This window comes from Curtobacterium sp. UNCCL17 (genome assembly GCF_000686685.1).
Classification (GTDB): Bacteria; Actinomycetota; Actinomycetes; order Actinomycetales; family Microbacteriaceae; genus Curtobacterium; species Curtobacterium flaccumfaciens.
On sequence record NZ_KK366001.1, the window covers coordinates 530,949 to 761,634 of the forward strand.

The 230,686-nt window shown below is 71.4% G+C and carries 207 protein-coding genes, 7 tRNA genes, 1 other RNA gene and 1 pseudogene (2 of these 216 only partly in view); 140 read left to right on the forward strand and 76 right to left on the reverse strand.

The window, feature by feature from the left end; translation table 11 throughout:
- Positions 1-70, forward strand: the 3' end of a protein-coding gene (proC, locus tag BR70_RS0112395) for a pyrroline-5-carboxylate reductase (RefSeq protein ID WP_027466332.1). 761 nt of this gene lie to the left of the window's left edge; only the last 70 of its 831 coding nucleotides appear in the window; its start codon lies off the left edge, out of view; it ends in the stop codon at positions 68-70.
- Positions 71-157: 87 nt separating this feature from the next.
- Here the strand turns inward: proC and BR70_RS0112400 are convergent, their stop codons facing one another.
- Positions 158-853 (reverse strand): potassium channel family protein, encoded by a 696-nt coding sequence (locus BR70_RS0112400; protein WP_216852501.1) that lies wholly within the window; start codon positions 851-853, stop codon positions 158-160.
- A complete protein-coding gene (locus tag BR70_RS0112405) occupies positions 846-2,279 on the reverse strand; it encodes a TrkH family potassium uptake protein (RefSeq protein ID WP_027466334.1) in 1,434 nt (477 codons plus the stop codon). The genes BR70_RS0112400 and BR70_RS0112405 overlap by 8 nt, the downstream gene beginning before the upstream one ends.
- Positions 2,280-2,353: 74 nt before the next feature.
- On the opposite strand from BR70_RS0112405, the gene BR70_RS23625 reads away from it, so the two are divergent.
- From BR70_RS23625 to BR70_RS0112425, 5 genes are all read left to right on the forward strand, one after another.
- The gene (locus BR70_RS23625) at positions 2,354-2,869 is read left to right on the forward strand and encodes an ArsR/SmtB family transcription factor (RefSeq protein WP_051596885.1); all 516 of its coding nucleotides are present in this window, start codon (positions 2,354-2,356) and stop codon (positions 2,867-2,869) included.
- A gap of 138 nt (positions 2,870-3,007) precedes the next feature.
- Positions 3,008-3,202 (forward strand): helix-turn-helix domain-containing protein, encoded by a 195-nt coding sequence (locus BR70_RS0112415; protein WP_017888579.1) that lies wholly within the window; start codon positions 3,008-3,010, stop codon positions 3,200-3,202.
- Positions 3,203-3,311: 109 nt separating this feature from the next.
- Positions 3,312-3,410, forward strand: a complete 99-nt coding sequence (locus BR70_RS22870; RefSeq protein ID WP_003792170.1) for a 30S ribosomal protein bS22 — start codon at positions 3,312-3,314, stop codon at positions 3,408-3,410.
- An 87-nt stretch (positions 3,411-3,497) separates the two neighbouring features.
- Entirely contained in the window at positions 3,498-3,752 is a 255-nt protein-coding gene (locus BR70_RS0112420) for a glutaredoxin family protein (protein ID WP_027466335.1), read from the forward strand.
- Positions 3,749-4,042, forward strand: a complete 294-nt coding sequence (locus BR70_RS0112425) for a Dabb family protein (RefSeq protein WP_027466336.1) — start codon at positions 3,749-3,751, stop codon at positions 4,040-4,042. The genes BR70_RS0112420 and BR70_RS0112425 overlap by 4 nt, the downstream gene beginning before the upstream one ends.
- A gap of 129 nt (positions 4,043-4,171) precedes the next feature.
- Here the strand turns inward: BR70_RS0112425 and aspS are convergent, their stop codons facing one another.
- Positions 4,172-5,512: an aspartate--tRNA(Asn) ligase gene (gene aspS, locus BR70_RS0112430; protein ID WP_027466337.1), complete on the reverse strand. Its 1,341-nt coding sequence runs from the start codon at positions 5,510-5,512 to the stop codon at positions 4,172-4,174.
- 171 nt (positions 5,513-5,683) lie between these two features.
- On the opposite strand from aspS, the gene BR70_RS0112435 reads away from it, so the two are divergent.
- Together BR70_RS0112435 and BR70_RS0112440 are read left to right on the forward strand one after the other, a co-directional pair.
- Positions 5,684-6,037 carry a hypothetical protein gene (locus BR70_RS0112435; RefSeq protein WP_027466338.1) on the forward strand — a complete coding sequence of 118 codons (354 nt, stop codon included), beginning with the start codon at positions 5,684-5,686 and terminating at the stop codon, positions 6,035-6,037.
- Entirely contained in the window at positions 6,027-6,230 is a 204-nt protein-coding gene (locus BR70_RS0112440) for a hypothetical protein (protein ID WP_027466339.1), read from the forward strand. Before BR70_RS0112435 ends, BR70_RS0112440 begins: the two co-directional genes overlap by 11 nt.
- On the opposite strand, the gene BR70_RS0112445 is transcribed toward BR70_RS0112440, so the two are convergent.
- A complete protein-coding gene (locus BR70_RS0112445) occupies positions 6,207-6,608 on the reverse strand; it encodes a MerR family transcriptional regulator (protein ID WP_027466340.1) in 402 nt (133 codons plus the stop codon). The genes BR70_RS0112440 and BR70_RS0112445 overlap by 24 nt on opposite strands.
- Before the next feature lie 42 nt (positions 6,609-6,650).
- Between BR70_RS0112445 and BR70_RS0112450 the strand changes: the two genes are divergently transcribed.
- The 6 genes from BR70_RS0112450 to ccsB all read left to right on the forward strand — a co-directional run bounded on the left by BR70_RS0112450 (position 6,651) and on the right by ccsB (position 12,980).
- A complete protein-coding gene (locus tag BR70_RS0112450; RefSeq protein WP_027466341.1) occupies positions 6,651-8,144 on the forward strand; it encodes a SulP family inorganic anion transporter in 1,494 nt (497 codons plus the stop codon).
- Between the two features lie 67 nt (positions 8,145-8,211).
- On the forward strand, positions 8,212-8,868 hold the full coding sequence (locus BR70_RS0112455) for a histidine phosphatase family protein (protein WP_027466342.1): 657 nt from the start codon (positions 8,212-8,214) through the stop codon (positions 8,866-8,868).
- On the forward strand, positions 8,865-9,503 hold the full coding sequence (locus BR70_RS0112460; RefSeq protein WP_027466343.1) for a TlpA family protein disulfide reductase: 639 nt from the start codon (positions 8,865-8,867) through the stop codon (positions 9,501-9,503). The genes BR70_RS0112455 and BR70_RS0112460 overlap by 4 nt, the downstream gene beginning before the upstream one ends.
- Before the next feature lie 45 nt (positions 9,504-9,548).
- Entirely contained in the window at positions 9,549-10,247 is a 699-nt protein-coding gene (locus tag BR70_RS0112465) for a cytochrome c biogenesis CcdA family protein (RefSeq protein WP_051596949.1), read from the forward strand.
- Positions 10,231-11,955 (forward strand): cytochrome c biogenesis protein ResB, encoded by a 1,725-nt coding sequence (gene resB / locus BR70_RS0112470; protein ID WP_027466345.1) that lies wholly within the window; start codon positions 10,231-10,233, stop codon positions 11,953-11,955. Before BR70_RS0112465 ends, resB begins: the two co-directional genes overlap by 17 nt.
- A 5-nt stretch (positions 11,956-11,960) precedes the next feature.
- The gene (gene ccsB / locus BR70_RS0112475) at positions 11,961-12,980 is read left to right on the forward strand and encodes a c-type cytochrome biogenesis protein CcsB (protein WP_027466346.1); all 1,020 of its coding nucleotides are present in this window, start codon (positions 11,961-11,963) and stop codon (positions 12,978-12,980) included.
- A 290-nt stretch (positions 12,981-13,270) separates the two neighbouring features.
- On the opposite strand, the gene BR70_RS0112480 is transcribed toward ccsB, so the two are convergent.
- Positions 13,271-14,260: an o-succinylbenzoate synthase gene (locus tag BR70_RS0112480; protein ID WP_035808835.1), complete on the reverse strand. Its 990-nt coding sequence runs from the start codon at positions 14,258-14,260 to the stop codon at positions 13,271-13,273.
- A gap of 317 nt (positions 14,261-14,577) precedes the next feature.
- Here BR70_RS0112480 and BR70_RS0112485 point away from each other — a divergent pair, with 317 nt between their 5' ends.
- From BR70_RS0112485 to BR70_RS0112500, 4 genes are read left to right on the forward strand one after another with little or no spacing between them, the layout of a single operon-like run.
- Positions 14,578-14,922, forward strand: coding sequence for a hypothetical protein (locus tag BR70_RS0112485; RefSeq protein ID WP_027466348.1), 345 nt, complete (start codon positions 14,578-14,580; stop codon positions 14,920-14,922).
- 31 nt (positions 14,923-14,953) lie between these two features.
- On the forward strand, positions 14,954-15,883 hold the full coding sequence (locus BR70_RS0112490; RefSeq protein ID WP_027466349.1) for a 1,4-dihydroxy-2-naphthoyl-CoA synthase: 930 nt from the start codon (positions 14,954-14,956) through the stop codon (positions 15,881-15,883).
- Complete coding sequence (locus tag BR70_RS0112495; RefSeq protein ID WP_027466350.1) at positions 15,883-17,058, forward strand: AMP-binding protein; 1,176 nt, start codon at positions 15,883-15,885, stop codon at positions 17,056-17,058. The genes BR70_RS0112490 and BR70_RS0112495 overlap by 1 nt, the downstream gene beginning before the upstream one ends.
- A gap of 5 nt (positions 17,059-17,063) precedes the next feature.
- Positions 17,064-18,065 carry a 1,4-dihydroxy-2-naphthoate polyprenyltransferase gene (locus BR70_RS0112500; protein WP_027466351.1) on the forward strand — a complete coding sequence of 334 codons (1,002 nt, stop codon included), beginning with the start codon at positions 17,064-17,066 and terminating at the stop codon, positions 18,063-18,065.
- 39 nt (positions 18,066-18,104) lie between these two features.
- On the opposite strand, the gene BR70_RS20835 is transcribed toward BR70_RS0112500, so the two are convergent.
- The gene (locus BR70_RS20835; protein WP_051596886.1) at positions 18,105-18,440 is read right to left on the reverse strand and encodes a DUF4229 domain-containing protein; all 336 of its coding nucleotides are present in this window, start codon (positions 18,438-18,440) and stop codon (positions 18,105-18,107) included.
- A 65-nt stretch (positions 18,441-18,505) separates the two neighbouring features.
- On the opposite strand from BR70_RS20835, the gene BR70_RS0112510 reads away from it, so the two are divergent.
- Together BR70_RS0112510 and menD are read left to right on the forward strand one after the other, a co-directional pair.
- Positions 18,506-18,865, forward strand: coding sequence for a PLDc N-terminal domain-containing protein (locus tag BR70_RS0112510; RefSeq protein ID WP_027466352.1), 360 nt, complete (start codon positions 18,506-18,508; stop codon positions 18,863-18,865).
- Positions 18,866-18,914: 49 nt separating this feature from the next.
- Positions 18,915-20,606: a 2-succinyl-5-enolpyruvyl-6-hydroxy-3-cyclohexene-1-carboxylic-acid synthase gene (gene menD / locus BR70_RS0112515; RefSeq protein WP_331279988.1), complete on the forward strand. Its 1,692-nt coding sequence runs from the start codon at positions 18,915-18,917 to the stop codon at positions 20,604-20,606.
- A gap of 72 nt (positions 20,607-20,678) precedes the next feature.
- On the opposite strand, the gene BR70_RS0112520 is transcribed toward menD, so the two are convergent.
- Positions 20,679-21,938: an isochorismate synthase gene (locus tag BR70_RS0112520; protein ID WP_027466354.1), complete on the reverse strand. Its 1,260-nt coding sequence runs from the start codon at positions 21,936-21,938 to the stop codon at positions 20,679-20,681.
- Between the two features lie 86 nt (positions 21,939-22,024).
- On the opposite strand from BR70_RS0112520, the gene BR70_RS0112525 reads away from it, so the two are divergent.
- The 4 genes from BR70_RS0112525 to BR70_RS20840 all read left to right on the forward strand — a co-directional run bounded on the left by BR70_RS0112525 (position 22,025) and on the right by BR70_RS20840 (position 26,503).
- Positions 22,025-22,816 (forward strand): demethylmenaquinone methyltransferase, encoded by a 792-nt coding sequence (locus tag BR70_RS0112525; RefSeq protein ID WP_017888622.1) that lies wholly within the window; start codon positions 22,025-22,027, stop codon positions 22,814-22,816.
- Positions 22,817-22,847: 31 nt separating this feature from the next.
- Positions 22,848-23,924, forward strand: coding sequence for a polyprenyl synthetase family protein (locus BR70_RS0112530; RefSeq protein ID WP_027466355.1), 1,077 nt, complete (start codon positions 22,848-22,850; stop codon positions 23,922-23,924).
- Positions 23,925-24,008: 84 nt separating this feature from the next.
- Positions 24,009-25,382: an FAD-dependent oxidoreductase gene (locus tag BR70_RS0112535; protein WP_027466356.1), complete on the forward strand. Its 1,374-nt coding sequence runs from the start codon at positions 24,009-24,011 to the stop codon at positions 25,380-25,382.
- A 5-nt stretch (positions 25,383-25,387) separates the two neighbouring features.
- Positions 25,388-26,503 (forward strand): heparan-alpha-glucosaminide N-acetyltransferase domain-containing protein, encoded by a 1,116-nt coding sequence (locus BR70_RS20840; protein WP_051596887.1) that lies wholly within the window; start codon positions 25,388-25,390, stop codon positions 26,501-26,503.
- Between the two features lie 36 nt (positions 26,504-26,539).
- On the opposite strand, the gene cls is transcribed toward BR70_RS20840, so the two are convergent.
- Positions 26,540-28,000 carry a cardiolipin synthase gene (gene cls / locus BR70_RS0112545; protein ID WP_027466357.1) on the reverse strand — a complete coding sequence of 487 codons (1,461 nt, stop codon included), beginning with the start codon at positions 27,998-28,000 and terminating at the stop codon, positions 26,540-26,542.
- 33 nt (positions 28,001-28,033) lie between these two features.
- Positions 28,034-28,522 carry a YajQ family cyclic di-GMP-binding protein gene (locus BR70_RS0112550; RefSeq protein WP_017888627.1) on the reverse strand — a complete coding sequence of 163 codons (489 nt, stop codon included), beginning with the start codon at positions 28,520-28,522 and terminating at the stop codon, positions 28,034-28,036.
- A 137-nt stretch (positions 28,523-28,659) separates the two neighbouring features.
- On the opposite strand from BR70_RS0112550, the gene BR70_RS0112555 reads away from it, so the two are divergent.
- The 5 genes from BR70_RS0112555 (at position 28,660) to BR70_RS0112575 (ending at position 31,222) form a co-directional block, all read left to right on the forward strand.
- Positions 28,660-28,744 (forward strand) — tRNA-Tyr (locus BR70_RS0112555).
- 58 nt (positions 28,745-28,802) lie between these two features.
- Positions 28,803-29,633: an inositol monophosphatase family protein gene (locus BR70_RS0112560; RefSeq protein ID WP_027466358.1), complete on the forward strand. Its 831-nt coding sequence runs from the start codon at positions 28,803-28,805 to the stop codon at positions 29,631-29,633.
- A 148-nt stretch (positions 29,634-29,781) separates the two neighbouring features.
- Positions 29,782-30,951, forward strand: a complete 1,170-nt coding sequence (locus BR70_RS22440; RefSeq protein WP_051596888.1) for a M23 family metallopeptidase — start codon at positions 29,782-29,784, stop codon at positions 30,949-30,951.
- Positions 30,952-31,044: 93 nt separating this feature from the next.
- Positions 31,045-31,116 (forward strand) — tRNA-Thr (locus BR70_RS0112570).
- 32 nt (positions 31,117-31,148) lie between these two features.
- Positions 31,149-31,222 (forward strand) — tRNA-Met (locus BR70_RS0112575).
- A 93-nt stretch (positions 31,223-31,315) separates the two neighbouring features.
- Here BR70_RS0112575 and BR70_RS0112580 read toward each other — a convergent pair.
- Together BR70_RS0112580 and BR70_RS0112585 are read right to left on the reverse strand one after the other, a co-directional pair.
- Complete coding sequence (locus BR70_RS0112580) at positions 31,316-33,211, reverse strand: ABC transporter ATP-binding protein (protein WP_027466359.1); 1,896 nt, start codon at positions 33,209-33,211, stop codon at positions 31,316-31,318.
- A gap of 112 nt (positions 33,212-33,323) precedes the next feature.
- Entirely contained in the window at positions 33,324-33,722 is a 399-nt protein-coding gene (locus BR70_RS0112585; protein ID WP_027466360.1) for a hypothetical protein, read from the reverse strand.
- Between the two features lie 131 nt (positions 33,723-33,853).
- Here BR70_RS0112585 and BR70_RS0112590 point away from each other — a divergent pair, with 131 nt between their 5' ends.
- Genes BR70_RS0112590 through BR70_RS0112600 form a run of 3 tightly spaced genes read left to right on the forward strand, consistent with a single transcriptional unit; the run spans position 33,854 to position 35,756 of the window.
- The gene (locus BR70_RS0112590) at positions 33,854-34,303 is read left to right on the forward strand and encodes a MaoC family dehydratase N-terminal domain-containing protein (RefSeq protein ID WP_081827402.1); all 450 of its coding nucleotides are present in this window, start codon (positions 33,854-33,856) and stop codon (positions 34,301-34,303) included.
- Positions 34,300-34,725: a MaoC/PaaZ C-terminal domain-containing protein gene (locus BR70_RS0112595; protein WP_027466539.1), complete on the forward strand. Its 426-nt coding sequence runs from the start codon at positions 34,300-34,302 to the stop codon at positions 34,723-34,725. The genes BR70_RS0112590 and BR70_RS0112595 overlap by 4 nt, the downstream gene beginning before the upstream one ends.
- 14 nt (positions 34,726-34,739) lie before the next feature.
- Entirely contained in the window at positions 34,740-35,756 is a 1,017-nt protein-coding gene (locus BR70_RS0112600) for a UDP-N-acetylmuramate dehydrogenase (protein WP_035809082.1), read from the forward strand.
- A gap of 100 nt (positions 35,757-35,856) precedes the next feature.
- Here the strand turns inward: BR70_RS0112600 and BR70_RS0112605 are convergent, their stop codons facing one another.
- Complete coding sequence (locus tag BR70_RS0112605) at positions 35,857-37,083, reverse strand: pyridoxal phosphate-dependent aminotransferase (RefSeq protein ID WP_051596889.1); 1,227 nt, start codon at positions 37,081-37,083, stop codon at positions 35,857-35,859.
- 152 nt (positions 37,084-37,235) lie between these two features.
- Between BR70_RS0112605 and BR70_RS0112610 the strand changes: the two genes are divergently transcribed.
- From BR70_RS0112610 to BR70_RS0112635, 6 genes are all read left to right on the forward strand, one after another.
- Positions 37,236-37,308 (forward strand) — tRNA-Trp (locus tag BR70_RS0112610).
- 35 nt (positions 37,309-37,343) lie between these two features.
- Positions 37,344-37,607 (forward strand): preprotein translocase subunit SecE, encoded by a 264-nt coding sequence (secE, locus tag BR70_RS0112615; RefSeq protein WP_371830607.1) that lies wholly within the window; start codon positions 37,344-37,346, stop codon positions 37,605-37,607.
- Positions 37,608-37,742: 135 nt separating this feature from the next.
- The gene (nusG, locus tag BR70_RS0112620) at positions 37,743-38,792 is read left to right on the forward strand and encodes a transcription termination/antitermination protein NusG (protein WP_027466365.1); all 1,050 of its coding nucleotides are present in this window, start codon (positions 37,743-37,745) and stop codon (positions 38,790-38,792) included.
- A gap of 158 nt (positions 38,793-38,950) precedes the next feature.
- The gene (gene rplK, locus BR70_RS0112625) at positions 38,951-39,382 is read left to right on the forward strand and encodes a 50S ribosomal protein L11 (RefSeq protein ID WP_017888638.1); all 432 of its coding nucleotides are present in this window, start codon (positions 38,951-38,953) and stop codon (positions 39,380-39,382) included.
- A 90-nt stretch (positions 39,383-39,472) separates the two neighbouring features.
- A complete protein-coding gene (gene rplA / locus BR70_RS0112630) occupies positions 39,473-40,162 on the forward strand; it encodes a 50S ribosomal protein L1 (RefSeq protein ID WP_017888639.1) in 690 nt (229 codons plus the stop codon).
- Between the two features lie 85 nt (positions 40,163-40,247).
- The gene (locus BR70_RS0112635) at positions 40,248-40,856 is read left to right on the forward strand and encodes a Pr6Pr family membrane protein (protein ID WP_027466366.1); all 609 of its coding nucleotides are present in this window, start codon (positions 40,248-40,250) and stop codon (positions 40,854-40,856) included.
- Between the two features lie 4 nt (positions 40,857-40,860).
- Here BR70_RS0112635 and BR70_RS0112640 read toward each other — a convergent pair whose 3' ends face one another.
- Both BR70_RS0112640 and BR70_RS0112645 read right to left on the reverse strand, forming a co-directional pair.
- Complete coding sequence (locus tag BR70_RS0112640) at positions 40,861-41,532, reverse strand: YqaJ viral recombinase family protein (protein ID WP_081827374.1); 672 nt, start codon at positions 41,530-41,532, stop codon at positions 40,861-40,863.
- A gap of 67 nt (positions 41,533-41,599) precedes the next feature.
- Positions 41,600-42,811, reverse strand: coding sequence for an ROK family transcriptional regulator (locus BR70_RS0112645; protein WP_027466368.1), 1,212 nt, complete (start codon positions 42,809-42,811; stop codon positions 41,600-41,602).
- A 144-nt stretch (positions 42,812-42,955) separates the two neighbouring features.
- Here BR70_RS0112645 and BR70_RS0112650 point away from each other — a divergent pair, with 144 nt between their 5' ends.
- From BR70_RS0112650 to BR70_RS0112675, 6 genes are all read left to right on the forward strand, one after another.
- A complete protein-coding gene (locus BR70_RS0112650; RefSeq protein WP_027466369.1) occupies positions 42,956-43,702 on the forward strand; it encodes a sugar phosphate isomerase/epimerase family protein in 747 nt (248 codons plus the stop codon).
- Complete coding sequence (locus BR70_RS0112655; protein WP_027466370.1) at positions 43,699-44,850, forward strand: Gfo/Idh/MocA family protein; 1,152 nt, start codon at positions 43,699-43,701, stop codon at positions 44,848-44,850. Before BR70_RS0112650 ends, BR70_RS0112655 begins: the two co-directional genes overlap by 4 nt.
- A gap of 114 nt (positions 44,851-44,964) precedes the next feature.
- On the forward strand, positions 44,965-46,266 hold the full coding sequence (locus BR70_RS0112660; RefSeq protein ID WP_035808838.1) for an ABC transporter substrate-binding protein: 1,302 nt from the start codon (positions 44,965-44,967) through the stop codon (positions 46,264-46,266).
- A gap of 249 nt (positions 46,267-46,515) precedes the next feature.
- On the forward strand, positions 46,516-47,511 hold the full coding sequence (locus BR70_RS0112665; RefSeq protein WP_027466372.1) for a carbohydrate ABC transporter permease: 996 nt from the start codon (positions 46,516-46,518) through the stop codon (positions 47,509-47,511).
- The gene (locus BR70_RS0112670) at positions 47,504-48,343 is read left to right on the forward strand and encodes a carbohydrate ABC transporter permease (RefSeq protein WP_027466373.1); all 840 of its coding nucleotides are present in this window, start codon (positions 47,504-47,506) and stop codon (positions 48,341-48,343) included. Before BR70_RS0112665 ends, BR70_RS0112670 begins: the two co-directional genes overlap by 8 nt.
- Positions 48,344-48,483: 140 nt before the next feature.
- Positions 48,484-49,431 (forward strand): TolB family protein, encoded by a 948-nt coding sequence (locus tag BR70_RS0112675; protein ID WP_027466374.1) that lies wholly within the window; start codon positions 48,484-48,486, stop codon positions 49,429-49,431.
- A gap of 140 nt (positions 49,432-49,571) precedes the next feature.
- Here the strand turns inward: BR70_RS0112675 and BR70_RS0112680 are convergent, their stop codons facing one another.
- From BR70_RS0112680 to BR70_RS0112700, 5 genes are all read right to left on the reverse strand, one after another.
- A complete protein-coding gene (locus BR70_RS0112680) occupies positions 49,572-50,249 on the reverse strand; it encodes an ABC transporter ATP-binding protein (protein WP_027466375.1) in 678 nt (225 codons plus the stop codon).
- A gap of 101 nt (positions 50,250-50,350) precedes the next feature.
- Positions 50,351-51,898, reverse strand: a complete 1,548-nt coding sequence (locus BR70_RS0112685; protein ID WP_027466376.1) for an ABC transporter permease — start codon at positions 51,896-51,898, stop codon at positions 50,351-50,353.
- 129 nt (positions 51,899-52,027) lie between these two features.
- Positions 52,028-52,738, reverse strand: coding sequence for a glycosyltransferase family 2 protein (locus tag BR70_RS0112690; protein ID WP_035808843.1), 711 nt, complete (start codon positions 52,736-52,738; stop codon positions 52,028-52,030).
- Positions 52,735-54,090 (reverse strand): bifunctional PIG-L family deacetylase/class I SAM-dependent methyltransferase, encoded by a 1,356-nt coding sequence (locus BR70_RS0112695; protein WP_231495702.1) that lies wholly within the window; start codon positions 54,088-54,090, stop codon positions 52,735-52,737. The genes BR70_RS0112690 and BR70_RS0112695 overlap by 4 nt, the downstream gene beginning before the upstream one ends.
- The gene (locus tag BR70_RS0112700) at positions 54,087-55,121 is read right to left on the reverse strand and encodes an acyl-CoA dehydrogenase family protein (protein WP_027466379.1); all 1,035 of its coding nucleotides are present in this window, start codon (positions 55,119-55,121) and stop codon (positions 54,087-54,089) included. The genes BR70_RS0112695 and BR70_RS0112700 overlap by 4 nt, the downstream gene beginning before the upstream one ends.
- A 103-nt stretch (positions 55,122-55,224) precedes the next feature.
- On the opposite strand from BR70_RS0112700, the gene BR70_RS0112705 reads away from it, so the two are divergent.
- The 4 genes from BR70_RS0112705 to rplL all read left to right on the forward strand — a co-directional run bounded on the left by BR70_RS0112705 (position 55,225) and on the right by rplL (position 58,707).
- Positions 55,225-55,965, forward strand: a complete 741-nt coding sequence (locus BR70_RS0112705) for a response regulator transcription factor (RefSeq protein WP_017888661.1) — start codon at positions 55,225-55,227, stop codon at positions 55,963-55,965.
- Complete coding sequence (locus BR70_RS20850; RefSeq protein WP_051596890.1) at positions 55,962-57,476, forward strand: sensor histidine kinase; 1,515 nt, start codon at positions 55,962-55,964, stop codon at positions 57,474-57,476. Before BR70_RS0112705 ends, BR70_RS20850 begins: the two co-directional genes overlap by 4 nt.
- Positions 57,477-57,756: 280 nt before the next feature.
- On the forward strand, positions 57,757-58,272 hold the full coding sequence (rplJ, locus tag BR70_RS0112715; protein WP_017888663.1) for a 50S ribosomal protein L10: 516 nt from the start codon (positions 57,757-57,759) through the stop codon (positions 58,270-58,272).
- Positions 58,273-58,323: 51 nt separating this feature from the next.
- Positions 58,324-58,707, forward strand: a complete 384-nt coding sequence (rplL, locus tag BR70_RS0112720) for a 50S ribosomal protein L7/L12 (RefSeq protein ID WP_027466380.1) — start codon at positions 58,324-58,326, stop codon at positions 58,705-58,707.
- Positions 58,708-58,867: 160 nt separating this feature from the next.
- On the opposite strand, the gene BR70_RS0112725 is transcribed toward rplL, so the two are convergent.
- Positions 58,868-59,794 (reverse strand): hypothetical protein, encoded by a 927-nt coding sequence (locus BR70_RS0112725; protein WP_027466381.1) that lies wholly within the window; start codon positions 59,792-59,794, stop codon positions 58,868-58,870.
- Between the two features lie 190 nt (positions 59,795-59,984).
- Positions 59,985-61,409 carry an amino acid permease gene (locus tag BR70_RS0112730; RefSeq protein WP_027466382.1) on the reverse strand — a complete coding sequence of 475 codons (1,425 nt, stop codon included), beginning with the start codon at positions 61,407-61,409 and terminating at the stop codon, positions 59,985-59,987.
- A 126-nt stretch (positions 61,410-61,535) separates the two neighbouring features.
- On the opposite strand from BR70_RS0112730, the gene BR70_RS0112735 reads away from it, so the two are divergent.
- From BR70_RS0112735 to BR70_RS0112755, 5 genes are all read left to right on the forward strand, one after another.
- Positions 61,536-63,410: an ABC transporter ATP-binding protein gene (locus BR70_RS0112735; RefSeq protein WP_027466383.1), complete on the forward strand. Its 1,875-nt coding sequence runs from the start codon at positions 61,536-61,538 to the stop codon at positions 63,408-63,410.
- A 168-nt stretch (positions 63,411-63,578) separates the two neighbouring features.
- The gene (locus BR70_RS0112740) at positions 63,579-64,943 is read left to right on the forward strand and encodes a cystathionine beta-synthase (protein ID WP_027466384.1); all 1,365 of its coding nucleotides are present in this window, start codon (positions 63,579-63,581) and stop codon (positions 64,941-64,943) included.
- A gap of 13 nt (positions 64,944-64,956) precedes the next feature.
- Entirely contained in the window at positions 64,957-66,102 is a 1,146-nt protein-coding gene (locus BR70_RS0112745; RefSeq protein ID WP_017888669.1) for a cystathionine gamma-synthase, read from the forward strand.
- A 75-nt stretch (positions 66,103-66,177) separates the two neighbouring features.
- Positions 66,178-67,620, forward strand: a complete 1,443-nt coding sequence (locus tag BR70_RS20855; RefSeq protein WP_051596891.1) for an MFS transporter — start codon at positions 66,178-66,180, stop codon at positions 67,618-67,620.
- A 30-nt stretch (positions 67,621-67,650) separates the two neighbouring features.
- The gene (locus BR70_RS0112755) at positions 67,651-68,223 is read left to right on the forward strand and encodes a substrate-binding domain-containing protein (protein WP_027466385.1); all 573 of its coding nucleotides are present in this window, start codon (positions 67,651-67,653) and stop codon (positions 68,221-68,223) included.
- 127 nt (positions 68,224-68,350) lie between these two features.
- On the opposite strand, the gene BR70_RS20860 is transcribed toward BR70_RS0112755, so the two are convergent.
- The gene (locus tag BR70_RS20860) at positions 68,351-68,932 is read right to left on the reverse strand and encodes a TetR/AcrR family transcriptional regulator (protein WP_139179218.1); all 582 of its coding nucleotides are present in this window, start codon (positions 68,930-68,932) and stop codon (positions 68,351-68,353) included.
- 229 nt (positions 68,933-69,161) lie between these two features.
- Between BR70_RS20860 and BR70_RS0112765 the strand changes: the two genes are divergently transcribed.
- Both BR70_RS0112765 and BR70_RS0112770 read left to right on the forward strand, forming a co-directional pair.
- Positions 69,162-70,418 carry a multidrug effflux MFS transporter gene (locus tag BR70_RS0112765; RefSeq protein WP_051596893.1) on the forward strand — a complete coding sequence of 419 codons (1,257 nt, stop codon included), beginning with the start codon at positions 69,162-69,164 and terminating at the stop codon, positions 70,416-70,418.
- A 41-nt stretch (positions 70,419-70,459) separates the two neighbouring features.
- Complete coding sequence (locus BR70_RS0112770; protein WP_027466387.1) at positions 70,460-72,454, forward strand: helicase HerA-like domain-containing protein; 1,995 nt, start codon at positions 70,460-70,462, stop codon at positions 72,452-72,454.
- Positions 72,455-72,524: 70 nt separating this feature from the next.
- Here BR70_RS0112770 and BR70_RS0112775 read toward each other — a convergent pair whose 3' ends face one another.
- Complete coding sequence (locus tag BR70_RS0112775; RefSeq protein ID WP_027466388.1) at positions 72,525-73,166, reverse strand: YdbT family protein; 642 nt, start codon at positions 73,164-73,166, stop codon at positions 72,525-72,527.
- Between the two features lie 301 nt (positions 73,167-73,467).
- Positions 73,468-73,552, reverse strand: a tRNA-Ser gene (locus tag BR70_RS0112780).
- A 121-nt stretch (positions 73,553-73,673) separates the two neighbouring features.
- Here BR70_RS0112780 and pta point away from each other — a divergent pair.
- Complete coding sequence (gene pta / locus BR70_RS0112785; RefSeq protein ID WP_027466389.1) at positions 73,674-75,782, forward strand: phosphate acetyltransferase; 2,109 nt, start codon at positions 73,674-73,676, stop codon at positions 75,780-75,782.
- 49 nt (positions 75,783-75,831) lie between these two features.
- Positions 75,832-77,028, forward strand: a complete 1,197-nt coding sequence (locus tag BR70_RS0112790) for an acetate/propionate family kinase (RefSeq protein WP_027466390.1) — start codon at positions 75,832-75,834, stop codon at positions 77,026-77,028.
- Between the two features lie 406 nt (positions 77,029-77,434).
- On the opposite strand, the gene BR70_RS0112795 is transcribed toward BR70_RS0112790, so the two are convergent.
- Positions 77,435-78,109, reverse strand: coding sequence for an SDR family oxidoreductase (locus BR70_RS0112795; protein ID WP_027466391.1), 675 nt, complete (start codon positions 78,107-78,109; stop codon positions 77,435-77,437).
- 37 nt (positions 78,110-78,146) lie between these two features.
- Between BR70_RS0112795 and ffs the strand changes: the two genes are divergently transcribed.
- From ffs to BR70_RS20870, 13 genes are all read left to right on the forward strand, one after another.
- Positions 78,147-78,243, forward strand: an RNA gene (ffs, locus tag BR70_RS22875) — signal recognition particle sRNA small type.
- Between the two features lie 234 nt (positions 78,244-78,477).
- A complete protein-coding gene (locus BR70_RS0112800) occupies positions 78,478-86,079 on the forward strand; it encodes a choice-of-anchor G family protein (protein ID WP_155896880.1) in 7,602 nt (2,533 codons plus the stop codon).
- Positions 86,080-86,243: 164 nt separating this feature from the next.
- Positions 86,244-89,045, forward strand: coding sequence for a DNA polymerase III subunit gamma and tau (locus BR70_RS0112805; RefSeq protein WP_027466393.1), 2,802 nt, complete (start codon positions 86,244-86,246; stop codon positions 89,043-89,045).
- Complete coding sequence (gene recR, locus BR70_RS0112810) at positions 89,045-89,644, forward strand: recombination mediator RecR (protein WP_017888680.1); 600 nt, start codon at positions 89,045-89,047, stop codon at positions 89,642-89,644. The genes BR70_RS0112805 and recR overlap by 1 nt, the downstream gene beginning before the upstream one ends.
- 116 nt (positions 89,645-89,760) lie before the next feature.
- On the forward strand, positions 89,761-91,026 hold the full coding sequence (locus BR70_RS0112815; RefSeq protein WP_017888681.1) for an aspartate kinase: 1,266 nt from the start codon (positions 89,761-89,763) through the stop codon (positions 91,024-91,026).
- A 43-nt stretch (positions 91,027-91,069) separates the two neighbouring features.
- Positions 91,070-92,122, forward strand: a complete 1,053-nt coding sequence (locus BR70_RS0112820; protein WP_027466394.1) for an aspartate-semialdehyde dehydrogenase — start codon at positions 91,070-91,072, stop codon at positions 92,120-92,122.
- A 96-nt stretch (positions 92,123-92,218) separates the two neighbouring features.
- Positions 92,219-93,706: a malate:quinone oxidoreductase gene (locus tag BR70_RS0112825; protein WP_027466395.1), complete on the forward strand. Its 1,488-nt coding sequence runs from the start codon at positions 92,219-92,221 to the stop codon at positions 93,704-93,706.
- Between the two features lie 58 nt (positions 93,707-93,764).
- Positions 93,765-94,898 carry an Rv2578c family radical SAM protein gene (locus BR70_RS0112830; RefSeq protein WP_027466396.1) on the forward strand — a complete coding sequence of 378 codons (1,134 nt, stop codon included), beginning with the start codon at positions 93,765-93,767 and terminating at the stop codon, positions 94,896-94,898.
- A gap of 170 nt (positions 94,899-95,068) precedes the next feature.
- Complete coding sequence (locus BR70_RS20865) at positions 95,069-96,289, forward strand: sensor histidine kinase (RefSeq protein ID WP_051596894.1); 1,221 nt, start codon at positions 95,069-95,071, stop codon at positions 96,287-96,289.
- Positions 96,286-97,542 carry a hypothetical protein gene (locus BR70_RS0112840; RefSeq protein WP_027466397.1) on the forward strand — a complete coding sequence of 419 codons (1,257 nt, stop codon included), beginning with the start codon at positions 96,286-96,288 and terminating at the stop codon, positions 97,540-97,542. Before BR70_RS20865 ends, BR70_RS0112840 begins: the two co-directional genes overlap by 4 nt.
- A complete protein-coding gene (locus tag BR70_RS0112845) occupies positions 97,529-98,230 on the forward strand; it encodes a response regulator transcription factor (RefSeq protein ID WP_035808846.1) in 702 nt (233 codons plus the stop codon). The genes BR70_RS0112840 and BR70_RS0112845 overlap by 14 nt, the downstream gene beginning before the upstream one ends.
- Positions 98,230-98,856, forward strand: coding sequence for a thymidine kinase (locus BR70_RS0112850; protein ID WP_027466399.1), 627 nt, complete (start codon positions 98,230-98,232; stop codon positions 98,854-98,856). Before BR70_RS0112845 ends, BR70_RS0112850 begins: the two co-directional genes overlap by 1 nt.
- Positions 98,857-99,107: 251 nt before the next feature.
- On the forward strand, positions 99,108-100,154 hold the full coding sequence (locus tag BR70_RS20870) for an LLM class flavin-dependent oxidoreductase (RefSeq protein WP_035808847.1): 1,047 nt from the start codon (positions 99,108-99,110) through the stop codon (positions 100,152-100,154).
- A gap of 80 nt (positions 100,155-100,234) precedes the next feature.
- On the opposite strand, the gene BR70_RS0112860 is transcribed toward BR70_RS20870, so the two are convergent.
- The 5 genes from BR70_RS0112860 to BR70_RS20875 all read right to left on the reverse strand — a co-directional run bounded on the left by BR70_RS0112860 (position 100,235) and on the right by BR70_RS20875 (position 105,724).
- Entirely contained in the window at positions 100,235-100,852 is a 618-nt protein-coding gene (locus tag BR70_RS0112860) for a response regulator transcription factor (protein WP_027466400.1), read from the reverse strand.
- Positions 100,849-101,883 carry a sensor histidine kinase gene (locus BR70_RS0112865; RefSeq protein WP_027466401.1) on the reverse strand — a complete coding sequence of 345 codons (1,035 nt, stop codon included), beginning with the start codon at positions 101,881-101,883 and terminating at the stop codon, positions 100,849-100,851. The genes BR70_RS0112860 and BR70_RS0112865 overlap by 4 nt, the downstream gene beginning before the upstream one ends.
- Before the next feature lie 156 nt (positions 101,884-102,039).
- Positions 102,040-102,113, reverse strand: a tRNA-Pro gene (locus tag BR70_RS0112870).
- Between the two features lie 93 nt (positions 102,114-102,206).
- The gene (locus BR70_RS0112875) at positions 102,207-103,163 is read right to left on the reverse strand and encodes a metallophosphoesterase (RefSeq protein WP_027466402.1); all 957 of its coding nucleotides are present in this window, start codon (positions 103,161-103,163) and stop codon (positions 102,207-102,209) included.
- Complete coding sequence (locus BR70_RS20875) at positions 103,160-105,724, reverse strand: transglycosylase domain-containing protein (protein WP_051596895.1); 2,565 nt, start codon at positions 105,722-105,724, stop codon at positions 103,160-103,162. The genes BR70_RS0112875 and BR70_RS20875 overlap by 4 nt, the downstream gene beginning before the upstream one ends.
- Before the next feature lie 50 nt (positions 105,725-105,774).
- On the opposite strand from BR70_RS20875, the gene BR70_RS23345 reads away from it, so the two are divergent.
- Both BR70_RS23345 and BR70_RS0112890 read left to right on the forward strand, forming a co-directional pair.
- On the forward strand, positions 105,775-105,933 hold the full coding sequence (locus tag BR70_RS23345) for a Sp36 family protein (protein WP_017888699.1): 159 nt from the start codon (positions 105,775-105,777) through the stop codon (positions 105,931-105,933).
- A complete protein-coding gene (locus BR70_RS0112890; protein WP_027466403.1) occupies positions 105,930-106,391 on the forward strand; it encodes a RidA family protein in 462 nt (153 codons plus the stop codon). The genes BR70_RS23345 and BR70_RS0112890 overlap by 4 nt, the downstream gene beginning before the upstream one ends.
- An 80-nt stretch (positions 106,392-106,471) precedes the next feature.
- Here the strand turns inward: BR70_RS0112890 and acs are convergent, their stop codons facing one another.
- Positions 106,472-108,424 carry an acetate--CoA ligase gene (gene acs / locus BR70_RS0112895; RefSeq protein WP_027466404.1) on the reverse strand — a complete coding sequence of 651 codons (1,953 nt, stop codon included), beginning with the start codon at positions 108,422-108,424 and terminating at the stop codon, positions 106,472-106,474.
- Positions 108,425-109,253: 829 nt separating this feature from the next.
- Between acs and BR70_RS0112900 the strand changes: the two genes are divergently transcribed.
- From BR70_RS0112900 to BR70_RS0112975, 16 genes are all read left to right on the forward strand, one after another.
- Complete coding sequence (locus BR70_RS0112900; RefSeq protein ID WP_027466405.1) at positions 109,254-110,183, forward strand: TadA family conjugal transfer-associated ATPase; 930 nt, start codon at positions 109,254-109,256, stop codon at positions 110,181-110,183.
- Entirely contained in the window at positions 110,180-111,013 is an 834-nt protein-coding gene (locus tag BR70_RS0112905) for a type II secretion system F family protein (protein ID WP_027466406.1), read from the forward strand. The genes BR70_RS0112900 and BR70_RS0112905 overlap by 4 nt, the downstream gene beginning before the upstream one ends.
- Positions 111,014-111,097: 84 nt before the next feature.
- Entirely contained in the window at positions 111,098-111,337 is a 240-nt protein-coding gene (locus BR70_RS0112910) for a DUF4244 domain-containing protein (RefSeq protein WP_027466407.1), read from the forward strand.
- A gap of 10 nt (positions 111,338-111,347) precedes the next feature.
- Positions 111,348-111,653, forward strand: coding sequence for a TadE family type IV pilus minor pilin (locus tag BR70_RS0112915; RefSeq protein ID WP_051596897.1), 306 nt, complete (start codon positions 111,348-111,350; stop codon positions 111,651-111,653).
- A gap of 1 nt (position 111,654) precedes the next feature.
- Complete coding sequence (locus tag BR70_RS20880) at positions 111,655-112,134, forward strand: hypothetical protein (RefSeq protein WP_051596898.1); 480 nt, start codon at positions 111,655-111,657, stop codon at positions 112,132-112,134.
- Positions 112,110-114,929, forward strand: coding sequence for a type I DNA topoisomerase (gene topA, locus BR70_RS0112925; RefSeq protein ID WP_027466409.1), 2,820 nt, complete (start codon positions 112,110-112,112; stop codon positions 114,927-114,929). The genes BR70_RS20880 and topA overlap by 25 nt, the downstream gene beginning before the upstream one ends.
- Complete coding sequence (gene tmk, locus BR70_RS0112930) at positions 114,926-115,561, forward strand: dTMP kinase (RefSeq protein ID WP_027466410.1); 636 nt, start codon at positions 114,926-114,928, stop codon at positions 115,559-115,561. The genes topA and tmk overlap by 4 nt, the downstream gene beginning before the upstream one ends.
- A gap of 25 nt (positions 115,562-115,586) precedes the next feature.
- Positions 115,587-116,729 (forward strand): DNA polymerase III subunit delta', encoded by a 1,143-nt coding sequence (locus BR70_RS0112935; protein ID WP_027466411.1) that lies wholly within the window; start codon positions 115,587-115,589, stop codon positions 116,727-116,729.
- Positions 116,730-116,753: 24 nt separating this feature from the next.
- Entirely contained in the window at positions 116,754-117,389 is a 636-nt protein-coding gene (locus tag BR70_RS20885) for a TetR/AcrR family transcriptional regulator (protein WP_035808852.1), read from the forward strand.
- A 44-nt stretch (positions 117,390-117,433) separates the two neighbouring features.
- Positions 117,434-117,506 (forward strand) — tRNA-Thr (locus BR70_RS0112945).
- Between the two features lie 180 nt (positions 117,507-117,686).
- Positions 117,687-118,481: a glycoside hydrolase family 16 protein gene (locus BR70_RS0112950; protein WP_027466412.1), complete on the forward strand. Its 795-nt coding sequence runs from the start codon at positions 117,687-117,689 to the stop codon at positions 118,479-118,481.
- 192 nt (positions 118,482-118,673) lie between these two features.
- Complete coding sequence (locus tag BR70_RS20890) at positions 118,674-119,114, forward strand: BLUF domain-containing protein (protein WP_051596899.1); 441 nt, start codon at positions 118,674-118,676, stop codon at positions 119,112-119,114.
- A 67-nt stretch (positions 119,115-119,181) separates the two neighbouring features.
- Positions 119,182-120,177 (forward strand): Gfo/Idh/MocA family protein, encoded by a 996-nt coding sequence (locus tag BR70_RS0112960; protein WP_027466413.1) that lies wholly within the window; start codon positions 119,182-119,184, stop codon positions 120,175-120,177.
- Positions 120,178-120,250: 73 nt separating this feature from the next.
- Positions 120,251-121,762 carry a D-alanyl-D-alanine carboxypeptidase/D-alanyl-D-alanine endopeptidase gene (dacB, locus tag BR70_RS0112965; protein ID WP_027466414.1) on the forward strand — a complete coding sequence of 504 codons (1,512 nt, stop codon included), beginning with the start codon at positions 120,251-120,253 and terminating at the stop codon, positions 121,760-121,762.
- A 23-nt stretch (positions 121,763-121,785) separates the two neighbouring features.
- Positions 121,786-122,406 carry an isochorismatase family protein gene (locus tag BR70_RS20895; protein WP_035808854.1) on the forward strand — a complete coding sequence of 207 codons (621 nt, stop codon included), beginning with the start codon at positions 121,786-121,788 and terminating at the stop codon, positions 122,404-122,406.
- Complete coding sequence (locus BR70_RS0112975) at positions 122,403-123,908, forward strand: NAD-dependent succinate-semialdehyde dehydrogenase (RefSeq protein WP_027466415.1); 1,506 nt, start codon at positions 122,403-122,405, stop codon at positions 123,906-123,908. The genes BR70_RS20895 and BR70_RS0112975 overlap by 4 nt, the downstream gene beginning before the upstream one ends.
- A gap of 46 nt (positions 123,909-123,954) precedes the next feature.
- Here the strand turns inward: BR70_RS0112975 and BR70_RS0112980 are convergent, their stop codons facing one another.
- From BR70_RS0112980 to BR70_RS0113015, 8 genes and pseudogenes are all read right to left on the reverse strand, one after another.
- Complete coding sequence (locus BR70_RS0112980) at positions 123,955-125,808, reverse strand: ABC transporter ATP-binding protein (RefSeq protein ID WP_027466416.1); 1,854 nt, start codon at positions 125,806-125,808, stop codon at positions 123,955-123,957.
- A gap of 7 nt (positions 125,809-125,815) precedes the next feature.
- Positions 125,816-126,031: a hypothetical protein gene (locus tag BR70_RS0112985; RefSeq protein WP_027466417.1), complete on the reverse strand. Its 216-nt coding sequence runs from the start codon at positions 126,029-126,031 to the stop codon at positions 125,816-125,818.
- 266 nt (positions 126,032-126,297) lie between these two features.
- Complete coding sequence (locus BR70_RS0112990) at positions 126,298-127,677, reverse strand: MFS transporter (protein ID WP_027466418.1); 1,380 nt, start codon at positions 127,675-127,677, stop codon at positions 126,298-126,300.
- A 219-nt stretch (positions 127,678-127,896) separates the two neighbouring features.
- A pseudogene (gene ribA / locus BR70_RS20900) lies at positions 127,897-128,526 on the reverse strand (GTP cyclohydrolase II); the annotation flags it as partial.
- 29 nt (positions 128,527-128,555) lie between these two features.
- Positions 128,556-129,671: a bifunctional diaminohydroxyphosphoribosylaminopyrimidine deaminase/5-amino-6-(5-phosphoribosylamino)uracil reductase RibD gene (ribD, locus tag BR70_RS0113000; RefSeq protein WP_027466419.1), complete on the reverse strand. Its 1,116-nt coding sequence runs from the start codon at positions 129,669-129,671 to the stop codon at positions 128,556-128,558.
- A gap of 55 nt (positions 129,672-129,726) precedes the next feature.
- Positions 129,727-130,281, reverse strand: a complete 555-nt coding sequence (locus tag BR70_RS20905) for a GNAT family N-acetyltransferase (RefSeq protein WP_051596900.1) — start codon at positions 130,279-130,281, stop codon at positions 129,727-129,729.
- Positions 130,282-130,283: 2 nt separating this feature from the next.
- Complete coding sequence (gene trpS / locus BR70_RS0113010) at positions 130,284-131,294, reverse strand: tryptophan--tRNA ligase (protein ID WP_027466420.1); 1,011 nt, start codon at positions 131,292-131,294, stop codon at positions 130,284-130,286.
- A gap of 41 nt (positions 131,295-131,335) precedes the next feature.
- Entirely contained in the window at positions 131,336-132,193 is an 858-nt protein-coding gene (locus BR70_RS0113015) for an exodeoxyribonuclease III (RefSeq protein WP_027466421.1), read from the reverse strand.
- A 52-nt stretch (positions 132,194-132,245) separates the two neighbouring features.
- On the opposite strand from BR70_RS0113015, the gene BR70_RS0113020 reads away from it, so the two are divergent.
- The gene (locus BR70_RS0113020) at positions 132,246-132,578 is read left to right on the forward strand and encodes a hypothetical protein (protein WP_027466422.1); all 333 of its coding nucleotides are present in this window, start codon (positions 132,246-132,248) and stop codon (positions 132,576-132,578) included.
- Between the two features lie 92 nt (positions 132,579-132,670).
- On the opposite strand, the gene BR70_RS0113025 is transcribed toward BR70_RS0113020, so the two are convergent.
- Positions 132,671-132,943 (reverse strand): HPr family phosphocarrier protein, encoded by a 273-nt coding sequence (locus BR70_RS0113025; RefSeq protein WP_022905912.1) that lies wholly within the window; start codon positions 132,941-132,943, stop codon positions 132,671-132,673.
- 69 nt (positions 132,944-133,012) lie between these two features.
- Positions 133,013-133,783 carry a DeoR/GlpR family DNA-binding transcription regulator gene (locus BR70_RS0113030; protein ID WP_027466423.1) on the reverse strand — a complete coding sequence of 257 codons (771 nt, stop codon included), beginning with the start codon at positions 133,781-133,783 and terminating at the stop codon, positions 133,013-133,015.
- A gap of 251 nt (positions 133,784-134,034) precedes the next feature.
- On the opposite strand from BR70_RS0113030, the gene ptsP reads away from it, so the two are divergent.
- The 4 genes from ptsP to BR70_RS0113050 all read left to right on the forward strand — a co-directional run bounded on the left by ptsP (position 134,035) and on the right by BR70_RS0113050 (position 138,989).
- Positions 134,035-135,693 carry a phosphoenolpyruvate--protein phosphotransferase gene (gene ptsP / locus BR70_RS0113035; protein ID WP_027466424.1) on the forward strand — a complete coding sequence of 553 codons (1,659 nt, stop codon included), beginning with the start codon at positions 134,035-134,037 and terminating at the stop codon, positions 135,691-135,693.
- A 68-nt stretch (positions 135,694-135,761) separates the two neighbouring features.
- Positions 135,762-137,309 (forward strand): PTS mannitol transporter subunit IIBC, encoded by a 1,548-nt coding sequence (locus BR70_RS0113040; protein WP_027466425.1) that lies wholly within the window; start codon positions 135,762-135,764, stop codon positions 137,307-137,309.
- Between the two features lie 88 nt (positions 137,310-137,397).
- Positions 137,398-137,835 (forward strand): PTS mannitol transporter subunit IIA, encoded by a 438-nt coding sequence (locus tag BR70_RS0113045; protein WP_027466426.1) that lies wholly within the window; start codon positions 137,398-137,400, stop codon positions 137,833-137,835.
- Positions 137,832-138,989, forward strand: a complete 1,158-nt coding sequence (locus tag BR70_RS0113050) for a mannitol-1-phosphate 5-dehydrogenase (protein WP_027466427.1) — start codon at positions 137,832-137,834, stop codon at positions 138,987-138,989. Before BR70_RS0113045 ends, BR70_RS0113050 begins: the two co-directional genes overlap by 4 nt.
- Positions 138,990-139,062: 73 nt before the next feature.
- Here BR70_RS0113050 and BR70_RS0113055 read toward each other — a convergent pair whose 3' ends face one another.
- The 8 genes from BR70_RS0113055 to BR70_RS22450 are packed head-to-tail and all read right to left on the reverse strand — an operon-like array spanning position 139,063 to position 148,764.
- Positions 139,063-139,671 carry a hypothetical protein gene (locus BR70_RS0113055; protein WP_155896881.1) on the reverse strand — a complete coding sequence of 203 codons (609 nt, stop codon included), beginning with the start codon at positions 139,669-139,671 and terminating at the stop codon, positions 139,063-139,065.
- Entirely contained in the window at positions 139,668-140,012 is a 345-nt protein-coding gene (locus tag BR70_RS0113060; protein WP_027466429.1) for a hypothetical protein, read from the reverse strand. Before BR70_RS0113060 ends, BR70_RS0113055 begins: the two co-directional genes overlap by 4 nt.
- Positions 140,002-144,066 carry a type VII secretion protein EccCa gene (gene eccCa / locus BR70_RS20910; protein WP_081827380.1) on the reverse strand — a complete coding sequence of 1,355 codons (4,065 nt, stop codon included), beginning with the start codon at positions 144,064-144,066 and terminating at the stop codon, positions 140,002-140,004. The genes BR70_RS0113060 and eccCa overlap by 11 nt, the downstream gene beginning before the upstream one ends.
- A complete protein-coding gene (locus tag BR70_RS0113070) occupies positions 144,063-144,917 on the reverse strand; it encodes a hypothetical protein (protein WP_027466430.1) in 855 nt (284 codons plus the stop codon). Before BR70_RS0113070 ends, eccCa begins: the two co-directional genes overlap by 4 nt.
- A gap of 2 nt (positions 144,918-144,919) precedes the next feature.
- A complete protein-coding gene (locus BR70_RS0113075) occupies positions 144,920-146,287 on the reverse strand; it encodes an EsaB/YukD family protein (RefSeq protein ID WP_027466431.1) in 1,368 nt (455 codons plus the stop codon).
- Positions 146,284-146,562, reverse strand: a complete 279-nt coding sequence (locus BR70_RS20915; protein ID WP_051596901.1) for a hypothetical protein — start codon at positions 146,560-146,562, stop codon at positions 146,284-146,286. The genes BR70_RS0113075 and BR70_RS20915 overlap by 4 nt, the downstream gene beginning before the upstream one ends.
- On the reverse strand, positions 146,546-147,655 hold the full coding sequence (locus tag BR70_RS22445) for a DUF6177 family protein (protein ID WP_027466432.1): 1,110 nt from the start codon (positions 147,653-147,655) through the stop codon (positions 146,546-146,548). The genes BR70_RS20915 and BR70_RS22445 overlap by 17 nt, the downstream gene beginning before the upstream one ends.
- Positions 147,652-148,764: an FHA domain-containing protein gene (locus tag BR70_RS22450; protein ID WP_155896882.1), complete on the reverse strand. Its 1,113-nt coding sequence runs from the start codon at positions 148,762-148,764 to the stop codon at positions 147,652-147,654. Before BR70_RS22450 ends, BR70_RS22445 begins: the two co-directional genes overlap by 4 nt.
- A gap of 98 nt (positions 148,765-148,862) precedes the next feature.
- Between BR70_RS22450 and BR70_RS0113095 the strand changes: the two genes are divergently transcribed.
- The 12 genes from BR70_RS0113095 (at position 148,863) to BR70_RS0113150 (ending at position 157,857) form a co-directional block, all read left to right on the forward strand.
- Positions 148,863-149,198, forward strand: coding sequence for a WXG100 family type VII secretion target (locus BR70_RS0113095; RefSeq protein ID WP_027466433.1), 336 nt, complete (start codon positions 148,863-148,865; stop codon positions 149,196-149,198).
- Positions 149,199-149,227: 29 nt separating this feature from the next.
- Entirely contained in the window at positions 149,228-149,545 is a 318-nt protein-coding gene (locus BR70_RS0113100) for a pore-forming ESAT-6 family protein (protein ID WP_027466434.1), read from the forward strand.
- A gap of 1 nt (position 149,546) precedes the next feature.
- Positions 149,547-149,930: a DUF6507 family protein gene (locus tag BR70_RS22455; protein WP_051596903.1), complete on the forward strand. Its 384-nt coding sequence runs from the start codon at positions 149,547-149,549 to the stop codon at positions 149,928-149,930.
- Positions 149,927-152,170, forward strand: a complete 2,244-nt coding sequence (locus BR70_RS23350; RefSeq protein WP_027466435.1) for a TNT domain-containing protein — start codon at positions 149,927-149,929, stop codon at positions 152,168-152,170. The genes BR70_RS22455 and BR70_RS23350 overlap by 4 nt, the downstream gene beginning before the upstream one ends.
- 15 nt (positions 152,171-152,185) lie before the next feature.
- Positions 152,186-152,455: a hypothetical protein gene (locus BR70_RS0113115; protein ID WP_027466436.1), complete on the forward strand. Its 270-nt coding sequence runs from the start codon at positions 152,186-152,188 to the stop codon at positions 152,453-152,455.
- Positions 152,456-152,572: 117 nt separating this feature from the next.
- Complete coding sequence (locus BR70_RS0113120; protein ID WP_027466437.1) at positions 152,573-153,112, forward strand: hypothetical protein; 540 nt, start codon at positions 152,573-152,575, stop codon at positions 153,110-153,112.
- Positions 153,113-154,092: 980 nt separating this feature from the next.
- Positions 154,093-154,365, forward strand: a complete 273-nt coding sequence (locus BR70_RS0113125; RefSeq protein WP_027466438.1) for a hypothetical protein — start codon at positions 154,093-154,095, stop codon at positions 154,363-154,365.
- A gap of 46 nt (positions 154,366-154,411) precedes the next feature.
- Positions 154,412-155,344 carry an NADP-dependent oxidoreductase gene (locus tag BR70_RS0113130; RefSeq protein ID WP_027466439.1) on the forward strand — a complete coding sequence of 311 codons (933 nt, stop codon included), beginning with the start codon at positions 154,412-154,414 and terminating at the stop codon, positions 155,342-155,344.
- 120 nt (positions 155,345-155,464) lie between these two features.
- Complete coding sequence (locus BR70_RS0113135) at positions 155,465-155,950, forward strand: DUF805 domain-containing protein (protein ID WP_027466440.1); 486 nt, start codon at positions 155,465-155,467, stop codon at positions 155,948-155,950.
- A gap of 82 nt (positions 155,951-156,032) precedes the next feature.
- Positions 156,033-156,617 (forward strand): DUF805 domain-containing protein, encoded by a 585-nt coding sequence (locus BR70_RS20935; RefSeq protein WP_081827385.1) that lies wholly within the window; start codon positions 156,033-156,035, stop codon positions 156,615-156,617.
- Positions 156,614-157,138, forward strand: a complete 525-nt coding sequence (locus BR70_RS0113145) for a DUF805 domain-containing protein (protein WP_027466441.1) — start codon at positions 156,614-156,616, stop codon at positions 157,136-157,138. Before BR70_RS20935 ends, BR70_RS0113145 begins: the two co-directional genes overlap by 4 nt.
- On the forward strand, positions 157,135-157,857 hold the full coding sequence (locus BR70_RS0113150; RefSeq protein ID WP_051596904.1) for a DUF805 domain-containing protein: 723 nt from the start codon (positions 157,135-157,137) through the stop codon (positions 157,855-157,857). The genes BR70_RS0113145 and BR70_RS0113150 overlap by 4 nt, the downstream gene beginning before the upstream one ends.
- A 67-nt stretch (positions 157,858-157,924) precedes the next feature.
- Here BR70_RS0113150 and BR70_RS0113155 read toward each other — a convergent pair whose 3' ends face one another.
- The 6 genes from BR70_RS0113155 to BR70_RS0113180 form a co-directional block, all read right to left on the reverse strand.
- Positions 157,925-158,566, reverse strand: a complete 642-nt coding sequence (locus BR70_RS0113155) for a TNT domain-containing protein (RefSeq protein WP_027466443.1) — start codon at positions 158,564-158,566, stop codon at positions 157,925-157,927.
- A gap of 51 nt (positions 158,567-158,617) precedes the next feature.
- Positions 158,618-159,391: a succinate dehydrogenase iron-sulfur subunit gene (locus BR70_RS0113160; RefSeq protein ID WP_027466444.1), complete on the reverse strand. Its 774-nt coding sequence runs from the start codon at positions 159,389-159,391 to the stop codon at positions 158,618-158,620.
- A gap of 1 nt (position 159,392) precedes the next feature.
- Positions 159,393-161,186: a succinate dehydrogenase flavoprotein subunit gene (gene sdhA / locus BR70_RS0113165; protein WP_027466445.1), complete on the reverse strand. Its 1,794-nt coding sequence runs from the start codon at positions 161,184-161,186 to the stop codon at positions 159,393-159,395.
- A 49-nt stretch (positions 161,187-161,235) separates the two neighbouring features.
- Positions 161,236-161,682 carry a succinate dehydrogenase, hydrophobic membrane anchor protein gene (sdhD, locus tag BR70_RS0113170; RefSeq protein ID WP_027466446.1) on the reverse strand — a complete coding sequence of 149 codons (447 nt, stop codon included), beginning with the start codon at positions 161,680-161,682 and terminating at the stop codon, positions 161,236-161,238.
- Positions 161,683-161,693: 11 nt separating this feature from the next.
- On the reverse strand, positions 161,694-162,143 hold the full coding sequence (gene sdhC / locus BR70_RS0113175) for a succinate dehydrogenase, cytochrome b556 subunit (RefSeq protein ID WP_017888739.1): 450 nt from the start codon (positions 162,141-162,143) through the stop codon (positions 161,694-161,696).
- A gap of 78 nt (positions 162,144-162,221) precedes the next feature.
- The gene (locus BR70_RS0113180; protein ID WP_231495703.1) at positions 162,222-163,457 is read right to left on the reverse strand and encodes a glycosyltransferase family 4 protein; all 1,236 of its coding nucleotides are present in this window, start codon (positions 163,455-163,457) and stop codon (positions 162,222-162,224) included.
- Between the two features lie 154 nt (positions 163,458-163,611).
- On the opposite strand from BR70_RS0113180, the gene BR70_RS0113185 reads away from it, so the two are divergent.
- The 15 genes from BR70_RS0113185 (at position 163,612) to BR70_RS22460 (ending at position 179,024) form a co-directional block, all read left to right on the forward strand.
- Entirely contained in the window at positions 163,612-164,727 is a 1,116-nt protein-coding gene (locus BR70_RS0113185) for a mannose-1-phosphate guanylyltransferase (protein ID WP_027466449.1), read from the forward strand.
- A gap of 72 nt (positions 164,728-164,799) precedes the next feature.
- The gene (locus BR70_RS0113190; protein ID WP_027466450.1) at positions 164,800-165,372 is read left to right on the forward strand and encodes a hypothetical protein; all 573 of its coding nucleotides are present in this window, start codon (positions 164,800-164,802) and stop codon (positions 165,370-165,372) included.
- A 38-nt stretch (positions 165,373-165,410) separates the two neighbouring features.
- Positions 165,411-165,878, forward strand: coding sequence for a hypothetical protein (locus BR70_RS0113195; protein ID WP_027466451.1), 468 nt, complete (start codon positions 165,411-165,413; stop codon positions 165,876-165,878).
- A gap of 234 nt (positions 165,879-166,112) precedes the next feature.
- Complete coding sequence (locus BR70_RS0113200) at positions 166,113-167,177, forward strand: BMP family lipoprotein (RefSeq protein WP_027466452.1); 1,065 nt, start codon at positions 166,113-166,115, stop codon at positions 167,175-167,177.
- Positions 167,178-167,318: 141 nt separating this feature from the next.
- A complete protein-coding gene (locus BR70_RS0113205; protein WP_027466453.1) occupies positions 167,319-168,839 on the forward strand; it encodes an ABC transporter ATP-binding protein in 1,521 nt (506 codons plus the stop codon).
- A gap of 55 nt (positions 168,840-168,894) precedes the next feature.
- Positions 168,895-170,262: an ABC transporter permease gene (locus BR70_RS0113210; protein WP_027466454.1), complete on the forward strand. Its 1,368-nt coding sequence runs from the start codon at positions 168,895-168,897 to the stop codon at positions 170,260-170,262.
- Positions 170,259-171,548 carry an ABC transporter permease gene (locus BR70_RS0113215; RefSeq protein ID WP_027466455.1) on the forward strand — a complete coding sequence of 430 codons (1,290 nt, stop codon included), beginning with the start codon at positions 170,259-170,261 and terminating at the stop codon, positions 171,546-171,548. Before BR70_RS0113210 ends, BR70_RS0113215 begins: the two co-directional genes overlap by 4 nt.
- Positions 171,549-171,567: 19 nt before the next feature.
- On the forward strand, positions 171,568-172,050 hold the full coding sequence (locus tag BR70_RS0113220) for a cytidine deaminase (RefSeq protein ID WP_027466456.1): 483 nt from the start codon (positions 171,568-171,570) through the stop codon (positions 172,048-172,050).
- A gap of 1 nt (position 172,051) precedes the next feature.
- Positions 172,052-173,350 carry a thymidine phosphorylase gene (locus BR70_RS0113225; protein WP_027466457.1) on the forward strand — a complete coding sequence of 433 codons (1,299 nt, stop codon included), beginning with the start codon at positions 172,052-172,054 and terminating at the stop codon, positions 173,348-173,350.
- Positions 173,351-173,470: 120 nt separating this feature from the next.
- Positions 173,471-174,583 carry an adenosine deaminase gene (locus tag BR70_RS0113230; protein ID WP_027466458.1) on the forward strand — a complete coding sequence of 371 codons (1,113 nt, stop codon included), beginning with the start codon at positions 173,471-173,473 and terminating at the stop codon, positions 174,581-174,583.
- A 3-nt stretch (positions 174,584-174,586) separates the two neighbouring features.
- Positions 174,587-175,033, forward strand: a complete 447-nt coding sequence (locus BR70_RS0113235; protein WP_027466459.1) for a PTS sugar transporter subunit IIA — start codon at positions 174,587-174,589, stop codon at positions 175,031-175,033.
- Complete coding sequence (locus tag BR70_RS0113240) at positions 175,030-175,308, forward strand: PTS sugar transporter subunit IIB (RefSeq protein WP_027466460.1); 279 nt, start codon at positions 175,030-175,032, stop codon at positions 175,306-175,308. Before BR70_RS0113235 ends, BR70_RS0113240 begins: the two co-directional genes overlap by 4 nt.
- A 53-nt stretch (positions 175,309-175,361) precedes the next feature.
- Positions 175,362-176,204, forward strand: a complete 843-nt coding sequence (locus tag BR70_RS0113245) for a purine-nucleoside phosphorylase (protein ID WP_027466461.1) — start codon at positions 175,362-175,364, stop codon at positions 176,202-176,204.
- Entirely contained in the window at positions 176,201-177,865 is a 1,665-nt protein-coding gene (locus BR70_RS0113250) for a phospho-sugar mutase (protein WP_027466462.1), read from the forward strand. Before BR70_RS0113245 ends, BR70_RS0113250 begins: the two co-directional genes overlap by 4 nt.
- 205 nt (positions 177,866-178,070) lie before the next feature.
- Positions 178,071-179,024 carry a hypothetical protein gene (locus tag BR70_RS22460; RefSeq protein WP_051596905.1) on the forward strand — a complete coding sequence of 318 codons (954 nt, stop codon included), beginning with the start codon at positions 178,071-178,073 and terminating at the stop codon, positions 179,022-179,024.
- A 118-nt stretch (positions 179,025-179,142) separates the two neighbouring features.
- Here the strand turns inward: BR70_RS22460 and BR70_RS0113260 are convergent, their stop codons facing one another.
- Positions 179,143-180,930: an acetyl/propionyl/methylcrotonyl-CoA carboxylase subunit alpha gene (locus BR70_RS0113260; RefSeq protein ID WP_027466463.1), complete on the reverse strand. Its 1,788-nt coding sequence runs from the start codon at positions 180,928-180,930 to the stop codon at positions 179,143-179,145.
- Positions 180,931-181,009: 79 nt separating this feature from the next.
- Positions 181,010-181,804 (reverse strand): Maf family protein, encoded by a 795-nt coding sequence (locus tag BR70_RS0113265; protein WP_027466464.1) that lies wholly within the window; start codon positions 181,802-181,804, stop codon positions 181,010-181,012.
- A gap of 14 nt (positions 181,805-181,818) precedes the next feature.
- Here BR70_RS0113265 and BR70_RS0113270 point away from each other — a divergent pair, with 14 nt between their 5' ends.
- From BR70_RS0113270 to BR70_RS0113285, 4 genes are all read left to right on the forward strand, one after another.
- Positions 181,819-183,078: a class I SAM-dependent RNA methyltransferase gene (locus BR70_RS0113270; protein WP_027466465.1), complete on the forward strand. Its 1,260-nt coding sequence runs from the start codon at positions 181,819-181,821 to the stop codon at positions 183,076-183,078.
- Positions 183,079-183,254: 176 nt separating this feature from the next.
- A complete protein-coding gene (locus BR70_RS0113275) occupies positions 183,255-183,974 on the forward strand; it encodes a response regulator transcription factor (RefSeq protein WP_051596906.1) in 720 nt (239 codons plus the stop codon).
- Positions 183,975-183,979: 5 nt separating this feature from the next.
- On the forward strand, positions 183,980-185,233 hold the full coding sequence (locus BR70_RS20945; protein WP_051596907.1) for a sensor histidine kinase: 1,254 nt from the start codon (positions 183,980-183,982) through the stop codon (positions 185,231-185,233).
- Complete coding sequence (locus BR70_RS0113285) at positions 185,230-186,279, forward strand: hypothetical protein (protein WP_027466467.1); 1,050 nt, start codon at positions 185,230-185,232, stop codon at positions 186,277-186,279. Before BR70_RS20945 ends, BR70_RS0113285 begins: the two co-directional genes overlap by 4 nt.
- A 717-nt stretch (positions 186,280-186,996) precedes the next feature.
- Here the strand turns inward: BR70_RS0113285 and BR70_RS0113290 are convergent.
- Both BR70_RS0113290 and BR70_RS0113295 read right to left on the reverse strand, forming a co-directional pair.
- Entirely contained in the window at positions 186,997-187,251 is a 255-nt protein-coding gene (locus BR70_RS0113290) for an acyl-CoA carboxylase subunit epsilon (RefSeq protein WP_051596908.1), read from the reverse strand.
- Positions 187,251-188,846: an acyl-CoA carboxylase subunit beta gene (locus BR70_RS0113295; protein WP_027466469.1), complete on the reverse strand. Its 1,596-nt coding sequence runs from the start codon at positions 188,844-188,846 to the stop codon at positions 187,251-187,253. Before BR70_RS0113295 ends, BR70_RS0113290 begins: the two co-directional genes overlap by 1 nt.
- Before the next feature lie 74 nt (positions 188,847-188,920).
- Between BR70_RS0113295 and BR70_RS23355 the strand changes: the two genes are divergently transcribed.
- From BR70_RS23355 to BR70_RS0113315, 3 genes are all read left to right on the forward strand, one after another.
- The gene (locus BR70_RS23355) at positions 188,921-190,276 is read left to right on the forward strand and encodes a biotin--[acetyl-CoA-carboxylase] ligase (protein ID WP_051596909.1); all 1,356 of its coding nucleotides are present in this window, start codon (positions 188,921-188,923) and stop codon (positions 190,274-190,276) included.
- 82 nt (positions 190,277-190,358) lie between these two features.
- Positions 190,359-191,666: a UDP-glucose dehydrogenase family protein gene (locus tag BR70_RS0113305; protein WP_027466470.1), complete on the forward strand. Its 1,308-nt coding sequence runs from the start codon at positions 190,359-190,361 to the stop codon at positions 191,664-191,666.
- Positions 191,667-191,722: 56 nt separating this feature from the next.
- Positions 191,723-193,606: a hypothetical protein gene (locus tag BR70_RS0113315; protein WP_051596910.1), complete on the forward strand. Its 1,884-nt coding sequence runs from the start codon at positions 191,723-191,725 to the stop codon at positions 193,604-193,606.
- On the opposite strand, the gene BR70_RS0113320 is transcribed toward BR70_RS0113315, so the two are convergent.
- Positions 193,584-195,122: a DUF2142 domain-containing protein gene (locus tag BR70_RS0113320; protein WP_027466472.1), complete on the reverse strand. Its 1,539-nt coding sequence runs from the start codon at positions 195,120-195,122 to the stop codon at positions 193,584-193,586. The genes BR70_RS0113315 and BR70_RS0113320 overlap by 23 nt on opposite strands.
- Before the next feature lie 10 nt (positions 195,123-195,132).
- The gene (locus tag BR70_RS20955; protein ID WP_051596911.1) at positions 195,133-195,651 is read right to left on the reverse strand and encodes a GtrA family protein; all 519 of its coding nucleotides are present in this window, start codon (positions 195,649-195,651) and stop codon (positions 195,133-195,135) included.
- Positions 195,652-195,764: 113 nt separating this feature from the next.
- On the opposite strand from BR70_RS20955, the gene BR70_RS0113330 reads away from it, so the two are divergent.
- The 5 genes from BR70_RS0113330 (at position 195,765) to BR70_RS0113350 (ending at position 201,798) form a co-directional block, all read left to right on the forward strand.
- Entirely contained in the window at positions 195,765-196,901 is a 1,137-nt protein-coding gene (locus BR70_RS0113330; protein WP_027466473.1) for a 5-(carboxyamino)imidazole ribonucleotide synthase, read from the forward strand.
- 205 nt (positions 196,902-197,106) lie between these two features.
- Positions 197,107-199,080: a glycoside hydrolase family 6 protein gene (locus BR70_RS23630; protein WP_051596912.1), complete on the forward strand. Its 1,974-nt coding sequence runs from the start codon at positions 197,107-197,109 to the stop codon at positions 199,078-199,080.
- A 110-nt stretch (positions 199,081-199,190) separates the two neighbouring features.
- Complete coding sequence (locus BR70_RS22475) at positions 199,191-200,339, forward strand: glycosyltransferase family protein (protein WP_155896883.1); 1,149 nt, start codon at positions 199,191-199,193, stop codon at positions 200,337-200,339.
- A gap of 54 nt (positions 200,340-200,393) precedes the next feature.
- On the forward strand, positions 200,394-200,861 hold the full coding sequence (gene purE, locus BR70_RS0113345) for a 5-(carboxyamino)imidazole ribonucleotide mutase (RefSeq protein ID WP_035809140.1): 468 nt from the start codon (positions 200,394-200,396) through the stop codon (positions 200,859-200,861).
- A gap of 175 nt (positions 200,862-201,036) precedes the next feature.
- On the forward strand, positions 201,037-201,798 hold the full coding sequence (locus BR70_RS0113350; protein WP_027466475.1) for a glycoside hydrolase family 16 protein: 762 nt from the start codon (positions 201,037-201,039) through the stop codon (positions 201,796-201,798).
- 24 nt (positions 201,799-201,822) lie between these two features.
- Here the strand turns inward: BR70_RS0113350 and BR70_RS0113355 are convergent, their stop codons facing one another.
- Together BR70_RS0113355 and BR70_RS20970 are read right to left on the reverse strand one after the other, a co-directional pair.
- Positions 201,823-202,965: a glycosyltransferase family 4 protein gene (locus tag BR70_RS0113355; protein WP_027466476.1), complete on the reverse strand. Its 1,143-nt coding sequence runs from the start codon at positions 202,963-202,965 to the stop codon at positions 201,823-201,825.
- A gap of 57 nt (positions 202,966-203,022) precedes the next feature.
- Positions 203,023-204,078 (reverse strand): lysylphosphatidylglycerol synthase transmembrane domain-containing protein, encoded by a 1,056-nt coding sequence (locus BR70_RS20970; RefSeq protein ID WP_051596914.1) that lies wholly within the window; start codon positions 204,076-204,078, stop codon positions 203,023-203,025.
- Between the two features lie 29 nt (positions 204,079-204,107).
- On the opposite strand from BR70_RS20970, the gene BR70_RS20975 reads away from it, so the two are divergent.
- A complete protein-coding gene (locus BR70_RS20975) occupies positions 204,108-205,298 on the forward strand; it encodes a glycosyltransferase (protein ID WP_051596915.1) in 1,191 nt (396 codons plus the stop codon).
- Between the two features lie 122 nt (positions 205,299-205,420).
- On the opposite strand, the gene BR70_RS0113370 is transcribed toward BR70_RS20975, so the two are convergent.
- From BR70_RS0113370 to BR70_RS0113395, 6 genes are all read right to left on the reverse strand, one after another.
- Entirely contained in the window at positions 205,421-206,572 is a 1,152-nt protein-coding gene (locus BR70_RS0113370) for an acyltransferase family protein (protein WP_027466477.1), read from the reverse strand.
- Positions 206,573-206,581: 9 nt separating this feature from the next.
- Positions 206,582-207,529, reverse strand: coding sequence for an NAD-dependent epimerase/dehydratase family protein (locus BR70_RS20980; protein WP_051596916.1), 948 nt, complete (start codon positions 207,527-207,529; stop codon positions 206,582-206,584).
- Positions 207,526-208,377, reverse strand: a complete 852-nt coding sequence (gene rfbD, locus BR70_RS0113380) for a dTDP-4-dehydrorhamnose reductase (RefSeq protein ID WP_027466478.1) — start codon at positions 208,375-208,377, stop codon at positions 207,526-207,528. The genes BR70_RS20980 and rfbD overlap by 4 nt, the downstream gene beginning before the upstream one ends.
- An 81-nt stretch (positions 208,378-208,458) precedes the next feature.
- Positions 208,459-209,445, reverse strand: coding sequence for a dTDP-glucose 4,6-dehydratase (rfbB, locus tag BR70_RS0113385; RefSeq protein WP_027466479.1), 987 nt, complete (start codon positions 209,443-209,445; stop codon positions 208,459-208,461).
- 142 nt (positions 209,446-209,587) lie between these two features.
- Positions 209,588-212,503 carry a glycosyltransferase family protein gene (locus BR70_RS0113390; RefSeq protein ID WP_027466480.1) on the reverse strand — a complete coding sequence of 972 codons (2,916 nt, stop codon included), beginning with the start codon at positions 212,501-212,503 and terminating at the stop codon, positions 209,588-209,590.
- Positions 212,493-213,434 (reverse strand): glycosyltransferase family 2 protein, encoded by a 942-nt coding sequence (locus BR70_RS0113395; protein ID WP_027466481.1) that lies wholly within the window; start codon positions 213,432-213,434, stop codon positions 212,493-212,495. Before BR70_RS0113395 ends, BR70_RS0113390 begins: the two co-directional genes overlap by 11 nt.
- Before the next feature lie 131 nt (positions 213,435-213,565).
- Here BR70_RS0113395 and BR70_RS0113400 point away from each other — a divergent pair, with 131 nt between their 5' ends.
- Genes BR70_RS0113400 through BR70_RS0113410 form a run of 3 tightly spaced genes read left to right on the forward strand, consistent with a single transcriptional unit; the run spans position 213,566 to position 216,924 of the window.
- Positions 213,566-214,174 carry a dTDP-4-dehydrorhamnose 3,5-epimerase family protein gene (locus BR70_RS0113400; RefSeq protein WP_027466482.1) on the forward strand — a complete coding sequence of 203 codons (609 nt, stop codon included), beginning with the start codon at positions 213,566-213,568 and terminating at the stop codon, positions 214,172-214,174.
- A gap of 22 nt (positions 214,175-214,196) precedes the next feature.
- Positions 214,197-215,060 carry a glucose-1-phosphate thymidylyltransferase RfbA gene (gene rfbA / locus BR70_RS0113405; RefSeq protein WP_027466483.1) on the forward strand — a complete coding sequence of 288 codons (864 nt, stop codon included), beginning with the start codon at positions 214,197-214,199 and terminating at the stop codon, positions 215,058-215,060.
- Positions 215,061-215,082: 22 nt separating this feature from the next.
- Positions 215,083-216,924 carry a glycosyltransferase family protein gene (locus BR70_RS0113410; protein ID WP_035808866.1) on the forward strand — a complete coding sequence of 614 codons (1,842 nt, stop codon included), beginning with the start codon at positions 215,083-215,085 and terminating at the stop codon, positions 216,922-216,924.
- Positions 216,925-216,943: 19 nt separating this feature from the next.
- Here BR70_RS0113410 and BR70_RS0113415 read toward each other — a convergent pair whose 3' ends face one another.
- The 5 genes from BR70_RS0113415 to BR70_RS0113435 all read right to left on the reverse strand — a co-directional run bounded on the left by BR70_RS0113415 (position 216,944) and on the right by BR70_RS0113435 (position 222,187).
- Complete coding sequence (locus BR70_RS0113415; RefSeq protein ID WP_027466485.1) at positions 216,944-217,798, reverse strand: glycosyltransferase family 2 protein; 855 nt, start codon at positions 217,796-217,798, stop codon at positions 216,944-216,946.
- Positions 217,795-218,946, reverse strand: a complete 1,152-nt coding sequence (locus BR70_RS0113420; protein ID WP_027466486.1) for a glycosyltransferase family 4 protein — start codon at positions 218,944-218,946, stop codon at positions 217,795-217,797. The genes BR70_RS0113415 and BR70_RS0113420 overlap by 4 nt, the downstream gene beginning before the upstream one ends.
- Before the next feature lie 74 nt (positions 218,947-219,020).
- Entirely contained in the window at positions 219,021-220,136 is a 1,116-nt protein-coding gene (locus BR70_RS0113425) for a glycosyltransferase family 2 protein (RefSeq protein WP_197019651.1), read from the reverse strand.
- Positions 220,055-221,284 carry an ABC transporter ATP-binding protein gene (locus BR70_RS0113430; RefSeq protein ID WP_027466488.1) on the reverse strand — a complete coding sequence of 410 codons (1,230 nt, stop codon included), beginning with the start codon at positions 221,282-221,284 and terminating at the stop codon, positions 220,055-220,057. The genes BR70_RS0113425 and BR70_RS0113430 overlap by 82 nt, the downstream gene beginning before the upstream one ends.
- A 3-nt stretch (positions 221,285-221,287) precedes the next feature.
- Positions 221,288-222,187 (reverse strand): ABC transporter permease, encoded by a 900-nt coding sequence (locus BR70_RS0113435; protein WP_027466489.1) that lies wholly within the window; start codon positions 222,185-222,187, stop codon positions 221,288-221,290.
- Between the two features lie 205 nt (positions 222,188-222,392).
- Between BR70_RS0113435 and BR70_RS0113440 the strand changes: the two genes are divergently transcribed.
- Together BR70_RS0113440 and BR70_RS22480 are read left to right on the forward strand one after the other, a co-directional pair.
- Positions 222,393-222,965, forward strand: coding sequence for a hypothetical protein (locus tag BR70_RS0113440; protein ID WP_027466490.1), 573 nt, complete (start codon positions 222,393-222,395; stop codon positions 222,963-222,965).
- Positions 222,965-225,478 carry a hypothetical protein gene (locus BR70_RS22480; RefSeq protein ID WP_051596918.1) on the forward strand — a complete coding sequence of 838 codons (2,514 nt, stop codon included), beginning with the start codon at positions 222,965-222,967 and terminating at the stop codon, positions 225,476-225,478. Before BR70_RS0113440 ends, BR70_RS22480 begins: the two co-directional genes overlap by 1 nt.
- Positions 225,479-225,648: 170 nt before the next feature.
- On the opposite strand, the gene BR70_RS0113450 is transcribed toward BR70_RS22480, so the two are convergent.
- Positions 225,649-226,968 (reverse strand): glycosyltransferase family protein, encoded by a 1,320-nt coding sequence (locus tag BR70_RS0113450; protein WP_175474949.1) that lies wholly within the window; start codon positions 226,966-226,968, stop codon positions 225,649-225,651.
- 106 nt (positions 226,969-227,074) lie between these two features.
- Here BR70_RS0113450 and BR70_RS0113455 point away from each other — a divergent pair, with 106 nt between their 5' ends.
- Together BR70_RS0113455 and BR70_RS0113460 are read left to right on the forward strand one after the other, a co-directional pair.
- The gene (locus BR70_RS0113455; protein WP_442854645.1) at positions 227,075-229,600 is read left to right on the forward strand and encodes a glycosyltransferase; all 2,526 of its coding nucleotides are present in this window, start codon (positions 227,075-227,077) and stop codon (positions 229,598-229,600) included.
- Positions 229,597-230,343: a polyprenol monophosphomannose synthase gene (locus BR70_RS0113460; RefSeq protein WP_027466493.1), complete on the forward strand. Its 747-nt coding sequence runs from the start codon at positions 229,597-229,599 to the stop codon at positions 230,341-230,343. The genes BR70_RS0113455 and BR70_RS0113460 overlap by 4 nt, the downstream gene beginning before the upstream one ends.
- Positions 230,344-230,451: 108 nt before the next feature.
- Here the strand turns inward: BR70_RS0113460 and BR70_RS22485 are convergent, their stop codons facing one another.
- Positions 230,452-230,686 carry the end of a glycoside hydrolase family 25 domain-containing protein gene (locus BR70_RS22485; protein ID WP_051596919.1) on the reverse strand. Its footprint extends 1,628 nt past the window's final position, so the window shows 235 of its 1,863 coding nt (coding positions 1,629-1,863); its start codon lies off the right edge, out of view; it ends in the stop codon at positions 230,452-230,454.

The window sequence follows — 230,686 nt, forward strand, 5'->3', positions numbered from 1 at the left end:
CCTGGCGGACACGCTGCTGCGCGCATCGCGTGCCGCGATCGCGCGTGCCGAGGAGATCGCCGCGTCGTAGACGCACACCGCGTCGTGGACGCAGCCACAGTGCGGACGGGAGGCCCGTGGCGGCGCCGCCACGGGCCTCCCGTCCGTCCGGTGGTCGCTACTCGTACGCGGCGAAGCGCTCCAGGTCGGTCTCGGAACCCGAGACGATGATGACGTCGTCCTCGCCGATGACGCTGTCCGGCGTCGCCGGCACGAACGGGTTGCCGGGCGGCTTGATGCCGAGCACGGTCAGGCCGAAGCGGGTGCGGATCACGGTGGTGGCGAGGTCCTTGCCGCGGACCGCACGCGGCGGGAACATCTTGACCACGGCGAAGTCGTCGTCGAACTCGATGAAGTCGAGCATCCGGCCGGAGACCAGGTGTGCCGTGCGCTCGCCGGCCTCGCGCTCGGGGTAGACCACGTGGTTGGCACCGATGCGGGACAGGATCGTGCCGTGCGAGCGGCTGATCGCCTTCGCCCAGATCTGGGGAACGCCGAGGTCGACCAGGTTCGCCGTGATGAGCACGCTCGACTCCAGGTCGCTGCCCGTGCCGACGACGGCGATGGCGAAGTCCTGCGCGCCGATCTGCCGGAGCGCGTCGATGTCGGTCGCGTCCGCCTGCACCGCGTGGGTGACCCGGTCGGACCACTTCTGCACCAGTCCGGCGTCGGTGTCGACGACGAGCACCTCGCGGTCCTGGCGTTCGAGCTGCCCGGCGGTGGCGGCCCCGAAGCGACCGAGCCCGATGACGAGGACGGGAGCGTCGTGACTGATGGCACCGTGCTGGTGCGACGAACGGGTGCGGTCAGCCAACGATCGGCCTCTCCTCGGGACGGCGGAACAGTTGCCGGCTCTGGCTGGCGGCCAGGGCAGCGGCGATGGTCACTGTACCGACCCGGCCGAGGAACATGGTGGCGGCGAGCACGTACTTGCCCGATTCCGGCAGGTTCGCGGACACGCCGGAGGACAGGCCGCTGGTCGAGAACGCCGAGATCACCTCGAACAGCACGCGGTCGAGCGAGTCGTCGGTGATCTGCAGGAGCACCACGGTCGCGACGGCCACGATCGTCGCTCCCCAGAGCACGATGGCCACCGCGACCCGCAGGACGTCGCTCGGGATCCGGCGACCGAAGGCCTCCATGCTCTGGCGGCCGCGCGCCTCGGCGACCGCGGCCAGGAACAGCACCGCGAGGGTCGTCACCTTGATGCCGCCGGCCGTCGAGGCGGATCCGCCACCGATGAACATGAGCATGTCCGTGACGAGCAGGCTCGAGCCGTTGAGCTGGTCGAAGTCGACGAGCGAGAACCCGCCGGAGCGGGTCATCGTCGACAGGAAGAGCGCCTGGAACGCGGTGCGCCCCGCTCCTTCTTCGCCGAAGGTCGTCGGGTTCGACGCCTCGAGTGCTGTGTAGACGACCGCGCCGCCGAGGAGCAGGACCGCGCTCGTCGCCAGGGTGAGCTTGACGTGGATCGGCCAGCGCCGCGGGGTGCGCAGCTGTTTCGTGAGGGCACGGATCACCGGGAACCCGATGGACCCCGCCACGACACCGATCATGAGCAGCGTCAGGAACCAGTAGTCGTGGGCGAACGGGTCGAGGCCGTCCGCGTTCGGTGAGAACCCGGTGTTCGTGAAGGCCATCGCCGCGTAGTAGAAGGAGTCGCCGACCGCGGTCCAGAACGGGATGCCGGCGATGAGCACCGACGGCAGGAGCAGCAGGCCGAGGACGATCTCGATCGACAGGGTGCTCACCGCCACCGTCGCGAGCAGGGTGCCGACCTCGCCGAGCCGGACGGCCTGCCCCTCGGGCACGGCGCCGTGGTGGGTGCGGAGCGGGTTCGAGTCGCCGGCCGCCATGAGCTTCGCGCGCAGGCCGAGCTTCCGGGTGACGAACAGGCCGAGGATCGACGCGAAGGTCAGGACGCCGACGGCACCGATCTGGGTGCCGATGACCACCAGGACCTTGCCGAACACCGACCAGTGCGTCGCCATGTCGACCGTGGACAGCCCGGTGACGCAGACCACCGACGCCGCGGTGAAGAGGGCGTCCGCGAAGTGGGTGCTGCTGCGGTCCGCCGTGGCCCACGGCGTCATGAAGGCCACCGTGAACAGGAAGATCAGCGCGATGAACACGACGATCGCCAGTCGGGACGGCGACGACCGCAGCACCGTCGCGATCCGGCTCGCTCGCCGTCGGCCGACACTCACGTGGTGCGGGATCGGCTCGGTTCGGTCGAGCATGCGTATGCCTCCGAGGACATGGGCCGGGACGGTTCGTCATGGTACATCCGTGGTGCCCCGGCTAGCCTTGCCCCATGGCCGACATCTTCTCCGTCGTGGCGGACCCGACCCGGCGCGAGCTGCTCGGCACGCTGTTGTCCGCCTACGGTTCGGACGTCACCGGCGGGGAGCTCAGCGTCGGCCAGCTCGTCGAACGCCTCGGGGTCAGTCAGCCCACGGTGTCGAAGCACCTGCGTGTCCTGCGCGACATCGGGCTCGTCACCAGTCGCGAAGAAGGGCAGCACCGCTACTACCGGCTCGACCCGGAGCCGCTCGTGCACCTGGAGGACTGGGTCCTGCCGTTCACGGGCGCGGTCGACGCCGACGGCACCCCGGCCACCACCGCGTGGACGCCGGACGGCCAGCCGGTGTCGATCCGCCGGAACGGCACGGCCGGCAAGGCGACCGTCGAGGTGGGCACGGAACTCGGCCGTGTGATGGCCGAGGCGTCGTACCGGGCCACCGCGGCGATCTCCGGAGCGCAGCAGGGCTGGGAGCGCGTCGTCGACCGCAGCCGCAAGCGCTTCACCCGCCGGGGTGACGAGGACTGAGCCCTGCCGCACGGCCGGTGGGCACCGGCCGCGGACTGATCCTGGACACCGGGTCGCACGCGCCTCTACAGTTGCCACTGACCACACAGGTCACACCACTCCCGTGCGCAGCGCGCGTGCGAGCCCCGAAGGCGGACCATGACCGGCAGTTTCGACGACGTGCGCTTCCTCACCGTCGCTGAGGTCGCCGAGATGATGCGCGTCTCGAAGATGACCGTGTACCGGATGGTGCACGCCGGTGAGCTCCCCGCCATCCGCTTCGGCCGCTCCTTCCGCGTCCCCGAGTCGGCCGTCGCCGACGTGCTGCGCGGTGGCGTGGCGGACGTCGGCTGAGCGCGCGTTCGACATCACAGCGGGCAGCCGGTAGACTCGGGCAGGTTGATTTTCCGCGGTCTCTTCGGCCCGGTGTCCGTACATCAGCATCAGTCCGAGCGAGGTCCACATGGGTTCTGTCATCAAGAAGCGTCGTAAGCGCATGGCGAAGAAGAAGCACCGCAAGCTCCTTCGCAAGACGCGTCACCAGCGCCGCAACAAGAAGTAGACCCTCACAGGTCTGCGCAGGTCGGAGGACCTGCACGAGAAGCCCCGGTTCGCCGGGGCTTTCGCGTTCCCGGACTACGCTGGGACCATGCCCGCAGTGACGTTCCTGACGAAGCCCGGATGCCACCTCTGTGACGACGCCCGACCCGTGGTCGAACGCGTCGTCGCCGACCACCCGGGGGTCACCCTGCAGGAACGCTCGATCCTGGACGACGACGCCCTCCGCCAGGAGTACGCGGAGGACATCCCCGTCGTGCTGATCGACGGGCGCGTCCACAGCAACTGGCACGTCAACGCCGACCGGCTCGCACGTGCGCTCGAGAAGGCCGAGGCCCGCGCATGATCTCCCACGTCGTCTCCTGGTCCCTGCGGACCGACGTCGACCGCACCGCGTCGATCGCCCGCATCCGCGAACTCCTGACCGGTCTGGTCGGCACCGTCGAGTCGATCCGCTCGCTCGAGGTCGTCGAGAACGTCGCCTACCCGGACAAGAACCACGACGTCGCCGTCGTCGCCAGCTTCGACGACCTCGCCGGGCTCGATGCGTACCAGGTGCACCCGGAGCACCAGGCCGCGGCAGCGGCGATCCGCGAACTGGTCACGGCGCGGGCCGCCATCGACTGGCAGAGCTGAGCCGGGCCTCCAGTCCGAGCGCTCGTCGCTTCGCGTCGCGCGCTTCGTGAGCAGCAATGGTCGCCTCCCGCATCGGGAGGCGACCATTGCTGCTCACCATGTGCGCGGCGGTGCCGCGCAGCGCGGGACCTACGGGGTCAGGCGCGTCGGGCCACGGAACAGGTACGTGACCTCGCGGATCGACGGCTCACCGAGCATGAGCATCAGCACGCGCGCGAGGCCCATGCCGAAGCCGCCGTGCGGCGGGACGCCGTAGCGGAAGAAGTCGAGGTACCAGCCGAGCTCCTCCGGGTCGAGGCCCTTCTCGACGGCCTGCGCCTCGAGCACGTCGACGCGGTGCTCACGCTGGGCACCCGTGGAGATCTCGGCGCCGTTGAAGATGAGGTCGTAGCTGTTGGTGACCGACGGGTCGCCGGGCTTCCGCATGTGGTAGTACGGCCGGATCGAGGCGTCGTACTCGGTGACGAACACGAACTCGGAGCCGTGGTGCTCCTTCGCCCAGGCGGCGACGCGGCGCTCGCCCTCGGGGTCCAGGTCACCGTCGGCGCGGACGACGTCGTAGCCGCTGTCGGCGACGATCTTGCGCGCGTCGGCCAGGGTCACGCGGGGGAACGGCGTCGCGGGGACCTGCAGCTCGAAGCCGAAGACCTCGGCGATGTCCTTGCCGTACTTCTCCTTGACGGCGGTGATGCCGGCGACCAGGACCTCTTCGTGCATCGCCATGACGTCCTCGTGGGACTCGATCCACGAGAACTCGGCGTCGACGCTGGTGAACTCGGTCGCGTGGCGGCTCGTGAACGAGGGGTCGGCGCGGAAGGCGTCGGCGATCTCGAACACGGCGCCGAAGCCGGCCGGCTGTGCCATCTGCTTGAAGTTCTGCGGCGACTGGGCCAGGTAGGCGGTCGTCTCGAAGTACTCGAGCTGGAACAGCTCGGCGCGCGACTCGGACGCCGACGCCATGAGCTTCGGGGTGTGGATCTCGATGTAGTCGCGGTCGACCCAGTACGTGCGGAACGCGTGCTCCAGCGTCGTCTGGATGCGGAAGATCAGGTTCTGCTTGCGGTTGCGCAGGTCGAGGAAGCGCCAGTCGAGACGCTTGTCGAGCGACGAGTCGTCGGCGATCGGGGTCTCCGGGATCGCGGCGCTCACCACCTGCAGCGCACCGATCTTGACCTCGAGCCCGCCGAGCTTCACGCGCTCGTCGTGCTTCAGCGTGCCCGTGACGTGCACGAAGGTGCCGTGCGCCAGGCCGGAGATCTCGTTGGTGGTCGCGAGCGCGGACTGTGCGGCGTCGTCGCCGTCCTCGGCCTCGCGCGTCGCCGGGTTCACGAGCTGGACGGCGCCGGTCTCGTCGCGCAGCACGACGAACTGCACCTTCTTCTGGTCTCGGACGGTCTCGACCCATCCGGCCACGGAGACGGGACCGTCGGGGAGGGCTGCCAGGTCGGCGATGCGGGTGCGTTCGATCACGGTGGTCGAGTCTAACCGCCTGCGTCCGGGGGCGTGGGCGGCAGGGTCCCTTCCTCCACACGGCCGCCTGCGTCCGGCGTTCTCCACCGAATGCCGGGAGGCCCGTGGCGGCGCGCGTGGACTCCGTAGCGTTCTCGACGTGGCCGGGTCGCGGGACGAGAGGGGGACCGGGTGGGGACGGGGACAGGGGAGCTCGCGACCTGGCCGCCTGCGGCGGTCGCGACGGTCGTCGCGTCGTTGATGGCGCTCGGCGGCACCACGACGGCGACGATCTGGTCGTTCATGCGGTGGCGGCGAGAGCAGCGCGCGACCGAGCGAGCGTACGTGTGGCAACAGGTCGTCTGGGCGGCCGAGATGGTCTCGTCCGACGACGTCGGCAAAGCCGAGATCGGTCGGATGGTCGCTGGAGCGATGTACGACATGCAGATTCATGGACGGGTCGATGATCCGGGTGTGAGTGTCCTGGTACGAACACTCGGAAAAGAGGTACGCGATGCAACGGATGTTCATGCACATGACGGGTGAGGAACGTCGGCGCGCTCAGGTCCGGCTCAACCAGGTCATCCTCGACGCGTACCCGAAACGGAAGGCGCGGAAGATGATCGCCATGTTCGAGCGGGTGGAAGCCCGCCTGGAGTACACCCCGGAAGAAGCTGCCGAGGCAGAACGGCGATGGCTCGCACGGTACGAGCGTTCAGGGGAGCGAAGCGCGGAGTGACCCGAGCGTGCCGATGAACTCCTCGGCCATGCCGGCCCGTTCGACGAGCTTGGCGTGGCGGGCTCGGGCGTCCTCGAGGTACGCGTCGAGGCGGGCCGCCAGCGCTGGTTCGTCCTCGGGGTCCTTCGTCGCGAGGGCGTCGACCACGCGGAGCAGCTCGGCCATCTCGTCGAGGGTGAACCCGAGCGGCTTCATCCGGCGGATCACGAGCAACCGATCGAGGTCCTGCGCCGTGTAGACCCGGAACCCGCCGGTGGTGCGGCCGCTCGGTACGAGCAGCCCGACCTCGTCGTAGTGCCGGATGGTGCGCAGGGACATGCCGGCGCGGTCGGCGAGTTCGCCGATGTGCATCGTGTCGGGGACGTCGCTGGTGCTCACGGAGTACGACTCTACCCTCACGTGAGGGTAGAGTTCCGATCGATGTCCGTGATCACACACGCGCCGACGGCCCCGAGCGTCCTCGCCGCCCTCCGCTCGCCCCGCATGCTCACCCGAGAGGTCCTGGCCGGCATCGTCACCGCGCTGGCCCTCATCCCCGAGGCGATCTCGTTCTCCGTCGTCGCCGGGGTCGATCCCGCGGTCGGGCTGTTCTCGAGCGTCGTCATCGCGATCGTGATCTCGATCGTCGGCGGTCGCCCGGCGATGATCTCCGCCGCAGCCGGCTCGGTGGCGCTCGTCATCGCCCCGCTCGTCCGGGAGCACGGGATCGAGTACCTGGTGCCCGCGATCGTGCTGGGTGGCGTGTTCCAGCTCGTGCTCGGGTTCCTCGGGGTGGCACGACTGATGCGCTTCATCCCGCGCAGCGTCAACGTCGCGTTCGTGAACGCCCTGGCCATCCTCATCTTCACCGCCCAGCTGCCGAACCTGCTCGGCGACGACGTCCCGTTCGTCGTCTGGCCGCTGACCGTGCTCGGCATCGCGATCATCGTCGGCTTCCCGTTCCTGACGAAGGCGGTCCCCGCGCCGCTCATCGCTGTGGTCGTCGTCACGGGCCTCACGATGGTGTTCAGCATCGCCGTGCCGACGGTCGGCGACGAGGGCGCCCTGCCGACAGCGCTCCCGGGCTTCGGCGGCATCACGACGCCGTTCACCTTCGAGACGCTGCAGATCATCGCCCCGTACGCGTTCGGTGTCGCGATCGTCGGCCTGATCGAGACCCTGCTCACCGCGCAGCTCGTCGACTCCATCACGGAGACGGGCTCGAGCAAGTGGCGCGAGTCGTGGGGTCAGGGCGTCGCGAACATCGCGTCCGCCTTCTTCGGCGGGACCGGCGGCTGCGCGATGATCGGCCAGACGGTGATCAACGTGAAGACCGCGGGTGCCCGGACCCGCGTCTCGACCTTCGCGGCCGGCGTCTCGGTGCTGGTCCTGACGATCGTGCTCCACGACCTGGTTGCCCAGATCCCGATGGCGGCACTGACGGCGGTCATGCTCATGGTCTGCGTCGCGACCTTCGACTGGCACAGCATCCGACCGCGCACCCTCCGACGGATGCCGCTCGGCGAGACCGCGGTCATGCTCGTCACCGTCGTGGTGGTCGTCGTGACCGAGAACCTCGCCACCGGGGTGCTCGTCGGCGTGGTCGTGGCGGCCCTGGTCTTCGCCCGACGGGTGGCGCACGTGGTGACCGTGGTCCGCGAGCCGGTCGACGACCGCACCGTGCGGTACCGGGTCCGCGGGGCGCTGTTCTTCGCCTCGTCGAACGACCTCGTCACACGGTTCTCCTACGCCGAGGACCCGGAGCACGTGATCATCGACCTGGCCGACGCCCACGTGTTCGACGCGTCCACGGTCGCGGCGCTCGACGGGGTCGAACAGCGGTTCGCGAAGCACGGGTCGACCGTCGAGGTGGTGAACCTCAACACGGGGTCGATCGCGCTGCACGGGCGGCTCTCCGGTGAGCTCGGCGGCTGAGTGCTTCCGCATCCGGTGAATCACCTGAGGGGGCGGTGGGAACCGCGGGCGACCTACACTGGAACCCATGCCCGCGACCCGTCTCCACCTCGTCCGGCACGGAGAGGTGCACAACCCGGGCCGCGTCCTCTACGGCCGGCTCCCGGGCTTCGGGCTGAGTGACCTCGGCACGCGGATGGCCCAGGCCTCCGCCACCGCCTGGAAGGACGCCGGCGTCGACGTGCGTCGGATCGTCGCGTCCCCGCTGCAGCGCACGCAGGAGTCCGCCGCGCCCTGGTCGGCCGCCTACGGGCTCGACGTGGCGCTCGACGAGCGCCTGATCGAACCGACGAACCGCTACGAGGGGCAGCCCCCCGGGTTCACGAAGCGCTCGCTCGGCCGCCCGGCGGAGTGGCCGTGGATCGCGAACCCGCTGCGTCCCAGCTGGGGCGAGGCGTACGAGTCCATCGCCAACCGCATGCTCGCGGCGATGACCACGGCGTGGGAGAGCGTGGACGAGGGCGACGTCGTGCTGGTCAGTCACCAGCTGCCGATCTGGATGGTCCACCGGAAGCTCGCGGGGGAACCCCTGTGGCACGACCCGCGCAAGCGCCGCTGCGACCTGTCGAGCATCACCACCGTCGAACGTGTGCCCGCCACGTCGACCGGTCGGTTCACCGAGGTCGGGTACGCGGACCCCGCGCAGGAACTGCGCGCGACCGCCGTCGACGAAGGAGCAGTGTGAACAGCACGAGCAGTGTGCGCGTCATCAGCAAGCGGTTCGCGGTCCTCGCAGCGACGGCCGTGGCCGCAGTCCTCGTCCTGTCCGGGTGCTCGTCGGACAGCGGCGGCATCGCGAAGCAGTACGGCAACGGCACGACCCAGAACTACATCTCCGGCGACGGCGCCGTGACCGAGGTCTCCGCGAAGGACCGCACCGACCCGGTCACCTTCCGGGCCGAGGACTCGAACGGCGACACCGTCTCGTCGAAGGACCTCCGTGGCAAGGTCGTCGTCCTGAACTTCTGGTACGCCAGCTGCCCGCCGTGCCGTGCCGAGGCGAAGTACCTCAACCAGGTGCACGACGAGTACGCCGGCGCCGACGACGTCGCGTTCATCGGTGTCAACGTCCGCGACGAAGCAGCGACCGCGGCCGCCTTCGAGCGCACCTTCGACGTGCAGTACCCGACCGTCCTCGATCAGCGCACGGGCACGATGCAGCTCGCGATGTCCGGGCAGATCGCACCGAACGCGGTGCCCGCCACGATCGTCCTCGACACCAAGGGCCGCGTCGCCGCCCGGGTCCTCGGCGCGATCGACGGCACGAGCATCCTGAAGACCCTGGTCAGCGACGAGCTCGACGCCGGCAAGGCCTCCTGACCCGTGACCTCCAATCCCTTCGCCGACGCGATCCTGAGCGGCCAGATGACCGTGGCGCTGCCCGTGGCGGCGCTCGCCGGGCTCGTGTCGTTCCTGTCCCCGTGCGTGCTGCCGCTCGTTCCGGGGTACCTCGGGTACGTCGGCGGAGTCGCCGAGGGCGGGCAGCGTCGGGGCCGCGTGGTGCTCGGCGTGCTGCTGTTCATCGCCGGGTTCACCGCGGTGTTCGTGGCGTACACGACGGTGTTCGGGGCGCTCGGCTTCTGGCTCGTGCGGTGGCGCGACCTCATCACGCAGATCCTCGGGGTCGTCGTGATCGCGATGGGCCTGGTGTTCGTCGGTCGGTTCACGTTCCTGCAGCGCACCATCAAGCCCAGCTGGACCCCGGCCACGGGGCTCCTCGGTGCCCCCCTGCTCGGCATCGTGTTCGGCCTCGGCTGGACCCCGTGCCTCGGCCCGACCCTGGCGGCCATCAACCTGCTCAGCGTGCAGTCGGGCAGCGCCTGGCAGGGCATGTGGCTCGGGGTGGCGTACTGCCTCGGGCTCGGCATCCCGTTCGTCCTCGTCGCCCTCGGCGCCGGCTGGGCCACGGGGGCCATCGCGGCGGTGAAGCGTCACATGCGCACCGTCAACATCATCGGAGGAGCGATCCTGATCGTCATCGGTCTGCTCATGGTCACCGGTATCTGGTCGGCCGTCATGTCGAGCGTCGGGGCGGTGATCCAGAGCTTTGTCCCCGCGGTCTGACCTCAACGAGCACATCCCGACGGGCGCAGGCGACGGGGCCGACAGCGCCTCCGACCCGCAGCGACCGTCCGACCACGTCGACGGCTCCGGCCCCACCGACGGTGGCATCAACCAGCCGAAGCTCGGCTTCGTCGGGTACCTCCGGTTCTTCTGGCGCCAGCTGACGAGCATGCGCACGGCGCTGTTCCTGCTCATGCTGCTCGCCCTCGCGGCGATCCCGGGCTCGCTCGTCCCGCAGCGCACCGCCGACCCGAACGGCGTCGTGCAGTACAAGGCGGACCACCCGCAGCTCTACCCGGTCCTCGACAAGCTCCAGGTCTTCGACACCTACACCTCGGTGTGGTTCTCCGCGATCTACCTGCTGCTCTTCATCTCGCTCATCGGCTGCATCGTGCCCCGCACGAAGCACCACTGGCAGGCCCTGCGGACCCGTCCGCCGAAGACCCCCGCGCGCCTGACGCGACTGGCGGGCTTCCGCACCGTGGCGGTGCAACCCGACGCGATGATCGACGGGACGACCGGGATCGACGCGACCACGGGCCTCCCGTCCGCCGAGCACGCGGTGACGCGTGCGATGGCGATCCTGAAGCGGTCCGGGTACCGCGTCGAGCGGTTCGGCGACTCGGTGAGTGCGGAGCGCGGCTACCTGCGCGAGACCGGCAACCTGGTGTTCCACGCCGCCCTCGTCGGGGTGCTCCTGGCGGTCGGTGTCGGCGGCGGTTTCGGCTTCACCGGACAGCGCCTGCTGGTCGAGGGGCAGACCTTCTCGAACGTGCTCGGCTCGTACGACTCGTTCAACCCCGGTCGCTGGTTCCAGCAGACCGACCTCAAGGGCTACAACCTGCGCCTCGACAAGTTCGTGACGAAGTACGAGGAGCGCAACCTCGACGCCCTCGGCCAGGCGCTCGACTACTCGGCCACCGTCACGAGCACCGAGAAGGGCGGCGAGCCGAAGACGAGCCGCCTCGGTGTGAACGACCCGCTGCACGTCGGCGGCACGAACGTCTACCTGCTCGGCAACGGCTACGCGATGCAGGTCACGGTGCGTGACGGCGACGGGAACGTGGCGTTCAAGGACGTCGTGCCGTTCCTGCCGGAGGACGCGAACTACACCTCCACCGGCGTCATCAAGGTGCCGGACGCGAAGCCGGACCAGCTCGGCATGGTCGGGTTCTTCTACCCCACGGCATCGAAGCTCGCGAGCGGCGCGTACTCGAGTGCCTACCCGGACACCCAGAACCCGCTGCTGACGCTGCAGGTCTACACGGGTGACCTCGGGCTCGACAGCGGTGTGCCGCAGAGCGTGTACACGCTGAGCACCAAGGGCCTCGACCAGATCGCCGGTCGGCAGTCGGACACCGCGAGCATCGCGCTCGAGCCCGGCCAGACGAAGAAGCTGCCGGAGGGCGCCGGGTCGATCACCTTCGACGGCGTCAAGCGGTACGTCTCCCTGGACGTCCACCACGACCCCTCGCAGCTCTGGGTGGGCGGGTTCGCCCTGCTCTCCACCCTCGGTCTGCTCACCTCGCTGTTCGTCCCGCGCCGCCGCGTCTGGGTGAAGGTCGTCCCGCGTCGCGACGCGCAGGGCGGCGAGTACGACCTCGAGTACGCCGGACTCGCACGCGGCGAGGACCCGAACCTCGAACGGGCCGTCGCGGACATCGCACAGCGCCACACGTCGGACCTCGGAGTTAGGATGCCCCAGTGAACGACATGACCACGAACCTCGCGACCTACTCGGTCGTGCTCACGTACTCCGCGATGGCGGTGTACGTGGTCGCGTTCATCTCGTTCGCCCTCGACATGGCCAAACGCTCCGGCGAGGTCACGGCCGCGGCGAAGAACGCGGACGCCGACGACAGCTCGTCCGACGCGGCCAGCGCCGCGTCGGCAGTCGGCGCGAAGACGGTCGCGACCGTCCGCGGCGGCACCGTCGTGCTCGAGCAGGTCGCCGCACCGCCGTCGGGCGGCTCGGCCGGCCGCGGCACGAAGTTCGAGCGCGTCGGCATGGCGATGACGATCCTCGCGCTCGTCCTGCACGTCGCCTCGGTCGTCCTCCGCGGCATCGCGGCCGACCGTGTGCCGTGGGGCAACATGTTCGAGTTCTCGCTGACCGGCACGGCGCTGATCACCCTGATCTTCCTGCTCGTGCAGTTCTGGCAGAACCTGAAGTTCCTCGGTGTCTTCATCACCGGCCTGACGATCATCCTGCTCGGCATCGCGACGGTGAACTACTGGGTCCCCGTCGTCCCGCTGCAGCCGGCCCTGCAGTCGTACTGGCTGGTCATCCACGTCTTCGTGGCCATCGCCGGCACCGGGTTCTTCGCGCTCGGCGCGGGGCTCGCGGTGGCGCAGCTCGTGCAGACGTACCGCCAGGGCCGCACGGCCTCCGGCAAGCTCCGCTTCATGGCGACGCTGCCCGACGCCGACCGACTCGAGGTCCTGACCTACCGCGTCCTGCTCGTCGGCTTCGTCCTCTGGACCTTCACCCTCATCGCCGGTGCGATCTGGGCGGAACGCGCCTGGGGCCGCTACTGGGGCTGGGACACGAAAGAGGTCTGGACCTTCATCATCTGGGTCGTCTACGCGGGCTACATCCACGCCCGTGCGACCCGTGGCTGGCGCGGTGCGCGGTCGTCCTGGCTGGCCCTCATCGGCTTCGCTGCGGTGATGTTCAACTTCTCGGTCGTGAACGTCTTCTTCAAGGGCCTGCACAGCTACTCGGGGCTGTGAGCCGCGTGGGTCGCTGATGCGGCCCTGGTCGCGACCACGACGGACGGGAGGCACGGTGCCAGCTGGCACCGTGCCTCCCGTCCGTCGTCGGGTCGCGTGCACGGCCAGGAAGACGCCGTCGTGTCGGTGGGACGCCGCGTCGTCGGCGAGACGCCGCAGGTTTCGGCGGTGTCTCGATGACTCGGCGGCGCCTCGATGACGTGGCGGCGTCTCGATGACGTGGCGGCGCCGAAAGGAGACGCCGGCGTCCTGCGGAGACGACGGCGTCTCGCGAGGACGCGGCGGGTGCGCTACCCGGCGGCGAGCAGTGCGTGCACGCGGGACACCCGCGCACGCCACCACGCCGTGCGCTCCGGCGACGCGGCGGAGCGCTCCACCAGCTCGGGCGCGACGTCGACCCGGCGTACCGGCACCCGACCGCCGACCGGCAACAGGGGATCGGCCGTGACGTCCCCGGCGAACATCACCGCCGTCCCGAGCCCTGCGGCGTACCCGGGGGTCATCGCCGCGGCGGCCAGGAACGCTCCCATCCCGAGCCCGACCGAGGTGTCGAGCGCGCTGGAGACGACGCATGGCAACCCGGCGTCGGCGATGACGGCACGGGCCGCGCTGATCCCGCCGAGCGGCTGGGCCTTCACGACCAGGACGTCGGCGGCACCGGCCCGGGCGACGGCGAGGGGGTCGCTCGCCTTCCGGACGCTCTCGTCCGCGGCGACCCGGACCCCGAGACCGGCGACGCGCGACCGGAGCTCGGCGAGCTCGGGCACCGTCGCACAGGGCTGCTCGGCGTACTGCAGGTCGAACGGTGCGAGCCGCTCCAGCGCCGCAGTCGCCTGCTCCACGCTCCACAGCCCGTTCGCGTCGACCCGGACCGCGGCCTCGGGCCCCATCACCCGGCGGACCGCGGCGACACGGGCGACGTCGTCGTCGACCGTCGTGCCGGGCTCCGCGACCTTGACCTTGGCGGTGGTGCACCCGGGGTACCGCGCGAGGAGGTCGGCGACGGCGTCGGCGGCGATCGCCGGGACGGTGGCGTTGACCGGCACGGAGTCGGCGGCCGGTTCGTGGTCCGTCCACCCGAAGTCGACGGTGGCCCGCAGCCAGGCGGCGGCCTCGGCGTCGTCGTACTCGACGAACGGCGAGAACTCGGTCCAGCCTGCGGGGCCGCGCAGCACGACCGCCTCGCGCGTGGTGATGCCGCGGAACCGCACGCGCATCGGCAGGGCCACCACGTGGGCGTCGGCGAGGAGTTCGGCGAGGTCGGGGAGCACGTCCGCCATCCTCCCACCGCACCCAGGGGGCCCGCCGGTTCCTCAGAGGGGACCGCCAGGGCAGGGCACTAGCATGCATCGGTCGGCCTCGGTCGGCAGGGGAACGACGCGAAGACGATGGAGGCTCGGTGGCGGTGGATCCGCGGCAGCGCGCAGCACAGCAACGCGCATCGCAGCGCCCGTCCGACCCGTCGGGCGCCGCGGCCCGTCCGGCGTCGGCAGCCAGATCGGCGGCCGCAGCCCGACCAGCGGCGGCAGCCCGACCGGCAGCGGGCGCTCGACCCGCGGCGGCTGCCGGGCGCGACTCCGACGACTTCGCCAGCCTCATGCAGCGCAACACCGTCGACGTGCGGCAGACGGGCGCCACGAGGCGCCGCAACCCCGTCGTCGGCAAGATCGCACTCGGCCTCGCCGTCGTCTCCGCCGCGGTGGACGCCAGTGCCTTCGCAGTGTTCATGGGCGGTGACACGAACTTCGCCTTCGGCATCTGCTTCGTCGTCGTGTTCCTGACGCTCGTCGCCGCCGTGCTCGGGTTCGTCGCCGCCGTCGGCTCGTTCGGGCGCTGGTACGGCGCCGTCGGGGTCGTCCTGGCGTTCTTCGCGAACCCCGTGATCCTCATCGTGATCATGGTGTTCGTCGCGCCGGAGATCCTGACCGACATGGGCGCCTGACCCGCCAGACGCCCGGCGGTACGTTGGGAGCATGGCTGCTCCCGTCTCCGACCTGTTCGACCCCGACGTCTGGACCCCCGCTCCGATCGCGGAGCAGTTCACCGACATCACGTACCACAAGCACGTCTCCAAGGGCATCGTCCGGGTCGCCTTCGACCGTCCCGAGGTCCGCAACGCCTTCCGCCCGCGCACGGTCGACGAGCTGTACCGCGCCCTCGACGACGCCCGGCAGGACCCCCGTGTCGGCGTCGTGCTGCTCACCGGCAACGGCCCGAGCCCGAAGGACGGCGGGTGGGCGTTCTGCTCCGGCGGCGACCAGCGCATCCGGGGGCGGAGCGGCTACCAGTACGTCGGCGACGAGGGTGCACCGCCGGAGGGCGTCGACCCCGCGGCCGCACAGGCGTCCATGGGGCGGCTGCACATCCTCGAGGTCCAGCGCCTGATCCGGATGATGCCCAAGGTCGTCATCGCGGTCGTCCCCGGCTGGGCTGCGGGCGGCGGACACTCCCTGCACGCGATCTGCGACCTCACCATCGCCAGCGCCGAGCACGGGAAGTTCAAGCAGACCGATGCCGACGTCGGCTCGTTCGACGGCGGCTACGGCAGCGCCTACTACGCCAAGCAGATCGGGCAGAAGTTCGCCCGCGAGGTCTTCTTCCTCGCGCAGGAGTACTCCGCCCAGCGCGCGTACGAGATGGGTGCGGTGAACGCCGTGGTGCCGCACGCCGACCTGGAGCGGGAGGCGATCCGCTGGGGCGAGATCGTGCTCGGCAAGTCCCCGACGGCGATCCGCATGCTCAAGTACGCGTTCAACGCCGTGGACGACGGCATGGTCGGCCAGCAGGTGTTCGCGGGCGAGGCCACGCGGCTGGCCTACGGCACCGACGAGGCCGTCGAGGGTCGCGACTCGTTCCTCGAGAAGCGCGCTCCCGAGTGGACCGCGTTCCCCTGGCACTACTGATGCCCCGTTCGCTGGTCGCGACCGGCACGTCGGACCCGACGGCCGTGCTGCGCGGCCTGGAGGCAGCACTCGCCGGCGGCCCCGCACTGCTCCCCGTCGCCGAGGGGGCTCCTGCACTGCCGACGCCACCGCCGGCCGAGGTCCGTCAGGCGGTCGCCCTGGTGGTCGAGACGAGCGGGTCCACCGGCACCGGCAAGCGGGTGGCGCTCTCGTCCGAGGCGCTCCTCGCCGGTGCCGCCGCGGCGGACGCGGCACTCGGTGGGCCCGGGCGCTGGGTGCTCGCCCTGCCGACGCACTACATCGCCGGCATCAACGTCCTGACCCGCTCGATCACCGCGGGCACCGACCCCGTCGTCGTGCCACCCGGGCACTTCGCGGCCGCCGCGTTCACCGAGGCGGCCGAACGGCTCGTCGTCGGTCCGGCCGCGCCCCGTCGCTACACCTCCTTGGTGCCGGTGCAGCTCGCACGCGTCCTCGACGACCCCGACGCCATGCGTGCGCTCGCCCGGTTCGACGCGGTGCTGGTCGGCGGGCAGGCCACCCCGGCGCCGCTCCGGCAGCGGGCGCTCGACGCCGGGGTCCGGATCGTGACGACGTACGGTGCGAGCGAGACGAGCGGTGGATGCGTGTACGACGGCGTCCCGTTCGGCACGGTGCGCACCGCGCTGGTCGACGGCGAGCTGCACCTGGCCGGGCCGATGCTCGCCGAGGGGTACCTCGACGACGACGCCCGCACGGCGTCGGCCTTCGTCGAGCGGGACGGGCTGCGCTGGTACCGGACCGGGGACACCGCGACCCTGTCCGACGGCGTGGTCCGCGTGCTCGGACGCCTCGACGACGTGGTGATCTCCGGCGGTGAGAAGGTCCAGCTCGGTGCGGTCGAACGGCTCGTCCGCGGGCTCCCCGGGCAGGTGAGCGCTGTCGTCGCCCGGCGCTCGGCGGGGGAGTGGGGCGAGGTCCCGGTCGTCGTCACCGAGCAGCCGCTCGACCTCGAGGCCGCGCGTACCCACGTCGGAGCCGCCCTGGGGCGTGCCGCCCGCCCCGCCGACGTGGTCCTGGTGGACCGGATCCCGATGCTGCCGTCGGGCAAACCCGACCGTCGGGCCGTGCAGGCGCTCGTCGACCCAGTCCGCTCGTCGGGACCGCGAGCCGCCGGGCGGTCGCATCGGCAATAAGATCGGTGCTCGTGGCACGAACGAAGAACTCGACGCAGAAGCAGGGCCGGTCCGGCAACCCGGCGAAGGCCGCTGCCCCCGCCCGCACCAAGCGGAAGGCGACCGCGCGCGACTGGATCGGCGGCGCACGCCTGCGCACCCTGACCCTCGGTGTCGTCCCGGTCGTGCTCGGCACCGCCGTCGCGTTCGTCGACAGCGGTGAGCCCGGCGACTTCGGCGACTACCTGGCGAAGGACGGCCACCTCGCGGTCGCGCTGCTCGCCCTGGCCGTGGCGCTGTTCCTGCAGATCGGCGTGAACTACAGCAACGACTACTCCGACGGGGTCCGCGGCACCGACCAGTACCGCGTCGGTCCGGCACGACTCACCGGAGCCGGCCTGGCCAAGCCCCGGACCGTGCTCACCGTCGCCCTGACGTTCTTCGGCCTGGCCGCGGTCGCCGGCCTGGTCATCGTGCTGCTCACCCAGCTGTGGTGGCTGCTGCTCGTGGGGGCCGCCGCCATCGTCGCCGCCTGGTTCTACACCGGTGGCAAGAAGCCGTACGGGTACAACGCCCTCGGCGAGGTCTTCGTCTTCGTCTTCTTCGGACTGGTCGCCGTGCTCGGCACCCAGTTCGTGCAGATCCGCGAGGTCACCGTCAACGGCTGGGCAGCCGCCGTCGCCGCCGGGTTCTTCGCCTGCGCGGTCCTGATGGTGAACAACATCCGCGACATCGACGAGGACCAGCTGGCGGGCAAGCGCACGCTCGCCGTGGTCGTCGGCCGTCCGGTGGCCCGCGTCCTCTTCGGCCTGTTCCTGATGCTGCCGTACGTCGTGCTGCTCTGGTTCGTGCTGCTGTACTTCCGTACGGGCTTCACGTACTTCTCGCTGCTGCTGGCCCTGCCGGCACTGGCGATCGGGGTGTCGTCACGGAAGCCCCGCGAGCTCATCACGGCCCTGCAGCTGTCGTCGTTCGCCTCGCTCGCCTTCGGCGTGGTGCTCGGGATCACCCTGGCCGTCCAGCCGTAGCCGTTCCGGTTGCTCGACCGGGCGGCCGCGCGTCCGGGGTCAGTCGGCGTCGGTGTCCCGGCGCGTTCCGTGCCGGTCGGCGTCGGACACCGGACGGTCCGTCGGGGTGGCCGCCGCGTCGGAGTCGGCGGCGTCGACGAAGTCGTCCTCGAAGTCCGAGTCGGCGTCGCGCTCCGGGGTGCCGCGGCGGTTCGCCAGGCTCAGGGCCACCTGCGTGCGCAGTCCGGCCAGGGCGATGTACGAGACGAGCAGGCCCACCAGGGCGGCCACGATCGTCGCCCAGTACCACGGCATCGGCGTCAGGAGCAGGAGGAGCACGAGCGCCACCACGAAGATGCCGAGCCGAGCCAGGGTGTACAGGAGCCACGCTTTCACACGGTGAGTCTACGGAAGCGCTGACCGGCAGGGGCATCACAGGGTCGCGACCTAGACTTCACCGCATGGTCCGCTTGTGGTTGATCGTCGCCGTGGCCGCCGTCGCCTTCACGGTGTACGCGGCCATCGACTGCGGCACGATGCCGCGTCAGCGCGTCCGTTCCCTGCGTCGCGGCGTGTGGCTCCTGCTCGTCATCATCCTGCCCGTCCTCGGTGGCGTGCTCTGGTTCCTGCTCGGTCGCACCCCGGCGGCCGACCCCGGTGCGTCGGCCCGCTACCGTGGACCCGAAGACGACCCGGACTTCCTCGGCACCACGCCGGAGCCGGGCACCACCCTCACGGACAAGGACCAGGACGACGCGACCCTCCGAGACCTCGAAGACCAGTTCCACGATCGCGACGACGACGGCCGCACCGATCGCTGACGGCCCAGTCGGTTCGGGCAGCCCGGCGACGGACACCGCGCTCGCCCTCCTGCAGGAACTCGTGCGTGCCGGCGTCACCGACGTCGTCGTGAGCCCCGGTTCGCGTTCCCAGGCACTCGCCCTCGCGGCGGTCGCCCTGGAACGCGCCGGTGGGCTGACCGTGCACGTGCGGTTGGACGAACGGACCGCCGGGTTCTTCGCACTCGGGCTCGCGGTCGAGACACACCGGCCTGCAGCGGTGGTGACGACGTCGGGCACCGCGGTGGCGAACCTGCACCCCGCCGTGCTCGAGGCGCACCACTCCGGCGTGCCGATGATCGTCCTGAGTGCCGACCGCCCCGACGAACTGCGCGGCATCGGCAGCAACCAGACCACCGTCCAGCCCGGGATCTTCGGCCAGGCCGTCGCCTTCGTCCGCGACGTCGAGGCCCCGTCGGCGCACGGCGTCGACGCCTCGGTCCGCGACGCCCTGCGCACCCTCGCCCGACAGGCCGTCGCCGCCGCAGCGGGGCACACCGGGCAGCCCGGTCCCGCGCAGCTCAACGTCGCGTTCCGCGAGCCGCTGTCTGCCGGGCTCGTCCCGGAGCACGTCGGCCCCGTGCCGGACGACGAGGTCGACCTGGCGTTCGCCACCCGCCGGGCGCACACCGGTCTGCCGGTCGCCGAACTCACCCCGGACGACGAACCGGGCACCGTCGTCATCGCCGGGCACGACGCCGGCGAGGACGCCGAGCGGATCGCCTGGGAACTCGGGGCGCCGCTCCTCGCCGAGGTCTCGAGCGGCGCGCGCTTCGGCCGCAACCTGGTCGTGGCCTACCGCGAACTGCTGCGCGACCCGGACCACGGCGGCGCGGTCCGCCGGGCCGTCGTGCTCGGCCACCCGACCCTCAGCAGGGAGATCCCCGCGCTCCTGCAGCGCGACGGGGTCGAGACGATCGTGGTCCGCGGACCGGCGGCCGACCCCTTCGACCCGGCCCGCGCCTCCCGACCGGACGCCGTGACCACCTTCGTGTCCGACGTCCGCGTGACGGGCCGGACCCAGCCGGAGCACCGCGCGTGGATCGGCCGCTGGGTCGGCTCCAGCCGGCGGGTCCTGGGGGACGGCGACGCCGGCCCGGACCTCGACGCCAAGCGCTCCGCCGACCGCGCCGAGCGGAACAAGTTCCTGCGTGACGAGGTCGCGCTCCGTCGCCGACCCGTCGACCGCGCCATGCTCGCCGAGGCCGTCTGGGGCGTGACCTGGCCGCACGACCGGCTGGTCCTCGGGGCGTCGCAGCTCATCCGTGAAGCCGATGCCCGGGTGCTCGGCAAGAAGATCCGGGTGCACGCGAACCGCGGCCTCGCCGGCATCGACGGCACCGTCTCGACCGCGCTCGGCATCGCCGCGGCGCTCGAACACTCCTCGGCCTCGGTGGGCACCACACGCGTGCTCCTCGGGGACCTGACGCTGCTGCACGACCTCGGAGCGTTCGTCACCGGCACCGAGGAGCGCACCCACCGGGTGCAGGTCGTCGTCGGCAACGACCACGGTGGCGCGATCTTCCGCGGGCTCGAGGTGGCGAAGACCACGCCGGAGGCCGACATGCGGCGGATGATGTCGACCCCGCAGCACGTCGACGTCGAGCGGGTCGTCACGGGCCTCGGGTGGGAGTACCGCCGGGCGGCGACGTGGGGTGACCTCGAGCGGGTGCTCACCGACCCCGCCGAGCGGGTCGTGATCGAGGTCCCGCTGGCGGACTGACCGGTCGCGCGGCTGCGCCCGCGCGGCTACGCGGTCGCGCGGGTCGCGCGGCTAACCGGTCGCGCGGCTGCCTCAGGCCAGCGCGTCGGTGATCGGCCGGAACTTCAGGGCGGTCTCGGCGACCTCGCGCGCGGGCTCCGAACCGGCGACGATGCCGGCCCCCGCCCAGGCCCGGACGGTGCCGTCGTCGTCGATCCGGGCGCTGCGGAGCGCGAGCATCCACTCGCCGTCACCCGCCGCGCTCATCCAGCCGACCGGCCCGGCGTAGCGGCCGCGGTCGACGCCCTCGAGCTCGGCGACCAACCGCACGGCCACGTCGGTCGGGGTGCCGGCGACCGCGGCCGTCGGGTGCAGGGCGTCGGCGACGTCCAGTGACGTGGTGTCGGGCGGCAGCGTGGCCTGCACGTCCGTCGCCAGGTGCCACAGGTTCGGCAGCTGCAGCCGGAACGGTTCGGCGTCGGCGCGCAGGTCCGTCGCGAGCGGGGCGAGGGCCGCGAGCAGACTGTCGATCGCGAAGGTGTGCTCCTCGACGTCCTTGGCGCTGCTGGCCAGGGCCTCTGCTGCAGCCCGGTCGGACACCTCGTCGGTGCCCCGGGCGGCGCTGCCGGCGAGCACCCGTGCGGTCAGCCGCGTGCCGTCGGTGCGGGCGAGGGTCTCGGGGGTGGCGCCGATCAGCCCGTCCACCGCGAAGGTCACGCACTGCGGGTAGGCGGCCGCGAGGTCGAGCAGGACCGCCCGTCGATCGGCTCCCGGCGGCAGCGTGCCGACGAGGTCGCGGGCGAGCACCACCTTGCGGGCGCTCCCGGCCACGATGCGGCGGACGGCCTCGGAGACGTTGGCGGCGTAGATGTCCTCGTCGATGTGCCCGGGACGCAGCGCGACGGAGACGTGCGGCCCGACGTGGGGGACCGGGACCGAGGTCCGGGTGAAGGCCAGGGGCTCTGCGCCGAGCGTCGTGTCGATCGCGGTCAGCCAGGCCTTGCCGCGCCGCCGACCGAGGACCACCCGGGGCACGATGAGCACGCTCTCGTCGGCGGAGTCGTCGGCGAAGGCGAACGACCCGAACGCGACGAGCCCCGAACCGCGCAGCTGCACCGGGTCGTCGACGACGGCGGTCTCGACGACGCTGCGCCAGAGAGCCGCGGCGTCACGCATCCGGTCGGGGCCGGTGAAGGTGAACCGGAGCGCCTCGCCGAGGCCGACGATGCCGTCGCCGTTCCGGACGAAGGCGAGGGGACGGTCGCGGAGCGTGTGGCGGAGGACGGCGCCCGGGTCGTCGAGGATCCGGGTCGAGACCGTCAGCGGGGGCGCCGCCGTGGTGGTTCGGGTCACGGCTCCGATGCTACGCGCCGATCCCGCACCGCCCGGGTGGCTGCGAGTCCGGTGAACGCTCGGTCGGGACCTCTAGGATTGATCGTGTGAGCAGAGCGGACCTGAACAAGCGCCCGGACGAGGTGGCGGCGATGTTCGACGACGTCGCGGCCAAGTACGACCTCACGAACGACATCCTGTCGGCGGGCAACGCCCCGCTGTGGCGTGTCGCCACGGTCCGCGCGGTCGACCCGCAGCCCGGCGAGAAGGTCCTCGACATCGCCGCGGGCACCGGGACCAGCGCGGCTGCCTTCGCCAAGAAGGGCGCCGAGGTCACCGCGCTCGACCTGTCCGCCGGCATGATCGCCGTCGGCCGTGAACGCCACCCCGAGATCACCTTCGTCGAGGGCGACGCCGAACAGCTGCCCTTCGACGACGACACGTTCGACGCCGTCACGATCTCGTTCGGGCTGCGCAACGTGAACGACCCGAAGCAGGCGCTCGCCGAGATGCTGCGCGTCCTGAAGCCCGGTGGCCGCGTCGTCATCTGTGAGTTCTCGACGCCGCCCCGCGCCCTGCTGCGCTTCGGCTACGGCACCTACCTGAAGCGCGTGCTCCCGGGCATCGCGCGGCTCTCGAGCAGCAACCCGGCCGCCTACCGCTACCTCGCCGAGTCGATCGACGCGTGGCCCGACCAGCAGGTGCTCACCCAGTGGCTCCGCGGTGTCGGCTTCTCGGTGGTCGCCTACCGCAACCTGACGGCCGGTATCGTCGCACTGCACCGTGGCCGCAAGCCCGTCGCCGACACGGTGCGCGAGTCCGCGGCACGGCGTGCGAAGGCCCGCCGTGACCACCAGAACACCGGCGAGCAGCCGCGCGTCGACCCGGCCGCCGACTGACCGGTCACCACCCCCGAAGACGGAGCAGCACTTGAATCCGAGCGTCCCGGTCGCACGTCGCGCGCCGAGCCTGCGCGCATCGCTGGGCATCGGCGAGCGGTTGTTCGCCACGCCCGCCGACCGACGCTTCATCTCCGCGGTCGACGACGGGCTCGAACTCGTCGAGCAGGGGCTCGAGGACGCCATGCGTTCCACCGACACCCTCGCCGACACCACCAGCAGGTACCTGCTGTCCGCCGGTGGCAAGCGCATCCGTCCGACCCTGACGCTCCTCATCGCCCAGCTCGGTGACGGTGTGACCGACGCCGTGGTCAAGGCCGCGGTGAGCATCGAGACCACGCACCTGGCGTCGCTGTACCACGACGACGTCATGGACGAGGCGCCCGTGCGCCGCGGGGTCCCCGCCGCGCAGATCACCTACGGCAACAACGTGGCGATCCTGACCGGTGACCTGCTCTTCGCCCGCGCCAGCCTGATCACGGCCGACCTCGGCACCGAGGGCATCCGGATGCAGGCCGAGACCTTCCAGCGCCTCTGCATGGGGCAGCTGCACGAGACGACGGGGCCGCAGCCGGACGACGACCCGCTCGAGCACTACATCCAGGTGCTCAGCGACAAGACCGGTTCGCTCATCGCCACCGCGGCACGCGCCGGCGTGATGTTCTCCGGTGCCGACCGCGCCTACCTCGACGCCGTCGGTACCTTCGGCGAGAAGGTCGGCGTGGCCTTCCAGCTCGTCGACGACGTCATCGACCTCGCCCCCGCGACGGACAAGACGGGCAAGATCGCCGGCAACGACCTGCGCGCAGGCGTGGACACCCTGCCGGTCCTGCAGCTGCGCCGGATGGCCGCGACCGATCCGTCCGCGCAGCACCTGGTCGAGCGCATCGAGCGCGACGTCAACGGTGCGCCCGACGACGTGGTCGACTCCGCGCCGTACCAGTCGGCCGTCGCCGCGCTCCGCGAACACGAGGCGACCGCGGCGACCCGCGCCGTCGCCGTCGCCTGGGCCCGCGAAGCCGTCGCCGCCCTCGCCCCGCTCCCCGACGGCACCGTGAAACGGGCACTCACCCGCTTCGCGGACTCCGTCGTCGACCGAAGCCGCTGAACACCCCTCCCGACGCGGCACGCCCACGGCGGCCCGGTCGGGAGGCCCCCGGGAACCCCCACCCGAACGAACTGGAGACGATCAGTGCCCACCCTCCGACTCGCCATCGTCGGCGCCGGCCCGGCCGGCATCTACGCCGCGGACATCCTGCTGCGCGAGGCGCACGGCTACGACGTGTCGATCGACCTGTTCGAGCAGCTCCCCGCGCCCTACGGTCTCGTCCGGTACGGCGTCGCCCCCGACCACCCGCGCATCAAGGGCATCATCAACGCCCTGCGTGACGTCCTCGACCGCGGTGTCGTCCGGCTGTTCGGCAACGTCCGCTACGGCGAGGACATCACCCTCGAGGACCTCAAGAAGCACTACAACGCGGTGGTGTTCTCGACCGGTGCGATCAAGGACGCCGACCTCGACATCCCCGGCGTCGACCTCGACGGCTCGTACGGCGCAGCCGAGTTCGTGAGCTGGTTCGACGGCCACCCCGATGTCCCGCGCACCTGGCCGCTGCACGCCGAGAGCGTCGCGGTCATCGGCGTCGGCAACGTCGCCCTCGACGTCTCGCGCATCCTGGCGAAGCACGCCGACGACCTGCTGCCGACCGAGATCCCCGCGAACGTGTACGAGGGCCTGAAGGCATCGCCGGTCACGGACGTGCACGTCTTCGGCCGCCGTGGTCCGGCGCAGGTGAAGTTCACGCCGCTCGAGCTCCGCGAGCTCGGCGAGGTCCGTGACGTCGACATGGTGGTCTACGACGAGGACTTCGACCACGACGAGGCGTCGAAGACCGCGATCGCGACGAACAAGCAGGTCATGGTGATCAACCGTGTCCTCGAGCAGTGGCGCACGCGCGAGGTCGGCCAGGCCAGCCGCCGGCTCCACCTGCACTTCTACGCGAAGCCGATCGAGTTCGTCGGCGACGAGCAGGGCAAGCTGACCGCCATCCGCTACGAGCGCACCCGTCCGAACGGCGAGGGCGGCGTCGAGGGCACCGGCGAGATCCGCGAGATCCCGATCCAGGCCGCCTACCGCGCGGTCGGGTACTTCGGTTCCCCGCTGCCCGGGGTGCCGTTCGACGAGCGGCACGGTGTCATCCCGAACCACGAGGGCCAGGTCCTCGACGACGACAACCAGCAGATCCCCGGGGTGTACGCCACCGGCTGGATCAAGCGCGGTCCGGTCGGGCTCATCGGACACACGAAGTCCGACGCGATGGAGACCGTGCAGCACATCGTCAACGACCAGGCGAGCTGGTGGACCCCGGAGGACCCGTCCGACGAGGCCATCCCGGCCCTGCTCCGCGAGCGCGGTGTCGAGTACACCGACCTCGAGGGCTGGCACCACCTCGACACCCACGAGCAGGCGCTCGGCGCGGTCGACGGGCGCGAGCGCATCAAGGTGGTGCCGCGCGACGAGATGATCGAGGTCTCGCTCGGCCGCGTCGACACCCCGACCAGCTGACGACCATGACCGACGCGCGCCCCGTCCCGCCCACCGCGGTGCGGGGCGCGTCCGCGTCGGGGTCACGGCTGCAGGGCGTGGACGTGGCCCGTGCGGTCGCGCTGCTCGGCATGATGGCCGCACACGTCGGCGGCATCGCGGAGCAGCTCGACTGGACCGACCCCGCCACCTGGACCGCCGTCGCCCACGGCCGCCCGTCCACGCTGTTCGCGGTCCTCGCCGGGGTCTCGATCGGCCTGACGAGCGGCCGTGCCGACCCGCCCGGCCCGCCCACCATCGGCCGCATCCGTGCCCGGCTCGCCATCCGCGCCGTGGTGGTCGTCGTCATCGGGTTCGCCCTGATGGCGCTCGACACCCCCGTGTACGTGATCCTGCCGACCTACGGGGTGCTGTTCCTGCTGGTGGTTCCGGTGCTCCGCGTCCGACCGGCGGCGCTGCTCGGCATCGCCGCGCTCTGCGCGGTGCTGTCGCCGCTCGCCGCGCTGACGATCGCGCCGGCCTACGCGGACGCCGGCATGATCGGCGTCCAGCTCGGCCTGGTCTACCCCGTGGTCACCTTCCTGGCGTACGTCCTGGTGGGGCTCGCGGTCGCCCGGGCCGGTCTGGAGGAACGTGGCCGGCAGGTTGCGCTCCTCGTGTCCGGCGCACTGGTCGCCACCACCGCGTACGTCGCCGGTTCGGTCCTCGCCCCGCTTCCGGACGACGCGGCCCTGGCGTTCCCCGGGGTCCCGTACGCGGGCGAGGGCTCGACCCCCGGTCAGGCCCTCGCGCAGCTGTTCCTGTCCCCGCGCGACCACTCGTCGTCGGTCGTCGACGTGGTGGGGACGGCCGGGGTGGCGGTCGCCGTGATCGCCCTGTGCCTGCTCGTGTTCGACGGCCGCGGGCGTTTCGCCGAGCGGATCGCGTTCCCCCTGGCCGCGGTCGGCTCGATGCCGCTGACGGTGTACTCGGGGCACCTCGTGGTCATCGCGATGCTGCCGACCTCCCCCGAGTCGGTCGAGGCCTGGGGCTGGTTCGCCCTCGGCTCGGTGGTCTTCGCGATGCTGTGGAAGCGGTTCCTGGGTCGCGGCCCGCTCGAGCGGGTGGTCGGGGCCCTGGCGTCCCTCGTCCCGATGCGCTGAGCGCACCTGGCGGGCGCGAGTCGTGCCTCCAGGCGGCTACTGCAGCGCCGCGGTGAGCCGCGCGACGTTGTCGAGCACCTTGGACCGGCGCGGACGGTCGAACCACTCGTCGAGCGTGAGCTCGAAGCTCTGCTCCTTGTACGCTTCCTGCACCTCGCGCAGGGCGTCGACGAAACGGTGACCGCGCACCATCACGGAGACCTCGAGGTTCAGGCTGAACGAGCGCATGTCCATGTTGCTCGACCCGATCACCGACACCTCGTCGTCGATCGTGAAGTGCTTCGCGTGCAGGATCGTCGGCGCGCGGTACAGCCAGATCCGCACACCGGCGCGGAGCAGTCCTTCGTAGTAGGAGCGCTGCGCGTGCCAGGTCATCGCGTGGTCGCCCATCTCGCCGACGAACAGCTCGACGTCGACCCCGCGCTGCGCCGTCGTGGTGATGGCGTAGAGCATCGAGTCGTCCGGCACGAAGTACGGCGACGTGATCGAGACCTTCTGCTGCGCCGAGTAGAGCAGCGCGTTGAACAGGCGCAGGTTGTTCTCGCCGTCGAAGCCCGGGCCGGACGGCACCACCTGGCAGTCGAGCGCGTCGCCGCGGTCGGCACGCTGGACGGGGTCGCTCTCGCGCAGCAGCAGTTCGTCGGTCTCGCTGTACCAGTCGGTGACGAACAGGGCGTTGAGCCCCGCGACGACCGGTCCCTCGAACCGGGCGAACAGGTCCTTGTAGACCATGCCCTTCTCGACGTGCGACTTGATGTCGTACGACGCGTCGATCAGGTTCTGCGAGCCGGTGAACGCGACCGAGCCGTCGATCACCATGATCTTCCGGTGGTTGCGGAGGTCGGGGCGCTGGAACTTCCCCTGCAGCGGCAGGAGGGGCAGCATCAGGTGCCACTCGATGCCCGCCTGGTCCATGAACGACAGGGTGTCCTTGTAGCCCGGGTACCCGCGGCTGGCCCAGTGGTCGAGCAGGAACCGCACGGTCACCCCACGGGCCTGCGCCCGCGCGAGCGCCTCGAAGAACGGGCGCGTGGTGTCGTCGAGCGTCGCGATGTAGAACTCGACGTGCACGAACCGGCGGGACTGGTCGATCGCCCGGGTCATCTCGGCGATGGACTCCTCGGAGTCGGGGTAGAGCTCCGCGGAGTTGCCGCCGACCAACGGCATCGCGCCGAGTTCGCGGTTCAGCCGCGTGACGCTCTCGAGCCACGCGGGCCACGGGTGGTCGCGCCGGACCCGCTCGATGCCCTCGGTCTGCTCGAGGATGTACGCGTTGATCTCGGTCTGCTTCTCGCGACGGGCGCGGGGGAGCTTCGTCGACCCGATGACCAGGAAGACGATGAAGCCGATGTAGGGGATGAGGAAGATCGCGAGCAGCCACGCCGTCGCGGTCTGCGGCTTCCGGTTGATCGGGACGTAGATGATCGAGAAGACGCGGATCGCCAGGTCCAGCAGGACGAGCAGGACGGTGATGACGACGCTGAGCCAGTGCTCCACGGGGTGTCGGGTGTCGTTCGCAGGGGCCGCGGGTCAGCGGAAGTTGATGAACTGCAACGGGACGTCGAACTCTTCACCCTTGAGGAGCTGGATCGTGTTCTGCAGGTCGTCACGGCTCTTCGACGAGACGCGGAGCTCGTCACCCTGGATCTGGCTCTTCACCGTCTTCGGGGCGTTGGCCCGCAGGAACGCGCCGATCTTCTTCGCCACGTCCTGCTCGATGCCGTTCTTGAACTTCACCTCGATGCGGTACTCCTTGCCCGAGGGGTACGGGTCGCCGGCGTCGAGGCTCTTCAGGCTGATGTTCCGCTTGATCGCCTTGCTCTGCAGCACGTCGAGGACCGCCTTGGCGCGCTCTTCCGAGTTCGCCTTGATCAGGACGTCCTCGCCGCTGAACGCGACCGAGGCGTCGGCGCCCTTGAAGTCGTACCGCTGCTCGATCTCCTTGGCCGCCTGGTTGAGGGCGTTCTCCGCCTCCATCTTGTCGACCTTGCTGACCACGTCGAAGGAACTGTCTGCCATGCGGAACAGCCTAACGGCGGACGGGAGGCCCGGTTCCGGTCGCGCGGATCGGCTCGCGGTGGTCACGACCACCGTCAGCCATCCGCTATGCTTTTGTGCGCGCCTTCGGTTGGTGATCACACCGGCTGGGTGCGCATGGCAAGTTACCCAAGCGGCCAAAGGGATCTGACTGTAAATCAGCCGGCGTAGCCTTCGGGGGTTCGAATCCCTCACTTGCCACCATCTGATCGGCCCCGTCCACTGCGGACGGGGCCGATGGTGTTTCCGGGAGGATGGGTGCATGGCATCCGACCCCACACCGTCCCAGTTCGCCGACCTCGCCGAGTCGATCGCCCGTGATGCAGCGGCGCTGGCCGCACGTCGCCGCGCCGAGGGGGTCGAGGTCGCGGACCGGAAGTCGAGCATCGTCGACGTGGTCACGGCCGCCGACCGTGAGGTCGAGGCACTCATCCGCGCCCGCATCGCCGAGGCCCGACCGGACGACGCCTTCCACGGTGAGGAGTCCGGGTCGGCCTCCGGCGCCTCGGGCATCACCTGGGTGGTGGACCCGATCGACGGCACGGTCAACTACCTGTACGGCAGCGCCGAGTACGGCGTGAGCATCGGCGTCGTGCGTGGAGCACCCGACCCGATGACCTGGGAGCCGATCGCGGGCGTCGTCGTGGCGCCGGCGACGGGCACCGTCTTCCGCGCGGCCGTCGGCCAGGGTGCGACCCGTGACGGGGAACCATTGTCCGTCGCCGCGCCCGGCTCGCTCGCCGAGTCGCTCGTCGCCACCGGGTTCGGGTACACGGCCGACCGTCGCCGCGAGCAGGTCGCGGTGCTCGCCGGACTCATCGGCGAGGTACGGGACATCCGCCGCGGGGGAGCGGCGTCGCTCGACTGCTGCGCCGTCGGGGCGGGCGTGGTGGACGCGTACTACGAGCGCGGGATCAACCCGTGGGACATGGCCGGTGGCGCCCTCGTCGCGCAGGAGGCCGGCGCGGCCATCCGCATCTGGGAGGCCGGAGGGACGCGCTCCTTCCTGTTCGCGAGCCCCGCCGTCGCCGACGAACTCGAGGCCCTGGTGCGCGGTCTCGAGGCCGGTGCGCTCGGAGCCGTGCGGGCCTGACGACGTGCCGATCCCCGGGTCCGGGGGTGCCGGGCGGGCCTGACCACGACTGGCGACCTGCGACCTCGCCTGCTAGCGTGCTCAGGTCCCGTTATCTGCTCGTTACCAACGAGTGAGCCCTTCTCTGATCAGGATCGCCACCGCACGCATGCCCCGTACTCCTCTGTCGTCCGCTCCCACCGACGGTTCCGTCGACGCCGCCACCCCGGTCGTCCACCAGACCCGACGCGCTCGGATCGAGGCAGAGCGAGCCGCGGCGAAGGGCACGGTCGTGGCGCAGGAGGGACAGGGCTCGACGGGTCCGAGCTTCGACGACGTGATCGGTGCGGTCACGCCGGGAACCCCCGCGGCCCCCGTGTCGCCGATCGACCTCGCACCGGCATCGCCCGTGCGCCCGGCTTCCCGGATCGTGACGCCGCCGGCCCCCACCTCGCCCGTCGTGCACGCCCTGCGGGTTGCTCCCGTCGCCCCGGCGTCGCAGCCGCGTCGTGTCGCGGGGCAGGTCCCCGCATCGCGCCGCCGCAGCAGCCGTCCGGCCACGAAGACCCCGGTCGACCGCGCAACCCGTCACATCCGGTCCACGGCCACCACGACCGCCGCAGCAGCGCGGTCCCCGAAGCAGGGCGCGTCGTTCCGCCGTGCTGCTTCGCGCGTGACCGCGGTCGGCGCACTGCTCTTCGCAGCAGGCCTCGTCGTCTCGACCTCGCTGCCGGCGCAGGCGCTCTGGGTCCCGGCGTCCGGCTCGACCGCGGCCCGTGCCACCGTCGACGGAGCGACCCAGTCGATGCAGGTCGGTGCCTCGGCCGACGGATCGACCGCCCGTGACCAGTACACGGTTTCCGACGCCACGCAGTACGCGAACGTCGACTCCTCGACCTTCACGAACGACCCGACCGGCACCATCCAGTGGCCGTTCCTGACCGGCGTCCCGATCACCTCGGGCTTCGGTGGACGCCAGGTCGCCGGGTGCTCGTTCTGCTCGACGAACCACATGGGCATCGACTTCGCCCCGGGCGAGGGCACCCCGATCGGCGTCATCGCCGCCGGCACCGTGATCAAGGTGCAGGCGAACGACGGCGGCTTCGGCAACGACGTCTGGGTCGAGCACGACGTGGACGGCAAGCAGTTCGTCAGCGTCTACGGCCACATGGAGGACAACTCCTTCAAGGTCGTCACCGGCCAGCACGTCGAGGTCGGCGACATCCTCGGTCTCGTCGGCAGCACGGGCAACTCCACGGGCCCGCACCTGCACCTCGAGGTGCACGTCGACGGGGTCCCGGTGGACCCGCTGGCGTGGCTCCGGACCAACGCGAACTAGCGGCCCACGACGCGGCACGCCCGGGCGTCTCGTCCGGTTCCGGAGCAGCGTCGGAGGTCTGCTATCCTCGTGTGGTGCCGTTCGCGGCACATCGCCCCGATAGCTCAGTGGTAGAGCACCTCCATGGTAAGGAGGGGGTCGTCAGTTCAATCCTGACTCGGGGCTCCGACCCGGTGCGCGTGCCGCTCCGGATCTCTGGCGGGGTAGCTCAGTTGGTTAGAGCACACGACTCATAATCGTGGGGTCGCGGGTTCAAGTCCCGCCCTCGCTACACGCAAGGCCCTCTCGTCCAGGATCCCCTGGGTCAGGGGGCCTTCTCTGTTGCCGGCCCCACTTCGATTCTCGGGGCCCACCCGCCGCGCGTTCAGTCCGCCACCTGCACATCGACCGCGACGTGCTCCTGCGCGGCGAACTGGGTGCGGTGCAGCTCCTCGTACCGGCCACCCGCGGCCAGCAGTTCGTCGTGCGTGCCACGCTCCACGATCGAGCCGTCCTCGACCACCAGGATCATGTCCGCGCTGCGGATCGTGGAGAGCCGGTGCGCGATCACCATCGCCGTCCGCCCCTCGAGCGCCTCGCCGAGCGCAGCCTGCACCGCTGCCTCGGACGTCGAGTCGAGTGCCGCCGTCGCCTCGTCGAGGATGACGACGCGTGGCTGGGCGAGCAGGAGCCGGGCGATCGTCATCCGCTGGCGCTCGCCCCCGGACAGCCGGTAGCCGCGTTCGCCCACCATGGTGTCCAACTGGTCGGGGAGGGACCGGATGAGCGGCTCGAGCCGCGCACGGCGGACGGCGTCCCACACCTCGTCGTCGGACGCCTCGGGCCGTGCGAAGCGCAGGTTGGAACGGATGGTCTCGTGGAACAGGTGGCCGTCCTGCGTCACCATGCCCAGGGTGTGCCGCATCGAGGCGAACGTGACGTCGCGGACGTCCGTCCCGGCCAGGCGCACCGCGCCGCTGTCGACGTCGTACAGCCGCGCGAGCAGCTGCGCGACCGTGGACTTGCCGGCCCCGGACGAGCCGACCAGGGCGACGGTCTGCCCCGGCTCGATCCGGAAGGACAGTCCGTGCAGCACCTCCTCGCCGCCGCGGGTGTCGAGCGTGGCGACCTCCTCGAGCGAGGCGAGGGACACCTTGTCGGCAGACGGGTAGGCGAACCGGACGTCGTCGAACTCGACGGAGACGGGGCCGTCGGCGATGGTCACCGCGTCGGGCTGCTCCCGGATGAGCGGTTCGAGGTCGAGCACCTCGAAGACGCGCTCGAAGCTGACCACGGCGCTCATGATCTCCACCCGCGCGTTCGCCAGGCTCGTCAGCGGGGCGTACAGCCGCGTGAGGAGGAGCGCCAGGGTGACGACCTCGCCGGTGTCCAGCCGGCCGGCGAGCGCGAGGAAGCCGCCGAGCCCGTAGACCAGCGCCAGGGCGAGCGCGGAGACGAGCATCAGCGCGGTGAAGAAGACGAACTGCAGCATCGCGGTCCGGACACCGATGTCGCGGACCCGGGCGGCGCGGACGCGGAACTCCTCGGCCTCTTCGTCGGGCCGGCCGAACAGCTTGACGAGGGTGGCGCCGGGAGCCGAGAAGCGCTCGGTCATCTGGGTGCTCATCGCGGAGTTGTGGTCGGCGGCCTCGCGGCGCAGGGCGGCGAGGCGGCTGCCCATCCGGCGGGCGGGCACCAGGAAGACCGGGAGCATGACGACGGCGAGGACCGTCACGAGCCACGAGGTGCTGAGCATGACGATCAGGGTGAGGACCAGCGCCACGAGGTTCGTGACCACGCCGGACAGCGTGCCGCTGAAGGCCTGCTGGGCGCCGATCACGTCGTTGTTGAGGCGGCTCACGAGCGCACCGGTCCGGGTGCGGGTGAAGAACGCGATGGGCATCTTCTGCACGTGGTCGAAGACGGCGGTGCGGAGGTCCAGGATCACGCCCTCGCCGATGCGCGCCGAGTACCACCGCGTCGTCAGCGACACGGCGGCGTCGGCCACGGCCACCAGGGCGATGACCACGGCGAGCCGGACGATCGTCGAGACCTCTCCGCGGGCGACGATGACGTCGACCACCTGCCCGGCGAGGACCGGCGTCGCGACCGCGAGGAAGGCGCCGACGACGGAGAGACCGATGAACACCAGCAGCTTCGCCCGGTACGGCACCGCGAACGTCAGGATCCGCCGGACGGACGCGCGGGAGAACCCGTGCTTGCCGCCCTGCGCGGACGAGATCTTGTACAGCGAGCTCCAGGCTGCGCTCTCCATGCTCATGGCGGTTCCTTTCCGGGGCCCCTGGCCCAACCTAGATGGCTGGCCGGGTCCCCGGTGACCGCTCCTGTGGCGGTGCGCCGCGCGGCCACCCGCCGGAGGCCGTCGGGCCGGCCTACTGCGTGCGGTGGGAGCCGGTGTCCGTGCGCGTCGCGAGCACCCCGGCCGCACGGAACGCGTCCTCGACCGCGGCGGTGACGTGCTGCCAGGCGGCCCGTCGCCGGTTCGCCCCGATGCTGCCGCCCGACACGGCCGTGCCGTGCCCGGCCCGGCGCAGGGTGATCGTGGTGGTGGCACCGTCCACGACCGTCGACAGCTCGTACCGGCGGTACTCCCGGGCCGGCTGCACGAGCGCACCGAGCAGGATGGTGAGCGTGCGGCTGCCCGCCGTCGCGGTCATCGTGCCACCCGTCGACTCGACGTGGTGGCCCGTGCGGCGCAGCGCGGCGGCCGCGACCTCCATGGCGGTGCACCGGTCTCCCGTGTGCACGGCGAACCCCGTCGTGGCGTCCATCGGCCCTCCCCGTCCCGAACGAACCCGTGCCGCACGGCACGCTCCGATTCCCCCGAATCGGTCTCAGACAGTCTAGCTGAAGCGTTCTCATCGATCACCGGCCTCCGGACGGGCCTCGGTAGACTGCCGTGGTGTCAGTGAACCCCGAGCTCGTCGGCAGGACGTTCCCGCCGGCCCAGCCCTACCTGGTCGGCCGCGAGAAGGTGCGCGAGTTCTCGCGTGCGGTCTTCGCGACCAACCCCGTCCACCACGATCCGGGCGCCGCACGTGCCGCCGGGTACGCCGACGTGGTCGCGCCCCCGACGTTCGCCGTCGTCGTGCAGGAGGCCACGCTCGCGCAGCTCCTGAACGAGCCCGACGCCGGCATCGACTTCTCCCGCGTCGTCCACGGCGAGCAGTCCTTCACGTACGACCGGCCGATCGTCGCCGGTGACGAGCTCACCGCGACCCTGACGGTCACCAGCGTGAAGACCCTCGGCGGCAACGCGATGGTCACCGCCCAGAGCACCATCAACGACGCCGAGGGGGAGCACGTCGTCACGGCGACCTCCACCCTCGTGGTCCGAGGAGACGACGCATGACCGCCGCACCCGCCACCGCGCTCGAGGTCGGCACCGTCGTCGCCGAGCGTGACGTGCACATCACGCGCGACTCGCTGGTCCGGTACGCCGGCGCCTCCGGCGACTTCAACCCGATCCACTACCGCGACGACGTCGCCGCCTCGGTCGGCCTGCCCGGTGTCCTCGCCCACGGCATGCTCACGATGGGCATCGCCGTCCAGCCGGTCGCCGAGTGGCTCGGCGACAGCGGCTGGGTCGCGGGCTACGGCGTCCGCTTCACGCGCCCCGTCGTCGTCGACCCGGAGCAGGGTGCCACCGTCGGCATCGTCGCGAAGGTCGGCACCGTCGACGAGGACGGCCGGCCGAAACGCATCGACCTCACCGTGACCGCCGCCGGGCAGACCGTGCTCGGCAAGGCGCAGGTCACGGTGGTGTTCCGCTGACCGTGTCCGAGCCGATGCTGGCCGACCTGACGACGCTCCGCGTCGGCGGGGCCGCCACCCGGCTGCTCACGGCCACGACGACCGACGAGCTCGTCACCCACGCGCTCGACGCCTTCGACGACCACGAGTGGCTCGTCCTCGGCGGCGGCAGCAACCTGCTGGTCGCTGACCAGGGCTTCGACGGCACCGTCGTGCTGGTCCGGACGACGGGCGTCGACGCCGACCGCGACGCCGACGGCGTCACGGTGCGCGTCGCTGCGGGGGAACCGTGGGACCCGTTCGTCGCCACGACCGTCGCGAACGGCTGGACCGGCCTGGAGGCCCTCAGCGGCATCCCGGGCACGGTCGGTGCGTCCCCGGTGCAGAACATCGGCGCCTACGGGGTCGAACTCGCCGACGTGCTCACCCGGGTCGAGTTCCTCGATGCGGCCACGGGGGAGCGCGCGTGGGTCCCCGCAGCCGAGCTGGCGCTCGGCTACCGCACGTCGACCCTCAAGCACGGTCGGCGCGGTGTCGTGCTGACGGTCGAGTTCCGACTCGGGCTCGCGGGGGAGCACGGTGTGCCCGTGCGCTACGCGCAGCTCGCCGGTTCGCTCGAGGTCGAGCTCGGTGCGCTCGTGCCGCCCACGACCGTCCGCGACGAGGTCCTGCGGCTGCGCGGCTCGAAGGGCATGGTGCTCGACGGGGACGACCACGACACCTGGAGCGCCGGGTCGTTCTTCACCAACCCGATCGTCTCGCCGGCGTTCGCCGAGACCCTGCCGACGGACGCGCCCCGCTGGCCCGCGGGTGACGACGTCAAGCTCAGTGCCGCGTGGCTCATCGAGCACGCCGGCGTCCACCGTGGCTATGCGGTGCCGGGCTCCCGTGCGGCGATCTCGTCGAAGCACACGCTCGCGCTGACGAACCGCGGTGGGGCGACGGCCGCGCAGGTGGCCGAGCTCGCACGGTTCGTGCAGGTGACCGTCCTGAACCGGTTCGGCGTCTCGCTCGTCCCGGAACCCGTCGTGGTGGGCGACCTGCTCGGCTGATCGTCCGCCCGACGGGACGGACGAGCACGACGCGCCACGGGCCTCCCGGCACACAGAACGGGCCACCTCCACGAGGTGGCCCGTTCTGTGTTCCCGAGGTCTACGCGAAGAACGCCGCCAGCCGGGCGACGCCCTCGGCGATGTCGTCGTCGCCCAGCGCGTACGACAGGCGCAGGTAGCCGGAGGGGCCGAAGGCCTCACCCGGCACGACCGCGACCTCGGCGTGCTCGAGGATCAGATCGGCCAGCTCGAGCGTGGTCGTCGGGGTGGTGCCGGCCCACTCGCGGCCGAGCAGCGCGGTGACGTCCGGGTAGACGTAGAAGGCTCCCTGCGGGGTCGGCGTGCGGAAGCCCGGGATCGCGTTGAGGCCGTCCACGATGGCCTTCCGTCGGCGGTCGAAGGCCTCGCGCATGGCGGCGACGGGCTCCTGGGGACCGGTCAGGGCGGCGATCGCGGCGCGCTGCGACACGTTCGAGACGTTCGACGACAGGTGCGACTGCAGGTTCGACGCGGCCTTGACGGCGTCGGTCGGGCCGATGAACCACCCGACGCGCCAGCCGGTCATCGCGTAGGTCTTCGCGACGCCGTTCACCAGGATCGTGGTGTCGGCGAGGGCGGGGACCTCGGCCAGGATGCCGGCGAAGCGGACCCCGTCGTACACCAGGTCCTGGTAGATCTCGTCGCTGATCACCCAGATGCCGTGCTCGAGCGCCCACTCGCCGATGGCCCGGGTCTGCTCGGCGGAGTACACGGCGCCCGTGGGGTTCGACGGCGAGCAGAACAGCAGTGCCTTGGTCGCCGGGGTGCGGGCGGCCTCGAGCTGCTCGACCGTCACCAGGTAGTCCTGGTCGCTGCCGGCGAAGACCTCGACGGGCTCGCCGCCGGCCAGCCGGATGGCCTCGGGGTAGGTGGTCCAGTACGGCGCGGGCAGCAGGACCTCGTCACCGGCGTCGACGATGGTCTGGAACGCCTGGTAGACCGCCTGCTTGCCACCGTTCGTGACGATGACCTGCGACGGCTCGACGGTGATGCCGGACACTCGGGCGGTCTTGTCGGCGATGGCCTGCTTGAGTTCGGGCAGGCCGGTCGCGGGCGTGTACCGGTGGTTCTTCGGGTCCTGCGCGGCAGTGACGGCCGCGTCGACCACGTGCTGCGGGGTCGCGAAGTCAGGCTCGCCGGCGGCGAACGAGATCACCGGCCGCCCGGCGGCCTTGAGCGCCTTGGCCTTCGCGTCGACCTTGAGCGTCGCGGACTCGGCGATGGCCGCGATGCGGGACGCGATGCGCGGACGATCGGCCGGCGCGGTGGCGAGGGTGTCGACGGACACGTGGGCGGTGGACTCGGGGCCTGGGGCTGCGGTGCTCACGGGGTCCAGCCTACCGGCGCGGCACGCCGTGCGAGGGGCCAAGTGGACACCGTGTGACGGACTCCCGTAGACTCGTCCACCGGAACGCGGATCGGTGACGAACCGTGTTGCGAAGGGCGGTGGCTCAATTGGTAGAGCAGCGGTCTCCAAAACCGCAGGTTGCAGGTTCGAGTCCTGTCCGCCCTGCAACTCTGGAAGGGTAGAAGTTGGCGAGCAAAGACATGGAGACGACGGCGGACGACGTCGTCGCCAAGGCGAAGCAGGACCGGGCCGAGCGCCGCGGGCCCATCGCTGCCATCGTGCTCTTCATCCGTCAGGTGATCGGCGAACTGCGCAAGGTCGTGACGCCGACCCGCAAGGAACTCTTCAGCTACACGGGCGTCGTGCTCGTGTTCGTCGTCGTCATGATGATCCTGGTGTCGATCCTCGACTTCGTGTTCGGTCTCGGCGTCGGGTACGTCTTCGGCAACGGGCCCACGGCCTGACCCTGACGTCGACTGCCGTGTGCGGTCGTCCTCGAGGAGTACGGTCGCCCGAGACGGCGTCGATCGTGACGGCGTCGCTCGTGACCGTGAACGAACGCCAACCCGACCCGAACCACCGAACGGAAAGAATCGACTGTGTCTGACAACTCCCGCGATGACATCGACCTCGCGACGGCTGCCGAGCAGTCCTCCGAGGTCGAGGAGAACCAGGAAGGCGACGTCGAGACCGGCGAAGGACGCTCCGTCGAGTCCGCTGAAGAGCGTGCGATCTCGATCGAGGGCGACGACGACGAGTCCCTCGGCCTCAGCTCCGAGCCCGACGACGGCACCGTCGACGCCGGCCTCGACGAAGCACTGACGGCCCTGCAGGAAGCCCGCGACCCCGAGGCCGACGCCGTCGTGGACGACGCCCTCGAGATCGACTCCACCGACGAGGCCGAGGCCGCCGTCGAGGCCGTCGAGGACGAGGAAGAAGTCGAGCTCGAGACCGAGACCGCCGCCGAGGCGAACGAGACGCTCGCCGCCGACGAGGCACTCGACGCCGAGGACGAGGACGACGAGCCCGCCGAGGTCGACCCGTACGAGGCCTTCAAGGCCGAGCTGCGGATGAAGCCGGGCAAGTGGTACGTCATCCACTCCTACGCGGGCTTCGAGCGCCGCGTGAAGTCGAACATCGAGAACCGCATGGTCTCGATGTCGATGGAGGACTACATCTACCAGGTCGAGGTCCCGATGGAGGACGTCGTCGAGATCAAGAACGGGCAGCGCAAGCTGGTCACCCGCGTCCGGATCCCCTCGTACGTGCTCGTCCGCATGGACCTCAACGAGGACTCGTGGTCCGTCGTCCGGCACACCCCGGGCGTCACCGGCTTCGTCGGCAACGCGCACAACCCGACGCCGCTCCGTTTCGACGAGGCGTTCGGCATGCTCAAGTCCCTCGTGCAGGTCGCCGAGGCCGCCCCGACCAAGGGTGGCGCGAAGGGCAGCGGCCTGCAGGCACAGCCGGCAGCCGAGGTCGACTTCGAGATCGGCGAGACGATCACCATCAAGGAAGGCTCGTTCGCGGGCCTGCCGGGTTCGATCTCCGAGATCAAGCCGGAGAGCGGCAAGCTCACCGTCCTCGTCTCGCTGTTCGAGCGCGAGACCCCGGTCGAGCTCAGCTTCGACCAGGTCACCAAGCTCTAGCGACCACCCACCTGTAGCGATCACCGAGATCGACTACACTGAACGGGTTTGGGCCCGCGCGCCTCGTGCGAGCGGGCCTTCACCGCTGTCCGGAACGGCCGGACCAGCGGGAGAGTGCACGGATCCCCGTGTGTTCGATTCCAGGAGGAAGACAAGTCATGGCACCGAAGAAGAAGGTCACGGGCCTGATCAAGCTGCAGATCAACGCGGGAGCCGCCAACCCGGCCCCCCCGATCGGTCCGGCGCTCGGTCAGCACGGCGTCAACATCATGGAGTTCTGCAAGGCGTACAACGCGGCGACCGAGTCGCAGCGTGGCAACGTCGTGCCGGTCGAGATCACCGTCTACGAGGACCGTTCGTTCACGTTCGTCCTGAAGACCCCGCCGGCCGCTGAGCTCATCAAGAAGGCTGCTGGTGTGCAGAAGGGGTCCTCGACCCCGCACACGGTCAAGGTCGCGAAGATCTCGATGGACCAGGTCCGTCAGATCGCCGAGACCAAGCAGGCCGACCTGAACGCCAACGACATCGAGCAGGCCGCGAAGATCATCGCAGGCACCGCACGCTCGATGGGCATCACGGTCGAGGCCTAAGCACCGATCGGGCTCCGGCCCACCACCAGACACCTTTCCGTGGGAGAGCCTCGCCGGCTCGCCAACCACGTATCTCGCAAGGAGACCACCATGGCGAAGAAGTCCAAGGCCTACCAGGCCGCGGCCGCGAAGATCGAGGCCGACAAGTTCTACACCCCGACCGAGGCCGTCGCCCTGGCCAAGGAGACCGGTTCCTCGAAGACCGACTCCACGGTCGAGGTCGCGCTGAAGCTCGGCGTGGACCCCCGCAAGGCCGACCAGATGGTCCGCGGCACGGTCATCCTGCCGCACGGCACGGGCAAGACCGCCCGCGTCATCGTCTTCGCGACGGGTGCCGCTGCTGAGGCCGCCATCGCCGCCGGTGCCGACGAGGTCGGTGGCGACGAGCTCATCGCGAAGGTCGCCGAGGGCTACACCTCGTTCGACTCCGCCGTCTCGACCCCGGAGCTCATGGGCAAGGTCGGTCGTCTCGGTAAGGTGCTCGGCCCGCGTGGCCTCATGCCGAACCCGAAGACCGGCACCGTGACCCCGAACGTGGCGCAGGCCGTCAACGACATCAAGGGCGGCAAGATCGAGTTCCGCGTCGACAAGCACGCCAACGTGCACTTCGTCGTCGGCAAGGCCTCGTTCACGCCGGAGCAGCTCGACGAGAACATCTCGACCGCGCTCGAGGAGATCAACCGCCTCAAGCCGTCGTCCTCGAAGGGCCGTTACGTCATGAAGGGCGCCGTCTCGACGACCTTCGGTCCCGGCATCCCGCTGGACGTCAACAGCATCTGAGTCGAGAGACTCGTGGAAGGACCCGCACCGGCAACGGTGCGGGTCCTTTCCGCATGTGGGGCGCGTGTCCCGATACCGTGGAGCCGTGCGCACCCTCGTGAACTCGCTCCGACTGATCGCAGTCATCGCCATCGTCGTCGCGGTCGTGGCGCAGTGGCTCGAGAGCTCGCAGACCCCGACCTACTCGTTCTGGAACTTCTTCGGCTACTTCACGATCCAGTCGAACCTGATCGTCGCCGTGGCCCTCGCGGTGACGCTCGTCGCCGCAGCCCGACGCAAGCGGGCGGACCTCGCCGTCTCGGTGCTCCGTGGCGCCGCGACGGTGTACATCGCGACGACCGGCATCGTCTACAACACGCTGCTCACGGGCGCGAACGTGTCGGCCTCGGTGCCGTGGTCGAACGACATCGTGCACAAGATCATCCCGGTGTACGCGGTGCTCGACTGGCTGCTGTTCTCGGACCGTGCGCGGCTGCTGCTCCGCCACGTGTGGTGGTTCCTGCTCTACCCGGCGGTCTGGACCACCGTGGTGCTCGTCCGTGGCGCGACCGACGGGTGGGTGCCGTACCCGTTCCTCGATCCGGCGCAGGGCTACGGCGTCGTCGCGATCTACGTGGTCGGGATCGCGGTCTCGATCACCCTGCTCGGCATCCTCGTCGTCGGGATGAGCCGACTGCGACTGGTGAAGGTCTAGGGGGCTAGGAGCGGAAGCCGCGCAGCTTGTCGAGCACCAGGTCGGCGAGCTGGACGAGCCCGCGGATCTGGTCGTCGTCGCGGTCGACCCAGCGGCACTCGGGCTCGTCGGCGACCGGCACGAACCCGTCGTGGCGTTCCCAGACGAACAGGGTGCGGTCGGCACCGAGCACGTACTGCTGCCACCAGATCTGCCGGAGGTAGTGCCGGGGGATGCTCCGCCAGGCCTTGCCGGTGGTCTTGATCTCGGCGAGCACCACGCGGGACGACTCGTCGACCCCGACGCCGTCCGGGGTGGCGAGGTGGGCGCGGTTCGCAGCGGCGTGGAACAGGTGCGCCGAGGGCTGGATGCCGTGGGTGGCGGCCACCCAGGCGGCGATGACCGGTTCGCGGTCCTTGCCGTGCTCGGTGAACGCGTTGCCGGAGAAGCGGGATCCGTAGCGCTTCTCGGTGACGACGGCCTCGACGGCGCGCAGCGAGGCGAGCCGGGCGACGTCGGTGGCGGTGATCCCCATGGCGCGGGCGCGGAGCCAGGCGACGCGGTCCGAGGAGTGCGCGACGATGCGCTCGGTGTGGCCGCGCAGGGCGGTGAACGCATCACGCGCAGCCGGGACCGGCGCGGACGACTCCAGACCGGGGTCCAGGTCGCCCCACAGGGTGGGCTGCACGATCGTCACCCGACGATTGTCCCCCCGACCACCGGCAAGACCGAAACCGACGCGCTCACGCGACCGCGGGTGTGCGTCAGGAGACCAGTTCGCGGCCCTCGGCGAAGGCGACCAGCTCGTCGACCCCGGCGGGGGAGAGGGCGTACCCGATGGCGAGGGCCGCAGCCCCCTGCAGCGCGGCGAGGGACCCGGCGCGGGACTGCACGATGACGAGGTGCTCACTGGCCAGGGGCATCGAGCGGGAGTAGACGACCTCGCGGACGCCGGCGAGCAGGTGCTCACCGGCCTGCGTGATCGAGCCGCCGAGTGCGATCACGGACGGGTTGATGAGCGAGATGCAGGTCGCCAGGACCTCGCCGATGTCGCGACCGGCCTGTCGGACGGCGTAGATCGCGTCGAGGTCCGACCGGTTCACCAGGTCGATCACGTCCGCACCCGTGTGCGCGTCGTGCCCCTTCGCGCGGAGTGCGCGGGCGATGGCCGGACCGGAGGCCACGGCCTCCAGGCAGCCGGTGTTGCCGCAGTGGCAGGGGACGTCGCCGGCGCGGGAGACCCGAACGTGGCCGATGTCACCCGCGGTGCCCTGGGCCCCGCGCTGCAGTCGGCCCTCGGAGACGATGCCGGACCCGATGCCGGTGGCGACCTTCACGAACAGCAGGTGGTCGACGTCCGGCCAGCCGTGCTCCCGCTCACCGAGGGCCGCGATGTTGACGTCGTTGTCGAGCAGCACGTGGGCGGCGATGTGCTGGCGGAGCCACGAGGGCACGTCGAAGCCGTCCCAGCCGGGCATGATCGGCGGGTTGGCCGGGCGGCCGGTGGAGAACTCGACGGGCCCGGGGACCCCGATCCCGATCGCGATGACGTCCTGTCGGCTGCGCCCGACCTCGGCGAGCAGGTCGTCGATCGTCTCGACGAGCCAGGACAGCGTCGGCACCGGACCGGCGGCGATGTCGATCCGGGCCTCGCGGGTGGCGAGCGGTGCCGCGACCAGGTCGGTGACGGCGACGCGACCGTGTGAGGCGCCGAGGTCGGCGGCGATCACGAGCCGGGCGCGGGGCTTCAGCGCCACCTGGGCGGGCGGGCGACCGCCGGTGGAGACGGCGGTGTCCACGGCGCCGACCAGCCCGATGTCGATCAGGGAGTCGAGGCGCACGCCGATGGTGGAGCGTGCGAGTCCTGTCAGTGCGGCGAGCTCGGCCCTGGTGCGCGGCACGCCGTCGCGGAGGATCTGGAAGAGCTCGCTCGTCCCGACCGGAGGCGACGCTGCCGTCCGGTTCAAGTCGACCATGTGGGGAGTGAAGCACACATCGTTCGCGCCACGCAATGAAGTCCGTCGACATTCCTCGGACTTCTGCTTGACCGCCGACAAAAGTGCTCGTAGTGTGACGATCGGTCAGTGACGACCGCACCATCTCGACGAGGAGAACCCCTGGTGACCCAACCGCTCTCGGTCCAGCTCTACACGGTCCGCGATGCCCTCAGTGCTGATCTGCCCGGCACCCTGCAGCGCATCGCCGACATCGGCTACACGAACGTCGAGGCCTTCAGCTTCGTCGACGACGCCGACGAGCTCGCCGCCGCCCTCCGCGACGCCGGCCTGGCCGCCCCGAGCGGCCACGCCCGTCTGCTGGACGCCGGCGAGCAGGACCTCGAGCGCATCTTCCACGCCTCCACCACCCTCGGCTTCGGGACCCTCATCGACCCGCACATCGACGAGTCCCGCTGGACCACCCGCGAGGACGTCGAGGCGATCGCCCGCGAACTCAGCGCCCTCGCCCCGCGCGCCGCCGACCACGGCCTGGTGCTCGGCTACCACAACCACGCGTTCGAGTTCTCGAACCGCATCGACGGTGTCAGCGCCTACGAGGTCTTCGCCGACGCCCTGTCCGACGACGTCGTGCTCGAGCTCGACACCTACTGGGTGCAGGTCGGCGGGGACGACCCGGTCGCGGTCATCGGCAAGTACGGCGACAAGGTCCAGTTCCTGCACGTCAAGGACGGCGACGGCTCGCACGACGACAAGCAGCAGGTCGCCGTCGGCAACGGCATCATGCCGATCCGCGAGATCATCGCCGCGGCGCCCGATGCACTGCACGTCGTCGAGCTCGACGACCACGAGGGTGACGTCTTCCAGGCCGTCGCCGACTCCTACACGTTCCTCGAGGGGGCCCGCGCATGACCGACACCACGACCGCCGCTGCAACGGCGACCGACAGCAGCACCCGCACCGGCCCCGTCGGCGTCGGCGTCATCGGCGCCGGGGTCATCTCGGACCAGTACCTGTCGAACCTCACCGTCTTCCCCGACGTGACGGTCCGCTTCATCGCCGACATCGACCTGCCGCGCGCCGCCGCCCAGGCCGAGAAGTGGGGCGTCCCCGGATCGGGCACCGTCGAGGAGCTCCTGGCCGACGACGACATCGAGATCGTCGTGAACCTGACGATCCCGGCCGCCCACGTCGAGGTCGCGCTGCAGGCCCTGGCCGCAGGCAAGCACGTCTGGGGCGAGAAGCCCTACGCCCTCGACCGTGCCAGCGCCGCGGAGCTCCGCGACGCCGCGGCCGCCGCGGGCAAGACCGTCAGCGTCGCCCCGGACACGTTCCTCGGCGCCGGCCTGCAGACCGCGCTCCGCACCATCCGCGAAGGCCGCATCGGCACCCCCCTGAACGGCCTGACGCTCTTCCAGAGCCCCGGACCCGAGTCGTGGCACCCGAGCCCCGAGTTCCTCTTCGCGTACGGCGCCGGTCCGCTGTTCGACATCGGCCCGTACTACATCACCACCCTCGTCCAGACGTTCGGACCGGTGAAGAAGGTCACGGCGACGGCGTCGAAGTCCCGCGCCACCCGCACCATCGGCTCCGGGCCGAAGGCCGGCACCGAGTTCCCGGTGGACGTCCCGACGAACCACTCCGCGCTGATCGAGTTCGAGAACGGCGGCAGCGCGCAGAGTGTCTTCTCGTTCGAGTCCGACCGCGGCCGCACCGGCTTCGTCGAGATCGCGGGGGAGACCGGCACCGTCGTGTTCCCCGACCCGAACAACTTCGACGGCGAAACCGAGCTGTACGCCCTCGGTTCCGAGGAGCCCGAGACGATCCCCGCGGTCGGCTCCACCTACTCGCGCGGCACCGGCGTGGTCGACCTGGCCCGCTCGCTGCGGGCCGGCGACGAGAACCGCGTCCCCGGTGCGCTCGCCTTCCACGTCCTCGACGTGATGGTCTCCATCGCCGAGGCGGCAGAACGTGGCGAGGCGGTGCTCGTCGAGAGCACCGTGTCGCCCTCCCCGACCCTCCCCGAGGGCTGGGACCCCGCGGAACGCACCCTGGCCTGACCGCCAGGGCGCTGCCCGCAACCCACAGCAGCACCCGACCAGCACCATCCGCAGCACCAGCTCCACCCCTGCACCATCCCCTGCACCATCTCAACGACGAGAAAGTAGAGAGTCATGCGCACTGCCATCCGCGCACTGGCCATCACCGCGGCCGCCGCACTCACCGTGTCCGGCCTCGCAGCCTGCTCCTCCGGATCGTCTGGCGACGCCGGCGACTCCAAGACGCTCACCTACTGGGCGTCCAACCAGGGCACGTCCCTGCAGAACGACAAGGAGGTGCTGACCCCCGTCCTCAAGAAGTTCACCAAGGAGACCGGGATCAAGGTCGACCTCCAGGTCATCGGCTGGAACGACCTGCAGAACAAGATCCAGACCGCCGTCACCTCGGGCCAGGGCCCGGACGTCGTCAACATCGGCAACACCTGGGCGACCTCGCTCCAGGCCACCGGCGCCTTCCAGGAGTTCGGTGACGCCGAGATGAAGGCGATCGGCGGCGAGGACAAGTTCGGCAAGGTCGCCCTGTCCACCGGTGGCGCGCCCGACAAGACGGTCACGAGCGTCCCGCTCTACGGCCTCGCCTACGGCCTGTACTACAACAAGAAGATGCTGTCGGACGCCGGCATCACCCCGCCCACCACGTGGGAGGAGATGGTCACCGACGCCGAGAAGCTGACCAAGGGTGACACCTACGGCTTCAGCCTCGCGGGCGGTTCGTACACCGAGAACTCGCACTTCGCGTTCATCAACTCGGCGCAGAACGGTGGCGAGTGGTTCGACAAGGACGGCAAGCCGACCTTCACCTCGAAGGCCAACGTCGACGGCATCAAGCGCTACCTCGACCTGATGCAGGACTCGAAGGTCGCCAACCTGTCGAACGCGCAGTACGACAACGCGACGCAGTCCACCACGGACTTCGCGAAGAAGAAGGCCGCGTTCATCCTCAACCAGAACAACGCGAACGCGACCATCGAGTCCCTCGGCATGAAGTCGGACGAGTACGGCGTCGTGGCGCTGCCCGCTCCGAGCGGTGGCGAGCAGATCGCCTCGTTCCCGGCTGGCATCAACCTGTCGGTCTTCAAGAACACGAAGAACAAGGACGGCGCGCTCAAGTTCGTCAAGTACATGACGAGCATGGACACGCAGACGACGCTGGACAAGCCGTACTCGGCCCTACCGGTGCTCGCCGAGGCTGCTGACTCCGTCACGGACGAGCAGACGAAGACGTTCCTCGACATCTACAACAACAAGGCGAAGCCGCTCCCGCTGGTGCCCGCGGAGGACCAGTTCGAGTCCACGGTCGGCAAGGCGATGAACGACATGTTCGCCAAGATCGCGACCGGTTCCAAGGTCTCCGAGGCCGACATCAAGTCGGCACTGCAGACCGCCCAGGACCAGGTGTCCCAGGCCGCCGGTTGATCCACCCTGGAGGCCCGGGTCGCGTCCGACGGACGCGCCCGGGCCTCCGCCCCTGACGTTCCAGGGCCGACCACCCGTCGGCCGTGAGGCACACGCCCCACGCACCCCGCGCCTCCCCCCACGGCCTCGGCCGCCACGCTGCTCCGCAAGCTCCGCATCGCGTCGGAACCGGACCGCGTGGGCCCAGGCCGCTGCCACGGCCCGCGCGGACCGCACCTGCACGCCCCTCCTGCCGAAAGGCCCCACCAGATGTCCACGACGGTCCTGCCCGACTCGGAGCGCATCGACCTGACGCACACGAAGGCCCCGACGATGTCGGGCCGTCCGCCAGGTCGCAAGCGCAAGACCCACTGGCTGCCCTACGCGCTCGTCGCGCCGGCCATCCTGTTCGAGCTGCTCATCCACATCGTCCCGATGCTCACCGGCATCTGGATCTCGTTCATCCAGCTCACCAAGTACTTCATCGCGAACTGGGGTGCCGCGCCCTTCGCCGGGTTCCGGAACTACCAGGTCGTCGTCGACTTCGACCAGGCGATCGGCCGCGGGGTCCTCAACTCGTTCCTCATCACGTGCGCCTTCACGGTCCTCGTGGTCGGGCTCTCCTGGACCTTCGGCATGGCCGCAGCGGTCGCGCTGCAGAAGCCGTTCGCCGGACGCGGGCTCTTCCGCACCCTGTTCCTCGTGCCCTACGCGCTGCCGATGTACGCCGGCGTCATCACCTGGAAGTTCATGTTCCAGCGTGACTCCGGGGCCCTGAACCACCTGCTGGTCGACCAGCTGCACCTGTTCGGCGGGGACGCCCCCTTCTGGCTCATCGGCAACAACGCCTTCGTGGCCGTCGTCGTCGTCGCGATCTGGAAGACCTGGCCGTTCGCGTTCCTGATGCTCATGGCCGGTCTGCAGTCCGTCCCGAACGACGTCTACGAGGCAGCCTCGGTCGACGGTGCCAAGCCGTTCCGCCAGTGGCGCTCGATCACGCTGCCGATGGTCCGCCCGGTCAACGTGACGCTCGTGCTCGTGATGTTCCTGTGGACGTTCAACGACTTCAACACGCCGTTCGTGCTGTTCGGCTCGACCGCCCAGCCGCCCGCCGCGGACCTGCTGAGCTTCCACATCTACAACGCGTCGTTCATCACCTGGAACTTCGGCTCCGGTGCCGCGATGAGCGTCCTGCTCCTGCTCTTCCTGCTCGTCGTCACCGGCATCTACCTCGCCGTGACCAACCGGAGGTCCGTCCGTGCGTGAGACAACTGGCGCCAAGTCCTTCAAGATCATCACCCTGGTCGTCCTGACGCTGTTCACGGTCGTACCGCTCTACGTGATGATCACCACGGCCATCAAGCCCCTCGGCGACGTGCAGGACAACTTCACGTGGATCCCGTCGAGGATCACCTTCCAGCCGTTCATCGACATGTGGTCGACGGTGCCGCTCGGCCGGTACTTCGTCAACTCGCTCGTGGTCTGCACGGTGGCGACGGTGTTCTCGCTGATCATCGCGACCTTCGCCGCCTACGGTGTCTCGCGCTGGAACTTCAAGGGCAAGAGCACCTTCACCACCGCGGTGCTCTCCACGCAGATGTTCCCCGGCGTGCTGTTCCTGCTGCCGCTGTTCCTGATCTTCACGAACCTCGGCAACACCCTGGGCATCCAGCTCGTCGGGTCGTGGCTCGGCCTGATCATCACGTACCTGACCTTCACGCTGCCGTTCTCGATCTGGATGCTGGCCGGGTACTTCGAGACCATCCCGCGCGAGCTCGACGAGGCCGCGATGGTCGACGGTTCGGGCCCGATGGGTGCGCTGTTCCGGGTCATCCTGCCCTCGGCCCGCCCGGGTCTGGTGGCGGTCGGGATCTACTCGTTCATGACGGCCTGGGGTGAGGTCCTCTTCGCCTCGGTCATGACGAACGGCCTCGGTTCGACCCTGGCGGTCGGTCTGCAGCAGTACTCGACGCAGACGAACGTGTACTGGAACCAGGTCATGGCGGCGTCGCTCGTCGTGTCGATCCCGGTCGTGGCCGCGTTCCTCGTGGTCCAGCGCCAGTTCGTCGCCGGCCTGACCGCCGGTGCCGTGAAGTAGGCGGAGGCCCCTTCCGCAAGACACCGGTGTTCGCGCTCGACGCCCCCGCATGACGCGGTGCGCAGCGTGAACACCGGTGTTTTGCCGTTCCCCACCGACCCCGACGACCCCGACCACCCGACGACCGACAGGATGGATCCATGAGCGACGAGACCCGAGGGCGGCAGCTGCTGCCCGGACAGACCAGCCGCGTGCACGTGTACGACGTCGAATCCCGCACCTCGCGGCTCGTGTTCGAGTCGGCCACGGTGCTCGTCGAGGCGCCGAACGTCCTGGACGCCGAGACCCTGGTGCTCAACGGCGACGGCGACCTGTGGCTGCTGCGGCTGCCGTCGGCCGACAGCGGCATCGTCCTCGACGAGACCGCGCTCGTGCCGGTGCCGATGGACGGCGTCGACGAGATCAACAACGACCACGTGCTCGAGCCGTCCGGCAGCTCCATCGTGGTGAGCGCCCGCGACGGCGAGCTCTACCGCGTCCCGCTGCCCGAGGGCGGTCCCGCGACCCGGATCACCGACGTCGCAGCGGCCCTGCCCACCAAGCGGAAGTTCTACCTGCACGGCATCGCCCCCGACGGCAGCGCCCTCGCCGCGATCGTGGGGGAGCTGTCCGAGGACGGCGTCTGGACGACCGACGTCGCGATGGTCGACCCGGAGACCGGCGAGCCGACCTTCGTCACGCGGGACGAGCACCCCGACGACGGCTGCACCATCAGTCCGGCCGGCGGGATCCTGCTCTGGAACACGGAGCGGTTCACCCCCGGCACCGCGCAGCTGGCCGTGCGCTGGCCCGGGCACGACAGCCCGGTCCGCCTGACGAACGACGACCGGGTGAACTGGTTCCCGCACCTGTCGCCGGACGGCGCGCACCTGCTCTACCTGTCGTACGAGCCCGGCGTGCAGGGCCACCCGGCGGACCACCGCGTCGAACTCCGGCTGCTGCCCGGTTCGCTCGTCCGCGGCGCACGGATCGCGGTCCGGCCCGAGACCCTGGTGGCCCTCGACGGCGGGCAGGGGACGGTCAACGTGCCGCCGTGGGCCCCCGACTCGACGTGGTTCGCGTACTGCGACTACCGGGTGGCCGGGTAGCGGCGGCGTCTGCGGCGCCGGGGGCGGCGGCGTCCTCACGCGCTGCGCGACAGTCCACGCGCCGCCGGACGCGTGGACTGTCGCTCAGCGCGAAACGCGGACGGACACCCCGACACCCCGCCCCGCCGCCCCGCCGCCCGCTAGACCTCGCGGACCTGCCCCTGCTTGATGTGCAGGCGACGCTCGGCACGCTTCGCGACCCACGAGTCGTGCGTGACGATGACGACGGTCAGGCCGCGCTCCCGCCACTGCTTCTCGATGAGCGCCATGATCTCGTCGCGGGTCGACTCGTCGAGCGCACCCGTCGGCTCGTCGGCGAGCAGCACGCTCGGGTTCTTCACCAGCGCCCGGGCGATCGCCACGCGCTGCTGCTGTCCGCCGGACAGCTCGGCCGGCAGGTGCTCCATCCGCTCACCCAGTCCGACCTCGCGGAGGGCAGCGACCGCACGCTCGCGGACCTCGCTCCGGGACCGGTTCGCGAGCGACCCCGCGAACGCCGTCTCGACGTTCTCGAGCGCCGTCAGCGTCGGGATCAGGTTGAAGCTCTGGAACACGAAGCCGATCTCGGTCGCCCGCAGGTCGGTCAGCGCGCCGTCGCCGAGCTTCGCCACGTCGCGGTCGCCACCGAGGTGGATCGACCCGGCACTCGGCCGGTCGAGTGCTCCGAGCATCTGCAGCAGCGTCGACTTCCCGCCGCCGGTCGGCCCCTGGACGGCCACGAGCTGCCCCTGCGGGATCGTCAGGTGGACGTTCGTCAGGGCGGTGACGGTCCGGTTCTTCTGCTTGTAGGTCTTGCTGACGTTGGTCAGCCGGTACATCGGACTGGAGGCACGGCTCGCCTCCGCCTCGCCGGTCGCGGTGTCGGTGCTGGTCACGGTTGCTCCTGTCGTCGGTTCGGTCGTGTCGGTGCGGCCCGGCATCAGGCCACGCTCCGGAGCGCCTCGGCCGGACGGAGCCGGCTCGCCCGCCAGCCGCCGAGCGCGCCGGCGATGAGGCCGCCGAGGATCGCGAGGCCGATCGCCAGCAGGATGATCTCGACGGTCACCGGGGCGTGCAGGACCACGTCGGTCGTCGACGCGGTGCTCGCGCCGCCGCCGAAGCCCCCGGCCGGTGCACCGCCCGTCGTGCCGCTGCCCGCGGCCGCGGTCGCTGCGCCGCCGGGCATGCCACCACCGCCACCGGCACCCCCGCCGGTCGTGCTCGAGGCGCTCGCCGAGATCGTCGGACTGATGACGTTCACGACGAGGATGCCGATCAGGCCGGCCGCGGCGCCGAGCACGCCGCCGATCAGGCCCTGCACCAGGGACTCGCCGGCCACCTGTCGGGTGATGCGGCCGTTCGACCAGCCGATCGCCTTGAGGGTCCCGAACTCGCGGGTGCGGCGGGTCACGCCGGAGATCGTGAAGAGGATCGCGATGAGGAACGCCGCGGCGAGCACGACGATCGACAGCCACTTGCCGAGGTTCGAGACGAGGCTCGACGCGGTGCTGAGCGACCCGGACACGCTCGATGCCAGGTCGGCCTCGGTGGAGACGGTGGCGCTCGTCAGCTTCGCCTGCAGTGCGGACTTGATGGTGCTGACGTCGGAGGACGACTCGGCGGAGACGTAGATCGAGGTGACCTTGCCGTCGAGGTCGGCCAGCGCCTGTGCGGTGTCGAGCGGGATGTAGGTGTTCGAGCCCGTGGTCGAGGCCGAGCCGGTGGAGCTGACGATGCCGATGACGGTGAAGTCCGTGCCGCCGATGTCGACGGTGTCGCCGACCGCCTTCGACTCGCTCTTCGCGTACGACGCATCGAGCACGACGACGTCCTTGCCCGCGTCCTTCGCGGCGAAGGTGCGCCCCTTCGTGAGCTCGGTGCTCGTGAGCGGACCGACCGTCGCGCCGGACACCGGGATGCCGGTCACCGTGAACGAGTCGACGCTGAACGACCCACCGCCGAACCCGCCGCCTCCGCCGGTGTCCCCGCTCGGCGGGCCCTGCTGGGTCGTGCTGTCGCTGCTGGAGTCGCTGCTGCCGTCCGTGCTGCTGTCGTCGGTCGACTGCTGCTGGACCTGGCCGGAGAACGTGCTGTTCTCGAGGGTCAGCACACCCGTCGCGGCCTTGACGCCGTCGGTGCTCGTGATCGTGGACAGGTTCGCGGCGTCCAGGGTGCTCGTGCCGCGCGCGACCGCGAGCCGCGACTGCGACAGGTCGGTCGAACCGCTGTCGTCGTCGCTGTCGCCCTGGCTGCCGAAGTCGAAGCTCGGACGCCCGCCGTTCGTCGACGCCGTCGCGGTCTTGGTGACGGTGATGTCGGTGCCGACGCCGTACACGGACTGCAGGACGCTCGACTGCGCTGCCTGCACGCCACCCGAGATCGACGACACGATCACCACGAGGGCGATGGCCAGGGCCATCCCGATCGCGATGATGACCGTCTGCTTCTTGCGGTTCGTGAGTTCGCGCCTGAGGTAGGTCAGGAACATGGTTCTCCTCGGTGGTGGCCGGCTGGGGTCACCGGCCGCGCAGAGCACGCGGCGGGGCCGACGGAGGAGAACCTAGGGACGCTGTCGATGACCGACCCATCGCGCACCTATGTGACGGCTAAGGGCGCATCAGCCGACGTCGCCGTACCGCTGGCGCAGGTGCTCCGCGTACCCGCCGGGGGTCCGGCCGGCGAAACGCCCGCTCGTCACCACCGGCAGGTCGACGGTGGCGTCCACCCGGAAGCCGAGCGCCCGCGCCCGGGCCACCAGCCGCGCGTCCTCGTGCTCGGGCACGGGGTCGAACCCGCCGAGGCTGACGTACGCCGCGGCGAGCACGCCGAGGTTCGCGCCGTGCACGTGGCCGAGGGCAGCACCGGGCGGGTGCGCCAGCCTCCAGCGGTCGAGCACCGCGGGCGCCAGGTCGTCCGGGTCGGGGACGACGGCGCCGACGAGCACCTGCGCGCCGGACGCCAGGGAGTCGCACTGCTGGACGAGCCACCGTTCGTGCACCCGGGAATCGGCGTCGGTGTGGGCGAGCCACCGGGACGCCGGGTCGCCGTCGTGCGCACGGAGGGCGTGCGTCGCCCCGATGGTCCGTGCCCGACCGACCCCGACACGGTCCGTGGTCAGGACGTCGACCGGGTACCGCGCGACCACCGAAGCGGTGCCGTCCGTGCAGCCGTCGAGCACCACCGTGACGGCGGCGTCGACTCCGGGGCGCTCCGCGGCGAGCCGGTCGAGGGCCACCAGGAGCGCATCGAGGCACGCGGCGATCCGGTCCGCCTCGTCGTGCGCGGGGACGACGACGTCGATGCGTGCACGTGATTCCGGTCGCGTCACCGGATGATCCCCTCGGCCCGGGCCACCGAGGTGACCGCCGGACCGGGAAGGACACTCAGGGCGAAGTCCTCCTCCACGTGCCGGAGCAGAGCGGGACGCGGCCATCGTTCGGTCAGCCGCGCGTCCACCGCGTCACCGCTCGACACGGCCTCGTCGTCGGGATGCCGCCAGTGGCAGGCCACGAGCACGCCGTCGTCATCGAGCGACCCGAGCACACGGTCGATCGTCGCGTCGAGGTCGGCGGGCGACAGGTAGTACCCGACCTCGGACATCACCACCAGGTCCCAGCGCCCGTCCGGCCACTCCGCCGGCAGGGCCGCCTGCACGAACCGCGCGGTCGGGGCACGGCGGGCAGCACGCTCCAGCGGCGCCGCCGAGATGTCGGTGCCGAGCACGTCGTCCGCGCGTTCGGCGAGGGCGGCCGTCAGGACCCCGGTGGCACAGCCGAGCTCGAGCGCCGACCGGTAGCGCGGGCGGGGGAGCGCCGCCAGCGTCACGGCACGCTTGCGCTGCTCGTACCAGGACCCGTCGAAGTCCCACCCCTCGGGCTTCCGGTCGTAGTGGGCGTCGAACGACTCGCGAGACCGCGACGGGGCGGGCCCCGGCGCGAAGAACCACTCCGTCGTCCGCAGGTGGTGGGCGGCGTGCCGGTCGTCGACGATCGCCTCGTCCCCCGGCGCGGGCGACAGGGGCCGGGTCTGCGACGGGTAGGCGTCGAGGGCGGCACGCTTCCGGGCGACGAGGTCGTCGGGCAGCGACAGGGCCCGGACGTCGTCCCACGGGGCGACGGAGCGGTCCGGGTCGTCCCAGTGCCAGGCCCAGACCGGGTACGCGAGCAGGTCGACGTCGGCGGCGCTCGCCGCGGCGGCCTCGGCGACCTCGCCGGCGATGCGGTGGTCGCGGTGCCCGTCCCCGCGCCACGGCGCGACGAGCAGCACGGGGCGGGCGGCGTCGGCGAGCACCGTGTCGAGGGTGTCGACGACACGGTCTCGGTGTTCGCGGGTCGCGCCGTCCGGGATCCCCGCCGAGGTCGACGTCACGTCGGGGTGCAGGGTGCGCAGGGCCGCCACGAACTCGTCGTCACGGGCGGCGGCGAGCGCCTCCGGGGTCGTCGTGGGGGAGTCCGGGTGGGAGCGCTCGCCGCGGGTGAGCAGCAGCACGTGCACGGGGACGCCGGCGTCTGCGGCGGCCGCGATCAGGCCACCGGCGCCGAGGGTCTCGTCGTCGGGGTGCGGTGCGACGACCACCACCGATCCGGTGCCGGCCAGGTCGATCGCCGGTGCGTCCAGGCCGTCGAGGAACCCCGTCCACGCCGCCGGGTCGGTGCCCGGCTCGCGGTGGTCGAAGCTCACCACGCGACACCGCCCCGCTCGAGCACCATGCGGCCGATCCGGGCCAGGTCGCGGGCTCCGTGGTCCTGCAGGACGTAGAGCTCGAGGTCGGCGACCCGCGCGGCGACGGCGGCGTCGGCGGTCAGCGGAGCCGGGCCGATCGTGGCGACCACCCGCTCGCGCACGGCGTCGACCGATCGGCGCACCCGAGACCGGACGGTCTGGGCGAGCAACCGCCAGTCGGTGTCGTCGGAACCCGGGTCGGACCCGTCGATCCGGGCGGCGGCGTCGGCGAGGGCGTCCTCGGCGTCGGCGAGGTCGGCCACGGTGGCGCCGAGGGCGGCCTGCAGCAGCTCGGACTCCGGGTGCGCGGCCGCGGTCTCGCGGAGCACCCGGGCGAGCCCGACCGCACCGCCCCACCAGCAGGCCGCGACGCCGATGCCGCCCCAGGCGAAGCCGGGACGGCCGAGGTACCAACCGGGAGCGCCGACGGGTCGTGCCCGGACGCCGTCGAAGTCGACCGGTCCGCTCGGCACGTCCGGCATGCCGCGTGCGACCCAGGCGTCGTCGTGCACGGTGACGCCGGGCTGTCGCAGGTCCACGGCGACGAGGACCCGCTCGTCGCCCAGGTGCGCGGTGACCAGGGCGTGCGAGAGCGTCGAGGCGAGCGAGCACCACGGCTTCGTGCCGTGCAGCAGGACCGTGCCGTCGTTCTGGGGCGCGGCATCGAGCCGGAGGCCCGGGCCCTCGGCGGCGAAGACACCCCAGGTCGAGCCGTCCGCGGAGTCCACCCCGGCCTGTGCCAGGATCCCGAGCGCGTCCAGGTGCGGTTCGACGGTGCGGGCGGTGGCGACGTCCGCCGCGGCGACCGCGGCGAGCGTGCCGAAGAACCCGCCGGCCGTCCCGGCGGACAGGGGTGGGGTGGTGGCGGCGACCGCTCGCGCGACCGCGAGGCGGTCCGTCGGTGTCGAGCCGGGCCTCCCGGTCGTCCGTTCGATCCGCGCGGTGTCCAGGTGCCGGGCCGACGGGGGCCAGGCTGCAGATCGCAACATGCTCCCAACGTACGGAGCGGCACACGTGGACGTGTCCTCGATCCACAGAACGCACTGGGCCGTGCCACAGACGACTCATAGGAACTTCTCGATACTCGAAGACGTGACCATCTCCCAGCCCGCAGCAGCCCCGCGCCTCACGCGTGCCGACGGAACCCCGTTGCGCATCCTGGTCGTCGACGACGAAGCCAGCCTCACCGACCTGTTGTCCATGGCGCTCCGCTACGAGGGCTGGGACGTCAAGAGCGCGAACGGCGGCCAGGACGCCCTGACGACCGCGCGGGAGTTCAAGCCCGACGCCATGGTGCTCGACGTGATGATGCCGGACCTCGACGGGCTGCAGGTGCTCAGCCGGCTGCGGCAGAACAACGACGACACCCCGGTGCTGTTCCTCACCGCGAAGGACTCCGTCGAGGACCGCGTGACCGGGCTCACCGCAGGCGGTGACGACTACGTCACCAAGCCGTTCTCCCTCGAGGAGGTCGTGGCGCGTCTGCGCGGGCTCATCCGCCGCTCGCAGATCTCGATCTCCGAGGCCGGCGACTCCCGCATCGTGGTCGGCGACCTGGTGCTCGACGAGGAGTCGTACGAGGTGCACCGCGCCGGCCGTCCGATCGAACTGACCGCCACCGAGTTCGAGCTGCTCCGCTTCCTGATGCGCAACCCCCGCCGCGTGCTGTCGAAGGCGCAGATCCTGGACCGCGTGTGGTCGTACGACTTCGGCGGCAAGTCGTCGGTCGTCGAGATCTACATCTCCTACCTGCGCAAGAAGATCGACGCTGGTGAGACCCCGATGATCCACACGGTGCGCGGCGTCGGGTACGTCATCAAGCCGACCTCGTGACCCTGCGGCGCCGGCTCGTCCTGAGCATCGTCGCCCTGGTCGTCGCCGTCAGCGCGGTGATCGGGGCGGCCAGCATCATCGCGCTCGCCTCGATCCAGACCAGCGCGATCGACAAGCAGATCACGAGCGCCACGCACCGGGCGCAGCGGTACCTGCAGCAGAACCAGTCGGGGCAACCGAGCATCGACCTGTCCCGACCGTCCGGGCAGGCCGCCGGAACCCTGACCGCGTACTTCGTCGACGGGCAGGTCGTCATCGCGAACGTGCTCGACGACTACGGCCGCCCGAGCGGGGTCCCGCAGACGAGCGCCGAGGCACTGGGGTCCGTCCGCGTTGACGCCGACCCGGAGACGATCGACCTCGGCTCGGACGTCGGGCGGTACCGCCTCGCCGCCGTCAACGTCGGCCCGGCCGTCCTGGTCGTGGGGCTCCCGATGGCCCCCGTCTACGACAGCGTCTGGAAGCTCTTCGGGGTCGTCCTCGCCGTCGTGGCGACCGCACTGGTCGCCGGTTCGGTCGTCGCCGCGTTCGTGGTCCGGCAGTCGCTCCGACCGCTCGAGCGCGTCGCGGAGACCGCGTCCACCGTCGCGCGCATGCCGCTCGACCGCAGCGACGCCCTCGACGGTGTCCGCGTGCCCGACACCGACCCCCGAACCGAGGTCGGCCGGGTCGGCAGCGCGTTCAACCGCATGCTCGGGCACATCGGCAGTGCGATGCAGGCCCGGGAACGCTCGGAGCAGAAGGTGCGGCAGTTCGTCGCCGACGCCTCGCACGAGCTCCGGACCCCGCTCGCCTCGGTCCGCGGGTACGCCGAGCTCACCCGGCGCATGGGCGGCGACCTGCCGAAGGACGTCGTCTACGCGATGAGCCGCATCGAGTCGGAGTCCATCCGGATGACCTCGATGGTGGAGGACCTGCTGCTCCTCGCCCGGCTCGACGAAGGCCGCGAGATCCAGTTCGCCGAGGTCGACCTGACCGGCCTGGTGCTCGACGCGGTGAACGACGCACACGCCGCCTCGCCGGAACACCCCATCGAGGTCGACGTCCCGCCGGAGCCGGTGACCATCACGGGCGACGCCGCACGACTGCACCAGGTCATCGTGAACCTCGTCACGAACGCCCGGACCCACACGCCCGAGGGCACCCGCATCACGGTGGGCCTCGCGCCGGTCGACGGCGGAGTCGACCTGACCGTGCGCGACACCGGCCAGGGGATCGACCCGGAATTCCTGCCGAAGCTGTTCGAGCGCTTCGCTCGGGCCGACAGCTCGCGGTCCCGCACGGTGGGGTCGACCGGCCTCGGGCTCGCCATCGTGGACGCGGTGGTGCAGGCGCACGGTGGCCGGGTCGAGGTCACGAGCGAGCCGGGAGACACCGTGTTCACGGTGCACCTTCCGCGCGACCCTGCTGCGGCTGCCGCCGCGGCGGGGGCTGTCGCGTCGTCGTCGGCTGACCCTGCCGGGTCCGCGGACTGGTCGGCGACACCCGCTGCGGTGGACCGTACCCACTGACGGTCGGGAGGCGCGGGGCGGGGCCGCCCCGCGCCTCCAGTGGGGGTGTTTGGTGACGCCCACGGCGTCTGGTACAGTTCTCGAAGCCAAAGACCGCCGGATGTCGTGCTGCTCGCAACGTGTTTGTGAACATCGTGACCGAAGGTCCTCACTCGTGAGGCATCCCGCGCAGGTGTTCCGAACCACTCCCACCATCTGGTGAGAGCAGCTCCGAGCCTCTGCGCCGGAGCTTTTTTCGTTCGTGGACCTGGGGCTGCCGGCAAGACCCCCAAGGAGAACCATGGCGAACAAGGAAGCTGCGGTCGCCGAGCTCACGGAGTCCTTCCGTAGCTCGAACGCCGTTCTGCTCACCGAGTACCGCGGTCTCACGGTCGCGCAGCTCAAGGAGCTCCGCAACTCGATCCGTGAGCACGCCACGTACGCCGTGGTGAAGAACACGCTGACCAAGATCGCGGCGAACAACGCCGGCATCTCGTCGTTCGACGACGAGCTCGCCGGTCCGTCCGCTCTCGCCTTCGTCCACGGTGACACCGTCGCCGTCGCGAAGTCGCTGCGTGCATTCGCCAAGGCGAACCCCGAGCTCGTGGTGAAGGGCGGTTACTTCGACGGTAACCCGCTCACCGCGACCGAGGTGGACAAGCTCGCCGACCTCGAGTCCCGTGAAGTGCTGCTCGGCAAGCTCGCCGGCGCACTCAAGGCCTCGCTGTTCGGTGCTGCGTACCTGTTCCAGGCACCCCTCTCGCAGGCCGTCCGCACCGTGGACGCTCTTCGCGAGAAGCAGGAGTCCGCGGCCTGATCAGGCTCGCGTTCATCAACCACACGTACTAGCTAGTAGTAGGAGAAAATCATGGCGAAGCTTTCGCAGGACGAGCTCATCGAGGCCTTCAAGGAGCTCACGCTCATCGAGCTCTCGGACTTCGTGAAGAAGTTCGAAGAGGTCTTCGAGGTCACCGCGGCCGCCCCGGTCGCCGCTGCCGCCCCCGCCGGTGCAGCTGCTCCGGCCGAGGCCGCTGAGGAGAAGACCGAGTTCGACGTCATCCTCAAGTCCGCTGGTGACAAGAAGATCCAGGTCATCAAGGAGGTCCGTGGCCTGACGTCGCTCGGCCTCGGTGAGGCCAAGGCGCTCGTCGAGACCGCCGACGCCAAGATCCTCGAGGGTGCGAACAAGGAGACCGCCGACAAGGCGAAGGCGACCCTCGAGGCCGCTGGCGCCACGATCGAGCTCGCGTAGTCTCGACCGTTCCGGTCACGAAGGCCGCTGCCCCTCGGGGCGGCGGCCTTCGTCGTGTGCGGGGGCCGCGCGCGGCGGGCGCGGCGACGTTTCGCGCTCACCGACACTTCACGCGCGCTCCGGCCCGTGACGTGTCGGTCAGCGCGTGATTTCGTACCGCTCAGATGAAGACGCCGTGCGAGCGGAAGAGCGCACGGAGGCGGTCGGGCTCGACGAGGTGCCACCACGTCACGCGGATGACGGCCCTGACCGCGGGGAGCGCGCGCAGCCGGTCCTCCCGACGCTTCTCGGCCCAGAGGACGTCCGCGGGATCGCGCCCCTGCAGCATCGACAGGTCGACGTACTTCTGCCGGCCGTCGAACTCGACGACGACGCCGAGTGACGGGAACCAGAAGTCGACGCGGTCGACCGTGCCGTCGCGGTGCCGGAACTCGACCTGCGGCTCACACGACGGGAGTCCGACCTGCACGAACCGGATCGCAGCGAACGATTCGCCGACCGACTCGTGCCGTGCATCGAGCGCCGAGAGGACCGTCTCGGCGTGCACCGAGCCGCGTGCAGGACGGACGGGGACCACGCCGCGGAGGTCGTCCAGGGTGAGCACCCCCTGACGGATGCCGGCATCGATGGCCACGGCGGCGACGTGGGGCGACCCTGTCGTGATGAGCGCCGCCGCGGTGTCCAGGGGAGCCGTGACCGGTACGCCGTCGAACGCCGTGGCAGCGGTCCGCGGCGTCGGACCGCTCGGATGACGGATGAGACCGGCTCGGTGCTGGATGACCGAGACTGCCGGGTCGACCACGTGGACCCGATCCGGTGCGTCCCCGACCAGTGGCCAGCCGTGGATCAGCGCGGCGGTGACGTGGGAGAACACCGAGCCGGGACGCAGCCGTGGCGCAATGGCCCGCGCACGGGCGAGGTGCTGGCCGACAGCGCTCAGCGCGTCCCACTCCTCGGTCACGATGTACACGCCCGCGAGCAGGCGGACCAACGATCCCGAGGCGTACCGGCGTTGCAGGAGTCTCGCGTGGGTCGGGTCCTGTGCGGTGGCACGGAGCAGGTGCGGGCGGTGGGTGCTCTCGTTCATGCCGTGATGTTCGTCGACGGCGACCGCCGCCGGTGTCCGAACAGGGCATCTGTGGACGAGGCGGTCTCAACGTGGCCGCTGTGGACGAGGAACCGCGTCGCGAGTTCACGCGCTCAGCGACACCTCACGGGGGACGGCGCGCGTGAGGTGTCGGTGAGCGCGTGAGGTCGTCGCGCGGCGCGGCGGCGCGTCAGCGCAGGGTGCTGTGGCGGCGGCCGTAGGCCAGGTAGAGCAGGGCGCCGGCGACCATCCAGATGCCGAAGGCGATCCAGGTGGTGGCGCCGAGGAACACCGCGAGCAGCACGCAGCTCAGGGTGCCGAGGATCGGCACGACGGGGAACAGCGGCACCCGGTACGAGCGCTCCAGGTCGGGCTGCGAGCGGCGGAGCACGATGACGGACACGTTCACCAGGGCGAAGGCGACGAGGGTGCCGATGCTCGTGGCGTCGGCGAGTTCACCGAGGGGCACGAGCGCGGCGACGATCGTCACGGAGATGCCGATGATGAGCGTGTTCGCGATCGGGGTGCCGGTGCGACGGGAGACCCGCCCGAAGACCTTCGGTACCAGGCCGTCGCGGGACATCGTGAGCAGGATGCGGGTCTGGCCGTACAGGACGGTGAGGACGACGCTGGCGATGGCGACGACGGCGCCGATCGAGAACACGAGGGCGACGAGCGGCTGCCCCGTGACGTCGACGACGATGCGGACGAGTGACGCTTCGGACGACGAGAACGCGGTCCACGAGCGGGCGCCGACGGCGGCGATCGCGACGAGGATGTACAGCGCGGTGATGAGCGCGATCGAGCCGATGATCGCCCGGGGCAGGTCGCGGCGGGGGTTCTTCGCCTCTTCACCGGCGGTCGAGGCGGCGTCGAAGCCGATGTACGAGAAGAACAGCCGTGACGCGGCGGCGGTGACCCCGGCGGCGCCCATCGGGGCCAGCGGCTCGAAGTTCTGCGCCCGGAAGGCCGTGAACGCCACGATGACGAAGAAGACCAGCAAGGCGATCTTCACGATCACCATGACCGTGTTCACCCAGGCGCTCTCGCGGGCACCGGGCAGCAGCACGACGGTGGCGAGCAGGACCAGGACCGCCGCGGGCAGGTTGACCACGCCGCCGTCGACCGGGGGAGCGGCGAGCGCGGTGGGCAGGTGCAGGCCGAACACGCGGAGGGTCTCGTCGACGTACTCGCTGGCACCCACCGCGACCGCGGCCACCGAGACGGCGTACTCGAGCACGAGGCACCAGCCGCAGATCCAGGCGATGCCCTCGCCCATCGTGGCGTACGTGTACGAGTAGCTGGACCCCGAGGTCGGGACGGCGCCTGCCATCTCGGCGTAGGAGAGCGCGGACAGCAGCGCGGCGATCCCCGCGACGACGAACGAGATCCAGACGGCGGGACCGGCGAGCGGGACCGCGGTGCCGAGGACGACCAGGATGCCGGTGCCGAGCGTGGCCCCGACGCTGATCATCGTCAGCTGCCAGACCCCGAGCGATCGGCGGAGGGGTTCACCGTTGACACCTCGGGAGGCTTCGGCCTGCAGCTGCTCGATCGGCTTGCGGCGGGCGAGCTGCGCCCCCAGGGACGTGGGACGTGACGGCGCGGACGACATGGGACCTCGGTGGTGCGGGGACGGGGACGGCACATGCTCGCACGCCCCCTGAACGGGGTCAAATACTGCGGTGCTGTGGAGAGAGCGGTCGATGTCCGAGCGCGGGGCTACGGTGGCTCCATGAGCATGGGACACGGCGGGCGAGGCGGCGGTCCGCGCGGGGGTGGGCGCATCTCGAGCGGCGACTTCCGCGCGCAGAAGGCCGCCAACGCCGAGGCGCCGAGGATCCCGCACCTGGTCCGGCGCATCGCCGCGCTGTTCGAGCCGCACCGTCGGGCGATCATGCTCACGGTCGTCCTCGTGCTGATCGGTGCGGCCATCTCGGTCGTGCCGCCACTGCTCACCCAGCAGGCGTTCGACCGTGGGCTGTTCCCGCCGTCGGGCCGCCCGGACGTCCCGGTGCTGATCGAGCTCGTGTCCGCGATGGTCCTGCTCTGGATCGCGAGCGCCGGGGTCGGCGTCTGGCAGACGTACCTGACCGCGACGGTCGGCAACAAGGTCATGGGTGCGATGCGGATGCGCCTGTTCGCGCACCTGCAGCGGATGGAACTCGCGTTCTTCACCCGCACCAAGACCGGCGTCATCCAGTCCCGCCTGCAGAACGACGTCGGCGGCGTGGCGAGCGTGCTGAACAACACGATCTCGTCGGTGCTCGGCAACACCGTGACCGTGATCGCCGCCGTGGTCGCGATGCTCCTGCTGAGCTGGCAGATGACGCTGGTCGCCGTGGTCCTGCTGCCGCTGCTGGTGATCGCGCAGCGCCGCGTCGGCCAGGTCCGCGCCCGCATCGCCGCGCAGACGCAGGAGTCGCTGTCCGACATGACGGCCATCACGCAAGAGGCGCTGAGCGTCTCCGGCATCCTGCTCGCGAAGAGCTTCAACCAGCAGGCCAGCGAGACCCGCCGCTACGGGGACGAGAACCGCAACCAGATCACCCTGCAGGTGCGCCAGCAGATGTCCGGGCAGTGGTTCTTCGCGATCGTGCAGATCTTCCTGTCGATCATCCCGGCGATCATCTACGTCGTCGCCGCGTACCTGATCATCGGCGACGTCCCGATCACGGCCGGGACGATCGTCGCGTTCACGACGGTGCAGTCCCGGCTGCTGTTCCCGACGGTCGGGCTGCTGCGCGTGGTCCTCGACCTGCAGACCTCCGGTGCACTCTTCGCCCGCATCTTCGAGTACTTCGACCTCAAGCCGGCCATCACGGACTCGCCGACCGCCCGGCCCGTGGACGAGTCGAAGGTCGGCCACGTCGCCTTCGACGACGTCGTCTTCACCTACCCCGACGGCGAAGCCGACAAGCCGACCCTGCGCGGGGTGTCGTTCGAGCTGCGCCCCGGGCAGTTCGCGGCCTTCGTCGGTCCCTCCGGCGCGGGCAAGACGACGGTGTCCTACCTGGTGCCCCGGCTGTACGAGGCGACCGAGGGCTCGGTGCGCTTCGCCGGGCAGGACGTCCGCGACCTGGTGCACGAGGACCTGATGCGGCACGTCGGCATCGTCAGCCAGGAGACGTACCTGTTCCACGCCACGATCGGTGAGAACCTGCGGTACGCCAAGCCCGACGCCACCGACGACGAGCTCGAGCGTGCGGCCCGTGCGGCGAACATCCACGACACGATCGCGTCGTTCCCGGACGGCTACGACACCGTCGTGGGGGAGCGCGGCTACCGCCTGTCCGGTGGTGAGAAGCAGCGCATCGCCATCGCCCGGGTCATGCTGAAGGACCCGCCGGTGCTCGTCCTCGACGAGGCCACCAGCGCGCTCGACTCCATCTCGGAGCACGTCGTGCAGACGGCGCTCGACACGGCGGCGGCCGGCCGGACCACCATCTCCATCGCGCACCGGCTGTCGACGATCCGCGACGCCGACGTCATCTTCGTCCTCGACCACGGCCAGATCGTCGAGCAGGGCACGCACGACGAACTCCTCGCCCTCGACGGCACGTACGCGCAGCTGCACCGACAGCAGAACTCGTCGGCGGACGTCGTCCGCCCCTGACGGTCGCGACCGGGCGCCGGACGCCGAGGCCCGTGGCGGCGTCCGCACGGGCCTCCCGTCCGGCGCGCAGCGCGACCAGGGCACGCCGTCTGCCGCGGGATCCCGGAGCGTTGTCCGCACACGACACATCCCAGCGGGACGCGGGGACCGCGTCCTAGACTCGACGGCGTGCGTTACGCGAACTCCGTCGTCGACCTCGTCGGCGACACCCCGCTCGTCAAGCTCAACCGGGTGACCGAGGGGGTGCGGGCGACCATCCTCGTGAAGGTCGAGTACCTGAACCCCGGTGGGTCGTCGAAGGACCGCATCGCCACCCGGATCATCGACGCGGCCGAGGCCTCTGGCGATCTGCGCCCCGGCGGCACCATCGTCGAACCGACCTCCGGCAACACCGGCGTCGGTCTGGCCCTGGTCGCACAGCAGCGCGGCTACCGGTGCGTCTTCGTGCTGCCCGACAAGGTCGGCGAGGACAAGCGCAACGTGCTGACGGCGTACGGCGCCGAGATCGTCGTCACCCCGACCGCGGTCGCGCCGGAGCACCCCGAGTCCTACTACTCGGTGTCGGACCGGCTCGTGCAGGAGATCCCCGGCGCCTACAAGCCGAACCAGTACGCGAACCCGAACGGTCCCCGCAGCCACTACGAGACCACCGGTCCGGAGATCTGGCGCGACACCGAGGGGCAGATCACCCACTTCGTCGCGGGCGTCGGCACCGGCGGCACGATCTCCGGCACCGGACGGTACCTGAAGGAGGCGTCCGACGGCGGCGTCCGCATCGTCGGGGCCGACCCCGAGGGCTCCGTCTACTCCGGCGGCACCGGTCGCCCGTACCTGGTCGAGGGCGTCGGCGAGGACTTCTGGCCGAGCGCGTACGACGCCGGCGTGCCGGACGAGATCATCGCCGTGTCGGACGCCGACTCCTTCGCGATGACCCGGCGCCTGGCGCGTGAAGAAGGACTGCTCGTCGGCGGCTCGAGCGGCATGGCCGTCGTCGCGGCACTCCGCGCCGCCCGTGACCTGACCGAGGACGACGTCGTCGTCGTGCTGCTGCCGGACGGCGGCCGCGGCTACCTCGGCAAGATCTTCAACGACCGGTGGATGCGCTCCTACGGCTTCGCCGAGACCGACGACGAGCGCACCGTCGGCTCGCTCATCGCCGGCAAGGACGGCCGCCTGCCCGACCTGGTGCACGCGCACCCGGCGGACACCGTGCGCGACGTCGTCGACATCATGACCAAGTACGGCGTCTCGCAGATGCCCGTGCTCAGCGCGGAGCCGCCCGTCGTCATCGGCGAGGTCGTCGGCGCCGTCGAGGAGAAGGCGCTGCTCGAGCAGGTCTTCACCGGCACCGCAAAGATGTCGGACGCGCTCACCGGCTTCGTCGGCGACCCGCTGCCGCTCATCGGCGTCGGCGAGTCGGTCTCCGCGGCGCGTCGTGCGCTCGAGTCGGCCGACGCGCTCCTCGTCGTCGAGGACGGCAAGCCCGTCACGGTGCTGACCCGGCACGACCTCCTCACCTACCTCTCCGAGTAAGGAACCACCGAGCATGACCGAGTTCAGCACCCGGGCCGTCCACGCCGGCCAGGAGCCCGACGAGACCACCGGCGCCGTCATCCCGCCGATCCACCTGACGTCGACGTACGTGCAGGACGGTGTCGGCGGCATGCGCAACGGCTACGAGTACTCGCGCGCCGGCAACCCGACGCGCGACTCGCTGCAGGTGCTCCTCGCCGACCTCGACGGGGGCGTCGCGGCGTCGTCGTTCGCCTCCGGGCTCGCCGCCGAGGACGCCCTGCTCCGCGCCGCACTGGTCCCCGGGGGCCGTGTCGTGATGGGCAACGACGTGTACGGCGGCACCCACCGCCTGGTGAGTCGGCTGCACGTTCCGTGGGGTGTCGAGCTCGTCGTCGTCGACATGAGCGACCTCGACCAGGTCCGCGCGGCACTGCAGGGGGCCCCGGCCACCACGGTGCTGTGGGTCGAGACGCCGACGAACCCGCTCATGAAGATCGCCGACATCGCCGCGCTCGCGACCCTCGGGCACGAGTCGGGCGCCCTGGTGGTCGTCGACAACACGTTCGCGTCGCCGTACCTGCAGCAGCCGCTGTCGCTCGGCGCCGACGTCGTCGTGTACTCGACCACGAAGTACCTCGGCGGACACTCCGACGTCGTCGGCGGAGCCGTCGTGCTCGCGGACGAGGAGCTCGCGGCGAAGGTGCAGTTCCTGCAGTTCGGCGCGGGCGCGATCTCGTCGCCGTTCGACGCCTACCTGACCACCCGTGGCATCAAGACGCTCGCGGTGCGGATGGAGCGGCACTCGCGGAACGCGCAGGCCGTCGCCGAGGCGCTCGTCGTCGCGCCCGGCGTCGAGCGCGTCTACTACCCGGGCCTGCCCGACCACCCGGGGCACGACGTCGCCGCCCGCCAGATGCGTGGCTTCGGCGGGATGCTCTCGGTCGCGCTGTCCGGCGGCGCCGAGGCCGCGAAGCGGTTCGCGGAGTCGACGGAGCTGTTCGCCCTGGCCGAGTCGCTCGGTGGCGTGGAGTCGCTCATCGGGTACCCGAGCGAGATGACCCACGCGTCGGTCAAGGGCACCGAGCTGGCCGTGCCGGAGAACGTCGTGCGGCTGTCGGTCGGCATCGAGGACGCCGGCGACCTGGTGGCGGACCTGGAGCAGGCGCTGACGCGCTGACGCGGACCGCTGACGCGGGACCGCTGACGCGGGACCGCCGCCACACCGTCACCCCTCGCCCCTACGATGTCGTAGGTGAGCACAACGGCGTCGCGGACCAGCCTGCTGAGCGGGCCGTACGCCCTCGCGACGATCGGCATGGTCGCGATCGTCGGCGTCGCGGCGTTCCAGAACCTGGCGATGACGACGATCATGCCGGTGATCAGCCGCGACCTCGACGGCGAGACCCTGTACGCGCTCGCCTTCGCCGCCCCGCTCGCCGCCGGGGTGCCGGGGATGGTGCTCGCCGGCAACTGGACCGATCGCGCCGGTGGCCGGATCGTGGCGTGGGTGTCGGCGGCGTTCTTCGCCGTGGGGACCGCCGTGGTCATGCTCGCGCCGACCATGGAGGTGTTCCTGGCCGGTCGGCTCATCGAGGGGTTCGGTGCCGGGGCCATCGACGTGGTGCTCTACGTGCTCGTCGCCCGGATCTTCCCCGCCGAGCTGCACGGCCCGGTGTTCGCCGGGTTCGCCGCGGCCTGGGTCGTGCCGGCGTTGATCGGCCCCGCCCTGGCCGGCATCGTCACCGACACCTGGAACTGGCACTGGGTGTTCGCCGGGGCGCTGGCGATCGCGCTGGTCGCCTTCGCCCTGCTCGTGCCGACCCTCGGCCGGGTGCACGCTCCGGCCGCGTCGCTCCGCCCGCCGTGGCAGCGGGTCCGGATCGGCTGGTCGGTGGCCGCTGCCGTGTCGATCCTGCTGCTCAACGTCGCGCCCGACCTGGCCCCGTGGGGCATGGTCGCGGCGGTGCTCGTCGGGTTGATCGGCACCTGGTTCGCCCTGCGGCCGCTGCTGCCGACCGGCACGTTCCGGGCCGCGGCCGGGCTGCCGTCGGTCGTGCTGCTGCGCGGGCTCGTCGCCGCGTCGTTCTTCGGGAGCGAGGCGTACGTGCCGTTCCTGCTGCAGGCCGAACACGGGTTGTCACCGTCCGCTGCGGGGCTGGCCCTGACGGTGGCGGCACTCAGCTGGGCTGCTTCGAGCTGGGCGCACGGTCGTCTGGGGGAGCAGCGGCTCACCGCCCGTCGCACCTTCGGGGTCGGGCTGACGCTGGTGCTCGTCAGCCTGGTGACCGCGCTCGCGGTCGCGACGTTCGACCTGTCGTGGTGGGTGCTGGTCGCCGGCTGGTTCGTCGGTGGCGCGGGCATGGGCGCGATCTACCCGCGCGCCTCGATGCTGACCCTGCGGTTCTCCGGCGAGGGCGACGACGGGTTCGCGAGCTCGGCCCTGACGATCGCTGACGCAGCCGGCAGCGTGATCGGTCTCGCGGTGACCGGCCTGCTCTTCACAGCGACCGGTGGTGCCGACGGCACGGTGTCGTTCCCCCTGGTCTTCGCGGCGATGATCGGTTTCGCTGCGCTGGCGATCGCGGCCGTCCGACGGCTCGGCCCCGTGCCGGCGCCGGCGACGACGGCCCCGGTGGGCCCGGGCGGATCCGTCCCGTCGCGGACTCCGTCGTCGCACGGCCCGGCCGCCGGGTAGCGTGGCAGACCGGACCGAAGAGGAGACCCCGTGCTGCGCATCGTCGCCGTGACCGTCGCCCTGGCGGCGGCCCTGACCCTGGCCGGGTGCCAGGGCACGACGTCGGCTGCCCCCACACCGGTGCAGAGCACCGACCTGACGAGCTCCGACGGCGGTTTCGACCAGCAGGCCGTGATCGGTGTCGTCCTGCTCCACGACGACGCGGCCCTCGCAGACCGGCTCCGCACCGACCTGACCGACGCCGGGTTCCGGCCCGACGTCCGGGTCGCTCCGGCATCGGGCGCTGCGGCGTCACAGCAGACCGCGGTCGCCCAGCTCGTGCGCAAGGGCGCCAAGGCCCTGCTCGTGCACGCGGCCCGACCGTCCGCCCTGACCGGTGTGATCCAGACCGCCCACGACGCCGGGGTCGTCGTGGTGTCCCTCGGCGACCCGCTGCCCGCCGCCGGCACCGGTGGGGACGGGGTCTCCGCCGACTACCGCGTGCCGTCGGAGGGCGACGACGCGGACGTCGCTGCCACCGCGGTCGAGGTCGTGCAGTCCCTGCAGCGCGGCGAGAAGCCGGAGACCGACCCGTCGGACGGCGACACGACCGACGCCGAGTAGGCACGCGCAGCACGCGCAGCACGCGCAGCACGAGCACGGCAGCAGGCCAGCACCCACGCGCTCACGCGCTCACGCGCTCACGCGCTCACGCGCTCACGCGCTCACACGACCGAAACGAACGGCCCGCTCAGCTCCACCACGCCGGGAACGACAGCGTGATCGTCTCCACCAGCGCCTTCCGCGACCGACGGGGCCCCGCCAGCCAGGCCTCGATCGCCCCGACGAACCCCTGCGCCACGAACCCCGCGGCGACGTCGTCGAGCAGCTCGGGCCGGCGTGCGGGGTCGAGCTCGCGGATGTGCAGGGCACTCGACACCGTGAAGTGCTCGACGAGCAGCCGGTGCAGCGACGCGTCGTTCGGGTCCGGCAGCGCCTTGCCGTAGATGTCGCGGTGCGTGGTCACGTGCTCGACGACGGCGTTGATGCCGCGCCGGGTGATGGCTGCGAGCTCGTCGGCTCCGGCGCCCCGGTCGGCGGCGGCTCGGCGCTCGTCGGCGTCGTCCTGCCGGATGCGGTCGAGTTCCGGCGTCAGGACGTCGGCGAGCAGCGATCCGGGGGAGACGGCGTGCGAGTAGAACGTGGCCCGGTTGATGCCGGCGGCACGCGTGACGTCGGCGACGGTGATCTCCGAGACCGGTCGGTCCGCGGCGAGTCGCAGGATCGCCTCGCGCAGCGCTGCAGTGGTGTGCAGGATCCGGGCATCCACCATGACGCCCACCCCCTTCTGATCCGCTTCACCCGGAAGGCCCCCGAGCAGTCCGACGCTACCGCATGGTCCGCGCCGGGCCGAGGGACAGCACGAGCCGCTTCACGCGGGCGGCCGGCACCGGCGGCGCCGAGCACGCACCGGCGACCGTAGGATGGTTCCGCGGACGAATCGATTCGATCGACCCGCGACCCCCCCCCCGCCACCCTCATCGTCGAAGGACTCCTGTCTCGTGACCGCGCCCGCCACCACCGGTTCGCTCCGGGTCGTCCTGCACCCGGGAGACTCGCTCTCCCGCGGACAGCGACTCGTCTACGTCTTCGTCCTGGGCGCCCTCACGGCGCTCGGTCCGTTCACGATCGACCTGTACCTGCCGGCGTTCCCGGCGATCAAGGACCAGTTCAGCGTCACCGACGGTGCGGTCCAGCTGACGCTCACCGCGACGACGCTCGGCTTCGCCATCGGGCAGCTCCTGGTCGGCCCGTGGAGCGACAAGGTGGGTCGCCGACTGCCGCTGATCATCGCGACGACGGTGCACATCGCCGCGTCGATCGGCGCCGCGACCGCGCCGGACATCGAGCTGCTCGCCGTGTTCCGCGTGCTGCAGGGCATGGGCGCCGCAGCCGGTGGTGTCGTCGCGATGGCGACGGTGCGTGACCTGTTCGGCGGCAAGCCGCTGGTGCGGATGCTGTCCCGCCTGGCGATGGTGAACGGCCTCGCGCCGATCCTCGCGCCGCTCATCGGTTCGCAGATGCTGCAGTTCACCAGCTGGCGCGGCATCTTCGTCTTCCTCGCCTGCTACGGCCTGGCGGTGGTGATCGCGTCGATCCTGCTCATCGTCGAGACCCTGCCGCCGGCCCGCCGGCACGAGGCCGGGCACTCCACCATCGGCCAGCGCTACAAGGCGCTGTTCTCCGACCGGATCTTCGTCGGCGTCGCACTCATCGGCGCCATGGTGTTCAGCGGGCTGTTCTCGTACCTCAGCGCGTCGCCGTTCCTGTTCCAGCAGGTCTACGGGCTCGACGCGCAGCAGTACGGGCTGCTCTTCGCCGTCAACTCGGTCGGGGTCGTCCTCGGTGTGCAGATCTCGTCGCGCCTCGCCCAGCGCGTCGGTCCGCAGTGGATCCTGGCGTGCTCCACCGCGACCCTGCTGCTGGCGTCGCTCGCGATCATCGTCCTCGACCAGCTCGGGGCCGGTCTGGTCGGCGTGCTGGTGCCGCTGTGGTTCTTCATCGCCGCGTGCGGGTTCTCGTTCCCGCTCGTCCAGGTCATCGGTCTCGCCGCCCACGGAAAAGAGGCGGGGACCGCCGCCTCGGTGCTCGGCGCCCTGAACTTCGGCGTCGCCGGGCTCATCTCGCCGGTCGTCGGTTGGCTCGGCATCACGACGGCCACCCCGATGGCGATGGTGATGGCGTCGACCGCCGCCGTCGCGATCCTGATGCTCTGGTTCGTGGTCCGCCCCCGGACGGTCCCCGCGCTCACGCACTGACGACCCGGACCGCCGCGCGCTCCGGTCCCTAGGCTGTGCCCATGAGCGACGCGACGGAGCGGGCACGGGCGGCTGCCGAGGCAGCGAGACAGGCCGCCGACGAGGCACGTCGGCTCGCCGACGAAGCGGCGCGGCGAGCCGAGGAGCTCGCCGCCGCACTGGCGGTGGAGGAGCAGACGGAGCGCACCGCCGACGCGGAACCCGCGGTCGTCGGGTCCCCACCACCCACCGGCCTGGAGGCGCGGCTCACGCCCGACGCGGAGCCCGCCCCTGCGGCCGCACCGGCTCCGACCACCCCTGCCGCGGCGGTCGAGGCGACCACCCCGGATCCGGTGGCGACGGCGGCGACCGGCGCCGCGCCTCCCGTCCGGGGTGGGACCGGACCGCTCGGACCGGACGCGGTCGCGGCGGTCCGTGACGGCTACGCCGTCGACGGCGGTGCGATCGAACTCGGTGCCCTGGTCAACGGCGCAGCGGTGCCCGAGGTGCAGGTCCGCATCCCGCTCGCGATGCTGAACCGGCACGGGCTGGTGGCCGGGGCGACCGGCACCGGCAAGACCCGCACGCTGCAGGTGCTCGCCGAGCAGATCGCGGCGAACGGGGTGCCGGTGTTCGCCGCCGACATCAAGGGCGACCTGTCGGGTCTGGCCGTCGCGGGGCAGGCGACCGACAAGCTGCTCGACCGCACCGCGGGCATCGGCCAGCAGTGGCAGGGCGTCGCGAGCCAGGCCGAGCTGTTCTCGCTGGGCGGGCAGGGTACGGGCGTGCCGATCCGTGCCACCGTCTCCGGGTTCGGGCCGCTGCTGCTGTCGAAGGTGCTCGGCCTGAACGACACGCAGGAGTCCTCGCTCGGCCTGGTGTTCCACTACGCGACGCAGCAGGGTCTGGCGCTGGTGGACCTCGACGACCTGCGGAGCGTGCTGACGTTCCTGGTGAGCGAGCAGGGCAAGGGGGAACTCGCCGAGCTCGGGGGCCTGTCGAAGCAGACCGCGGGGGTGATCCTGCGCGAGCTCGTCACCTTCGCCGACCAGGGCGCCGACCGGTTCTTCGGGGCGCCCGAGATCGACACGCAGGTGTTCCTGCGGACGGCGGCGGACGGGCGGGGGATCGTCAGCCTGCTCGAGGTGCCCGGTGTGCAGGACCGGCCGGAGGTCTTCTCGACGTTCCTGATGTGGTTGCTGGCGGACCTGTTCAACGAGCTGCCCGAGGTCGGCGACCAGGACGAGCCGAAGCTCGTGTTCTTCCTGGACGAGGCGCACCTGTTGTTCAACGGGGCGTCGAAGGACTTCACCGAGCAGATCGTGCGGACCGTGCGGCTCATCCGGTCGAAGGGCGTCGGGGTCTTCTTCGTGACGCAGACCCCGAAGGACGTGCCGAACGACGTGCTGGCGCAGCTCGGGTCTCGCATCCAGCACCAGCTCCGCGCCCACACCCCGGACGACGCGAAGGCGCTCCGGGCGACGGTGTCGACCTACCCGACGAGTGACTACGACCTGGGCGAGGTCCTCACGTCGCTCGCGACCGGCGAAGCGATCGTCACGGTGATGAACGAGCGGGGCGCACCGACCCCCGTCGCGTGGACCCGGCTGCGCGCACCCCAGGGGTCGATGGAGCCGATGCCGGCCGACGAGATGGCCGCGCGGGTGCAGGCCTCACCGCTCCTGTCGACCTACGGCACCCGCGTCGATCCGGACTCGGCGCGCGAGGTGCTCGCGCGCCGGATGGAGGCGGCGGCCGCTGCAGCCGACGCCGCTGCCGCAGCCGACGAGGCAGCTGCCGCCGCGGCGGACGCATCGGCGGATGCCCAGCAGGAGTACGAGCGGCAGCAGCGGGAGTTCGAGCGGGCCGAGCGAGCGTCGGACGCCCGGCGGTCCGGTCGGTCCGGCGGCTCCGGTCGGTCGGGCGGGACGCAGCGGGCCGGGACGCGGCGGTCCGCGGGGGACCCGCTGTCGGACCTGCTCGGCTCCGGGCTGGGCGGGACCATCGCGAAGGAAGTGGTGCGCGGGATCTTCTCGACGCTGCGGCGTCGGCGCTGATCGGTGCCGTGCTGACCGGTGCCGTGCTGACGGGTGCCGTGCGGTGGCCGCTGGCCGGTCCGCCGGTGGGTCAGGGGGCGTTGAGGCCGGCGAACTCGACGGCGAGCAACCCGCCGACGACCAGCACGACGAGGCCGCCGACGAGCAGGAACGCCGACCGCTGCTCGTACCAGGCGCGGCTCGTCGGGTAGCGCTTCGCGAAGGTGCGGGAGGAGACCGGCCGCGACTCTTCGACGACCTGCACGCCGAGCGCGTCGACCACCCGGTCGAGCCCGTCGTCGCCCCACACGTCGGCGCGGAGCCGGAAGAGGTGGGTGCCGGTCCGGTCGAACGCGACGAGTTCCCGCACGGTCCGGTCCACGGACGAGCCGAAGGTCGTGGCGAGCACCAGGCTGTGCACGCGGTCGCGGGGGATCCGACGGTGCGCCGTGAGGACGCCACGGATCGTCAGACCGTCGTCGTCGATCCCGATGAACGCGGTGTGCAGTCGGACGAACACGATGCCGACGGCCGCGGCCATCGCGACGACGATGCCGGCGAACACGGCCCACGTGCGGAACGGGAACGAGACCCAGACCAGGGCGACGGCGAGCGGCACGGCCGAGAAGGCGATGCTCAGCGCGGTGGAACGGACGAGGGACCGGCGCGGACGGAGGACCGTGTCGAAGACGGCGGGCCGCACGGGCACTGCGGGCACGGTGGTGTCCCCCATGGCGCGTCTCCTCGTCCCCTCGGGTGTTCCGGGCACGCTGACCAGCACGCCCTCCGAGCGACGCCCCTGCCGCTCGATGCACCGCGGTCGGCTCGTCCCGGAGCCGTTCGCTCGGCCAGCATAGGCGACCGACGGGTACCGGGGACAGCCCGTTCCACCCCTGGTCGGCGTTTCCCGGCCAACCGAGGGGGAACAGGGCACGCGTTCGTCCGCAGGGTGGGGGACCGATCGACTGTGGAACCACGAAGGACCCGCACCGATCGGTGCGGGTCCTTCGTGGGTGTTGCGGTCTTGCTCGCTGCGGAGAATGGGGGATTCGAACCCCCGAGGGCTTGCACCCAACACGCTTTCCAAGCGTGCGCCATAGGCCACTAGGCGAATTCTCCTGACACCGTCTCGCGACGGCGACACCCAATGGTACAGGTTCTCCGAGGTGCTCACGACCGCGTGTCGTCGGCGACGGTGCTCCCAGATGTCGTGACATGTGCGGCGACTACCCTGGGCCTCGTGTCGACCCGCATCTACATCACGTCAGCAGAAGGGCACACGGGCAAGAGCACCGTCGCCCTCGGTGTCCTCGAGACCCTCGCCCGGTCCGTCGGCCGCGTCGGCGTGTTCCGGCCCGTCGCCCGCTCGGTCGTCGAACCCGACTACGTGCTCGAGCTGCTGCTGCAGCACACGGCCGTCGGCATCTCGTACGACGACGCGGTCGGGGTCACCTACGACGACGTGCACGCCGACCCCGAGGCGGCGCTCGGCACCATCGTCACCCGGTTCGCCCAGGTCGAGCGGCAGTGCGACGCCGTCGTGGTGCTCGGGTCCGACTACACCGACGTGGGCAGCCCCACCGAGCTGTCCTTCAACGCGAAGGTCGCCGCGAACCTCGGCGCTCCGGTGCTCCTCGTGCTCGGTGGCCGCGACGCCGCCGAACGAGCGGCCCGCACCCCCGAGGGCATGGCGCAGGTGGCGGACGTCACGACGAGCGAGCTGCGGGCGGCACACGCACAGCTGTTCGGCGTCGTGGTGAACCGTGCCGACCCGGACGCCCTCGCCGCGATCGTGACGAGCGTCGAGCACGCCGTGCACGACGACCACCCCGACGTCCCGGTGTGGGCGATCCCCGAGGACCGTGTGCTCGTCGCCCCGACGGTCCGCGCCCTGCTGCAGGCCACCGGCGCCACCCTGGTCCGCGGTGACGACGCCCTGCTCGACCGCGAGGCCCTCGGCACCGTCGTCGCGGGCATGAGCATGGAGAACGTGCTGCCCCGGCTGATCGAGGGCGGCATCGTCGTCGTCCCCGGTGACCGGAGCGACGTCCTCATCGCCACGCTCCTCGCCAACCAGTCCGAGACGTTCCCGAGCCTGGCCGGCGTCATCCTGAACGGCGGGTTCGAGATCGCCCCGCAGGTGTCCCGGCTGCTCGAGGGCCTGTCGAGCTCGCTGCCGATCGCGCAGAACGACCTCGGCACGTACGACACCGCCCTCCGGATCACCCAGACCCGGGGCCGCCTGGCCGCCGACTCGCCCCGGAAGGCCGACCTCGCGCTCGCCCTGTTCGAGCAGCACGTCGACGCCGAGGCCCTGCGCGACCGCCTGCAGCTCGCCCCGTCCGGGGTCGTCACCCCGCTCATGTTCGAGCACGGCCTGCTCGACCGGGCGCGCAGCTACGGCAAGCGCATCGTCCTGCCCGAGGGCGAGGACGACCGCATCCTCCGCGCCGCCTCCACCCTGCTGCAGCGCCAGGTCTGCGAGCTGACGATCCTCGGCGACCCCGCGGCCATCCGCACGCGGGCCACCGAGCTCGGCCTCGACCTCGAGGCCGCGCAGCTCGTCTCGCCGTTCGACCCCGAGCTGCGTGAGCGCTTCGCCGAGGAGTACACCCGGCTCCGTGCCCACAAGGGGATGTCGATCGAGCTCGCCCGCGACACCGTCACCGACGTCTCGTACTTCGGCACGATGATGGTGCAGCTCGGGCTCGCCGACGGCATGGTCTCCGGCGCGAAGCACACCACCGCGCACACCATCCGGCCGTCGTTCGAGATCATCAAGACCCGTCCGGACACCTCGATCGTGTCGAGCGTGTTCCTGATGGCGCTCGCCGACCGCGTGCTCGTCTACGGCGACTGCGCCGTTATCCCGGACCCGACGAGCGAGCAGCTCGCCGACATCGCGATCTCGTCCGCCGAGACCGCGACCCAGTTCGGCATCTACCCCCGCGTCGCGATGCTCAGCTACTCCACCGGCGACAGCGGCTCCGGAGCCGACGTCGACAAGGTGCGCGCCGGCACCGCGTTCGTGCGGGAACGCCGGCCCGACCTGCTCGTCGAGGGCCCGATCCAGTACGACGCCGCAGCCGACCCCACGGTCGCGTCGACGAAGATGCCGGACTCCCCGGTCGCCGGCCGCGCGACGGTGTTCATCTTCCCGGACCTCAACACCGGCAACAACACGTACAAGGCCGTGCAGCGCTCGGCCGGCGCCGTGGCGATCGGCCCGGTCCTGCAGGGCCTGCGCAAGCCGATCAACGACCTGTCGCGCGGCGCCCTGGTGGGCGACATCGTGAACACCGTCGCGATCACCGCGATCCAGGCCGGCACCGCGACCGACGCGGCCTGACCGCCCGACCCGCACCGCGCCTCCAGGCCCGACAGAAAGTGACCACCCCGTGACCGCAGCCCTCGTCGTCAACTCCGGCTCGAGTTCGTTCAAGTACCAGCTCATCGAACTCGAGGACGAGCGCACGCTCGCCTCCGGGCTCGTCGAGCGCATCGGCGAGTCCGCCGGGGCCTGGAAGCACACCAACGCGCTGACGGGGGAGTCGTCGTCGAACGACGCCGCGTCGGTGCCCGACCACGCAGCCGGGTTCCAGGCGATGATCGACGCGTTCGCGAAGGTCGGGCCGTCGTTCGACGAGCACCCGCCCGCCGTCGTCGGCCACCGCGTCGTGCACGGCGGCACCACCTTCGACCGCGCGACGGTCGTCACGGACCAGGTCGAGCAGCAGATCGAGGACCTCAACAGCCTCGCACCGCTGCACAACCCCGCGAACCTCGAGGGGATCCGCGCCGCGAAGCAGGTCTTCTCGGACGTCCCGCACGTCGCCGTGTTCGACACCGCGTTCCACCAGACGATGCCGCCGCACGCGTACACGTACGCGATCCCCGCCGACCTGGCCGCCGAGTACGGGATCCGCCGCTACGGCATGCACGGCACCAGCCACAAGTACGTCTCCGAGCAGGCCGCGGAGTTCCTCGACCGGCCACTCGCCGAGCTCAAGACGATCGTGCTGCACCTGGGCAACGGCGCCTCGGTCGCGGCGATCGACGGCGGGAAGTCCATCGAGACCTCGATGGGGCTGACCCCGCTCGAGGGGCTCGTCATGGGCACCCGCTCCGGCGACCTCGACCCCGCGGTGCTCATCCACCTGCACCGCGAGGCCGGGATGACCTTCGACGAGCTCGACACCATGCTCAACAAGCGGTCCGGTCTGCTCGGCCTGACCGGCAACGGCGACATGCGGGACGTGCAGGACGCCGCCACCAAGGGCGACGAGCAGGCGGAGGCGGCGCTCGCCGTGTACCGCCACCGCATCCGTCGGTACGTGGGCGCCTACACGGCACAGCTCGGCGGGCTCGACGCGGTCGTGTTCACCGCGGGGGTCGGCGAGAACAACGCGCTGCTGCGGCGCCGCGTGCTCGCGGGGCTCGAGCACCTGGGCATCGAGATCGACCCGGACCGCAACGAGCTGGCGTCGCGCGACGCCCGCCGCATCTCCACCGACGGCTCACGGGTCGCGGTGCTCGTGATCCCGACGAACGAGGAGCTCGAGATCGCTCGGCAGTCGGCCGCGGTCGCGCTCTGACGCGTGGCGTCGCACGTGCCGTCGCGGCGTCGCGGCGTCGCGGCGGCACGGTGCGGTGTTCGTCGGTGGGTGCGGGGCTGCCTGCTGGGTGCGCGCTTGCAGCGCGGCACGGGGCGCGGAAGCCCGCACGGGGTGAGCAGGTGCGCACGGTGCGGACGGGAGGCGCGGGGCGGGCTGGCTCCGTGCCTCCCGTCCGTCCGTGGGTTACGTCCACCGCACGGTCCGGTGTTCGTCGGTGGGTGCGGGGCTGCCTGCTGGGTGCGCGCTTGCAGCGTGGCACGGGGCGCGGAAGCCCGCACGGGGTGAGCAGGTGCGCACGGTGCGGACGGGAGGCGCGGGGCGGCACCTTCGGCGAGGAGCCCGCACGGGGAGACGAAGCGCGCACGGTGCGGCCGGCGCCGACCGGTCAGGTCAGGGCGCCCAGCGCCGCCGGGATCGGGGTGTCGCCGCTGGTGACCTCGAACTGCACGCCGACCGCGGCGTCGTCGAGCAGGGCGTGCAGGACGACGGTCGCGACGTCCGCGCGGGGGATCGAGCCGCGCGGGACGGTCCGGCCGACGTGGACCGTGCCCTGCGGCGGGGTGTCGAGCAGGCCGCCGGGACGCACGATCGTCCAGCGGAGGCGTCGGGCCCGCAGGTTCGCGTCCGCCTCGGCCTTCGCCCGCAGGTAGACCTGGAACACCGCGGCGTCGTCCTGCGCGGGCACGACGGCGAGCTCGGGGTCGTAGGTGTCGGCCGCCATCGCGGAGATCATCACGTAGCGCTCGATGCCGGCACGCTCGGCGGCGTCGGCGAGCAGGATCGCACCGTCACGATCGACGGTGAGCTTCCGCTCGGCGCCGCTGTTCGGCCCGGCACCGGCGGCGAACACCACGGCGTCCACACCGCGCAGGCGGAGCGCGAGGTCGTCGTCGCCGAGCTGCTCCAGGTCGGCGACGATCGCACGCGCCCCCTGTTGCTCGACGTCGGCCACGTGCGCGGGGTTGCGGACGATCGCGACGGCGTCGTGGCCGGCGTCGGTGATCTGGCGGGCGAGGAGCAGGGCGATCTGGCCGTGTCCTCCGGCGATGGCGATCTTCATGTGTTCGAGTCTGCCCGTCGCGTCCGGTAGACTTATCGGCGGCTCCTCACGTGACGCCATCCAGGCCAACTCCCCCAGGGCGGAAACGCAGCAAGGGTAACCAGGCTCTGGCGGGTGCGTGAGGAGTCTTCTTCGTTCCGGGTCGAGTCAGCTCCCCGGTGTCGCCCCCCCCGTTCGGGAGGTCTCGCGTCCTTTTTCTTCGATGCTTGCGGACAGCTTCCTGATCATGTGTAAAGATCTGCCTCAGGAATCCCCAACCAGGATTCCGACCCTCCACCGCCTCACCAGCGGAGGAGCCTCCACCGCCTCACCAGCGGTGGATTCCGAGGATCAGGTGGCGGGCGCGCCCGCCAGGAAAAGAGACACGCATGCGCAGGCACGCGTCGCTGCCCGGTACCCCCGTACCCTCCGCAGCGGACGAACGGACACGACGGATCACCCGCGCCGACGGCCGAGCTCGAGGACGAGCGACGGACGGTCGGCGGCTCCTCCTGCGCGGCGGCGTCGTCGCTACGGTGACGGCGCTCATCGCCGCCACCGTGGCGATCCAACCCGCTGCGGCCGCCCAGACCGACGTCGCCGAGGCCGAGGGGCTGCTGCTCAGCGGCTCCGGCATCGTGAACGCCGACGCGGTCGCCCAGCTCGGCGGCGCGTACTCCGCGCGGGGCGCGAGCTCCGGCGGCGGCACCACGAACCAGCCGCTCAACCTGACGGCGCTCAACGCGGTCGGGGTGGACCTCGGCAACGACGTCGACCTGCTCGGCCCGAACGGCATCCTGACCCTCGGCGTCGACGGTCAGTACGCCACGACCTCGGCCTCGGGCGCGACCGCGTCGTCGGGGCTCCTGACGAACGACGGCGGCATCGGGGTCGGCACCGGATCCGGCACCGGCGCCGCGACGGTCAACCTCAACCCGCTGTTCTCGCGCGTCGGCGCCGACACCACGGTGCTGTCGAACGCGCAGCTGCGGGTCGGGGCCCTGGCGTCCCGGATCCAGGCGACGCGCGGCACCACGGTCGGGACGACGACGGACTACCGGATCGCCGGCGCGGACCTGAACCTGACGAGCCCGGCGGTCGCCGGACTCAGCACCGCGCTCCGGAACGACCTGCGCACCTTCTCGGGCACGGTGAACTCCGCGGTCGGTGCCGACGGCGCGCTGTCCGGCACGACCACGGCGCTGACGAGCGAACTGCAGCGGCTCCTCCGCACGACGAGCCTCGGACTCGTGAACGTCAACGGAACGACGGTCACCGCGACCGTCGACCTGAACCTCGACGACACCCTGACCCGTGTGCTGCAGCAGCCGCTCACGGACGGTGCGGTGACGATCACCCCGTCGACCGGCGCGATCACGGTCGACCTCGACCGGCTCACCACGCTCAACGGTCAGCCCGCGAACACGTCGGTGCTGACCGAAGCGGCCGTGAGCTCGATCAACCGGAGCATCACGACGATCCTCGGTACGCAGCTGCCGACGGCGCTGCAGACCGCGGTCGTCAACACGATCAACTCGACCGCCGTGCGGGTGAACGTCACCGCGAACGTCAACCTCGCGGGCATCCCGCTCACCGCACTGGCCCTCCGCGCGGACACCACGCTCGGCGCACTCGCCGGCACGTCGCCCGCCGCCGCCACGGTGACGGCGACCGGTGGCCCCCTCGGGCTGAACGTGCTCGGCACCCTGCTCGCCCCGGCGGTCAACACCGTCGTCATCCCGGCACTGCAGACCATCGTGCGTCCCCTGGTCACGGGCACGGCCCTGACGAACCTCGGCGCGACGCTCACGGCGACGACCTCGGCCGTCTCCACCCTGCTGAGCCCCGTCGTGCTGCTGCTCCGTCAGGTCGTCGACCTCACCGTGAACGCGCAGGACACCACCGGCTTCCGCGACCCCCGCGGGTACGACACCGGATCGCGGAGCGTGCACGCCCTGCGGCTCTCCGTGCTCCCCGGGGCGAACGTCGCCACCGTGGACCTCGCCACCTCGACCGTGCGCGCCACGGCGTTCGCGGCTCCGACCATCACGGCGCCCACGGCCGGACAGCAGTTCACCGTGCCGTCGGCGACCTCGACCCGCAGCGTCGTCGTGAGCGGTGCCGGCGAGCCCGGCGGCACCGTCGCCGTCAGCCTCGGCGGGGACCGGACCGGCACCGCGACCGTCGCTGCCGACGGTGCCTGGACGACGACCATCGCCGACGTCCCCACCGGTTCGTACACCGCGACCGCGACCCAGACGGTCGGCGGCACCGCGGCGGGCACCGCGACGCAGGACTTCTCCGTCGTGGCCCAGCGCGCCCTGACGATCACCACCCCCACGGCCGGTCAGACCTTCACGACGACGGGGGAGACCGCCCCGGTCACCCTGACGGGCACCGCGACGGCGAACGCGCGCATCAGCGTCGACCTGGGCGGCGGCGTGACCGCGACGGGCACGGCGGACGACGCCGGCGCCTGGAGCGTCACCGTCCCCGAGGTCCCGGTCGGCGAGCAGACGGCGAGCGTCACGCAGACCGTCGGCGACACGACCTCGGCACCCGTGACCCGGTCCTTCCGGGTCGTGGCCGCGGCCGGCCTGACCGTCGACACCCCCACGGCGGACCAGGACTTCCCGCTCGCCGGCGACACCCGGTCCGTCCCGTTCTCCGGCAGCGCACAGGCCGGTGCCCGCGTGGACGTCGACCTCGGTGACGGCCTGACCGCCAGCACCCGCGCGAACGCCGACGGCACCTGGTCGACGAGCGTCACGGACGTCCCGGCCGGGGAGTACTCGGCCGAGGTCACCCAGACCGTCGGCGGCACCACGAGCGCCCCGGTCACCCGGGACTTCACCGTGACGGCGGCCCCCGCGCTCACCATCGACGAGCCGGCCGACGGCAGCACCATCACCGTCGCCGACGAGAGCTCGACCACCCCGGTGACGGTGTCCGGCTCGGCCGCCCCGAACGCTCGGGTCACCGTCGGCATCGGTGGTTCGTTCGCCGCCGCGGTCACCGCCGACGAGGACGGTGCCTGGACGACGACCTTCGCCGACGTCCCGGTCGGAGAGCGCACCGTCACGGCGCGGCAGAGCGTCGACGGCACCACGTCCGGCCCGGTGGAGACCACCTTCACCGTCGAGGCGGGCGACCCGCTCGCGATCACCTCGCCGGAGGACGGCGACGTCGTCACCGTCCTCGACGCCGACACCACCACCGACCTCGACCTGGCAGGCACGGCCGAGGCCGGCGCCGAGGTGCGGGTCTCGCTCGGCGACGGACTGACCGCCACCACGACGGCCGACGACGACGGCACCTGGACGCTGACCGTCACCGACGTCCCGGCCGGTCGGTACACGATCTCGGCGACGCAGACCGTCGGCGGGACCACCTCGCCGGCCGTCCGCCAGGTCGTCACGGTGCAGGCGGGCGCCCAGCTCGCCGTCACCGCTCCGGCGCAGGACGCCACCGTCACGGTCGCCACCGACGACTCCGTCGTCGACGTCACCGTGCGGGGCACCGCGCAGCCCGGCGCCCGCATCGAGGTCGTCCTGGACGACGGCGACGCGGTGTCCACGACGGCGAACCCGCAGGGCGCCTGGTCGGTGGTCCTCACCGACGTCGGCACCGGCGACCACACCGCGACGGTCACCCAGACCGTCGACGGTGCGACCTCGGCACCGGTGGACCGTGACTTCGCGGTCGAGGCCGGCGACGAGCTCGTCATCGTGGCACCGGGTGACGCCCAGCAGGTGCCCGCCGGCACCGGCGGCCAGGCCAACGTGGTCGTCCGCGGCACCGCGGAGCCCGGCGCGACCGTCGTCGTCACGATCGACGACGGCGACCCCGTCGAGGTCGTCACGGACACGGCCGGCAACTGGGAGCTCCCGACCACGCAGCTCGGCATCGGCGAGCACACCGTCGAGGCCGTGCAGACCGTGAACGGCACCGACGGCCCGGTGGTCACGCGTGACTTCACCGTGGTCCCCGGCAACGCCATCGTCATCGACACCCCGGCGAGCGGCGCACGCTTCGTCGTGGTCGACGCCGACGCCACCGCGACCGTCCGGATCACCGGCACGGCCGAGCCCGGCGCCGCGGTGACCGTCTCGGTCGGCCCCGGCACCCGGTTCACCACCACGGCTGACGACGACGGGCGGTGGGCGGTCGACGCGACCGGTCTCGCCCCGACCGGCGTCTACACGGCGTCGGCCAGCCAGGAGGTCGAGGACGTCGTGACGAGCGCCGTCCCGATCACCTTCGAGGTCGTCACGGCCAACGCGCTGACGATCACCGGTCCGGACACGGACCCGATCTCGGTCGCAGGCCCCGACGTCGAGCGCGACGTCACGGTCACCGGCACCGGCCAGCCCGGCGCCGCGGTCACGGCGACCCTCGCCGGCTCCGAGGACCAGGAGACGACGGTCGGTGCCAACGGCACGTGGTCGGTCACGTTCCCCGACCTCGGCGTCGACGCGCACCAGGTCACGGTCACCCAGACCCTGGCCGGCACCGTCTCCGACCCGCGCACCTCCGACCCGGTCGGGCGCACGGTCACGATCGAGGCCGCCGAAGCCGTCACGATCACCGCACCGGGGACCGACGCGGTCCTGCTCGTGCCGGACGCCGACGCCACGCGCGACGTCGTGGTCACGGGTTCGGCGGAGCCGGGCGCGCCGGTGACGGTGCGACTCGGCGACGACGAGGCGACCACCACCGCGGACGCGGACGGCGACTGGACGGTCACGTTCGGCGGGGTCGGTGTCGGCACCCCGACGCTGACCGCCAGCCAGACGGTCGGCGGGACCACCGCCTCCAGTCCGGACCAGACCGTCACGGTGCGGGCCGGGACCGCGCTCACCATCGTGACCCCGGAGGACGGCGACGTCCTGACGGTCGCCGACACGTCCGGAACCGCCGACGTCGAGGTGACCGGGCGGGCGCAGCCCGACGCCGAGGTGACGGTCCGGATCTCGACCGGCGAGACCGAGACGGTGACGGCGGACGAGGACGGCCGGTGGGAGACCACCTTCCAGGACGTCCCGGTGGGCGACCACCGCGTCACCGCGACGCAGGTCGTCGGCGGACAGACCTCGACGCCGGTGACGGCGGCGGTGTCGGTCCGTGCCGGAGCCCCGCTCGTCGTGTCCACGCCGCGGGGTGCCACCACCGTCACGGTGGCGGACGACGACGCCACCACCGGGGTCGACTTCGCCGGCACCGGTGAGCCGGGCGCGACCGTCACGGTCGACCTCGGCGACGGTGGGAGCGCCACGGCGACCGTGGACGAGGACGGCCGCTGGGCGACCACGGTCGAGGACGTGCCGACCGGCTCGTTCACGGCCTCGGTCACGCAGGCCCTGTACGGCACCACGAGTGCGGCGGTCGAACGACCGGTGTCCGTGGTCGCGGCTGCCGACCTGGTCATCCGTGAGCCCGGCGACGACCCGATCACGGTGGCCGACGGTGACGCGACGACGACCGTGACGGTCGCCGGTGACGCCCAGCCCGGCGCCACGGTGACGGTCACCGTCGACGACCGCGACCCCGTCGAGGTCACCGCCGGTGACGACGGCTCGTGGAGCGTCGACGTGCCGGACCTCGGTGTCGGCGAGCACACCGTCGAGGTGACGCAGACCGTGGACGGCTCGACCTCGACCACCCCGGTCGAGACGACGTTCGAGATCGAGGCGGGCGCACCCGTCGTCATCACCGAGCCGACGGCCGACCAGGAGTACACGGTCGCCGACGGGGACGGCACGACGACGGTCGACGTCGCCGGCACCGCCGAGCCGGGCGCGACCATCGTGGTCGACCTGGGCGACGGTCGCACCGAGTCGACCACCGCGGACGACGACGGCGCCTGGAGCGTCTCGGTCCCCGGTGTGCCGGCTGGCACCACGACCGTCAGCGTCACGCAGCGCATCGACGGCACCGAGTCCGCGCCGGTGACGGTGGACGTCCGCGTCCTCGTCGCCGACCCGATCACGATCGCCACCCCGGCGGACGGGACCACGATCCGGGTCGCCCAGCGCGACTCGCTCGCGACCCTCACCGCCGCGGGGGCCGCCGAGCCCGGTGCCGAGGTTCGTGTCACGATCGACGGCGGCGACGCCCGGACCGTGACCGCGACCGACGCCGGCACCTGGAGCGTCGACCTGCCGGACACCGCCGTCGGCGAGCACACGATCCGTGCGACCCAGACGGTCGACGGCTCGACGTCCGCAGCGGTGCGCAGCACCTTCACCGTCGCACCCGGTGCGGCGCTGACGGTCACCGCCCCGGCGGACGACGCCACGTTCACCGTGCCGAGCACCGACCCCACCGCGACCGTCCCGGTCGGCGGCGAGGGCCAGCCCGGCGCGACGGTCCGCGTCGTCCTCGACGATGCCGACCCGGTCGTGGTCCGTGTCGGCACCGACGGACGGTGGGAGACCACGCTGGTCGACGTGCCCGCGGGCGAGCACACGCTCGTCGTCACCCAGGTCGTGAACGGCACGACGTCCGATGCGATCGAGCGCGACGTGACCGTCGTGGTCGCCGCCGCGGACGCGATCGTCGTGACCAGCCCGGCCGACGGCGCCGACCACCGGGTGCTCGGCGGCTCGACCGACGTGCGCGTGACCGGTACCTCCGCACCGAACGCCACGGTCTCGGTCCGCATCGACGACGGCACCGCGGTCACCACGACCGCGGACGACGACGGTGCGTGGTCCGTGACGGTGCCGGACGTCACCGAGGGGACCCACTCCATCGCCGCCAGCCAGACGGTCGACGGTGCCACGACCGACGCCCCGCGGGTCGGCTTCACCGTGACGGCCGCGACGCCGGTCGTCATCTCGAGCCCGACCGACGGCCAGGCATTCCCCACCACGGGGTCGACGACGTCGGTCCCGGTGAGCGGCACCGCCGAGCCCGGTGCGACCGTCACGGTCGACGTCGACGGCCGGAGCGCGACGACGACCGCCGGCGACGACGGTTCGTGGACGGTCACGATCGGTGGCGTCCCGCTCGGGGACCACACGGTGTCGGTGACGCAGACGGTCGGCGGTCGGACCTCCGACCCGGTGACCGCCGACGTCACGGTCGTGGCCGCGCAGGAGACGGGCATCGTCATCACGAGCCCCGACCCCGGGCAGCTGATCCAGGCGGACGGCTTCGGGGACACCGGATCGTTCACGGTGACCGGTCAGGCCACCCCCGGCGCCGCGGTGACGGTGACCCTGTCCACCGGGCAGGTCCGCACCACCACCGCCGACGACGAGGGTGCGTGGAGCGTCGCGTTCGAGGGCGTCCCCGAGGGGGAGTGGACGATCAGCGCCACGCAGTCGGTGAACGGCACGACCTCGGCGGCGCCGCAGGTGCCGATCGTGGTCGACACCCTGGAGCCGCTCGCGGTCACCTCGCCGACACCGGGTTCGCAGTACACGGCGGACGAGGACGGTGACCACGACCTGATGGTCACGGGTACCGCGGAGCCCGGCGCGACCGTCACCGTGCAGCCGATGGGCCGCGACGCGGTCGCCACGACGGCGGACGAGGACGGCACGTGGTGGGTCATGGTCGGGCTGCCGGTCGGCGGGCACATGCTGCGCGTCACCCAGTCGGTCGGCGGGTTCACCTCGCAGGCGCAGATGCTCCGCGTCATGGTGATGGACGACGCCGTCGACCCGGAGGAGCCGGGTACGCCCGGTACGCCCGGTACGCCCGGTACGCCCGGAACGCCCGGTACGCCCGGGCTGCCCGGCACGCCGGGGACCGGCGGGGGCTCCGGGAGCGGCATCGGGACCGGCAACGGCATCGGCGGTGGCTCCGGCAACGGCACCGGCACCGGGATCGCTGGCTCCGGCAACGGCACCGGTGACCTCGCCTGGACCGGCGCGGACGTCGTCCCGATCGCCGGCACCGCGGCGGGCCTGGTGGCCCTCGGGTTCCTGCTGCTGGGGCTCTCCCGCCTCGCCCGTGGGTTCCGTCGCCGCACCCGCGGCTGAGTCCGCACCAGCGTCACACACCGCGCCTCCCGCCCGTCGACCAGACGGACGGGAGGCGCGGTGCCGTCCGGGCGCTCGGCCCACCGCCTGTGGGTGGTCCGGCCCGGCGGGACGACCTGTGGACGGGCACGCGGGTTGTCGGTCGTGACGGCTACCCTTGTCGCGTGGTCACCGCCCTGTATCGCCGTTACCGGCCCGAGAACTTCGCCGAGCTGATCGGGCAGTCGCAGGTCACCGACCCGCTCCGCACGGCGCTCCGCACGAACCGCGTCAACCACGCCTACCTGTTCAGCGGCCCGCGTGGCTGCGGCAAGACGACGTCGGCCCGCATCCTCGCGCGCTGCCTGAACTGCGCCGAGGGCCCGACCGACACACCCTGCGGTGTCTGCCCGAGCTGCGTGGAACTCGCCCGCGACGGCAGCGGCTCGCTCGACGTCATCGAGATCGACGCCGCGAGCCACAACGGTGTCGACGACGCGCGTGACCTGCGCGACCGTGCCGTGTTCGCCCCGGCCCGCGACCGCTACAAGATCTTCATCCTCGACGAAGCGCACATGGTGACGCCGCAGGGCTTCAACGCGCTGCTCAAGCTGGTCGAGGAACCCCCGGAGCACGTCAAGTTCATCTTCGCGACGACCGAGCCCGAGAAGGTCATCGGCACCATCCGGTCGCGCACCCACCACTACCCGTTCCGGCTCGTCCCGCCCGCGGTGATGCTCGAGTACATCGAGCAGCTCTGCACGCAGGAGTCCGTCTCGGTGGCCCCCGGCGTCCTGCCCCTGGTGGTGCGTGCCGGCGGCGGATCCGTCCGTGACACCCTGTCCCTGCTCGACCAGCTGATGGCCGGCAGCGAAGACGGTGCGATCGCCTACGAGCGCGCCGTGGCCCTGCTCGGCTACACCGACGCCGCCCTGCTCGACGACGTCGTCGACGCCCTGGCCGTCGCCGACCCGGCGTCCGCGTTCGCCGCGATCGACCGTGTCGTGCAGACCGGACAGGACCCCCGCCGCTTCGTCGAGGACCTGCTCGAGCGCCTGCGGGACCTGATCGTCGTCGCGGCGACCAACGAGAGCGCCGCCGCGGTCCTGCGCGGGGTCTCACCGGAAGAGCTCGACACCATGAGCCGCCAGGCCGGGGTCTTCGGCGCGACCGGGCTCTCCCGTTCCGCCGACATCGCGAACCGGGCACTCACCGAGATGACCGGCGCGACCTCGCCCCGGCTGCACCTCGAACTCATGACGGCCCGGATGCTCGTGCCCGAGGCCGACGACACCCAGCGCGGGGCCCTCGCCCGGGTGGAGCGGCTGGAACGCCGTGTCGGGGTGGGCGACGCCGGTGGGCACGACGCCGGTGGACACCAGGCCGGCGCCGGCGAGCAGTCCGCTCCCGCCGTCGCCGCTGCACCGCGTCGTGAGCAGCCGGCAGCCGCGGCTCCTGCTCCCTCCCTCGCCCCGTCGCCCGCTCCGGCAGCGCCTCGCACGACGCCCGAGCGTCCCGTCGAGCAGCCCGCCGCGCCGCAGGCCGACTCCGGAGCCGTGGCTCGTGACGCCGCAGCGTCGTGGGCAGCGGTCGCTCCGAGCACCCCTGGAGCACCCGCGCAGACCTCGGCCGAGCCCGCGAAGTCCTCGGCCGAGCCCGCGAAGTCCGAGCCTTCGAAGCCCGCTGCCGAGCCGGTCAGTCCGTCGTCCACCGGTCAGGGCACGACGATCGGTGACGAGCCCGCCGTCCGGACCGTCGGTGCCGTCGGCTTCCAGCAGATGCGCGACTCCTGGCCGCAGATCGTCGAGCACGTGCAGCACGCCAAGCGTTCGGCGTGGTCGGTGGTCGTCACGGCGCAGGTCACCGCGCTCCGCGACGACGTGCTGACGCTGACGTTCCCGAGCCAGCAGGACGTCGCCTCGTTCAAGGAGATGTCCGACCCCTCGGCCAGCGTCAGCGAACTGCTCCGCGCCGCCATCGTGGACGTCCTCGGGCTCCGCGTGAAGTTCGTCGCCCGCGGGCCCGGACAGCAGCAGCGTCCCCAGCAGCAGCAGCAGCCGGCTCCGGCGCAGCAGGCCGCACCGGCCCAGCGTCCGGCCCCCGCCGCGCAGGCGCCCGCCGCCGCGAGCCCGGCTCCGGAGCCCACAGCACCGGAAGCCCCGGCGCCGGCGTCCGCTGCCGCCTCCACGACGACGGCCGCCCCTGCCACGGAGCCGAAGGCCGCGTCGGCAGCACCCGAGTCGACGGCAGCCCCTGCGCCGACGGCAGCGCCGGCGCCGAAGTCCGCGCCAGCGCCGAAGTCAGCGCCGAAGTCCTCGCCGGAGCCGAAGGCAGCGCCGACCGCGTCCGCGCCGCAGCGCGACCAGGCACCGGCCGAGCCGACCCCCGCTCCCTCCGGTGCACCGGTGACGGACTGGGCAGTCGCGACCATCCCCGCCAGCGACCCCACCGCCGACGCCGTCCCGGAGTCCGTCGAGCCCAGCTGGGCGGCACCCTTCGGCACCGTGCCGGCATCCGCGCCGGTCGCCCCCGCCGAGACGAGCACGCCCCAGCCGACCGAGCCGGCGCCGTCGGCCGCACCCGCGCGACCGCCCGGTGCCACGGCCGGGCAGCCCGACCAGCCGACCACCCCGGGTCCGCAGGCGGCGTCCGGAGCGTCGGTCGTGCCTCCCGGCGGTCCCGTCGCGCCGGGCGTACCGGTCGACGACTACCCGCTCGACGACGAACCGTACGACGACGGCGCACCGTTCCCCGACCCGGGGATCGGACGCGGTGCAGCGCCAGCAGCACCCGCAGCCGCGGCGCCGGCAGCCCCGGCGCAGCAGGCCGCACCGCAGCGCGCGGCCCAGCCCGCCGCCGCTCCTGCGCGCACCGCACCGCCCGCGCGCCGAGCCCCGGTCGCCGGCCGGTACGGCGAGGCCGTCGTGCGTGAGATCCTCAACGCCCAGTTCATCGAGGAGACCGCTCTCCACCAGGACGGTGCCTGATGTACGACGGGATCGTCCAGGACCTCATCGACGAGTTCGGCCGCCTGCCCGGCATCGGACCGAAGTCGGCGCAGCGCATCGCCTTCCACATCCTGCAGACCGAGTCGTTCGACCCGAGTCGTCTGTCCGAGCTGCTGGCCGACGTCAAGGAGCGGGTCCGCTTCTGCGAGATCTGCGGCAACGTCACCGAGAACGTCCAGTGCAGCATCTGCCGTGACCCGCGTCGCTCCCCGGCCACGATCTGCGTCGTGGAAGAAGCGAAGGACGTGGCGGCGATCGAGCGCACCCGGGAGTTCCGTGGGCTGTACCACGTGCTCGGCGGGGCGATCAGCCCGATCGACGGCATCGGACCGGACGACCTCCGCATCCAGCAGCTCATGACGCGCCTGGCCGACGGCACCGTGGCCGAGGTCATCATCGCGACTGACCCCAACCTCGAGGGCGAGGCGACGGCGACCTACCTCAGCCGGCTGCTCGTCCCGATGGGCATCCGCACCACGCGGCTCGCGTCGGGGCTGCCGGTCGGCGGCGATCTGGAGTACGCGGACGAGGTCACGCTCGGTCGTGCCTTCGAGGGGCGCCGCGTCGTCGGCGGCTGACCCCCACGCAGGATCCTTGCGTCGGGGCCCGCTCGCACGCAACATCCCCGAAACACCGACTACCATTGTGAGACCGCGTGACCTCGCGGTGTCGCCGTCTCCGGGAGTACCAGCCAGTGGCCTTGATCGTGCAGAAGTTCGGTGGTTCATCCGTCGCGGACGCCGAGAGCATCAAGCGCGTGGCGAAGCGGATCGTCGAGACGAAGAAGGCCGGCAACGACGTGGTCGTGGCGGTGTCGGCGATGGGCGACACCACCGACGAACTCGTCGACCTGGCGCACTCCGTCACGCCGATCCCCGCCGGCCGTGAGCTCGACATGCTCCTGACCGCGGGGGAGCGCATCTCGATGGCGCTGCTCGCGATGGCGATCAAGAGCCTCGGGGTCGAAGCGTCCTCCTACACCGGCAGCCAGGCGGGCATGCTCACCGACGCCCAGCACGGCAAGGCCCGCATCGTCGACGTCACCCCGAAGCGCGTGCGCGAGGCGCTCGACTCCGGCCACGTCGCGATCGTCGCCGGGTTCCAGGGCTTCAACCGCACCACGGGCGAGATCACCACGCTCGGCCGCGGCGGCTCGGACACCACGGCCGTCGCCCTCGCCGCAGCACTCGACGCCGACGTCTGCGAGATCTACACCGACGTCGACGGCATCTTCACCGCCGACCCCCGTGTCGTGCCGAAGGCCCGCAAGGTCGACCGCGTCACCAGCGAGGAGATGCTCGAGCTCGCAGCCTCGGGTGCCAAGGTCCTGTACATCCGCGCCGTCGAGTACGCCCGGCGGCACGGCGTCACGCTGCACGTCCGGTCCTCGTTCAACAACAACGAGGGCACCATCGTCTACAACCCTGCCGAGGGGGAAACCGTGGAAGAACCGATCATCACCGGGATCGCCGGAGACCTCTCCGAGGGCAAGATCACCGTCGTGGGGGTCCCGGACCAGCCGGGCAAGGCCGCCGAGATCTTCACCAACGTCGCGCGCGCCGGGGCGAACATCGACATGATCGTCCAGAACGTGTCGGCGGCGTCGACCGGGCGGACGGACATCTCGTTCACCCTGCCGAAGGACCAGGGCCAGACCGTGCTGACGGCGCTCGAGGTCGCGAAGGCCGACATCGGCTACGAGAGCATCCAGTACGACGACCAGATCGGCAAGCTCGCCCTGGTCGGCGCCGGGATGCGCACGAACGCCGGTGTCTCGGCGCAGCTCTTCCGCGCCCTGCACGACGCGTCGATCAACATCGAGATGATCTCCACCTCCGAGATCCGCATCTCGGTCGTCACCCGCGCCGACACCCTGAACGAGGCGATGCGCGTCGTGCACAGCGCGTTCGGCCTCGACGCCGACGCCGAGGCCGTCGTCTACGCCGGCACCGGCCGCTGACGCCCGCTGAACCGTCGATCCGCTGAACCACCAGGAGCACCGCATGAGCACCCTCACCGTCGCCGTCGTCGGCGCCACCGGCCAGGTCGGCGCCGTGATGCGTCGCCTGCTCGAAGAGCGCGCGTTCCCGGCCGACCGGGTCCGCTTCTTCGCGAGCGCCCGTTCCGCCGGCACGACGCTGCCGTTCCGGGGTGAGCAGATCGTGGTCGAGGACTCCGAGCTCGCCGACCCGTCCGGCATCGACATCGCGCTGTTCTCCGCCGGGGCCACCGCCTCCCGGGCCCTCGCGCCGAAGTTCGCCGCAGCCGGAGCGCTCGTCGTCGACAACTCGAGCGCCTGGCGCATGGACCCCGACGTCCCGCTCGTCGTGAGCGAGGTGAACCCGCACGCCATCGACCAGGCGCCGAAGGGCATCATCGCGAACCCGAACTGCACGACCATGGCGATCATGCCGGTGCTCAAGGTGCTCGACACCGAGTCCGGGCTCCGCCGCCTGGTCGCGACGACCTACCAGGCGGTCTCGGGTTCCGGGCTCGCCGGGGTCGAGGAACTCCTGGGCCAGGCGAAGGCCGCGCTCGAGCAGGACACCGCTGCGCTGACGCACGACGGATCCGCCGTGACGTTCCCCGAGCCCGTCAAGTACGTCCGCCCGATCGCCTTCGACGTCGTGCCGCTCGCCGGCAGCATCGTCGAGGACGGCCTGGGCGAGACCGACGAGGAGAAGAAGCTCCGGAACGAGAGCCGGAAGATCCTCGAGCTCCCCGACCTGCTCGTCGCCGGCACGTGCGTGCGCGTCCCCGTGTTCACCGGGCACTCCATCTCGGTGTACGCCGAGTTCGAGCGTCCGCTGTCGCCCGAGCGTGCGACCGAGATCCTGTCGAGCGCACCCGGAGTCGAACTCTCCGACGTCCCGACCCCGCTGCAGGCCGCCGGCCAGGACCCGGCGTTCGTCGGCCGCATCCGCGCGGACCAGTCCGCGCCCGAGGGCCGCGGCCTCGCCCTGTTCGTCAGCAACGACAACCTGCGGAAGGGCGCCGCGCTCAACGCGGTGCAGATCGCGGAGACGATCGTCGCGCGCCGCTCCGTCGACGCGTAGCGCGCCGAGCGCGACCAGCAGACGGACAGGAGGCCCGTGGCGACACCGCCACGGGCCTCCTGTCCGTCTGTCGGATGCCGCCGGTAGGATCGACGGGTGGCAGAGCAGCAGGTGGACCCCATCGACGTCGTCCTGATCGGCGGAGGCATCATGAGTGCCACGCTCGGGGCCATCATCCACAAGCTCGAGCCCAGCTGGAAGATCCGCGTGTACGAGCGGCTCGGCACGGTTGCGCAGGAGTCCTCGAACCCGTGGAACAACGCCGGTACCGGGCACTCGGCACTGTGCGAGCTGAACTACACGCCGGAACTGCCGGACGGCCGTGTCGACATCGCGAAGGCCGTCACGGTCAACGAGCAGTTCCAGGTCTCGAGGCAGTTCTGGGCGCACCTGGTCGAGACCGGTGTGCTGCCGGAGCCGTCGAACTTCATCAACCCCACGCCGCACATCTCGTTCGTCTGGGGCGAGGCCAACGTCGCCTACATGCGTGCCCGGTACGAGGCCATGCGTGACCACCCGCTCTTCGCGGGCATCGAGTTCTCGGACGACCCGGCGCAGATCCGGAAGTGGGCGCCGGCGCTCATCCCCGGCCGCAAGAAGGACCAGCCGATCGCGGCGACCTACTCGGCGGCCGGCTCGGACGTCGACTTCGGGTCGCTCACCCGCCAGCTCTTCGACCAGCTCGAGATCGACGGTGTCGAGTTCGAACCCTCGCACCAGGTCACCAACCTGACCCGCTCGAAGGTGTCCGAGGGCTGGGTGCTCAACGTCCGCAACGAGATCGGCCGGTCGACGCAGCGCATCGCCGCGAAGTTCGTCTTCGTCGGCGCCGGCGGCGGAGCCCTGCACCTGCTGCAGAAGTCCGGCATCCCGGAGATCCGGGGCTACGGCGGCTTCCCGGTGTCGGGCGAGTTCCTGCGCACCGACGACCCCGAGGTGGTGCAGAAGCACTCGGCCAAGGTCTACGGCAAGGCCAGTGTCGGCGCCCCGCCGATGTCGGTGCCGCACCTCGACACCCGCATCGTCGACGGTGGTTCGTCGCTGATGTTCGGGCCGTACGCCGGGTTCAGCCCGAAGTTCCTGAAGCAGGGCTCGGTCCTCGACCTGTTCCGCTCGATCCGGCCGCACAACCTCCGCCCGATGCTGAGCGTCGCGTTCTCGAACTTCGACCTGGTCCGCTACCTGGTCGGCCAGCTCCTCGCGTCGAAGCACACCAAGTTCGAGGCGCTCCGTGACTTCATGCCGAGCGCCGAGCCCGAGCACTGGCACCGCATCACCGCTGGGCAGCGCGTCCAGGTGATCAAGCCCGACAAGGACAAGGGCGGCGTGCTGCAGTTCGGCACCGAGGTCATCACCGCCGCCGACGGTTCGATCGCGGGGCTGCTCGGGGCGTCACCGGGTGCCTCGACCGCCGTGCCGATCATGCTCACGATGCTGCACCGGTGCTTCCCGGACCGGTGGGACGCCTGGCAGGACGACGTCCGAGCGATGGTGCCGACCTACGGGCAGGACCTCGGCGACGACCCGGAGCTGGCGGACGCCACGCTCGAGCGCACCGCGAAGGTGCTCGGCCTGCACCACTGAGGACTGCCCCGGACCGCTCCGGCTTGCGGTCCGTTCGAACGTGTGTTCGAATGACGGCATGCGGTGGAGTGGACAGGCGATCGATGCCGAGCAGAGTGACGCGCTGCCCGGGATGGAGTCGAACGGCGGGTTCGTCCGGAGCGTGACGACGCCCGAGTTCGCCGGGGTGACCTTCCACGAGGTCCTGGCGAAGAGCGCCCTGAACCGGGTGCCGAGCGCGGACGGCTCGGGGACGTACGGCTGGACGATCAACCCGTACCGCGGGTGCAGCCACGCCTGCGTGTACTGCTTCGCCCGCCCGACGCACACGTACCTGGAGTTCGACGGCGGCGCCGACTTCGACCAGCAGATCGTGGTGAAGACGAACGTCGCCGAGGTGCTGCGGCGTGAGCTCGGCAAGCCCTCGTGGGACCGCCACCCGGTGGCGCTCGGCACGAACACCGACCCGTACCAGCGGGCCGAGGGGCGGTACCGCCTGATGCCTGGTGTCATCGAGGCGCTGGCGGAGTCGCGCACCCCGTTCAGCATCCTGACGAAGGGCACGCTGCTGCGCCGCGACCTCCCGCTGCTGGTCGAGGCGGCGAAGGTGGTGCCGGTCGACCTCGCGATGTCGATCGCCGTGTACGACGACTCGCTGCAGCAGTCGGTCGAGTCCGGCACCCCGACGACGTCGGCCCGGCTGGCGACCGTGCGGGCGATCCGCGACGCTGGGCTCGACTGCGCGGTGTTCCTGATGCCGGTGCTGCCGTACATCACCGACACCCGCGCACACCTCGACGACGCCATCGGTCGGGCGACCGCGGCCGGTGCGACGAGCATCATGTACTCGGCGCTGCACCTGCGACCCGGCGTCAAGCCGTGGTGGTTCGAGTGGCTCGGCCGCGAGCGACCCGACCTGGTGCAGCGGTACCGCGCGATGTACCTCGACAACACCTACGCGCCGAAGGACTACCGACGGTGGCTGTCGGAGCGCATCCGCCCGATCCTGGCGGCCCACGGGGTCGGACTGGGGCGCGTGGACCCGGCGACGGGGTCGATGGGCTTCTCCGAACTGCGAACGCCGCAGCCGCGCGTGCCGCAGCCGCGCGTGCCACAGGAGCAGTCGGTGCCGACGGTGTCACCGCTGAAGCGCGCCGACCCCGGGTTCGACCAGCGGCTGCTCCGGCCGGCGGCGGCACAGACGCTGTTCTGAGGGGTGTCCGTCCGGGTCGTGTCCGGTCCACGTTCGGGGGACAGCAAGACCCCGGTCCGGGCCGCTATCATCGTGCGGGTCGCCGCACGGCCCCGGATTCGGGGTACACGGCCGCTGCTCCGGTGGTTGGATCGTGGACGGCGCCCTCGCCACCCGGAAGGATCCACCTCGTGCTCGGCATCCCCACGCACCTCGCACCGCGAGTGAACGCGTGGTCGACCGTGCGCGCATTCCACGCCGGCGCCATCGGGTCCCTGTTGGCCGCGGCCATCACGCTCGTGCTCTACGGTCTGTCCGAGCCCGGGGTGCAGGTCGTCGGCACCGCGCTGGCGGTCGTCCCGATGCTCGCCATGATCGGCGTGCACGTGCAGTTCGGCACCCGGGTCTCGGCGATCGCGTTCCTGGCCGTCGGCGGTGTCTGCGCCTGGTGGTTCGCCGTCGGGGTCCAGCAGCAGGTGCCGACCGGGTGGGTGACCTCGTACCTGATGTCCCTCGTCGTGATCCCGCTCATCCTGGTCGGGGGAGCGGGGGCCGTGCCGAGCCGCGTCGTGCTGTGGTCCTTCGTGGGCTTCCTGACCGGACGACTCGCCACCTGGATCGCCATCGTGCAGGCCGACCAGTCGCCCCGTCCGCTCATCCTGGCGTGGGTCACCCTGGGCTTCGTGGTCGCGCTCGTGCTCTTCACCACCCGCAGCACGGGCCGGAGCGAACGGGTGCAGCCCGAACTCCTGCGCTCCGCGCGCGAAGAACACGTGTCCGCCTACCGCGCCGGGGTCGAGGCCGAGGCGTCCGCGATCCTGCACGACACCGTGCTCAACCACCTGGGCGCGATCACCCTCGCGCCGGACGGCCCGATGGACCCGCACCTCGCCGAGACGGTCGACGCCGACGTCGCGGTGCTCACCGGCAAGGGGTGGCTCGCGCCGGCCGCCCGCCCGCGTCCCGGGGCCGCGGCCGAGGCGTTCGGTGCCATGGTCGACGAACACCGGACGCTCGGGCTCGACGTCACGGTCTCCGGTGACACCTCCGCGCTGGAACGCCTGGACCAGCGTGCACTGTCGGCGGTCGTCCGAGCCGTCGGCCAGTGCCTGGCCAACGTGCGGAAGCACGCGGGCACCGACGCCGCCGAGGTGAGCGTGTTCGACGACAGCGCGTCCTGCACCGTCATGGTCGTCGACGACGGTCGTGGGTTCGACGAGGACGCCACCGGAGCCGACCGGATGGGCCTCCGCGGTTCGGTGCGTGAGCGGATCGGCCGGGTCGGCGGTGACGTCCAGATCTGGTCGTCGCCCGGCTCCGGCACGAGCGTCATGATGACCGTGCCGTACGGACCGGTCACCGGCGCGGTCACCGTGCCCGTGATCAGTGACGACCGGGGGACCGGGCGATGACGGCGGCACGGCAGCGCGGGTCCCGCCGCACCGCGCAGCAGTACGACCCGCTCGGCGCGATGGGGTCGCGGCCCCTGGCCCTCGTGCTCGGGGCCGGCAGCGTCGTCTGGGCCCTGCTCGTGTCGATCTTCGACCGCGACGTCGTGGGCAGCCCGACACTCAGCGCCCTCACGGTGCTGCTCGTCGCGGCCTCGGCGGTGGTGGTGTTCGCTGCCTCGAGCCCGTTCCGTGCGCCGTTCCCTCGTTCGGCGTTCGTCGCGCACGTGGGGTTGCTCGGCCTGGCGTCGGTCACGAGCGTCGCGGCGCAGTGGGGGCCGGACCGCAGTGCCCTGAACGACTTCATGTCCCTGATCACCGCGACCGGCATCGTCATGGTCGCCCCGTACCGCCCGTGGACGGACCTGACGATCGGCGGGGTCGTCCTGGCAGCGGTGAACGCCGTGACCTGGGGCGCGGGTGCAGCCGAGTTCCCGCACGAGGTGCCGGTCGCCGTCGCGGCGTTCCTGGCCGCGGCCCCGACGCTCGTGCTGACCGCCGCGTCCGCGGTGTTCGCCTGGACCTTCGCGGGGCTCGCCGAACGGGTGCAGATCCGTGCCGGGTCGTACTCCGTCGCGCGTGCCGAGCGGGACGGCATCGCGGCGAGCGTGCAGCAGGACCGCTCGACGATCCTGTCCCGCGACGTCGCCCCGTTCTTCGCCGAGCTCCGCACGCGCGACGTCATCACCGACGCCGACCGTGCCCGTGCCCGCGCGATCGCCGACGGCATCCGGGCGTCCATGGTCGCCGACGCCGATCGCACCTGGTTCGAGCACGCCGTCCGGGTCGACGGCGGCCAGGCGCCGGTGGTCGACGACCCCGACGGCCTCATCGCGACGCTCGACACCGACCAGCGGGCGGTCGTCCGCACCTTCGTCCGTGCAGCGCTCCGCGCGTCGACCGTCGACCCGGCCGGGTTCCGCGCGACCGTGCGACGAGCCGACACCGTGGCGGGCCCGGCCGCCCAGGCAACCCCGGCACCCCTGGCAACTCCGGCGTCGCCGGCAGCGTCGGCGCCCCTTGCCGCCCGGCCCGCGCAGTCGCCCGCACTCGCTCGTGTGTCCGTCGACATGGAACTCGCCGTCGCGGACTCCGACATCGGCATCCACCGCACCTTCGACCCCTACTTCGCCGTCCTCCGCGTGACGTTCCCCGACCTCGACGTCGCGGTCCGCCCTTCCGCCCTCGCACTAAGGTTCTCCTATGACCAGCACTGACCCGAACAGGCTCTCGGAGGGGTCGCCGTCCCTCCCGAACCCGGGAGCACGACGTGTGCGGCTGGCCATCCTCGACGACCACGAGGTGCTGCTGGACAGCCTGTCGAGCTGGATCGCGGTGAACGCGTTCGACTTCGACCTGGCCCTGACCGCGCACACCTGGCTCGAGATGGTCCACAGCGACAGCTTTCCGACCGACCTGGTGTTCCTGGACTTCCAGCTCAAGGAACCCGTCTCGATCGAGGCCCGCGTCCGCACCTGCCGTGCCGCCGGCGCGAAGGTGATCGTGCTCTCGAGCGTCGACAGCCGTGAGTCCCGCGACCGTGCCCTGGCCGCCGGTGCCGCGGCGTTCCTGTCGAAGTCGCTCCCGATGCGCGAGGTCATGGACGTCGCCCGCGAGATCATGGGCGTCGCCCGCGAGACCCCGCAGCCCCGGGAATGGCGTCCGCTGCCGACGGGCGCCGCCGCCCACCAGCGGCCGAAGCTCAGCGCCGGTGAAGAAGAGGCGCTCCGGCTCTACGTGTCCGGCTACTCGACGAACGAGGTCGCCGCGCAGATGAACGTGCAGTACGAGACCGCCAAGACCTACCTGCGTCGCGTGCGCGAGAAGTACAGCAAGGTGGGCCGCCCCGCCTCGAAGAAGTCCGACCTCATCCGGCGGGCCGCCGAGGACGGGTTCCTCGCGTAGTGGCGAAGCTCTACTTCCGCTACGGCGCGATGAACAGCGGCAAGAGCACGGGCCTGCTGCAGGCCGCCTACAACTACGAGGAGCGCGGACACCGGGTGCTGCTCGCCAAGCCCGCCGTGGACACCAAGGGCGACCGTGAGATCGTCTCGCGCCTGGGCGTCACCCGGACCGTCGACATCGTCTTCTCCCCGGATGCCGACGTGCGCCAGGCCGTGACCGCCGCCGGCGCCGTCGACCCCGAGTCGGACCGCCTGGACGGCATGGTGCGGCCCGTCAGCTGCGTGCTCGTCGACGAGGCGCAATTCCTCTCCCCGCGGCAGGTCGACGACCTGCTGCGCATCGCGGTGCTCGACGAGATCCCGGTCATCACGTACGGCATCCGCACGGACTTCCGCACCGAGGCGTTCCCCGGCAGCGCCCGACTGCTCGAGGTCGCGCACTCCCTCGAAGAACTGAAGACCATCTGCCGCTGCGGCCGCAAGGCGGTCTTCAACGCCCGCACGGTCGACGGTCGGTTCGTCTTCGACGGCTCCCAGGTCGCGATCGACGGCGTGGACGTCGCCTACGAGTCGCTCTGCGCCAACTGCTACCTGACGGAGTCCGGCGGCCGCCTCGACGGCGCCTGACGCTCGCGCCCGAGACGCCACCGAAGGGCGGCCTGGAGGCGCGGTACGGGCCCCGCCACGGGCCTCCAGTCCGCTGCACGGTGCGTCCAGGGCGCGCCGCACGCGTCCGCCGAGTGGTCGCGAACCGTCGCTGCCGCGACCTCCAGGCGACGCCTGGTGACCCGTCGGCGGCCGCGCGACGACATGTCCTGACCAGTCGACGTCCCGGTCCCGGGTGGAATGCGGGCGGGCCCGCGCGCGTTGGTGACCACATGACCGACGACACCCTGCACCTGTCCGTCCTCGACCTGGCCACCCGCGAGTACGGCCAGTCCAACACCGAGGCCCTGCAGGGGTCCATCGACATGGCCGTGCACGCCGAGCAGCTCGGGTACGAGCGGTTCTGGGTCGCCGAGCACCACGGGATGCCGGGCATCACGTCCTCGGCCCCGGCGGTGCTGCTGAGCGCCGTGGGTGCTGCCACCTCGACCATCCGCATCGGTTCGGGTGGCGTCATGCTGCCGAACCACGCGCCCCTCGTCGTCGCCGAGCAGTTCGGCACGCTCCGTGCCCTGTACGGCGACCGGGTCGACCTCGGGCTCGGGCGCGCTCCCGGCACCGACGGCGCGACGGCGATGGCCCTCCGCCGCACGGACCGACTGGACGTCGACGACTTCCCGGACCGCCTGGCCGACCTGATCGGGTTCTTCACCGGCATGGGCGCGGAGAACCCGCTGGCCGGCATCCGCGCCGTGCCGGGCTACGGTGACGTGCCGGAGTTCTGGCTGCTCGGGTCCTCGGGCTACAGCGCCCAGGTCGCCGGTGCGCTCGGCATCTCGTTCGCGTTCGCCCACCACTTCGCGTCGGACAACACCGAGGCCGCACTCGCCCTGTACCGCGACTCGTTCCGTCCGTCGCGCTTCCGCCAGACGCCGAACGCGCTGATCGGCGTGCAGGTCGTCACCGACGAGGACCCCGCCGTCATCGACGAGCAGAGCGCCCCGGGCATGATCTCGTTCATCCGGATGCGCTCGGGCCGGAAGCCCGAGCCGGTGTCGATGGACGAGGCGCGTGCGTACGAGTTCAACGACCTCGAGCGTCGGTTCATCGCGGCCCGTACCGAGCGTCAGGCCTACGGCAACGCCGAGCAGGTCGCGGAGAAGATCAACGCACTCGTGGCGTCGACCGGGGCGAACGGCGTGATCGTGTCGCCCGGTGCTGCGCAGGCGCGGTACCGGCACCAGGCGCTCGACGTCGTGGCCGGGCTGCACGCCGCCGGCAAGCTCGTGCCCGCGGGCGCGGCTGCTGCGTCCGTCTAGTCGGGGTCGCTTCGTGAGCAGGAATGGTCGGGTGTCCACTGGGCACCCGACCATTGCTGCTCACGGAGTTCCGCGGAGCCTCAGGTGAGCAAGCCCAGACGCGTGGCCGCGGCGACCGCACCGACGCGGGAGCTGACGTCGAGCTTGCGGAACACGTTGTAGACGTGCCGCTTGACGGTGCCGATCGCGAGCTGCAGGTCGGCGGCGATCTCGGCGTTGGTGCGTGCGGCGGCGATGAGTCGCAGGACCTCGAGCTCGCGGTCGCTCAGCGGTGAGCCGGCACGGGCCTCCGTGACCAGGTCGACGGGGAACGTGACCGGAGCCGCGTCGGCATGTGCCGCACGCGCGATCCGGTCGACGAGTTCGCGGCTCGGGGTGTCCTTCGTGACGAAGTCGACCGCGCCGGCGTCGAGCAGGGTGCGGCGGAGGACCGCGTCCCGGTGCATCGTGAGCACCACCACCCGGATGTCCGGGCGGGTGCGGCGGATCGTGGCGATCGTCGTCCGTGCCGGAGGACCGTCCAGCTCGACGTCGAGCAGCAGGACGTCGACCGCGGCGGCCTCGGGGGAGTCGAGCACCTCGGCCGGTCGCTCGCCGTGTGCGACGACGCGGATCGTGGGGACCGCGGCCAGGATGGTGGCGAGCCCTTCACGGAACAGCCGGTGGTCGTCGACGATGGCGACGTGGGTGACGGTCACAGGGTGCCCCTCGGGATCCTCAGGCGGACGGTGGTGCCGTGCTGTCGGCTGCCGCGGGTGCTCTCGACGTCGAGCCGAGCGCCGATCACCGCGGCGCGCTCGCGCATCGTCTGCTGCCCGAGGCGACCGTCGACGTCGCTGTGCACGTCGAAGCCCGGGCCGTCGTCAGTCACCGTCACCACGACGGCAGCGGGGGACCACGCGAAGCGCACCGAAGCCGTCGAACCCGGGGCGTGCTTACCGTGGTTCGTGAGCGCCTCGAGCAGGATCGTCAGCGCTTCCTCCGCCTGCCAGTTCGGCAGTGGACCGGAGGTGCCCGTCGACTCGATGGACAGGCGGACGTCGTCGGGGAACAGGTCGTGCACGTGCCGGCGGAGCGCGTCGTCCAGCTGTGCGTCACCGACGCGGGCATGCAGGCTCACCGCGAGGTCCTGCACGTCGCCGAGCGCGCTCCTGAGCAACCGTGCCGCGTCGTCGAGCTGTGCGGCGCGCTCGTCCGCGGGCGGGTCCGTCAGCAGGACGAGGTCGAGGCGCTGCAAGCCGGCGAGGATGCCGTGTGCCACGCGGTCGTGCAGGTCTCGCGCGATCTGCGTGCGGGAGTCCAGGTGTGCCGTGGTGACACGCTGGCGCAGTGCCTCCGTGTACGCGACCGCCCCGGCCGGGAACCGGCTCCAGATGCCGGCGTGCAGGGCCCTGGTGGCCCGCAGGACCTCGGCGGTGGACACCGCGCCGACCTCGTCGACGAAGACCGGCAGGTAGGCGTCGAAGAGCATCTCCGCCGCGAGCATGGCGCCGGCCGGGTGCTGGGCGTGCTCGGCGTGCAGACTGCCGGTCGCCAGGTGCTCGGGGTCGAGGAACGTGTGGCTCACGACGCTTCCGTCGGTCCCCGCCGCGTAGCGCTCGTGGGCCTCGGCGATCATCGACGTGACGTTCTCCGTCAGGTTCCCCGCGAGCACCGGGTCGTCCGCGATGTCGGGGAACTCCGCAGCGATCGTGGTGAGCACGGCGGCGAGGGGATGGTCGTTCTGCATGGCGTTTGCGAGCGTAGCGGGAGGTGGTGCTCGCAGCGGGGGACGAACGGACCGAGTGGGTCGTGCGACCCATCGGCGGTCGAGCTGCGCCCGGGGAAAGCAGAAGGCCCTGGTTCCGGAGAACCAGGGCCTTCTTCGTACTGTCTCAACACAGTGTCGGGGTGACAGGATTTGAACCTGCGACCTCCTCGTCCCGAACGAGGCGCGCTACCAAGCTGCGCCACACCCCGCGGTGTGATCACTCCGTACCGGAGCAACCCGACAATACTATCCGATGATCCAGGGTGCTCACGACCATCCGGCGAACTCCCGGGCGAGTCGGGTCAGGACGCCCGTGCGGAGAGGGTGACCACGACGGCCTCGGGTCGGCAGGCGAACCGGACGGGCGCGTAGATCGAGGTGCCGAGGCCCGCGGAGACCTCGAGCCACGACCAGTGGTTGCGGTGCTCCCACTTGTGCAGCCCACTGGCGTACCGACGGGGGAGGTCGCTGTTCGTGACGAGCGCGCCGACCCCGGGGACCGCCACCTGACCGCCGTGGGTGTGCCCGGCGAAGATGATGTCGGCGCCCTGGGTCACGAAGGCATCGAGCACCCGACGGTAGGGGGCGTGCGTGACACCGATGGCGACCGGCGCGGGGCCGTCCTCGTCCTCGGACCACGGCACGTCACTGCGCATCTCGTCGACGTTGGTGGGGAGCAGGTCGAGCCGGTCCCAGTCGCGGTGCGCGTCCGAGGTGCCGAACAGCTCGAAGCGGGAGCCGCGGAGTTCGATCGCGTGCGCCTGGTCGTTCAGATCGAGCCAGCCGAGCGACTCGAAGAACGCCGTCTGCCGATCGATGTCGAGCCCGACGGGCTCCGCGGCCTTGTGCATCCGGCTCGGCCCGGAGAAGTACTTGAGCGGGTTGCGCGGGGAGGGCCCGAAGAAGTCGTTCGACCCGTAGGCGAAGACCCCGGGCACCCCGCGGAACGGCTCGAGCGCGTACTCCACGGCGGCGTTCGCGGTCGCGTGGCCGAGGTTGTCCCCGGTGTTCACGATGAAGTCCGGTTCGACCAGGCTCAGGTCGCGCAGCCACTGCTGCTTGTCGGCCTGCCACGGAGCCATGTGGATGTCGGACAGGTGCAGGACGGTGACGTCGCGGGAGCCCGGCGGGAGCACCGGGACGGTCTCCCACCGGATCCCGAAACGGCGACGCTCGACGAGCGAACCCCAGGCTGCCGACGCGGCACCGACGGCCGCGCCGGCTGCGAGGACCCCGAGTGCGGTACGACCGCGGGTCACTTGCAGTCCTTGGGCGCCTTGCCGTTCTTGTCGCCGTACAGGGTCAGCGTGACCGTCGAGTCCTTGTTGGCGTCGGTGTGCACGCCGGGCTCGACCGAGGCGACACGGCACTCCTTGTCGCCGCCGCCCTTCGCGTACTGCTCGGCGATGGCGACGTTCGTCAGCCCGACCTGGTTCAGCTGGGCGCGTGCGTCGGAGAGGGGCTTGCCCGTCACCGACGGCACGGTGATCTGCGACCCGTCGGAGGTGTAGACGGTGACGCTCGACCCGGACGACAGCAGCGAACCGGCCGACGGTGAGGTCGAGGTCACGGTTCCGGCCTTGCCGGCGCCCGGCTGCGCGCCGCCGTCGACGTAGGTGAAGCCGGCACCCGAGATCGCGGCGCGGGCCTCGTCGGCCGTCTTGCCGCGGAGGTCCGGCAGCGCCTTGCTGTTGCCGCGGAGGGCGGAGGTGTTCGGGTCGGTGAAGGCACCGGCGGGGTAGGCGGCGTTGATCGGGGTCATCGCCTGCTGCCACACGCTCGCTCGGACACCGGCGTACGTGCCGTTGACGCCGTTGCTGTAGTGCCGCAGGTTGTTGAGCTTGCCGTCGGTGTTGCCCTGCCAGTACGCCGTCGCGACCCGCGAGCTCGACCCGACGAGCCAGATCTGGTTCGCGGTGTCGGTGGTACCCGTCTTGGCGAAGAGCTGGGTACCGTCCGGGGTCTGCGCGCCGCGGGCGGTACCGCTGGCGATCGTGCCCTTCATGGCGTAGACAGCGGCGTGGGCCACCTCGGGGTCGAGCACCTGCTTGCAGTCCTTGGTCTGTCCGCCGAGCTGCTTGCCGCTGGGGGAAGTGACCTGCTCGATGGCGATCGGCTTGCAGTAGATGCCGTTGTTCGCGACGGCGGCGTAGGCGGCTGCCATCGTCATCGGAGCGATCTCGTTGACGCCGAGGACGGACGATGGGGTGTACTGCAGTTCGCCGCCGTCGGCGCGGTGCACGCCGAGGGACTCCGCCGTGTCGCGGATGTCGCACAGGTCGAGCTTCTGCGCCATGTTCAGGAACGCCAGGTTGATGGAGCCGGCGGTCGCGGCGGCCACCGTGTAGTTGCCGCTCTCGCCGGGGCTGTCGTTCTTCGGGTTGTAGTTGCCCGCGGTGATCGGTGACCCGCAGGCGGTCCAGCCGGACGACATGTTCCGTGGTGCGCCGCTGACGACCTCGTTGAGACCGTGACCAGCCTTGAGCCAGGCGAGGAGCGTGAACAGCTTGTACGTCGAGCCGGTCTGGAAGCCGCCGGAGTTGCCGTACTTGTAGTCGACGCTGTAGTTGATCGAGGTCGACGTCGGCGCGGACTTCAGGGACTGGTCGTAGTCCTTGTTCTGCGCCATCGTCAGGATGCGACCAGTGCCCGCCTCGATCGAGTTGAGCGTGGCCCCCAGCGCCAGGCCGGTCTCGGCCTTGTTGTCGTAGGTGTTGACGAGTCGCTTCTGCTCGGCGTTCAGGTCGATGTTCAGCGTCGTCTGGATCTTGTAGCCGCCGTTGCGCCACGCGGTGTCACGGGCCTTCTGCGACGATCCGAGCTGCGACATCTCCTTGACGACCTTGACGGCGTAGTCGCAGAAGAACTGCGATCCGTCGCCGACCGACGCCCGGCACCCCTGCGAGGGCTGGGTCAGGCGGACGTAGTCCTTCGGGTTCGAGGCGACGGCCTGGTCGTACTCGGCCTTCGTCAGGTTCTTCTGGGCGTACATCGACTTCAGGATGACGTCGCGCCGGGCGACGTTCGCCTCGTACTTCTTCGGGTTCGACAGGTTGCGCGCCTCGGGGTACTGCACGATGGCGAGCAGTGACGCCGCCTCGGCCGCGGTCAGGTCGGTCGCGCTCTTGTTGTAGTAGTGCTGCGCGGCGGCCTGCACGCCGTACGTCTGGTCACCGAAGTAGGCGATGTTCAGGTAGGCGGTGAGGATCTCCTTCTTGGAGTACTTCTTCGCCAGCCCGATCGCGAGCTTCATCTCCTCGAGCTTGCGGGGGATGGTCTGCTCGACTGCCTCGTTGTAGGCCTTGACCTGCTCCTTCTTCGTGGGGAGCTCGAGGGCCTGCTGCATCTTGATGTTGCGGACGAGCTGCATCGTCAGCGTGGAGCCACCGCCGGAATCGCCGAGACCGCCCGCGAGGCTGCCGACGCCGGCGCGGACGAGGGACGTCATGTCGACGCCGCCGTGGTCGTAGAAGCGCTTGTCCTCGCCGTCGATCGCGGCGTTCTTGAGCTGTTCGCTGATCTGGTCGAACTTCAGCTCTTCGCGGTTCTGGTCGTACACGGTCGCGAAGTGCACGGACTTGCCGCCCGAGTACGCGTAGACCTCGTTGCGCTGCGGGAGGTCACCGATCTCGATGTACTCCGGCAGGGACTCGAACACGCCGATGGTGGACGTCGTCGTGACACCGGCGACCGCGATGGCCGGGGTGACACCGATCGTGACGAGCAGGCCGGCGAGGGCACTGAACCCGACGAATCCGATGAAGGCGCCGACTGCTGAGACGGGCTTGGTCCGCGATGCAGACGTCTTCTGGGCAGACATAGGATGCAGCCTAAACGACACCCCCGACTGAAAGGCTGGCAAGGAACCGCATGACTCGCTGGGAGTACTTCACCACGCCGCTGATGATCCACAACACCACCGCGATCCTCAACAACTACGGGGACGAGGGCTGGGAACTGGTCCAGATCGTCACCGGACCCGAGGGCGGTCTCGTCGCCTACCTGAAGCGCCCCAAGGCTGACGCATGAGCGTCTCCGACCGGCTCGCCGCCCTCGGCCTGACGATCCCCGCGGTCGCCGCGCCCGTCGCCGCGTACGTCCCCGCCGTCGTGACGGGGCAGTACGTGTACACGGCCGGTCAGCTGCCGTTCGTCGACGGTGCCCTGCCCGTGACCGGCAAGGTCGGCACCGACGTCGACGCCGAGACCGCCGCCGCCCAGGCTCGTGTGGCCGCGCTGAACGCCCTGGCCGCCGTGCAGTCGGTCGCCGGGTCGCTCGACCGCGTGGCGCGGGTCGTCAAGGTCACGGTCTTCGTCGCGTCGGACCCGTCGTTCACCGGGCAGCCCGGTGTCGCGAACGGGGCGTCGACCCTGGTCGGCGAGGTCTTCGGTGACGCCGGCGTCCACGCGCGGAGCGCGGTGGGCGTCGCGGTGCTCCCACTGGACGCGCCGGTCGAGGTCGAGTTGGTGGTGGAACTCACCGCCTGACGGACCGTCAGTCGAACGCAGGACGCGAGCAGGGCCTCCAGTCTGGATCTGACTGGAGGCCCTGCTTCCGTCTGGCGTGACTACATGAGTTCCGAGATGGTCGCCATGATCGTCGGGTCGGCGAGTGTCGTCGTGTCGCCGATGCGGCGGCCCTCGGCCGCGTCGCGGAGCAGCCGCCGCATGATCTTGCCGGAGCGTGTCTTCGGTAGCTCCGGCACGATGACGACCTGGCGCGGCTTCGCGATCGCGCCGATCCGCTTGCCGACCCAGTTGCGGAGTTCCGCGGAGGCGGCATCACGGTCGACGTCGGCGGCGGCCTCGGCCGTCAGGATGACGAACGCGACGACGGCCTGCCCGGTGGTCTCGTCGGCGGCACCGACCACGGCGGCCTCGGCGACGCCCTCGTGGCCGACCAGGGCGGACTCGATCTCGGCCGTCGACAGGCGGTGGCCGGAGACGTTCATGACGTCGTCGACGCGGCCCTGGACCCAGATGTCGCCCTGCCCGTCGAGCCGTGCGCCGTCGCCGGCGAAGTAGCGGCCGGGGAACCGCGACCAGTACGTCTCGACGAACCGGTCCGGGTCGTTCCAGATCCCGCGGGCCATCGACGGCCACGGCTCGGTGATCGTCAGGTAGCCGCTCTCGCCGGGGTCGGCGCGGTTGCCGTCGTCGTCGACGATCTCGGCGACGATGCCGGGCAGGGGCGTCTGCGCGGCGCCGGGCTTCAGCTTCGTGACGCCGGGCAGTGCGGAGATCATGATCGCGCCGGTCTCGGTCTGCCACCACGTGTCGACGATCGGCGTGCGATCGTGGCCGATGACCTGCCGGTACCACTGCCACGCCTCGGGGTTGATGGGTTCGCCGACGCTGCCGAGCAGGCGGAGGGTCTCGAGGCTGCGCGCCTCGGGGATCTCGCGGCCGGCCTTCATCGCCGCGCGGACCGCCGTGGGTGCGGTGTAGAGGACTGTGACGCCGTAGGCGTCGACGAGGTCCCACCAGCGCCCGGGCTTCGGTTCGTCGGGGGTGCCCTCGTAGAGCACCTGGGTGACGCCGTTGGCGAGCGGGCCGTAGACGACGTAGGAGTGGCCGGTGATCCAGCCGATGTCGGCGGTGCACCAGTAGACGTCCTTCTCCGGGTGCATGTCGAAGACGTTCTTGTGCGTGTAGGCCGCCTGGGTCAGGTAGCCGCCGGAGGTGTGCACGATGCCCTTCGGCTTCCCGGTCGTGCCCGAGGTATACAGGATGAACAGCGGGGTCTCGGCGGGGAACGCCGGGGCCTCGTGGGTCGGTGCCGCCTTGGCGAGCTCGTCGTGCCACCAGAGGTCGCGGTCGTTCCACGCGATGTCGTTGCCGCCGCGCTTGACGACCAGGACGTGCTCGACCGTGTCGGTGCCCTCGCCGGTCAGTGCCTCGTCGACGGCGGGCTTGAGCGGTGAGACGGCGCCGCGCCGCCATCCGCCGTCCGCGGTCACGACGAGCTTCGCGCCGGCGTCCTCGATGCGGGCGCGGAGGCTCTCCGCGCTGAACCCGCCGAAGACGACCGAGTGCACGGCACCGATGCGGGCGACGGCGAGCATCGTCACGACGGCCTCGGGGATGAGCGGCAGGTACACGATGACCCGGTCGCCCCGGCCCACGCCCAGGTCGGTGAGCATGTTCGCGGCGCGCTGCACCTCGGCGGTCAGCTCGGCGTAGGTGATGCGGCGCGTGTCGCCGGGAGCGCCCTCGAAGTGGATCGCGACCCGGTCGCCGTTGCCGGCGCGGACGTGTCGGTCGAGGCAGTTCTCGGCGACGTTGAGCGTGCCGTCGGCGAACCACTTCGCGAACGGGGCGCCCGACCAGTCCAGGGTCTGCGTGAACGGGGTGCGCCAGTCGAGCAGGGAGCGGGACTGCTCGGCCCAGAAGGCCTCGCGGTCGGCTGCTGCCGCGCGGTGGAGGTCCTCGCCGGCGACCGCGTCGGCCACGAACTCGGGCGGCGGCGCGAAGGTCGCTCCGTCGTCGCCTCGGGGGTCGGTCTGGGTCGGAGTGGACATCGATGTCCTTTCGCGTCGTTGCGGCCTCTGGTGGCATCCGTCGTGGGTGCGTGCGTGCATCCGGGGCGGTTGCGTGCGTGCATCCGTCGCCGGTGCCTGCGTGCATCCGTCGCCGGTGCCTGCGTGCATCCGGAGACTACCCCTCGGCCGGGTCGGGGCGCGGCACGCCCGGACGTCGTGTCCGGGGTTGCCCTCGAGGGTCGATCGTGGGGTACAGTAGTTCCCGCTGGACTCGTTTCCGGCGGCATCGAATCGGATTCCCCCCAATCCCTCGATGTCAAGGCGGCACCTGTTCCCCCCAACCGGTGCCGCCTCTTCTGTTTCCCGGGGTCCGACTCGAGCGACGCTTGCTCGTCGGGCTCCGTCGTGTGCCCCGATCCGCGCAGGGACGCCGGTCGCGTGGACAGACCGGTCCATGCTCGTGCATGCATTCTGCATGTTCTTGCGTAGCAGGTGCTACGCACAGTGCGGCCGTGGGAAGCGGGGGTGGCGGGTCACCCCGAGTGCGTCGGTGTCGCATTATCGACCGGGGTACGGCTTTCCGTTTCGGGGGACAAACCGGTCCGTTGGTGGGGCATCCCGACGTTGTCCACAGAAGTGGGGACCGTCTCTCCGGTGCGGTGGCGCGCTCCCTACCGTCGGCGGCATGCCCCTGCACCGTGCTCCTCTACTTCCCCGCGCGTCGGCGTCGGTGTCCGCCGCGTCGCCGTCTCACGCCTCGGCGCCTGCTGCGTCGACACCGCCTGTGTCCTCGGCACCGGCGCGGCCGTTCGCTCCGTCCGCCCCCTTCCTGCCCGGAACCGCGCAGCCGACTCGTCGCCGGGCCGCCGTGGTCGTCGAGTTCGAGGAACTCGCAGCCCTGGTGACGGATGCCACCGTGACGGACGTCCTGGTGCTCGGTGGCGTCGGGACGTGGGTCGACCGCGGAACCGGCCTCGAAGCCGTCCAGCCGCGACTGACCGAAGCGCGAGCCCGCGAACTCGCGACCCGGCTCGTCGCGCTCGGCGGTCGCCACGTCGACGAGACCACCCCGTGCGCGGACGTCCGGCACGGCGACGGCGTCCGGGTGCACGTCGTCCTTGCTCCGGTGTCCGTCGGGGGCACCGCCGTGTCGATCCGGCTGCCACAGGTCCAGCGACCCTCCCTCGCCACCCTCGAGCGCGGCGGGACCTTCGCATTCGTCCCGCGATCGGTCGTCGAGGACGCCGTCGCCGCGCGCCGGAACGTCCTGGTCACCGGCGCGACCGGCAGCGGCAAGACCACCCTGCTCGCGGCGATGCTCGGGAACGTCCCCGTCGACGAGCGCATCGTGACGGTGGAGGACGTCGCCGAGCTCCGGATCGCCCACCCGCACGTCGTCGCGCTCGAGGCGCGGCAGGCCAACGCCGAGGGGGTCGGCGCGCTCGGCCTCGACCGGCTCGTGCGCGAGGCGCTGCGGATGCGACCCGACCGGATCGTCGTGGGGGAGTGCCGCGGTGCCGAGGTCCGCGAACTCCTCTCCGCCCTGAACACCGGGCACGACGGGGGAGCCGGCACCGTGCACGCCAACGGCATCGCCGACGTCGCCGCTCGCCTCGAAGCACTCGGCGCACTCGCCGGCCTCGGTGCCGAGGCGCTCGCCCGGCAGGCCGTCAGCGCCTTCGACCTGGTCCTGCACGTGGAACGACGAGCAGGACAGCGGCGGCTGGGCGGCGTGGGCACGTTGTGCGTCGGCCCGGACGGGAGGCTCGAGGTGCGCCCGGTGGACGGGCTGCGGTGAGCCGACCCACACCCGACGGCCCGGCGCGGGTTGCCGGGGTGCTCGACCGGGTGGCGACGCTGGTCGCGGCGGGAGTCCCGCCGCCGCGGGCCTGGCGGCTCGTCGGCGGACTGCCCGGGGCCGGGGGACCCGCGCAGCAGGACATCGTCGTCGTCCTCCGCGTGGCGGACCGGACGGGAGCGCCCGTCGCGGAGACCCTCCGTGGGCTCGCAGGCGCGCTCCGACGCGCCGCCGCCTCGGACCGCGCGATCCGGGTCGCCCTGGCCGGTCCGCGGACGAGCGCCCGGGTCGTGCTCGCGCTGCCGCTCTTCGGGCTGGGCCTCGGTGCGGCCTGGGGCGCCGGTGCCGTCGAGGTCCTGGTCGGTTCACCGGCCGGTTGGGCGTGCTCGTGCACCGCGGCGGCCCTCGTCCTGGCCGGTCGGAGGTGGACCGCCCGGCTGGTCCGTTCCGCGACGCCCGACGGCCGCGTCCCCGGGGTGCTCCTCGACGCCTGGGCCGTGGCGGTCGCCGGAGGCGGGTCGTGGACCACCGCCGGGCAGGCCGTCGCCGAGGCGTCCGCGGGAGCCGCCGCGCCCGCCGGAGACCTGGACCGGCTGCGGGAGGTCCTCGACCTCGCCCGGCGTGCAGGAGTCCCCGCCGCAGGGTTGCTCCGCCGCGCCGCCGAGGACGTGCGCGACGAGGCCGCTGCCGACGGGCTCGTGGCGGCGGAACGACTGGCCGTCCGACTGGTGCTGCCACTCGGCGTCTGCGTCCTGCCGGCGTTCGTGCTCGTGGGGGTGGTGCCCGTGGTGGTGGGGGTCCTCTCCTCCACGGTGGGCGGTACTGAATGACTTCTCCACAGATGCCACCGTGACTGCCTCGTCGACACCCCGGCCCGGACACGCTGGTCCCACCGAACAGAAAGGACGGACACCATGAGCACCACGTCATCCCCCGGCAACCGCACCCGTCGGACCATCCGCCACCGTCACCCGCGCCCCCTCGTCGCCCGCTGGGGGTCACGACTGCGGGACGACCGGGGATCGGCGACCGCCGAGTACGCGGTCGTCATCCTCGCCGCCGTGGCCTTCGCCGGTGTGCTCGTCGCCGTCATGCGGTCCGGCGAGGTCCAGACCATCCTCACCGACCTCGTCCGTGGCGCGCTCTCGCTGTGAGCGCGGCTCCGTGACCGTCGAGTTCGCGGTGGCGCTCCCCGTGGTGGCGATCGTGCTGACCGCCCTCGTCGCGGCGGTCCTCGTCGTCGACGCGCAGGGCCGTCTGCAACTCGCCGCAGCCACCGCCGCCCGGGCGATCGGGCGCGACGACGAGAGCCAGGGGCGGTCAGCGGCCGACCGGATCGTCCCGGGGGTCTCGGTCGTCGTCCGGTCGGACGGCGACCTGGTCTGCGTCGACGCCACGCGCGGCGCGACCGGTCCCGCCGCGGCGCTCCCACTGAGCGCGACGGGGTGCGCCGCGGCCCGAGGGGGTTGACGTGACGAGTCCCGACGGCCAACGCGGCTCGGCGACCGTGCTGCTCGTGGCGGTCCTCGGCGTGGGTGTCCTCGTTGGGTCGTCGGCGCTCGCCGCAGCCGGTCACCGCACGCAGGCCATCCGGGCCCAGGGCGCCGCCGACGCCGCCGCCGTGGGCACCGCGGCGGCCGCCACCGGGTTGGTGCCGGGGGAGCCCTGCGCGATCGCCACCCGGATCGCCACGGCGAACGGGGCCGCCCTCGACGCCTGCGAACTCGTCGCCACCACGGCCCGGGTCCGCGTGGTCGTGGGCACGGGTCCGTTCGTCGTCAGCGCACTCGCGGTGGCCGGTCCGGCAGGCGACCCGCCCGAACACTATGTGTATGGTGTGCCTGTCGGCCCGCGGTCACCGATGTCCCGGTCGACCCGGACACGCTCGTGGACAGGGCCGATCAGCACCATCGATCAAGGAGACACGTGCCAGGCACGAAGAAGCTCGTGATCGTCGAGAGCCCTGCGAAGGCGAAGACGATCGCGCAATACCTCGGTGACGGATACGAAGTCCAGGCCTCGGTCGGACACATCCGCGACCTCGTCGAGCCGAAGAACCTGCCGGCCGAGCTCAAGAAGGGCTCCCTCGGCAAGTTCTCGGTGGACGTCGACAACGGCTTCGAGCCGTACTACGTCGTGTCCGACGCCAAGAAGAAGACCGTCTCCGAGCTGAAGCGTGCCCTCAAGGACGCCGACGAGCTCTACCTCGCAACAGATGAAGACCGCGAGGGTGAAGCGATCGCGTGGCACCTGCTGCAGGTCCTGAAGCCGAAGGTCCCCGTCAAGCGGATGGTCTTCCACGAGATCACGAAGGAGGCGATCCAGCGCGCGCAGGAAGCCACCCGTGAGCTCGACACCGCCCTCGTCGACGCGCAGGAGACCCGCCGGATCCTCGACCGTCTCTACGGGTACGAGGTCTCCCCGGTCCTGTGGCGCAAGGTCGCCCCCGGTCTGTCCGCGGGCCGCGTGCAGTCCGCCGCCACCCGACTCGTCGTCGACCGTGAGCGCGAGCGCCTGGCCTTCGTCTCCGCCAACTACTGGGACCTCTCCGCCCGGTTCGAGAAGGCCGGCGAGTCCTCCTTCTCCGCGCGACTCGCCCGGATCCACGGCACCCGCGTCGCCTCCGGTCGTGACTTCGACGACCGCGGCACGCTCAGCGGTGACGTCGTCCGGCTCGACCAGGCCGCTGCCGCGTCGCTGACGACGGTCCTCGAGCGCGCCGGTGACGCCACCGTCCGCAGCGTCGACTCGAAGCCGTACACGCGACGCCCGGCCGCCCCGTTCACCACGTCGACGCTCCAGCAGGAAGCCGCTCGTAAGCTCCGTCTGTCCCCGCGACAGACCGCTCGTGCTGCGCAGACCCTGTACGAGAACGGCTACATCACCTACATCCGTACCGACTCGGTCTCGCTCTCGAAGCAGGCCATCGACGCCGCTCGCAAGCAGGCAGCCGACCTGTACGGTTCGGCCACCGTGCCCGACAAGCCCCGTCTCTACGCGAGCAAGAGCAAGAACGCGCAAGAGGCGCACGAGGCGATCCGTCCCGCTGGCGACTCCTTCCGCACCCCGCAGGACCTGCAGGGCACCCTGACCGGTGTGGAGTGGCGCCTCTACGACCTCATCTGGAAGCGCACCATCGCGTCCCAGATGGCGGACGCCAAGGGTTCGACCGCGTCGATCGTGCTCGGCATCTCCTCCACCGAGCCGGTCGAGGGCATCGCGTCGACCGCGAACGGCACCGACGCCGAGTTCACCGCCTCGGGAACCGTCATCACGTTCCGCGGCTTCCTCAGCGCCTACGAAGAAGGCCGTGACGAGGACCGCCACGAGTCCTCCGAGCGTGCCGGCCAGGACGTCGCCCTGCCGAACGTGGCCCAGGGCGAGCACCTCTCGGTCACCGACGTCGAGGCGAAGGGGCACGACACCACCCCGCCGCCGCGCTTCACCGAGGCGAGCCTCATCAAGACGCTGGAAGAGCTGGGGATCGGGCGTCCGTCGACCTACCCCACGATCAGCCCGACGATCATCGACCGTGGCTACGTCTCGCTCCGCGGCACGCAGCTGGTGCCGAACTGGATCGCGTTCAGCGTGGTGCGGTTGCTCGAGGAGTACTTCGGCGAGCTCGTGGAGTACGACTTCACCGCCGAGATGGAAGAAGACCTCGACCGCATCGCCCGCGGCGACGCCGACCGCGTGGACTGGCTCAAGGGCTTCTACTTCGGTGGCGGCGACGACGACCAGCGCGGCCTGCGGACCGTCATCGACAACCTCGGTGAGATCGACGCCCGCGAGATCAACTCGGTCGAGCTCGCTCCGGGCCTCACGCTCAGGATCGGTCGGTACGGCCCCTACATCGAGGTGCCGAGCGACGACCCCGAGAAGCCGCGACGCGTCAACGTCCCCGAGGACCTCGCTCCCGACGAACTGACCGTCGAGAAGGCGAAGGAACTCGTCGACGCCCCGGTGATCGGAGACCGCGTCGTCGGGATCAACCCGGAGACCGGGAAAGAGGTCCTGGCGAAGGACGGCCGCTTCGGCCCCTACGTCACGGAGCGCAGCCCCGAGCCCGAACCCACCGTGGACCCGAAGACCGGCGAGGTCGTCGAGGCACCCGCAGCGGCAGAGGCCCCGGCGGCCGAGGCAGCTGCGGCGACCGCGACGAGCGAGACGGCGACGGCGAAGAAGGCCCCCGCCAAGAAGGCGCCCGCGAAGAAGACGACGAAGAAGGCCGCGGCGCCGAAGGAACGCACCGCCTCGCTCTTCAAGTCGATGGACCCGCAGACCGTCGACCTCGAGACCGCGCTGAAGCTCCTCGACCTTCCCCGCGTCGTGGGCCAGGACCCGGAGACGGGCAACGACATCACGGCGCAGAACGGCCGGTACGGGCCGTACCTGAAGAAGGGGACCGACACCCGGACCCTGCCCGGCGAGGACGCGATCTTCGACATCGACCTGCCCGGTGCACTCGAGCTGTTCGCGCAGCCGAAGTACGGCGGCAACCGCACCGCGAGCGCCGCCCTCAAGGAGTTCGACGCCGACCCGGTGTCCGGCAAGCCGATCAAGATGAAGGACGGCCGGTTCGGCCCGTACGTCACCGACGGTGAGACGAACGCGACCATCCCGAAGGGCGAGGACGTCGAGGCCGTCGACCACGCCCGCGCGGTGCAGCTCATCGCCGACAAGCGTGCCAAGGGGCCGGTCAAGAAGAAGACCCCGGCTCGTCGGACGGCGGCCAAGAAGAAGTGACCGGTCGCTTCATCACGCTCGAGGGCGGCGACGGCGCGGGCAAGACGACCCAGGCGGAGCTGCTCTCGGCGTGGCTCGGCGCGCACGGCCGGACCGTGGTGCGCACCCGCGAACCCGGCGGCACGGACCTCGGCGTCCAGATCCGGCAGATGGTCCTGCACGAGCGGGGCCACGTCGCTCCCCGGGCCGAGGCACTGCTGTACGCGGCCGACCGTGCCCAGCACGTCGAGACGGTCGTCCGTCCGGCGATCGCCCGTGGTGAGGTCGTCCTGCAGGACCGCTACATCGACTCGTCCGTCGCCTACCAGGGCGTCGCGCGCGGGCTCGGCGCCGAGCAGGTCCGCTCCGTCTCGGAGTGGGCAGCGGACGGTCTGGCACCGGACCTCACGATCCTGCTCGACCTCGACGTCACCGTCGGACGCGCCCGGGTGGCCGCGGCACGGGGGGACACCTTCGACCGCCTCGAGTCCGAGGCCGCGGCGTTCCACGAGTCCGTCCGTCAGGCCTTCCTCGAGATGGCCGAGGCTGAGCCATCGCGCTTCCTGGTGGTCGACGCCTCGGACCCGACCGACGCCGTGCAGGACGCGGTCCGTCGAGCGGTCGCTCCGCTCGTCGGGATCGACCCGGCATGACGGTGGTCACTGACAGGATGGTCCCGTGAGCGTGTGGGACGGCCTGACCGGGCAGGAAGAAGCGGTCGCGTCGCTGCGCAACGCGGCCGAGTCGACCGACGGCACCGGTGGCATGACGCACTCGTGGCTCATCACCGGCCCGCCCGGGTCGGGTCGGTCGAACGTGGCGACCGCCTTCGCCGCGGCGCTCGTGGGCAACGGCCCCGACGACGACCACACCCTGCGGCAGATCACCGCGAAGACCCACCCCGACGTCTCGGTGCTCACGACCCAGCGCGTGATCATCACGATCGACGAGATCCGGCAGCTCGTCACCTCGTCGTACTACTCGCCGTCGGTCGGGCGCTACCGCGTCGTCATCATCGAGGATGCCGACCGCATGACCGAGCGCACCTCGAACCTGCTGCTCAAGGCGCTCGAGGAACCCCCGGAGCGCACGGTCTGGATCCTCTGCGCCCCGAGTGAAGCCGACCTGTTGCCGACGATCCGGTCGCGCGTCCGCTCGGTCCGTCTGCGCGTGCCCGGCATCGAGTCCGTCGCCGACCTGCTCGTCGCCCGGACCGGTGTCGACCGCGCCCTCGCGATGGATGCTGCTCGTCAGGCGCAGAGCCACATCGGCATGGCGCAGCGCCTGGCCACGAGCGAGCCCGCACGTGACCGCCGACGCCGGACCCTGACGACCGTGCTCGGTGTGCGGAGCGTGGGTGACGCCGTCATGGCGGCGGCCGAGCTCCTCGCCGTCGCCGACGAAGACGCCAAGTCGATCACCGAGCAGCGCGACTCCGAAGAGCGCGACGCGGCCCTGCGCTCGCTCGGGGTCGAACCCGGCGGGACGATCCCGCCGGCGCTCCGGTCGCAGCTCCGCGCCCTCGAGGACGATCAGAAACGCCGTGCGACCCGCAGCCTGCGCGACGGCCTCGACCGGATCCTGGTGGACGTCTCCTCGCTGTACCGCGACCTGCTCCTGCTGGGGCTCGGAGCCCCGGCGGAACCGGTCAACCTGGCCATGCGAGACCAGCTCGAGCACGCGCTGCCGACGACACCGCCCGCTGCCGCGCTCGAGGTCCTCGACGCCGTCGCCCTGGCGCGCCAGCGCATCGCGGCCAACGTGGCGGCACTCCTGGCGCTCGAAGCACTGCTCGTCACCATCGCCCGCGCCCGCCGCTGAGGCACGGCGTGCGACAATCACGGCATGCCCGACGCTGAACCCGGCCTGCGCGAACGGAAGCGCCGCGCCACGCGGCGCGCCATCCAGCAGGCTGCGCTCCGGATCGCCCTCGAGGACGGCCTCGGCGCGGTCACGGTGGACGAGATCTCCCGGCGAGCCGACGTCTCGCCGCGGACGTTCTTCAACTACTTCCCGAGCAAGGAGCAGGCGATCCTCGGGGACGACCCGCAGCTGCCCGACGACGCGGCGTTGCAGGCGTTCGTCGACGGTGGTCCGAGCGGTGACCTGCTCGCGGACATCGGCACGCTGCTCGTGCACTCCACGCGCGAACTGATCGAGGAGCGCGGGCTCATCGAGGAGCGTCAGCAGGTCCTCCGCGCGAACCCGGAGCTGTTCAGCCGTCGGATGGCGTCCATGAAGGAGTTCCAGGCGGAGCTGCAGGCGGCCGTCGCACGGCGGCTCGAAGACGCCGACCCGGAGCTCGCCGCGGACCCTGAGGCGCTTCGTCGCCGCGCCGGTCTCGCGGCCATCGTCGCCCTCGCCGCCCTGCGCCACGCATGGTGGGAGTGGTCGGGTTCCGAAGCCGGGACACACCTGGTCGACGAGCTCGAACGGTCCTTCGCCGAGCTCGGCGTGCTGGTTTCGCGTTCACTCGTCTGAACCTGTATAGTCATTGCTCGTGCCACTCCGGACATGGAGTGTGCGCCGCCTTAGCTCAGTCGGTAGAGCGATTCACTCGTAATGAATAGGTCGTCGGTTCGATTCCGACAGGCGGCTCCGTGAACACCCCGGTCAGGTCCACTCGAAGTGGCTCTGACCGGGGTTTTCGTATTCCGGACGAATCCGTGTCCCTCGCCCGAGGGGCAGACGTCGGGCGTGATCGCGGGCTAGCCTTGTCCGCGATACGGGGGACACGATGACCGACCACCAGCCCAGCGCTCCACCGGCGATGACGCAGTGCTGAAGCGTGTCCTGGTCATCGTCGTGGTCGCCGCCACCGCCGGAGCACTCGCGGTGACCGCGGCAGCCGTGCCCGAGTCCGTCGCGACGTCCGCGTCGACCTCGTCGCCGAGCACCGGTTCGTCCGCGACCCCGACGGCGTCCGCGACCGGCCCTGCGTACCTGGCGGACCGCGAGCCGACCTTCTCCGAGGACTTCGACACCCCCGCCGCAGCCGGCGGCCCCTTCGCCGAGACGTACCGGAACTCGTGGCAGCCGTACCCCGACGGCACCGGCGGCAAGTACTACTCGAACGAGGTCGTCAGCGCCCACGACGGCTACCTGGACGTCGCGATGGACGGTGAGCACGGTGCTGCCGGAACATTCGGCACACCCACCGGCGCGTGGTCACACGTCGGCGGCACCTTCAGCATCCGAGCGCGGGCGACCGGCGGAGACGGCAACGGGATCGCGGTCATGCTGTGGCCGACGTCGAACGCCTGGGCCGACGGCGAGTTGAGCTACCCGGAGGGACAGTTCGACGGGTCGCCCCGTGTCTTCCACCACTCGATGCTGCCCGGGCTGGAGCGCCGCTTCGAGCACTACAACACCCGGGTGTCCTGGAACGAGTGGCACACCTACACGACCGAGTGGGTGCCGGGCAAGAGCGTCCGGTACTACCTCGACGGCAAGCTCGTGTTCACGGTGCCGCGCAACGTCCCCACCACTCCGCACCGCTACATGTTCCAGACCGGCAACTGGGGCGACCCGGGGCACGTCCAGATCGACTGGGTCCGCACCTACGACAGGTGAGTGACCAATCCCCCCGGACGGGGGCTCCGAATCAGTCCGGTCGTACGACCCGACACCCGTGTGCTCGCGTCGATGACCCGAACCTCGACGCGGGCGCGCGGACGGGAACGATCCCCGTTCTGGGGCTGCCCGCCTGGCTCGGCGCGGTCCACGATGAGAGGGAACGCGTTCCGTCGTCACCGAGAGGTCGTCATGCTGCTGTCCCTGGTCTACATGAGCGCGGCGAACGAGGTGTTCGACCAGGAGCGGCTCGACGCACTGCTCGAGCACGCACGGGTCCGCAACACCGCGTCCGGCCTGTCCGGTCTGCTCGTCTACAAGGACGGCCGGTTCATGCAGCTGCTCGAGGGCCCCGAGGCGGCCGTGCTCGAGACGTACCAGCGCATCATCGACGACCCGCGGCACACCGACGTCGGCCTGCTGGTCGAGGAGCGCATCCACACCCGGCGCTTCGGCGAGTGGAAGATGGCGTTCCACCGCGAACCGGACGCCGACCTGCCCGACGGCTTCGACTCGTTCCTCGCCGAGGGCGACGCGAGCGCCGACACGAGCCGTGCCCGTGAGCTCCTGCGCTGGTTCCGGAACCACCCGATGGCCGCCCCGGACGCGGCGCTCGGCAAACACCGCCGCTGACGACCCGAGGCGGCCACCGCCGCTGACAGCGCCGCCGCGGCCCACCTCGCGCTGGTAGACAGGACCCATGACGGTTCGCTGGGGAGTCATCGGCACAGGCGGCATCGCACGGTCCTTCGTGGGTGACTGCACCGCGGCCGGCATCGTGTTCACCGCCGTGGGTAGCCGCACCCGCGAACACGCCGAGGCCTTCGCCGCGGAGTTCGGCATCGAGCGGTCCCACGGTTCCTACGAGGACCTGGTGGCGGACGAGCGCATCGACGCGGTCTACGTCGCGACCCCGCACGTCCGGCACGCCGAGGACGCCCTGCTCGCGATCCGGGCGGGCAAGCACGTCCTGGTCGAGAAGGCCTTCACGATGACCGCGGAGGAGGCCCGTACGGTCGTCGACGCCGCTCGGCACGCGGGCGTCGCGGTGATGGAGGCGATGTGGACCCGCTTCCTGCCGCAGATGGCGATGATCCGCGAGATCGTCGCCGAGGGTCGGATCGGTCGCCCGATGGTGGTCGAGGCGACCCACCACCAGGCCCTCCCGACGGACCCGGGTCACCGGCTGCGCGACCCTGCACTCGGTGGGGGAGCGATGCTCGACCTCGGGATCTACCCGGTGTCCTTCGCGGTGGACGTACTCGGCGTGCCGACCGCGCTCGTCGCAGCGGGCACGCTGAGCGAGCAGGGCGTCGACGAGCAGATGGGCCTGGTGATGACGCACCCGGGCGGCGCGCAGTCGATGATCCACTTCGGGATGGACCTGCGGAGCCCGAACACGGCGTCGATCATCGGCGAGACCGGCCGCATCGACCTCGACTCCACCTGGTACACGCCGACCACCTGGCGGATCCGCGACCGCGACGGCGCCGTGGTCGAGGAGTTCGACGGTCGCGAGGAGCTCGCCGGCTACGAGCACGAGGCACGCGCCTTCGAGACGATGATCACGTCGGGCCGCCACGACGGCGGCCCGATGGACCCGGACGAGACCGTCGCGATCATGGCGGTGCTGGACGAGGCACGTCGCCAGGTCGGGGTCCGGTACCCCGCCGACGGTCCCGGCACGGCTCCCTGATCCGGCACCCGTCCTCGACGGATCCCGCCCCCGGCCTGGAGGCTCCTGCCGCAGTTCCGTAGGATCGGTCACGATGTCCGAGCAGCAGCCCACCCCGCGTTCCGTCCCGGAGCGGTTCCGCGCCGCCGTCACCGCGGCGCGCGCCTCCGCCGCACGACGCCCGGTCCCCTGGATCGCGGGTGGTCTCGCGGCGCTGCTCGTGGTCGGCTCCGGTGGGGCTGTCGCCGTCGCAGCGGCCACGACCCCTGACTCCCGGACTGCCGCCGCGCCGAGCTCGACCCGGACCGCGTCCTCGGCTCCGGACCGGACGACCACCACGAAGCGCCCGACGGCGAAGCCGTCGCCGACGCCGACCGCCGACGCCCGCGCGGTGCCGGACGACCTCGCCGGCCCGTCCGCCCTCCGCACCTGCTCGATCGCGACGGCTGCGTCGGCGAGCGGCCTCGGCGACTTCGAGGGGTTCGTGATGGACGCCGAGACGGGCAAGGTGCTGTTCTCGAAGCACGGCGAGCGGGCCGCCCAGACGGGCAGCGTCATGAAGACCCTGACGTCGGCGACCGCGCTCTCCGTGCTCGGGGGTGACCACCGCATCCCGACGACCGTCACACGGGAGTCCGCGAACACCGTCGCCCTGGTCGGGCACGGTGACGCGACGCTGTCCGCGGGCGGCGGCACCGTGTACCCGGGCGCCCCGACCCTCGCCCAGCTCGCACAGCAGGTGAAGGCGAAGGTGGGTGCCGCCCCGGTCACGACGATCGTCACCGACGACTCCTACTGGAGCGATGCCGACGCCTGGGACCCCACGTGGCCGGTCTCCGAGCGCACCATCGGGTACCAGCCGGAGGTCACCGCGCTGATGGTCGACGGCGACCGAGCGAACCCCGCAGCGGCGACGTCACCGCGGTCGGAGGACCCGGTCGGGCGGGCGGGCGTCGCCTTCCGCACGGCACTGGCGAACGCAGGAGTCGCGGGCGCCGGTTCCGCGCAGATCGTCAAGCGGGCGACGACGGGCACCGAGACGATCGCCACGGTCTCCTCGCAGCCGGTGTCGACGCTCATCGGGCAGATGATCCCGAACTCGGACAACACCCTGGCCGAGATGCTCGCCCGGGTGTCCTCGAAGGAGTCCGGGTCGAACGGCTCGGCGGCGTCCCTGTCGTCCGTGTACCAGTCGGCGCTGCGCTCCTACGGCCTCGACCCGGCCGGCATCGTGATCAAGGACGGCTCGGGCGAGAGCGCCTCGAACGCCGTGTCACCGGAGTTCGTCGCCCACCTGATGGTGCAGGTCGCCTCCGGAGCGAAGGGCCTCGGGACGCTCGCGAGCGCCCTGCCGGTGTCCGGGCAGTCCGGTACCCTCGCCAGCCGGTTCACCGGCGCGAACGCGGTCGCCCGTGGCAAGGTGCACGCGAAGACGGGCTGGATCGACAGCGCGAACACCCTCGGCGGCTACATCGACGCCGCCGACGGGTCCCGGTTGACCTTCGCCTTCTACGCCATCGGTTCGCCGCGTGCGGCGGCACTGCCGGCACTCGACGCGGTGACCGCCGCGACCTACTCGTGCGGGAGCAAGCTCACCGGCTCCTGAGCCGACGAGTGTTGGATGGACCCATGGCAAGAGCACTGCTCGTCGTGGACGTCCAGAACGACTTCACCGAGGGCGGTGCGCTCGCGGTCACCGGGGGAGCGGCGCTCGCGAAGCGCATCACCGCGTTCCTCGGTCGGCACGGGGACGAGTACGACCTGATCGTGGCGTCCCGCGACTGGCACCACGGGGACGACGACAACGGCGGACACTTCGCCGGACCCGACGGACCGGACTTCGTCGACACGTGGCCGGTGCACTGCGTCGCCGGGACGTCCGGCGCGGACTACCACCCCGACCTCGACACCGCCCTGATCGACGTCGACGTCCTCAAGGGCCAGGGCACGCCGGACTACTCGGCGTTCCAGGCCGTGACCGAAGCGGGCGTCCCGCTGGCCGACGTGCTCGCCGAGCGCCGCGTGCACACGATCGACGTCGTCGGCATCGCGACCGACCACTGCGTCCGGGCCTCGGCACTCGACGCCCGTGCCGCGGGCCTCGACGTCGCCGTGTACGAGGACCTGGTGGCCGGCGTCGACGCCGAGCGCAGCGCCCGGGCGCTCGACGAGATCCGGGCGGCCGGCGGACACGTCGACCGCAGCGACATGGACGAGGGCCTCGCGAACCCAGGAGGAGCACGACTGTGACCGACACCACCACGAACGAAACCACCACCACCGTCGCCGACGAGCACGTCCGCGTCGAGAACGTCCCCACCGGACTCTTCATCGGCGGCACCTGGCGTGCCTCGTCGAGCGGGTCCACGTTCGCCGTGCACGACCCGTCGACCGGTGCCGTCCTTGCCGAGGTCGCGGACGCCACCCCCGAGGACGGCATCGCAGCCCTCGACGCCGCAGCCGCCGCGCAGGAGTCCTGGGCAGCCACGGCCCCGCGCACACGGTCGGACATCCTGCGCCGGGCCTTCGACCTGGTGCACGAGCACGCCGACGACCTCGCGGCCCTGATGTCGCTCGAGATGGGCAAGCCGCTGGCCGAGGCCCGCGGCGAGGTCGTCTACGGCGGCGAGTTCCTGCGGTGGTTCTCGGAGGAAGCGGTCCGCATCACCGGCGACTACCGCACGAACCCCGAGGGCACCGGCCGCGCGATCGTGCTGAAGCGTCCGGTCGGCCCCGTCTACGCGATCACCCCGTGGAACTTCCCGCTCGCGATGGCGACCCGGAAGATCGGACCGGCCCTGGCCGCTGGTTGCACGGTGGTCGCGAAGCCGGCCGACCTCACCCCGCTGACGACCCTGTTCCTGGTCGAGCTGTTCCGCCGTGCCGGGCTGCCGGACGGTGTGCTCAACGTGATCCCGTCGAGTGACGCCAAGGGGCTGTCGGAGCCGATCATCGCCGACCCGCGCCTGCGCAAACTGACGTTCACCGGTTCGACCCCCGTCGGTTCGGCGCTCCTCAAGCAGGCGGCGGACAACGTGCTCAAGACGAGCATGGAGCTCGGCGGCAACGCCCCGCTGCTCGTGTTCGACGACGCGGACCTCGACGCGGCGGTGGACGCGGCGATGCTCGCGAAGTTCCGCAACACGGGCGAGGCCTGCACCGCTGCGAACCGGTTCTTCGTACAGGACGGCATCGCCGACGCGTTCGTCGCGGCCCTCACCGCGAAGGTGGACGCCCTGCGCGTCGGCCGGGGGACCGAGGACGGCACGACGCTCGGACCGCTCATCGACGACCGGGCCGTGGACAAGGCCGCCTCGCTCGTCGACGACGCCCTCGGCCGCGGGGCCCGGCTCGTCACCGGCGGCCACCGGATCGACCGCCCCGGCACCTTCTACGAGGCGACGGTCATCGACGACGTGCAGCCCGGCTCGGAGATCATGACGACGGAGATCTTCGGACCGGTCGCCTCGGTGACGCGCTTCAGCACCGAGGACGAGGGGATCCGGCTCGCGAACGACACCGAGTACGGACTCATCGCCTACGCCTTCACGACCGACTTCCGGCGCGGCCAGCGGCTCGCCGAACGCCTGGAGACGGGCATGCTCGGGCTGAACACGGGCGTCGTGTCCAATGCAGCGTTCCCGTTCGGCGGCGTGAAGTCCTCGGGCCTGGGCCGCGAGGGCTCGCACGAGGGCATCGAGGAGTACCTCGAGACCGTCTACGTGCTGACGCCGGACCCGTTCGCCGCCTGAGTCCGAGTCGACGGTACGGCCGCGGTGCTCGCGGCCGTACCCGAACTCACACGAGCAGCTGGTGCTTCGCCAGGTCGCGGTAGAGCGGCGTCGACTCCACGAGCTCGGAGTGCGTGCCGCTGCCGACGACGCGGCCGTGCTCGAGCACGACGATCACGTCGGAGTCGACCACCGTCGACAACCGGTGGGCGATCACGAGCAGCGTGCGGTCCTCGGCGACGGCGTCGATCGCGAGCCGCATCTTCTGCTCGTTGACCCCGTCGAGTGACGACGTCGACTCGTCGAGCAGCAGGATCGGGGGAGCGGCGAGCAGCGCGCGGGCGATGGCCAGGCGCTGCCGTTCCCCACCGGAGAGCATCACGCCGTCCTCACCGACCTGCGCGTCGAGACCGCGGGGATCGCGGTGCAGGACCTCGCCGAGGTTGACCGCCTCGAGCACCCGGACGCAGTCGTCCTCGGTGGCGTTCGGCGACCCGAGCAGCAGGTTGGCGCGGATCGTGCCGGCGAGCACGGGGGCGTCCTGCTCGACGTAGCCGATCTGGGCACGGAGCTCGTCGCGGTCCATGCCGCGCACGTCGATGCCACCCAGGCGGATGACCCCGTCGGTGGGGTCGTAGAACCGCTCGATGAGCGCCAGGGTCGTCGACTTGCCGGCACCGGACGGGCCCACGAGTGCGACGCGCGAGCCGCGGGGCACCCGGAACGACACGTCGTGGAGCACCACGTCGTCGGCCGGGCGCTCGTCGTCGACGTGACCCGGGCCTCCTGGACGGTCCGCGGGGTCGGACGCGACCGCGCCGTCGGCACCCGAGGCGTCCGCCTGGGCGCGGTACCGGAACGACACGTGCTCGAACGCGATGGCGTCGTCAGTGGCGACCGCTGCGGCGGGTCGGACCGACTCGTCGTCCTGGGACTCGGTCGGCAGGTGCAGGATCTCCTCGATCCGGCCGAGCGCGCCGAGCGCCTGGGCGACGGCCACGGCCGCGCCCATCGCCTGGCCGAGCGGCATGATCATCATGAAGAGCAGCAGGATGAACGTGATGAGCGTCGCGATGGTGATGGTGCCGGCGGCGACCTGTGCCCCGCCGACGCCCAGGACGGCGATGAACGCGACCTGCATGACGATGCTGGCGACGGGGACGACGAAGGCGGACATCTTGGCGATGTCGAGGCCTCGCTTGTAGGCCTCGGTCGCGTGGCCGTCGACCTCGCGCACCTCGCGCTCGGTGGCGCCGGCCGCTCGGATGGTGCGGACCGCGCCGATCCCGCGTTCGACGGCCGCGGTGAGGTCGCCGACCTTCTCCTGCGCACGCTTCGAGGCGACCCGGATGCGACGGCTCAGCCCGCCGACGACGACGATGGCGATCAGGACGATGACGATCACGATGCCGAGCAGCAGCGGGTCGATGATCGCCATCGCGACGATGGCACCGACGAACGTGAGCGCGCCGCCGATCGACTCGATCAGTCCCTGGGTCAGGACGGCCCGCAGGAGCGTGGTGTCGCTGCCGACGCGGGACACCAGGTCACCGGTCCGGCGGGTGTCGAACTCCGAGATCGGCAGGTTGAGGATGCGGGCGATGAGCTTGCGGCGGGTGGAGAGCACGACGCCCTCGCCCGCGCGCTGCAGCAGGAAGTGCTGCACACCGTTCAGCACCCCCGCGACGATGACGAGCCCGACCAGCAGCCACACGAGCGTGCTGAGGGTGTTGCCCTGCTGCACCGCGGTGATGACCTGGTTGACCAGGAGCGGCTGCGCGAGCGAGGCCCCCGCACCGAGGACGCTCAGCACGATGATCACGACCATCGCGGGCTTGTTCTCGAACAGGTAGGACAGCAGGCGACCGAACGTGGCGCGGGGGCCGTCGGAGGTCTTCGGGCGTGCGAAGGGGAAGCTCATCGTGTTCCTAGTTTCTGCCGTACTTCTTGTGCACTGCCTGTCGGCTGACACCGAGCAGCGTCGCGATCTCCTGCCAGGAGGCGCCGGCGGTGCGGGCACGTCGCGCGGCGAGCTCTTCGGTCCGGTCGAGCTCACGGCGCAGTTCCCGCACGTTGGCGAGGGCGGAGAACGGGTCGTCCCCCGATGCTCCGGCCGCGAGGCTCGTGATGGTCGGTCGGTCCATGTCTGTCAACCTACATTGACGCACCGACATCCGTCAACCTGCGTTGACGGCGTCTCGCCGCGCTGCATCGGGTGCGCAAACGCCGGCGTCTTCGTTCGACGCCGCCACGCGCGCGAGACGCCGCCGAATCCGGCGGCGTCTCGGAGGGCATGCGGCGTCCCGCTGACACGACGGCGTGTTGCGGGGGGGGGGGGGGGGGCACACGAGGGACGGGAGGCCCGGTGCCAGCTGGCACCGGGCCTCCCGTCCCGCGGATGCGTCGCCGATCAGGCGTCGGCGAAGTCCTTCGACTTCGTCTCGCGCACGAAGAGCAGCGCGACCAGCGTCACGACCGCGGCGATCGTCAGGTACAGGCCCACCAGGAAGATGTTGCCGTCCGGCTTCCAGAGTGCCAATGCGATGGTCGGGGCGAGTGACGCACCGAGGATCGAGGCGACGTTGTACGCGATGGCCGAGCCGGTGTACCGGACGTTCGTCGGGAACAGCTCGGGCAGCAGCGCACCCATCGGACCGAACGTCAGCCCCATCAGCGAGAGCCCGACGATGAGGAACGTCACCACGGTGATCGGCCCACTCGACGCCGCGAACCAGAACTGGAACGTCAGGCCGAACAGCGCGATGCCGATCGTGGTCGGGATGAGGGTCTTGCGGCGGCCGAACCTGTCGGCGAGCAGCCCGGCGATCGGGGTGAAGATGCCGAAGAACACCACGCCGATCATGAGCAGCGTCAGGAACTCGCCACGGGTGTAGCCGAGGCCGACCTTCGGGACGAGCGGGCTGTTCTCGGTGCCGGTGGTGCCGTACGACAGCGTGAACGTCGTCATGAAGTAGAAGAGCACGTACGTGGCGACCATGCCGAAGGTGCCGACGATGACGGCCCGCCACGAGGTGCGGAACACGCGGCCGAGCGGGACCTTCGCCACCGTGCCGGACTCCTGTACACCGCGGAACACCGGCGACTCGACGAGCTTGAAGCGCACGTAGAGTCCGATGATGACGAGCACGGCGGAGAGCAGGAACGGGATGCGCCAGCCCCACGCCTGGAAGTCGGCGTTCGGGGTGCCGTCGGCACCGGCGGGCATCGCCGCGTTGATCGCGATGAACAGGCCGTTCGCGAGCAGGAAACCGATCGGGGCACCGAGCTGCGGCATCGAGCCGAAGACGCCGCGCTTGCCCTTCGGCGCGTTCTCGGTCGCGAGCAGGGCCGCGCCGGACCACTCGCCGCCGAGGCCGACGCCCTGGGCGAAGCGCATCACGGCGAGCAGGACCGGGGCCCAGACCCCGATGGTGTCGAACGTCGGCAGGCAGCCGATCAGGAACGTGGCGGTGCCCATCACGAGCAGCGATGCGACGAGGGTGGTCTTGCGGCCGATCCGGTCGCCGAAGTGCCCGAAGATGATCGACCCGACCGGCCGGGCGAAGAACGCCAGGGCGAACGTGACGAAGGACGACAGCTGCGAGGCCGTCGGGTCCTCGTTCGGGAAGAACAGCGTCGGGAAGACGAGCACCGCTGCGGTCGCGTAGACGTAGAAGTCGTAGAACTCGATCGACGTGCCGACGAGGCTCGCGATGACGACGCGGGAGCGCGGGTTGCCGGTGGGTGCCGGAGCGGAGGTGGGCGTTGCGGGTGCCGGGGCGGCGGTCATGACAGTGCGGGGTCTTCCGTGCTGCGTGCTCCCGACGGGGAGCACGAGGATCCGAAACGGCGGACACCGATCGGTTCGCGCGGGGTGGCGCGGGCACCGATCGGGTGCGTTCGGCTGAGGGGGACCGCTTGTGACGGAAGCCCGATCATACGACAGATGTCGTCTGCCTGCGAATCAGCCCAGAGTCAGCTGGCCGCAGCGTCCGTCACCGGCGCGCGCTCAGGCGCCCGCGCCGGCCCCGGCTTCGAGGTGCTCCGGCAACTGGTGGCCCATCCGGTCGCGCTTGGTGTCGAGGTACCCGGCGTTCTGTGCCGAGATGCCGACGACGAGCGGCACGAGCGAGTCGACGGTGATGCCGTGCTCCTCGAGCTGGCGGCGCTTCTCCGGGTTGTTGGACAGCAGCCGGACGCGAGTGATCCCGAGGTCGGCGAGGATGCCCGCGGCGCCGCCGTAGGCGCGGGAGTCGGCGGGCAGGCCGAGCGCGAGGTTGGCGTCGAGGGTGTCGAGGCCGTCCTCTTGCAGGCGGTAGGCCTTGAGCTTGTTGATGAGACCGATGCCGCGGCCCTCCTGCCCGCGCAGGTAGATGACCACACCGCCCTCGGCGGCGATCGTGTCGAGCGCGGCGTCGAGCTGGGGGCCGCACTCGCACTTCAACGACCCGAAGGCTTCACCGGTCAGGCACTCGGAGTGCACCCGGACGAGTGCGCCGTCGGTGGGCATCGAGCCGTCCGGCAGGGTGCCGATGATCGCGACGTGCTCCGCGCTCGTCACGAGGTCGCGGTAGGCGCGCATCTGGAAGGTGCCGTGGGTGGTCGGCACGTTCGTCGACACCTCGAACTTGACCGGGCTCCCCGGCGTGGGGGAGGTCAGCGCATCGGTCATGGGGTGCTCCGGTCGTTCGTGGGCCCGTCGTTCCCGAGCCCGGGTGTCGCGTGCTGCTGTTGCTGGCGGTGCTGGTTCTGGTGCTGCGGACGGTGCGGTCGGGCCCGGACCAGCAGGTCGGGGCCGAGGCTGGTGGTCGATAGTACGTCCAACCGCCGACGCTCGGAGATGCTTCCCACCCCCAGGTCGTCGAGGGCGACACGGGGTCCGCCGAGCAGCACCGGGGCGAGGTACACCAGGTACTCGTCGACGAGTCCGGCGGCGATGAGCGCCGAGGCGACCGTGGGACCACCCTCGACGAACACCGAGTGCACGCCGTGCCCGCGCAGGGCACCGAGCGAGGTGGCCAGGTCGTGTCCGGGCAGGGTGACGAGCCCGCGCGGGTGCCGACGGACCGCGGCGTCGGCCGGCACCGGGCGGTCACCGAGCACCACGGCGAGCGGCTGGTCGGCGAGGAGTTCGCCGGCGTCCCCGCGGGCGGTCAGGCTCGGGTCGTCGGCCAGGACGGTGCCGGTGCCGACGAGGATCGCGTCGTGGGCGGCGCGCTGTTCGTGGACGTGCTGCCGCGCGGCGGCGCCGGTGATCCACTTGCTCGTGCCGTCGGCAGTGGCGGCGCGCCCGTCGAGGCTGGAAGCCCACTTCACGGTGACCCACGGTCGGCCGAGCCGGACCGAGAGCAGCCACCGTTCGAGGAACGCCTCGGCCTGGTCGGCCAGGACGCCGGAGACGACCTGCACCCCGGCGGCGCGGAGTCGGTCGGCGCCGCCGTGCACGTCGGCTCCGGGGTCGTCGATCGCGTAGACGACCCGGGCGATCCCGGCGTCGAGCAGTGCCACGGCGCACGGCCCGGTGCGCCCGACGTGGTTGCAGGGTTCGAGGGTGACGACCGCCGTCGCGCCGCGCAGCAGTGCCGGATCGACCTTGGCCATCGCGTCGACCTCGGCGTGCGGGGTGCCGGCGCCTTTGTGCCACCCCTCGGCGAGGACCTCGCCGGTGGGGGAGAGGATCACGGCGCCGACGCGGGCGTGGTCGCCGACGACAGGCCCGAGGGCCGCGAGTTCGAGCCCGCGGCGCATCGCCCGGACCTCGGTGGGTCGTGCCGTGTCGCTCACGGGCCGAGCCTACCGGCGGTGGTTGGGTGACACGTCACCACGGTTGTGAGCGCGTTCAGGCGCTGGGCCACGGGAGCTCGGAGGCGGGTGTGCCGTCGGCGCGTCGCAGTGCGGTCCACGCCGTGGTCGGGCCGCCGTCCCGGTCCGGAACCCGGGCTGCGCCGAGGCCGGTGTACGAGAACCCGGCCGCACGGGCGACCGCCGCCGAAGCCGTGTTGTCCTCGTAGCACTCCCAGTAGACGTCCTGCGCGCCCTGCTCGAACGCCCAGTCGACGACGAGCCGGACGGCGTCGTGCATGAGCCCGGCGCCGCGCGCGGACGGTGCGAGCCAGAACCCGAGGTCACGACCGGCGGTGCGGTAGCTGATGATGCCCGCGAGCCAGGTCGAACCGGCCGGTCGGATCGCCCACGTGTACTCGCGGTCCGAGGCCCACCCCGGTCCGACCAGGGCGTCGACGAAGGTCCGGGCATCCTGCTCGCGGTACGGCGTCGGCACCGTCGTCCACCGGACGATCTCCGGGTCCTGGCAGGCCTCGGTGATCGCCGCGGTGTCGGCGCGGGTGGGGAGGTTGAGCCGGACCCGCGCCGACTCGAGCGTGACGGGCTGCACGGTCAGCCGCGCGACCGCGGGACGAACCCGATGCGGTCGTAGACGCGGGCCAGGGTCTCCTGCGCGATCGACTCGGCGCGGTCGGCGCCGACGGCGAGCAGCCGGTCGAGCTCCGCCGGGTCGTCGAGGAGTTCGAGCGTGCGGGTGCGGACCGGTTCGAGCTCGGCCACGACGGCGTCGGCGACCTCGCCCTTCAGGTCGCCGTAGCCCTTGCCGGCGAACGATTCCTCGAGCGCGGCGATCGAGGTGCCGGTGAACGCCGACAGGATCGACAGCAGGTTCGTCACACCGGGCTTTGCCTGGCGGTCGGCCCGGATCTCGCGCTCGGCGTCGGTGACGGCCGACTTGATCTTCTTCGCAGTGCGCTTCGGGTCGTCGAGCAGGCGGATGAGGCCGTTGTCCGACGTTGCGGACTTGCTCATCTTGCTGGTCGGGTCCTGCAGGTCGTAGATGCGCGCAGTCTCGGTCAGGATGCGTGCCTCGGGCGTGACGAAGGTGTCACCGAACCGCGAGTTGAAGCGTCCGGCCAGGTCGCGCGTGAGCTCGACGTGCTGGCGCTGGTCGTCGCCGACCGGCACGACCCTGGTGTCGTAGAGCAGGATGTCCGCGGCCATCAGGATCGGGTAGGTGAAGAGCCCGACCGACGCGGCCTCGGCACCCTGGCGTGCCGACTTGTCCTTGAACTGGGTCATCCGGCTCGCCTCGCCGAAGCCGGTCAGGGTGTTCAGCACCCAGGCGAGTTCGGCGTGCGCGGGCACGTGCGACTGCACGAACAGCGTCGCCTTGGACGGGTCGATGCCCGACGCGATGTACTGCGCAGCGGTGGCCTGGGTGTTCGCGCGGAGCTCGGTCGGGTCCTGGGGCGAGGTGATCGCGTGCATGTCGACGACGCAGTAGATGGCGTCGTAGTCGTCGAGCAGGGTCCTCCACTGCATGAGCGCCCCGACGTAGTTGCCGAGGTGCAGCGATCCGGCGGACGGCTGGATGCCCGAGAAGATGCGGGTCTTGGTCATGGTGGTGCTCCGGTGCGTCAGGTGAAGCGAGAGAAGAGGGGTCAGAGTTCGTAGTCGACGACCACGGGGGCGTGGTCGGACCATCGCTGGTCGTACGCCGCGGCGCGGTCGACCGTGTACTCCGTGACCTTGGCGGCCAGGTCGGGCGTCGCCATCTGGTAGTCGATGCGCCAACCGGTGTCGTTGTCGAACGCCTGCCCGCGCCAGGACCACCACGTGAACGGGCCGTCGACGTCGCCGGCCTGGGCGCGGCCCACGTCGACCCATCCGAGCCCGGGACCGGTGGAGCCGTCGGCACCCTCGACCGGTTCGCCGTCGGCGCCGAAGAACCGCGAGAAGTAGGCGCGCTCGCGCGGCAGGAAGCCGGCCCGCTTGACGTTGCCCTTCCAGTTCTTGATGTCGCGCTCGTCGTGCCCCACGTTCAGGTCACCGACGACGACCGCGAGCGGGTTGTGCTCGCGGAGCGCCGGCAGCCGCTCGGTCATCGCGTCGAGGAACTTCCACTTCTCGTCCTGCTTGGGGGTGTCGACCTCGCCCGAGTGCACGTACGTGGAGACCACCGTGACGGTCGTCCCGCCGATCTCGTAGTCGGCCTCGAGCCAGCGGCCGGCCGAGTCGAAGTCGTCGGCGCCCAGGGCGACGCGGTGGAGCTGGGCACGCTTGTGACCAGCACCGTGTCGAGATGCGATCGCGACGCCGGCCCGGCCCTTCGCGGTCGCCGGGTCGTGCACGATGTCCCATTCGTCGCCGAGCAGCGCCGCCAGGTCGTCGCTCGACGCGCGCACCTCCTGCAGGGCCAGCACGTCAACGTCGCGGGTGGCGAGCCAGTCGCCCATGCCCTTGCGGAAGGCGGCGCGGACGCCGTTCACGTTGACGGATGCGAGGCGCAGGCGTGTCATGCAGAACACCTTATCGGCGGGTGCCGACAGCCCTCGGTCGTACGATCTGCCCATGACCGTCGTGATGACCGTCGGCGAGCTGCTCGCCGCGTTCCGACCCGTGGCAGCGCAGATGCTCCGTCCGGACGAGTTCCGCTCCGCCCGCTTCTGGGTGAGCCCGCACGGGGACTGGGAACTCGACCACGAGGAGGACGAATTCATCGACAGCTCGATGAGCGTCGTCTGGGAGATCGGCGGCGAGACCCAGGGTACGAGGAGCCTCGTCGAGGACGTCGACGACCTGCCCGGACTCCTCCACGACCTCGCCGACGACCTGCAGGACTTCATCGCCGAGAGCTCCTTCGCCTGGGGCGAGCTGCGCGCGATCCCGCCCATCGCGCCGTAGCGGCGATCGGACGACGGACGGGAGGCCCGTGGCTGCGCAGCCACGGGCCTCCCGTCCGTCTGGTGGTCGCGTGCAGGACGCGACCTGCGCGATCAGGCCGCGTCGTGGTCCGTCTTCAGGAACTCGACCAGGCTGTCCGCCGTGGTCTCGGCGTCGTCGCCCGACACGGTGAGGGTGACCTCGTCGCCGTTCTCGATGCCGAGCCCGAGCAGGGCGAGGATGCTGCCGGCGTTCCCGGACTTGTCGCCCTTGGCGATCGTGACCTGGTGCCCCGACGCCGTCACGGTCTGGACGAAGAGGGATGCGGGGCGAGCGTGCAGGCCGGATGCGCTGGCGACGGTCACGGTGCGGGTGGCTTCGGACATCGATGTACTCCTGTCGATGGGTGGTTGGCTCATGCTAGCGAGCGCTGGGTGGGCGGGAACGGGGCACGGTCAGGGTCGGCCGGGCCAGAAGACCTCGGTGCCGGCGGCCTCGACCTCGCGGACCAGGTCGAGGTTGACGGCGGGGTCGGTGATGATCGTGTCGATCGCGGCGAGCGGGGCGACGCGACCGAACTCCTCGCGGCCGAACTTGGTGTGGTCGGCGAGCAGGATGCTCCGTCGTGCGGACTTGATCATCGCGCTCTTCACGGCGGCCTCGGCCATGTTGTGGGTGGTCAGGCCGCGCTCCGGCGTGATGCCGTTGATGCTGATGAAGGCGACATCGACGCTGACCATGCCGATGAGCTGGTGCGTCCAGGTGCCGACGCCGGCCAGGGAGTCGCTGCGGATGTTTCCGCCGAGCAGGTGCAGGTCGATGCCCGGGCGGTTCGCGACGGCGGTGGCGACGGGGAGCGAGTGCGTGACGACGGTCAGCCCGCGGTCGGTCGGCAGCAGCTCGGCGAGGCAGATGGTCGAGGTGCCGGCGTCGATCATGATCGAGCCGTTCTCCGGCAGTTCCGCCAGGGCGGCCTCGGCGATGACCATCTTCTCGGTCTGGTTGATCCCGCCACGGTCACCGACGCCGGGGTGCAGGGTGATCCGCTCGACGGGGATCGCGCCGCCGTGCGCGCGACGGACGAGGCCGCGGCGCTCGAGGCTCGTCAGGTCGCGGCGGATGGTCTCGGGCGTGACGGCGAGCAACTCGGCCAGGTCCTTGACGTCCACCCGGCCCTGCGCGCGCGCCTGCTCGACGATGCGCTGGTGGCGTTCTGGTGCGTACATCGGACCTCGTCGTCTCGGGTCGGAACGGAACGGACATGCTCGGGCACGACATCCGCGATGTCGTCCCCTGCGTTCGATCCGCCAGACGCAAACGGGCATCTGTTTCTGTATTTTTATCCCCGGATGTGTTTGTTTGTCAACGCGAAGCGGGGTAGTGTGCTGCTCAGCCGCACGGGCGTGGTCCGTTCCCGTGTCGTGTGCACCGAACGATCCACCCCACCGCAAGCGCGTGTGAGATGAAGGAGTCTCGAATGTCCGAACTGCTCGGCACCGGCGTCGGCCGTGGCGTTGCCCACGGCCCCGTGCTCCGGATGGCTGACCCGCTCGGCGAACCGTCGAAGGACGCCCTGGTGGGCTCGGCGGACGACGCGAAGCAGGCCGTGCACGACGCACTGGCCGCCGTGGCGGACGACCTCAACAAGCGCGGACAGCTCGCCGGTGGCGACGCCCAGGCCGTGCTCGAGGCCCAGGCGCTCATGGCGCAGGACCCGACGCTCCTCGACGACGTGCACACCCGCATCGACGGCGGCACCAACGCCGAGCGTGCCGTGTACGAGGCGTTCGCCCAGTTCCGCGACCTGCTCGTCGGCATGGGTGGCTACATGGGGGAGCGCGCAGCCGACCTCGATGACGTCGCCCAGCGCATCATCGCCAAGCTCCGCGGCGTGCACGCCCCCGGCGTCCCCGAGTCGGACACCCCCTTCGTCCTCGTCGCCCGCGACCTCGCCCCGGCAGACACCGCGCTGCTCGACCTCGAGAAGGTCCTGGCGCTCGTCACCCGTGACGGCGGCCCGACCTCGCACACCGCGATCCTCGCCCGTGCCAAGGGCATCACCGCCATCGTCGGTGTGACCGGCGCCGACGACCTGGCCGACGGCGTCCACGTCGTCGTCGACGCCGTGGCCGGCACCGTCTCGACCGACCCGTCCGACGCGCTCGTGGCCGAGGTCGACCAGCGCATCGCCGACCGCCTCGCCGCCGCAGCAGCACCGCTCACCGCGGGTGCGCTCGCAGACGGCCACGTCGTGCCCCTGCTCGCGAACCTCGGCAGCCCCGCCGACGCCGCCGGCGCCGTTGCTCTCGGTGCGGAGGGCGTGGGGCTCTTCCGCACCGAGTTCCTCTTCCTCGACTCGCCGAAGGCCCCCACGGTCGACGAGCAGACCGAGTCGTACCGTCAGCTCCTCGCGGCGTTCCCCGGCAAGAAGGTCGTCGTGCGCGCGCTCGACGCGGGCGCCGACAAGCCCCTGCCGTTCCTCACCGACAAGGACGAGGAGAACCCGGCCCTCGGGCGCCGCGGCCTGCGTGCCCTGCGGAACCACCCCGAGGTCCTGCGTGACCAGCTCACCGCGCTCGCGCAGGCCGACGCCGCGACCGAGGCCGACCTGTGGGTCATGGCCCCGATGGTCGCCGACGCCGAGGAGACCGAGTACTTCGTCACCCTGGCCCGCGAACTCGGCATCCGCACCGCGGGTGTCATGGCCGAGGTGCCGTCGCTCGCGCTGATGGCCGAGCAGGTGTTCCAGAACGCCGACTTCGTGTCGATCGGCACGAACGACCTGACCCAGTACACGATGGCCGCCGACCGCATGCTCGGCACCGTCGCGTCCTACCAGGACCCGTGGCACCCCGCCGTCCTGCGCCTCGTCGCGCAGCTCGGCACCGCGGGCGCCACCGCCGGCAAGGCCGTCGGGATCTGCGGCGAGGCAGCAGCCGACCCGCTGCTCGCCGTCGTCCTGGTCGGTCTCGGCGCCACCACCCTCTCGATGACCCCCGCGGCCCTGGCCGACGTGCGCGCCGAACTCGGTCGCTACACGCTCGAACAGGCCCGCGAGATGGCGACGGCGGCACTCGCCGCGAGCACGGCGGCGGCCGCGAAGTCCGCTGCCGCGGCCGCGACGCACGCCGCCTGAACCACCACCCCCAGCACCACCCCTCCCATCACCACGCAGCAGCTCCACCACACAGAAAGTCACCGCACATGACAACGTCGTCCGTTGCAGCGCCCGACGCACCCGCGAAGTCGCGGGGCGGCGCACGCGTCGCCGTTCAGAAGTTCGGCACGTTCCTCTCCGGCATGGTCATGCCCAACATCGCGATCTTCATCGCGTGGGGCATCATCACGGCCTTCTTCATCCCGGACGGCTGGACGCCGGTCGCGGCGCTCGGCGGTTCCCGCGACGGGAGCGTCGTCGGCGTCGTCGGCCCGATCCTGACGTACCTCATCCCGCTCGCGATCGCGATCCAGGGTGGCCGCATGGTCTACGAGACCCGCGGTGCCGTCGTCGGTTCGATCTTCGCGATGGGTGTCATCCTCGGCTCCGGTACGACGATGATCCTCGGTGCGATGATCTGTGGCCCCCTCGGCGCCTACCTGGTCAAGCAGATGGACCGCCTGTGGGACGGCAAGATCAAGCCGGGCTTCGAGATGCTGGTCAACAACTACTCCGCGGGCATCCTCGGGTTCGGGTTGTTCCTGGCCGGGTTCTTCTGGCTGTCGAAGGTCTTCACCGGTATCGCCGACGCGCTCGGTGTCGCGGTGGAGTTCCTCATCACGCACTCCCTCCTGCCCCTGGCCAGCGTCTTCATCGAGCCGGCCAAGGTGTTCTTCCTGAACAACGCCATCAACCACGGTGTGCTCGACCAGCTCGGCGTCGACCAGGTCAAGGAGTCGGGCAAGTCGATCCTCTTCCTGCTCGAGGCGAACCCCGGTCCGGGCCTCGGCATCCTGCTCGCCTTCTCCTTCTTCGGCATGGGCATCGCCCGTTCGACCGCTCCCGGCGCGATCATCATCCAGTTCTTCGGTGGCATCCACGAGATCTACTTCCCGTACGTGCTGCAGAAGCCGGTCCTGTTCATCGCCGTCATCCTCGGTGGTGGAACCGGCGTGCTGACGAACGTCATCTTCAACTCGGGCTTGACCGCTCCGGCGTCCCCTGGCTCGATCATCGCGGTGCTCGGCAACACGCCCCGTGACAGCTTCGTCGGCGTCATCCTGTCGGTCGTGTTCTCGGCGGCGGTGACGTTCGCGGTCGCCGCGTTCTTCCTCCTCGCCACCCGCAAGCGCGACCGCGCCGCAGGCAACGACGGAGACATGAGCGCCGCCATGGCGAAGCTCCAGGCCAACAAGGGCCGCGACGTCAACGCGGCGACCGCCGGCCTGCTCGGCAACAACTCCCCGGCCAACGAGGAAGAGGCCGAGGCCTCCCTCGGCGGCGTCGGCTCGGCGAGCACGGCGACGGCGACGAAGGTCCAGAACCTGGTCTTCGCCTGCGACGCCGGCATGGGCTCGAGTGCGATGGGTGCCAGCGTACTGCGCAACAAGATCAAGAAGGCGGGCATCGAAGGGGTCACGGTCTCCAACAAGGCGATCGCGAACCTGTCCGGCGACGAGGACCTGATCATCACGCAGGAAGAACTGACGGACCGCGCGAAGCAGAAGAACCCGAACGCGCAGCACGTGTCGGTCGGCAACTTCATGAACGCTCCGCAGTACGACCAGGTCGTCGAGCAGCTGAAGAACCAGTAACGCCACAACCAGTAACGAAGTGCAGTATCGGAGGGGACGGGGCTGACCCGTCCCCTCCATCTCGTCCTCAACACAAGGAGAACCCCCGATGCCCGTCCTGCAGGAGAGCCAGATCCGCATCCACACCGAGGACACCGCGCCGACCAAGTCGGAAGCGATGAAGGAGGCGGCCGAGATCCTCGAGGCTGCGGGCGCGGTCACGGCCGACTACTACCCGGCCATGCTGGAGCGTGAGAAGAGCGTGTCCACCTACATGGGCAACTTCCTCGCCATCCCGCACGGTACCAACGACGCGAAGGACGCCATCAAGTCGTCCGCCCTGTCGTTCATCCGCTACGCCAGCCCGATCGACTGGGACGGCAACCCCGTGCGCTTCGTCGTCGGCATCGCCGGCGTGAACAACGAGCACCTCGACATCCTGTCGAAGATCGCGATCGTGTTCTCCGACGAGGACGAGGTCCAGAAGCTCACCGACGCGGCCGACACCTCTGCGATCCTGTCGATCCTCGGCGAGGTCAACGAGTGAGCACCAGCACCGCCGTCCACTTCGGCGCCGGCAACATCGGCCGCGGCTTCGTCGGGCTCCTGCTCCACGAGGCCGGGTACGAGGTCGTCTTCGCCGACGTCGCCGCCCCGCTCATCGACGCCCTGGCCGCAGCCGACTCGTACACCGTGCACGAGGTCGGGGCCGGCGCCCAGGACCACGAGGTCACGAACTTCCGCGCACTGAACAGCGCGCAGGACGAGGACGGCGTGGTCGCCGAGATCGCGACCGCAGCGATCGTCACGTGCGCCGTGGGCCCGAACGTCCTGAGGTTCATCGCCCCGGTCATCGCGCGCGCGCTCGTCGCCCGTGACGCGGACGCCGCACCGATCGCCGTCATGGCGTGCGAGAACGCGCTGAACGCCACGGACCGGCTGCGCGAGTTCATCGTCGCCGCCCTGCCCGAGGACGGCCGCGACGCCGCCCTGGCCAAGGCCGTCTTCGCGAACACCGCCGTCGACCGCATCGTGCCGGCACAGCCCGAGGGTGGCGGACTCGACGTCACCGTCGAGACCTACTTCGAGTGGGCCATCGACCGCACGCCGTTCGGTGGGAACGAGCCGGAGATCCCCGGCGCGCACTACGTCGACGGCCTCGCGGCGTCGATCGAGCGCAAGCTCTTCACGGTGAACACCGGGCACGCCACCGTCGCGTACCACGGCTTCGTCGCCGGGGCCGACAAGATCTCGGACGCCATCGCGATCCCCGCCGTGCGCTCCGAGCTCGAATCCGTGCTCGCCGAGACGAGCGACCTGCTCATCCGCCGGCACGAGCTCGACCCCGAGGTGCACCGCGCGTACGTGCAGGCGATCATCGGCCGGTTCGAGAATCCGCACCTGCCCGACACGGTGACCCGCGTCGGGCGCCAGCCGCTCCGCAAGCTGTCGCGCGACGAGCGGTTCGTCTCGCCCGCCGCCGCGCTGGCCGAGGACGGCACCGAGCCCACGGCGCTCCTCGACGCGATGGCCGCGGCGCTCCGCTTCGACGTCGCGGACGACGAGCAGAGCGTCGAACTGCAGGCGCTGCTGGCGTCGGACGCATCCGACGCGGACGTCGCCACGCAGATCACCGGTCTCGCTGCGGAGCATCCGCTGCACGCCGCGTTCACCGAGCGGATCCGGTCCGCGCGCGCCTGACGACGTCAGCACCGACGAACGGGAGGCCCGTCACCAGCTGGTGACGGGCCTCCCGTTCGTCCACCGGTCGCGGCTACCAGCCCAGGGCCGTGAGCAGACCGGACACCGTCGTGATCGTGGTGTCGCTGATCGCTCCCACCTGGACCCGACCGGGACGGCCGAGCGCGCGGTCGGCGCGCAGCACGAGGACCGCCGAGACCCCGGTGTCGCTCAGCCGACGGGTGTCCACCGGATCGTGCGCCGCGCCGCGGTCCACGAGCACCACGACCGATCGCCCGATGAGGGTCGGGTCCGGAGCACCGGCGATGGACGCGAGCGCTGCCCGGACGTCCGCCGCACCGTCGGCGGTGGCCCGCCCGACCACGACGAGGGAGTTCTCCGGCGTCGCCGCGAGGACGGCGGCAGGGCCGACGTGCGCCCCCATGTCGTGCACCGTCACGCGTGAGGTGGCCGGTTGCAGGGTGGGGAGTCGTGCGGCGAGCTCGCCACCGGAGTGGTCCGTCGCCTGGACCACCACGCCGAGACGTCCGCCGACCGCATCGGCGAGGAGTGCCGCGACGGTCGTCGTCCCGGTGCCGCCGGCGACCCCGGCGACGAGCACGGTCCGGGCGCGCTGCGCGGCTGCCCGCCGCGAGCCGGGCATGGGCGGCAACGGAGCCGAGGTCGGGGGTGTGGTGCTCACGCGCCGTCCTCCACGAGGAGCTGGGCGTCGATCGACGCTGCGAAGGCCTGGACGATCGCGACACCGACCTCGCCCGTCGGCCCCCACGGAACCCAGGCCTCGGTCCACCAGACGGGCGCGGCGCGCGTCGCCCACGGGGCGAGTCGTGCGATCTCGGCGGCGTTCTCGACACGCTCGGGCATCTGGACACTCAGGACGGCCCGCCCGCGGTCGTCGACGATCTCGGTGACCACGCGGTCGAGCGTTCGCACCCGCAGAGCCGGCGCGATCTTCGCTCCGGCCTCGACCAGTGCGAGCGACGAGGGCGCCGCAGTGGACAGGATGTTCACCTCACGGGGCATCGACGGCTCCCTTCGGGTCGAGCACGGTCGTCTGACCGGCGGGGTCGGCCTGCGCCGGGGCAACGGTCGTCGCCGTGGGGAAGTGGGCGACCTGCACGATGCGCGGGGGCGTCCCGCGTCGGACGAGACGCCCACGGCCGGGCGGGAACTGCTCCGCGTAGACCTTCGGGAACACCTGCCCCTCCGACCGTTCGCCGCTCAGCACGAGCCCGGTCGCACCCGAGTCGCGGATCGACTGGATCACGGTGTCGTACATCGCGCGTGCCGCACCGGCGACGGGCCGCGTGAGCACGACGTGGAGTCCGAGGTCACGCGCCGACGGCAGGTACGGCATGAGGGGCGCGAGCGGGTCGGTGCCGGCCGAGGCGACGATGTCGTAGTCGTCGACGAGCACCACGATGCGGGGCCGTGGTCCGGTGGACGTGCCGGCGGCGCGCTGCTCGAGCTCCGCGGCGATGGCCGCGGCGAGCCCCCGGGCGTCCCGGCCGTTCGCCGCGTGCCCGCCGAGGAAGTCGTCAGGCGTCCCGGCCGCAGCGCTGCCGCGGACGTCCATGAAGGCGAGGACGAGCTCGTCCGGCGTCGAACGTTCCATGAACCCGGCCGCCAGCCCCCGGAGGAGCGCGGTCTTGCCACTGGCCGTGTCACCGAACACCAGCAGGTGCTGGTCGACGGCAGGGTCGAAGGCCACGAAGTCCATCGTGTCCTGGCGGAGCGCGAACGGGACCGTCGTCGGGGTGTCGAGCGGGTCCGGGAGCTCGGCGGGGTCGAACGACTCCGGCAGCAGGCGGATCGGCGCGGCAGCCGGACCGCCCCAGCTGTCGGCGACCCGCTGCGCGAGGGCGCCGAGCTCGTCGCCGACCACACCGTCCTCCACGTCGTCGAGCACCGGCAGGGCCACCTGGCCGAACAACTCGCCGTCGGTGAGGACTCGACCGGGCTCGCCGGACTTCAGGGTCGCCGCGGCGGCACGGGCGATCGTGGAGTCTGCCGGGTCGTTGAGGCGCAGTTCGAACCGCTGGCCGATCAGTGGCTGGCTCGCGAGCCGGAGTTCGTTCCACCGGGTGAGCCCGAGGACGACGTGGATGCCGAAGCTGCCGCCGCGCTGGAGCAGGTCGGCGAAGGCGTCCTCGAGCTCCTCGAACTCGGTGCGCATCACGCCGAACCCGTCGACGAGGAGCACCACGTCCGCCGATCCCAGTTCGGGGACACGGCCGGCGGCGTGCCGGGTGCGGAGCATCGCGAGTGAGTCGATGCCGTGGTCGCGGAACACCCGTTCGCGCAGGCGGATCATCGCCTGCAGCTCCTCGATCAGCCGGAGCAGGCGGTTCCGGTCGGCACGCGTGGCGACACCGCCGACGTGCGGGAAGCCCTCGATGCGACCGAGGCCGCCGCCGGCGAGGTCCATCCCGTAGACGCTGACCTGCCGGGGCGTGGTGGTCAGCGCGATCGATGCGGCCAGCGTGCGGAGGAACGTGGTCCGGCCGGATCCGGGTGCTCCGATGACGGCGACGTGTCCGCCGCCCCGCGTGAGGTCCAGCATCCACGGCCGCTGTCGCTGCCGCGCGGGGTCGTCGAGCAGGCCGATCGGCACGGTGACGCCGGTCGGGTCGGAGACGGCGTTGGGGTCGAGGACGGCGCCGAGTGCGAGACGCGTCGGCAGCGGCGGCAGCCACACCGGCGTGGTGTCGCGGTCGCCGCGGTCGAGGCGTTCGACGGCCTCGTCGACGACGCTCCGCCCGACGTCGGGTGCCTCGAGCGTGACCTCACCGGGTGCGTCGTCCTCGGCCGCCAGCGTGTTGTAGACGGGCAGCTCGAACGGCTCGGGGGCGGTGTCCGCGGACGACGTGGTGACGGCCGACGCGGGAGCTGCGTCCTCGACCGGGCCGGACACGTAGCCGGATCGGAACCGCGTGTACACGCTCGTGTCCACCTTGAGGTAGCCGTAGCCGGGCACGGCGGGCAGGTGGAACGCGTCGCCCGTGTCGAGCACGACCTGGCTCTCGGCTTCGGAGAACGTGCGCAGGCCGAGCCGGTAGGACAGGTACGTGTCGAGGCCGCGGAGCTTGCCGGCTTCGATGCGCTGGCTCGACAGCAGCAGGTGCACGCCGATCGATCGTCCGATGCGCCCGATCATGAGGAGCAGGTCGACGAACTCGGGTTCCGCGGTGAGCAGCTCGCCGAACTCGTCGATGACGAGCACGAGGTGCGGCATCGGCGGCAGGTCCGGTCGCTGGGTGCGGAGTTCCCGGTAGTGCGTGATGGAGGGCGCCGATCCGGCGTCGCGCAGCATCTCCTGGCGCCGTCGGACCTCGCCGGCGATCGACGCCCGAGCACGCCGGGTGAGCTGCGGGTCGTCGGCGAGGTTGTCGATGAGACCCGCGACGTGCGGGAGGCGGGCGAACGGGGCAAACGCGGCACCGCCCTTGTAGTCGACGAGGATCATCGCGAGGTCCTCCGGCGGGTGCGACACCGCGAGGCCGAGCACGAGGGTGCGGAGCATCTCGCTCTTGCCGGATCCGGTCGCACCGATGCAGATGCCGTGCGGCCCCATGCCGAGCTGCGCCGACTCCTTGAGGTCGAGCAGCAGCGGAGCGCCGAAGTCGTCGACACCGATCGGCACGCGCAGGAAGTCCCGCGGGGCTCGGGGGCGCCAGGTGCGGTCCGGGTCGATCGTGGCGACGTCGTCGACCCCGAGCAGGTCCGAGACGCCGATGGCGGCCGACGACTCGGCACGCTGCTCGGTGTCGGCGGACAGTCGGAGGGGTGCGAGCGCTCGCGCGACGGCGGTGACGAGGGGCGGGGTGACGGGGTCGCAGACGGCGAGCTGGACCGGAGCGGGCTCACCTTCCTCGACGTCGCGGGCGTCGACGATCTCGAGGAGCGTCGTGCGTGCACCGGATCCGGCGCCCGTGCCACGGTCGGCACCCGGGGCGTCCGACCTCGCAGTCACCCGTACCCGGACGTCCGACGGTTCGTGCAGCCGGTCGGCGACGAGGTGCACGACCGTGATCCGGAGGTCCTCCGGCCGGGTCTCGCCCTCGGGGAGTGCGAGCGGAACGGCGACGGCGCCGTGCTCGTCCGCGAACACCACCAGGCGCGGCAGGTCGCTGCGCTTGGCCGAGTCACCGGATCGCCGGTACATCGCGGCGGTCCGGGCGCGTTCGCCCAGCTCGCCGGCGAGGGTGCGTGCGAGCGCCGGGACGTCCTCGGCGACCCGGCGCGCGCGCAGCGGCCCGTCGAAGGTGCGGTCCATCCGTGCGTGCGGGAGCAGGTCGAACCAGTCCCAGTCATCGGCGCGCGCCGCCGGGAACGCCGCGGCGAGGTGCAGGTCGTCCGGGGCGTGCAGCGCTGCGAGCTGCACGACGAGTGCCCGTGCGACCTCGAGCACGGCGTCGCGGTCGCCGACGACCGAGACGTCCCCGGCGCCGTCGAGTCGGACCGCGATGGGCATGGCGTGCACGGTGCCGTAGTGTTCGGCGACCTGCTCGAGCTCGGCGAGCATGAGCGGGTCGAGCGGCTGCACCGGGTTCTGGTCGGGCGGCACGGCGAGGTCGAGCCACCCCACGTCACCTGATCCGACGCGGACCCGCAGGAAGTCGCCGTGCGTGCGCCGCCGTTCCCAGAGGCGTGCCGGGTCACCGACGAGACGGGGGAGGGTGTCGGGCGAGGGGTCGACGTGCTCGGCCCGTTCCCGGACGGCTGTCGTGCGCGTCCGCAGGTCGCCGCGCAGTTCCTCGAGGTAGTCGAGGTACCGCTCGCGCTGCGTCCGCCGGTTCCGGACGGCGTTGCCCCGCTGGGTGAAGGCCATGCCGAGCCCGCCGACGAGGGCGACCACGAAGACCAGGGCGGCGACGACCATGAGCACCGGGTTGTTGCCCCGGAGCACGACCATCATCACGACCGACGAGATCGCACCGACGACCGGCAGCAGCGATTGCAGCGGAAGGCCGCCACTCGGCCCCTCCGGGAGCTGCGGTGGCGGGGCGAGTTGCTCGGCCTCGGGACGGACGAGCGGGGTGGAGACCCGGGCGGGCCGGTGCACGACGCGGTTCACCGGGCGACCTCCGGGGTCGTGCGGCTGGTGCGACGGTCGACCGCGGCGTCGACGAGCGCTGCCGTCAGGTGGATGAGCGCGATCCGCGAGGCCGTGGGGCGTTCGCCGCCCCCGGCGACGCTCGGGTCGCCCGGGATCGGGTGGACGGCGTGCCCGGGCCACCGGACGGCGGTGCGCGCGGCCCGGAGGCCAGCCCCCGTGGTGTCGACCGGGACGACCAGGACGCGCGTGTCCGGTGCGTGCCGCCGGACGGCGTCGGCGTGGGCGACGCCCTCCTCGATGGCGGGGCGGTCCGGGCCGGTGACGAGGGCGACGACGTGGGCATCGGCAGCCACGGCCCCGAGATCGACGAACGGGCTCCTGGACCCCCAGTCCCCGACGACGACGTCGAAGAACCGCGCGATCGGTTCGACGGCGTCGGTCCACTCGGCGGGTGCGGCCTGTCGGCTCGGGAGGCGCGGGTCGCCGATCCGCAGCACGTGCAGTCCGGACGGGGTCACCGCCAGACCGTCGGTCGCGTCCCAGGACGTCCGGGCGGCGTCGCGGCGCTCGGACCGCGGCGTCGGGTCCGTCCGGTCGGCGCCGGCGTGGGTGGCGAACGAGCGCAGCCCGGCGGCACCGTCCACGCCGAGCACCCGTCCGGAGCGACGACGGGCGAGCACGGTCGCCACGGCTGCCGCGGTCACGGAGCAGCCGGTGCCGCCCCGGAGCGAGGCGAACGCGATGCGCCGACTGGTGGGAACGGCCTGCCGGATGGCCCGGTGCGCATCGTCGAGCTCGCGTGCACCACCGGCCACGCTGCCGAAGAACGCCCGCCCGAGCGCGGGGACGACGTCGTCGAGGAGCCGCATGGTCAGAACGTCTCCAGGAGTGCGGCGAAGAGGCCGAAGGTGCCGAGCAGCAGCGGCAGTGCCACGACGACCGAGATCGTCTCGAGGACGTTGCCGAGCGACCGCAGGCGCGCTCGCTGGTGTGCGGCCGGCCGGACCCCGGCGAGCAGGGCTCCGAGCACCCCGAGGCCTGCGAGCGCGCCGAGCACCTGGAACGGTGCGGTGGTGGCGTGACCGAGGAGCCCGAGCACCGCGGCGACCACGACGGCGCTCCAGAGCAGCACGCCCTGCAGCGTCAGCGGGAAGGCGCGCGTGCGGAGTGCGGCGACGACGACCACCGCGGCGCCGAGCCCGACGGCCCAGGGGTCGCGGTCGGAGACGAGTGCGGCGCCGGCGAGGGCGATGGGGGCGGCCACCGCGGCGGTCGTCCAGTCGAGTGCTCGGTACGCGTCCTCGAGCGCCGTGACGACGCGGGCGCGAGCGACGGGCTCGCCGCCGCTCACACGGTCGTCGAGGCCGGTCAGTCCGGCGGAGGACATCGCGACCGAGGGCAGGAGCCCGCAGACGGCGATGGCTGCGATCCCGACCACGCCCCAGCCGGCGGCCTGCGGCGCCGGAGTGAGCCAGGTGAGCATGCCGAGCAGCGGGAGCACGACGCCGACGACGGCCGCGACGCCGATCGTCCGCGTGCGCTGTCCGACGCCGAGTCCGAGGCCGAGCGCGATCCACGCCCAGACGAGCACCAGGGCGGCGACCATCGCGGGTTGGTCGCCGTCCCGCCCGACGACCGGTCCGACGGCCAGCCCGATCGGCAGCGCGAGCCCGGTGGCCGCGGCCGTGAGGGCGATGCCGGTCCAGCGTGCCCCGGCACGACCCGCGACGAGCGCCGCGATCGCCAGTGCCACGCCGCTGCCGACGAGCACGGACGGCAACAGTGCGGGGGAGACGGTCCCGCCGTCGAACGCGGCTCGGACCGAGGCGACGGTGAACGCGGCGACCACGAGGGTGCCCGCGACGGAGGCGGTGGCCCCGACGGCGGCGGCGGCGACCGACCAGCGTGCGGCGGTGCCCCAGCCGTCGCGACGACGGCCGAGCGAGTCCGCGACGGCGTCGGTGACGTCCGAGACCTCGGGCGGCGGTGGTGCGTCGGCGCGACGGACGAGGTGCAGGACCTCGCCGTCGGCGATCTCCTGCGTGGCGGCGTCCGCTGCCAGGGAGACCTCTTCACCGGTGACGCGCACGAGGGCGACGGGTTGCGCGCTGTCCGCGATCGGTTCGTCGAGGATGTCGACCAGCCGCGGCAGCAGTCCGGCGAACGGCTCGTCGGAGGCGACGACGACGTCTGCACGGCGGCCGACACCGACGACGGTCACGCGGGTGAAGTCGCTCAATTGGTCTCCTGCTGGGGTTGCGTGGTCGGCACCGGTCGCGGTGTCTGCTGCGCCTGTTGCTGGGCGGCCTGCTGCGCCAGCGCGTTCGTGACGAAGGAGTACCCGAGGCACCCGACCCCCACGACCGCGGCGAGCACCACGCTGCCGATGAACCGCTTGACGTTGTCGTTCACCAACCGGCGGTCGGCGAGGCGCCCGAGCACGAACGCCTGCCGGAGTCGTCGGCGGTGCGTCGAGACGCTCTCCAGCAGGATCGAGTCACTGTTCCGCGGCACGCTGCACCTGCTCCCTCGTCCGGTCGTCCATCCCGACGGCGTCGGCGACGCGGTCGGGCCCGATGTGGTCGATGACGTCGGCCAGCTCGTCGACCGGGTTGCGGTCCTGCCGCCGCCCGAAGGGCAGCACGAGCGCCGGGATCCGAGGGCGTCCGGCGATGACGGCGCCGAAGCGGTCGCGCATCGCCTCGACGTCGAGGTCGAGCTGCCGGACGGCCGGCGCACCGAGGAGCATCCCGACCGGCAGCGGGGGCGGGGACAGCCGCGGCGCCTGCGCGAGGTCCGCGCGGCCCTGGCGCCGGAGCACCAGGGCGAAGAGCGGCAGCTGCGTCGTGGCGAGCCGCCCGAGCACCTGCGGGACGGCGGCGACCCGCATCTCGGAGACGGTGTCCCCGAGTGCGCCGACCGCGAGCAGCCCGGTGGTGAGCTCCTCGACGCCGTGCTCGGTGCGCTGCGCGGCGATCGTCACCGCGAGGGGCGCGTCGGGCGAACCGACGGCGAGGAACCGCGTGGAGTCGGGCATCCGCGAGCGAGCGGCCTCGGTGAGCGTGTGCCGGTCCCACGCGTGACCCGCGGGTTCGTGCGTCCCCCAACCGGTCGGTGCCGCCCCGGCGAGCTCCGTCGCGAGGAGTTCGGTGGTGGCCCCGAGGACGGTCTCGTCCGCGGCCCGGTGCCGGACGGACACCGAGACGACGAGGTGTTCCGCCGTCGGCGTCCAGGGACGCAGGTACCCGACGGCGACGTCCTGCACCGAGGTCGGCGGGCCGGTCCGGAGCGCGTCCGTGAAGTCGTCGAGTCGTCCGCCGTCGAGTCCGTTCCGCAGGCCGTCGTCGCCGCGGACGACCCACGCCCCGCCGCAGTCGAGCAACGCCTGGCGGAAGGCCTCGGTCACGACGGACAGGCCGTCGGTCACCAGGATCGGGCGGGCGCCCCCGCCTGCCGCGGTGGCGAGCAGGTCCGCCTGGGCACGTCCGAGCCGCACGATCGCCGCGCGGGTCTCGTAGCGGATGCTGCCGTCGCCCGCCGAGTCGACGAGCGGGTGCGTCGCGCCCGGACGGTCGTCCTCGGCGGTGTCGTGTCGGAGCGGGCTCACGTCGTGGCCCCGATCCGGTCGACCACGAAGGCGTGGTCGCCGATCCGGACCGTCGAACCGGCGGGCACGGGCAGGTCCACGCCGGGGACGAGGTCCTCGAACGAGGCGTCCGGACGGACCACCGAGGTGCCGTTGGTCGAACCGAGGTCACGGATCAGGACGACTCCGCCGGCCTGCACGAGGGCCACGTGCGTCTTCGAGAGCGTGCGCGACAGGTCCGGCACCGCGACCGTGGCGATACCGGACTCCGCCTCGGGGTTCCGGCCGATCACGCAGGTTCCGTCGAACCAGTGCACGGCGCCGGAGTCGAACCGCAGGACGACCGCGTCGGGCGGTACCGAGTCGTCGGCCACCGGTGCGGTCGGCGCGGGCACCGCCGCGAACCCGGCCGCGGGGGTGGGACCGAACCCCGCACGGCGGGTGGCGTCGAGACCAGCCTGCACCGCGCCTCCAGGCAGCGGCGCCGACCCCGGACGGACACCCGCCGACGCGGCGGCACCGAAGGCGGTGCCGAGCGCGGGCACGGCGGGGTCGAGCGGCTCGCGTCCGCGGTTCAGTGACGCGGTCAGCGTGCCCGTCGCCGCGGCCCAGGGGCCGGCTCCGGGCGCACGTCGGTGCCGACCGCCACCGAGCCGGGCGAGCTGTCGGACGGGCCCGGCGGGCAGCGCGTCGTCGACGTCGACGACGCGGGTACGGAGGAGCAGCCCGCCCGGCCCGCGGCCCGTCCTGGAGGCACGCATCACCACGATCGCGGTCGTCACGACGAGCCCGGCGACCGCTCCGGCGACGGCGGTGCCCACGGGGTCGGAGGAGGGGACCGCGGTGTGGGCGAGGAAGAGGAGGGCGGCGCCGGCGGCACCGCCGAGCAGGCAGACGACGACGTCCACCAGCCGGGCGAGGACGACAGCACCGGCCGGGGCCGTGGCGACGCCGTGCACGGCGTCGTACTCGGCGGAGCCGATCGTGCGCCCGAGGAGGGCACCGCAGTCGGTGCAGAAGCGCTGGCCCTGGCTCGTCGCGACCCCGCAGCGACCACAGGTCAGCACGGGTACCACGGACTCGACCACGATCGACGACATGCCCCACCTCCCCTCGGCAGGAACGATCATGTCAGAACCGGAGGGTGACGCGCGCGGCGGACGTGGTCTACGCTGCGTGTATTCGCTGTCACCCGTTCGGGGTGGGGGAACGACGGAGAGGATGCGCGATGAAGTTCGCGATGGGGGCTCAGGTCCTGACCAACCTGACCAAGCAGACGTCCGGTGCTTCCGGTGACCTGGGGACGCTCGTGCGCAAGCTGGCCGACTCGGCCGAGCCGCTGCAGGGTCGCTTCAACGGTGCCGGTCGACAGGCCTTCGACCGTTTCAAGGCCGAGACCGACACCATCGCCAACGAGCTGAACGGTGCGCTCGCGAGCGTGCTGCAGGGCATCTCGGGCATGGACCGTTCGTTCCAGGAAGGCGACCAGGACATGGCGCAGTCCACGAGCTCGCTCGAGGGCAGCTCGAACTTCGACGCGGCCCGCTTCAGCGGCCGCGCCTGACGGATCTTCGGGGAGAGGGAGAGAACACCATGAGCGGTGGCAACCAGGCAGATCGTCGCGACTACGACGTCGCGGCTTCGCAGAACGCACAGGACAACTTCAACGCCGTCGCGGCGCAGCTCGAGTCGCTCATCGCGCAGCGTGACTCCGACGTGAAGGCAGCCATGGCCGACTACCAGGCCGACGGCGTCTCGGACGAGTACCACGCCAAGGAACAGCGGTGGAACACCGTCGCCGGCGAGGTCAAGCAGATCATCGCGACGCTGCGCGCATCGCTGCAGTCGAACGACGAGTCGGCGCAGTCGGCCATCAGCAAGGCGAAGTCGGCCGTCGGCAACATCGGCTGACGTGGTCGACGGATGGCGGGTCGACCCCGCCGGGGTCGAGGCCGTCCTGACGGACGTCTCGACCAAGACCACGACGATGAACAACGCTCTGGGCGGATCCGCGGACGGATCGATCCAGGGCGTCGGAGAAGTCGTGCAGGACGCCGCGACGGCAGCACAGTCACCGGTGATCGGTGAGGCGCTCGCCGGGTTCTTCGAGCACCGGCAGGCCACACTGACGGGGATCCAGAACCGGATCCAGGCGTCGCTCTACGGCGCTGCCGGCGCGACACGTGCCATCGTCGACGGCGATGACGAGATGGGTGCTGCCACGGCACAGGCGAACGCCGTCACGGCGTCCACCAACGGCGACTTCCGCGCGTTCGACGGGATGTTCGACCGGTGACCGGCGTCGTCAAGACGGGAGCCATCCCGTACACGGACGTCCAGCTCGAGGCGATCACGAGCGGCGCCGCTTCGCTGCGGACCGTCGCGTCGGCCGTCCGCGACGGCACGGCCGACATCGTCACCGCCTGGAGCGGCATCTCCGGTTCCTACGAGGGCCCGAGCGATCAGGAACTCTTCGCGGTCATGACGCCCATCGGGCCCCAGGGCACGACGTTCGGCGACGACCTGGACGCCGCGGCGAAGGCGCTCGACACGTTCGTCACCGAGGTCACACCGATCGTCGCTGCGCTCAAGGCGTACGTCACGCGTGCCGAGCAGCTGCACCGCGACGTCGACGCGTTCACCCCGAAGACCGCGACGACCGAGTACGGCAACAACGCGACCGTCGAGTCCTGGGACCAGGACGAGACCCTGACCGACGAGAACAACGCGATCATCAACGGCGTCGCCGCCCAGGTGGTGGCGTACCAGGCTGCCGAGCGCACATGCGCGAACACCATCCGCGGGCTGTCCGGCCTGCAACCGCTGCACGCGATGAGCGGCAGTGGCTCGGACGACGCCCTCGCCTACGGGTACGACAAACTGCCCGCCGGCACGAAGCTGCCGTGGGGGACCGCGTCGGAGCGGAAGGAATCGTGCTCCGAGAAGACCGTCGACTTCCTGCCGAACATGCTCACGGGCGTGGCCGTCGACGGCATCTGGGGCACCGTGAAGGGACTCGGCACCCTCGTCGGTCTGGACGGCACGGGCTTCCACCTGGAGACCGCGGCGACGTCGTGGAGCGGAGTCCTCGCCCTCACCGGCTTCAACACGAAGACCATGCAGAAGGACCCCGACCTCCAGCGCGAGGCGTGGACCCAGCTGGGGAAGGCCACCGTCGGTTGGGACGAATGGGGCAGGGACCCCGGTCGCGCCGCCGGACAGGCGCTGTGGGGGATCGGCTCGATCGTCGTCCCGATCGTCGGGCAGGCGGGCAAGCTCGGCGCCGTCGGCAAGGTCGGCGAAGTCGCGGGGGCCGTCGGCAAGGCGGGGAAGTACCTCGATCTCGTCGATGCCGGTGCGTGGGTCTCGAAGGGCCTGACCAAGGTGCTGCCGAGGCTCGATGAGCTCAAGACGATCATGACCAAGGGTGTCGGTGACGACGCCGTCGGGTCGACCGGGCGCCTCGCCGACTTCAAGACCGGGCTCGGTGACTACCTGCACGGACGGCACGGCGACACCGACGTCGAGGTGCCGCCTGCTCGGACCGAGGCGGACACGGACGTGCGGGCGGGGAGCGACGCGAACGCGCGGGCCGACGGCGGCGACGCGACGGTGCACGCGCCGGAGCGGGAGCCGGCGCTCGTGGGGGCCGGTGGGCGCGGGGAGCACGGCGAGACGGCGACAGGCGACGGCGGTTCGACGTCGGGGTCGCACGGCGGTGCAGGGCACGGGGGCGACTCGGCCGGGCACGGTGGCGACTCGGCCGAGCACGACGGTTCCGGGCACGGCACGGGCGCCGACAACGGCACCGGCGGCACTTCCCCGGACGGCTCGCACGATCAGGGCACGGTTTCGGAGGCCTACTCGCACGTCGCGCTCGATTCCGAGGGCAAGAACGTCGGTCCTTTGGTGGCCGAGAGTAGTCTGTCGCCCGAGCAGTTGCACGACTACCTCGAATCTCAGTGGCCGCGCGACGGCGCACTGGCACGAGAGTTCGAGTCGTCCGGTGTGTGGCCGCACGACGTCCAGATCCCGAAGGGCCCGGAAGTCCTCACCCCAGACGGCAAGATCAACTGGGACGGCGTCGACAACGACGGTTTCGCCTCGAGGGGCGACGGGACGGTCGACCGTGCTCCTTACGATCCGCCCGTCGGATCTGTGCTCGACCGATACGGACCTCCGGACGGACGCTTCACGTCGCCAGTCCCCGACGGGGGCCCGTACCCGTACGATGAACGCGGTCTGCCCTACTTGGAGGACGCCAACCAGTACCACCAGTACGAGGTCGTCCACGACGTCGGCGATCTACGGGGCGCGTACGACGCTTTGGACGGGGACCACAAGGAACTCGTTAACGCACTGCTCCAGCAGCGCAACAAGACGGCGGACGACCTCGGATCCCTCGGTGCGTATCGTGGTGAGATCGCAGCAGTCGGTCGCTTCGGCTCTCCGGGCGGCGGAGTGCAGGTACAACTGCCGCTGCCGGTCGAGATCCTCCAGGTCCTCGGCGTACTCCGCGAAATTCCTCTGCACTGAGAACAGGACGAACTCATGGATGACATCGACGTGATGCGCGAACTCGCCGTCGCCGAGGCCGCGGGCGTTCCCTTTTGCTGGATGCGGCGGCCCTCCAACGATGTGAACACCCCGTGCATCTACGAGACAGCAGACGGATGGCGGGTCTCCACGACGAATGAACGGAGCACCGAGGAATCTGTCGACGACTATTCGGACCGCTCCGCGGCCGTCGACGATTTCGTGAGCCGCGTACAAGGGTCCGTACGGTACAAGGAGCTCCGCAAGAAGCTCCTCGGGCACTAGCGCAGGTCTGATGCCCGTTCTGACTGGGCCTGGTCGAGGACCCTTCTGACAGCCGGACGGTCGTCTGCAGATTGAGATCGTTTCCGTCACCGACCTCAAGAGATTCAGAATCCTGAGTTGACCGACAGTGAACCAGGCGAGTTCGCCGACCTCCAGTACCTCGAGGACGTCCTGCTGCGTGCCGGAAACGACCTCGTCACGTGTGAACCGCGAAGGGTGCAGTTCGGCGATCACGAGACACTGCAGCGGTACTCGGTGTCAGGCACGTCGGTCGAGGAGTGGCGTGGAGACCGGGGGCGTGGCGCCCTGACCGGCACACGGTTCGGGTCGGCCACGGACGCGGAATTGTGGATCGTCGCGGACGCGAGTGGGTACATTCGCGAAGCTCGTGGCCTGCCGATCGCACATTGGCTTCCCGACCAAGAGCACGAACTCCCCGAAGGGTTCACTATGGAGCAAAACGGCGCCGGTGTTCTCCTCACCTGGAGCGCATCGGGAACGGAACACCGAGTCCGTTTCGGCGGCGCTCTCCCGGAGGCCCATGCGGTGCAGTTCTCGGCCGTGGCACGGGTGCCGCTGAACCAGATCGAAGAGTGCGCGCTCCAGCTCGACGCCCGCTCGGCGTTCGCGGCCGCGGCGTCCGCTGCTTCGCGCTGAACGACTCCGTCGTGCCGCTGATCCATCGGACTACGCCGCAATACCGTGCCTCGAGGTGCTCGTGGTCCTCTTGCGCAGTGCTGGGCATGAGCGGGTCGTCACCGAGCCGACGCTCGTGGAGTTCGGCGATCACGAGACGTTGGAGCGTTACGTCGTGCAGGACTCGGAAGTCCTGGGATGGCGAGGCGACCGAGGCTCGGGAGACTGGACAGATGTCGTGTTCAGAGACGGAGACGGTGACGATGCTGCGCGTAGAATCGCGTCCTCTGCCGCTGGTGTCACCCGAGATCGAGCTGACCTCGAACGCGCCCACTGGCTGCATCGATCACCCCCAGGAGCTTCCCGCTGGCATGACGTCGACGGTCGAGTCCACGTTGAACGTGCTCCGGTGGACGGCGCCCCGCACCGTGCCTGGTTCGGGAGGGGTCGTTTCGTTGCCGTTCGCAACGGTGGCGCGTGTTCCCGTGGACCGCATCGAGCAGTGCGCGCTCCCTCGTCCTCTTCGAGTTCGGCGAGCTGGAGACGACGTTCCGGATAGCCGTCGCCGGCTCTGGGTTCGCGTTCGAGATCTGCTGCGGGAAGGGGCTTGGCGGAACCGTGTCTCGTGGTTCCCCGGACTGGCGAGTGTCCCGGACGGCATCGGCGTCCTCAGGGACAAATCCGGGACGGTGCTCCGCTGGGAGACCGAAGGCGAGGAACACGTCGTTCAGGTGCTCATTGACGACAGCACAACGCTCGTTTGCCAGCTCGCGTGGGTGCGGCTCTGTTCTCTGCCCGAAGTGATCGCGATCGTCACCTCCGATGACCCGGGCCATCGCACCGGCAGTCTTCCGTCCGATGTGTCTCGAGGTCGGCTGGCGGCACTACGAGGACGAGTCCGTTGCGCTGGAGATGTACCTTGGCGCTGCTGCGGGACCTCAACGACCTCATCGCCAGCAGAGCCGTCCGCTGATGCACCGAGACGAGGAGCACTGACACCGATGCACCAGATCGACGCGCTCCGACACCTCGCCGACGCGGAAGCGGCCGGTGCCGGCTTGAACTGGCTGCGAGCACCGCACAACGACGTGAACGTATCGTCCCTTCACGAGGCGGACGGCCGCTGGGTGGTCTCGACCACGAACGAGCGTGCGACGGAGGAGAGCGTGCACGAGTACGCGGACCGCGCGGCCGCGATCGAGGACTTCGTGTCGCGCATCGACGCGTCCGTCAGCCTCGTCGAGTGGCAGACGGGACGCACCGGCACCTCGTGACCAGCGGCTCCTCGTGCGGACAGCCGTGCGGCGTAGCGTCCATCGCATGACGAAGCACTGGGTGGCACCACGGTTCGGCGGCAGCGAAGTCCTCGAGTACGTCGACACCGAGGTGCCGGCACCCGCCTCCGGCGAGGTCACCATCGCCGTCCGCGCCGCCGGCATGAACCCGGCGGACACCAAACACACCCGTCAGGGCGATCCCGCGGACCTGCCCATCGCCGTCGGGTACGAGGTCGCCGGCGTCCTGTCCGCCGTCGGCCCCGACACGCAGATCGCGTCCGGCGGGGGAGCGGTCGGCGACGAGGTCCTGGCGTTCCGCATCAGCGGCGGCTGGGCGGAGTCGGTCACGGTGCCCGCGGCCGACGTCTTCGCGAAGCCCGCGTCGCTCGGCTTCCCGGAGGCCGCCAACCTGCTCCTCGCCGGCTCGACCGCCGCCGACATGCTCCGCGTCACCCGCGCCGAGGGGCGCGACACCGTCCTGGTGCACGGCGCCTCGGGCGCGGTCGGCGTCAGCCTGCTCCAGCAGCTGCGGCTGCTCGGCACCCGCGTCATCGGCACCGCGTCGGAACGTGGTGCGGACGTCGTGCGACGCTTCGGTGGCGAATGGGTCGCGTACGGCGACGGCCTGGAGGCGCGTGTCCGTGACCTCGCACCCTCCGGTATCGACGTGGCACTGGACTGCGTCGGCACCGACGAGGCCGTCGACGTCTCGCTCGCGTTGGTCGCGGACCGGTCACGGATCGTGACGATCGCCGCGCAGGCGCGCGCTGCATCGGACGGCATCGCCGCGGTGGGCGGGGCGCAGCCGGCCAGCAAGGCGTTCCGTGACTCGGTGCGGCAGCGGCTCATCGACCTCGCCGGCGCCGCACAGCTCGAGGTCCCGGTGGCGCGGACCTTCCCGCTGGCCGAGGCGAAGGCGGCGGCGGAGCTGCTGGAGTCCGGGCACCCCGGGGGCAAGCTCGCGCTCCTGCCCTGACCGTACGGTCGGGTCAGGTGCACGGTCGGGGCCAGAGTCGTTCGCACGGATGACGCTCGCCGGCTCGGGGGAGTGCCACACTCTGTGTGGACCGACAGCCCCGCCGGAAGGAACCCCACGATGAGCGACCAGTACCCGCCCCGGGACCCGTACGGCCAGTCCGCGCAGCCCGGTCCGGGGCGGCCGAGTGGCGGCAGGTCCGAGCCGCCGCTCTGGGCGCCCTGGTACGGCATCCCGTTCCCCCAGGCGTTCCTGCGCTTCTGGAAGAAGTACGTGCGGTTCGACGGCCGGGCCAGCCAGTCGGAGTACTGGTTCTGGGCGCTCTGGTACCTGATCGGTTCGGCGGCCGCGGGCATCATCGGCAACGGGTTCAACGTGCTGCCGTTCATCGACGACGGTTCCGACGGTCTCGGCAGCCTCTGGAGCCTGGCCTGCGCGCTCGGCTTCATCGCGTTGACCGTGCGGCGGCTGCACGACGTGAACCTCAGCGGCCTGCTCGCGCTGTTGTTCGTCATCCCGCCGATCGGCATCCTGTTCTCGCTGATCGTCGGCCTGATGTCGTCGAACCCGCAGGGGCAGCAGTACGACCGTCCGCTGCAGGGCTGACGCGCGGTACCGGTTCTGACGGCCTCTCAGGAGTTCTGGTTGACTCGACCGTGAACATCAGCCAACACTCGAGGGGGACCACGTGAGCGACCAGTACCCGCAGGATCCGAACAACCAGCCGAACGCCCAGTTCGGCGGCACACCCCAGTACGGCGGCGCACCGCAGTACGGCCAGCAGCCGCCGACCGGACCGAACGGCGAACCGCCGCTCTGGGCACCGTGGTACGGGATCTCCTTCGGCAAGGCCGTCGGCCGCTTCTTCAAGAAGTACGCGACGTTCAGCGGTCGGGCCAGCCGGAGCGAGTTCTGGTGGTGGTACCTGGCGAACGGGATCGTCACCATCGTCCTCAGCATCCTGTACGGCATCGGTGTCGCGACCTCGGAGCGCTCCACCGTGTCGATGTCGACCGCGACGTCCACCAGCGTCCAGTCGACCGTCACCGAGCCGTCGGCACTGTTCGTCATCTCGGGCATCCTGTTCCTGCTCTGGGGCCTCGCGATCATCGTCCCGACGCTCGCCCTCGGCTGGCGCCGCCTGCACGACGCGAACCTGACGGGCGCGCTGTGGATCATCGCGATCTTCGTCGGCATCGTCGGCATCGTCTTCGGCCTGCTGCCCTCGAACCCGCAGGGTGCGCGCTTCGACCGTCCGCAGGGCGCCCGATGACCGAGAGCACGCAGCAGTGGGCGCCCGAGCAGCAGCCCGGTCAGCAGACCGACGCCGCGGGGACGCCGCCGCGATGGGCCCCGTGGTACGGGATCTCGTTCCCGAAGGCGGTCGCGCGCTTCTTCGCGAAGTACGCCACGTTCAGCGGTCGTGCGAGCCGGAGTGAGTTCTGGTGGTGGTTCCTGGCGAACACGATCGTCACCGGGGCACTCGTGGCCATCGGCACCGTCATCCGCCTCACCACGCTCAACAGCCGGACCGTCGACTACTACGGCAACGAGATCACCGTGGTCGACCCGGTCCCGCCGGTCTTCTGGGTCGTGCTCGTCCTGCTGGCGCTCTGGGGTCTCGCGACCCTGGTGCCGTCGCTCGCCCTCGGCTGGCGACGCCTGCACGATGCGAACCTCTCCGGGGCACTTTGGATCATCGCGCTGTTCATCGGCGTCGTCGGCATCGTCTTCGGGCTACTGCCGTCGAACCCGCAGGGCGCACGTTACGACCGGCCCGGGACGAACCGATGAGCAACGGCGGGACGCCCCAGTGGGGCCAGCCGGACGGCGACCAGTCGCAGGGGCAGCCCGGCTACGGGCAGCAGCCCGGCTACGGCGAGCAGCCTCAGTACGGGCAGCAGCCTGGTTACGGGCAGCAGCCTGGTTACGGGCAGCAGCCCCAGTACGGGCAACAGCCTGGTTACGGGCAGCAGCCGTACCAGCAGCCGTACGCGCAGCCGTACGCCGACCCGTACCCGCAGTTCGCGCAGCCGATCCCGCTCGGTCCCGACGGGGTGCCGCCGCTCTGGGCACCGTGGTACGGCATCGGGTTCCTCGACGCGTTCACCCGGTTCTTCAAGAAGTACGCCCGGTTCGACGGCCGCGCCAGCCGGAGTGAGTTCTGGTACGCGGTGCTCGCCAACGCCATCGTGACCATCGTGCTGTTCGGCGGGTTCTACGCCGTCCTCTTCGCGACGGTCGGGACGAGTGGCGCCGTCGACGAGTACGGCAACCCCACGGGGAGCAGCGCGCCGTCGCCGTTCGCCTTCGTGCTGCTCGGGCTCTACTTCCTCTGGTGGCTCGCCACGATCGTGCCGGGCATCGCCCTGGGCTGGCGTCGCGTGCACGATGCGAACCTGGCAGGCCCGTTCTGGCTCATCGCGCTCTTCGTCAGCGCCGCCGCGATCGTGTTCGGCTGCCTGCCGTCGAGCCCGGCCGGCGCGCAGTACGACCGCCCTGACCTGCGGTAGTTCCACGGACCAGAACAGCCCGCCCCACGCGTCGAGCGTGGGGCGGGCTGTTCGTGTGTCGGAGGGCTCAGACCACCCGGAGACGGACGAGCGCACCGTCGACGACCAGGTCACGCACGGTGGCCGACGGGTCGGCGATCTGGAAGCGCAGGGCTCCGCCAGGCTGCTCGAACCACGGCTGGACGAAGCGGACGTTCACCAGGAACGGCCGGTCGACGACGTACCGGTGGGTCTCCGGCGACGAGGCCACGTACGGGGGCAGCGACCGGCTGGGCAGCGGGGTGTCGAGCGGGTGCAGCAGGTAGCCGTCCGGGCCACCGATGCGGTCGACGGGGACACCGGCCGGGATCTGGATGGCCAGCCCCTGCTCGCCGGCCTGCGCGACCTGCTGCGCGAGCTGCGGGTAGGTCGACGCTGCGCGGTCGCGGAGCCCCTCGAGCTCGTGGCGGGGGATGTCGCGCGGCTCCGGGAACGGACGGTTCAGGAACCGGCGCAGCATCTCTACCGCGTCGTCCTCGCCCGTGGCCTGCGCGAGACGACGAGCCGTGCCGTAGTCGACGACCTCGAGCGCGTAGCCGGAGGCGTCGGTCTGGACGATGCGGAGCGCCCCCTCGACCGGCGGTTCGTGCAGGGTCTCGCCGGGGAGCTGCACGTACCGGGTCGTGTAGCCGAGCTGGTCGAGGATGGGGCGGGTGTCCGCGAACGTCATGGTCGGGAGCCTATCGGTCGGCGTGGTGCTGGGCCTTGGACGGAGCCGGGACTACGCCCGGCCGCGCATGATCGCTTGCTTGACCTCGGAGATCGCCTTCGTCACCTGGATGCCACGGGGGCACGCGTCGGTGCAGTTGAAGGTCGTGCGGCAGCGCCAGACGCCTTCCTTGTCGTTGAGGATGTCGAGGCGGACGTTCGCGGCGTCGTCGCGGGAGTCGAAGATGAACCGGTGTGCGTTCACGATCGCGGCGGGGCCGAAGTACTGCCCGTCGGTCCAGAACACCGGGCAGGACGACGTGCACGCGGCGCAGAGGATGCACTTCGTGGTGTCGTCGAAGCGGGCACGGTCGGCGACGGACTGCACGCGCTCCTTGCCGGGCGTCGGGGCCGACGAGGACTGCAGGAACGGCTGCACATCGCGGTAGCTCTGGAAGAAGGGCTCCATGTCGACGACGAGGTCCTTCTCGAGCGGCAGGCCCTTGATCGCCTCGACGTAGATCGGCTTCGAGACGTCGAGGTCCTTGATGAGGGTCTTGCACGCCAGGCGGTTGCGGCCGTTGATGCGCATGGCGTCGGACCCGCAGACGCCGTGTGCGCACGAGCGGCGGAAGGTCAGGGACCCGTCCTGCTCCCACTTGATCTTGTGCAGGGCGTCGAGGATGCGGTCGGTCGGCAGCATCATGACGTCGAAGTCCTGCCAGCGGGGCTCGTCGTCGACGTCGGGATCGAAGCGACGGACGATGACCGTGACGGAGAAGGATCCGGGAGGAGCGTCCTGCACGGTGTCGGTGCGGGGTGCGTCGGAGACCAGGGTGTCGGTCATCTCAGTACTTCCTCTCCATCGGCTGGTACCGCGTGATGACGACGGGCTTCCAGTCGAGCGTGATGTGGTCGTCGGCGAGTGACGAGTGCGGGTCGCCCGTCAGGTACGCCATGGTGTGCTGCATGTAGTTCTCGTCGTCGCGCTTCGGGTAGTCGTCGCGCATGTGGCCGCCACGGCTCTCCTTGCGGTTGCGCGCGGAGTAGACGACGACCTCGGCCAGGTCGAGCAGGAACCCGAGCTCGACGGCCTCGAGCAGGTCGGTGTTGAACCGCTTGCCCTTGTCCTGCACGGAGACCTGCATGAAGCGGTTGCGGAGCGTGTGCAGGGTCTCGGTGACCCGGGCGAGTGACTCGTCCGTGCGGAACACCTGGGCGTTCTTGTCCATCTCCTCCTGCAGTTCCTTGCGGAGGGCGGAGACGCGCTCGGTACCGGTCGAGGCACGGAGCTGGTCGAGCATGCCGCGGACGCCGGCCGCCGGGTCTTCCGGCAGGGGGAGGAACTCGGCGGTCTGGACCCACTCGGCGGCGTTGTTGCCGGAGCGCTTGCCGAAGACGTTGATGTCGAGCAGCGAGTTGGTGCCGAGGCGGTTGGAACCGTGCACGGAGACGCAGGCGCACTCGCCGGCGGCGTACAGGCCCGGGACGACGGTGGTGTTGTCGTACAGGACCTCGGCCTTGACGTTCGTCGGGATACCGCCCATCGCGTAGTGCGCGGTCGGCATCACGGGCACCGGCTCGACGACGGGGTCGACGCCGAGGTACGTGCGGGCGAACTCGGTGATGTCCGGCAGCTTCGTCTCGAGGACCTCGGCGCCCAGGTGCGTGCAGTCGAGCAGCACGTAGTCCTTGTTCGGTCCGGCACCCCGGCCCTCGGCGACTTCCTGCACCATGCAGCGCGCGACGATGTCACGCGGTGCGAGGTCCTTGATGGTGGGGGCGTACCGCTCCATGAAGCGCTCACCCGAGGCGTTCCGGAGGATCGCGCCCTCGCCGCGGGCGCCCTCGGTCAGCAGGATGCCGAGCCCGGCGAGCCCGGTCGGGTGGAACTGGAAGAACTCCATGTCCTCGAGCGGCAGGCCCTTGCGCCACACGATGCCCACGCCGTCGCCGGTCAGGGTGTGCGCGTTCGAGGTGGTCTTGTACATCTTGCCGAAGCCGCCGGTCGCGAAGATCATCGCCTTGGCGTGGAAGACGTGCAGCTCACCGGTCGCGAGCTCGAACGCGACGACGCCGGCCGGCTGCTGGCGGGTGACACCGTCGTCACCGACGACGTCGACCATGATGAGGTCGAGCGCGTAGAACTCGTTGTAGAACTCGACGCCGAGCTTCACGCAGTTCTGGAACAGCGTCTGCAGGATCATGTGCCCGGTGCGGTCGGCGGCGTAGCAGGCCCGGCGGACCGGGGACTTGCCGTGGTCGCGGGTGTGGCCACCGAAACGGCGCTGGTCGATCTTGCCCTCGGGCGTGCGGTTGAACGGCAGGCCCATGTTCTCGAGGTCGATGACGGCGTCGATCGCCTCTTTCGCCAGGATCTCGGCGGCGTCCTGGTCGACCAGGTAGTCGCCGCCCTTGATCGTGTCGAAGGTGTGCCACTCCCACGAGTCCTCTTCGACGTTCGCGAGGGCCGCGGCCATCCCGCCCTGTGCCGCACCGGTGTGCGACCGGGTGGGGTAGAGCTTCGAGATGACGGCCGTCTTCGCCTTCGGGCCGGCTTCGATCGCGGCTCGCATGCCCGCGCCTCCGGCGCCGATGATGACGATGTCGAACTGGTGGTGGTGGACGGTGGTCTCGGTCACAGGGGTCTTTCCGTAGACGGTGGGAACGCGGGCAGCAACGGTGGTGGTGCTACTGCGCGGGGCAGAAGGACGGCAGGTCGGCGGCAGCGGCGCCGGCGGGGCACGGGTCGAAGGTCCAGCAGACGAGGAGCCCGAGCACGATCAGCACGACGCAGGCGGCCAGGATCGCGACGAGGAGGGTCTTGCGGATGCCGGGCTTCGACACGTAGTCGTTGACGATCGTGCGCATGCCGTTCGAGCCGTGGATGAGGGCGAGGACCAGCATGAGCGAGTCCCAGACCTGCCAGAAGGGGTTGGCCCACTTGCCGGCGACGAAGGCGAAGTCGATCTGCTTGACGCCCTCGCCCGCCACCATGTTGACGAAGAGGTGGCCGAAGATCAGCACGACGAGCAGCACGCCCGAGGCGCGCATGTAGATCCAGCCCCACTTCTCCCAGTTGGTGGTGCTGCGGGCGGCTGCGGCCGAGCGGGGAGGTTCGACGATCTGCGTGGTCATGTTCGTGCCCCTCAGTTGAAGTCCGCGACGAGGTTCATGAGCTGGCGGGGCAGGAAGCCCGCGATCGCCACCGCCCACAGGACCATGACGATCCAGAACATGGCCCGCTGGTACTTCGGGCCCTTCGACCAGAAGTCGATCAGGATGATCCGCAGGCCGTTGAAGGCGTGGAACACGATGGCCATGACGAGCGCGATCTCGCCGAGGTTCATGATCGGGGTCTTGTACGTGCCGATGACCGCGTTGTACGCCTCTGGGGAGAGCCGCACGAGCGCCGTGTCGAGGATGTGCACGAGCAGGAAGAAGTAGATCGCGACGCCGGTGATGCGGTGGAGAACCCACGACCACATCCCGATCGAACCGCGGTAGAGCGTGCCCTGTGGCGTCCGAGAAGCCCGCGGGGCTTCAATCGAGACGTCGGGCACCGCGGTCGCCGTACCCCCGCCGGTGTGCTCAGCCATGAGCTCGTCCTTCCATAGGACGGGCTCGCCCGATCGGCGAGCCCTTGCCGTTCGTGTTCGTGTGGAACACGACCCATCCTATGCGCGGGCGCTGACCTTCTCGTCCCGACCGGCCCGGAGGCCCCGTCCGACGGGCGGCGCGCCGATGGTGCGGGCCGTGTCGTGGTGGTCGAGGAGCTGGTCGCCGACCGCCTCCCAGGTGGTTCCCTCGACCCGGAGTCGACCGGCGGAACCCATCCGCTCCGCCAGCGCGCGGTCGTGGTGCAGCCGGAGGACCGCGTGTCGCAGGGCCTGCGGGGCATCGGCGTCGTAGAGCTCGCCGTCGAGTCCCGGGGCCACCAGGTCGAGCGGGCCGCCGGACGCCGGCGCGATCACGGGCAGGCCGGAGGCGTGGGCCTCCTGCAGGGTCTGCCCGAAGGTCTCGGCCGGACCGGTGTGCACGAACAGGTCGAGCGCCGCGTACGCGTCGGCGAGGGCGTCGCCGCGCAGGGGGCCGGTGAAGGTGACGTCGAGGTGCCGGAGCCGACGTTCGAGCATCGCCCGCGACGGACCTCCTCCGGCCACGACGACCCGGATGCCGGGGACACCGCCGAGCTCGGCGAGCCGCTCGACCTCCTTCTCCGGGGCCAGGCGTCCGACGTAGCCGACGATGGTCTCGCCGTTGGGGGCAAGGCGGCGGCGGAGTGCCCGCACGTGCCCGGTCGACCGGCGCGCGGGGTGGAACAGCTCGGTGTCGACCCCGCGACCCCAGCGGGCGACGCGGGGCACGCCCTCCTCGGCGAGCATCGCGGCGGTCGCGCTCGACGGGGCGAGCGTCAGCGAGGCCCCGGCGTGGATGCGTCCGAGGATCTTCCGCACCAACGGGACGGTCGCGGTCAGGCCGTTGCGGCGGGCGAACCCGGCCACGTCGGTCTGGAAGACGGCGACGGAGGGGATGCCGAGCCTCCCGGCTGCCGTGATCGCGCGCCCACCCAACAGGAACGGACTCGCGGCGTGGAGCACGTCGGCGCCGGAGGCGGCGAGGATCGTGTCGAGCACCGGGTGGGGGAGCGCCACCGGGAACTGCCGGTAGGCGACGGCGGGGATGCGGTGGACGTCGAAGGAGCGGTAGCGCTCGACGGCGCTGCGCGACCGGAACTGCGCGAGGCCGGGGGTGTCCGGGGCGATCACGACCGCGCGGTGACCCCGTCGTTCCAGGTGGTCGAGGACCGCCAGGACACTGGTGGTCACGCCGTTGAGGGTGGGCAGGAAGCTCTCGGTCACGACGGCGACGGTCCGGGGGGACGTGCCGCGCTCCACGCTGCGTGCGCTCATGGTGCTGCCCATGCTCCGGGCGTGACGTGACCCGGCGGGGCCGACGACGTGAACGGGACGCGCGCGCCGGGTGAACAACGCTGCGGGAGCCCGCATGCGGGAATCGTGCGGAGACCACCCAGGATCCGCCCGGTGGGACCGGTACGGTGAGCGCGTGGCTGACGCTCTCGAAGACTTCTACGCGATCATCCCCGCAGGGGGCATCGGATCGCGCCTGTGGCCGTTGTCGCGCGCGGACGCACCCAAGTTCCTGCACGACCTGACGGGTTCCGGCACCTCGCTGCTGCGGCAGACCTGGGACCGCCTGGCGCCGCTCGCCGGTGACCAGCGGATCATGGTCGTCACCGGCCGTGCGCACCGGGTCGCGGTGGAGTCGCAGCTGCCCGGCGTCGAGGACCACAACGTGGTGCTCGAGAGCGAGCCGAAGGACTCCACGGCCGCCATCGGCCTGGCCGCGGCGATCCTGGTGCGCCGCGAGCCCGACGTCGTCATCGGCTCGTTCGCCGCCGACCACGTCATCGGGGACGCCCGCGGCTTCCGTCGTTCGGTGCGCGAGGCCGTCGCCGTCGCCCGCGCCGGCTACGTCACGACCATCGGCATCACCCCGACGGAACCCGCGATCGGCTTCGGGTACATCAACGCCGACACCGCCGGACTCGACATCGAGGGTGCCCCCACCGCGCACGCCGTCAAGTCGTTCGTCGAGAAGCCGGACCTCGACACCGCCCGCTCGTACGTCGAGCAGGGCAACTACCTCTGGAACGCCGGCATGTTCATCGCCCGTGCCGACGTGCTGCTCGCCGAGATCGGCCGGACGAAGCCCGAGCTGCTGGCCGGCATCAACGAGCTCGCCGACGCCTGGGACACCTCGGCCCGCGGCGCCGTCGTCGACGCCGTCTGGCCGATGCTCGAGAAGATCGCGATCGACTACACGGTCGCCGAACCCGCCGCCGCGGCCGGACGCATGGCCGTCGTCCCCGGTGACTTCGACTGGGACGACGTGGGGGACTTCGCCTCCCTCGCCAAGCTGCAGTCCGGCGGTCGGCCGAACAACCTCGCCGTGCTCGGGGACGGTGCCCGCATCCTGGCGGACTCGTCGAGCGGCATCGTGATCTCGCACAGCCAGCGACTCATCTCGCTCATCGGCGTCGAGGACATCGTCGTCGTGGACACCCCGGACGCCCTGCTCGTCACCACCAGCGCGAACGCTCAGCGGGTGAAGGGTGTGGTGGATGCCCTGAAGATCAGCGGCCGGGGCGACGTCCTGTAGCGCTGAGCATCGGCCATCCGGCCGGTGATGTGTCAGGTGTAGGGTCGCTGGGGAGCGACGTCGGGGGAGGACATGGCGTACATCGAGTTCGACGCGGGGGATGCGTCAGTACTGGCGGAGGCGGTTCCGGCGGCGGCAGCGAATCTGCACGGGCATGTGAGGAGCCGGTCGCGGTGGGTTGCGAGCACGCTCATGGTCGTGACGGTGGCGACCGCGCTCGCCGGGTGCGCCCGGCAGCCTGAGGACAGTAAGCCTGTCGTAGACCCTGACGTCGCGAAGCGGCAGATGATCGACGCCATCGACGTCGTCACTGGACGTCTGGGCGGCGAGTGGAAGGCGCGAACTGGGCCCGACTACGCCGAGAGTTGCAGCTTGTCCGGCGGGGAGAAGGGGGCGCACTGGGTGTACCTCACCGGCCGGACTTCCAGGGTCGGTTCGGAGGACCCGGAACCGGACGCGAAGAAGGTGCTCGACCGCTGGAAGTCCCAGGGCATGGAGGTCGAGCGCTGGGCTGACCCCGACGGGCCCGCGATCGTCGGCCGCGGCGGTGGTTCGATCGACTCCATCAACCTCTACGCGTTCCCGGGCAACTACACGGTCGAAGCGATCTCACTGTGTTTCCCGGGCGACGCCGACAGCTTGTGACACACCGACGTGACGTGGGATGCGGCTTTGTCGGCTCCGTGCTCCTGGTCGGCATGCTGCTGGTGGGGCTGACCGGTTGCGCCGCGCAGAGGACCGGCACCGGTTCATCTGAGCGGGCGGAGCTCCAGGTGAGTGAGAACGCCGCGAAGCGACAGATGGTCGAAGCGGTCGATGACGCAACAGAGCGACTCGGCGGTGAATGGAAAGCACGCACCGGGCCGGACTACTCGGAGGGCTGCGTCCTCGCGGACGGCGAGCGAGGTGCGCACTGGCGCTACCTCACCGGGAGCACGCTGGCCGGGCGACCCGATGCCGACGCCGCCCGGATGACCGAGCACTGGGAAGCGCAGGGGATGCGGGTCACCCAGCGTGATTCGAGCGACGGGCCCGCCATCTTCGGCGACGGCGCAGGGAAGGTCACCTCGATCAGCGTCTACGCCTACCCGGGGAACTACACCGTCCAGGCCGTCTCACTGTGCTTCCCGGGCGATGCCGACGAACTCTGACCTCCAGAGATCCGCCCCGCCGGCAGCGTCCTGTAGCGCTCCACCGACAAACCCCTCGAACTGGGGGTCTGTGTGCGACCCTGCGTTACGGGCGCGTTTCGGCGGGGTCGCGATCCCGTAACCGATCCGCAGGACCCCCGCAACGGGTCCTGTACCGGCCCGACGGTCGTGTACTGTCGCCACGATCGCCCGGAACGCACGTGGTCCGGGCACGCTCCCCGGAGGAACCAACCCGTGACATCTCGTACCCGACAGGTCGTCCTCAGCGGCCTCGCGCTCGCCGGCACCGTCGCCGTCCTGGCCGGCTGCGCCTCGGCGCCGTCCACCACCGACTCGGCGAAGAAGACCGACTTCCGCCCCTGCATGGTCTCCGACGCCGGTGGGTTCGACGACAAGTCGTTCAACCAGCTCGGCTACGAGGGCATGAAGGACGCCGCCAAGGACCTCGGTGCCACCTACAAGGAGGCCGAGTCGAAGGACGCCACCGTCTACGACTCGAACATCGAGCAGCTCATCGGCCAGAACTGCAACCTCGTCGTGACCGTCGGCTTCAACCTGGCCGACGCCACGAAGAAGCAGGCCGCTGCGAACCCCGACACCGACTTCGCGATCATCGACGACAACTCGATCGACGCGAAGAACGTCAAGCCGATCACGTTCGACACCTCGCAGGCAGCGTTCCTCGCCGGCTACGCGGCGGCGTCCTACTCGAAGACCGGCGTCGTCGGCACCTTCGGTGGCATGCAGATCCCGACCGTCACCATCTTCATGGACGGCTTCGCGGACGGCGTGAAGTACTACAACGAGCAGAAGGACAAGGACGTCAAGGTCGTCGGCTGGAACGTCGACACCGGCAAGGGCTCCTTCACCGGTGGCTTCGAGGCCGGCACGCAGGCCAAGTCCGTCGCGCAGACGCTCCTCGACCAGGACGCCGACGTGATCCTGCCCGTCGGTGGCCCGATCTACCAGTCCGCCGCCGAGGCCATCAAGGACGCCGACAACGGTTCCGTCCTGATCGGTGCGGACAGCGACCTCTACGAGGCCGACCCCCGCTACAAGGACATCGCCTTCACCTCGGTCGAGAAGGGCATGCGCCCGGCCGTGAAGGACGTCGTCGAGCAGGCGGCTGACGACAAGTTCTCGAAGGACCCGTACGTGGGCACCCTCGAGAACGACGGCGTCGGCATCGCGCCGTTCCACGACTTCGAGTCCAAGGTCGACAAGGGCCTGCAGGGCGAGCTCGACGACGTGAAGGCCGGCATCATCGACGGCTCGATCAAGGTCAAGACCCAGTCCTGACCCGGTGAACGCGGGCGGGGGAGCATCCCTCGCCCGCGTTCTCGTGCGCCCGGGTGGCGCACACCACATCGTGCATCCGCGGGGTGCACGCGACACCGTGCGCCCGCGTGGCGCGCGCGAGACAGAAATAGACTCCCGAACATGAAGCTCGAACTCCGCGGCATCACCAAGCGGTTCGGCGCCCTGGTCGCCAACGACCACATCTCGCTCACCGTCGAGCCGGGTGAGGTCCACTGCCTCCTGGGTGAGAACGGCGCCGGCAAGTCCACCCTGATGAACGTCCTGTACGGCCTGTACGACGCCGACGAGGGCGAGATCCTGCTCGACGATGTGGTGCAGGACTTCGACGGCCCCGGTGACGCCATGCGCGCCGGCATCGGCATGGTGCACCAGCACTTCATGCTCGTGCCCGTGTTCACCGTCGCCGAGAACGTCATGTTGGGCCAGGAGCAGACCACCTTCGGCGGGCGGCTCGACCTGGCCGGTGCCCGCAAGCGCGTGCAGGAGATCTCCGACCGCTTCGGGTTCGACGTCGACCCCGACGCCAAGGTCGAGGACCTGCCCGTCGGCGTGCAGCAGCGCGTCGAGATCATCAAGGCGCTGTCCCGCGACGCCTCCGTGCTGGTGTTCGACGAGCCGACGGCCGTCCTCACCCCGCAGGAGACCGACGAGCTGATGGGCATCATGCGCCAGCTCCGCGAAGCCGGCACCGCGATCGTCTTCATCACCCACAAGCTCCGCGAGGTGCGCGAGGTCGCCGACCGCATCACGGTCATCCGTCTCGGCAAGGTCGTCGGCGAAGCCTCGCCGACCGCCACGAACAACGAGCTGGCCGCGCTGATGGTCGGCCGTGCCGTCTCGCTCGTGGTCGACAAGGAACCCTCGACCGGTGGCGACGACGCCCTGGTCGTCGAGCACCTCACCGTCACCGACCCGTCCGGCATCGTGCTCGTTGACGACGTCTCCTTCACGGTGCGTCGCGGCGAGGTCCTGGCGATCGCCGGTGTGCAGGGCAACGGCCAGACCGAGCTCACCGAGGCGATCATCGGCCTCGAGCCCGCCCACGCCGGCCGGATCACCCTGGACGGCAAGGAGCTCACCGGCCGGAGCGTCAAGCAGGTGCTCGACGCGGGCGTCGGCTTCGTCCCCGAGGACCGCAAGGAGGACGGCCTGGTCGGCGAGTTCACCATCGCCGAGAACCTGATGCTCGACCGGGCCGACCACGCCGAGTTCGTCCGCGCCGGGACGATTCGGTCGGCGGAACGCGACGCCTTCGCCGACGAGAAGATCGCCGAGTTCGACATCCGCACCCCCGGCCGCACCACCGCGGCCGGTCGGCTGTCCGGCGGGAACCAGCAGAAGATCGTCCTGGCGCGCGAACTGAGCCGTGAACTGCGGCTGTTCGTCGCCGCGCAGCCCACCCGCGGCATCGACGTGGGCTCGATCGAGTTCGTCCACAAGCGCATCGTCGCCACTCGCGACACCGGGGTGCCGGTCATCGTCGTCTCCACCGAGCTCGACGAGGTCGTCGCCCTGGCCGACCGCATCGCCGTGATGTACCGCGGCGGCATCGTCGGCATCGTCCCCGCGACCACCCCCCGCGACGTCCTCGGCCTCATGATGGCCGGGGAGATCCCCGAAGGAACGGAGCTGGCCGCATGACCGGTTCGGCCGGCGAGATCCACGCCACACCCACGACCGGAACGGAGCTGGCAGCGTGACCACCCCACCGCCAGACAACACGCAGCAGCCGACCTCGGCTGCGCACGGCACCGCGGACGCCCCGCTCACTGACGACCGTCTGCAGGAGGTCGAGTCGACCCCGCACCTGATGACGGACTCGGCAGAGGACACCGAGCGCCGCAACGGCGCCGGTGGTGACCGCTGGCAGGCCGCCCTGCAGGGGATCCTGAACGGGTCCGTGCTCGTCACGGTGCTCGCCGTCGTCCTCGCGCTGGTCGCCTGCGGCATCCTCATCGCGGTGACGGACGAGAACGTCCGTGCCACCGCCGGGTACTTCTTCGCCCGCCCGACGGACATGCTCCAGGCGGTCGGCACCGCGGTCGGCGGCGCGTACGCCTCGCTGTTCCAGGGCTCGGTGTTCAACTTCGGCGCGGACTCGTTCCAGCAGGCGATCGGGCCCCTCACGCGCTCCGTCGACTACTCGGTGCCGCTCATCGCCGCCGGGCTCGGGATCGCGCTGTCGTTCCGCGCCGGGCTGTTCAACATCGGCGGCCAGGGCCAGATCCTGATGGGCGCCGCTGCCGCCGGGTGGGTCGGGTTCTCGTTCGACGGGCCCGCCGCGATCCACATCCCGCTCACGATCCTCGCCGGCATCGTCGGCGGCGCGGTCTGGGGCGGCATCGTCGGGGTGCTCAAGGCCCGGACGGGTGCGAACGAGGTGGTCGTCACGATCATGCTCAACTACGTCGCGCTCTACCTGGTCAGCTACCTGCTCCGCACCCCGGGCCTGCTGCAGGCCCCGGGCAGCAGCAACCCGATCTCGCCCGCCACGAAGGAGAGCGCCCTGCTGCCGCAGCTCTTCGGCGTGCGGTACGGCGTGGACCTCGGGTTCATCGTCGCGATCATCGCGGTCGTCGTCGTCTGGTGGCTCGTCAACAAGTCGTCGCTCGGCTTCCGGTTCCGCACCATCGGTGAGAACCCCCGTGCCGCCCGCGTGGCCGGCATGAGCGTCCCGTCGCTGACCATCTGGGTGATGCTGATCTCCGGTGCCCTGGTGGGCATCGCCGGCGCCTACCAGGTGCAGGGCGCCGTCACCTCGGGCTTCACCTCGGGCATCGACGCCGGCATCGGCTTCGACGCCATCACCGTGGCCCTGCTCGGCCGCTCCAAGCCCTGGGGCGTCTTCTGGGCGGCCATCCTGTTCGGCGTGCTCAAGAACGGTGGATACGCCATGCAGGCCGCCAACGGCATCCCGATCGACATCGTCGGGGTCATCCAGGCCCTCATCGTCCTCTTCATCGCGGCGCCGCCGCTCGTCCGCGCGATCTTCCGGATCCCGCAGCCGGGTGCACGCAAGCGCACGAAGACGAGCAAGACCAGCAAGAAGGCGGTCGCCGCATGAGCACCATCAGCCCCACCGCGGCCCCCGCGTCGCCGCTCGCGGCCCGTCCGGTCGAGACCACCAGGAGCTGGAAGCTCCCGATCGGGTACGGCGTGTTCACGCTCATCGCGATCGTGCTGTTCGGCCTGCTGCCGCGCTCCGGTACCACCACGTTCCGCCTCGCGAACGCCGGTGACTTCTTCGCGCTGCCGAACGTCCCGCTGCCCGCGCTCGGGACGGGCATCGTCGTCATCGTCCTGCTCGCGATCCTGACCGTGTACGCGTTCATCGAGACGCGGGCACTCCGCCGGGTCCCGCTGTGGGTCACGTCGGTGTTCGCGGTCGTCTTCGTCATCGGGTTCCTGACCTGGGCCGCGGCCGGTTCGTCCCTGCCGATCCCCGGCCTGCTGCTCGGCGCGCTGAGCCTGAGCGTCCCGCTCGTGTTCGGTGCCCTCGGCGGCGTCATCTCCGAGCGGGTCGGCGTGGTGAACATCGCGATCGAGGGCCAGTTCCTCGCCGGTGCGTTCAGCTCCGCGATGGTCGCGTCGATCACCGGGTCGCCCTGGGTCGGCCTCGTCGCCGCACTCGTCGCCGGCATGCTCGTGTCGTTCGTCCTCGCGGCGTTCAGCATCAAGTACCTGGTCGACCAGGTCATCGTCGGTGTCGTCATCAACGCGTTCATCTCCGGCCTGACCGGCTTCCTGTACTCGCAGGTGCTCTCCCCGAACGAGGAGACCCTGAACATCGGCATCCGGTTCCCGAAGGTCGAGATCCCGCTGCTGCACCAGATCCCGGTCATCGGTCCGGTGTTCTTCGAGCAGACGGTCGTCGTCTACCTGGCCTACATCGCCGTGGCGGTCGTCACCTTCGGGCTGTTCAAGACCCGCTGGGGCCTGCGCCTCCGCGCCGTCGGCGAGCACCCGCAGGCCGCCGACACGGTGGGCATCAACGTCACGAGCACCCGGTTCTGGAACGTCTCCCTCGCCGGTGCGATCGCCGGTCTCGGTGGGGCGTACTTCACCCTCGACGCGGTCGGGCCGTTCACGAAGGACATGACCGCGGGCGCCGGCTACATCGCGCTGGCCGCCGTCATCTTCGGCCGGTGGGACCCGATCAAGGCGACCCTCGCGGCGCTGCTGTTCGGCTTCGCGTCGAACCTGCAGAACACGCTCGGAGCGATCGACTCACCCGTGCCCAGCGAGTTCCTGCTGATGCTGCCGTACGTGGTGACGATCTTCGCCGTGGCCGGCCTGGTCGGGCAGTCGCGCGGCCCCGCCGCGTCCGGCAAGCCCTACATCAAGAGCTGACGGCCTGGAGGCACGACACATGACCGACACGCAGCAACCAGGTGACCAGGCGGTCACCGCCACCGACCCGACGGACGCCGCCACGGGCCTCCCGGTCGAAGACGTGGACTGGGGCGTCCTGCGGGACGCCGCCACGGCCGCGATGCGGCGCGCCTACGCGCCGTACTCGTCGTTCCCGGTGGGCGCCGCGGCGCTCACCGACGACGGCCGGATCGTCTCCGGCTGCAACATCGAGAACGCGAGCTACGGGGTGACGCTCTGCGCGGAGTGCTCCCTCGTGTCGCAGCTGCACATGACCGGCGGCGGCAAGCTCGTCGCGTTCACGTGCGTCGACGGCGACGGGGCGACCCTGATGCCGTGCGGCCGCTGCCGCCAGCTGCTGTTCGAGCACTCGACCGAGGGCATGCTCCTCGAGACGCTCTCCGGCATCCGCACCATCGACGAGGTCCTGCCGGACGCCTTCGGGCCGCGCACCCTCGCCACGTACCAGCAGGAGCACTGACATGGCCGTCGAGCCGTTCGACACCGTCGACCTCATCCGCACGAAGCGCTCCGGCGGCGCCCTGAGCACCGCCGAGGTCGACTGGCTCGTCGACGCGTACACCCGCGGCTACGTCGAGGACCCGCAGATGGCCGCGATGGCGATGGCGATCTTCCTGAACGGGATGGAGCGGCGCGAGATCAAGGACCTCACGCTCGCGATGATCGCCTCGGGGGAGCGGATGTCGTTCTCGTCGCTCGGCAAGACGACGGTCGACAAGCACTCCACCGGCGGGGTCGGCGACAAGATCACCCTGCCGCTGGCGCCCCTGGTGGCGTCGTTCGGCGTCGCGGTGCCGCAGCTGTCCGGCCGCGGGCTCGGCCACACCGGCGGCACGCTCGACAAGCTCGAGTCGATCCCCGGGTGGCAGGCGTCCATCTCGAACGACCGCATGATGCAGGTGCTGCAGGACGTCGGCGCGGTCATCTGCGCCGCCGGGTCCGGCCTGGCCCCCGCGGACAAGAAGCTCTACGCGCTCCGCGACATCACCGGCACGGTCGAGTGCATCCCGCTCATCGCGTCGAGCATCATGTCGAAGAAGATCGCCGAGGGCACCGGTGCGCTCGTGCTCGACGTCAAGTTCGGGTCCGGCGCGTTCATGCCGACCTACGAGGCGTCCAGGGAGCTCGCGCAGACCATGGTCGACCTCGGCAACGACGCCGGGGTCGCGACCTCGGCGCTGCTGACCGACATGGAGGTCCCGCTCGGGCTGACGATCGGCAACGCGCTCGAGGTGCGGGAGTCGGTCGAGGTGCTCGCCGGCGGCGGCCCCGCCGACGTCGTCGAGCTGACCGTGGCGCTCGCGACCGAGATGCTCACGCTGGCCGGACTGCCCGACGCCGACCCCGCAGCGGCGCTCGCGGACGGCCGCGCCATGGACACCTGGCGTCGGATGATCGAGGCACAGGGCGGGGACCCGTCCGCCGCGTTGCCCGTGGCCCGCGAACAGCACGTCGTCACCGCTGGGACGTCGGGGGTCCTCATGCAGCAGGACGCACTGCCGTTCGGGGTCTCGGCCTGGCGGCTCGGGGCCGGTCGTGCCCGCGCGCAGGACCCGGTGCAGGCCGGTGCGGGCATCGAGCTCCACGTCAAGCCGGGGGACACCGTGACCGAGGGCCAGCCGCTCTGGACGCTCCACTCCGACGACGCGTCGCGGATCCCGCGCGCACTCGAGTCGCTCGAGGGTGCGTGGACCATCGGCCCGGCGGGCTCCGCTGCCACGGCACGTGGGCCGATCGTGCGCGAGCGCATCGGGTCCTGAACCCGGCCACCCGACCGACCGGAGGCTCCCTGCACAGCTGTGGGGAGCCTCCAGTGTCTTCCGTTGTGGGTTGTGCACAGGTGCCTGCGCGGGGGCGGTGACCACCGATAGCCTGGGGGCATGAGCGCCGATGCCCCGACCTACCGCCTGCCCGACGCCGGGGCGGTCATCAACGACCTGCCGAAGGTCTCGCTGCACGACCACCTCGACGGCGGCCTGCGTCCCGCGACCATCATCGAGCTCGCGGCCTCGGCGGGTGTCACGCTCCCCACCACCGACCCGGCCGAGCTCGGGCAGTGGTTCGCCGACCAGTCGAACTCCGGCTCCCTGGTCGAGTACCTGAAGACGTTCGACGTCACCACGTCGGTGATGCAGACCGCACCGCAGCTCACCCGGATCGCCCGCGAGTTCGTCGAGGACCTGGTCGCCGACGGCGTCGTCTACGGCGAGGTCCGCTGGGCGCCGGAGCAGCACCTGCAGGGCGGACTGACCCTCGACCAGACGGTCGAGGCGGTACAGGCCGGCATCGAGGAAGCCGTCGACGCCGCCGGTGGGCGCATCCGCGTCGGCCAGCTCGTCACCGCGATGCGGCACGCCGACCGGTCGCTCGAGATCGCGGAGCTCGCCGTCCGGCACCGTGACGCCGGGGTCGTCGGCTTCGACATCGCCGGTGCCGAAGCCGGGTTCCCCGCCTCGAACCACCGCGCCGCCTTCGACTACCTGGCCTCCGAACTGTTCCCCGTCACCGTGCACGCGGGCGAGGCCGACGGGCTCGCGTCCATCCGGTCCGCGCTCGTCGACGGTCGGGCGCTCCGCCTCGGGCACGGCGTCCGCATCTTCGAGGACGTCGCCCTGTCCGATGCCGGGGACGGCTCGACGCTGGCCTCCCTGGGCGAGGTCGCCTCGTGGGTCCGTGACCGCGAGATCCCGCTCGAGGTCTCGCCGTCGTCGAACCTGCAGACCGGTGCGATCGCCGCGTGGGGCGACGACCTCGCCGACCACCCGTTCGACGTGCTCTACCAGCTCGGCTTCCGCGTCACGGTGAACACCGACAACCGCCTGATGAGCGGGACCTCGCTGTCGAAGGAGCTCGCGCTGCTCGCGGGCACGTTCGGCTACGACCTCGACGACCTGGCCGCGTTCCAGATCAACGCCGCGCTCGGGTCGTTCCTGCCGCTCGAGGACCGCGAGGAGATCATCGCCACCATCACGGCCGGGTACCAGGAGGCCTGACGCATGGGACTGCCACCGCTGCCGGACACCGCCGTCCTCCTCGGTGCGGACGCGCCCGCGTGGCGTGACGCGATGCGCCTGGTCGGCGGTGCGCTCGTCGCCTCGGGCGCCACCACCGACGAGTACACCGACGCCATGATCGGCATGGTCGAGGAGCACGGGCCGTACATCGTCATCTCGCCGGGGCTCGCGTTCGCGCACGCCCGGCCGGGTGGTGCCGTCGTACGGGACGGACTCGCGATCGTGACGCTGGCTGCTCCTGTTGCGTTCGGCCACCCGCACAACGACCCCGTCCGTGTGGTGCTCGGGCTCGCTGTGGCCGAGGTCGGCACCCACCTGGAGTCGATCGGCGAGATCGCGAACCTGTTCAACGACGCCACCGTGACCGGGCGGATCGCGGCGGCGACCACCGCGGACGAGGTCCGCACGATCATGGGGGTCTCCGCGTGAAGATCGTGACCATCTGCGGCGCCGGCATCGGGTCGAGCGGCATCCTCAAGGTGAACGCCGAGAAGGCACTCGACGCCCTCGGGCTCTCCGCGTCCGTCGTCGCAGCGGACGTCGCGTCCGTGCGGGACGTCTCCGACGACGCCAACGTGATCCTGACGAGTCAGGAGTTCGTCGAGGCGATCGGCGACACCTACGCCGAGGTCATCGTCATCGCGAACCACTTCGACCAGGGCGAGATCACGGCGGCGGTGGACCGGGCGCTCGGCGAGCACTGAGGCGGGCGCGGCGGCGGCCGCTGGGGCGGGCGTCCGCCCTTTAGAGTTGGGGCATGAGCACCGAGAACCCGCTGAACGACCCCGCTGCCGACCCGTTCGAGGTCGCGCGGGACGCCGCAGCCGCCATCGCCGAACAGTCCGGCATCGAGCGGCACGACATCGCCCTGACCCTCGGCTCGGGCTGGGGCAAGGCCGCCGACATCATCGGTGAGACCGTTTCCGAGATCCCGGCCGAGCAGGTCCCCGGGTTCAGCGCCTCGGCCGTCCCCGGACACTCCGGCACGATCCGGTCGATCCGCCTCGCCGACGGCCGCCACGCGCTCGTCATCGGTGCCCGCACCCACTACTACGAGGGCCACGGGGTCCGTCGGGTCGTGCACAGCGTCCGCACGGCGGCGGCGACCGGTGCCTCGATCATGGTGCTCACCAACGGTGCCGGCGGCATCAAGGAGCACTGGACCCCGGGCACGCCGGTGCTCATCAGCGACCACATCAACCTGACCGCGGACAGCCCGCTCGAGGGCGCGACGTTCATCGACCTCACCGACCTGTACTCGGCGCGGCTGCGCGAGCTGGCCCGGACGGTCGACCCGTCGCTCGACGAGGGCGTGTACACGCAGTTCCGCGGCCCGCACTACGAGACCCCGGCCGAGGTCCAGATGGCGAAGACCATCGGCGGGCACATCGTCGGCATGTCCACGGCGCTTGAGGCCATCGCCGCCCGTCAGGCCGGCATGGAGGTCCTCGGGTTCTCGCTCATCACGAACCTCGCCGCGGGCATCCAGAAGACCCCGTTGTCGCACACCGAGGTGCTCGAGGCCGGCAAGCAGGCCGAGCCGGTGATCGCCGACCTGCTCGCACGCGTGGTCGCCGCACTCGGGCAGCCGGCGTCGTGAAGCTCGACCTCGACCAGGTGCTCGGCACCGCGCGGGCGTGGCTGGCGCAGGACCCCGACCCGGAGACCCGCGACGAGCTGGCCGCGGCGATCGACGCGGCGGCCGACGGTGACGGTCCCGCTGTCCGGGCGCTCGCCGAGCGGTTCGACGGCCGGCTGCAGTTCGGCACCGCCGGACTCCGCGCGGAGCTCGGCTGGGGCCCGCTCCGCATGAACCGGGTCGTCGTGGCCCAGGCCGCTGCGGGGCTCGCACGGTTCCTCATCGACACCGGGCGCTCGCGCAGCGTCGTGATCGGGTACGACGGCCGGGTGAACTCGGACGTCTTCGCACGTGATTCGGCCGAGGTCATGCGCGGCCTCGGGCTCGATGTCACCCTGCTGCCCTCGGCCCTGCCGACGCCGGTGCTCGCGTTCGCCGTCCGGCACCTCGACGTCGGTGCCGGCGTCATGGTCACGGCGAGCCACAACCCGCCGCGGGACAACGGGTACAAGGTCTACCTCGGTCAGGACGACGACGGTTCGCAGATCGTCCCGCCCGTCGACGGCGAGATCGCGGACGCCATCGACGCCGTCGCCGCAGGGTCCGTCACGGACCTGCCGCGCGGTACGGACTACACCGTGGCGACGTCGGCCCTGGTCGACGCCTACGTGGCCGCCACGGCGGCGATCGTGCCCGCTCCCGCACTCGCGGTCGATGCGCAGCCGAAGGTCGTCTACACGGCCATGCACGGCGTCGGGTGGGAGACCGCTCGTGCGGTGTTCGCAGCGGCCGGGTTCGCCGAGCCGGCGGTCGTGCCGGAGCAGATCGAGCCGGACGGGGCGTTCCCGACGGTGTCGTTCCCGAACCCCGAGGAGCCGGGCGCGATGGACCTGGCGATCGCCCGCGGTCTCGCCGTCGGCGCCGACCTGGTGATCGCGAACGACCCCGACGCCGACCGGCTCGCACTCGCGATCCCGGACGGATCCGGTTCCTACCGCCGACTGTCGGGCAACGAGGTCGGCTGGCTGCTCGGGTGGCGGGCCGCCGCACGGGCGTCGGAGTCCGGCGCGACCGGCACCCTCGCCGCGTCGATCGTCTCGTCGCCGGCGTTGGCCCGGGTTGCCGCGCGCCACGGGCTGGAGTACCGCGACACCCTGACCGGCTTCAAGTGGGTGTCGCGGGTGCCCGAGCTGCTGTTCGGGTACGAAGAGGCCCTGGGGTACCTGGTCGACCCGTCGGTCGTGCGCGACAAGGACGGCATCTCGGCTGCGCTGGAGCTGCTGTCCCTCGCCGACGAGCTCGCCGCGTCGGGCTCGACCATCGCCGACCACCTCGAGGCCTTCGCCGCCGAGTTCGGCGCGTTCGCCTCGGGGCAGGTCGCGACCCGCGTCGACGACCTGTCGCGCATCGGCGAGATCATGGCGTCGCTCCGGGCCACGCCGCCGACGGAGCTCGGCGGACTGTCCGTGCAGACGGTGACGGATTACGCCGACGGGGTGGCGGGCTTCCCGCCCTCTGACATCCTGCGCTACGACCTGTCCGGCGACGCCCGGGTGATCGTCCGCCCGAGCGGCACCGAGCCCAAGGTGAAGGTCTACATCGACACGGTCGCGGACACCCCCGCCGAGGCCCAGCGCCTGGTCGACGCCCTCGCCGCCGCGGTGCGCCCCCTGGTGTCGTAGGCGCACCGGTCCGCAAAACACCGGTGTTCCCGCCCGTCGCACAACCAAAGTGACCTCGAACCGCTCCCGCGCGCGGTTCGAGGTCACTTTGGTTGTGCGGAGTGCTGCGATGCCGAGTTCTCCCCAGCCAGTCCCGACGCGTGCTCCGTGCACATGTTCGTCGAGGAGCCCTCGGAGGGCAGCACGCCTGCGTGACGATGCCCGCATGACACGACTCACGATCATGCGCGGAGGATCGGCGGACACCAGCGGCCGGACCGGGCGGGTCCACCGCCAGCAATCTGACACGGGCCGCCTCGTCCGACTGACTCCCGGCCGCTTCGTCGACGCCGACGACTGGCGCCGCGCGACGCCCGGGGAACGGCACATGGCACGGGTCAAGGCCGTGCACGACCGGATCGCCGATCGGCTCGTGGTCTCGCACGCCTCGGCGGCCGCGCTCCACGGTCTGCCCTGGCGCGGTGAGTTCCCCGAGGTGGTCGAGGTGATCGATCCGCACCGGACGACGTCCCAGTCGCTCACCCACGTCCGGAAACGCCCGGGCAAGGGACGCGAACTGCGGACCCGGACGATGGTCACGAACGGGCGGCGACTGACGGACATGGTGAGCACGGTCGCTGACCTGGCGATCTCCTACGAGCTCCGGATCGCGGTACCGGCCATCGACGTCGCCCTGCAGTGCGGCGTCACCGAACAGGAGATCCGCGACGAACTCGAGCGACGCAGCGCGGTGCACGGACGGCACCGGGCACAGGTGGCGCTCGACCTCGCGGACGCCGCCAGTGGTTCACCGGGCGAATCCGTCGCCCGTGTGGCGCTCGACGAAGTCGGAGCTCCTCGGCCCGTCCTGCAGCAGGTCTTCCACGACAGTGCGGGGTTCATCGGCCGGGTCGACTTCTGGTTCCCCGAGCAGGGTGTGGTCCTCGAGTTCGACGGGCGGTCGAAGTACGTCGATCCGGCGCTCCGGGCAGCGGGCCGCTCGGCGGCCGACGTCGTGGTGGACGAGAAACGGCGGGAAGACCGGCTCCGGCGTCATCCCGAGGTCCGGGGCGTCGGGCGGTTCGGCTGGGCCGAGGCGAACGATGCCGAGTCGTTGCGGGCCGTCTTGCACGCCGTCGGGCTGCCGACGAGCATCCGTGCCTTCCACCATCTCCGATGACCGCGCCCGTGAGATCCCGTGGCACAACCAAAGTCACTCCGAACCGCGCAATGATCGGGTTCGAGGTGACTTTGGTTGTGCGACGCTGCCGCGCGGCGCGCGAGGAGGACAGCCCGGGCTACGCGAGCTCGAGCAGCACGTGACCGGACGAGACCGTCTGGCCGACCGGGGCGTTCAGGCCGGTGACGACGCCGTCCTTGTGGGCCTGCACGGGCTGCTCCATCTTCATGGCCTCGAGCACGACGAGCAGGTCGCCCTTCACCACGGTGTCACCCTCGGCGACCGCGAGCTTCACCACGGTGGCCTGCATCGGCGACGAGACGGACGACCCGGACTTCGCCAGGCCCCCGCGGACGGCCGACGAGCGGCGCTTCGGGGGAGCGGTGGGGCCGGCGGGACGACGACCGGCGAGACCGGCACCGGCAGCACCGCCACCGACGATCGACGGCATGGTGACCTCGATGCGCTTGCCCTGCACCTCGACGACGACGCTCTCGCGCGCAGCCGGGGCCGGAAGTTCCTCGGGGGAGCCGCTCCACGCCGGGATGTCGTTGACGAAGTCGGTCTCGATCCACTGCGTGTAGATGCTGAAGGGCTCGTCGTCGGCCGTCGCGAACGCCGGGTCCGACACCACGGCCCGGTGGAAGGGGAGCACGGTCGGCAGGCCGGTGACCTCGAACTCGGCGAGTGCACGACGCGATCGCTCCAGCGCCTCGGCACGGGTGGCGCCGGTGACGATCAGCTTCGCGAGCATCGAGTCGAACGAGCCGGACACGACGTCACCGGAGACGACGCCCGAGTCGACACGGACACCGGGGCCGGACGGTGCGTTGAAGGCGTGCACGGGGCCGGGCGCGGGGAAGAAGTTGCGACCCGGGTCCTCGCCGTTGATGCGGAACTCGAACGAGTGTCCCCGCGGCGTGGGGTCCGAGTAGTCGAGCACGCCGCCCTCGGCGATGCGGAACTGCTCGCGCACCAGGTCGATGCCGGTGACCTCTTCGGAGACGCAGTGCTCGACCTGCAGGCGGGTGTTCACCTCGAGGAACGACACGGTGCCGTCGGCGCCGATGAGGAACTCGCAGGTGCCGGCACCGACGTAGCCGACCTCGCGCAGGATCGCCTTCGACGACTCGTACAGCGCGGTCTGCTGCTCGGGCGTCAGGTAGGGCGCCGGGGCTTCCTCGACGAGCTTCTGGTGGCGACGCTGCAGCGAGCAGTCGCGGGTGGAGACGACGACGACGTTGCCGTGCTCGTCCGCCAGGCACTGGGTCTCGACGTGGCGCGGCTTGTCCAGGTACTTCTCGACGAAGCACTCGCCCCGACCGAACGCGGCGATCGCCTCACGCGTGGCGGACTCGAAGAGCTCCTCGACCGAGGCACGGTCGCGGACGACCTTCAGACCACGACCGCCACCGCCGAACGCCGCCTTGATCGCGACGGGCAGACCGACCTGGTCGACGAAGTCGAAGACCTCGGAGACGTCCTGCACGGGCTCGATGGTGCCGGGGGCGAGCGGCGCGCCGACCTTCTCGGCGACGTGGCGCGCGGAGACCTTGTCACCGAGGCGCTCGATCGATTCCGGCGACGGGCCGATCCAGACGAGCCCGGCGTCGATGACGGCGCGGGCGAAGTCGGCGTTCTCGGCGAGGAACCCGTAGCCGGGGTGCACGGCGTCCGCGCCGGAGCGGCGGGCGACCGAGATGATCTTGTCGATGACGAGGTACGTGTCGGCGCTCGTGGTGCCGTTCAGCGCGTAGGCCTCGTCGGCGAGGCGGGCGTGCAGGGCATCGCGGTCCTGGTCGGCGTAGACCGCGACCGATGCCTTGCCCGCGTCGCGGGCCGCGCGGATGATGCGGACGGCGATCTCGCCGCGGTTCGCGATGAGGACCTTGCTGATACGGGGCATGACACATCAGCGTATTCGTGCGGCGGGAGTGCGTTTTGACTGGCACCCACAAAGAACCACCCGGAACAGGTGCGGATGTCTACAGTGCCCACAGGTCGTGCCAGGCGATGCCGAAGCCCCGGAGGAGCATCGATCGCAGCACCGGCAGCGACATCCCGATCACGGCGGACGGTGCGCCGTCGATCCGCGTGATGTACGCGGCGGCCCGGCCGTCGATGGTGAAGGCACCCGCGACCTCGAGCGGCTCGCCCGTCGCGACGTACGCGTCGATCTCGTCGACGGACACGTCGTCGGCGAAGGTCAGCACCGCGCTGTCGACCGCGACCACGCGGTCGCCACCGGCGGCCAGCGCCGACCCGCCGGGCGCGACGGCACCCAGCTGCGGGACGCCGGCGGTGGACGTGACCAGGGACCGGACGGGAGGCGCGGTGCGGGCCGGTGCCGCGCCTCCAGGCCGTCCCGTGACCGGTTCCGGGTCCCGGTGCCGGTCGTCGCGTCGTCGATCGATCACGCAGTGTCCGCTCCACAGCGTCCCGCCGCCGGCGGCGAGCATCTGCCGCCAGCGCTCCCGGGCGACCGCGGGGTCGTGCGGCTTGCCGTACAGCTGTCCGTCGACCTCGAACGCGGAGTCCCCGCCGAACACGACCCCGTCGACCGGGGACCCGGCGACCGCGGAGTCGGCGACTGCGGACGCCTTGGCGACGGCGAGGAGCGAGACGAGCTCCGGTCCGGTCAGGGCGCGGCCGAGCGATGCCGCGGCGGCGGCGCCGAAGGCGTCCTCGTCGACGCCGGGGGATACGAGCACGGGTTCGATCCCGGACTGGGCGAGGAGTGCTCGGCGGGCGGGGGATGTACTCGCGAGGTACAGACGCATGGGACCATCTCACCATGGGTGAATCCGTCGGCACGCTGCTCGAACTCGACGTCACCGGGATCGCCCACGGCGGCATCTCGGTGGCACGACACGAAGGACGGGTGGTCTTCGTCTCGGACGCGATCCCCGGGGAGCGCGTCGTCGCCCGGGTGACCGAGGACCGCAAGAAGTCGTTCTGGCGCGCCGACACGGTCAGCGTCATCACGCCGAGCGAGCACCGCGTCGACCACGTCTGGCCCGAGGCCGCGCTCGAGCGTGACCCCGAGACGCGCCCGGGTGGTGCCGAGTTCGGTCACATCGCCCTCGCACACCAGCGCACGCTCAAGCACGACGTCCTCGTCGACTCGTTCGCGCGGTTCGCACGGATGGACCTCGCTGAGGTGCTCGGCCACGACGTCGTCGTCGAGGCCGCGCCCGGCGACGACGCGGCGAACGGCCTCGGCTGGCGCACCCGCGTCCGGCTGCACGTCGACGAGCAGGGCACCGCCGGCCCGTTCGCGGCCCGCTCCCACTCCGTCATCCCGGTCACCGGCCTGCCGCTCGCGACCGCCGTCGTGCAGCAGAGCGCCCCGCTCGGCCGCGGTGCGCTGCCGGGCTCCTCGGTCATCGACGTCCTCGCGCCGAGTGGCTCCGAGGGTGCGCGGCTCGTCATCGACGACCAGAAGCCCACCGTGGTGACCGAGGTCGTCGGGGAGCGCACGTTCCAGGTCGACGACAACGGGTTCTGGCAGGTGCACCGCGCCGCGGCGACCGTGCTCACCGAGGCCGTCCAGGACCTGGTCGACCGCGACCGCCTGGACCCCGAGGGCACCCACCTGGACCTGTACGGCGGTGTGGGCCTGCTCGCCGCCGCCCTCGGCGACCTGGTCGGCCCGAAGGCGCGCATCACGAGCGTCGAGAGCGCCGCCCGTGCCACCGAGCACGCGCAGGAGAACCTGTCTGAGTGGCTCGGCGCCCGCGCCGAGACCGGCCGCGTGGACCGCTGGCTGACGAACACGGTGGCGAACGCCTCGCGCGCCGAGAAGGACCGCTTCCGCGCCGGCACGATCGTGCTCGACCCGCCCCGCGCCGGTGCCGGTCGTGACGTCGTCGTGCAGATCGCGGCGCTCCAGCCGGAGCAGGTCGTCTACGTGGCGTGCGACCCGGTGGCGCTGGCCCGCGACGTCGCGACGTTCGCCGACCTCGGCTACCGGCTCGAAGCACTGCGGGCCTTCGACCTGTTCCCGCACACCCACCACCTGGAAGCCGTCGCGCGCCTGGTCCCCGCACGCTGAGGTCCGGTGGTCGCGCGAGGCCGGGTCCTTGCGTGTCGGGGTGTCCACCAATCGGCGGACCGGCCAGCGTGGCGCAGCCCAGAAGCCCCGCACCTGAGTCCGGGCTGGGTATCCTGGGTCGTTGATGGCACTCCGGTTTCAGGGGCCGGCGTCGCGCATCGGAACGAGAGGCCACTGTGGCAGCAGGAACGACAACCACCAGCACCGAGACGTCAGGGGCGGCCAGCAGGCCGGTCCGGGTCGCGATCGTCGACGACCACGAGTCCGTCCGACTCGGGATCCAGGCGGCGTGCCAGAACGAGGGGTTCGAGGTGGTGCTCACCGCCGCCAGCGTCCCCGAGTACGTCCAGAACCTCGACGGGCGAGAGGTCGACGTCGTCGTCCTCGACCTGTCCCTCGGTGACGGCTCGACCGTGACCGAGAACGTCAAGGGCGTGCAGGGGACGGGATCGGCGGTGCTCGTGCACTCCATCGCGGACCGTGTCGCCAACGTGCGTGAGGCGCTCGCAGCAGGGGCTGCAGGCGTCATCCCGAAGTCCTCGGCCACCAAGACCGTGATGGCCGCGGTCGCCACCGTCGCACGCGGTGACGTGCTCAACAACCTCGAGTGGGCGAGCGCCATCGACGCCGACCGCGACTTCGCGAAGGCGCAGCTCGGCCGCCGTGAGCGCGAGATCCTGCACCTCTACGCCTCGGGTCTCCCGCTCAAGCTCGCCGCCCAGCAGCTCGGCATCGGCTACTCGACGGCCCGTGAGTACCTCGACCGGATCCGCGTGAAGTACGTCGAGGTCGGTCGCCCGGCCCCGACGAAGGTCGACCTGCTGCGTCGAGCCGTCGAGGACGGGATCCTCCCCGGGCTCGACTCGGGCATCGACCCCGACGGCGACGGTCGCTGACACGGATGGCGACCGCGGCTGAGTCGGCGCGGACGGTCGTCGAACCGGCGCCGTTCGGCGCCGATCCGGCGCGCAGCGTCCGTGCCTCGATCACGCAGGCGTCGGTCGAGCGCGCGTTCGCGATCCTCCTCGCGATGGCGGCGATCGGCCTCGGCATCGTCGACGCGCCCGCGGTCCTGCAGCAGCTGCCGTACCTCGACCCGTTCTGGGGGCCGACGCTGATGCTCGCCCTCGCGGCGTCGTTCGTGTTCATCGGGGTCTCGGCCTTCGTGCAGCGGGTCGCGCAGCTGGCGCAGATCGTCTGCGCGCTGCTGTTCCTCGTCGTGCTCGTGACGTGGACGGCGACCGTGCAGGAGTCCATCCCGTCGGCGCAGCAGCCGTGGCCGTGGTGGTTCTGCACGGTCGGCTGCACGGCGGCGGCGATGGGCTTCGCCACGTGGCGTGCGACGGTCTACACCGCGCTCGTGCCGGCGGTGTACGTCGTCATCCGGCTCAGCCCGCTCGGCGGCGACGTCGGGGTCCTCGCCGTCCTGCTCGACGGCGTCTACACGGCGCTGCTCAGCGGCGCGGTGCTCGTCATCGCCGTGGTGCTGCGGCGTGCGGCCACGTCGGTCGACACGGCGCAGTCCACGGCCGTGCGGCGGTACTCGCTCGCCATCCGGGAACACGCCACCGAGGTCGAGCGGGTCCAGGTGGACGCCATCGTGCACGACAGCGTGCTCACGACGCTGCTCTCCGCCGCCCGTGCCGACACGCTCGAGGCCAAGACCCTCGCCGCGCGGATGGCCCGGAACGCGATCGACCACCTCGAGGCAGCGGCCACCGACGGTCCCGGCGACGTCGCGCCGGTCGCCCTCGGGGAACTCCGGGCGCGCATCCGCGAGGGGGTGGGTGCGTTGCCCGCCCCGGTCCGCCTCGTCCCGACGCCGACCGGGTCGGTCCGCCTGCCCGCTTCGGTCGCCGACGCGCTGGCCTCGGCGGCGCTGCAGGCCGCGGTGAACAGCGTGCAGCACGCCGGCGACGCTGACGTCTCCCGCTGGGTCCGCATCGAGCAGCAGGGCCAGGGGGTGCTCGTCGAGGTCGGTGACGACGGCCGCGGGTTCGACGTCGCGGCCATCCCCGCCGAACGGCTCGGTGTCCGTCGCTCCATCGTGGAGCGGGTCGCGACCGTCGACGGTCGCGCCGAGGTGCACACCGCACCGGGCGAGGGCACCCGCATCGTGCTGACGTGGTCGCCGGCCGCGAGGACGACCGCATGAAGGTCTCCCTGCCGGCGAGCATCGCCCTCGGCCTGGCGTCGCTGTTCTCCGTCTACCACCTGGTCCTCGCCGCGGCCACGCTGCCGCGCGTCGACCAGGTCGCCCCGATCATCGCCTGCATGGTCCTGTACGCCGCGGCCACCGGCCTGGCACTCTTCGTCCCCGGCAGGGTCCTGCCGGTCTGGACGGCCTGCTTCTCGCTCGCCACCGCGATCGTGATGCCGGTGATCGCCGCCCCCGTCCTCGTCGAGGGTCGCGGTCCTGGGTCCGCCACCTGGTGGATCGCGGCCATCGGCACACTCATGGTGGTGCTCGTCGTGCGCGGCCGCGGACCCTTCGCATGGGCCGGCGTGCTGTTCCTGACCGTGTACACCGTCGCCTGGGCCGGTCTCGGCTCGCTCGGTGGGCTCGGGGTGGTCGGCAGCGTCGCCTGGGTCGCGATCGCCACGGTCTTCGCCGCCGCGATGAGCCGCGCCATCCGGAACACCCGTGAGCTCGTCCTCGCCGAGCAGGAGACCGCCGACTGGCAGGCCGCGCAGGACGCCCACGTGTTCGAGCGGCAGTTCCGGCTGAGCCAGACCACCCGGATGGCCCTGCCGATGCTGCAGCGCATCATCGACTCCTGCGGCGACCTCGACGACGCCGACCGTGCCGAGTGCCTGCACCTCGAGCAGGCTATCCGCGACGAGATCCGGGGCCGGTCCCTGTTGTCCGACGACGTCCGCGACGAGGTGATGCGTCTGCGTCGCCGCGGCGCGACCGTGCAGCTGCACGACGACGGCGGGCTCGACGACCTGGACGCCCCGGACATCCGCCGCATCCACGCCCGCGTCGCCGAGGCGCTCCGGCAGGCCCGCGACGCCGACAACGTCATCGTGCGGACGGTCGGCGAGGGGTCCGACTCCGCGGTGACCGTCGTCGGACTCCGCCTCGACGGCGCGGCCAGCGAGTCCGCGGCGCTCGGAGCGGGGCTGGACGACGACGACGGTGACGAGGACGACTCCGTCGCACTCTGGCTGGAGATCCCGCGGCACGAGCCGGCGTAGCGCCCGCTGAGCGCGGCACGCGCGCGCGTTCCGCGACGATGCACCACGTGATCGACAGGTGGATCGTCGCGAACGCGGTGCGGACGGCGTTGCGGACGCGCGTGGTGCGCCGGGCGTGCGGGCGGCGCTGGACGTGATGGGGGACAGCCGGGAGGCCCGTGGCGGCCCCCGGCACGGGCCTCCCGGCCGTCACGTGGTGCGCCGGGCTGGCGCGTGCGCGGACGCGACCATGTCGGTGTCGTACGACGTCGACGGTGTCGTTCGGACGCGTGCGCAACGGTTGCGCACGCGCGGAAGCGACCGTGTCGGTGTCGTACGACGTCGACGGTGTCGTTCCGCGTCGGCATCGGTGTCGCCCCCGCAGCCGCTGCAGCACCCGCCCGCAGCCGCCACACGCCCCGGAAACGGGGAACGGGCCGGTCGGATACCGACCGGCCCGTTCACGACCCGAGGCTGAGCGACAACCCGAATGTCGCCCTGCCTCGCAGCGGGCGGTGGCTTCGTACCCTAGTCGGCCACCGTCCTGCGATGTCTTTCGTTGAAGGACACCGAACACCAACTACTATGCCCACGCACGAGCTGCGTGTCAGTCGTCATTATGGGGGACAATTTCGGCAGTTCCGGTCCGTATCGGCTGAACGTGTCCCCCGAGTGAGGGGATACCGACCGGGAAGTGCGCCCTGCAACCCTTCCGGTCGCGCGCGCACCAGGGGTACATCAGCGGAGCGATCGGCCCCAGGCGCCCGGTCCGTGGTCGAGCGGGCGGCGCAGTCCGCGGGCCGCGGCGTCCCACCCCGTGCGGGGCTCGACGACCACGGCGGCGCGTCCGGCTGCTGCGGCTTCGTCGGCCTGGCGCTGCAGGACGGCCACCACGGCGGCGAGCTCCTCGGGCGTGGGGTCGCCGGAGACCACCCGGACGTCCGCCACCGAGGCGGGCTCGTCCGAGGGCACGGCTGCTGCGTGTCGGCCCATCAGAGGGGGATGTTCCCGTGCTTCTTCGGGGGCAGCGTGGCGCGCTTGCCCCGGAGTGACCGGAGGGCCTTGATGACCGACACCCGGGTGGCGTGCGGCTGGATGATGCCGTCGAGCTCACCGCGCTCGGCCGCCAGGTAGGGCGACGCGACGTTGTACGTGTACTCGTTCGCGAGCTTCGTGCGGACCGCGGCGACGTCCTCGCCGGACTCCTCGGCGCGCTTGATCTCGGCGCGGTACAGGATGTTGACGGCACCCTGGCCGCCCATGACGGCGATCTCGGCGGTCGGCCACGCCAGGTTGATGTCGGCACCGAGCTGCTTCGAGCCCATCACGATGTACGCGCCGCCGTAGGCCTTGCGGGTGATGACGGTGACGAGCGGGACGGTGGCCTCGGCGTAGGCGTACAGCAGCTTCGCGCCGCGGCGGATGACGCCGGTCCACTCCTGGTCGGTGCCGGGCAGGTAGCCGGGCACGTCCACCAGGGTCAGGATCGGGATGCCGAAGGCGTCGCAGAACCGCACGAAGCGGGCGGCCTTCTCGCCGGCGTCGATGTTCAGCGTGCCGGCCATCGCCTGCGGCTGGTTCGCGATGATGCCGACCGTGCGGCCCTCGACCCGGCCGAAGCCGATCAGGATGTTCGGCGCGAAGAGCGGCTGGACCTCGAGGAACTCACCGTCGTCGACGATGTGCTCGATGATCGTGGTGACGTCGTACGGCTGGTTCGTCGAGTCCGGGATCACGAGGTCGAGCTCGTGGTCGGCGTCGGTGGTCTCGAGCTCCGGGGCGACGTCGTAGGCCGGCGGGTCGGACAGGTTGTTGTCCGGCAGGAACCCGATGAGCGAGCGCGCGTAGTCGAGCGCGTCGGTCTCGTCCTCGGCCAGGTAGTGGGCCACGCCGGAGACCGCGTTGTGGGTCTGCGCGCCACCGAGCTCCTCGAAGCCGACGTCCTCGCCCGTGACGGTCTTGATGACGTCCGGACCGGTGACGAACATGTGGCTGGTCTTGTCGACCATGATGACGAAGTCGGTGAGGGCGGGGGAGTACACCGCACCGCCGGCCGCCGGGCCCATCACGATGGAGAGCTGCGGGATGACGCCGGAGGCCTGGGTGTTCAGGCGGAAGATCTCGCCGTACTTGCCGAGCGCGACGACGCCTTCCTGGATGCGGGCGCCGCCGGAGTCGAGGATGCCGATGATCGGCACGCCCGTCTTCAGCGCGTGCTGCATGACCTTGATGATCTTCTCGCCGGCGACCTCGCCGAGGGACCCGCCGAAGACCGTGAAGTCCTGGGCGTAGACCGCGACGTTGCGGCCGTGGATCGTGCCGACGCCGGTGACGACCGCGTCACCGTAGGGGCGCTTGGCGTCCATGCCGAACGACGTGGTGCGGTGGCGCACGAACTCGTCGAACTCCACGAAGGAGTTCGGATCGAGCAGCTGCTCGATGCGTTCGCGCGCGGTGCCCTTGCCCTTCGCGTGCTGCTTGGCGATGGCGGATTCGCCCGCGGCGGTCACGGCCTCGTGGTACCGGTCGCGGAGGTCGGCCAGCCGGCCGGCCGTCGTCGACAGATCGGGGGTGTCTCCTGAAGTCACCCGCTCACCCTACCGGCGGGTGGGACGCTGCCGGTTGGAGGACCCCCACGGTTCCTGCCCGTACATTTGCGTGCATGTCCACATCCCCGTCGCCGTCGTTCCCCGCCACCAGCGAGGCGGTCCGGTCGGCGGGCGCGACGATCACCACCCCCGCCGAGACCGGGTCCACCAACGCGGACCTGCTCGCCGCCGCCCCGGAGCAGCAGCACGGCAGTGTCCTTGCGACCCTGCACCAGACCGCGGGCCGGGGTCGGCTCGACCGCACCTGGACCGCTCCGGCCGGTGAGACGCTCGCCGCCAGCGTGCTCGTCCGTGCGGACCTGGACGACCACGACCGCGGCTGGCTGCCGCTGGTCGCCGGCGCGGCGATGCGCGACGCGATCGCGTCGGTCCTGCCCGCCGGCGCGGACGTCGTGGTGAAGTGGCCGAACGACGTGCAGGTCGCCGGGGACAAGGTGTGTGGGATCCTCTGCCAGGTCGCCGCCGACGGCAGCGTCGTGGTCGGGGCCGGCGTGAACCTGACGATCCCGGCTGATCGGCTGCCCACCCCGACGTCCACCTCTCTCCTGCTCGCCGGCGCGGTCGACGACGCACCCGCCCTGGCCGACGCGGTCCTGTCCGCCTTCGTGCGGTCCGTCCTGGAGGCGGTGGCCGGCCTGGTCACGGGTGGTCCCGCCGCCGAGACGGTCCGGTCCCACGTCCGCGCCGCGTGCGGCACCATCGGTCGCCGCATCCGCCTCGAGCTGCCGGACGGCACCGTCGAGGAGGCCGACGCGACCGGCATCGACGACGCCGGTCGCATCACGATCCGGGACCAGGCGGGGCGCACCAGGGGCGTCGCGGTGGGAGACGTCACCCACCTGCGGTATGCACATGACGGCATGACCGCCGAGCCCCCGCCCGAACGTGTCGTCGCGCGCCTGCGACCGCACGCTCGTCGGCTGGTGCGCCCGGCGGTGTTCGTCGTGCTCGTCACCGCGGCCGGGGGGTTCGGCTTCGGCGTGTTCCAGGCGCAGCTGGCGTGGCTGAACGCCGTCGTCGCGCTCGTCGTCGTGGTGCTCGTCGTGTTCGGCGGCGCCGTCCCGCTGTTCCGCTGGATGTCGGAGCGGTACGTCGTCACCACCCGTCGCCTGGTCGTGGTCAACGGACTCGGCACGCGGACGCGGCGGGAGCTGCTGCACTCCCGCGGCTACGACGTCACCGTGCGGCGCCGCGGGCTGCAGGGGCTGTTCCGCTCTGGCGACGTGCTCGTGTTCCCCGGGGACGACCCGGCGGTGGTCCTCGCCGACGTGCCGCACGCCGACCTCGTCGTCGCCGTCCTGCACGACCTGGTGGAGGCGTACGAGGCCAGGCGCCGGCACCGTGAGCCGGACTGGGACGAGATCGTCGGCGGTCCGGACCGTCCGCCGTGGGGTGACGTGCGGGCCTGACCCCGGCCGGTGCGGGCGTCGCCGCGGGCGTCGCTGCGGCGCCGTGATGAGAGTTCGGCGAGAAACCGGTACCGTCTTCGACGTGCGTATCTCAGTGATCGGCTGCGGCTACCTCGGTGCCGTGCACGCCGCCTCCATGGCCAAACTCGGACACGAGGTCGTCGCCGTGGACGTCGACCCCACCAAGATCGAGCGGCTCGCTGCGGGCGAGGCCCCCTTCTTCGAGCCGGGCCTGCCCGAGATCCTGACCGAGGCCCTCGAGTCCGGTCGGATCCGCTTCACCACCGACATGGCCGAGGTCGCCGGCGCCCGCGTGCACTTCCTCGCCGTCGGCACCCCGCAGGGTCCGACCGGTGCCGCAGACCTGACCTACGTGGACGCCGCCGTCGCCGCGCTCACCCCGCACCTGTCCGCCGGCGAGTTCGTCGTCGGCAAGTCGACCGTGCCGGTCGGCACCGCCGCACGCCTGGCCGCCGAGGTCAGCGAAGCCGTCCCCGGTGCCACCCTCGTCTGGAACCCCGAGTTCCTGCGTGAGGGCTTCGCCGTGCAGGACACCATCGCGCCGGACCGCTTCGTCTACGGTGTGCCCGACGGCGAGGCCGGCGAACAGGCCGTCGCCGCCCTCGACGAGGTCTACGCCGAGGCGCTGTCCATCGGCACGCCCCGACTCGTCGTCAACCTGCCCACCGCCGAGCTCGTGAAGATCAGCGCCAACGCGTTCCTCGCCACGAAGATCTCGTTCATCAACTCGATGGCCGAGATCGCCGAGGTCGCCGGTGCCGACGTCACGGCGCTCGCCGACGCGATCGGCCACGACGCCCGCATCGGCCGGAAGTTCCTCAACGCCGGCCTCGGCTTCGGTGGCGGCTGCCTGCCGAAGGACATCCGTGCGTTCCAGGCGCGGGCGAACGAGCTGGGCGTCGGGGAGTCCCTGGCGTTCCTGGCCGACGTCGACGCCACGAACCTGCGCCGTCGCGCCCACGTCGTGGAGCTGGCCCAGGAGCTGCTCGGCGGGGTCGTCAGCGGCAAGCGCGTCGCGGTGCTCGGCCTGGCCTTCAAGCCGAACTCCGACGACGTCCGCGACTCGCCGGCCCTCGACATCGCGGCCCGCCTGCACGAACTCGGCGCCGTCGTCTCGGCGTACGACCCCGAGGCCGTCGTCACCGCGCGCCGCGTGCGCCCCGAGCTCGACTACGTCGAGAGCGCGGCCGAGGCACTGGGGGGAGCGGAGCTGGTGCTCGTGCTCACCGAGTGGACCGAGTTCCGCGAGCTCGACGCGACCGCCGCCGCCGCGCTCGTGGCGTCACCCGTCGTCATCGACGGCCGCAACTGCCTCGATCGCGACGCCTGGACCGCGGCGGGCTTCACGTACCGCGGCATGGGGCGCTGAGCATCATCCCGGGGGGCGGCAGCACGGGCATCGCGGACACAGACACGGGGACGACCGTGCCGCCACGTGCTGTCGCGCACGCGGCCGGGCCACGGACGCGGGAGCGGGAGCGTCACCGTCGTCGGTTCGGCGCGTTCCACGAGGGGCGGCACCCGTCGCGTTCCTCGATCCTGGCCAACGCTGCGCTGCTGCTCGTCGCCGCGGTCCTGGTCGGCGTCGTGGCCTACCGCACGCGGCTCGAGGTGACCAACATCGACGGCATCTCGTACATGTCGATCGCCGAGCAGTACGCCGGCGGGCACTGGGCCGAGGCGGTCAACGGCTACTGGTCCCCGATGGTCTCCTGGCTGATGGCGCCGTTCATGGTGATGGGGTTCGGACCGAGCACGGCGTTCGGGATCGTGAACCTGGCGGCGAGCACCGCCGTGATGGGCGTCGGCGCGTGGCTGCTGCTGCGGACGACCGGCAACGGCTGGACCGCCGCGTGGTCGATCGTGGCGACCGCCCCGCTGATGCTGGCGAACGTCGCCCTGCAGACGCCGGACACCCTCGTGCTGCTGTGGGGCCTGCTCTTCGTGTGGTCGTTGCTCGCGGCGGACCGCGCCTGGCACGGCTCGGTCCGGCGCATCGTCGTGGCCGCGGCGGTCGTCGGACTGGTGTGCGCCATCGGGTACTGCACGAAGGCGTTCCTGGTCCCCGTGTTCCTCGTGGTGGTGCCGTCGTGGGCGCTCGTCCGGTGGTTCCAGGACCGGCGGGACGCACGAGAACCGCGGTCGCTGCTGCTGCCGGTGGTCGCGCTCCTGACGGCGGTGCTGTTCTCCGCGCCCTGGGTGGGGGCACTGTCGGCCAAGTTCGGTGGCATCGAGCTCGGATCGTCACTGACGGTCAACGTCTCGAAGAAGTTCTCCGACTCGTCCGGCAAGGACTACCAGGAGGTCCGGATCCCCGCGCCGCCGAACGGGCTGGCGGTGTCGCCGAACGAGGACCGCACACCGTCGCTGTACGAGGCCGGCGTGTACACCGCCGAGCGCGAGCTGCCGGTCCGGCTGCCTGCCGGCACGCCGGTCGCGGCCGAGCCCGACGAGAGCAGCACGACGACGCTCGTCGGCAAGGTCCGGTACTACGTCGAGCAGCGCCTCGAAGCGCTGCCCTTCTACTTCACCCGCATCGGCTCGTTCGCGCCCTTCGCCCTGGCCATCGGGGTGGTGTTCGTCGGTGCGGCCGTCGCCGGGGTGGTGCACTACCGGCGGTTCGTCTTCACGAGCATCGTCGGGCTGTTCTCCGGCGTGTACCTGCTCGGGTACGCGGGCATCGCGACGGTGGAGTCGTTGGGCGGCAACGCGCGGTACTACCTGCCGCTCTTCACGGGTTCGGTGCTCGTCGCCGGAGCTCTGCTGCCCACTTTCTGGCGCACGGTGCGGCGCGGTCGACGCATCCGCAAGGTCGTCGCCGTCCTCGGCTGTGTGCTGGTCGTGGTCGCTTCGTACAGTCAGAACGTGAACGGTGTCCGCGCCCCGTTCTCGACGTACGAGGTCCGCCCGTCGGGCATCCCGGCCGGACAGGTCCTCGGCGAGGTCATCCACCCCGACGAGCCGCTGGTCGACGCGCTCCTGGCGTCCGACGTCATCCCCGCCGGCAGCAGGATCCTCGGCACGAACACCCGCAACACGGTGCTCGTGGCGTTCCGGCTCGGTGCCCAGATGTACGGCGAGGACGGGCAGGCGTACGACTACCAGGACCCGGCCTTCGTCGGCCTGCTCCGCGAAGCGGACGTGCAGTACTTCCTGAACTACACGAACCCGCGCGACCCGCAGGTCCGCGACTACTCCGCCATCGGACCGGTGGTCGGCACGTTCCCGGTCTACCAGGTCTGCTCGGACGCCAAGGGAGCCCCGCAGCAGTCCTGCTCGGTGGACGTCATCCAGGTCGCCGAGCGCTGACCGAGACGGGCCACGGCCGCCACACCCCGCCCACGCCGACCGTGATCCCGGCGGCGACGAGGACGGCGACCAGGAGCACCACGGCGAACGGCACCGGACCGGTGGCCCCGTACCGCGCGACGCTCGTTGCCGACAGGGGACCGTCGGCGGCGTTCCAGAACCAGGCGCTGACGACGGAGAGCCCCCAGAGCCCCACCGCCGGCAGCGCGACGGCGAGCGACCGGGTCAGCACGATCCGGCCGGAGCCCGGCCCCGTGAGCCGCCGCCACGCGAGGGCGCTGAGCGCGACGAGGCACAGGAGCGCGGGGAACAGGTAGCGGCCCTGGGTGCCGGCCACCTCGGTCGTGTCCAGGTACGCCCGGGCGCTGCTCGCGGTCTGCAGGAGCAGCAGGAGTCCGGGGAACACCGCGAGGCACACCGCCGGCACCAGGGTGGGTCCGCGCCGGAACGCCCAGCCGACGAGCACGACGAGCGCGACGGCGGTCAGGACGGCCGTCAGGGTGTCACCGATGCTCACCTGCGCCCGCTGCCCGGGGGACCCCCAGAACGTCCGCGCGAGCGTTCCCCAGCTGACGTCGAGGAAGTGCCCGGGCGACGGGTGCTCACCCGCCGGGAACGGACGGTCCGGCCGGATCGCGGCGTAGCCGTCGGGCTGCAGGGTGTGGATCACGAGGAGGTTGCGCACCCACCACCACCCACCGATCGCCCCCGCCACGACGAGTGCGGCGGCCGTCCGGAGGGATCGTGCACCACCGGTCAGCGTGCCTGCTCCGGCGACGAGCACCACGAGCGCCACGAAGGGGATCGCCGGCAGCCCCGTGCCCTTCGTCGCGACGAGGAGTCCGAGCGCCACGGCGAGGGCGAGCAGGGTCCGGCGGCGGAGGTCGCCCGTGAGCAGCCGGGTCGCGAGCCACACCACCGTGCCTCCGAGCAGGAGCACCGGGGCGTCGTTCGTCACCGACGCCCCGACGGACGCCAGCTGCGGCAGGGCGAACAGTGCGAGGGCGCCGAACAGTGCCGCGCGCGGCGAGCGCGTCAGGCGGCGGACCGCTGCCCACGTCAGCAGCGCGAGCGGGGTCACGAGCGCGGCGTCGACGAGCCGGAGGGCGACGAGCGCGTGGTCCCAGCGCAGCGAGCCGTGGTGCAGGACCCGGAGCACGGCGGCGTCCGCCAGGTACGCCGTCGGGGGGTGCTGGGTCATCTGGTTCACCGTTCCGGAGTCCCCGGGGTGTTCCTGCAGCAGCGCGCTGACGGTCGACCAGGACGACGCATCCCCGGAGGCCTGCTCCTGCTGCGCGGCCCCGACGGCGTTCGACACGTGCAGGGTGCCCGGGTCGGGCCACCCGGAGCCGGTCGCGACGTGCAGGGCGGCGTCGAAGTGGGCCGGCTCGTCCGGTGCCTGGAACGCCGGGACGACGAGCGCCCAGAGGACGAGCCAGAGGCCGAACGCGGCGGTCAGCACCGCGGTCCGCAGGGCCTCCGCCCGGGTGACGAGGGGGTGCGGTGCGTGCTGCATCGCTCCGAGACTACTGGCCGGACGCCTCGGACCGGGACGTCGCGGCGACGGTCGCGTCCTCGACGGTGTCGGCTCCGGCGCGCTCGTCCGGTCCGGTGCGTCCGACGCGTTCCGGGTGGTAGACCCACACCTTGTAGAGCCAGAAGCGGAACACGGTGCCGAGCAGCAGCCCGATGACGTTGCCGGAGACGTTGTCGGCCAGCGCCGACGTGAAGCCGAGGACGTAGTGGGAGACGGCGAGGCAGCCGAGCGAGATGACCATGCCGCCGAGGGACACGACGACGAACTCGACCCCCTCGCGGGTGGCCACGGCCCGTCGCTGCTCGCGGAACGTCCAGTACCGGTTGCCCATCCAGTTGACGAAGATGGCGACCGTCGTGGAGACCACCTTCGCCCAGAACGGTCCCGAGTGCACGTCGTCCGGGTTCAGCAGGGTCGACCGCAGCACGTTGAACACCGTGGTGTCCACGACGAAGCCGACGGCACCGACGACGCCGAAGCGTGCCAGCTGGGCGATGAGGCGCCGCACGAGCCCTCCAGGATCCGTAGAGTTGTGACCGGTCGTGCAGAGCGCGACCCGAACAGCGATTGTAGACAACGCGTTCACACCATGCGGTGGGAACGCCGGAAGGATCACACAGCATGGCGTTGCGCGTCGGGGTCATCGGTGGGGGACAGCTGGCACGGATGATGGTGCCGGCCGCGGTCGAACTGGGGATCGACATCCGGGTGCTCGCCGAGGGGCCGGGCATGTCCGCAGGCATCGCCGCCACCGCCGAGGGCGACTACCACGACGCCGCCACGGTGCTCGAGTTCGCCCGGCAGGTCGACGTCGTGACCTTCGACCACGAGCACGTGCCGCAGGACGTCCTGCGCAGCCTGGTCGACGCGGGCGTGGCGGTCCACCCCGGTCCGGACGCGCTGGCCGTCGCCCAGGACAAGATCACCATGCGCCGCCGGCTGAGCGAACTCGGCTTGCCGGTGCCCGACTGGGCCGCCGTGCACGGTCCCGACGAACTCCGTGCCTTCCTCGCCGAGCACGGTGGCCGAGCCGTCGTCAAGACGCCGCGGGGCGGCTACGACGGCAAGGGAGTCCGGGTGGTCTCGGACGCGTCCGACGTCGACGACTGGTTCATCGCCGTGGCCGAGGCCGGCGGCGACCAGGCCCTCCTGGTCGAGGAGCTCGTCCCCTTCACCCGCGAGCTCGCGCAGTCCGTGGCACGCCGCCCCTCCGGGCAGGTCGTCGCCTGGCCGCTCGTCGAGACCGTGCAGCGCGACGGGGTCTGCGCCGAGGTCATCGCACCCGCTCCGGACAGCGCCGGCCGGATCGCCGACCTGACCGAGTCGATCGCCGTCCGCATCGCAGAAGAACTGGGGGTGACCGGCGTGCTGGCCGTCGAGCTGTTCCAGACCGACGACGAACGCATCCTGATCAACGAGCTCGCGATGCGTCCGCACAACACCGGGCACTGGACCATCGACGGCGCCACCACGAGCCAGTTCGAGCAGCACCTGCGAGCGGTCCTCGACCTGCCGCTCGGAGCCACCGGCTCGTTCGCCCCGGCGTCCGTCATGGTGAACGTGCTCGGCGGACCCGCTGACGGCGACCTCGCCGCCCGGTACCCCGCAGCGCTCGAGGCCTTCCCCGAGGCGAAGTACCACTTCTACGGCAAGGCGCCCCGGCCCGGCCGGAAGATCGGGCACGTCACGGTGCTCGGTGACGACGTCGACGACGTCGTGTACCGCGCCCGCGCGGCCGCAGCGCACTTCGACGACTGAGGTCGCGTCCTCGACGTGACCGGATGACGTCACTGGAGGCCCGTGGCGACGCCGTCACGGGCCTCCCGTAGCGTCCCGGGTGCGGGACGCACTTGTCGGCCGCTCTGCGGACACCCCCTCGGGTGGCACCCGGTCGGGAGGCTGGCGGGGGCCGGGAGCGCGTGTTCCCCTGGAACGGTCCGTGCCCACCGTCCAGGGAGTCCCCATGCGCCGCCGTCCGCGCCGTGCCGCCGTCTGCGGCGCCGCCGTCGCCCTCGTCGCAGCCGTCGCCGGCCTGCTGCCGACCGCGTCCGCGTCCGCAGCGCCCTCGGCCTCGACCATCCGCTCGGCCACGTCCGCGTCGCTCTACGGCGCCGGGCCGTACCGGTCGCCGACGAGCGAGGCCGCGAAGGCGCAGGCAGCCCTCGCCGCCACCGACCCGGCCGGAGCCGCTGCGGCGGGGACCATCGCCGGCCACCCCGTCGCCACCTGGCTCGGCGACTGGAGCCAGGGGACGCAGCTGACCAAGACGATCAGCACCGCCCTCACGGGGGCCGAGCAGTCCGGTACCACCCCCGTGTTCGTGCTCTACGCGATCCCGGACCGCGACTGCGGCGGGTACTCCGCCGGGGGCTTCGACGAGCGGTCCTACGACGCCTGGGTCGACCAGGTCACCGCGGCGCTCGCCGGGCACCGTGCAGCCGTCATCGTCGAACCGGACTCGCTCGCGATGCTCAGCAACGCCAAGTGCAGCACCGCGCTCGACGAGCAGCGCTACCGCATCCTGTCCCGCACCGTCGCCGGGCTGACCGCCGCCGGGGTCCCCGCCTACCTGGACGCCGGCAACTCGAACTGGGTGCAGCCGGCGCTGATGGCGTCGCGGCTGAACAGTGCGGGCGTGCAGCAGGCCCGCGGGTTCTTCACGAACGTCGCGAACTACTACCCGACCGCGCAGGAGCAGGCGTACGCGCAGAAGGTGTCCGCCGCGACCGGGGGCTCGCACTACGTGATCGACACCTCGCGCAACGGGCAGGGCTGGCGCGGCACCTGGTGCAACGGGCCGGGTGCCGGTCTGGGCACCTCGCCCCGGGTGGTGTCCGACAGCACGGCGCTCGACGCCCTGCTGTGGGTGAAGACCCCCGGCGCGAGCGACGGCACCTGCAACGGTGCCCCGGCTGCAGGCAAGTGGTTCTCTTCCTACGCGCAGGCGCTGGTCGCGAACGCCCGGCTCGGGGTGCCCACCGCGGACCTGGCACCGCGCGGTGCGCTCGAGGCCGTCGTCGGTGCCGGCGGCGGAGTCCGCGTGCGCGGCTGGGCCTTCGACGAGGACGACCCGACGCAGCCGGTCCGGGTCCGGGCGACGGTGGACGGTGTCGCCGCCGGCGTGCTGAGCGCGGACCGCACCCGCCCGGACGTCGACGCGGCGTACGGCGTCGGGGAGCCCCACGGGTTCGACACCGCGGTGCCGGCCGCCGAGGGCCTCCGCCGCGTCTGCGTCACCGCGGTGAACATCGGCGCGGGGTCCGACGCCGAGCTCGGGTGCGTGCAGGTGCGTGCCCTCCGGCACGACCCCTACGTCGGCCTCGAGTCGGTGACCGTCGCGGTCGGTGGCGTCGCCGTGACGGGCTGGGCGTTCGACGGGGACGCTCCGGACACGGCCAGCACGGTCGCGTTCACAGTCGACGGACGGGTCGTCGCGTCCCGGTCCGCCGGTCGGGCCCGGGCCGACGTCGACCGGACCTGGGGCGCCGGTCCCGCGCACGGGTTCGCCGAGATCGTGGCCTCGGGGGCGGGGAAGCACACCGTGTGCGCGATCGCCCGGAACATCGACGGCGGCGCGGACCGGACGGCGAGCCCGTGCCGGAGCGTCACGGTGCCCGTCGCGGCCCCGGTCGGCCGGAGCGAATCAGCGTCGTCGGGATCGGCTGGCCGCGTCAGCGTCCGGGGGTGGGCGTTCGACCGCGACGCCGTGCAGCGTCCGGTCACGGTCCGTGTGAGCGTCGGCGGCCGGGTCGTCGGCAGTCTCGTCGCCGACCGGCAGCGCAGCGACGTCGACCGTGTCCACGGCGGCGGCGAGCACCACGGGTTCACCGGGTCGGTGCCGGTCGCGTCCGGGAAGCGATCGGTGTGCCTCACCGCGGTCGGGATCGGGAAGGGCGGCGACACGTCGCTGGGCTGCGCGACGGTGCAGGTGCGCTGACCGCCACCGCGACCGCGACCGCGACCGCGACCGCGACCGCGAGGGCGAGCGGAGCGGTCGCCTGGGCGGGTGCGGCTGCGACCGTCCGGCGGGTGCGGGAGAATGGCGCCATGCCGCGTGATCTCGTCCGCCGGGCCGTCCGTCGGCTCCGCCGCGCCGTCGTCGGTGCGCCGCGTCCCGATGCCGAGCACGAGCGTCAGCCCGAGCAGCAGCAGGCGACGGCCACTCCGGCCGTGCCGCTGCCGGTCCTCGGGTACGTCGTCGCGGGCGGGGGCGGTGCTCACCCCGCGTCCGCCCACGTCCGCGTCGTGCGCCGGGTGGAGCACCTGTCAGACGCCGGTGCCGCCGAGGTCCGACAGGTCGATCCCGTGGCCTTCGTCGCTGGCGCCGACACCACCGCGTACACCGCGGTCCTCGTGCAGCGCGACGTCCTGCCGCGCACCGTCGTACAGCCCTTCCTCGAGACCGCGGCGCGGCGGGGGATCCGGGTGGTGGCCGAGGTCGACGACGACTTCTTCACGGTGTCCGGCCGGGCACGACTGGCCCGTGCCGAGTACGACCCGGACCGCCTGGCCTCCATCGACGCCCTGGTGCGCGGCGCCGACACCGTGATCGTGAGCACGCCGGAGCTCGCCGAGGTGGTGCGTCCGGTCGCCCGGCACGTCGTGGTCGTGCCGAACGCCCTCGACCCGGGGTTGTGGACCTCCGGCGCGACCGAGGACGACGACGAGCGGCCGGCCGGCGAGCACCGCGTGCTGTACATGGGAACGCTCACCCACGCCGCCGACCTCGAACTGCTCCGGGACGTCTTCGCCGACCTGGCCACCGCCGACGGCACCCCGATCCGGCTCGAGGTCATCGGCGTCACCGAGGACGGCGACGCCGACTGGTTCCGCCGGATCGAGGTGCCCGACGGGCACTACCCGGCGTTCTCCCGCTGGCTCGTCGCCCACCGCGCGCGCTGGCGTGCGGGAGTCGCGCCGCTGCGGGACGAGGAGTTCAACCGCGCGAAGAGCGACCTGAAGTTCCTGGAGTACACGGCACTCGGGCTGCCGGCCGTGGTCTCCGACCGGCCGTCGTACGCCGTGGCCGAGCGGTACGGAGCGGTCGGGGTCCCCGACGACGTCGACGCCTGGCGGGTAGCCGTCCGCGGCGCGGTCGAGCGTGGGGCGCCCGACGAACGGGCCGAGCGGTGGGTCCGCGACGCGCGGACGATCGGCCGTGACGGTGACACCTGGCGGCGGGTGCTGCTCGGCTAGGCTCGGCGTGTGACCGACTCCGCAGCCCCAGCACAGCCGCTCGTCTCGATCATCATGGGGTCGGACTCCGACTGGCCGACCATGCGGGCCGCGGCCGACATCCTCGCCGAGCTCGGCATCCCGTTCGAGGCGGACGTGGTGTCCGCGCACCGCACGCCCGACAAGATGAACCGCTTCGCCAGGGGTGCCGCCCAGCGGGGCATCCGTGTCGTGATCGCCGGTGCCGGTGGGGCTGCCCACCTGCCCGGCATGGTGGCCTCGATGACGACGCTGCCCGTGATCGGCGTGCCCGTCCAGCTGGCACGGCTCGACGGACTCGACTCGCTCCTGTCGATCGTCCAGATGCCGGCCGGCATCCCGGTCGCGACGATGGCGATCAACGGCGCGGCGAACGCCGGACTGCTCGCCGCGCGGATCATCGGGTCCTCCGAGCCCGGTGTCGCGGCGCGGCTCACGGAGTACGCCGAAGGACTCGAGCGCCTGGTCGAGGAGAAGGCCGCGCGCCTCCGCGACTCCCTCTGACGTCCGCTGCGCTCCCCGTACCGTTCGACACCCCTCGTACTGGGGACGCCCTGGCGAAGTCAACCCCCCGCGCAGGATGGACAACGCAACTACCGTGGACCCCGGACGGCCGAGGGCCGGCCGTCCGGCACCCACGGGAACGGGTGCGAATCGTCATGTCAGGGAGTGACAGCTCATGCAGAAACGCGCGATCACGAGAGCCGCACTCTCCGTCGTGCTCCTGGGAGTCGTGCTGGTCGCCGGGCCGTTCGGTCAGGTGAGCGCCGCCTCAGCAGCGAACACCTCCGCGCCGGTCGGGAACATCGGCAAGTTCAAGCAGACGTTCCGCGAGGACTTCCGGACGACCGCGGCGGCCAAGGGGAAGTTCGCCGCGTCCTACGCGAAGTCGTGGCAGCCCTACCCCGACGGGACGGGCGGGATGTACTACTCGGGGACGCAGATCAGTGCGATCAACGGGAACATGGACGTCCGTCTCGACGGCAAGCGCGGGTCAGCCGGCACGTTCGGCTCGCCCACGGGCGCGTGGGGACACAAGGGCGGGAAGTTCACGGTGCGCGCCATGGCCGCCGGCGGCAACGGGAACGGTGCCGCCTTCATGCTGTGGCCGACGTCGGACAAGTGGTCGGACGGGGAGATCGACTACCCGGAGGCCAACTTCGAGTCCGCACCGATGCTGCACCACCACTCGATGACGCCCGGACGTGAAGCGACGGCGACCAGCCTGAGCACCGGGACGACGTGGCGCTCGTGGCACACCTACTCGATCGAGTGGATCCCCGGGAAGTCCGTGTCGTACTCGCTCGACGGGAAGGTCATCAAGACGGTCACCAGGGACGTCCCGACCACCGCGCACCGCTACATGTTCCAGGTGGGCAACTGGGGCGGGGTCGGCCACCTGTACATCGACTGGGTCACGACCTACTCGTACACGGGCTGACCGCCGGACGGCAGCTGCACGCCGTCAGAGGTCGGCGTGCAGCTGCCAGGTCTCGGCGGCGGAGTCGCTCCAGTCGTACATGCGTGCGCGATCGGGGCCGGCGACGGCCAGCTGCCCGGCGAGCAGGGGATCGTTGACCACCTGGTAGACGGCCTGCGCGAGCCGCTCCGGGTAGGACTCCTTCGGACCGATGGCGACGGTGACACCGGCGTCGGAGGCGACCTCGGACACGGCGGGGTCGTCCGAGTGCACGACCGGGGTGCCGAAGCTCATCGCCTCGATGACGGGCAGCCCGAACCCCTCGGCCAGGCTCGGGAACACGAACACGGTGGCCCGGTCGTAGACCACGGCGAGGTCGGCGTCGTCGATCCGCCCGAGCACCTTCACCCGGTCACGCGAGAGACCGGCTCGTTCCGCCGTGCCGTACACGTCGACGTCGCCCCAACCGTCCGGGCCGGAGATGACGAGCGGGATGTCCGTCGGCGCGTCGGGGTGCGCCATCGCCTCGATCAGGGATCCCAGCGCCTTCCGTGGCTCGAGCGTGCCGACGGCCAGCACGTACCGCTCCGGCAGCCCGAGCCGCTCGGCGCGGAGATCGGCGTCGACGGGAAGCCGGAGCCGCCCGCTCGGCGCTCCGCCGATGACCCGGAGCCGGTCGTCGAACCGGTGGATCTCGTTGAGCGCACTCGCCACCGCGTGGGTCGGCACCACCACGGCGTCGGCGTGCTTCCACGCACGCTTGACCATCGCCTTGTGGAAGTGCACGCCGCGCGGCGTCAGGGTCTCGGGGTTGGTCCACGGGACCGTGTCGTGCACGGTGACGACGGTCTGCCGGCCCGGGTCCTGGAAACGGTCGTGCCGGACCAACGGGGCGAGCACGCTCGGGGCGTGCACCATGCCCTTCGCCACGCTGCCGACGATCCCGCCCTGCCAGGCGAGGGAGAGCTCGCGGCGCGGGAGCGGCAGCCGGTCGAGGTCGGCTAGCCCGGGCAGCAGGGTCCGGATGTGGGTGAGTTCGTCGCGGCCCACCGCCGAGACGACGCCGGACACCTCGCAGCCGGCGGGGGCGTGCTCGATGAGGTGGCGGGTGAGCTCTTCGGCGTACCGACCGATGCCTCCGGGGACCGGGGCGACGACCTGGTCCACGATGACGTGGAGCGTTGTCATGTGGTGCGCCTCCTCGTGGTGCTGCCGTGCGCGCGGCGCGGCCGAACGCCGACCCTATCAGTCGGCACGGGGCGCTCCCGGAGCGCCACCGCCCAGCGCGGCGGCGGCCGTCTTCCGGCGGTGGCGCGCCGCGAGCAGTGCGCCGACCCCGGCCAGCACGACGTCCCCGATGGTCATGAAGACCCGGCTGATGACGGCGAGGGCGAGCGGTGCCGATCCACCGGCCACGCTGCCGAGGAGCAGGACCAGGATGCCCTCGCGCGGCCCGATCCCCGCCGGGGCGATGACGACCACGAACCCCACGAGCCAGGCGACGGCGTACGCGCCGACGGCCACCGGGAAGAGCGTGGGCGAGTCGGCTCCGAAGACCCGCAGCACGAGGGTCGCCTGGACTCCGTACGCCAGCCACATGACGAGCGACCAGACGAGCGACATGACGGTGCCCGTCCACGTGAGGGTGGTGTCCTGGGCGGGGCGACGCAGGATCCGGAACGCGACGGCGATGAGGCGGCCGAGCACCGGCGGGGTCAGGCAGACGAGCCCCACCACGATCAGCGGGATGAGCCACCAGAACGTCGCGAACCCGGTGGAGGAGGCCAGCAGGACCGCGACGATCCCGACGACGGCCGCGGTGACCATGCTCACGAGCATCGACGCCAGTGCCGCGACGGCGCTGCCGGTGCGCTGCAGGCCGTGTGCGCGCCCGAGTTCGGCCTGGGCGGCGATGGACCAGACGCCGCCGGGGATGTACTTGCCGAGCTGCCCGACGAAGAAGATCGAGGACGCCGCGGCGAGGGGCACCCGGAACCCGCTCGCCGACATCATGGCCCGCCAGGAGAGCATGTTCGCCACGAGGGCGACGATCGTCGCGGCGACGCCGAGGACGATCGTGCCGGCGTCGAGCCGCACGAAGTCGCGACTGATGGCGTCCCACTGCCGCGCGATGCTCCAGACCAGGAACGCGAGGGCCACGACGGCCGCCACCCACTTGACGACGGTGAGCACACGGGCCCGCCGTCCGGTCGTCGGGACGGCGCCGATCGCGGCGTCGGCGGAGGTGTCGAGCGGGTCCGGGGACCCCGCGGCCGACCCCGTAGGCTGTTGTGCGTCCATCGACCGACAACTCTAAGGGAGCGCGCTGGATGCGACCCGATCCGGAACTCCGCCCGACCCTGCTCGTCGCTGCGTCGACCTTCCCCGCCGAGGCCGGCGACGGCACGCCCGGCTTCGTGCTCGACCTCGCGACGGCACTGTCGGACGAGTACCGCGTGGTGGTGGTCGCCCCGATGACGAAGGGTGCCCGCGCGCACCAGCGGATCGGGGACGTCGAGGTCCGTCGGTTCGGTTACTTCCCGTCGCGCTGGCGTGACCTGGCGGATGGCGCGATCGTCGACAACCTGCGGGCGAAGAAGTCCCGTTGGCTGCAGGTCCCGTTCTTCTTCGTGTCCATGGCCGCCGCGCTGGGCCGAGAGCGCCGCCGCTCGCAGCCCGACGTCGCGCTGCTGCACTGGATCATCCCGCAGGGAGCCGTCGGCCGCGTCGTGCTCGGCGACCTGCCCCGCGTCGTGACCACGCTGGGCGGCGACCTGTACGCGCTGCGCCACCCGGTCCTCCAGGCCGTCAAGCGGTCCGTCATCCGCAGCGCCGCATCGGTGACCTGCATGAGCACCGACATGGCGCGCGAACTCCGGAAGCTCGGCGCCCGTGACGACCAGGTGCACGTCGTCCCGATGGGTGTCGACCTCGACCCGATCACGCGCGCCGTCGAGCGCGAGACCCGGGTGCCCGGCCGGGTGCTCTTCGTCGGCCGCCTGGTCGAGAAGAAGGGCGCGACCGTCCTCCTCGACGCCCTCGACGCCCTCGACCGCATGGCCGAGCAGCCCACCGAGGTGGCCGTGGTCGGGGACGGTCCGCTGCGCGCTCAGCTGCAGGCCCGTGCCGGTTCGGCCGTGACGTTCCTCGGCGCGCAGGGGAAGGAAGCGCTTGCGTCCGAGTACGCGAAGGCGGCGATCGCGCTCTACCCGTCGGTGCCGGCCGCCAACGGCGACCGCGACGGCCTGCCGGTGGCGCTCCTCGAAGCCATGTCGGCCGGCTGCGCCATCGTCGCCTCGGCGGTCCCCGGCATCGTCGACGTCGTCGAGGACGGCGTGAACGGACTGCTCGTCGAACCCGGCGACGCCCGCGCGCTCGCGGCGGCGATCGACCGCCTGCTCGCCGATCCCGCGCTGGCCGAGCGGCTCGGCCGTGCCGCGGCCGACACCGCCGCGGCACACACCGTCGGCGCCGTCGGCGACCGGTACCGCACCCTGCTCACCGCCGCACGCGCCCGGTAGCCGGGAGCGTCCCCTCGACGAGGTGACGCGACCACAGGGCAGCCTGGAGGCGCGTGGCGGCGCCGTCACGCGCCTCCAGGCCCGCAGACTCGTTCCGTCCCGGTCCCGCGACCTGACGTCCGTCAGGCTGCGCGGCGGTCGTCGTCCGGGAGGCGCGCGTCGTCGGCGCGGGCGGGCGGGCCGCCGACGCGTCCGCGTCGCGCGGTGATCGTCCGTGCGACCCGTTTGGCCAGCCGGTGCGCCGGCAGCTCGACGAGCCGGGCGAAGAGCCCGGCGACCACGACGGCGACCGGGATCGCCACGAGCATCGTGAGCCACGGCACCGAGGTGGGCAGCAGGTAGGCGACCGACACCGTGATCGGCTCGTGCACCAGGTACAGGCTGAAGGAGAGCCGTCCGAGCGCCCGGGGGACCGGTCCGAGCATCACGCGTTCCGCCGGTAGCCACTTCCCGCACAGCAGGACGATGAGCCCGGCCGAGGCGAGGACCACCATCGGGACGTGGATGCCGACCAGGGAGCGGGGGAGCCACCACTCGAACGTGATGCCGAGCACCGCCAGGACGGCGAGGACCCAGCCCGGGCCACGCCGGATCTCGGGGATCCGCTCCCACCCGGCTGCCAGGGCGGACCCGAGCAGGAACATCGGCAGGTACATAAGCCAGTCTTCGCGGTACTGCCGGCCGAGTGCCGAGAGCAGGAGCGCGGCGATCGCGGTGAGCCACCACACCCGGTGCGTGGCCTTCGCGATGAGCACGAAGAGCGGCAGCAGGAGGGAGAACGCGACCTCCCACGTCAACGACCACAGCGGACTGTTGAGTCGGGTCGGCGCGACCAGGGTGAGGTCGCCCAGCAGGCCGCCGGCGGTGAGCGGTTCGACGTGCCGGAGCAGCCAGCCCGAGGCCCCGGCTTCGGGGGTCCGGGGGACGAGCAGGAACAGGGCCAGCGCCAGGCCGACCGAGGCGATCACGGGGATGTAGAGCCGGAGCAGGCGGCTCGGGTAGTAGGCGATCCAGTCCTGTGCGCGTCGGAATGCGGGGAGCGTCAGCACGAAACCACTCAGGACGAAGAAGACGAAGACCGCTTCGCCGCCGGCCCAGAACACGTGCAGGGGCGTGTCGACGAGCCAGGCGCGGTTCGCCGGGATCGGCTGGCCGTTGTTGCCGTCGGAGAGCGTCGGCACCACGAGGAGTCCGTGGTGGATCAGGACGACGGCGGCGGCGACGCCACGGAGTCCGTCCAACGACCCGATGCGGCCCGCGGGGCGATCACGCATGCGGCGATCCTACTGCTCGGCGGGTTCGGCCCCGATGGGTGCGCGACGGGCGCGGATGGCTTCGACGGTCGTCGCGACCCCCTGGGGGAACGGGACGAAGGTGCGGTCGCCGACCTGCGGCAGCACCTCGGACCGCATGCGGAGGTCGAGTCCCTGGAACGTGGCCGAGGGGTCGGCGCCCTCACGGATGTCCAGGCGGCTGCCGATCGCCTGCTCGACCGCGTCGATGACGTCGGCGATCGTCGCCGGCTGCCCGGAGGCCAGGATCTTCGTGACCGCGGCCGCAGGGGGACCCTGCTCGACGAGGTCGATGGTCCGGAGCACCATGTCGACGGCGTCGTCGATGTACAGGTAGTCGCGGGTGGTCGACATCGGCACGTAGATCGACGACGGCCGGCCCTCGAGGTGGGCGAGGGTGAGCTGCGAGACGAGCCCCTGCGGCTTGCCGAGGTTCGCGCCCGGACCGTAGAGGTTCGAGATGCGTCCCACCACCAGGCGCGTGCCGGTCTCGGCGGCCCACGTCCGGAACTGGGCCTCGGCGGCGAGCTTCGCGTGGCCGTAGGGAGCCAGCGGGAGCGGTTCGGTGCCCTCGTCGAAGGGTGGTTCGGCGCTGCCGGCGTAGACCGCTCCGGCCGACGACGCGAAGAAGAGCGTGCCGTCTCCGGACGGGTCGTCCCGGGTCGCGTCGAGGACCCGGGCGATCAGGCGCTGCTCCTCGTCGAAGACGTCGGCTCCGGTGGCGACGACCCCCGTGCCCGCGCACCACAGCACGCGCCAGCGGCCGGGCTGCGACCGCACCGAGCGGAAGGCGTCGACGAGTGCCTCGACGGCGGCGTCCTGGTCGTCCCACGGCACGCGGGCGGCGGTGGTCGCTGCCCCCGAACCGACGAGTGACCGGTGCACGGCACCGCCGAGGAACCCGCCGGCGCCGACCACCAGGGTGGACGGCTGGGTCATGCGCGGAAGATCCCGGCCTCGGTCGCCGCGTGCAACGCCTCGCGCCAGTCGCGCATCGGGGCGAGGCCCGCGCGCGACCAGGCGTCGTGGCCGAGCACGCTGTACGCCGGGCGGGGTGCCGGACGGACGAAGGCACCGCTGTCGGTCGGCAGGACGCGCTCCGGGTCGAGACCGTTCTCGGAGAAGATCGCCCGGGTGAAGTCGTACCACGAGCCCTGGCCGCTGTTCGTGCCGTGGTAGATGCCGGCGGGAGCCTCGGCGTCGAGGAGCTCGACGATGCGTGCGGCCAGGTCTCCGGTCCAGGTGGGCTGCCCGACCTGGTCGGTGACCACGCTCACGGTGTCGTGGGACGCCGCGAGCCGGAGCATGGTCGCGGCGAAGTTGGGTCCGTGTGCGCCGTAGATCCACGCCGTCCGGACGACGTACGAGGAGTCCGGCGCGATCGCGCGGACGCGGTCTTCACCGACGGCCTTGGACCGGCCGTAGGCGTTCAGGGGGTCCGTGGGGGCGTCCTCGGCGTAGGGAGCGGTGCCGTTGCCGTCGAAGACGTAGTCCGTCGAGATGGTCACGAGCTTGGCCCCGTGCCGCACCGCGGCCTCGGCGAGCAACGCCGGCCCGTCCGCGTTCACCGCGGTCGCGGTGTCCTCGTGGGTCTCCGCGTCGTCCACCTTCGTGTAGGCGGCCGAGTTGATCACGACGTCGTGCCCGGCGACCGCGGCGTCGACGGCCTCGGGATCGGTGATGTCCAGCTCGGCACGGGAACGGGCGGTGACGTCGCGGCCGGCCAGGGCGTGCTGCAGGTCGTGGCCGAGCATGCCGGCGGCGCCGGTGATGAGGTACCGGGTCATGGTGTCGCTTCCGTGTCGGGGGTGGCGGTCGAGCAGGGGCCGGCCCAGGAGCACGCCGTTGTGCTCCTGGGCCGCGGCGGCTCAGGAGAGGGCGGCGCGTTCCTTGAGCGGCTCCCACCAGCTGCGGTTGTCGCGGTACCACTGCACGACGTCGGCGAGGCCCTGCTCGAACGGCACCTGCGGCTCGTAGCCGAGCTCGCTGCTGATCTTCGAGATGTCGACCGAGTAGCGCAGGTCGTGGCCGAGGCGGTCGGCGACGCGGTCGACGTACGACCAGTCCTTGCCGGTCGCGTCCAGGAGCAGCTGCGTCAGCTCCTTGTTGGTCAGCTCGGTGCCGCCGCCGATGTTGTAGATCTCGCCGGCGCGACCACGGGTCAGGACCATCGCGATGCCGCGGGTGTGGTCGTCGACGTGCAGCCAGTCACGGATGTTGTTGCCCTCGCCGTAGAGCGGGACGTGCAGGTCGTCGATGAGGTTCGTGACGAAGAGCGGGATGACCTTCTCGGGGAAGTGGTAGGGCCCGTAGTTGTTCGAGCAGCGGGTGATCGAGAGGTTCAGCCCGTGCGTGCGGTGGTAGCTGCGGGCGAGCAGGTCGCTGCCGGCCTTCGACGCCGAGTACGGCGAGTTCGGCTCGAGCGGGCGCTCCTCGTCCCACGACCCCTCGCTGATGGAGCCGTAGACCTCGTCCGTGGACACGTGGACGAAGCGCTCGGTGCCGTGGCGGAGCGCCGCGTCGAGCAGACGCTGGGTGCCGACGACGTTCGTCTCGACGAAGATGCCGGAGTCGCGGACCGACCGGTCGACGTGGGACTCGGCGGCGAAGTGCACGATCGCGTCGATGCCGGGGATCACCTCGTCGAGCTTCGCGGCGTCGCGGATGTCGCCCTGCACGAACGTGTACCGGGGGGAGTCCGAGACCGGGGCGAGGTTCTCGAGGTTGCCCGAGTAGGTCAGTGCGTCGTAGACGACGACCTCGGCGCCTTCGAGTCCGGGGTACGCGTCCTGCAGGGTGCGTCGGACGAAGTTCGAGCCGATGAAGCCGGCTCCGCCGGTGACGAGGATCTTCACGAGGTCTGGTTCCTTTTCGGAGTCGGTGTGGTTCTGGGATCGGTGTGCTCCGGTCGGCGGTGGCCGTCCGGTGGTGCGTCGGTCGTCGGCGTCCCGTTCAGGATCGCCGGTCGACCGTGGATCGGTTGACGATACCAGCCGGTCACAGCCCTGCCGCGTCGTCGTCACGCCTGCGGCGGCGCCGGACGAGCAGGGTGACGACGGTGCAGGCGAGGACGGCGAGGACGATGCTGCCGCCGGTCAGCAGGTACCCGGTCCGGGCGCCCGGCACCGCGTACCGCAGCTCCACCGTGTGCTCGCCGCCGGGGACCCACACGGCGGCGCCGGCGTCGTCGGCTGCGACGAGGTCGGTCGGTTCGCCGTCGACGGTCGCCGTCCAGCCGGCACGCTGGAGCGAGTCGGAGACGACCACCCAGCCGCTCCCGGTGGCGTCGACCTCGGCGACCGTGCTGTTCACGTCGCTGTCGCGCAGGGTGATCTCGGCGCTCGAGTCCGGGTCGGCCGTGTGCTCGGACGGCGCGCTCAGGACGACGGTCGAGTCCGGCAGCGACTGGTCGGCGAGTGCCCGGACGCGCGCCGGTCCGGTGCGTTCCACCACCTGGCCGGAGGCCCAGCGCACGCGGTCCAGGGCGTTGCCGCGCTCGTAGATCGTCGCATCGCCGGTGTGCACCACGCGGACGCCGTCGCCGGAGACCGGACGGGTGATGCTCATCACGGCGTCGCCGGCGTCGTCGGTGCCGATCGGCACGAGCTTGTCCTGCCCGGTCACGGTGATCCGGACGTGCCACGAGGTCGACGTCGGGATGGTGGAGCCCTGGAGCGCCACGTTCCGCAGGCCGCCGAGGCCCGGCACGTGGGTCGACGTCGAGGTGATCGTCTTGCCGGAGTCATCGGCGACGATCGCCACGTCGAGGGTCATGCCCCCGGGCGTCAGGGTCGGGGCCGGCGGACCGGTGAAGGTGATGCCGTTCACCGGGCCGGTGTTGCTGGCCGAGTCCACCGAGGGGTTGTCCGCGGTCAGGTCGGACCACTTCGTCTGCGCTGCACCCGGCTCGGCGGTGCCGGCGAGCGGCCCCGACGGATCGGCGACGAGGTACTTCGTGCTGAGCCGGTCGAGGATCCCCGACCGGGCGAGCGACGGCATGAGGTTCGGTTCGAACGTCAGGTAGGTGGCCGTCGGGTACGTGTCCGGGTCGACCGCCCGCATGAGGTCCTTCCACTCGCCCGTCTGGAACGCGTGTCCGGTGGTCTCGCGGATCCGGTAGTACGAGGACGACCCCGGGAGCATGGCGCTGCCGGTGGCGGCGTAGCGGTCCTGCGCGGAGACGTGTTCCTGCAGGTAGTCGATGGCCGGGGTGGTCGGGTAGAACGTCGACGTGGGCGCGATCGGCCACCAGGGCTTCGTGGCCGTCACCGCGGGGACGACGACGAGCGCGACGACCCCGATGGCGGCGACGGTCGCCAGCACCCGCGACCGGAACACCCAGACGAGCACGACGAGCACGACGGTGACCGCGCCGAGGATGCCGACCGCCAGGATCTCGAGCTTGGTGCGGTGCACGTACTCTTCCGCGATCGGCGGGATCGCGAGCAGGGTCTGCATCCCCACGCCGACGGCGGTGAACAGCACGACGGCGACGGCCGCGATCCGACCGGTGCGCCGAAGGGGTCCGGCGGCGCGGAAGCGTGCCAGCTCGTCGCGGAGGTTCTCCGGCTGCACGAGGCGGCCGAAGCCCACCCCGGCCATGGCCGCGGCGAGGAACATCACGACGACGCGAGCGCGACCGATCGGGTTCGTGTCGAAGACCGGCAGCTCGCGGACGGCGGACAGGACGGGGCCGCCGAGGTAGACGATGACCACCGCGAGCGCCAGCATCGAGGCGACGATCGCGACGACGCCGCGGGTGCGACGTCGGGCCAGGTCGTGCCGTGCGCGGACGGCCGGCGTGGCGTCGTCGGGCAGGGCCGCGGCGGTGTGCGTCGCCGGGCGGATGAGGACCGCCACGGCGACGAGCACCACGGCCGCGATCCCCAGGTAGGAGTACTCCTCCACCGGGTTGCGGATGCCCCAGGCGGGGCCGGTGCTCTGGACGAACGAGATGTCGGGCACCCACGCGCTGACGAGCGGCGGGGTGCCGAGACCGTTCGGGCCGCTCTGCCCACGGCCGCTGAAGTCGACCAGGCTCGTGGCGTTGATGGCGAAGGGGACGAGCTGCCACGCGGACAGCAGCAGGCCGAACAGGATGCCGCCCACCGCGATCGCCCCGCTCACGACCACGGGGACCCACCGTCGGTGCGCGACGATCGTGCGGACGAGGAAGTACAGCCCACCGATGAAGAGGGCGTAGCCGACGATGGCCGGGAACCCGCCGAGCAGCATCGACGCGAGCGGCACGCCCACGGCGATGACGTCACGCGCGCGGAGCTCCACCGCGGCGCGGTCGATCGCCCAGAAGAGCAGGGGGATGCAGGCCGCGACCCGTGTCTGCGGCCAGTTCGACCACGCGACCATGAAGCCGGACGACGAGTAGACGAGGGCGGCGATCGCCCAGCCCGCGCGGGGGACACCCCAGCGGCGCAGCAGCAGGGACATGCCGACCGTGACGACGACGATCTCGAGGAGCTTCACCCAGCCCGGCGCGGCCGCCAGGGGGAGGATCCACCAGGGCAGCGCGAGCGGGGACCACGCGCCCGAGTCGGGCACGCCGCCGAGTTCCGCGCCGCCGGCGACGTAGGGGTTCCACGCGCCGAAGACGCCCTCGTGGGCGAGGCGGGTCAGGAGCGAGGTCTGCGGCGCGACGGTGTCGATCGTGTCGCTGTTCAGGATGTTGGTCGACGTCGCCGTCGACTGGAACAGCGAACCCCACGGGGTGTACCGACCGAGCAGGCCGGTGTTCAGGAAGGTGCCGTGTCCGATCAGTGCCGGTCCGATGGTCCAGACGACGAACGCTGCGAGCGCAGCCCAGGCCGCGATCTCCACCCAGCTGCCGGGTCGACGGACCCAGAGCGCGAAGCGTGTCCGCCGGTCGAGCACGGACGCTCCGCGCTCAGTCCCCATACCGCTGCAGCTTCTGCAGGTCGAGCTGTTCCTCGGCCAGGGTCCGGTTCAGGCGGGTCAGGTCCGCCACCACGCCGATCACGATGCTCAGCACCGCCGTGATCAACAGGACGACGCCGAGGATGATCGACTGCAGGTGGTTGCCGCCGGTGTGCATCGCCAGCAGCACCAGGTACCGGACGAGCGGCCAGGCCCCGAGCGCCCCGAGGATCGCCGCCACCCAGAGGAACAGCGCCATCGGCCGGTACATCAGGTAGACGCGGGCGATCGCCGAACCCGACTGGAACATGTGCTGCCAGATGTTCTTGAACAGCCGCGACTCGCGGGTCTTCGGGTTCGTGGTGATCGGCACGGAGGCGATGGCCAGGCGCTTGTAGCCGGCCTGCACGATGGTCTCCATGCAGTAGCTGAAGCGCGTGACGATGTTCAGGCGGATGAGCGAGTACTTCGAGTACGCGCGGAACCCGCTCGCGGCGTCGGGCAGGTCGAGCCCGGCGGCGCGGCTCGCGACCCACGAGCCGAAGCGCTGCATGAGCTTCTTGAAGCCGGAGAAGTGCTCGATGGTCCGCGTCTGCCGGTCGCCGATGACGATCTCGGCCTCTTTCCGGAGGATCGGCTGCACCAGTTCGGCGATCTGCGACTGCGGGTACTGGTTGTCACCGTCGGTGTTGACGACGATGTCCGCGCCGTGGAGCAGCGCGTAGTCGACGCCGTCCCGGAAGGAGCGGGCGAGCCCCATGTTCGTGGTGTGGTGCACGAAGTGCTTGACACCGTGCTCCTTGGCGACCTCGACGGTGCGGTCGGTGCTGCCGTCGTTGATCACCAGGATCTCGATCTCATCGATGCCGTCGATCTCCCGCGGGATGGAGTCGATGACGCTGGCGAGGGTGTTCTCCTCGTTGAGGCAGGGGATCTGGATGAAGAGCTTCACGGGTTCGCAGTGTCTCGTTTCAGGGGGTCCGGCAGGTGCGCGAGGCCATGACAGCCTATGCGAACCCACGGACCGGCGCAGGTACGGCCTGCCGACGCGTCCCGGGGCGGGCGGCTTGGTAGGGTGCAGCCGTGCAGATCCGCGAACTGAAGATCCCCGGCGCGTGGGAGTTCACGCCCGTCCAGCACGGCGACGCACGAGGAGCATTCCTCGAGGCGTACCGCGCCGACGTCCTCGAAGAGACGGTCGGTCACCCGCTGGACCTCCGACAGGTGAACATGTCGATCTCCTCGGCCGGAGTGGCCAGGGGCATCCACTACGCCCTCGTCGCGCCGAGCCAGGCCAAGTACGTGACCGCGGTGCGCGGCGCCTTCATCGACTACATCGTCGACATCCGGGTCGGCTCGCCGACGTTCGGCCAGTGGGACTCCGTGCGCATCGACGACGTCGACCGTCGGGCCGTCTACCTGTCCGAGGGCCTCGGGCACGCCATCGTCGCGCTCGAGGACCAGTCCACGGTGAACTACCTCGTCAGCGCCCACTACGACCCGGAGCGCGAGAAGGGGATCACCATCCTCGACCCGACGGTCGGCCTCGAGCTGCCCGACGGACTCGGCGAGCCGGTCCTGTCCGAGAAGGACACCAGCGCGCCGACGCTCGAGGAAGCCGCCGCCGCGGGTCTGCTGCCCACCTACGAGGAGTGCGTGGCGTACACCGAGTCGCTCCGCACGACCAAGTAACGAACGAAGGAAGCACAGCGCGATGAAGGGCATCATCCTGGCCGGGGGTTCCGGCACCCGTCTCTGGCCGATCACCAAGGGCATCAGCAAGCAGCTCATGCCGATCTACGACAAGCCGATGGTCTACTACCCGCTGTCGACCCTCATGATGGCCGGCATCCGCGAGGTCCTCGTCATCACGACGCCGGAGTACAACGACCAGTTCCGTGCCCTGCTCGGCGACGGTTCGTCCCTCGGCATGGACATCCAGTACGCGGTCCAGCCGAGCCCGGACGGCCTCGCGCAGGCCTTCGTCATCGGCGAGGACTTCATCGGCGACGACAGCGTCGCGCTCGTCCTCGGCGACAACATCTTCCACGGGACGGGCCTCGGCACGAACCTGCGGAAGAACACCGAGGTCGACGGCGCCACCATCTTCGCGTACCACGTGGCCGACCCGAAGGCGTACGGCGTCGTGGAGTTCGACGACGACTTCACCGCGGTCTCCATCGAGGAGAAGCCGACGGAGCCGAAGTCGAACTACGCCGTCCCCGGCCTGTACTTCTACGACAACAAGGTCATCGAGATCGCGAAGACGATCGAGCCGAGCGCCCGTGGGGAGCTCGAGATCTCGACCGTCAACGAGCGCTACCTCGAGGCGGGCGAGCTCGGCGTCCAGGTCCTCGACCGCGGGACGGCCTGGCTCGACACGGGCACGTTCGAGTCGATGATGCAGGCGTCCGAGTACGTCAAGGTCATCGAGGACCGTCAGGGCTTCAAGATCGGCTGCATCGAGGAGATCGCCTGGCGCAACGGCTGGATCGACGACGCGCAGCTCGCCGACCTGGCAGCACCGCTCGTCAAGGGCGGCTACGGCGTCTACCTGCAGCGACTGCTCGCCGTCTGACGTCGGCGCGGCCGGTCCTCGCATGGCACTCTTCCGTCGGCGTCGGCCTGACGCGGCGGTCTCCGGCCCGGAGGCCCGTCCCACGTCGGTGACACCGGCCCACCCCGAGCGGGTGGTCGGCTGGGACGGTGCCCTGCCGGCACTCGAGGTGTCGGTGACGGTGCTCCTGGTGAGCCGGTCCGACCGGTACGACGCGCTGCCGTCGATGGTCACCGCGGCTCGTCTGGCGTTCGGCCCCTCGGCGGACGTCCGCGCGGTCGGCTACGTCGCCGATGCGTCGCCGGTCGGCGAGCAGGCGCGGGGGATCCCCTGGGTCCGCTCGGCGCCGGTCGACGGCATCGGTTCGGCGATCAACGCCGGGGTCGCCGCCGGGGTCGGGCGTGTGCTCCTGGCGCTCGACTCGACGGTCCGGGTGACCGACCAGGACCTGCGGGTCCTCGCACAGGCCGGCGGCGACGGCGTGGCCCAGGCCCGCATCCGGATGCCCGACGGTTCGCAGCGGGACGGCGTGCGGCTGCTGCGCCCGGGAGCACTTCCCTGGTCCGACGACGGGTCGACGAGTCCGGCCCGCAGCCAGGCGGACGACCGCCAGGACTCCCCGCTCGCCGCGGTGCCGGTCTTCGCAGCGGACCAGCCGGCCGTCTCGCTGCCGGGCGCTTCCCTGGTGCCGGCACCGTGCCTCCCGGACGAGCGGATGACCCTGACCAGCTGGACCCGCGCGGTCGCCGACCGCGACGGCCGACCCGTGCGTGCGGTGTGGTCGCTGACCCGCTCGGCTGATTCCGGACGGACGGTCGACGCGGCGACGGTGGATGCGTTCTCGGTCTGGCGCGACCGGGCGCCGGACGGCGACGGAGCGGTCGCAGCCGGCCCCCCGCTGCCCCCGTGGGGTGCGCGGCCCGTCACCCCGGCGCCCCGATCGCGCTCCGACGACGACCGGTTGTCCTGGTCCGTCAAGATCGCCGCCCCGGCCGGGCCCGAGGGCGACGGGTGGGGCGACGTGCACTTCGCCACCGAGCTCGCGGGCGCGCTCGAGGGCCTCGGCCAGCGGGTCCGCGTCGACCGGCGTGACGCGCACGTCCGGGACGACGACGCCGCGGACGACGTCACGCTCGTCATCCGCGGGCTGGACCGTGTGCCGCCGAACCCGGCGTCGGTGAACCTGCTCTGGGTGATCAGCCACCCCGACGACGTCTCGGACACCGAGCTCCGGTCGTTCGACGCAGCGTTCGCTGCGGGTCCGGTGTGGGCCGCCGAAGCCGCCGCACGTGCCGGTGTGCCGGTCGGGGCACTGCTGCAGGCGACCGACCCGGCGGTGTTCCACCCGGCCGCCCGGTCGGTCGCAGGCCAGGACGCGGGGCACGTGGTGTTCGTCGGGTCGACCCGTGGCGCGGCCCGGCCGGTGGTCGCCGACGCGGTCGCACTCGGCACCGACCTGCGTGTGCACGGCCCGGGGTGGGACGGCGTCGTGCCCTCCGCGATGCTCGGGGCCGTCGCGCTGTCACGGACCGAGGTCGCGACGGCGTACGCGTCCGCCCGCGTGGTCCTCAACGACCACTGGCCGGACATGGCGGCGGGCGGTTTCGTGTCGAACCGGGTCTTCGACGTGCTGGCGTCCGGTGGGGTCGTCGTCACGGACGAGGTCGCCGGCCTCGGGGACGTGCTCGACGTCCCGACGCTCGCCGTCGCCCGTTCGCGGGACGACGTGGCCGCCCTGCTCGACCCGACGCACGCGTGGCCGGCGGCTGCCGAACGTGCTGCGGTCGCCGATCGGATCGCGGCGGAGCACTCCTTCGACGCCCGGGCCGCGGTGCTGCTCGCCGCCGCTCGCGCCGCACGCAGGCGTCTGCGCCCCGGCCCCTGACACCCGCCGCCGGCTCGCGCTACTTGCGCGTGACCCAGCGGGCTCGGAGCGACAGACCGGCGTGCAGCACGACACGGAGGGGCAACAGCCACCACGCCCGGTACTTCCGCGACAGGAACCGGTACGCGCTGCGGTGGTGCTCGATCTCCATCCGGCGACGGTTCGACGACGTCGAGTGCGCCCCGGTGTGGGTGACCACGGCGGTCGGCACGTACACGTTCGTGCGACCGGAGCGACCCACGCGCTGGCCCAGGTCGACGTCCTCGAAGTACATGAAGTACGACTCGTCGAACCCGTCGAGCTGCCGGAACAGATCGGTGCGGATGAGGAAGCACGCGCCGGACAGCCAGCCGGCCTCACGCTCGACGACCTGCGTCGTGGACCAGTACCGCTGGCTCCAGGGGTTGGCCGGCCAGAACCGCGAGAACGCCGCGTGGCCGAGTCCGGTCCGGAGCGACGGCAGCTGGCGCGCGGACGGGTACGTCTCGCCCTGCTCGTCCAGGATCCGCGGCCCGAACGACCCGCCCGTCGGCAGCCGGTCGGCGGCGCGCACGAGTTCGTCGATCGATCCCGGTGCGAGGACGACGTCGGGGTTCGTGACGAGCAGGAACTCGGGGCGGACGTCGGGCAGCACGTCGTCGAGGGCGCTCAGCGCGGCGTCGATGCCCCCGCCGTAGCCGCGGTTGCCCCCGGAGGACACGACGACGGCGCCGTAGGACTCGCCGATCGCCCGCAGTGCGTCGATGTCGGTCGAGCCGTTGTCCGCGATCACGACGGCGACCGGTTCGGAGGACGCAGCGGCGACGCTCGCCAGGAACGGCCGGATGGTCTCGCCGGTGTTGTAGGTGACCGTGAGCACCGCGACCCGGATCACCGTGCACCCCCGGCGACGGCGGCGTACGCGTCGACGTGCACGCCCGCGGTGGCCTGCCAGGTGAAGACGTCGGCACGCGCCAGCGCGGCCGCCCGGTGCGACGCCACGAGTGCGGGATCGTCGAGCAGCGCGGCCATCGCCTCGGCCAGTGCGTCAGCGGACGGCTCGGTGTAGACCGCTGCGTCGCCGCCGACCTCGGGCAGCGACAACCGCCGGGTGGTCAGGACGCAGGCGCCTGCGGCCATCGCCTCGACCACCGGCAGGCCGAAGCCCTCGCCGAGCGACGGGTAGACGACGAACTCCGCCCCACCGAGGTAGCCGGACAGGTCCTCGAGGGGCAGGTAGCCGGCCTCGATCACGTGGTCGTCGGGCTGCAGGGCGTCGAGCCGTGCGATCGCGGACTCGTCCCATCCGCGTGCCCCGGAGAGCACCAGCCACGGGGTGTCCGAACCGGCGGCCGCTCGCGACGCCCGCACGGTGGCGTAGGCGTCGAGCAGGGCCGTGATGTTCTTGCGGGGCTCGATCGTGCCGAGGAACGCGATCCAGGGTGCGCCCTCGGGCAGTGTCGCCGCGATCCGGGCGTCCTCGACCTCGGCGATCGACGGCTCGTGGAACACGGCACGGTCGACGCCGAGCGGTGCGACCCGGACGTCGGCGCGGATCCCGCTGACGACCCGCGCGGCCTCTGTCGCGGTGGCCGCACTCGGCACGATGACGACCGGGCGGCTGCGCAGCGATCGACGGCTCCACCAGGTGAAGAACGTGCGCTTCAGGCGGGAGTGCCACTCGGGGTTCGAGAAGAACGTGGCGTCGTGCAGGGTGACGACGGAGCCACCGCGCCAGCCGAACGGGAACGTGTAGTGCGGGGAGTGCAGCACCTGCGCGCCGATCCTGCGGCCGAGTGCCGGCAGGCCGGTCTGCTCCCACACGAACCGCAGCGGCACGGAGTCGGTCCACGCCGGCGCGGTGTGCACGGTGGCGTCCGGAGCCACGGCGCGGAAGTGCTCGGCGTGCACGGGCCGGACGACCAGGTGGACGTCGAGCGCCGGGTCGGTCAGGTGTGACACGACGCCCTCGACGTACCGGCCCACACCGCCGAGTTCGCGCGGTACCGCGGTCCCGTCGACGAGGACGGTGAGCTGCGGCACGCGTGGGTCCTTCCGAACGGGGGCGCCACGGTCGGGTCCGTCGGCGGGGGAGTGACCAGGATAGCCCTCCGCGCTCATGCGCCCGGGTCCACGCTGCGACGAGGGACGGACGCGCGCCGCGACTCGCGGAGCCGCCGCGCGAGGTGCGACGGGAGTGCCCCGGCGACGTCCGCGAACGCTGCCAGGACGAGCCGGGCCTCCCGACGGGTGGATGCGGAGAGCATCCCGCGCAGGCCGCGGAAGAGGGTCCGGGCGCTCGCGCGCAGGACGGTCGGCCACGGTGCGTGCCAGAGCGCGACGACCATCCGGTTCCGCGCGTTGCGGAAGAGGAACAGGTCGCTCTGCACGCCGGACGACGCCGAGTGGTCGTGTTCCACGACCGCGCCGGCGGCGTGCTCGACGCGCCACCCGCGTCGGCGGAGCCGCCAGGCGAGCTCGGTGTCCTCGTAGTACATGAACAGGGACTCGTCGAGCAGGCCGACGTCGTCCAGCGCGCTCCGCCGCAGGGCCGACGCGCCGCCGGAGAACCCGAAGACGTCGACGTCCGCGGCCCGGTCGACGGGCGCGAACCAGTCGCGGTCCATGCCGTTCCCGTCGCGGTCGACGCGCACGCCGGTCGAGTTGAGGCGGACCTCGCCGTCGGCCGACGGCGTCCAGGGACGGCCGTCGTGGTCGCGCAGGACGCGCTGGTCGGGTGCGGGCGTCACGCCGGTCGGGAGGCCCGTCCAGCGTCCGGCGAGCACGATGCGGCCCGTCACCGCCGCGACCTCCGGCCCCGCCTGCGCCAGGTGGTCGCGGAGCGCCGCGACGAAGGCGGGCGCGGGGACCGCGTCGTTGTTGAGCAGGACGACGACGTCGGCGTCCGCGTGCCGCATGCCGGTGTTGGCGCCGGCCGCGAACCCCCCGTTGTGCTCCCGCGCGATGACGGTGACGTCGGGCAGGTCACGGCGGAGGACGGCGACGGAGTCGTCCGACGACCCGTTGTCGACGACGACCACCTGGTCGGCCGCACCCTCGGCGAGCACGGCGCGGACAGCAGTGGTGGTCAGATCAGCACGGTTCCAGTTGACGACGACGACCGCGGTGCGGGATGCGTCGTCGACCGGCGTCAGCCGAGCTCCTCGATGGAGGGCTTCGCGTACACGCTGCCGACCGCGTCGCCGAACGAGGGGACCTCGAACGAGTCGCACTCGGGCAGGTCGTGCAGGTGCCGACCAGCGGAGTCCATCATCGACACGTTGATGAAGTACTTGCCGGTGCCGAAGTTCGTGTCCGCGATCCGGAGGCGGAGCTTCTTGCGGCCGTGCAGCGGGTCGAGGTGGATGCCCATGATGCCGGTGGTGGTGCCGTACACCACCTGCCCGGCCGTGTTGTTGATCTGGACCGCGGCCTCCCAGTCCTCGACGCCGTCCAGGTGCTCGAACTCCATGTCGACCAGCAGGTCGTCGCCCGGCGTGACGCCGTCGCGCTGGCCCTTGCCGTCGGCGTGCACCGAGGCCCCGATGACGGTGCCGCGGCCGACCGCCACGTCGGCGCTGAGCTCACCCGCACGGCGCTCCTCGAGGACGTCGCGGAACAGGCTGACCGCACCGATCGGGTCCCCGTCGTGCAGGACCTTGCCCTTGTTCAGGAGCACGACCCGGTCGCACATCTCCTGCACCTGGCTGAGCGAGTGCGTGACGATGATGATCGTCTTGCCCTGCTCCTGGAACGAGCGGATGCGGTCGAGGCACTTGCGCTGGAACGCCTCGTCACCGACGGCCAGCACCTCGTCGACCAGCAGGACGTCGGGATCGGTGTGCACGGCGACCGCGAAGGCGAGTCGCACGTACATGCCGGATGAGTAGAACTTCACCTGGGTGTCGATGAAGTCGCCGATGCCGGAGAACGCGAGGATGTCATCGAAGCGTTCCTCGGTCTCCTTGCGCGTCAGGCCGAGCAGGCTCGCGTTGAGGAAGACGTTCTCGCGGCCGGACAGGTCCGGGTGGAACCCGGCGCCGAGCTCGAGCAGGGCCGCCAGGCGTCCGCGGCGCGCGACCGTGCCGGACGTCGGCTGGATGATCCCGCCGATGGCCTTCAGCAGGGTCGACTTGCCGGAACCGTTCTGCCCGATGAGCCCGACGGTGGTGCCGGCCTGGATCGAGACGGTGACGTCGTCGAGCGCCCAGAAGTCCTGCCGGTGCTTCCGTCCGGCACGGCCCAGGGTGACGATCCGCTCGCGGATGGTGTTGTCCTTGCGGACGACGAACCGCTTGCGGACGTGGTCGATGACGATGACGTCCGGGCGGTCGGTGTGGGCGCCGGAGGTCGCCGGGGCGACGGGGGTGCTGATGGCCATGGTCTAGAGCTCCTGCGCGAAGTTGCCCTGCAGCCGGGAGAACACCCGCTGCGCCCCGAGCAGGCAGAAGAGCCCGATCACGAGGGCGATGCCGAGGCGCATCATCAGGTGCGGCGGGTAGTCGACGGGGGTCGGGTGGATCCAGATCGCGTTCTGCAGACCCAGCACCGACAGGGTGAGCGGGTTGTTCGTGTAGACCGCCAGCAGCCACTGCACCTTCAGCTCGGCGACGACCATCGAGTACGAGTAGACGATCGGCGACGCCCAGAGCAGCACCATGAGGCCGACGTCGATCACGAACTGCACGTCGCGCAGGTACACGTTGAGCGCGGACAGCACGAGGCCGATGGCCGCGCCGTAGACCAGGATCACCAGGAGCGACGGGATGAGGTAGATCAACCCCTCGTGCCAGGGGAAGACCCCGAGCACGACGGTCGCGGCGATGAGGATCGCGAACTGGATCAGGAAGTTGACCAGGGCCGCGCCCACGCTGGCGAGGGGGAAGACCTCGCGCGGGACGTAGACCTTCTTGATCAGCCCGCTGTTGCCGACGATCGACCCGGTCGAGCCGGCGACGATCTCGCTGAAGAGCGTGTAGGCGGTCAGGCCCGTGAACACGTAGATCGCGAAGTTGTCGATCGCCCGTGACGAGCCGAGGATCTTGCCCATCACGAAGTAGTAGATCATCAGCTGGGTCAGCGGACGCACCAGCGTCCACACGAACCCGAGTGCCGAGTCCTTGTAGCGCGCCTTCAGGTCGCGGCGGATGAGCATCCCGAGCATCTCGCGCTGACGGAAGACGTCGCGCAGTTCTCTCCAGGTGCCCTTGAAGGCGCTCGTCGGAGCGCCGATCACGACGAGGGGCTCGTTCGCGAGCGCCGTCATGCGGGCTTGGTCGACCATACGTCTCTTCGTTCGTGGGGGCAGGACCGGAACAGCATACTCATTGCACCGCGGGGGAACGCCGCGCGCCCCGTGCGCGGAATCCCTGGCGACTCCGCCCCCGAGCGGGGGGCAAAGTGCGCGAGAACAACTCTCAACCTTCACTTTGGGGTTACCGTTGACGCAACCCGGACCCTTGTCAACAACCACAGGACGGCCCGAAAGCATGCAGCTTGCTCCACGGTCGATCGCTGCGCTCGCGGTGGTCGGTGCTCTCAGTCTCTTCGCGGCGGGGTGTTCCTCCGGCGACGACCCCCGACCCTCGCCCAGCGCCACGCGGACGGCCAGCGCGACCCCGACGACGTCGCCGAGTGCGGCCCCCTCGACGCCCTCGACGCCCGAGTCGACCCAGCCGACCGCGGAGCCGTCCGACGACGACGTCCCGACGGCCTTCCCGGGCAGCGGCGAGACCCCGCAGCCCGACGTCGACCCCGGTGACTTCCCGGCGACGGCGGTCGTCACGTTCTCCGGATGGGACGCGGGCAGCAAGACGCTCCAGGCGGGCGGTCTGGTGTCCGGCACCACCGACGCCTCGGGGACCTGCACCTTCCAGGCGAAGAAGGGCGGCGTCACCCGCAGCGCGACGAGCACGGCGCAGGCCAGCGCCTCGTCCGTGAACTGCGCGCAGGCGTCGTTCCCCGCGAGCCAGGTGTCGACCGGCACGTGGTCCATCACCCTGCAGTACTCGGTCGGGTCGAAGTCGACCACGTCCGAGCCGATGACGGCGGAGGTGCCGTGATGCGTTCCATCCTCGACCGTGGCGGTCGCCGTCGACCCCTGCGTGCGGTGCTCGGCATGACCGCCGCCCTGGCGATCGCGGTGAGCGGCCTGACCATCGGCACGATCGTGTCCGAGCAGACGACGACCGAACCGGCCTCGGCCGCGGTCCCCGCGAACTTCGACCCCGGCAACATCATCAGCGACGCCAACTTCTACGACGGCGACGCGATGAGCGGATCGGCCGTCCAGTCGTTCCTCAACAGCGTCGCACCGAACTGCAAGCGCGCCTCGGGCGGCCCGGCCTGCCTGAAGGACTTCACGCAGAACATGAGCGCCATCGGGGTCGTCCCGAACCGGTGCTCGGCGATCCCCGGCGGCAACAAGTCCGCAGCCACGGTCATCGCCCAGGTGGGTGCCGCGTGCGGGATCAGTCAGAAGGTGCTGCTGGTCCTGCTGCAGAAGGAGCAGGGCATCGTCGCGACGAACTCGCCGACGAGCTACATGTACCTGCACGCCACCGGCTTCGCCTGCCCGGACACCGCCCCGTGCGACCCGGCGTACTACGGCTTCGGCCAGCAGGTCTACGCCGCGGCACTGCAGTTCAAGCGCTACCAGGCGTCGCCGACGTCGTGGGCGTACCAGGCGGGTCGCAACAACTCGATCCTCTACAACCCGAACGCGGCGTGCGGGCGCAAGACGGTCTACATCAAGAACCAGGCGACCGCGGGCCTGTACATCTACACCCCGTACACGCCGAACACGGCGGCGATGTCGAACCTCTACGGCACCGGTGACTCCTGCTCGGCCTACGGCAACCGCAACTTCTGGCGGATGTACACCGACTGGTTCGGATCGCCCACGGGCGGTTCCTCGCCGATCGGGCACGTCGACTCGCAGTCCGGCAACGTGGGCGGCACCATCGCCGTGCGCGGCTGGACGGCCGACCCGGACACCACCGCCTCGATCAAGGCGCAGTTCTACGTCGACGGCGTCGGCAAGGCGTCGGTCATGGCCGACGCGAACCGCACCGACCTGGCCTCGCGCCTCGGCTCGGGCAACACCGCACACGGCTTCCAGACGACGCTCACGGGCATCACGCCGGGCAAGCACACCGTCTGCGTCTTCGGCATCAACGTCGGCGCGGGCGCGAACACGCTGCTCAACTGCGGTGACGTCACCGTCCCTGCCGCGGCCCCGGTGGGCAGCCTCGAGACCGTCACCGGCGGCACCGGCACGATCGCGGTGAGCGGGTGGGCGCTCGACCGGGACTCGTCCGCCGCGACCGCCTACAAGGTGCAGGTCGACGGTGTCGGCGCGATCTCGGCGACCGCCGACGTCCAGCGGACCGACATCGCCGCGAAGTACCCGGGTGCCAGCAGCACGGTCGGTTTCTCCAGGACGATCCAGAACGTCGCGGCGGGATCGCGGACGGTGTCGCTCTGGACCCAGGACAAGCCGGGCGCGACCTGGGTGCGCGTGGCGCAGAAGGCCGTCACCGTCACGGCGTCGACGGGGACCTCCGGCGCCGTGAAGGGCTCGTTCGAGTCGGCCACCGGCGGCATCGGTTCGGTCGCGTTGAAGGGCTGGGCGATCGACCCGGACACGTACGCGTCGGTGCGGTACAAGATCCACGTCGACGGTGCCGGAGCGGCGGCCGGCAGCGCGAGCGCTGCCCGCAGCGACGTCGCGAAGTCCTACCCGAAGTGGGGATCGTCGCACGGCCTGGCGACCACGCTCACCGGCCTCACCCCCGGCAAGCACACGGTCACCCTCTGGTGGCAGGACCTGCCGAGCGGCACCTACGTCAGCGCCGGGACGAAGACCGTCACGGTCGCGGCCCCGCCGTCGACCGGCACCACGGGCAAGACCGGCGCCGTCACCGGCTCGTTCGAGCAGGCCACCGCCGGTCCGAACACCGTGGCCCTGAAGGGCTGGGCGATCGACCCGGACCGCTACGACCCGGTCAAGTACAAGATCCACCTCGACGGCGTCGGTGCCGCCGCGGGCAGCGCGAACGCGGTCCGTGCGGACATCGCCGCCGCCAAGCCCGGGTGGGGTGACGACCTCGGGCTCGCGGTCACCCTCACCGGCGTCAAGGCGGGCACCCACACGGTGACGGTCTGGTACCAGGACCTGCCCGGCGGGAACTACGTCAGCTTCGGCACGAAGTCCGTGACCGTGCAGGACGCCGTCCCCGCACCCACCGGCAAGACCGGAGCCGTGTACGGCGCCTACGACGCCGCGACGGGCGGTCGGGGGACCGTCGCCGTCAAGGGCTGGGCGATCGACCCGGACACGTTCGCCCCGGTGAGGTACAAGATCCACCTCGACGGCGTCGGCGCGGCCTCCGGCACGGCGAACGCGGTCCGGACCGACGTGGAGCGGGCACACCCGGGATGGGGTTCCGACGTCGGTCTGGCGACGACGCTCAGCGGCGTCAAGCCGGGCAAGCACACCGTGCGCATCTGGTACCAGGAGCTGCCGGGCGGGGCCTACAAGGACTTCGGCACCAAGACGGTGACGGTCTCGTAGCGGGTCCGGGACGACGGAACGCAAGGCTCCCCACCGGGCACGGCCCGTCCGCCGCTGGCGCGTCGACCCAGAACCGGCCGGCGTCGGCCCAGCTGCCAGCTGCCAGCTGGCACCGCGCCTCCCGTTCCGTCATCGTCACGTCCGCGGCGCACGCAGCCGCGGCAGCGGTGTCAGCCGCGGCGCCGGAGGGCTCGTGCCACGCCGCCGAGCCGGTCGAGGGCACGGAACTCGGCGGAGTGGGTGAGGGCGTCGTACCGGGTGGCGATCGCGTCACGCTCGGCCTCGGCGTGCCGTCGCGCGGCCTCGGCGTCCTGTCGGGCCCGGTCCAGGACCGCGACCGCCTCCTCGGACACGATGAGCCGGCGGTTGATGTCGTCGACCCCGGCGCGGTGCACGTCGCGCTCCTGCTCGGTCGCGCGCAGGACCTCGCGCTGCAGTGCCGCCCACCGCAGCAGCGGGTGCCGCGCGCCCGAGCGGGTCGCTGCCCGCTCCAGCGCCGCGTCGAGCGACGGCGCGACCTGTTCGGCTCGTCGGGCGTACGAGTGGCGTTCCACGACCACGTTCCGGAGCCGTTCGGCGCGTTCGTCGCGCTCGTCGGCAGGCATCGCGATCGCGCGCTCGAGCGAGGCGGCATCGGTGAAGACCGGGACGTCGGTCAGGCCGAGCTCGTCGAGACCGAGCGCGCAGTTCGTCACCGGCAGCGCGCCGCACGCGAGCGACTCGTACAGCCGTGAGTTGAGGGTGCCGAACTCGGCGGCCGGCGCGATGACGTCGTCGACGACGAACGCGGCGGCCCGGTAGACCTCGGGCAGGGCGAAGTACGACACCGCCGGCCGGAGCTCCACGCCCGGGGCGGCATCGACGTGCTCCACGTTGGCGGCGAACCAGACGACGGGCTCGGCCGGCGCCACCTGCTGCAGCACGTCCTGCACGCCGCGCCTGGCACCCCAGAAGTTGACGGTGGTGACCGTGCGTCCGGTCCGCGGGCCGGGCGTCCCGTCCACGTCGGGCCGGAACAGGTCGAGGTCGACGCCGATCGGGACCACCTCGACGGGGACGTCGACCACCTCGGACAGGGCGTCGCGGGCGATCGAGGACGACGCCCACACGGCGTCGAACTCGGCGAGGGAGGGCGACGATGCCCACTGTGCCGTCCAGTTGCGCACCCACGCCACCGTGGCGGTCCGGGACGGCACGAGTCCGGGGACGAACGACTCGATCATGCTGACGAGCACGGTGGTGTCGTCGGGGACGTCCTCGGTCCAGCGGCGGATCGGCCACAGGTCCACGCCCCAGCCGTGCGCACGCAGCGCCCGGGCGAGCCCGAGCGCGACGAACAGGTCGCCCTTGCCCTCGGTGGTGTCGTCCGTCGACACCGCGAAGCGGATCGTCCCCCTGCTGCCCGTCGCGTGGTCGCCACGAGCGATCGCGTCGTACTCGGCGGCGAGCGGGGACGGGGCGGGGGCCGTGGGGATCGAGTGGTGCGTCACGGTGCCCATTGTGCCCGACCCGGGCACGACCTCCGCCGAGCGCCGTGCTGCGCCTTGTAGGGTGTTGTCGGCCGTCGGGCATCCTCGACGGCCGGATCACCGACCCGTGCCGCGCCCGCGGCTGCAGCTGGAGGAACTCGCCGTGACAGAGCGCAAGCCAGGAGTCGTGTCCGTCGTTCTCGTGAACTACAAGGGCACGGACGACACACTGACGAGCATCGCCGAGCTCCGCAAGCAGGACTGGCCGCAGGACCGGCTCGAGGTCATCGTCGTGGACAACGGCTCCGGCCCCGAGCACGTCGGACGGCTCAAGGCCTCCGACCTCGACTTCACGTTCGTCGACTCCGGTGCGAACCTCGGGTTCACGGGCGGCTGCAACCTCGGCGTCGAGCACTCCTCCGGCGAGATCGTGGCGTTCCTGAACAACGACGCCCGTCCGGACACCGGCTGGGTGCGCGAGGCGATGGCGACCTTCGCCGCCGGCGCGGACATCGGTGCCGTGGCGTCGAAGGTCCTCGACTGGGAAGGCGTCAACGTCGACTTCACCGAGGCCGCGATGACCTGGTACGGCATGGGCTACAAGCCCTTCGCCGGGTCGCCGGACACCGGCCGCTGGGAATCCGAGACCGACGTGCTGTTCGGTACGGGTGCGGCGATGTTCATCCGTGCGGAGCTGTTCGAGCAGCTCGGCGGGTTCGACGACCGCTACTTCATGTTCTACGAGGACGTCGACCTGGGATGGCGCCTCAACCTGCTCGGGTGGCGCTTCCGCTACCAGCCGAAGTCGGTCGCGTTCCACAAGCACCACGCGTCGATGAACAAGTTCGGCGACTTCCGCGAGACGTACCTGCTCGAGCGGAACGCGCTCTTCACCCTGTACAAGAACCTCGGTGACGAGCAGCTCGCGGCGGCACTGCCGGGATCGCTCGCGCTGGCCGTCCGCCGGGCCGTCGGCCGCGGTGAACTCGACTCCACCGAGCTCGACCTCCGCAACCCGGGCGACGACAGCGTCCCGACCATCCCGGTGCCGAAGACGAGCATGGCGGGCATCTACGGCGTCGACCAGTTCGTCGAGCAGCTGCCCTCGATGACCGAGTCGCGCCGCGCGATCCAGGCGAGCCGTGTCCGCAGTGACCGCGAGCTCCTGCGCCTGTTCGGCAACCGTGACGAGCCCGCGTACCCGATCGAGAACTACCTGGCCGGCTACGACAAGATCGTGCACTCGCTCGGCGTGCTCGAGGTCGGGACCCGTCGTCGCGTCCTCATCATCACCGGCGACTCGATCGGCGAGAAGATGGCCGGCCCGGCGATCCGCGCCACCCAGATGGCGAAGCAGCTCGCGAACGAGCACGACGTGCGTGTGATCAGCCTCACGCGCTCGTCGCAGATCGACCCGACGTACGACGTCGTCACCGTGCCGCACCGTCACCCGCGGCAGATGGTCGAGCACGAGGCGTGGGCGGACGTCATCATCGTCCAGGGCCACGCGCTCCGGCTGTTCCCGGTGCTCGAGTCCACGCGCAAGATCCTCGTCGTCGACGTCTACGACCCGTTGCACCTCGAGCAGCTCGAGCAGGGCCGCAGCGACGACGTCGACCAGTGGAACCGTCAGATCCTCGACGCCTCGGACACGCTGAACCACCAGCTCGAGCTCGGCGACTACTTCATCTGCGCCTCGGAACGGCAGCGGATGTTCTGGCTCGGCCAGCTCGCCGGGTCCGGGCGGGTGAACGCGCGGACGTACTCGCGCGATCCCGACCTGCGCTCGCTCATCGGCGTCGTGCCGTTCGGCCTCTCCTCGACGCCGCCCGTGCACGACCAGCAGCGGGTCAAGGGCGTGGTGCCGGGCATCGGCAAGACCGACAAGCTCGTCGTGTGGGGTGGCGGGATCTACGACTGGTTCGACCCGATCACGCTCGTGCGCTCGATCGGCCGGCTCGCCGAGCGGAAGCCGAACGTCAAGCTGTTCTTCATGGGCGTGCAGCACCCGAACCCGGACGTGCCCGAGATGGACATCGTCGCCAAGGTGCGTGCCGAGGCCGACGCCCTCGGACTCACGGGCACGAACGTCTTCTTCAACGACGCCTGGATCCCGTACGAGGAGCGCGGTGCGTACCTGCTCGAGGCCGACGCCGGTGTCTCGACGCACTACGAGCACCTCGAGACGACGTTCTCGTTCCGCACCCGGATCCTCGACTACCTGTGGGCCCGTCTGCCGATCGTGACGACCGCCGGTGACTCCTTCGGTGACCTGGTCGCTGCCGAGAAGCTCGGGATCGCCGTGCACGAGCAGGACATCGACGGCCTCGCCGACGCGCTGGAGACCGCGCTCTTCGACAAGAAGGCCCGCGCCGAGTTCATCGGCAACGTCGACCGCATCCGCGAGCAGTTCACGTGGGAGAACGTCCTCGCGCCGCTCGTCGAGTTCTGCCGGAACCCCGTCCGCGCGGCCGACAAGTCGGTGCGCGACACCGTCGCGGCCGTCGAACCGCACCAGATGCGCGTGCGCGTGCCCGAGCGCAAGCCGCTGTCGGGCGTCCGCTACGACGTCGGCCGTGCTGTGCACTACTTCCGCACCGAGGGTCCGCGCAGCGTCGCGGGCAAGATCAAGCGGCGCCTGACGAACCGGTGACGCCGGCGCCGGCCTCGGCCCTCGTCGTCGTCCCGACGTACGACGAGGCCGAGAACGTCCGTGCGGTCACGGCCGCCGTGCTCCGGGCGGTGCCGACGGCGCACGTCCTGGTGGTCGACGACGGCAGCCCCGACGGCACGGCCGGGGTGGTCCGCGACATCGCGTCGACGGACCCGCGGGTGCACCTGGTCGAGCGCAGCGGCAAGCTCGGCCTGGGCACCGCCTACGTCGCCGGGTTCCGGTGGGGACTCGAGCGCGAGTACCCGCTGCTCGTCGAGATGGACGCCGACGGCTCGCACCCCGCCGACCGGCTGCCGGCGTTGCTCGACGCCGTCCGCGACGACGAGTCGGTCGCCCTCGCGATCGGGTCGCGCTGGGTCCCGGGCGGGTCGGTGGTGGACTGGCCGCTGTCGCGGCAGGCGCTGAGCCGGAGCGCGAACACCTACGCCCGGATCCTGCTCGGCGTCGCCGTGCGGGACGTCACGGCGGGCTTCCGCGCCTACCGGGCCGAGTCGCTCGCGCGCATCGACCTCGACACGGTGGACTCGAAGGGGTACTGCTTCCAGATCGACATGACCCGGCGGGTCGACGACCTGGGCGGACGGATCGTCGAGGTGCCGATCCGGTTCCGCGATCGTGTGCACGGGGTCTCGAAGATGAGCCGTTCGGTCGTCGTCGAGGCCATGGTCCGCGTCACCCGGTGGGGACTCCAGCGCCGCTTCCGGCGCCGGCCGAGCGCCTGACGGTACGGCTGATCCGCCCGCCGCACGACGGCGGTGTCCCGGCACGTCGCCGGACCGGAGGCGCGGTGCGGGCGGGCACCGCGCCTCCGGTCCGGCGCTCGTCGCGGCTCAGACGCAGGTGACGTCGCGGTCCTGGTCGCCGACCACGTACTGCACCATCCGGACCTGGCTGCCGGCGGTCAGCCCGGCACCGGAGCACGCCTTCTGCGCGGCCGCCACCCCGTCCTCGCCGACGGCGAGCCAGCTCGGCAGTCCGCGCAGGGGCGACGACGTCGGCACGGTGCCGACGATCTGCGAGAACTGGTACCCGGTGGAGTAGATGCCGACGGTGGACACCCCGGCG

Bases quoted from the DNA above. Each gene is read 5' to 3' on its own strand.
- BR70_RS0112405 (WP_027466334.1), bottom strand. From the start codon at position 2,279: ATGCTCGACCGAACCGAGCCGATCCCGCACCACGTGAGTGTCGGCCGA.
- BR70_RS23625 (WP_051596885.1), top strand. From the start codon at position 2,354: ATGGCCGACATCTTCTCCGTCGTGGCGGACCCGACCCGGCGCGAGCTG.
- BR70_RS0112415 (WP_017888579.1), top strand. From the start codon at position 3,008: ATGACCGGCAGTTTCGACGACGTGCGCTTCCTCACCGTCGCTGAGGTC.
- BR70_RS22870 (WP_003792170.1), top strand. From the start codon at position 3,312: ATGGGTTCTGTCATCAAGAAGCGTCGTAAGCGCATGGCGAAGAAGAAG.
- BR70_RS0112420 (WP_027466335.1), top strand. From the start codon at position 3,498: ATGCCCGCAGTGACGTTCCTGACGAAGCCCGGATGCCACCTCTGTGAC.
- BR70_RS0112425 (WP_027466336.1), top strand. From the start codon at position 3,749: ATGATCTCCCACGTCGTCTCCTGGTCCCTGCGGACCGACGTCGACCGC.
- BR70_RS0112440 (WP_027466339.1), top strand. From the start codon at position 6,027: ATGACGGGTGAGGAACGTCGGCGCGCTCAGGTCCGGCTCAACCAGGTC.
- BR70_RS0112450 (WP_027466341.1), top strand. From the start codon at position 6,651: ATGTCCGTGATCACACACGCGCCGACGGCCCCGAGCGTCCTCGCCGCC.
- BR70_RS0112455 (WP_027466342.1), top strand. From the start codon at position 8,212: ATGCCCGCGACCCGTCTCCACCTCGTCCGGCACGGAGAGGTGCACAAC.
- BR70_RS0112465 (WP_051596949.1), top strand. From the start codon at position 9,549: ATGACCGTGGCGCTGCCCGTGGCGGCGCTCGCCGGGCTCGTGTCGTTC.
- ccsB (WP_027466346.1), top strand. From the start codon at position 11,961: ATGACCACGAACCTCGCGACCTACTCGGTCGTGCTCACGTACTCCGCG.
- BR70_RS0112480 (WP_035808835.1), bottom strand. From the start codon at position 14,260: ATGGCGGACGTGCTCCCCGACCTCGCCGAACTCCTCGCCGACGCCCAC.
- BR70_RS0112485 (WP_027466348.1), top strand. From the start codon at position 14,578: ATGCAGCGCAACACCGTCGACGTGCGGCAGACGGGCGCCACGAGGCGC.
- BR70_RS0112490 (WP_027466349.1), top strand. From the start codon at position 14,954: ATGGCTGCTCCCGTCTCCGACCTGTTCGACCCCGACGTCTGGACCCCC.
- BR70_RS0112495 (WP_027466350.1), top strand. From the start codon at position 15,883: ATGCCCCGTTCGCTGGTCGCGACCGGCACGTCGGACCCGACGGCCGTG.
- BR70_RS0112510 (WP_027466352.1), top strand. From the start codon at position 18,506: ATGGTCCGCTTGTGGTTGATCGTCGCCGTGGCCGCCGTCGCCTTCACG.
- BR70_RS20840 (WP_051596887.1), top strand. From the start codon at position 25,388: ATGACCGACGCGCGCCCCGTCCCGCCCACCGCGGTGCGGGGCGCGTCC.
- BR70_RS0112550 (WP_017888627.1), bottom strand. From the start codon at position 28,522: ATGGCAGACAGTTCCTTCGACGTGGTCAGCAAGGTCGACAAGATGGAG.
- BR70_RS0112560 (WP_027466358.1), top strand. From the start codon at position 28,803: ATGGCATCCGACCCCACACCGTCCCAGTTCGCCGACCTCGCCGAGTCG.
- BR70_RS22440 (WP_051596888.1), top strand. From the start codon at position 29,782: ATGCCCCGTACTCCTCTGTCGTCCGCTCCCACCGACGGTTCCGTCGAC.
- BR70_RS0112580 (WP_027466359.1), bottom strand. From the start codon at position 33,211: ATGAGCATGGAGAGCGCAGCCTGGAGCTCGCTGTACAAGATCTCGTCC.
- BR70_RS0112585 (WP_027466360.1), bottom strand. From the start codon at position 33,722: ATGGACGCCACGACGGGGTTCGCCGTGCACACGGGAGACCGGTGCACC.
- BR70_RS0112595 (WP_027466539.1), top strand. From the start codon at position 34,300: ATGACCGCCGCACCCGCCACCGCGCTCGAGGTCGGCACCGTCGTCGCC.
- BR70_RS0112600 (WP_035809082.1), top strand. From the start codon at position 34,740: ATGCTGGCCGACCTGACGACGCTCCGCGTCGGCGGGGCCGCCACCCGG.
- secE (WP_371830607.1), top strand. From the start codon at position 37,344: ATGGAGACGACGGCGGACGACGTCGTCGCCAAGGCGAAGCAGGACCGG.
- rplK (WP_017888638.1), top strand. From the start codon at position 38,951: ATGGCACCGAAGAAGAAGGTCACGGGCCTGATCAAGCTGCAGATCAAC.
- rplA (WP_017888639.1), top strand. From the start codon at position 39,473: ATGGCGAAGAAGTCCAAGGCCTACCAGGCCGCGGCCGCGAAGATCGAG.
- BR70_RS0112645 (WP_027466368.1), bottom strand. From the start codon at position 42,811: ATGGTCGACTTGAACCGGACGGCAGCGTCGCCTCCGGTCGGGACGAGC.
- BR70_RS0112655 (WP_027466370.1), top strand. From the start codon at position 43,699: ATGACCGACACCACGACCGCCGCTGCAACGGCGACCGACAGCAGCACC.
- BR70_RS0112660 (WP_035808838.1), top strand. From the start codon at position 44,965: ATGCGCACTGCCATCCGCGCACTGGCCATCACCGCGGCCGCCGCACTC.
- BR70_RS0112665 (WP_027466372.1), top strand. From the start codon at position 46,516: ATGTCCACGACGGTCCTGCCCGACTCGGAGCGCATCGACCTGACGCAC.
- BR70_RS0112675 (WP_027466374.1), top strand. From the start codon at position 48,484: ATGAGCGACGAGACCCGAGGGCGGCAGCTGCTGCCCGGACAGACCAGC.
- BR70_RS0112680 (WP_027466375.1), bottom strand. From the start codon at position 50,249: ATGTACCGGCTGACCAACGTCAGCAAGACCTACAAGCAGAAGAACCGG.
- BR70_RS0112685 (WP_027466376.1), bottom strand. From the start codon at position 51,898: ATGTTCCTGACCTACCTCAGGCGCGAACTCACGAACCGCAAGAAGCAG.
- BR70_RS0112700 (WP_027466379.1), bottom strand. From the start codon at position 55,121: ATGTTGCGATCTGCAGCCTGGCCCCCGTCGGCCCGGCACCTGGACACC.
- rplJ (WP_017888663.1), top strand. From the start codon at position 57,757: ATGGCGAACAAGGAAGCTGCGGTCGCCGAGCTCACGGAGTCCTTCCGT.
- rplL (WP_027466380.1), top strand. From the start codon at position 58,324: ATGGCGAAGCTTTCGCAGGACGAGCTCATCGAGGCCTTCAAGGAGCTC.
- BR70_RS0112725 (WP_027466381.1), bottom strand. From the start codon at position 59,794: ATGAACGAGAGCACCCACCGCCCGCACCTGCTCCGTGCCACCGCACAG.
- BR70_RS0112730 (WP_027466382.1), bottom strand. From the start codon at position 61,409: ATGTCGTCCGCGCCGTCACGTCCCACGTCCCTGGGGGCGCAGCTCGCC.
- BR70_RS0112735 (WP_027466383.1), top strand. From the start codon at position 61,536: ATGGGACACGGCGGGCGAGGCGGCGGTCCGCGCGGGGGTGGGCGCATC.
- BR70_RS0112745 (WP_017888669.1), top strand. From the start codon at position 64,957: ATGACCGAGTTCAGCACCCGGGCCGTCCACGCCGGCCAGGAGCCCGAC.
- BR70_RS20860 (WP_139179218.1), bottom strand. From the start codon at position 68,932: ATGGTGGATGCCCGGATCCTGCACACCACTGCAGCGCTGCGCGAGGCG.
- BR70_RS0112770 (WP_027466387.1), top strand. From the start codon at position 70,460: ATGAGCGACGCGACGGAGCGGGCACGGGCGGCTGCCGAGGCAGCGAGA.
- BR70_RS0112775 (WP_027466388.1), bottom strand. From the start codon at position 73,166: ATGGGGGACACCACCGTGCCCGCAGTGCCCGTGCGGCCCGCCGTCTTC.
- BR70_RS0112795 (WP_027466391.1), bottom strand. From the start codon at position 78,109: ATGAAGATCGCCATCGCCGGAGGACACGGCCAGATCGCCCTGCTCCTC.
- BR70_RS0112800 (WP_155896880.1), top strand. From the start codon at position 78,478: ATGCGCAGGCACGCGTCGCTGCCCGGTACCCCCGTACCCTCCGCAGCG.
- recR (WP_017888680.1), top strand. From the start codon at position 89,045: ATGTACGACGGGATCGTCCAGGACCTCATCGACGAGTTCGGCCGCCTG.
- BR70_RS0112820 (WP_027466394.1), top strand. From the start codon at position 91,070: ATGAGCACCCTCACCGTCGCCGTCGTCGGCGCCACCGGCCAGGTCGGC.
- BR70_RS0112830 (WP_027466396.1), top strand. From the start codon at position 93,765: ATGCGGTGGAGTGGACAGGCGATCGATGCCGAGCAGAGTGACGCGCTG.
- BR70_RS0112840 (WP_027466397.1), top strand. From the start codon at position 96,286: ATGACGGCGGCACGGCAGCGCGGGTCCCGCCGCACCGCGCAGCAGTAC.
- BR70_RS0112845 (WP_035808846.1), top strand. From the start codon at position 97,529: ATGACCAGCACTGACCCGAACAGGCTCTCGGAGGGGTCGCCGTCCCTC.
- BR70_RS20870 (WP_035808847.1), top strand. From the start codon at position 99,108: ATGACCGACGACACCCTGCACCTGTCCGTCCTCGACCTGGCCACCCGC.
- BR70_RS0112865 (WP_027466401.1), bottom strand. From the start codon at position 101,883: ATGCAGAACGACCATCCCCTCGCCGCCGTGCTCACCACGATCGCTGCG.
- BR70_RS20875 (WP_051596895.1), bottom strand. From the start codon at position 105,724: ATGTCTGCCCAGAAGACGTCTGCATCGCGGACCAAGCCCGTCTCAGCA.
- BR70_RS23345 (WP_017888699.1), top strand. From the start codon at position 105,775: ATGACTCGCTGGGAGTACTTCACCACGCCGCTGATGATCCACAACACC.
- BR70_RS0112890 (WP_027466403.1), top strand. From the start codon at position 105,930: ATGAGCGTCTCCGACCGGCTCGCCGCCCTCGGCCTGACGATCCCCGCG.
- acs (WP_027466404.1), bottom strand. From the start codon at position 108,424: ATGTCCACTCCGACCCAGACCGACCCCCGAGGCGACGACGGAGCGACC.
- BR70_RS0112910 (WP_027466407.1), top strand. From the start codon at position 111,098: ATGAGCACCACGTCATCCCCCGGCAACCGCACCCGTCGGACCATCCGC.
- BR70_RS20885 (WP_035808852.1), top strand. From the start codon at position 116,754: ATGCCCGACGCTGAACCCGGCCTGCGCGAACGGAAGCGCCGCGCCACG.
- BR70_RS20890 (WP_051596899.1), top strand. From the start codon at position 118,674: ATGCTGCTGTCCCTGGTCTACATGAGCGCGGCGAACGAGGTGTTCGAC.
- BR70_RS0112960 (WP_027466413.1), top strand. From the start codon at position 119,182: ATGACGGTTCGCTGGGGAGTCATCGGCACAGGCGGCATCGCACGGTCC.
- dacB (WP_027466414.1), top strand. From the start codon at position 120,251: ATGTCCGAGCAGCAGCCCACCCCGCGTTCCGTCCCGGAGCGGTTCCGC.
- BR70_RS20895 (WP_035808854.1), top strand. From the start codon at position 121,786: ATGGCAAGAGCACTGCTCGTCGTGGACGTCCAGAACGACTTCACCGAG.
- BR70_RS0112980 (WP_027466416.1), bottom strand. From the start codon at position 125,808: ATGAGCTTCCCCTTCGCACGCCCGAAGACCTCCGACGGCCCCCGCGCC.
- BR70_RS0112985 (WP_027466417.1), bottom strand. From the start codon at position 126,031: ATGGACCGACCGACCATCACGAGCCTCGCGGCCGGAGCATCGGGGGAC.
- BR70_RS0112990 (WP_027466418.1), bottom strand. From the start codon at position 127,677: ATGACCGCCGCCCCGGCACCCGCAACGCCCACCTCCGCTCCGGCACCC.
- trpS (WP_027466420.1), bottom strand. From the start codon at position 131,294: ATGACCAAGACCCGCATCTTCTCGGGCATCCAGCCGTCCGCCGGATCG.
- BR70_RS0113015 (WP_027466421.1), bottom strand. From the start codon at position 132,193: ATGACACGCCTGCGCCTCGCATCCGTCAACGTGAACGGCGTCCGCGCC.
- BR70_RS0113020 (WP_027466422.1), top strand. From the start codon at position 132,246: ATGACCGTCGTGATGACCGTCGGCGAGCTGCTCGCCGCGTTCCGACCC.
- BR70_RS0113025 (WP_022905912.1), bottom strand. From the start codon at position 132,943: ATGTCCGAAGCCACCCGCACCGTGACCGTCGCCAGCGCATCCGGCCTG.
- BR70_RS0113030 (WP_027466423.1), bottom strand. From the start codon at position 133,783: ATGTACGCACCAGAACGCCACCAGCGCATCGTCGAGCAGGCGCGCGCG.
- ptsP (WP_027466424.1), top strand. From the start codon at position 134,035: ATGTCCGAACTGCTCGGCACCGGCGTCGGCCGTGGCGTTGCCCACGGC.
- BR70_RS0113040 (WP_027466425.1), top strand. From the start codon at position 135,762: ATGACAACGTCGTCCGTTGCAGCGCCCGACGCACCCGCGAAGTCGCGG.
- BR70_RS0113045 (WP_027466426.1), top strand. From the start codon at position 137,398: ATGCCCGTCCTGCAGGAGAGCCAGATCCGCATCCACACCGAGGACACC.
- BR70_RS0113060 (WP_027466429.1), bottom strand. From the start codon at position 140,012: ATGCCCCGTGAGGTGAACATCCTGTCCACTGCGGCGCCCTCGTCGCTC.
- BR70_RS0113070 (WP_027466430.1), bottom strand. From the start codon at position 144,917: ATGCGGCTCCTCGACGACGTCGTCCCCGCGCTCGGGCGGGCGTTCTTC.
- BR70_RS22450 (WP_155896882.1), bottom strand. From the start codon at position 148,764: ATGATCGTTCCTGCCGAGGGGAGGTGGGGCATGTCGTCGATCGTGGTC.
- BR70_RS0113095 (WP_027466433.1), top strand. From the start codon at position 148,863: ATGAAGTTCGCGATGGGGGCTCAGGTCCTGACCAACCTGACCAAGCAG.
- BR70_RS0113100 (WP_027466434.1), top strand. From the start codon at position 149,228: ATGAGCGGTGGCAACCAGGCAGATCGTCGCGACTACGACGTCGCGGCT.
- BR70_RS0113115 (WP_027466436.1), top strand. From the start codon at position 152,186: ATGGATGACATCGACGTGATGCGCGAACTCGCCGTCGCCGAGGCCGCG.
- BR70_RS0113125 (WP_027466438.1), top strand. From the start codon at position 154,093: ATGCACCAGATCGACGCGCTCCGACACCTCGCCGACGCGGAAGCGGCC.
- BR70_RS0113130 (WP_027466439.1), top strand. From the start codon at position 154,412: ATGACGAAGCACTGGGTGGCACCACGGTTCGGCGGCAGCGAAGTCCTC.
- BR70_RS0113135 (WP_027466440.1), top strand. From the start codon at position 155,465: ATGAGCGACCAGTACCCGCCCCGGGACCCGTACGGCCAGTCCGCGCAG.
- BR70_RS0113145 (WP_027466441.1), top strand. From the start codon at position 156,614: ATGACCGAGAGCACGCAGCAGTGGGCGCCCGAGCAGCAGCCCGGTCAG.
- BR70_RS0113150 (WP_051596904.1), top strand. From the start codon at position 157,135: ATGAGCAACGGCGGGACGCCCCAGTGGGGCCAGCCGGACGGCGACCAG.
- BR70_RS0113155 (WP_027466443.1), bottom strand. From the start codon at position 158,566: ATGACGTTCGCGGACACCCGCCCCATCCTCGACCAGCTCGGCTACACG.
- BR70_RS0113160 (WP_027466444.1), bottom strand. From the start codon at position 159,391: ATGACCGACACCCTGGTCTCCGACGCACCCCGCACCGACACCGTGCAG.
- sdhD (WP_027466446.1), bottom strand. From the start codon at position 161,682: ATGACCACGCAGATCGTCGAACCTCCCCGCTCGGCCGCAGCCGCCCGC.
- sdhC (WP_017888739.1), bottom strand. From the start codon at position 162,143: ATGGCTGAGCACACCGGCGGGGGTACGGCGACCGCGGTGCCCGACGTC.
- BR70_RS0113180 (WP_231495703.1), bottom strand. From the start codon at position 163,457: ATGAGCGCACGCAGCGTGGAGCGCGGCACGTCCCCCCGGACCGTCGCC.
- BR70_RS0113190 (WP_027466450.1), top strand. From the start codon at position 164,800: ATGGCGTACATCGAGTTCGACGCGGGGGATGCGTCAGTACTGGCGGAG.
- BR70_RS0113205 (WP_027466453.1), top strand. From the start codon at position 167,319: ATGAAGCTCGAACTCCGCGGCATCACCAAGCGGTTCGGCGCCCTGGTC.
- BR70_RS0113215 (WP_027466455.1), top strand. From the start codon at position 170,259: ATGAGCACCATCAGCCCCACCGCGGCCCCCGCGTCGCCGCTCGCGGCC.
- BR70_RS0113220 (WP_027466456.1), top strand. From the start codon at position 171,568: ATGACCGACACGCAGCAACCAGGTGACCAGGCGGTCACCGCCACCGAC.
- BR70_RS0113225 (WP_027466457.1), top strand. From the start codon at position 172,052: ATGGCCGTCGAGCCGTTCGACACCGTCGACCTCATCCGCACGAAGCGC.
- BR70_RS0113230 (WP_027466458.1), top strand. From the start codon at position 173,471: ATGAGCGCCGATGCCCCGACCTACCGCCTGCCCGACGCCGGGGCGGTC.
- BR70_RS0113235 (WP_027466459.1), top strand. From the start codon at position 174,587: ATGGGACTGCCACCGCTGCCGGACACCGCCGTCCTCCTCGGTGCGGAC.
- BR70_RS0113245 (WP_027466461.1), top strand. From the start codon at position 175,362: ATGAGCACCGAGAACCCGCTGAACGACCCCGCTGCCGACCCGTTCGAG.
- BR70_RS22460 (WP_051596905.1), top strand. From the start codon at position 178,071: ATGACACGACTCACGATCATGCGCGGAGGATCGGCGGACACCAGCGGC.
- BR70_RS0113260 (WP_027466463.1), bottom strand. From the start codon at position 180,930: ATGCCCCGTATCAGCAAGGTCCTCATCGCGAACCGCGGCGAGATCGCC.
- BR70_RS0113265 (WP_027466464.1), bottom strand. From the start codon at position 181,804: ATGCGTCTGTACCTCGCGAGTACATCCCCCGCCCGCCGAGCACTCCTC.
- BR70_RS0113270 (WP_027466465.1), top strand. From the start codon at position 181,819: ATGGGTGAATCCGTCGGCACGCTGCTCGAACTCGACGTCACCGGGATC.
- BR70_RS20945 (WP_051596907.1), top strand. From the start codon at position 183,980: ATGGCGACCGCGGCTGAGTCGGCGCGGACGGTCGTCGAACCGGCGCCG.
- BR70_RS0113285 (WP_027466467.1), top strand. From the start codon at position 185,230: ATGAAGGTCTCCCTGCCGGCGAGCATCGCCCTCGGCCTGGCGTCGCTG.
- BR70_RS0113290 (WP_051596908.1), bottom strand. From the start codon at position 187,251: ATGGGCCGACACGCAGCAGCCGTGCCCTCGGACGAGCCCGCCTCGGTG.
- BR70_RS23355 (WP_051596909.1), top strand. From the start codon at position 188,921: ATGTCCACATCCCCGTCGCCGTCGTTCCCCGCCACCAGCGAGGCGGTC.
- BR70_RS0113320 (WP_027466472.1), bottom strand. From the start codon at position 195,122: ATGCAGCACGCACCGCACCCCCTCGTCACCCGGGCGGAGGCCCTGCGG.
- BR70_RS0113330 (WP_027466473.1), top strand. From the start codon at position 195,765: ATGGCGTTGCGCGTCGGGGTCATCGGTGGGGGACAGCTGGCACGGATG.
- BR70_RS23630 (WP_051596912.1), top strand. From the start codon at position 197,107: ATGCGCCGCCGTCCGCGCCGTGCCGCCGTCTGCGGCGCCGCCGTCGCC.
- BR70_RS22475 (WP_155896883.1), top strand. From the start codon at position 199,191: ATGCCGCGTGATCTCGTCCGCCGGGCCGTCCGTCGGCTCCGCCGCGCC.
- purE (WP_035809140.1), top strand. From the start codon at position 200,394: ATGGGGTCGGACTCCGACTGGCCGACCATGCGGGCCGCGGCCGACATC.
- BR70_RS0113350 (WP_027466475.1), top strand. From the start codon at position 201,037: ATGCAGAAACGCGCGATCACGAGAGCCGCACTCTCCGTCGTGCTCCTG.
- BR70_RS0113355 (WP_027466476.1), bottom strand. From the start codon at position 202,965: ATGACAACGCTCCACGTCATCGTGGACCAGGTCGTCGCCCCGGTCCCC.
- BR70_RS20970 (WP_051596914.1), bottom strand. From the start codon at position 204,078: ATGGACGCACAACAGCCTACGGGGTCGGCCGCGGGGTCCCCGGACCCG.
- BR70_RS20975 (WP_051596915.1), top strand. From the start codon at position 204,108: ATGCGACCCGATCCGGAACTCCGCCCGACCCTGCTCGTCGCTGCGTCG.
- BR70_RS0113370 (WP_027466477.1), bottom strand. From the start codon at position 206,572: ATGCGTGATCGCCCCGCGGGCCGCATCGGGTCGTTGGACGGACTCCGT.
- BR70_RS20980 (WP_051596916.1), bottom strand. From the start codon at position 207,529: ATGACCCAGCCGTCCACCCTGGTGGTCGGCGCCGGCGGGTTCCTCGGC.
- rfbD (WP_027466478.1), bottom strand. From the start codon at position 208,377: ATGACCCGGTACCTCATCACCGGCGCCGCCGGCATGCTCGGCCACGAC.
- BR70_RS0113390 (WP_027466480.1), bottom strand. From the start codon at position 212,503: ATGGGGACTGAGCGCGGAGCGTCCGTGCTCGACCGGCGGACACGCTTC.
- rfbA (WP_027466483.1), top strand. From the start codon at position 214,197: ATGAAGGGCATCATCCTGGCCGGGGGTTCCGGCACCCGTCTCTGGCCG.
- BR70_RS0113410 (WP_035808866.1), top strand. From the start codon at position 215,083: ATGGCACTCTTCCGTCGGCGTCGGCCTGACGCGGCGGTCTCCGGCCCG.
- BR70_RS0113430 (WP_027466488.1), bottom strand. From the start codon at position 221,284: ATGGCCATCAGCACCCCCGTCGCCCCGGCGACCTCCGGCGCCCACACC.
- BR70_RS0113435 (WP_027466489.1), bottom strand. From the start codon at position 222,187: ATGGTCGACCAAGCCCGCATGACGGCGCTCGCGAACGAGCCCCTCGTC.
- BR70_RS0113440 (WP_027466490.1), top strand. From the start codon at position 222,393: ATGCAGCTTGCTCCACGGTCGATCGCTGCGCTCGCGGTGGTCGGTGCT.
- BR70_RS22480 (WP_051596918.1), top strand. From the start codon at position 222,965: ATGCGTTCCATCCTCGACCGTGGCGGTCGCCGTCGACCCCTGCGTGCG.